Here is a 230,686-nt window from a genome sequence, read left to right as displayed (position 1 = left end):
CTATTGATGTCAGCTCTTCTTCGGGTGAGTTCACCGCTATGGACGTCATCCTTCCCTACTCCCCACTTATCTCGCCATGCATGGAGGAAAAATGAGCAGATATCTTATTTTGTGTGTTGATGACGAACGTGATGTTCTGGATAGCGTGATCAATGATCTTTCAGCGCTTGAAAGCCATTTCGTTCTAGAAGCAGCAGAATCCGTGGCAGAAGCCCGTGACATCCTGGCTGATGCAGCCGCCGATAGTTTGGAGCTTGCCCTGATCCTCTGTGACCACATCATGCCAGAGGAACTGGGGGTTGATTTCCTGGTTGAGTTAAACACAACACCTGGCACCCACAACGCACGCAAACTGCTGCTGACAGGCCAGGCCGGTATGGAAGAGACGGTTCAGGCTGTCAATCACGCCAGTCTGGACTATTTCATCGCCAAACCTTGGGAAGGGAGCACCCTACAACAGATTGTCTCTGACCAGCTTACGACCTTCGTGATTGAGAACGATTCAAACCTATTGCCCTGGGTGAGTGTATTAAATGCAGAACGCATTATGGAGGCCATCAGTAATAACCGACTGAGTTACTCTGATACTTAACCGTCGCGGACGGGTTTCAATCCACCCACTCCGCTCACATTTCATCAACTGTTTTTCTCAAAAATAACGGTCATAGCGCCATATTAAAGCGCTATGATGTTGTTTCGCAAAAGCGACTTCTATTAGAATAGTAGTCACCATTTTTTACCACGAGACCTTTCATGCGCAAAACCAATATTGCCGGCATTGTACTGGCGGCCGCGACTTCAGCAATCTTCTCTGCCGCGAGTGTTGCCAACGAAAGCACCATGAGTAACTTCAGTTACGATTATTTTGAAGCACGCGTTGGCATCAGCCCAGTGACTTACGGTGTTGGTTTCAGCACGTCTATTCACCCTAATGCGCACATCCGAGCAGAGATCGACACTGAATTCGAATCAGATTTCGATTCCACAGCAGCGGTTGGTTTTCATGCACCCGTGAATAACTGGGCAGATGTTTATGGTGAACTGGGTCTGCGTACGATGAAGCAACGTGGTCGCTTTAACCATAACACTGAATATGGTGTTGAAGTGAGTTTGGGGCTGCGTCAATGGCTGAGCCCACAGCTTGAGGTGGGAGGTGAAATCGGCCACGTCTCTATCGCTGACGATGATGAGATTTTTGGCTCTGTTAACGCCCGTTTCCACGCCACTGAGCTATTCTCTGTCGGCACCCAACTGCGTTTCAATGACGTTTACGGTGACCAATTTATGTTCACCACCCGCTTCAAGTTCTAACGACAGAATACTCAAAGGGCCTCACACATAGAGGCCTTTTTACTGACACTCAACCAGCTGAAACCCTTCTGGCGTGTCAGGTGTTTTCAATTGAAGCACATTTCGATAGCCCATCGCTTCTGCCAATTTTTCATGACGACGGTCAATAGTGTGCAACACGATATCTCCGGTTTCCGCACCACACACGGATGCAAATACTCTCCCATCCAATACTGCACACTGTGAATCAATGATTTTTACTCCCACATCTGTCAACTGAAGTTCGCTTTGTGCTAACGACATGCCTTGGAATTCACACTGAATCACACCACGGGTTTTATACACGATGACTTTTTCAGCAGGTTTAATGGCGCAGCCCGCCAGAATAGTCGCCAAAAATGTGATTAACATTAACGCTTTCAACGCTGGTCTCTTGTTCATTCTCCTCCCATCCTGAGTTCAAAACTGGTTATCAAGTTCAATATCAAGCAGGTGAATCGCTGACAGTCCAATAAGTTCAACAACCAACGTTTGACCATATTGTTCTATCAACGTTGCTATACCCAAACGACCTTTTGTTTCCCTTCATGACTACCGTTGACAGCACCAAGAAGATAGCGAATACAATTAGCAAACTGCGCTTCCCTCAAGGCCAGCATCCAACTTTGCAGTGCGCCTTCTTTGGTATTTTTTGCCATTGCCCTTTTCGTCATGCTCCTGTCCGCCAAGTCAGCGCCTTGCTCAAAATAACAGGATGACATGGTTACCGTTACCCCCACTATTTTCGAGATAAATTATAAGTTACAGGCCAATACATGCCAAAAATAACGCTTAAAAATCAATCATCATCCCCGTATTTTGCATCTGAGAAGCGAAAATATAAAATGAGTTTAATGTAAAGGCATATACCTACGCGATCTGAAAAGACAGGGACAAGTAGCTTGGGGATAATTCAGGCAAGCTGGCTTTCAAGCCACTCCTTAAATGCGAGGATTTTTGCATTACCCTGGTGCTCTTCACGGTACACAAGGTAAAAGCTATAGGGTGACTTGACTGGCTTATCGACTGGCGCAACTAACTTGCCGTTGTGGAGGTATTCCTGAATATACGCCATGCGGCCTATTGCAACACCCATACCATGTGTTGCTGCATCAAGTGCGAGGTCTGCACGATCGAAACTGTGGTTGGTGCCTTTAAGTTCCAGTCCATTTGCATTAGCCCAATACAGCCATTCATCACTTAGGCTAGCACTCGCCCAAGGTGCAGCATCGTGGAGCAGTTGGCATTGTGCCAGTTTCTCCGGGGCGTTATACAGCGCGTGGTATTCGGCATACGATGGGCTGCAAACCGGCACAATGGCGTCATCCATCAAATGGTGGCTAATAAGTCCGTTATAGCGGCCGTGTCCAAAATAGATCGCACAATCAAAGGCTTCCGCTTTGAAGTCAACAAGATCGTTGCGGGTCCGCAAATGAAGCGTAAGATCTGGAAATGATTCAGCAAACAAAGAAAGGCGCGGCACCAGCCATTTCTGTGAGAACGTCGGCGGCGCAGAGATAATGAAATCCCCAACAGGACGCGCCCGATTCAGCTCCAGTAATTTGAGGCTGATAGCTGAAAATTGCTCAGAGACGACCAACTTCAACTGTTCACCTTCGTTAGTGAGCGACAGCTGACGGGGCCTCCTGACAAATAATGTCACATCCAGCCTCTGTTCAAGTTTTTTTATCCGGTGACTAACAGCACTTTGGGTGAGGTGAAGCTCTTCTGCTGCTCGGGTGAAACTCATGGTTTCAGCTACAACCGAAAAACAGTGCAATCCTGCTAACAGTGAGGACGAAAGCTGGGGCAGTTTCATTCTTTTCGACGGTTATTTAAGTCATTTCGTGACTTTAACAATATTCCAATGACGGGTACAGCGAGGCAATAAAAAGAAAAAGCCGCAGGTGCGGCTCTTGAACGTTACAAATCAATACGCATTGATTTTAAACGGCACGAAGCAGTTGTTGTTTAGTTTCTTCGCTCAACAATGTCCAATGCATGCCTTTTTGCGCACCGGCAAACATCCAAAGTAGTTTTACATCAACATCGTAACCGTGCGCTTCCTGCACTTTACGGAAAAGCTCTTCCGGGCTCATGGAGAAGAAGGTATCAACATCTTCGACTCCAGCTTTCTTGAGCATACGTTCAATGGTCAAACGCAAATTGGGTAAATCGCGCAGACGTTTGTTGGATTTGGAATCGCGGTATTCTTTCTCGGCAACCGAGTTCTCTACGGACTTTTTTACCATTGCGTCCAACCCCTGATCTTTCGCTTCGTAAAGATCAGTGATGTCGTAGTAGTTTACGATTGCTGTTGAGCTCTTCTTAATATGAACAAACTTCTTGCACTCTTTGTCGATAAGTTGCTGCGTTAACTCGTCGTTACCACGCAAGTAAATGCGATCTTCCTTGACTAATGCGAACATTGCTCCGCTGACGAAAAAACCAGTACCACCAAACATGGAGCGTTTTTCCGTTTCGCCAAATTGCGATAAGTATTCAACAAAGCCACTTTTAACTTCCAACACGTGTGCCTCCTTTCTCCCAAAAAAACAAACCAATTCCTCGGTTTCAAATATTGTAATTTCTCAACGCGAATTAATGATGACGCATTAAGGCATAGAAAACCATGCACCAGATCACCCAACGTCAAAACGTGTCTCTTATTTGCAACACTCGTCACGATTAATGGATGTAATTTTTATGTTTAAAGCTTGTTAACTGAATGATTGCGCACGCAAATTATTGCGCTTACTTGCAGCGACGTTTCTAAATAAACGTTAGATTAATTCAAAATATAAACACCCAATGTCACTGCCCTTGCATTTTCACCATACATTAGTTCGTCAATCACTGAACTGCATTGATAGCCATACAAAGGTTGCCTTAAACTCAAATTTATCAACAAGCGGATTTCATTTGAAACGCAGTCCAATTACTATTAAACCAGTGTGTTAATGAGCCTAAAAAGATGGATCACCTATCGTTGTTCTGGGTATCCCCCAGCCGTGACAAGTACCTTAACGCTATCGAAAGCGATTTTTTTCAGCGTGTTTACCAATCTCTGAAAGACGGCACTCTGGAACTTCCGCCTATTCCTGATGTGGTAGTGAAATTACAGCGGGCATGCAATCAACCCAACACGACGGTCAGAGACATTTCAACCCTGTTATTAGATGATGCTTCTCTCGCGGCAGCCGTGATTAGATCGGCAAATTCGGCGGTTTTCAGTCCACGTAATAACCGCCCCTGCCATGACATTAATATGGCGGTATCCCGTTTGGGTATTCAGCGTGTTTTGGGCATAGCGACTGCTCATGCTATCCAGACCTTGAAAAATAACTCTCCTTTCAGTCACGAATGCAATGCTTTATTGAAGAGAAGTGCAACTGCCTCACGAGAGTTCGGTTCAACGATGGCACTGATTTGCCAGCGGGTCAGAAGTTATGACGATGAAAACCTTCACTTAGAAGTGGAAAAATCTCTGCTTATTGGATTGCTGGCTGACATTGGCATTTACAGTGCTGTAAAGGCATTTCATACCTACATAGATGAAGGAAACTACCTTGATTTTGACATCGCCAGCCACGTCTTCTTCAGCGTGAGCAAAGAGGCTAGCAGCTTTATCCTGAAAAGTTGGGGCTTTGATTTAGATTTCATTGAGGTGTCATCGAACCGCCAGATGCGCAAATCCAGTCATGGTGTTTCATATCTCAACATTGCTAAAATGGCCAACCACCTTTTGTTGTTCAGGACAGAAAATACAGAGATTGAAGAACATGATGTCGAAATCACCCTTGCTGGCGCCGAAGCCCTGTATGAACTTTCCAATCTTAATGACACGGACTTTCACCACCAACTAAACAATATTATCGATAACTGCGGTTTCTAGCCTTCACATCCCTTTATACCCACTTTCGCCTTCAAACTTGCCGAACACCAATTGACCTGATCAGATCGCGACTGATACCCTCATCGCGATTTCGTTATTATCAAAAAGGTCTTAATACAATGCTTCCCGGCATGCTTTATATCTTTCTACCTTTGGTGATTGGCTATTTCATTACCATCAAAAGCGCAGAGTTGCTCGATACGATCAACCTGTCCACTGCCCGCCTTGTCTTTGTTATTCTTGGCTTGATGGGGCTAAGTCTTGCAGGGCTGGATAACCTTTCCAGTAATCTAAACCAAATCCTGTTATTGGCGGTGACTTTCTTCTTCTGTATTAGTATTTTCACCCTTCTCTCGCTTCCGCTATTAGATAAACTGCTGAAAACCAAGACTGAACAGCATAAAAATACGGTGCCTGTCTCAGCCATGGCGAAGGAATCCGTGAAGTTGGTGTTTGTTGTCGGTGGCGGTTTGATTCTGGGGTTGCTACTTCCCATTCCCCTTGATTGGGTTGAGCCAACAAGTGAAGGCATTCTTCTTATCCTGCTGTTTTTGATCGGTATTCAGTTAAGAAACAGCGGTATGACATTAAAGCAAATCATCCTCAATAAAAAAGGGCTGAGCGTAGCGTTTATCGTGATAATGGCATCCTGGACGGGAGGCCTGTTAGCCGCTTGGCTACTCGACATACCTTATCACTATGGCTTGGCGATGGCATCCGGTTTTGGCTGGTATTCACTGGCAGGCATTTTAATGGGAGATGCGCTAGGGCCTGTGTACGGCGGTGCTTCTTTTATGCTGGAACTGTCCCGGGAATTGGTTGCGATTATACTGATACCACTGTTGATTGCCCGGTACCCATTAACTGCTATTGGTTATGGCGGTGCAACATCCATGGATTTCACCCTGCCGATCATTCAAACTACCGGTGGTGTTAAATGCGTGCCTATTGCCATTGTCAGCGGTTTTATCCTCAGCCTTCTGGTGCCGGTTTTAATGCTGTTCTTTGTTGCGCTATAGCCGAATATATTTTCCAAAAAAAGAAAGGAGAGCCGAGGCTCTCCTTTATGTATCAACAGACTTTTTATATCACCAGATAAGGGAATCCATCGATATCAGTTATTACGGATCCATTCATCCATGTCTGATTTCAGGTTGTCAGACTTAGTACCAAAGATAGCCTGAACACCGCTACCGGCAACCACTACACCTGCCGCGCCCAGTTTCTTCAGTTTATCCTGATCGACTTTATCAACGCTCGCTACCGATACGCGCAAACGGGTAATGCAAGCATCCAGACCGGTAATGTTGTCTTTACCACCAAACGCCATAACCAGTTCTTTCGCCATTTCAGACTCACTACCCGCAGCGGCTGCATTCTTATCTTCATCTTCACGACCTGGCGTTTTCAGATCCAGCTTAACGATAGCAATGCGGAACACAACATAGTAGAACACGGCATAGCCCAGACCCAGCAGCGGGAACAGCCACAGTTTCTGAGAGTTTGCAGACAACACCAGGAAGTCAATCAAACCGTGGGAGAACGATGTACCATGAACCATACCCAACATGTTTGTCAGCACATAAGCAGTACCTGCCAACACCGCGTGAATAGCATACAGCACAGGTGCAACAAACATGAATGCAAACTCGATAGGTTCAGTAATACCCGTCAAGAATGAGGTCAATGCTGCTGAAACCATGATACCGCCAACTTTCGCGCGGTTTTCCGGCTTTGCTGTGTGCCACATAGCAATGGCTGCAGCTGGCAGACCAAACATCTTGAACATGAAACCGCCCGCCAATTGGCCAAAGCCATTACCTGCTGCACGGGAGATAGCATCTGCTTCGAGGTAGCAAGTCAGAACACCGGTACGCGCTTCGCCTGCCGCATTCACACACGAGCCTGCTTCAAAGAAGAAAGGTACGTTCCAGACGTGGTGCAGACCAAATGGGATAAGTGAACGTTCAACGATACCGTAAATACCGAAAGCCATAACAGGGTTTTGGTTCGCTGCCCAATGAGAAAACGAACCGATTGCAGCACCAACCGGTGGCCAGATAACGGAGAGTACCAAGCCCAGACCAATAGCACAGAAACCTGTCATGATAGGCACAAAGCGTTTACCCGCAAAAAAGCCCAAGTACTCTGGCAACTGGATACGGAAGAAACGGTTGAATGCCCAAGCAGCCGCACCACCAACCAGAATACCACCTAATACGCCGGTATCGATTTTATCTACACCCAACACCTGTGCCATTACACCCAGCGTCGCTGACATGATGCCGTAACCAACAATTGCAGCAAGACCTGCTACGCCATCGTTATTCGTAAAACCCAATGCAACACCGACGGCAAACAGCAAAGGCATTTGGCCGAAGACAGAACCACCGGCACTTTCCATGATCCCAGAGACAATACTTGGCAGCCAACTAAAGTCTGCGGCACCAACACCCAGTAAAATACCTGCTACCGGCAGAACCGATACAGGGAGCATAAGCGCCTTACCGACTTTCTGCAGGCTAGCAAACAGGTTTTTAAACATAATGCTTCACTCCTGATTTGAATGTGAGCTGTACATCGACTCCAGAAAAATGACTAAGCCTTGACAACCCGTTATCTTTGTTAGTTGCAGATAATAGTAAGGCTGCCGAAACATTGACTCTAGGTAACACCTTGTCATCGTCTAAAAAGTAAATATAGATCACATATTTAAAGCCATTTATAGCAGTTTTAACACTCATCAATTCATTGTTTTTAAAGTAAAAAATAAAAATCAAAGAGGAATAGTCTATTTTTTGCGCTATTCTCTGATAACTTCACGCAAGGTTATTTTGTGTAACAAATTATCATCTTATTGCATGCACTCTGTAACAATAAGGGTTTATTGAAATATCAGATAGTTAGTCCATAATTCAAACACCGCCACACCCCGCCATATCCCCCATTTCATGCCCCATTTCATGCCCCATTTCGAAAAAGTGTCCCATTTTTTGCCCCATTTTTATCACCGAAAAAAACTACATTCCTTAGCAAGATCCCCATCATTTACACAGCCTCACGAATGAATTCCCTCTGGCAATCTTCACGTAAAAGCCTACGTTCACGATATTAAGTTGGTTTTAAAACGCGCACTTCATTGGTGTAATAATGTTCGCCTTTAGAAAGTGGCTCTTTATCATGTCCCTTTTGATTTATTCCCTTCTCAACACTTAATCCTAGGCACATCTCTCCACCGGGTCGTATACTGTGGAGACAAGAACTCACGACGCATGCCCCATTTGGGCGCGATCCCTTCCGCTGCCAAAAACACCGTGCCGATGCCATAACGCTGATTCAGGCTATCGAACGTTTTCATTAACGTCGGGTTACCTGGCTGGGTATCAAATAAATCCGGCTGCACATATTCTGCCCTAGCTAAATCCAATAGCCCCACACCCACCTTGTAATACCGCACGCCTGGTTCATACAACAAAGGCACCAAAGCTGACACCGCTGCCGTTATCACGGTGGTATCGTCAACCGGAAACGCAAAATGGTGCAGCTGCTTATAGCTTCTCGGCTTTTCGTCATACGGTGAATTTCCAGCAAACACCATCAACACCGAACACACGGCCCCCTGCGCCCTGAGTTTTGCCGCCGCAATCCCCGCATGTTTACACAATGCTTGGTGAAGCGCTTCTTGTTCCACAATCCGCTCCCCCATCGAGCGGGTAGAAAAGATCTGCTGTTTATTGGCCCTGGCCACACCCCAGCCTTTACAAACCTCACCGTTCAGCTCCCGCACCGTGCGTTCCATTTCCACATTAAACTCACGGCGCATCAGTGCCGGTTTCTGGCGCGACAGTTGCAGCGCCGTTTCAATGCCCTGACGCTTCAGCCGTTCTGAAATCCGACGGCCGATGCCCCATACATCACCTACCTCCATGCGCCCTAACACATCGATGCGTTCAGCATCGGAATCCAATACACAGATACCGGCGTAGCCCGGTAATTTCTTCGCTGCATGGTTTGCAGCTTTGGCTAGGGTCAGGGTTTCCCCTATGCCGACCCCGACCGCCAGCCGGCATTCTTTCCATACTGCACGGCGCAGCGCTTCTGCATGTAACCTTAAGTCAGGTATTACTGCGCAGCGGTGAAACGATAGAAACGACTCATCAATCGAATACACATGCTGCTCAGGCGCAAATCGACCAATCACCTGCATCATCTTGTCTGACAGATCGCCATAAAGCTCATAGTTGGACGAACAGACAATCACGCCTTTCATTTCACAAAGGGCTCGCACCTGAAAATACGGCTTAAATTTCTCGACTCCCGCTTCCTTTGCCTGACGATTCGCCGCCACCACACACCCATCGTTATTCGAGAGTACAATCACCGGCTTTCCCCGCCAGTCCGGCCGAAACACCTGCTCTGCACTGCAGTAAAACGCATTGGCATCGACTAGCGCGAACATAAAAGCGGGCTCTCACGGTGGCAGCGGATAGAGCGGACAACGACCCCTTCAATCGAAAACGTATCGTATTTGGTGATCTGTACGGAGGAATAGCTGTCGTTGGCCGACAGTAACAATCTGCGGGAAACATCGAGCAGCTTACAGACAAACTCTCCGTTAAAGTTGGCCACAATCACGTCCCCATCCCTGACAGTCACGTATCTGTCTACGATCAAAATATCGCCATCAAAAATACCAACACCCTGCATTGATTCACCCGACGCACGACCAATAAACGTCGCACTCGGATGTTCAACCAATAACTCATCCAGGCTCAACGGCAACTGGCGATAGTCGCTAGCCGGTGATTCAAAACCTGTAATACCGGCACTGGCAAAAATTGGAATAACGTTCATCTTAAAATACTGTTCATGCATACAGTATCAATTCTATCGCTTTCTGCCTCACTGGCAAGATCCAGCTTCCTGGCAGCGTAAAACTCGAGCATGTCCCAATACACCCCGGACTTACTTCCCATTTTCCAGATATTCAAAACAAGCGAGGCTTGCACCTTAGCAGCCCTTTGGCGCAGCTGGTGATAGCTCTTGAGATTAATAGCAATAACCGAGACCCGAACAAGCCAAGATGTGACGAAACGTAGTTAGCCTTAGTTACACGCCAACGGCAAGAAAAGCACGATGCTTGCCCTCATTTCGCGTTGGCGAGAGCAAACTGAATACCCTATTTTGTTGTATTTCCCACTGTTACCCTGCTTGATGTTGATGATATGCTATTTAAAATACGAAATTATGGTAATACTTTGGGTAGTCATTGAATAACCCCCAAAAAATTGTTTTTTTACAATACTCTTGGGGATTTGACAAAATGTTATGAATATGAAATTAAAATGAAAGAACATATTAATCATGTATTGATGTTATTAGAAGATGCTGGGCTAAAACTTTGCTACCCTCGTTTTATTGAAGTCAATTTGAACCAAGATGATACGCAAATATACAACTTAAAATTTTCTATTCGAGAAAGTGGTAATCGCGTCACTATTGAGCAGAATATAAGTCTTAAGCTATTGATTATTTTTTCAATTTTTGACTTATTCCTGGACCAACAACATCCAGAATTATCTGGTAAATCATTTTATGCGAAGTATAGAGGTTTACCAGAAAACAACGAATATGAACAAATCTTAAAGAGTTTATTTAGAATAGCAAAAGTTATGAGAAACGCCTTAGTTCATAATCAATCTGCTATAAACTATGAAGATGATTTTTTAGACATCAATTATCATTTCCATAAGACTAACTTTCGATTAAGGCTCACATATTCTGCTTTAAATTATTTCTTTACAGTTATAATTATGTACCTTAAGCAGGATTTAGGACCACGAGATTACTTTCAAGGAATTATAAATTCTTTGTACAACGACATGATTTTGGGGATTAAGGAATTTAATGATGAGTTTGACGTATCACTATTCGTTTGCAATGGTTTAAGGTTATTAAGAATTTCAAGAAATCGAGTATATTTTAAAGACTATGAAATCCAAACTAATATGCTAATTTTTCCTGAGTATAAACCTGACTACCCAGAACGGGAAGGAGTTGACTATTGTTTAGTTTTAAATGATAGTAAGTATATAATACCTAAAGAAGTTTTAAATTCAAACTTATCTATAAATATTGACGAAATCGAAAAATGGAAGGTTGATTCTGCATAAATCTTACCGACATATATACGGACTTATTAATTAATACTCTAAAGCGATTGTATGAATATTAATTTAGAATCAAAGTACGATGCGGCCATTAATCAACCAACTTTACATGACTTTTACCATATATATTTCCACTATAATCACTTAATCTGTTTTTTAAAATGAAAATAATATTAAATAGAATATTTAAATTTTTAAAAGAAAATAGAGAATTCAACATTCAATTACAGAAAAAATCTTTTCACCACATTCTTTGTAATGATGCATGTACAAGCAAAAAAGTAATTGAACTTTTATATCATATAGCAAATACACAAAGTCAGCCCAAAATAGATCCATTAGCTGATTTCTATAGATTAATTCATAATAATATTGAAAAAACGCAATCCTTTGAAAGTTTTGTGAAATTATTAACAGGGGTGAGAAGTTCAAATTTCGACGATCTCTATAAAGGATTAAGCAAGCAAAAAGGATGGGGTAAAAAAACTGCTGCATTGTTTACAAAGGTTGTTTATCAAGCCCACAATACTCTAGGGGATAGATTTCAATTCTGGTCTGACACACCAAAAAAAATTGAAGATAATGATGAGATATGGCTGCCTGTTGACGCTGTCATTATTTATATATTTAAGCAAATTGGCGTATCAAATCCAAATTTTGACAATATAAATAGACTCATTAAGCAACACTATAATAACGATGACCTCGAAGTCTGGGATGACTTATGGTTTTGGGGATTCATCACTCAGAAAGGGACCGGAATCGATCGTCAACTTGAATGGAACGAAAATAAATATTGGTCATTGCTATACTCCGACAAAGATCCAGAGAAAATAGATCGAACACGAGATAAATCATATGAATTTATCAACTTAATCAAAAAAACATTATAATATTCAATACATAAGGGTGAGACCACAAATATATTGAAATATTTATCGATGACATTCTCATGACCTCACCCAAGTTTTACTTAAAAACCATTTACCACCCAATTTGCTCATTCAAGTGACGCAAGTTCTTGTTTACGTTAACGCCTCGCTCATTTTCTGCGCTATAACGCTGGCGAGTTTTGATGGACTGTCGAAGTGATTTGTTGTCAATGGCAAGCGTCGGGTTCTTGCGGTTAAACCTCGCCATGTTCTTTTGCACTTCCAGCATCAACGCCGTGTCGCCTTGCTTTACTGCCAGCCAGTAAGCGGTCATCATGTCACGGCGGCGATCAAGAATGTGTTGCTCATAACCTTTGATGGAATTGTTCATTTCGTACTGCTTCATCAGGTCATGGTCAGACAAACCAAATGACTGCAGTAACAACTGAATGCCGGTAAACTCGTCCGCTTCTTTATAGGCATCTCCACGATAGGTAAGTGCACCCTCATTGCCGTAGCGATACGCCTTCATCGGATCACGGAAAAACTTAGGCACCATTTTCTCAATGCCGCGGTAAATGTCGCCGTTCGCAATATCTTGTGCACCACGAATACCGCCAACCACCACACCGCCAAGCACAGGGCCGGCAACTTGTTTCGCGTAGTGGGTCCAAAGGTCCTCGCCTTCCAAGTCACGGTTAGGATCTCGAACCCACAAACCATCGAGTGAAATACGCGGAGAAAGGCCAGCACCGTAAAGCACCAGGCTTGCCATATCTTCACCCATTGCATCAGCAAGGTAAGTTTTAAATTCAGTTTCTGCATCCCACGGTTCATCGTCATCGCCTTTGAAGGCATTCGCCAACGCATACAACGCAGAAAGCGGCAACGCGCTTACGCCACCAAGCAAAGCGGTCATACCAAGTGAGCCAATCAACTGTTTCCGGGCCATGGCTTTCACTTCTGGCGACTCACCTTTAAAACCAAGGTAAGCGTTACGCAACAAGAAGTAGGTCATGTTCTGGCTGTATTGCTTAAACTGTGTGATCACCTTCATCGTCGGCGCTTGCATGTAACGTGCGCGGTTCGCGTTGGTGTAATCAAAGTGCGCGTTCCACGTAATATCAGCCGCCTCGGTCACCGCGTCTTGGTGGCTCATGCCTTTCTTACGCGCCAAGCGGTACGCGGCCATCGCCGTGGTTTCACGGTTGAACACCTCAGCTTTGTGGAACAAATAGCTAATGCCATTCATCGCACGCTCATAGTTCTCGTTGTACTGCCAGTTTTCTGCCTCAGCCATACCCGCGAGATCATGTGCATTAGTCGCATCAATCAAGCCAGAATCCACCCATTGTTGATAGGCATCTTTCTCGTCGTAACTCTTAATCTTGTTCTTAATGCTTCCCTTGCTGGTCAAGAACTCTTTCATGGCACTGGTAATCATGCTTGCAGATTCAGCTGCGCCGAACTTGCTGGCGAGGATAGGGAGAGCAACCACAAAGTTTTGTGTGGTGTTAATCGCTGCGGCAGCAGGCGACACGCCAAGCATCCAAAGGAAACCGACAGAGGTGATCATCTGCGCGGCCCTTGAGTGTGTCGGGTTCATCACCCACTCATGCCGCTTCATCAGCTCTTCCGCGTATCGGCCTGCCTGGTTGTTGCCTGAGACGCTTGCCGCTTTCTTTGCCTCCGCTGCATGCTTGGTCAGTTCATCCGCGTATTCCATTCTTGCAAGCTGGTAAGCGCCTTTCATCATGTTTGAGGCCATGGCGCGAAGTGCGTCATTGTTCCAGCCCTTCACCTTTTTGCGGTGAATGAATTGCTTGCGCATCGAGCGTGACGGCAACGCCTGTAAGTACATCTGGTAGATGGAGTCTTTGATCTCGTCTTTCTTGAGGTCATTGAGCGTGGTGTCATCAATTTTTTGCATCAGGTCAGTCACAAAAGAAAGGCTGGCCCCGTTTATCATCGGGTTGCCTTCCATCTTGTAGCCAGTGGAAACGGCATAGCCCTTATCGCGCAGTTTCTTCGCCGTGGCCTTTTGCTCCCCTTCACTTTCAAACATCATGTAGCGCATTTCGCCGTTCTCGTCCGTCGATGACAGCCAGTAGTCACCAAAACGGGTTAGCGGAAAGTAAGGCGCGTTTACTTCTTGCAACTCAAAGACAGAGCGCAATTCCGCAAGGCGTTTTTTCTTCACGCGACCATCAATTTCGGCGTTCTGGATTTGCGCTTCCAGCAGGCGGCGGTAATCGTCGTGACGCTTTTTGTAGTCATCGCGCATAGTGCGATAGTGTTGCTTGGCTTGCTCCGGCAGCTTGTCGTATTCCGCCTTCAGCTCAGCATGTTTGGCGCGTCGGCGTGGTTCATTCTCCAAGTCCCGGCGAAGCTCGCGGATCTCGTCCATCTGCGCCTTGGTCTTGTGACTGCCTTCGTTCACGTTCTCAAGGTGTTCAATGCGGCGTTGAATCGCATCAGCAGCAGACACAAACGCTTTGTCCGGGTCCACGCCTTCAACCGTGGCATCATGGGCCAGGCTAAACATCTTCTCTGCCGCCTCATTGTTTTTGGCAGACCATTTACGAATGTCTTGCGCAATTTCCGCAGACTCAAACGCCATTTGGTTACGGCGCGTGATCATGCGGTGAACCGTGTCTACATAGGTTTTCACCATCGGAAGCGTGTCAACGGCCAAATCCGAAAGCTGGCGCAGCGTTACCGCGCCAAGTCCGACCTTGCCACCCAATACGCCTTTAACCGCAAGGCCGACACTGCTCAATGCAGTTTTCAGTCTTTCTTGTACCGTTTCGCCTTTGCCAATCTCGGCAATGGCCTGATCAAAGGTCAGGTTCTGGGTTTGCGAAAACTTCACATCGCCTTTAGAGAACTTAGCCTGAGACAGCTTAGAACGGGAAAGCTTAGAGCCGCCACCCGGCGGCGTGGTGTCTGGGTCCCAATGGTTCACCGATTTCATGCGATCAATCAGGGTCTGCACAATGTTGTTCATTTCGGCGCGTGTCATGTCGCCTGGGCTCATCAGCCCCACCTTGCGAAGCGCATGGGCCACCGCCTCAATCACGCGATCCCACCACTGCTGAATGCCGTTTCGTTCCAGCTCGGCGGCATGGGCCAACACCTCTTCAACCTGAACAACCGCATCCTGATCGGCGTAGTGGGTCAGCACTTGATCCCAAAGGTCTTTCAGGTGCTTGGATTTGCGGCCACTGAATACACGCTCAAGGATTTTCTGGTACTCACTGTCGCCAACCACCGACTTCAAGCCGTGGTGCACAATAATTTCATGGCGCAGTTTCTGGCGTAAGGTTTTTGTGTCCGGGATGTTGTCAGCCACCACGACCACGGTTGCACTACGGTCGTGATAGAAAGCGTGAACCGTCGCGTCCGGGAAGGATTGACCTAACATCGCCTCGGCTTCCTGCTGGGTTTTCACTACGCGCACTTTCACGCCAGCACCACCACGGTATTCTTTCAGCCATTGCTTAACGCCCAGCTCGGCTTGTTTCAGTGGCATGCCTTTGCTGCTGTTTGCGCCTTGGGTAACAGCTTCGCGGGAGAACTTCATCTTCTCCTTGTAAAAGCTGTTTGACGCATTACCCGCATCACGGTTGAACTCTTTAATTTGCGCGTTGTTATGCAGCCCTACAGGATTGATGTTTTGTAGCGCCTTCACCAGCGGCAGCAATTTAGCCTCGGCAACATCGACGGCAAACTTGCCACCGCCTTTCACCGCTTGCTGACCAATGATCTTTTCAATGGCAGGGTTACCCCAATACTTTTTGCCTTTGGCAACAGATTTAGGCATTTCAATTTTATAGCCACCATTCATGCTGCGATAAACTTTTACCGCGTTATCCGCCGTGTTAAGGCCCATCGCGGCAAATTCTTCATAGGTGGATTTCAGCCAATCAACCAACTGTTTTGGTGTGGCGTCCAGTTTCTCCTTGATGTTTTGATCCGCTTTGAAGTTGGCAGGCATCAGCATGCCTTGAATGATGCGTCCATCATGCGTAGTGAAAGGAACAATGCGTCCTTTCTTGTTGGTGCGGGTTTGCGCTTCAACCAGGTTGCCGGTCATGATGTACCGAGTTTCCCTTGCTGGCTCTTTTGCCTTGCGGTCAAACAGGGTTTTCAGGTTAAAGCTGTTTGTATAGCTGCGCGTTAACGCCCCTTCCTCTGCTTGCTTCAGATTAATAGGAACAATGTTAGCGCGGTCCGCAACCACCACTTTAATTTTGAACTTGGAGGGGGACAGAGGATTACCGTTATTGTGCGTATGCGTGACTTCAGCCACCATGCCTGAGACGTGCGTTTCTTCGTCAATCTTCACTGTCACAAACTGGCCGTGGGCGTATACGCCACCCGCTTTGAATTTCGCCTTCACTTCACTTAGACGGCTTTCATACTCTCGGATTTGCCCTTTGATTTTCGATACTTCTTCAACCAATGCATCAATTTTCTTACCTGCTTTTCGCCTTTCTTCCAGCTCGTTATTTGTGCTGTCAAGACGCGCCATGAGGTTATTAATAAAGCGCGTATCGCTTCCGATTGCATCGGCCATGCTATCAAACTGCTCTTGGCTGGAATTGCTCAAGGTTTCCTGTGCCTGATCCCACGTTGGCGCCTTACCGTTCGCTTTCGCATCTACCTTGGTTAAGTAAACCGGCTCACTGAACACGCCGCGATCACGCTTGGCAGGAGAAAGAAGCTTCTGTGCCAACGGCTTCGCATCCAAATCAAGCTCGGTCATGTTGAGCTCGTTTTGACCGGTTGCGTCAAGGTACTCAATCAGGTCTTTGTATGCACCTTCCAAATCCTCAAGCACAGACTGTTGAATATCGACGGGGAGAACCGCCAGCTTACCCAAGAAGTAAGAGGCATCATCTTCACCAGGCAACTTGGTTAATGCTTTGCTGTAGCCGCTTAGCATTTCAAAGTTTGCAGAAACGTATTCCTCAACAATGCGATCACCGTATGGGTTAAGAAGGTCAATAGAGTCCACGCTCGTGGCTGAGTCCGTGTTACCGGAAGTGTTCGCGTTCAGGCCCGTCATTTTTCGCGCCAGCACTGCGGCGGGACGCTTTTCACTGGGGAGGTCAAGCCAGGCTATGTCATAGGTCGGCTTATGGATTTGCCCGGTTCGGTTAACGCGACCAAGCATTTGCATGAAGGTATCAATGTTGAGCGAAGGCTGCGCAACAATCATGTGCCTTGGGTCCGTATTGCCATAGTCACCGCGTGAGTGCAAAGACAGGCCTGTAGACCCTGCTTGGTTCAGGATTAGCACATCAAGCTCGCCGTTGTTGAACTTGTCCACGGTACCGCGACGGTCACTCACTTCCTCAGCACTGCGCGAAACAACGCGGTTGCCGTCCGCCATATCCAGCATCAGGCCGCGCCCTGTGATCTCAGCAACGCTCAGGCCAGCGCTTTCAATTTCCATGCGAATTGCATCAATAGGCGATGCCGGAATGCCGTCTCCGCCCATTTCCCCAATCGCATTCATGGCGCGTCGGTAGTGGTACTGAACAAGTGGGTCGCTGATTTCATCAATGGGAACATAAACCTTGTCAGATTTCTTCTCGCCCGGCTCTTTAATGCCGTAGTAGAGCGCACCATCAAGAACATTTTTCAGGATCTCGCCGTAAGTCAGTCCGTCTGCGCGGTCGCCTACCGCAATGCCGTTTTTGTCCATGAAGCGTTCCAATGCCGCTTGCATGGTGTTTTCCAGCGCAATGACAGGGCGCTTGCCTTCTTTGATGCTTTTCAGTGCTATTACCGCCACTTCTTTCGCTTTCAGGCCGAGCGCCATTTGCGAAATATAGTTATGGACCACAGAGCTAAACTCGGTCACTTTCGGCTTTGCGTCTGCCTTGTTGCCGCGCACTACCACATCAAGACCGCGTTCTTCTTGGATTTCTGCCGCCATGTCTTCCTCGATATAGCGGCGGAATGCCGACGACACATCCTGAATGGCGCGTAATGCTTCTGCTGCGCGGTCATAGGTCTGCTTGGTTTCATTGCTAGGATCGGAGATCACGTTGTTGTTAATGCTGATCCCTTCAAATGAACGCTCACGGCGCACCATTTGCCCCGCTTCCGCAAGTTTCGCTGCGATATAGATTTGCATCCCCAAGCCGCCTTGCTCAATTGCTTCAATCAAGGCTTCGCGGTTATCGGTTGCAAGGCCAAGGTCGGTACGCATGTACAGCGGCATATTCTCGGGGCGCTTGGCGTAGGTAGCAGAAAGATAGGTGAGACCATACGCCCTGTCTGCAAGGTCACGGAACGCTTTACCCAGTTTTGAGTCAGAACCCGCAGCGGTATGAGATTCGTCCATCACAAACACCGCCTTGCTCGCCAGTGCTTTTAGCATTGCGCTTTTCTGTCCGTTCTTCTCGCTGGAGATCTGGGAGTAAGTCAGGAACAAGCCGGAATACCCTTCTGGCAAGTCACCATCTAAAAGGGCATCAATCGCCTGACTGCGCTCTTTAGGGGAGAGGTTGAATAGTTTCCTATTGCCCTTTTTCACAAAGCCTTTGTCTTGGTTCATGATAAGCGGGGTAAACCCTTCCACGCCAATGTCAGCAAGATCATCGTACATATCAGTGAACAAGTTCGGCTTTTGCGTCACAAAGACTGGGATCTTGCCTTGCTGCATTGCATAACGGATCACGCCCGCCGCCTGACGGCCTTTACCTACGCCTGTTTGGTCGCCAATAATCACGGCGCGACCATTCTCAATAGCATCCACCGCCAACGCTACCGCATCCGCCTGTAGGCCCATAAATGCCTTATGCAGCGAACCTACATCTTTGTAGCCTAATCGCTCCATCACAAAACCATCCACGCTGCCGTGACGTTTTTGAATGTCAGCAAGCGCAGATTGCGTGTAAGAGGCCATATTGGTCGGCGTGAGCACGCCATCATTGAAACCGTTTGAAGCGGTTTTATAGTGAGACTGGAATTCGTTAGCCCGTTCCACTTTGCTATCTATCTGGACAGGGCTAGGCTTGGTTTTGGGTGTGGCTTGCTCTGTATCTAATTCTCGAACAGATTCAGTTCCAGTGCGTCGGTCACTTCCAGGTTCATGTACTTGTCGTGAAGTTTCAGATCGGGGTGTGTCACTGTCTTTTGCTTCGACCAGTCCAACGTCTCTAACGTCAGGTTGAGTCCTGAAACCTGCGCCAGCGTCGTTGCCATCAGGCTGTCGCTGTCCCACCCCGTCTCGAGTTCGTCCGCCAGGCTGATTTTCTCCTCCCCCGGCATTTCCTCGATCAGACTTTCCAGAAAGCTCTCGAGTCTGTTCTTCGCGTAGTGAAGTGTCAGCGGCTGGCTGTCTTTGAGGCTGAACATCAGAAACGCTTTGGCTGTATCGCTGATATTCTCGCCCTGCGGTATCCACCAAACCTTTTTCATTGAAGTTGTCATAGAGTTCATCCCACGTTGATACACGTTTTACTTTACCTTTAACGGGTGCATGCTTGCCAGTCCCTGACGGCACTTTTCCATGCACAACAATCATTTGAATAGGCCATGCCGCGCCTTGCCCCTTGTATAGCTGGCCGTCAATCTCAACGTGATGGACCACATTGTGATTACGGTAAAGCCAGTTCAGGAACACTTTGTTGCTACCGGTGTAATCCCCGGCTTCCTTCGGTGCCCCAAGGATTAGCGTTGCCTTGCCTTCCGGCTTCATGGCATCCAAGGCTTGCTTGGCGATGAGGTGGTCGATTTCACCAAACTTATACGCATTGCCTTGCGCATCCGTAAATGCATGTTTAATGGGCTTGTGGTTACCATCTCGAAGCGTACCGAAAGGCGGGTTCGTGACAACAGCATCAACAGGCTCAGACACAATGCCATCAAGCGCATTTCCCGCTGCATCTTGCACTGTTGTTTCAAAGCCGGTCCATGCCAATGCCTCAGCGCGTACAGGGTCTAGCTCATTGGCAAAGGTCTTGTCAGGATTTGCCAGCATCAACAACAGGCCATTGCCTGCGGTCGGCTCATAAACCGTGGTGTGCTTATCAATGCCAGCGGCCAAGTTAGCCAAGAAAGACATAGGTGCAGGCGTGCTGTACGCCTGAAAGTCACTCGATTTAGCGGTGCGTACATCAAGGTTAGGCTGGCGCTCGTAGTCATCTTTAAGCTGACGAAATACCGCTTGCACCATCAAAGGATTGTTTTGTTCGGCAAGGAGTTTCGTTGCTTTGCTGCGACGTTTCACCACGGCAACGGTTTCATACGCCTCCTGCACCTTCTTGAGCATGATGTTATCAACATCCTTGGCGCTTGAAAGGTCAAACAGCGTTTTCGCCAGCTCTTTGAGTGAGTTGTTATTGTTCGGGTTGTAGCCTGCTTTCACGCGTTTCTTGATTGCATTGAGTAGACCAATTTGGGTTGAAACATCGTCGTTGGTTTCTGGCGTGTGCTTGTAGGCGGCAGACTCCGACTTATCCTCACCCTTATCAACCGTTTCTGTGGCTGACTTTTGCTCTGTCGTTTCCGACTGCGCGACTGGTTCACTCTTTTGGCTCGGCTCGCTTTCTGCCTTCACTGCCTTCTCAAACTCAGCAATACCGGTATAGCCTTTTGCCTTTACTGCTTCGTCCAGCTCCTTCGCGGTAAAGCCGCCCTGGTCACGATACGCAGTGCGAACCCCGGCTAACTTCTTCCCGCCGTTGGCTTCGAGCACATTGCGAATAATGCCTTTGGCTTTATCAACCACATCAACACTTTCCACATCTTGTTGCGGCTGCGCATCATCCACATCCTGCGTATCTGGTGCAGGTTGTGTAGGTGGTGTAGGTTGCGCATCTTCTTCACGCTCAACACCCTGTGCATCTTTCTCAACATCAACAACTTGTGGCTCTTGCGCTTTTGGCTGAAAACGTGGCGTGAAGTCTTTCAGCTTCTTGGTGCGGTTGACCTTGGCTTCATCCATCATCATGCGAAGGCGGGATTTCACAAAGTCTTGCGCCTTGTTCAGATCAGCCCTTGCCGCGGCTTGTTCTTCTTTCGGTAAGCCAGAAATAATCTTTTCACCACGCTCACGCAGATCGTTGATTACCTGGGCAATGGCATTGCGCTCAAAGTCAGGCGCGGTTACCGCGTCATTGCCTTGCGGGTTAAACAGGGCTTCAGCCTGTTCGCGGCGCTGGCGGTTTTCTGGTAGCGAATCTTCATAGGCTTTACGGCGCTCTGTCTCTGCCTCAAACGCGGCGATACGCTCTGGTGCATTGCGCAAAGACTCAAGCAAGGCATCAGCCAGTTGCGGGTTCGCTTTCGCCATGCGTTGCTTCAAGCGCTTACGCATGGTCTTGGTTTTCTTCACTGTGTCAGTGAAATCAGAGATAGGCTTGCGGCCATTTTCGCGCATGCGCATCGAGTTAGGGCGATCAGCAAATCCACCGCGAGATTGCTGGCTGGCTTCCACGTTTGCCGTCACGGTGTCGCGTTGCGCTTGCTGTAATGCAAGTTGCTTCTCTGCGGCTTTGCGTTCTTGCTCGCGTTGGAAGGTGCGCGTAACACCGCCCATATCCGGCTCAACAATGCCACCTGCTTGTGCGCGTTCTTTTTCTGCCTGCTGGCGCAATGCCGCTTCTTTCGAATCAATAGTTGGCGATGAAGGCTCGGCTCTCGCTGCTCGCTCTGCTTCCGCTTCACGCTTTAAGATCTCGGCGCGTGCCAGCTCCGGGTTAAACTCACGTTGTGGCTGTTCGGCTGCTTCCGATTCCCATCGTGCAAGACGCGGGTCGGGCGGTGACTGGTAAGGCTTCATGCTTGGCGGCGAGTTCTTCGCCTGCTCAACATTCTGGCGACCTTGTTCCAATGCCTGAATATAACGCTCGGTTTTTGATGCCACTTTCTGCCCTGGCATTTGTGCGCCTGCGTTACGACGCGCCACGGCCTGATCAAACAGTTGTTGTACGCCTGTCGTATCAAGTTCTAACTCGCTCGCCTTGTCTGCCAGTGCGTAGAGTTCTGCCTCTGCGGATTGGTCGCCCTGCTCCAGTCGGTCAACTAACACATCCGCCTTTTCCTGATCCATGGCGTAAGCCATTTTCAGTGTTTGGGTTGCGTAGTCTTGCGGGTCGCTGATCACCCCCCTGTTACGAAGGGTCTGACGAGACTCAGCCAGCTTTTGCTTTAACGCGTCTGGCGAATCTACTTTTTGTGCAACAACTTCCTGTCTCTCTTCGAAATAGCCAGAGGAAAGGTCAGCACCGTCCGCCACCCATTCAGGCATTTCTTGCTGTGGCGTAGACTGATCAGCATCCACACCTTGTGGATCTTGTTGAGGTTGCGCATCCTGTGTAGGTTGTAGCTGTTCAACACCCTCCACACCCTCACTACCTTGTGTGTCTTGTTGGGGGTTGCCACCACGGTACGCGCCGCCGGCCCCCATCACGCCGCCAACTGCACCACCGAGCGCACCTTCGTTTACGCCTGCCAGTGCAACACCATCCATCAGATCAACATCAGTGCCCACGTACTCATTCGACACCTTATTCGCCACATACTGTTGGGTTGCGCCCTGCGCCGCTTCCGTGGGCGCTTCTCTAACAGCACCCGCCGCAACACTTTTTACAAGTCCCTGGCCGGTACCCTTCACGAATGCATTTGCCAGTGGCAAATCACCCACCATGGTAGCGGCGACACTTGCCCCTAATGTGATCGGGTCAGTCATCGTGGCGCGTGAAGCAGCATCCGCCGTTCGGCGTTTGGCTTCTTCCAGCTTTTCGAGATCGCTTAGGTAAGCAAACTCTGGGTCTTCATCCACGGCGAGAAATTCAGTGCGGAACGCATCGCTATTAATCAAGCTTTCAAAGTTAGCATTAAGTACCGTCTCTTTAGCCTGCAAGCCCTGTGAGCCAACATCAGAGTTAATCGCCACACCTGCCGTTGGCGCTTTGGCTAACGTGTTGTAAGCGAGCTGTGCGGCTTTTGCTGCCGTGTCTGGCTTTGCACCAGAACGGATAGCCATGTTTGTGAGTGATTGGATTGCAGAGGCTGACGACATGCCGCCTGTGGCAATCGCGCTTGCCACCGTTGGGGCCATGTAACCCAAACCTTGCGCAAGCTGCATGCCCCACACTGCCGGCTCCGTTGATACCTTCCAGTCACCTTCTGGCGACTCAGAAACCGGCATGGTGTTTAACGCCTGCTTACCATCATCGGTCAGCGTGTCCGTTACCCATTCTTTAGCGTCACCAACCAGTTCACCCGCCTTGGAAATGTAATTGGCAATCAAGCCTTGTGGCGTGAAGTTGGCGGCATTGATAACAGATTCAGGTACACCAAGTTCTCTCGCCTTTTCACCAAGAAAGCCTTGACCTTGCCTTACGGATTCCGCGCCGCCTTCTACCGCACCCATTGCGCCAATGGCAACAGCCTTACCTGCATCACCTGCCGTCACGTCCAGATCACGCTCTGGCGCATAGGCGTTAAGGTCAAAGTCATCGGAGAGCGTAAAGCTCATGTCGGTACGCGCATCCACTGTCGCGTTTGGGGTGTCACCAAGCAGTTTGTCTTGCATGTCAGCTCCGTAAAACAGGCATAAAAAAACCGCCACCCTTTCGGGTAGCGGCTTTCAGGTAATAATTCGGCACTATGGGGATAATTTACCCCGTTTCTCGGCAATTTACCAATTAGCGACTCGCGTACTGCTTTGCCTTGTCTAAACGAATTTGGCCTGCAATCGTCGTAGCTTTCTCCGCTTTTTTCTTGTTCACTTGATCGATATAAGCGCGATCAATGGTTGCCACATCGAACTGCGAAAGATCCTGCCCGCGCGCTTTCAGTGCCTGCAAAAAACCTGCTTTATTCGCATCACTACCCGCCCAGTCTTTAAGGAGATCTGGCTGGGACAGCTCGGGCTGGACAGTGCCATCACCGTAAAACAGTGCCTTGGTTTTACGTAGCAGATTGTCATAGTGTTGCTCAGTTCGCGCATGATCTTCTGGCTTGCTTCCTAGCCCAAGATGTTGAATCGCTTCATTGCGCTGCTTCTCGATATCCAGCACAGCGTCACGGTACTCTTTATCTATCGCGGCCGATTCTTTGTCCTTCTTGCCAAACACTGACTTGTACGCCGGGGACAACGACGCCTGACGGCGAAGCTTAAGCTGACCGGTAATATCCTGCATCGCCTGTTCAAGCGGGATAACTTTCACCGCATCTTCCGGCGCAGTGGAGCGCCCTTCTGTGACCGGTCGCACCACCCAATCATTACCATCTTCGTATTGCACTTCACTGGCAATCACAATGCCCGGCTGGTCGCCTTCACGGTTCGGGTCAATGTCCTTGGTAAATGTCATGCTGCCCCATCGCGCATCCTTGATTACGCGTCCGGTTTTTGGGTCCTTCTGGCCAACTGAGGCAGTAAGGTTAGATTTGTAGAATGTGGTTAACGCCTCTTTCATGTCAGGGTCGTTAAAGTCCACCTCACCTTTTAACGCCAGTGGAATTTTTGCTTCCAGCACATCCGCCGCTTGGTTCACTTTCGGGTCCAGGTAACGACGCGGATCGTATGCGCTTCCCTTAATAAACTCGCTATCAAAAATCTCATCGTATTCACCGGTTTTCATGAAGCGCTGCCACCCGGCATCAAGCACTGGCGAGTTTTCAGAAATGAAGGTCGATTTCTTTTGTTGATGTAGCATGTACTGGTTGTTTGCTGCCGCTGTGTTGGCCTGCGCGATTTGCGCGTCACGCAATTTACCTTGCTGCTCACGCTCTGCTGCCTGCCATCCGCCTTTACCATCTTCACCGTATTGCGCAATGTGTGCTTTGTTCGCACGATCATCCGCCGCCTGGCGCAAAGAGAACGCTTTCTCGTATCGTTGGTCGGCCTTTTCCGCCTGCGCCAAGCGAAAGTCACGATCTGCTCGACGCATTTCAGCATCTTCTTTACGCTGGAAATGGCGGTCAGTGATGTCGTAGGCGCGAAGGGCGCTATCCATAAAGCCGCGTGTGTCTAATCCACTCACTTATCGCTCCTTAAAACAGTTCGCCCAGAACAAGGCCGCCCACGCCACCAATCGCCGCACCCACAGGCCCGCCAGCCATAAAACCAAGCGCTGCCCCGGACGTCACGCTATTGATGGTCTGCTGGCGGTCTGCCGCTTTGAGTGATTTGTTGGTTGCTTCACGGTCCTTTTCACGCATGGCGGCATCACGCAACCCGCCCATTGCCATGTTTTTGGTCGCTTGCCCCATACTGGTTAGGCTATATCCCATTGCTCATTCTCCCTTACTGTGGATTCGCGTAGCTTTTTACGCCCATGCCAGCACCGGATAGCGTCATCATTGAGCGATCACGTTCATGGTCGCGTAAGCCGTTCTTCGCTGCCACGGTCGCCAGTGAAAGCTTGGCTTGTTGATTGTCATCACCGCCACTGGCAACGCCATAACGCGCCAAGTTGTTTGCTTCAGAAAGGCTCGCCGCTTTCATAGCGCTCCCCGCATTGGCATCAACGCGGCCAAGCTGCTCTTTCAGTAATTCGCCAGATTGCGATTTTTCCAAGAGCTCTTTTTGCTTGGGGTAAAACCGTTTCTGCCAATCCTCGAACATTTCCCGCGTCAGTTTCGCGTAGGTATCTGCTGCAACGCCCATATTCACCAACCTTGCTTCAATGAAGGGTTTACGTTCGGGTTATAAAAGTTGTTTTGCTGTCGGCTAAATGATGGGTTCATATTCACCGAGTTCATACTAGACGCAGGCGCTTTGTTTATCTGGTTGTAGCTGCGAAGGCCTATGCCCGCAGCCGCACCCGCCAACTGTAAATTACCGGCTCGATGGTTGAAGTCATCATACGCATCCGTTTTTGCATCACGCAGGCTCATGTTTGCCACATCGCCGATACCAGACAACGCGCTCGCCTGTTGTCCCATGCCAATCGCCGCCACATCAGACAGACCAGCAACGTACTTGTCCTGCTCGCTGGCCTGAGCGCGGTTAATTGTGTCTGTCTGAGCAACACTTTGTTCAGTCGAAATATCAGACATTGACGCCTTGAACTTGCCGCTGGACGGATCAACACCTGCTGCTGAAAGCCCTTTTGCTGTCGCATCACGGCTTTCGCTGAAGGCTTTGTTGTAACCCAGATCCACCGCCTTCTTCGTGTCAGCCATATTCGATTCAGAATTAAAGCTATCGACACGCTGGATAAACGTGTCTTCAAACTGCTTTAACTCGGTATCGTAGATATCCCAGTATTTTCCGGCGATCTCAGCCGTCGCTTTCTCATACTCGGTTTCTTTGATTTCGTTGTCGCCGCCACCGCCGCCCATATCAATTCCTCACAACGCTTTTTGCCAATGTTGCACTTTTCCTTCTTGCCCAGTGCGCTCATATCCCTGTCCACAAAGAATGGGGGATAGCGCTGTTACCGCGGTATAAAGTTCCACGCCCCTTCCACCAATCTGCTTTGTCATTTTTTCAATTTCTGGCTGATAACGCTCAATCGCATTCTCTCCCCAATTGAATGCAAACATTACCGTTACCCAAACACAGCCACTCCGATGCGTTGGCTTTAGGATCATAAAACCGTCATCAGCAATAAACAGAAATGCCCGATCGTCATTCAATGCTTCATCTACCTGACCAACAAAATCGTGCTCATTTCGCTGCGCTGTTCGCTCAATGATTGGGAGAAGTTTATCTCGATACTCTGACCAACTTGCTCTTACGGTTTCCATCAGACAACGTCCTCAATCCGTGGCCGTTCACCAAAAGGGAAATTGGGCTTTTCTGGGTAGTTACACAATGCTTCTCGATACGCATTCAATTGCTTTGAGGTGTAGCCACCCTTATAGGTAGAAGAGCCAAATTCAGCATCGTTTCTGATCTGATCCATTTGGCGAAGCACCCTGCGCATTTCAATATCTCGCCAGTCTCTTTCTGCATGGCATTGCTGTTGATAGTTGAAATCGGCCTCGTCTTCTTCAGTCCAGTGCGGATGAATCACCTCGCCTGCCGGCACTGCATCAAACGGTAAAAATGAAACCGTACCATCCCTGTAATGCGCCACTGTTTCATTTGAGCAATCCGTGAATTTGTACATTACGGCTTCCTCTCGTAATTTCGTGCCCAGGCATTGGCTGTGAATGTACGTATATGGTTCACATACCCCTGATCTACACGCACACCAAACCGGCGAAGTCGATGGTTGTGCAAAGAAGAGATGGAACGCAAACTCACGTTGTGGCTATGCGCATTAACGGTGTAATCCACAACAAACACGCCGCAAGGCGTTGTAATGTTGAACTGCCTACTATGCCTGTCTCCACACCAATGATTCTGAACGCGTACTTTTCCAAGCGCATCCTCATACTCGACATATAGATAACAATTTTGTGAGTAGTTAATGCTCCTCACATCAACAATACGGGCAGTGATCCCACTTAAGCTCTGGTCACCGATAGTGCTCCAACGGAATCTCCGTTCGGTATTCGCATAAATTACGTTGTAGGGATAAATGTCGAGATAGTTCGTCCAGAAAATCACATGCCCACCGCCATCTTGAGGGCGGCCACTGTGACTAAAATCCTTACTTGCAGAATAAACAGCTAATACCTGCTTCCCATTTGAGTACGTGAGATTGCCTTCAACCGTAAACTTTCGCTCGGTTTCAATGATGGTGGCCCCTTGTATGACACCACCAAGAACATACCCACCTTCAATCCGTCCACCATAGATGCTGCCTCCAGATATTTCAGGCGCTCGCAAAAAACCTGTCGCATCCAAAGCGGAGGTAAAAATTGTCCCATTCGGCGAGATGTATGTCTGATAGCCATTGTGAGGGCCACCTGTACCAAAACCCGCAGAGCCACCAACGAACTCGCCCCCCTCAATCACTGGCGATGACATTGATATTCCCGCTTTTACCTCATCAGCGATAATGGTTTGGGCATTAAGGATTTGAATGGTCGCGGTTTCTATCAACGCCTTTGGGATGATCACATTGCCTTGGTCGATAGCAAACAATGGTTGGATGTTGGGGCTTTCTGTGTTCGGGTCGAACACGAAAAACTGAGACGCCGACACCGCCACCTGGCTCGTGCCATCAGAGTCAACAAGAATACCAATCCCAGCCTGGATATCCCCGGCTTGGGCTTTTTGGTTCCACATTGCCTGGTAAGCCGCCGAGCCATTTTCATTGATTTGAGCAATGGTTTGGCTGTGCCCCTGCACCGTCGCACTAACACCGTTTAGTGATGATTGTGTGGTATCAATGCGGTCTGACAGTGCTTTATCTTCCGCCGTGACAGTCTGCTGCAAAGTAGTAATGCGCCCGGTAAGAACATCATCGGCAGACTGATACGCAGCCTCTACCCCCGTGATACGTTGTGCCATTGCCATTTCAGCATCGGCAAGAGCCATATTCACCTGCGTAATTTTGCCATTTAACGAGGCGTCTGCCGTCTTATACGCGGTTTCAACCTGACTGATTAGCTGTACTAACGCCATATCAGCATCCGAGGTCACGGTTTCCAAATCACGAATCGCGGCATGCGTTGTCACATCCGCAGCTTTGTATTCACGCTCGACCCGGGCAATGGCGTCATTCAACGCACTTTCTGCTTGCTCAAGTGCCGCATTTGTCGTCGCATCACCGGTACTAATATCCGCCTGCAAATCACTGATCAGCGCACTCCCCCGCATCTGCTCAGCAATTTCTTCAATGACATCACTGACATTGGGAGTGGTTGAAACAAGTGTGCCAGCTTCACTGTTGTAGGGGCCAGGAATATTGTTCACATTCACATGGCGCGCCCAGTAGTAGAACGCCGAGCCAGGATTAACAACGTCACCGAAAACAGTGGCAGGCGTCGTCGCAATCAGTGTCGCTTCAGACAGCACATCCGTAGTGTTTCGCCAAATCTCCGTATACGCATGCCCCGAGTAAGACACGCCTTTCCACTCCAGCAAAATAGCGCCAAACCCACCAAATCCTGCAAATCCTTCTGGCGCTGTCGCTCTTTCAACAATCTCATTTTCAGACGAAACAGGGGGAGCAGGACGCGGCACATACTGTCCACGACTGTTGCGAATAACATTAACCAGCCCCAGCGATTGGAGCTCACGAATCGTAATGGCGCGATCTAATCCATTGCCCCGTTGTCCGGTGAGTTTTTCAACGTTCTCTTGAACCGCTTCGGCATTCCTTCCCGCGCGAAATGGCGATTTCATCAAGCAAGCTCCTGCATTGAACTTGCTATCATGATACGTTCGATTTCCGCTGTGCCTGCTACTTCTACCTGCCATTTGCTGGCACGAACCGGTGGAAGCCTGAAGGCGCGGTCCCCCACATCACCCTCGTTCAGGGAATAGACTTCTTCCCCATCGGCTACAAATCGAACCGACACCCGCTCAGGATTGGGCGACTGTATACGGGCGCAGCTCAGTATCGCCCCCAATGGCATGTTGAACACTTTTGAGCGCCATACATATCGCTTAACGACATCGGCTTGCTGCCATTCTGATAGTTGATTGCCTGAGGCTGTTACCAGTACATCGCGCGCCAAATCAACATAGGCCGCTTCCCACACATCAGAGAACCGGATAAACGCGTTTGATACAGGATCAAAAATAAACCCGCCAGCCTCCCCCTGAGCCACATACAGCCCTTCAACCGATACCGCCTTTAATGTGTGCGGCTTAAATGTCTGCCAGCTATCACGATCTATCAGTTGCTCAGTCGCTACTTGCGCCCCGTCGGCACTGACCACCACCAAACCATCAGGCGACGCATACATGGCCATCCCATTGAGCACCACAAGAGACGTTCCATTCACACAGGATTGCTCGACACTCAGCTTATGGCCGGTCACCGCATCCGGTGTCACCCCACTAAACACATAGGGATAACCCTTTGTGGCTACAACAAGCGACGTGCCAATCGCCGCAATGCCAACAATTTCATGTTCAGTAGTACCGCGAAAACCTTCAGGCCATGCATAGGGCAAGTACGCCGCCGAGAACATCACTTCATTGCCTGCAAAGCCCGCGCAGATACCATTCGCCATTTGGCAAATACCCTGCATGTTTTCTGGCGGCACATCGTACTCCCACGTTTCAAGAACAGGACCATTCACCTCACGTGCACTATCAACATACTCGTTTTGCGCAATGGGGATTTCAGCCACCAACATAAACTCACCAACCCCAGCAGACGTCACAGAACGATACAGGCGCGTATGGGTAATGTTATGGGTGTTTGCCCCAGGCTGAGAGAGGCTGACCGTAACCGTGGAACCCGGCCGGGCAATCAAAACGGATGTTGACGGTTCTCCCGGCGCACCTTCTTCACCAAAGCGAGTCACATAGGTCTGAATGTAAATCCTGTCTTCATCATCAACGATATCAGGCTCACCCTCAGGCGGGTTTTCACCGGTACTGCCGTCCACTTTTGTTGCTACTGGCGCTGCTGCAGGCCGTGGCACACCAAGGTCATATGCGGCGGCCGGACCAAATCCATTACCCCCAATCGCCATGTCCTGGGCTGTCACCTTTGGCTTTCCATCACCGGTGTAATAGACGCGCTGATAAGGGTCCTGCGCCATAGGACTGTCAGTGGCAACAACATTCGCACTTCTCCATATCAGCCAATTATCGCCGTATTTGTGCAACACCTCCGGTGAAAACGGCAAAACCTCACCCGCCTTACTCGCATTCATGGGAGCAACAATACCGCGTTCAAACCGGCAATCTTGCGCAAATGTCGCCGCTTCATTAGGCAAAAGATGAGCTTTGAGGCGAGGCACTTCGCCACGCATCATGGTGATATCTATCAGCATATGACCTCAGAGAGAGTGTGCTTAGGCAGGTAAAACTATGGCAGTCTTGGGGTACTGGGCTTTCACCGCGTCTTGATGATCAAGCCAGTACACGTGCCGATGTTCGTCGTTCAACACTTCTACCTGTCTATCGTTGAGCGAAAAATTTACTTCCAGCCGAACTGGTAGTGGAATGGTTAAAAGGGAAACCAGATGCTATTGGTGAAGCCATTGCAAAAATGTGCTACCAAGCAATAACACGTCAGGGTGGTAGGCTATAGGACACGTCTAAAATAAAGCCCCGCAGATAGCGGGGCTTCTTTTACGTGGTTGACGAAAGGTCACTCTGACATTTAGGACATTTCACGGCTTTCTGGTCTATTCTGCTTTTACAGAAAGGGCAGGTCTTATCAACCATTGATGATACCAACCAGGTGGAAATCAGGTAAATGGCAAGACCGACGCCAACGCCTACCCAAGAGAAGCCAAAAATAAAAAGACCTAGAGTAATTAACACCAGAACAATTAACTGGATAATATAAGCCAGCGCAACCACAAATCCCCCTAATCAATAAGATAATGCGTAAAAACAATACGTTATTGATGTAGGAAATGACAAGCCATATCATCAGATAGATCGTGAAATCTGCCTGATTTTATTCAGGGTATTGCGCCTTCACCGCGTCTTGATGATCAAGCCAGTGGTGTGTACCGTTTCTCAAGTCATCGTTCATCATCTCCAGTTGTTTATCGTTGGGCAAATAGGCCACTTCACGCAGCGGTTTACAGTTTGCCGCCTTAAAACTTTCCCAGGTTACGATGGCTGGCCTTGTCGGCTCTGCCGCTTCCCAGGCTGCCACCGCTTCGGCATGCATCTCTGGGGTGATACCCGCCTGCCAATGCTCTGCAATCTCGGTATCTGGGTTGTCCGCTTCGCCACTTTCTATCGGTTCCGCCGGGCGGGAAAGAAACCAGGCCAGCCAGGCATCATGAAATGCCCAGGCATCCGTGTTCGCAGCCATGGCTACAAACTGTGCCAATAGGTCGTCACGTTTACCGGCATGTTTTTTGGCTACACGCCAGACATCATCCCAGCTCTTACGCTCACCACGCGGGCGTTCCACCACGTAGTCCACATCGGCAAAGACGGGCTTGGGCACCGTGATAGTGATAGGGTTGCCCCGTTCATCAACGCTGGGAACGTCAACGTCCTGCATCAGGGGCGCGCCATCTTCATCAAACTGCTGCTCTGAGCGGGTTTCGAGGCAATAAAAAGGCCGGAGAGGCTCCGGCACTTGATCTAACGTTTCAAACATGGGGGTTACTCCGTGGCCATGGCGGAATCTGTGTAAGACGCAATACCGAGAGGAAAGAGCGTGTGGTGGCAGAATGTTTTCACCACTTGCCCATTGTCATCAGTCATGGTGCCTTCTCCATTGATGATAGGGATCGTGTTGTCGTCGCCCCAATCTGTGCCGTCATGTTTGAGTTCACGGCCATGGAACTGCATATACAGGAGGCCGTTTTTCTCTGTGAGGGTGTAAAGTGCTTTAAACCCTGGAGAAGCATTGTCAGGGGCGGGAATGACAAGATCACTGTGTAACGTGGGATCGCCGCCATGAAGTATCGGCTGCCCTATCAAACCAATCGCTGTACGCGTTAGCGGATAAAAGCCTGCACCGGTATATCCAACACCAGAAACGCCAACTTTACCTATTAAGCTTTGCATGAGTCGGTTTCCCCAATGCTTCGCATAGAAACCACCACTGGCAACAACGTGTCCAACTTCACCCATAATGATTGAGCTACTTTCTGCTTTGGTCTGTTGTGACAAGGATTTGTAATGTATCAATGCGACAGCGTTTTCTGGGAAACTGGAATTAAACGAATTAGATACTTCGTATATATTCTCATTCCCGGCAATCCAGGTGAGCCCATCATCTTTTGTGTAAACACATCCGCCGATTAAGTTGCCGTGAACGGGTCTATTAAGAGTGAATCGTTTACTGACTCCTTCTGGTATCGTCGAAAGCCATTTCGCATACACACCATTTGGGAACACAGTTTCTATGTGTACCGGTTTTCCGATGATGTCTGTACAGGGAAGAATATCGAACTCAGACGATAACGCCTTCTCAACGATAAGGGTCAACGATAGTCCCGTGCCGGTACTGGGCATGCCATGGTTTTCAATGGTGTCTTTATCGATGTATATATAATCACTCTCTGTTGGGCCTGTTCTTACATCTCCTTTCAAGTAGTTACCTGTTGCGTTATCAACAACATAAACAATATCCCCATGGTCTATGCCCATCTGTTTAGCTGCATCCCCATCCATAAAAACAGGTATATGCAGGAAACCAGATAAAGAATATTGGCTGCTGACTTGTGGGTGTGTTCCTGTACCAATAATAGAAGTGTTGAATTTGCTAAATGAGACCCTACCCTTACCTCTCAATTTCCCTGCCACCGCACGTTGGATAGCATCGGTACACAAGCGATTTAAGCCTTGCTTATGTGCTGACAAACGAAGATCTTCAACCTGTCCAGCATAAATAGCATCGTAGAATGGATATGGATCGTTTGGTTGCCGTCCGCTGTCTTGACCAATAGCTCCTGAATTAGTAAAAGCGCCATAGTCAGAATCCGTACTAGGATTCCCTAGTGTAGTCGGGAAGCACTCAGCTACAGAGCTGGGTCTATACGCATTATTTAAATACCAAGGATAGTTTGCCCAAACACCAACTAAATTAAATCGACGACACCCAATCACGTTATAAACAGGATGGTATGCACCTTGATTCATTCTTTGAACGAGGGCGATGATAATGGAGACAGCTCTATCACTTTCATATCTAGGGGTGTAAAGTCCAACATCTGCCTGCTCCCCCCACCTGTAATCAACATCACTAATGAGGTTATTTGTATACCACTGACGGTAATCTCCCAACTCAATTCCCGACGGGATGATTGATTCCCCCTGTGGATACACAGCGAAATTGACATTAGGTTTCATGGTCGGTGATATGCTCGTGTTTATTATTTTGCTTGTGGTTAAACCAATCCAATCATCTCCCACTCCCTCTACAACACGAATACGATAACGCGTCTGAATCAGTTTTCTGGTTTCTGCGTCATAGCGTAAATTGTTCCTAGGGTCTTGAAGAAATTTACACAGCTGAGCAAATGTCAGGTCTGAGATCCGTGCAGAATACCCCCTGGTTGCTGTATCCCATTTGCCAAAAGCACTGTAACCCTGAGCAACGTTATTATTTTGAAGATGAATGCCTTCATACATAGATAAACCATATTGGACATTTCCCAGAGGATAGATAACACCTTTTGAGTTTTTATCTCCATGTGCCACCTCATCCCACACTTCCAAGAACACGAGGTCTTTGCGGGACGTGATAACTTGGTTTGTGACAGGACGAACAGAGAAGGTGCTTACTACAGCGCGGGAACTAGAAGTATTCAAATTAAGCTGATAACGGTCATATGTGCTTGTTATTTGTCTTACTTTGTAAGTTCCAGCCTCTTTGATGTGTAAAGCGTCGCCTACTGAACAACCACCTCGAATAACCAAGACTCCTGATACACTTTCCACAACCACTTCTACTTCTACTTCTGTGCCTTGCGGTAGCGTGTTAGGTTGAAATGCATACGCTATTTCCCCGCTCTCCAAGGTAAGCTTTTCATTCGCAACAGAAGCGCCATCATACAAGGCCCACCAAGAGCCACCATTTCGAAAATCACCATTCTTAATTAATCCCTCAAACGCCCTTGCCACTGCCTCATTACGATCGGCAGCAACATCGCCATATTTCGGGTCAACATCTTTGGTAAAGTCCATGACTTCACCTGTTGCTGAGTCATAGGTTTTTGTCCCATCAGGGGCCGGAGGGAGTTTGATATTCATCTGTTCTACGGTGAATACAACACCATTTACGTTGTATTCGTTCTCACCGTGGATAAACGTGTTTGCGGTATCAGCAGGGAAATAAAGCGCACCCTTCACGCCTTGAGCAACAGTATTGAGTATTCTCGGATTGTGCAAAGAGCCTGATCCCGCATATTTGCGCTTGTTGGCCTCTCGACGGGCCTCAAACTCGGCCACACTCATGGCATACAGCATTTCATCTACCGAGCTGGCGGCAGCTTCTGCCCTGTCGGCCTCGGTTGTGGCGCGGTTGGCCTGAGAGATAGCACTCGCTAACTTATCAGCCGCTCCCAACGCGTGAGACTCGGATTTACTTGCAGATGACGCAGACCCCCCCGCAGCGATTTGTGCATCCTCTTTGTTCTTCTGAGTGGCAAGAACATGTTGAGCAACCCGCTGTTCGGCTTCACTCACTCGCAGCTCGACTCCTGATACCGCGAGTGCTGATTCTGAGGCTGCATGCGCCTGACTGGTGGTTTGTTGCAATAGACTAGAGGCTTGATGCTCATGCCCCTGAGCCTTATTTGCCGCAACTTCAGACGCCAGTTGTGCACCTTCTGATGCTTGTCGATGTTGTGATGAAAACTGAGCATGCTGAGCAGACTCATTCGCTTTCAATGTCGCGGTGCTGACAGCATCTTGAGCAACGCTCGCCTGGCGCCCTGCCTCCTCCCGCTCTGCGGTGGACAAAGCGGCCTGCGCTTGCGAAATCGCTGCCGATGCCTGTGCCTCATTGTTATGCTGTAAGGTCTGTTGCTCAAGACGTGTGATGGCCTCTTTTGATTGTGCCGTTTCTCCGTGCCACTGATGAATCTCAGTGTGCTTTACTCGCACCTCGTCCATGTGGCCGCGAACTTCAATCACTGATTCTGGAAGCAGTGGCGATGTAAGGGCCATAAGCTCTTCCAGCGTCAGCTCACCTTGCACTCCGTCGTTCACCACACACGTACCAATGCGCTCCACATCTGAACGCCGGCTTACCTGGGCAAACACTTCATATTCACCACGCTTTAGGCTGAAGTTATAGTTCCCGTCATTGTCCGTCTTTACTTGCACGGTTGAGTTAAAGAACGTTTCACCTGCGCTCCGCAATACCCGCAATTCCAAAAGCGCGCAAGGCAACGCCACGCCGCCTGCATCTGACAGCGTGCCAGTCACTGTGATCATAAATTACTTTCTCCGTTCGCTGCTGGCGATTCGTTGCTTTTCGGCTGTGTCGGTATGGGTTTTACCGGTTAGCGCGAATTGGAAGGTTTGAAGGTGGTGATTTGACTTTGCCGCTTCACTGTCATTCTGCCCGTCCTTGCCATAGGCACGGAACATCATGAAGTCGAAGACCATCGGTTCATAAATCGGCGGTAACGGAAATTCTTCACTCTCAGCGCTGATGCGTATCTGTCGCGCATAATCGAACTCAACACTCATCACTTCGCTGGGTGCCGGGAAAAGATGGAAAGAGAGATCGTCATTGTCCCGTCTTGTCCAGCTTGTTGGCTGGTCATCTGTCATCATTCGCCAGGTCGGATAGTTCTGATTCAGGCGGTAGATATCCACAAACTGCACTGCATAACCATTAACGTGATTCACGCCAAGCAGCTTGTATGCATCATGAGGAACATCTACCCGGGACTGCCCCACTGACAACGAGACGGTATGCGTGACTCGTCCTAAATCGGGACGAACATAAAGAATCGAAGAGATCGCATCATTCAGGTTGGCAATGTGTGTCTCTTTCGTCCACCGAGTAAAGCGCTGGTCAATCAATTCATCTGCAACGCGCTGAATCAGCTCGCTAACTATCGCCATCAGTAAAACTCCCGTCTGCTGGTTATTCGGCGCGGCGACATGGCCGGACTATTTTCCAGTCTCCATCGCTTGGCATCCCTTATTGCTTCAACAAAGGCTTGTTCATGAAGGGCATACAGTTTGCCATCAAGAAACTCAGGCAATGTGTAAAGCCAAGCTGCTGCACCCGCACAAATCCCGTCCAGCCAGTCATCAAACAACTTGGCAGGCAACGCTTTCGCACTGGGCACAGGCTCTACAGTGCTGGCGATCATGACATCCTTGCAGTCACGTAAGAAAAACACGTCATCAAGGCTGAGTGCGTGATAATCCAGGTCCGGTAACAATGCCACGCCATCAACGGAAACAACGGCCTGAGCGGATGCTTTCAACGTGCCGCCAGCGTTGCGGTTAACCGCACTGTCCTTCACCACGTTGAGAGTCTGCCCTTCATACACGTGACAAAACAGGCGAGAGGTGATCACCACGCCGCTCTCTCGACAAAAGCGAATCGCACTTTTCACGATGGCCTGTTTCATTTGCAGCGGAAGAGGTGCATCAACCATCTGTCGCAATGTTGGAAGGAAATCACTGACAGGCACCATGCGCATGATTATTCGCCCTCGCCAGCGACTTCATTTTTGTCCATAGCACGGAGCGCATCACGGACACGCTTACGGAAGTCATCCACTTTTTCTTGCGACTGCTGAGGATCAACGTTCAAGCCTTCAAGACTTTCAATCAGTGTGGCGAGTTTGGGACCGGTCATCTTTGATAGGTCCATAATGTCGCCGTTGATCGTAACGGTCATATCAAGCTCTGCCTGTCGCTTTGCTTCTTCTTCCGCCAATACTGCTGCGGCTTCTGCCTTGGCTTTTTCTTCAGCGTCTTGTTTTTCCAGCGCACCTTTCAGCTTGTCCGCTTCAACAAATACCTGGTTGAAACGTAAGAGCACGGCTGCAACTTCGTCTGAGACCTCAATGGCCTTATGGCGCGGGAAAATCTGTCGCGTCCCCGCAACCGTGTCACGTTTGAATTCTTTTGGGCCGATATAAACAATTTTTTGCTTACCCATGGTCGATACCTTCTACAGAGGGAATGAAAAAAGGCGCACAACGCGCCCTTTCCAAACAAACTGAATCAGTAGCCTTTCACTACGTATTCAGGGTTAATTTCCAGCGTACCGGTTGCAGCCGCCCCCTTAATCGTCGCTGTCAGCACCTGCTTGCTGTCGGTGTAGACAGTTTCCGTCGGGATCGCCAGATTGCTTGCGGAGGCCAAATCGACATTCGCTGCCAGTAGGGTTTCTCCCACTTTGATATCCGCCGTCACACCGACACCCAGTCCACTGGTATTCACGCGAAGGCCAACAATATTGATGCCGGTTTCAACCTGGATCATTTCCACTGTGTCGCCCACTGCCGCAGCAGCCAGCACGGCTTTTGTACAAGCCAGTGACAGGTTGCCGTGTGCCCCCACATACATACGGTCATGCATGGATGCCGCTTTGATGACTTTAGCCATAACTCGTTTCTCCGTTCGAAGTTCAAAAGAGAAAGCCGGGAGCGTCCCCGGCCTTCATCGTCAACCCGTGGTCACAGCCGTATCGACTGCAATCACGCCGTGGTCATTGACTCGGCCAGCTTTGTCCGCAAAGCGGATTTTCTTCAGGCCATTCATCCACCCAATTGTGATCTCGTCACGGTTACCCGAGTCCGTCTTTTCGGTGTGCATGCTGAACTGTGAACCTTTATCGGTTGAGCCCCACGCATCCGCCAACGCCTGTGCACCAATCAGCATTGCGCGATCAACCGTGGTATTAGCCGTCACGGCTGTCACGGTCGCACGCGCATTGTTCTGAGATATGTCCACTGTTGACCCCTGGTTAAAGCGGATTGGCATACCCATGTACTTCCGCACCAGGATGTTACCTTTCATCACACAGTCACCACGGAATACAGGGTGATTAAAATCGCCTTTTCGCTTCATCGCTGCGGCCATCAACTGCTGCCAGTCTTTGTAGCTCGACGTTTGCTCAAAGTCATACCACTGGCGAGGCGTCACGTTCAGGATGAAAAACGGTTCATCACCGGCCAGCTTGTCGTCTGCAAACTTAATAGGTTGCAGAGGATGCGCCATTTCATCCAGGAACAGCGACAAGTCAGTCACCACCCCCATACCAAACACATCTGCCTGATCCAGACTTTCAAACGTGGTCGCATCACCGCCGAAGAAATGGCGATCATGCGTTGGTGGCAACACATCATTGACCAGCATTGAGCCAAACTCATCGTGGCCTGCCAACGGCACAATGATGTCATCAGAAATGAAATCACCACGTGCCCCTGCCATATGCACAGTCGCCAACTGGTCTTTCAGATCGTTGTAGTAAGTGCCAAGCAGAGTACGTGCAGTACTCATCAGGTTATGTGCTGTACGTTGTTGGCTCATCTTGCCGCCCGCATCGACCTGGTGACGGCCTTGATCAATGCGAAGCTCAAATTCGGTGAAATCCAGCGATTCACCACGGCCAGCAATGCGTTGATCGCCCATCGTTGGACGCTTGGACAGCTTGTGAACAATCTGCATGTCCACGGTGTCCCCTTTGGTTTTCTTCAGATCGGTAACCTGAACAATCGGTGCACCAGGAGACGTTTGTTTATTGCCCTTCATATCGCCCTTGGCGGCTTTTGGGGCTTGCTCAGTCAACATATTGGTGAATGAGCGGTTGCGGTTTGCTGCGGTAAACAGCGCCGCTTCTTGCAAGCGACGGGCTTGCTCGCGGGTAATGGTGGTCATACTCTCAATCCTTTAAACAAAAAAACCCGCCAATATGGCGGGTTACGATGCCGTCTACACGGCGTTTAACTGAGTTGAGCGAGTAGCGCTTCAATGTCGTCTTGCGACATGTCCGCCATCATGGCTTGTGCCGTTTGCGGGTCCGCATTAAGCAACTGCTCCTGCACTGATGGCGTATGCCTGCTGGTTGAGCCTACTTCGCTCGGTGAGCTTGGGAGAGCGTTATCATGTGCATCCTGCTCTGCACTATTGGCCGCATCCTTGAGCTGCTTTTGTTGCTGTTCAAAGTGTGCCTTAGTCAGACGGGTAGCTTCGTCAAAACGCGCCTGGATAGGCTTACTCGCCCATTGCGGATCAGCTTGTAACTGGTCATCGAATTCAATGGCTTTATTCCACTGCTCGCCGCCACTTTCACGCCAGGCTTTCAAATCCGTGTTCGCCTCAATGGCATCTAACACCGGATTAGATTGCGGGGTGCTTTGAGCTTCCGCAGTTTGCACCTGCGCAGTATGGGTAGACTGGCTTTCAATCTTGGTGACTTTCGCCACCAAGCCACGAATGGCGGTTCCGATTTCCGGATAGTCATCCGCCAACGCATCCAGCTGTTCTTCTGACAGTTGAATGTTCTCTGGTAAATCTTCTGGTGCGACACCCAGCTTTTGGAGTTGCTTGTCACGAATTTGCAGCAAACGCTGACTCTGTTCCCACTCAGATTGCTTTGCCTGCAATGCATCAAACTGCGCCTGTAGCTGCCGTTTGGCGTCGCGCTCGCGCTCAAGAACGTCATATGGAATGACGTGCTCGCCGTCTTTCGCTGCGATACCTGTTGGCTTAACACCCTCTTCCCCCTGAGTCTCCACGGCGTCTTCGCTCGCAGGTGCCGAACCTGCGGTAGTCTCGGCGACAGGCGTTTCGGCTGTGTCGTCAGTTTTCGTCTCTGGTTGTGCTTCCGTTTCATCTGAGTCGCCCGGCAGTTCGTCAACCACCTCGGCACGTTCAAATTCCGCCATCATCGCTTCCAGTTCTTCAAGGGATTCATTACCAGTAAATTCGATTGTCACATTGCTTCTCCTGTGTAGACGTATCGCTGTCTGTGCGGTTAAACACTCTCTTTGAAAGCGCTTAGCGGCAGAGACAAAAAGCCCCAGCAAGTGCCGGGGCTAATTTCATCAATGTTAGTTGTTACAAGTAATTACGTTGATCCATCACTTCACGACGAACATGATAAATATCGTTTTCATCGAGGAAGCAGATGAAGTCACCTGCACTCACGCTCTCATAATGAACAAAAGTGAAACGCTGGTCTTCAATCTGGATTTCAGACGTCGTAGGGCCATCAGGAGAACCGTGCATGTCATTAATCACATCGTCCGGTTGTATTTCATAAGCCACACGGTTGATTTGTTTACCCTGATAGATTTTGAATCCCGGCATGTCAGGGTGAGCAATCGGTTTGAGATCCGCAACGGTCACAGGTTCAAGTGCTGGCGCTACAAAGCAATCACTGGTGCTGCCAGTGACTTTCAGCAAGTAACCTTCCAGTTCCCAGAGTTTGTTGGTCGCAGCCTGAACACAGCGCTCTTTGGCGTACTTCTCGCCATCTGCTTGTTTGTAGTTTTTCGGGTCAACACACGCCGACTCACCATAAGCGACTTGAAAGCCATTCGGCAGAAAGGCCCAACAACCCGTAACTGTGGTATCGCCAACGCGCGCAAATTTGAATTCCAGCGACGCCAGCAGGCTTTGAATGTGGTCGAAGTTGACTTTGGTTTGCTCTGGCATAGTTTCTCCCTGAATGTCAGCCAATAAAAAAGCCCCACCCAAAAGGGCGAGGCTTCACACGATGGGATTAATTTACCGTAGATTTCGGCAGGCTACAACTGTAGCGCATCAATCTGGCTGCTTAGCATGCTATCGTACTGGCTGCGCATCTGTTTCATCTCTTCCGTCAGCCTTTGCATCTCTGCCAAGATCTTCCCGGTTTCGGCTTGTTTCTTCGCGTTGTCGTACTGCTTCCCGCCTGTCTCGGCTTTCAACTTCTCAACGTTGGCCTCTAACTCACCCACTTTCGCATTCATTTCACGCATTGCCAGCGCCTCTTGCTCTGCGGCTTTCTGTTGTTGAGCCTGGTACGCCTGCTGCTCTTCCGGTGTCATGTCTTCCGGATCCTTCGGCACATTCAATGCCCCGCGTATACGTTCCATGAATTCTTGTTTATTCGGGATGTCAGAAAGTTCACAGACCAAATCAAACACCGCCATTTGTGCCTCTGGAGGCAGGCTACTTGTCAGCATCATCATGCGGTCGGCAAGTTGTGCCTTGTACGCACTGGTTTGCTGAATTGGCGCCAATGCAATATGCGCCCGCAAGCGCGTAATATCGTTGTTCAGCCCCTCTTCGGTTTCTTCGTTGATTACCACGGTCTTGCGTTTCATTTTGTCATCGCGGTTGATCACGATGGCCTTGTTCCGCGCATCCTGCATGTCCTCGATGATGTAACCAAGCAGCAATTCTCCCAGGAGCTGACACGACAAGCGATAGTTGTCATTGATTTCTGCCAGCGTTGTAGCGCCCTGCTCAACAAGATTAGCAATAGCAACGCCTGATTCTGCACCGCCCTCTTGCCCTAAGAATGCCGAGTAAACACCCATGGTGTCCTGGATCAGTTTCATGCTGTCTTGCATGACCTGAAACTGTTGGCTTGCGACATTGAAATCCTGCTGAACCTGTAGCGCCTCAGAAATGGTCTTTTTATTCCGGCGGTCAGGGTTGAGCTCAATATAACCATCGGCGCGCTCGACTTCTTCAAGAAGACGCTCCCGGCTCATATTGGTCGCATCTTTATCTGCAATGACGCGCTTGGCCTGCAGCAGCCAGGTCAACTTGATTCGACGGAAATTGACTTCATCTTGTGCGGGGATGGCACGGGCAATCAGGCCATAGGGCTCGCCACTCTTATCCTTACGGTAACCAAAGAACGGCACAATAGGAAACATGCCATTGGGTGCCCGACACTCACGAGAGCCTAGTTTGTGAGGACCGGCAAACCAGGTTTCTACAATCTTACTCGTTTGCCCGACGTCAAGACGTGCTTTGCCCATACCTACTGCTGTCGCGTGAAGCAAATTGTTTTTGTCGTATTCAATCACACGCCCATCTGACAGGCGGATAACCGTTTTACGCTCAGTAAGACGACGATAAACGATTTGTAGTCGAATACGCTTACGGTCCTGGCTTAAATATTCAGAATGTTTTCGGCTCCATCCCTGATATTCCTCCCATGCGCTCATTAGGTTACTGTCAGCGCCTTCAACGATGTCTGTATCAGCGAAACCGTCCCACTCACGCACAGCGTAATCCAGCACATCAGCCTTATGGGGCATCATTGCTTTGAGTGTGCCCACTTCCTCCCATCGCTGGCGCATCACCCAATTGCAATCGGACCAATCCGGCTCTGTCGAAAACCAGTCCCAATACACTTCATCGCGCGGCACATTTTTCACTTTGTATTTAGGGCCAAACGGATCAGGGTTTCGGTACGCCTCCACAAAACCAATGCCACACTTCACTTGTCCTGAGTATGCCTCAGAACGTGCACGATCCAGCCTTGCCAGACGACAAGCATCCGCAAACTCAGCATTGAGTGCTTCGGCCAGTTTTTCCATTTCCTCGTCGGGGTCATCAGCAATCACCATCAAGTCGGTGCGCGTCTTGGCCTCCATGCCCAACACACCATCAATAGCCGGCGCAATGAGGTTATGCATGGTTTCCGGTTGCCCGCGTTCCTTGAGCGCCTGTACCACTTTGGGATGCAGCTGATCGCCATCGTAATAGGCACACGCTTTATTCGCATTGCTTCGCCACGGCGGCTGAGCGTCAATGTCTGACATCACAACCAACAATTGCTGTGTATCGATTTTCTCTGTGAGTGCTACTGTCATTATCTCGCCTGCCAGTGATCCATTCGTTTATTCAGTGGGCCTTGGTCCTTAACAACACGCGCAGGCATACGAGCTCGCATTTCTTGCGCAATCATGTAACTCATACACTGGTCATCGAAACAACCGTCCTGTGCATTCATTGAACCTTTCTTGTCGTAGACGTAGGTGTGCATTTCTGACACGGTGCCAATCCAGTTAATCCCGGACTGTCCGTGACGCAGTAACGTTTTCATGCCCTCCGTAAGAAGGGGCTTGGAGTGTTTAGTCGTGAGCCAACCCAGTTTTACCGTCTCGTCCTCATCATCACGGTCGATATACTGCTCGGTGTAAATGCGAGAAGATGGGTAGAGGTCTTTGAACGCCAGAATGAAGGCATGTCCATGGTTGTTTCGTTCTGGTCCGGCATAGGCAGTGTTATACAGCTTGCCAATGTGCGCAGATAAATGCGCAAACAGCTCAACGTCCAAAAAACCATACCAATGCGCCACCTGTTCCCCGTCGCTTTTCTTCACAATATCCAAGCTGCAACGGTCGCCATGTTCGAGACCTTCTGCAATATCAACGCCCATCGCATAGTTTTCTTCTGGATCCGGCAGCTCCCAGACAAGCAGCATGTTCATCAGACTACGGATCCCTTGCTCATCGAGCTTGTCCGGTTTCACTGCCTTCGTGCGCGTGCCTGTCATCGGTTCCATGTCATAAACAATTAATGGCGCTGAACATTGCCCCTCAGCTTTCATCGTATGGTTGGCATCAAACACACGGCGGCCAGATGTGAGAAACGCTTCAATAGGTGTGGAAGGAAACTCCTGTTTCATTTCCTCACCCTGCTCAGCTTCCTTCAGCACATACCATTGGCGCTGCTCATCAGTAATGGTGCAGCTCATCGCGTTTTCGACTTCGTCAAAATATTCGCGCTGGGTTTTGCTCATCACCACGCCGCTTTTGGGCACTGGCGCGCGATACTTCGGATCTTGCCACCACGCAAAGAAGTGAAACTTCCAATCCAGTTGCGTGAGCTCTGCCTTGGCTTTCGCCAGCTCCATGCTTTTCATCGTCATCGAATGAAAGTCGCCGCCCACTCCTTCTGCTGTGCTCTCAATAAACGCCACGCACCCGGGGTGAATCGCGTTGAGTGTACCGGTTCGCACCTCTTTGGCTTTTTGAGGGTACTTCGCGCAAATCTTCCCATGCTCAGACACATGCAGGCGCTGAACCGTCCCCGAACGAAACGACGTAGCCACCTGAATACTTGAACCATGCTCAAAAAGGATCTTTCCGCCCGTCGCGCCCGAGTTACGGGATTTGATTTTGAAGCGGGTCTTCAACCAGGTAGGCAAGTTATCGAAAGGAATTTCAATCTTGGTACGGAAGATTTCACCGGCAGCATTCTGGTCCTGGGCGATAATCCCGCATTTAAGGTTCTTATTGAACAGCGCTTCATCGAGCAGATAGATATCAATCGCGGTAGAAAAACCAAGCTGACGCGCTTTTAAGATGATGTTGAGCCATCCCATCAACTCAAACAACAGGCGCTGTGCCGGGCGCAAGCGGAAAGTTACCAGCTTGCCTTGCTCATTCTCAATCTTGTAAAGGTTATCGAGTCGCCACCACTTATCAGAGAGAAGCCGCTCAATCAGGGCAATTTCCTGCTCATCGGTGATTTCATAGATATCGGTCATTGCGGTTTACTCATCAAGCCACCGGTACCCATCTCCTGCAAATCAGACAACATCTGACTGATTGGCGTATCGTCGCCCTTTCCTTCTTTCGCCAGCCGGTCAGCTTCAAGCGACAACTTCCGAGTAGCGCTGCGAATTCGGGCAGTGTCCTGAACAATCTTGTCCTTGGTCACCACATCAATGCCGAGACTGCTCAATGTTCGGGTGATGGACTCAATGCGACCAGTGAGTGTATCCAGCTGACCATTCACACGAACAAAAGACTCATACAACGAAATACGGTCCTCAACCGCCTTTGCCGTTGCCATGTCCTCATGAATTTTCCCTAGGTACTCAATGCCACTTTGCAAACGAGCGCGGCACAACACCAACTCATCATCCAACGTCGCTACGTCCGCTGCATCAAACATGTGCTGCTTCGCCTCCGGGAAAAAACGTGCATACAGCCCGCCCTTTCTCGCTACTTGGTTCCCCGGTTCAAATGCATTGGCCGGCACATTGGTATTCCCCGCATTGCCAGCCGCCGCATCATTACCTGCCACAAAATACCCACGTTCATCACGCTGAGGTTTATCGGTGTGCGGTTTTTCTCGGCCTGCGGACTCAGAAGTGGCGACAGAATTTGTTGGTGGCGAGATTTTTTCCACACGTTTCTTTTTTGCCTTTGGCTTTTGCGCAGTCTGCGCAGTTTTCAAATGCGCAGTGTCATTGTGCGCAGTTTTGCGCACTTTGATATAGCGACGCGCACTGGCGTAATTGAGACCTTTCGCTTCACACCACTCTTTTGCGCCGGTGCCATACTTCTCATGGTCGTGCTCAAACTGTGCTTGCAATGCTTTCCAATCCGTCTTAGCCATTACTTGCTTACTTGTTCTCTACTGAGCTCACCCTCAACCACCCAATCACCGATCCGAGGCTGATGTGATGCCCTTACCGTAATACGAGAGCCGTCATTGAGCTGAACACGCGCGCTGACTCCATTCCAACGGATAACACCGGAAACACGCCCGCTTTTCGCCCTTGCCTTGTCCATTAAGCGTGAAGGTTCTTTTGTGGCCACACGCGCAGCATCGCAATAGCGGCTGCCAACAATGAATTGACCAACGCGAACGTAAACGGTGGCAACATGGGTTGGAAGAACACGAATATAGCCATTGCGATATTCAGTACCGCGATGATGACAGCAGCCTTAAAGCTCCATCGCTTCCATGCCTCTTTGAAACTCATCATGTTTTTTGCTCCCCTATGAACATAATCGGGCGCTCTCCCCGTCAGAAGAACGCCCTGTTATGCGCATCAGTTTGTCAGCCCTTCGGCTTTACCTTCATCTAAGCCCCGTCCTCAACCTGTTTCCGCCATTTCAGGTACGCATCGACTTGCCCTGCGCATAGAGACAATGCCGATTTCAGTTGTGGGATATCTCGAATCACGACTTCTGGCCAAATGCCTTGCACTTGGGGCTTATCGCAGGGGCGAATTGCCAGAGGAGGCAAGATGTATTGCACCTCATACTGAACAACCACGCGCTCAGTAGGGGTCACGCAACCGTTCAGTGACAGCAGCAGGAATAGCGCAATCACTATTCGCATCAGCAATGAGGGATTCCAACTGCGTAATTTCTCCATGTAGCCTTGCTCCTTCTTCCCGTTCCCTTTTTAGTTGAGCCTGATACGCCGCCTCTGCCTGCTTTGCCGCGTTTATCAAGTCAGTGAGTGACTTTTCGTTGGCTGCCGCTACGTTCTGCGCAGCTTGCACATTGTCGATAAGCATCTGCTTCTCAGCCTGCATCGCCGTTATGTCTGCCTGGGCAATGCGCAATTTGATGGCCTGATAGCCGATAACACCAAGTACCAGAGCAACACCAATCACCTTCGGGCTACGGAGTAATGCCAGCATTCATGGCCTCCAAGACTTCTGTATCCAGTGGCAATTGACCCAGCCGCGCCAATGCATCGTTAACCGGTAATTGCCCAAGACACAGTTGCAGCGTGATTTCCCGGCGCGTCACAATGCCCCGGCAATTACTCTCTGATTTCATGCAATCCTTCCCGGCCACAAACCGCCATCGCGGAATTTGCATACACGCTTCTGGGTACTGACCGGACAGCAGCAACTGATACATGGTAGAGCGACGAAACGCCCCGGTGCCGATGTTGTACGCGAGATCCAGTGATGCCAGGTGCACTTCGGGCGGAAGTTGCTGCGGAATATCTTCAAGGGGGGTGTTGTGTTTTTGCAGGGAAGCGCCAAACATGGCATCACACTCGTCGCGGGTAAACGTATCGCCCGGCTCAATCCCGAGCGTTTCACCGTAACAGGCAGTCCACACCCCACCGCTGTCCTGATACGCCACCTGCCGGTAGCCCTCAAAGCCACCAGTGAGCGCAATCGCACCGGCCAACAGGCCAGCGTGAAGTTTATTGATCCGCATAGGTGTTAAGCTCGAATAGGGCTTTTCGGATACAGCCATCGCGCTAGGGTGAGCGCAATGCCGATGACAGAGAGTGAAGTACCGACTATGAAGGCGATGTCACTGCCATAGAACGTGAAGTTACCCGCGAGAATGTCGGCAAGGCTTGAGTTCAGCATGCTCTGCGCATTCTCCGCGCCCTTCGCAACACTGACACCGACGCCCGTGCCGCTCCCTACGGCAATACTGACCGTCGATTTATCTGTCACTATCGCAGTCCCCGCTCCTTTTGTGACTGTTGGACTAATTGGCATTGCTGCCCCCTTGAATTTCAGACATAAAAAAACCCCAACCCGGTAAAAGGTCGAGGTTTCGCACTATGTATCTAATTTACCTTGGTTCTGGGCAGGGTTCAAGGCAGGTGATGCGCGGGCAAAAGAAGGCTATTGCCTATTGACCGGAGAAAGGCTTATATGTATTAGAATTATCTTTCACCGTTATATGACACTTCAGACTTGTCAATACCAATGTCTTTACGCATTGCGTTGGTCAAATTGAGAGCCTTAGACCTAATAACTTCCCAACTAACAGACTTACCGTCAAATACAACGGCTAATAACTGATCTATGAACACATCATTTGCATCCATCACTTCTTGTGGCGCTATCATTGCTAAGTACCCATAAATCTTTAGACGCTCTGTTTCGAATTGCTCTGCTTCTTGTGCTGTTAGTTGCTGCTTATTTCTAAGAACGATCATTTCTACTTTTGCCAGCATTGTAGCCACCAAGTCAATCGTAGCTCGATAGATCAATAACTTATCATTGTGCTCTCTGAGTTGGGTTTGCTTATAAACTTCGATCTCACTATTGAGTTTGGCTAAATTTTGCTGGCTCTCTTGATGTAACCCAGTTCTCAGCTTCTCCAGCTCTCGATCATGTTCGGCTTTTTCTTTTACCATTAACCGGTTTGCCCAAATTTTTCCTAAGTAATTTGCCAACCCAAGAATAATGGCACCACTTCCGCCAAGAGCAGCAATGATAGTTGCCCCAATTTTTAGATATTCGTCCATAGTTACCCGATAATTTCTAACGAATGCTTTAGTGGTGAGAAACGCTATCACCAAGTCTTAAACATACCACCGTAAACACAAAACCAACGATGAAATAAAAAAATGCCACGCGTTGCGAATCCCTCTTGAACAGTTTGTTGAACGAAGCCGCTACGCGGCAGAATGCCGTCTTACCGCCTACGTTTCTCCCAACCCTGCCCATCGGCAGCAGACAGGAGAAACACCATGAACCCGCAACAACAACGGCACTTCGAAGCCCTTTACCAACAGCACCTCAACAACTTAACCCTTCAAGGCAAGCGACCCGCCACCATTGACGCCTATGCCCGCGCTGTCCGGCGTATTGCCGCCTTCTTCGATTCTCCCCCCGACAACCTCTCTCAGCAACAGCTCAAAACCTACTTCGTGCGCCTTATCGCATCCCACTCCTGGAGCACCGTGAAGCTCGACCGTAATGGCCTGCAGTTCTTCTACCGCTATACCCTGAATAAACAGTGGGAATGGCTCGATATCGTCAAGCCCCCTCAGGTCAAACGCCTGCCAGATATCTTAACCCCCAACGAAGTCGGGCTGCTCATCACCTTTACCCGACAACCCCGCTATCAACGCTTCTTCTACACCCTTTATTGTCTCGGATTGCGTCTGGGCGAAGGACTGCAACTCACTGTCGGGGATATCGACAGTGCCCACCATCAAGTGCATATCCGCAATGCCAAGGGCGGTAAAGACCGCTTGGTGCCGCTGCCCGACAACACCCTCACGGTGTTGCGTCAATACTGGTGCACCCATCGCCACCCAACCTTGCTTTTTCCCGGTATTGGCAATGAAGGGCCGATGGACCGCGGCGGCGTGCAAAAAGCCATGAAGCAGGTCTGTCGGGACGTCGGTATTCATAAGGCCATCAGTCCTCATTCCCTGCGCCATTGTTATGCCACCCACCTGCTCGAACAAGGCTTGGATTTACGCTCTCTGCAACGCCTGCTCGGTCATGCCAGCCTCACCACCACGGCGCGCTACACCCAACTCACTGACGTGAAGCACGCCCAACTTCATCAGGCAGTCAATCAACTCGCGTCTGGCCTCACCATCATGTGGGAGGCGCCATGAGTGCCTTTATCCAACTGCTGCAACAGCATGCAGGAACCCTAGATACTCGACACCTTACTCCGGATATCGGGCGGGCTATCTTTGCCATGACCCGTTGTCGGACCGGAGCGTTGGGAACATCACAATGGGCATGTCAGGGCTGTCACCATGACGAGCGAACACCGCTCTCGTGCGGGCATCGCCACTGCCCCCAATGCCAACACCCTCACACGGTGCAATGGCTCCAACGACAGGCGGCTAAGCTGTTGCCGACCTCGTATTTTATGGTGACCTTTACCCTGCCTGCGGCTCTGCGCCCGCTGGCCCGCACACACGCGCGGACACTGTACTCGCTCATGTTCTCGGTCGCAGCGTCTGTACTCAAGGCGTTTGCCCAGCGCAAACATGGCGGCGACAGTGGGTTTACCCTGGTGCTCCACACCCACAACCGACGGCGGGATATGCACCCGCACCTGCATGCCATTGTGCCTGCGGGGTTTTATCACCCCACGCGCCGCCAGTGGCATAAGGGCAATAAACAGTTCCTTTACCCTCACGCGGCACTGGCGTCGGTCTGGCGCGCCCGGCTGTTGGCCGCCATCAACACCCATCCCACCTTGACCTTGCCACCCTCGTTGCCAACGCAATGGGTTGTGGACTGTCGCGCCGTGGGACAGGGGCTACCCGCCCTCAAATACCTCTCCCGGTATCTGTATCGTGGGGTGTTGCCGGACAGGGACATTCTCGATATCAGCGATAATCAGGTGACCTTCCGCTACACCGACAGCCAAACTGAGCAATCGGCGACGCGCACCTTGCCGACTCAGCGCTTTTTGATGTTGATCCTTCAGCATGTATTACCCAAAGGGCTACAACGGGTACGCGACTATGGCCTGTTGCATGGCAGCGCCAAGCAAAAACGCCATGCTATCCAGCTGATGCTACTTCACATGGCGCACCGGACATTACCGATTGACGTCCCCGTCAAACAGCACACTACGCGATGCTGCCCTACGTGTGGGGAGCGTCGCTTGGTCTGCGTAGGCGTAACACGACCGAGATAGCCGAAAGGCGAACAGAATAAGGAGAATGGCGACCATTTAGACGAAGGAGAAAACGCAGAGAAAGAGACACACAATCACGTAACCCATTGAAGTTATGCAATACCTGATAACTTCCTGGCGGCGCTCGCCTGTCAATCAGTGACGGGCGTACATCCACACTGTGCTCATCCGAGCAATTTACTTAATAAAGCAGCGACGGGCTTGTTCAACACCCAAATAAAGTGTCGGCTGCGCGACACTTATTCTTATTTGATATGCCTAGCCGCAATTAGTCACAATATGGTCAATTTTCTTCACAACCTTGCTCCATTGAGGTGACGTGAATTCTTGTTCATCTAGTTCAGTTAGAAAATTTTCGAATTCCTTTTCTAACTGGTTTAGAAATTTTGTTGCATGGATTACTTTCGTATCTGCACAAACAAGCGGTAATGAGCAATCTCTACGAATACGCCAACCTCCCGTGGTTTCTGCTTGGTGCAGAATACCGCAGCGAATGTGTTTATAAAAATCAGCGCCAAGTCCAGTAAAATCAGTTAAATGTTGAGATGTGGAGAAGAACTCTTCAAAGATCACTTTCCCCGGTTTATTAGTTTTCTTCCATCCGCGTTTTAATGAAATTAACGATTCAATAACTAAACACGAAACTGCCATCATACTGAAGCCGTGCTTGGATTCATTTTTCTTGAATGGTTCAAAATATCTCTCGGAATAACGATGACGTAGAACCGTGATAATTTGAGCCTTATCTTGGCTATCTTTCAATTTTTGCCAATCCTCTGATAAAAAGGATGACGATAACTCAACTGACATAAAATCCTCATTACTACAATGGCATATAACAATTTATTAGATCCCCAAGCGGGGTAATTAAACACCCCCACTTTGGGACTTTTCACACATCTGCCGGACACTAGGTTTCAGCATAAGAGTCTGTTTTAAAAAGAATATCATCATACACCAAAGAATCAAGAACGAGAAAATACGACAAAATGGGGTATTTCTACACACCTCACGTTTGGCATTAGGAAATCTATCGAAAACTACTTAGGCAAGACTTATGTGGTTTGCTATCGCCAAAAAGGAATGGGCAAAAACATACCAGAACAAATCACCCCGACACGAGTGTGGGACAAATCCAAGTTGAATGCAGGGATAACTCAGTTATTCGGCTATTCCGAACAACTGAGTTTGGGGCCCAATGATGGGTACCATCAAGAACTAGGCTGCGCGTTCCAATTCAAGCTGACGGCTTAAAGCACTGGCCGCTGCATTGTGTTGACAGTGCAGCTCATTCATCGCTCTCTCAAACAGCGGTTTGAGCTCACTGGTCCAAAGCTTATCACTCACCCTTGCAATACCGGTTTGGCGAAGGTGTTGGCGCACATTGTCCGGCGTCACGGCAATCACTCCGGTACCACCACAAGGCGGACATTTATCTATGATTTTTGCCACACCGGTACCATGACAACGTGGACACTGACAACTTTTTGCTGCCTGCGCTTGGGCATATTGCTCAAGGCGTTTTCTCTCGTTGGTGATAAGGGCATTTTTCTTCTCAATGTCTTCGGCCAATTGGTCAGCACGGTACGCTGTCACACCGCACATCTGACGCTCAAGGGTTCTGATATGGGTTTGCCAGGTACGAATTAGGCGTTCACTTCGCTTCGCCTGCTCGCTGTGTTTCTTCCACAAGCTGGTAAGCTGGCGAGACTGGGTAGCCACAGGCTTGTCCGCAAACACATTGATTGCAAGCTCAAGGATATGCCGGCACAAGTCAGGACGCTTCGCGTTGCCAGGAATAATGCTCTCCATGCGACCAAGTAAACGCTGACAGGCAGGGCCATCCTCCAACCACTTCCACATGATGGTATCACTCCCAAAGGGGAGGTCATGCTGAAGCTTACCAAGCACAGCGACAATCACATCACCCGTCAGGGTCTGGCGGCCACGTTGCTGGCTCGGGGTTTTCTCCAAATGCATACGGATAAACAACTCTACTCCACGACTCATGCGGCACTCCCTGGCGATGTCGGCCCCTCAATACGGCCGAGTAAATAATCGGTGATCAGCGCCTTCATTTCGTCAGCGCTGTAGCAATAAGCAAACAAATAGCCTTGGTCGGTCAGGCGCAACTCCCATTTATGCTGATCGTCACTGATGTTGCTGCGGTAGCCTTCCGGCGCTTTTGCCTCAATACGCAGGCCGTGATAGCCACAGCGAGCAACATCCAACAGATAATCCGGATACCCCGGCTGTCCGCCGAGGCGGTAAAAGTCAGATTTCGCTTTACGTCCTCGCTTTCCCTCATTAGGGATATGGGTCAGGAAGTCCCCAACCCGAATACCCGCGATAGTAGTTTTTCGGGCCCATCGAACTGCGTCGGCGCATTCTTCTGTTTCCGCTTCACGGCGCACTTTCTTGATACTGCCGTTGCTGCCCTGCTTGACGCGACCGAGTTTTTTTTCAAAGTCGTACACATTGTCAAACATACTTCCCCCCTTTCACGTCTATCAGTTCTGCGCGAATGCGACGGCTCAGCGTGCGGTGCAACCCGTTCAGCATGTATTCCTCTTTCTCGCCCGGCTCGAAGTCATACCGCGCCCGGCCATCAATCACATCGTGGCAATGGTGGCAGGCATCCGCGCCCCGGTGGCAGGCATCCGCGCCCCAGAAGTCATCACTCTTGTAGGCCATGCCGTGTGTCTCACTCGGGAAATGCGCGAACACCACGGTTTCAGGGTTCATGTTGCACACGCCCACGATCTGTAGTGCGCAGGTTTGCCCTTTGGCCGCATCGGTCAGTTTTTTACTGCGCAAGGCAGGTGTCTTAATCGTCATCACGCAAACCCCAACAGTTGATTGACCGCCTGCTCGGCATCCGCTTCACAGACAAAGTGGTCGCGCAGCGTGTGGTTCCACACCACGTTAAACACGGCGCGGTACAGTTCAGAGAACTCGGTGTTGTCCATCTTGGCGAAGGAGATGGATTTCGCCTCCTTGCGCACCGTCCCGTTCGGATAATGGACCACGGCATAAAACCCCGCTTCCATCACCGCCCACTTGCGATAAGCTTCAAAACTCTTTTCCACTTCCAAGTTGGCGCGTTTATTTGCCATCGCATCCAGAAACCCACTGGCAAGATCTTGCAAGGTCTGATGTTCCCCGCCCCACTTCGAAAGCTCCGCAGCGAAACGCGATACCAGGTTGCGTTCATGCGGTGATACCGTGCCACCCACTGGCGTCCAGTAATCAAAACCGAGTTTCAGCATCACAAAGAACTTACGATGAAACTTAGGGTTGCGGGTTTCGCGGAAATCGGCCGTGAGCACAGTACCGAGACGCTTTTTATCAATCAGCGCTTTATCTTCATCCGTGTGCGGGATCAACATCCCGCCATCGACTTTTACGAGGCTCAACTGCATTATTCGTCATCCCAATGGTCGCGCTCGTCACTTTTGCTCATGTCCGAGCAAAGCCAAAGCACATAAATCAGCGCACAAAGTAACGCCCACACGCCATAGCCCATTTCTTGTGGTGTCATGCTGCGTCCTCCATCTTTTCAAGCTGCTTCAATGCCAGGTATGCAGCAGGCACCAGACGATAAACGTACACAATTTTTCCGCTTGCCGCGGTGTAGTGGCGACGTCGCTTCACCAGGCCACACTTGGCAGGTGTCACTTCACGAAGGCGGGCGGAAATGGCCGCTTGCGTGTCCGGATCACTCGGAAACAGAAAGCCGATCAGCGTTTCAATCTGACGCAGAGTTTTCCAGGCAGGGCTTGCCGTTGCTTTTACCACCCGCCCAAACTGGGTTTGGGTATTAATCGTGTAGTCGTGCTCTTTGTGCCATTTCGCCAGTGCACGCTTGATTGCCGCATGCTCCTTGATAGGCGTTTTGATTGGGTGTGGTTTATCCATCATGGTCGTTACCTCAGCCCCTGCCATGCAGGGAGTTTTTGCGGATAATGGCTGTATCACTTATTCGTTATCTCAAGTGGTACAACACGTTTGGATTTCGTGGGTTTATTCCCCACATAAGCCTTACCGTTCGGGGTGATCACGGCGATACTGGACAATTTGCCGTGGTCCCCAAATCGCCTGGCCACTTCTTTCACTACCGGCATCATTCCGGCACCTTCAAGCAACCTGACCGTCTTCTCTCTATCAAGCTGCATATTTATCAACCAACACACGGCTATCACGCTCAATCCACGCCACACACACCGCATTCGTTGGGCGCAGCATGTGAAGGCCAAAATAAAACCCGTGATTTTTAGCCACCTCACACAGCGCCTTCGCCGCTTGATGGTTGGTCACGCCCTTTTTCTTCCACTTGCGCACCGTCACTTCCACCGCGCCTGTTGCGCCAGCAATCATGCGAACGGCATTGGCGGTGCTCCCGTAATGCGCCTCCATGTGACGCAGAAAAGACGCAAAGCCATTGATGGCCAGTTGCTGGCGCATTGTTTCCACTTCAAACGTGGAGGGATGGAATCTAATCATTGGTCGTTACCTCAGTTACTGACAGCCAGACGCAGTGGTTCAAGGGATGTTTCAGGGGATTTCACCGACAGCACGCCGAGTTGCTGCGTATTGGAGCCGCCGCGATACACCTGACGACACTGAACCACATTGCCAATGGTGAGTGGTGCATCTACAGGCTGACCACTGGTCGCGTTTTGGGTTTCTGCCAGGCCAACGAGTTTCTTCGGGTAGCCTTCCGGGTGAAACAAAAACGTGCGGTAACGGTTCTCAAACTCTTTTGCACGAAAAGGCATCTCATCTTCGGTGGTATGACACAGCGAGGACCAGCCGCCCATTTGGTCGATTGCCGCATGAATGCCAGCGTCATCAAAAACAACGCTGTTCCAAGCACCCACACTGGCAATGGCCTTTTTCACTTTCGCCCAAGCGATCAGCGCACGGTCATTCGAGGTGCCCCCCATCAAACGGATCACATCCGCCGGCTTTGGCGGGTACATACCGGCATCTGGGTTTTGTGTGTGACGTTTCAGTGCTTCACTGACAACAGGGAAGTCCAGGTGCAACAATGCTTCCCACCACACTTCCAGCACGGCTGGCGTCATCGTGCGGCCATACAGTGCCATCACTGCCTCAAGCTGGCTGGCAAAGTGTTTCTGGTCGTTCTGGTTCATTGGTCGTTATCCTTACTGGTCGTTAAGTTCTTGGTCGTTAGGTTCGTGGTCGTAAGTGTTGCCCTGCTTACCGGCAAGCCACTCTGAAACCGCAGATTTGTTTTGCGCTTCAATGCGCTCTTGTGCTGACAGGCTGCCTGCAGCTCTGGCTTGCGGCTTGCTGGCTCGGGACAGCCACGTGTTGATAAACCGCTTGATGCCGATTTTGGTTTTACGCTTGGCGGGATTGGCATCAATCCATGCCACCATACGCAGCAGCTCTTGGTTAACATCCACGTTTGGGTAAGTGTTTTGATAACCATCGCGCTCAATCGTGGTCACGATGTGGTGAGTTTTATCTTTGAGCTCTAGCGAAGCGGCTACCTCCTCGGCAGGCAAACTGGGTTTGTTCTGCACAAGTTTGTTAGATCTCAGTTCTTGTTTAAGATCAGTATTTATTAGTGTCGGCTCAGCCTGATTAGGCTTAGCCTGATTAGGCTTAGCCTGATTTGGGTTATCCGGTTTAGGCTCGCCCTGTTCCGGTTTAGCCTGATTAGGCTTATCCGCATCAGGCGTTGCAAAAACGGGGGAATCGAACACCGTGTAGGTGGTTTTTCCGGTGGCATGCTTTTGGGTCTGAATAAATCCCGCAGACTTCAATTCTTTCAGGATGTTATACACGCCTTCTTTGCCCGTTTTCTTTGCTGTGCCAACGGTGACTTTCACCAGTTGCTCAACGCTCACCGTCCAGTTATCAGGCTTCGACAGCAAATACGACAACAGCCCCATCGCCTGAAAAGACAACAGCCCATCGGCGTAAACGTGGTTACCGATCACGGTGAAATTATGGGCTCGTTTTGCGCGAACGATACTCATCAGTGCAGCCCCTGACATTCCTTGGTTAATTGCGTTTCAGCCCCTGAGATCGCAGGGTCTGAGATAGATTGCATCATTAGCGAGCAACGCACTTGGTCAGGACGAAGGCCACGGCGTTCAGCCGTTTTCTCAACCGCCAAATCAACAAAGTCACTATGGTTTTTCATTTCTTTCGCCAGATCATCTGCGGAGCATTCGCCCCGCAGATATGCAATAAGTTTTGTTCTCACGGCTATTCCTCCCGCTGAGCCAACTGAAGGACGTTTCCGGTTTGCGTTTCAACACGACAAAAATCGCCGTCAATGAAATCGCGAGTTTCGTTACTGCGGGCATTGATTTCAGAGAAAAACTCAAGCGTGGGTTTTTTGTCATCGTTCCATGCTTTCATCACTTCTTCACAGAGCTGGTCGTCACTGGAAAGAAGCTCAATGATGGCGTCGATCATTAACACGTTCGAGAGGACAGCTTTAGGCTGTCCGAGTTTTTGGCTGACAAGAGAGAGCAAATCGCTCTCGTTCTCCGTGAAGCGCACTTTCACTTGCGAATCGCGGATTTCATTCATGGAAAGCCCAGGCTTGCCGATCAGTCGGTTTTGCTCCAGGCGTTCAAGCCGCTGCTTGATGAAGGTTTTGGTCATTGGTCGTTACCTCAGAGTTGGTCGTTAGGTTAACGGGTGTAATATTCAGCTTTAGGGACTTCCTATCCCTTCCAAAAAGGCTAGGGTCATAGGTGTAGTCAAAAAGGCCAGATAGGTGGCAAACAAGGTGGATGTTTTCAGGCACCCCTCTCTTTCGCCATTTGTAAAGCGCTGTTCTGCTGACGCCAAGTTGGTCTGCGGCTTCTTGCACGCCACCAAATGTGTCAACTATCAAATCAACAGTTAGCATGGCTGTGATACCTCCTTTAACAATGATTACATTAGTCACATTGTTAATCAAGTTTCAAATGTTCAGATTGTTTCGGTCATGTAGTTATCATGAACTGAATCAAACAAATTAATCCACATGAACGAGTAACGTGATGAGCGGAGATCTAGGAGATCGTGTTCTAAAGAGGCGCACTCAATTAGGGCTGACGCAAGAACAGCTTGCTGGGCAAGCGGGCATTAGCAGAATGGGCGTTGCAAAGATAGAGCTTGCTGTTACACAAAGTGCAAGGGCGGATACCCTATTTGCACTGGCTAAGGCCTTGAAATGTGACCCGAGATGGTTGTTGTTTGGTGAAGGAACACCAGAACTCAATGAAAGTCAGACAAATATCGAGCCAGGGCCGCCCGTCGAGCAATATGTACCCGAGTTAAGCTGGGTGCAGGCGGGAAACTGGAATTCGGCCGGAGATTCGGTGCATCCTCACGAGGCCACCATGCACCCGTCACCCGTAAAATGCTCGCCTGGCACTTTTGCCCTGCGCATCAAGGGCACATCTATGAAGCCGAGATTTGAAGAAGGCGATCTGATATTTGTTGACCCCACGCTGCTTGATGCTATCGACGGTAAATTTGTCGTCGCGATGATGGAAGGCAGTGATGAGGCCACCTTCAAGCAGATGCAAATCATAGAAGGCCAGAAGATGCTGAAAGCGCTTAACCCTGACTATCCGCCCGATATGCGTTACGTGAAGATCAACGGCAACTGTCGATTGGTCGGCACCGTCGTAAGTCACGTTAAGCCCGTTTAGTTAAACTAATTCAACACACTAGAACCCGCGAAAGCGGGTTTTTTTGCGTCCAAATTGTGACAAGAATCATCACGAGTGAAAAAAGTAATCAAATCATGTTGACGAAAGTTTGTGACGATAGTTATCATTCACTCACCCGGTCAAGACAGGAAACTGACAAGGAGCACAAATGAAGCGATGGCAGGAAATAGCGACATGGATAGTGGCACTGGTGCCCATGTTTGTGGCGTACGACGAGCAACGAACCTACGCGCCGCTATCCGCCTGGCTCTGGGAGTTTGTGTTACTCGGCATCTGCTCGCTGATTATGCTGTTTGTCGCGCTGTCGCTTGCGCTTGAATTCTACCAAGAACGCAAAAGATGCAGCACAAACCGCAAGGACAACTAAGCCCCACTGCTTCGCCCTGTTACTCCATTCAGGGCGCTTTTTAAAGCCACAAGGCTTTACAAAGCGAAAACGAAAACGCCCCGGCAAATGCCAGGGCGCTTAAGGGAAGCGGTCAACGACCAAGAATCTCGCTTCCAAGAGGAACGCCAATCGACTAGAAAAGCATTCCGAGGTAACGACCAATTACCCATGAGGTAACTGGCAATCGCAGGTGTAACGACCAGGAAACACCAACGAACAGAAGGAATCATACCATGAAAATAGGATTTGATAACTACCTTGAAGGCCAGCTCGCCGCCAACATGCAGCAGCTTGATGAACGCGACCACCGTCAAGCGGCGTTGGATCACTTTATTATGCTTGGCAAAGAGCGCGTTCTCAGTAATCGTGAATTTGCAGGCTTGTCTTTCAAAGACTTCGCACAATTTGTTATTGAGTTCGAAGTTCACGGCCAATACCCGCTCGATGGCCTGATAAAGTTCGCCATTTGCCATGAGCCTGACGCCACCGGCAATAACGTACAAATGCTGATGGCACATCAAGCATTTCTGAAATCAGCATTTGATGACTTCATTGAAAGCAAAATGCCACAAATCACCGCTGCGTTTGAAGCGCAGTACATCAAAGCAGCTTAACCGAGGTAACGACCAAATGACTCAACTGACCACTGGCGGCTTTTCTCTTACGCCGCAATCCCTGCAAGAAGCCATGCAAATGGCTGAAATCATGGCAGGCTCTGAAATGGTGCCAAAGGACTACCAAGGCAAGCCGGGTAATGTACTCGTCGCTGTCCAAATGGGCGCAGAGCTTGGCCTGAAACCTGTTCAGGCGCTGCAAAACATTGCCGTGGTAAACGGACGACCTTCTATCTGGGGTGACGGCCTCCGCGCTCTGATAATGTCAGCCCCTGATCTGGTAGACATCAAAGACGAGTTTTGCGCCAACACCATGACGGCCCGTTGCACCATTGTTCGTCAGATTAACGGCAACCATGTTTCGTTTACCGGCGAGTTCTCGCAAGTGGACGCTGAGAACGCCGGCCTTTGGGGGCGCAACACTTGGAAAGCTTACCCCAAGAAAATGCTGGAATGGCGCGCGTTTGGTTTCGCGGCACGTAAGGCGTATGCGGATCGCCTTCGCGGCATCAGCCTAGCGGAAGAATCACAGGATATTCCCGTCAACCGCGCGGAGCGCGATGTAACACCCATGCAGCCAAAAACCGAAGCGCAGCTGATTGAAGGCAAGCCCGACTATCCGGCTGACAAGTTCAAAGCCAACTTCACCAAGTGGGCGGAAGCCATTCAAGCAGGCAAGAGAACCGCAGAAGAAGTGATCACCACCGTTGAAAGTGTTGGCGCATTGAGTGAAGCACAGAAAGTCGCCATCCGTAACGTTGAACTGTCCAAAGGAGACGCAGCATGAACATCATTCAGGTAACCCAAGGCTCTCAAGAGTGGCACAAGTTGCGTGCCTCCCACTTCACCGCCTCTGAAGCGCCAGCCATGATGGGCGACAGCAAGTATCAAACGCGTGGCGATCTGCTGCGCCAGAAAGCAACGGGCGAAACGAAAGATGTCAGCCCCGCACAACAACGTATTTTCGACAAAGGTCATGCGGCAGAAGAAGCAGCACGACCACTGGCTGAAGACTTGATCGGCGAAGAACTCTACCCCATCACCGCCACGGCTGAAATCGAAGGCTTGCCATTGCTGGCCTCTTTCGATGGCCTGACACTGATGCACGACATTGCCTTTGAACATAAGCTGTTTAACCAGTCATTGGTGGCGCGAGTACAAGCAGGTGATCTTGAACCTCACTACTACTGGCAGTTAGAGCAACAACTGTTGGTAGCTGATGCAGAACGTGCAGTGTTTGTGTGTAGCGACGGCACCGCCGATAACTTCTACCACTGCGAATACACCTCAGTACCTGATCGCCGTGAAGCCCTGATCAACGGGTGGAAACAGTTTGCCAAAGACTTGTCCACCTACCAGGTAAGCGACGAGCCAGAAAAGGTGGAAGCTGAACCCGTACGGGATTTGCCAGCCGTCACCTACAAAATGGATGGCCTGACCCTGCACTCAAACATTGATGCATTCAAAGAAGCGGCACTGGCGTTGGTGGAGAAATCTAAGCTACCGATTGAAACGGATCAGGATTTCGCTAACGCCGAAGCTCAGGTGAAGATCTTCAAGAAGACCGAAGACAAAATTAAAACCCTGTCTGAGCAAGTGCTGGGTGAAGTGCAAGACATTGACGCTTTCGTGAAAGATTTGTCTTTCATCGGTGAGCAGATCCGCCAGGCACGGCTGGCAACCGACAAACAGGTGAAAGCTCGTAAAGAAGAAATTCGAAAGCAAATCCTGACAGAAGCAGACCGTCAAATTGGAACTTATGAGAAGGAAATTGAAGCGCAGATTAATGCGCCAGTATCGGCAAAGGTCTCAGTGGCTGATGCCATGAAAGGCAAGAAAACCGTTACCAGCCTGAAAGAAGCGGCAGACACCGCCGTTGCACAAGCGAAGATTGAAATCGACGGCCTTGCCAACATTGCCAATACCAACAAGGCGTATCTGGAAGGCGTTGCACCTTCATATGGCTTCCTATTCAACGACTGGTCTCACATTGCCTTCTTAGAAGGCTTGGCATTCCAGGGCATCGTGGACAAGCGCATTACTAACCACAAAGCCGCAGAAGAAGCGCGTCTTGAAGCTGAACGTGCCCGCATTCGCGCCGAAGAAGAAGCCAAAGCAAAGGCAAAAGCCGACGCGGAAGCAAAAGCAAAAATGGAAGCAGAAGGCAAAGCTGCGCCCCCAGTAGCGGAAGCGAAACCAGTCATGGAAGTGCCAGAAGATTTATTTGAAGGCGCAAAACCCGCAAGCCAACTGCAACCAAGCACCAAGCAACAGCTCGATGCGGGGATGGTTTCAATCGCAATGCGTGAATACCGCCACCTGCAAGCACGTGATGCGATGCTTTCTGCGCTTGAAGCTGCTGGCGTAGATAACTGGCAAGGCTATGACGAAGCCATGGCAACCCTGACCGACAACGCCGCGTAACAGCAACAAGGTTAGCCCCTGACCTACGGGGGCATTTCAAAGCCCATTCACCGCGAGTGAGTTTTGAAATCCCGCTCTTTAACAATCAGGAAAAACGTGGAATACCAAACGCAGACCGTAACGAAAAACCAAGCGGCTGAACTGGTGGCGATGTACCGCAGACGCGGGATTGAGATTGACGTTCACTACACCGGAGACTCGGCGTTGATCGTCATCCATCAGACCAGAATCCCGAAGCGATACACACGCCATGTACGCAGCCATTTAATTAGATAATGAGGTAACGACCATGTGGTTTAAAAACATCACCCCGTATCGCTTAACGCGAGACATTGACCTAAACCCGGAAACACTTGAAAAACTGCTCTCAGAGTTCGCATTTACACCATGCGCCTCTCAGGATTTCCAAAAGTTCGGCTGGAGCACTGCGCTAGGCAAGCATGGAAACATGTTCACGCATGTTGTCGATGGAAACATCTTCATGGCCGCCTGCAAAGAAGAAAAGATCATCCCCTCGCAAGTCATTGCAGAGGAAATGGCAAAGCGCGTTGAGGCACTTGAAAGCTCAGAAGGCAGACCGCTCAAGAAAAAAGAGAAAGACGCAATCAAGGACGATTTGATAATCGACCTCCTCCCCCGCGCTTTTTCGCGCAAGACGTTTACTCGCCTTGTCATTCTGCCAAAGCTGAAAATGATTTTGGTGGACGCATCAGCAAGCAAAAAAGCAGAAGATGCACTGGCGCTCCTGCGAAAATCACTCGGAAGCCTGCCAGTGGTGCCGCTATGTGTTAAATCACCGTTGGAGCTCGCCATGACCGAGTGGGTGAAATCAGGACACGCACCAAAAGGTTTCTCCATTGGCGGCAATGCTGAACTGCGCTCTTTGTTAGAGCAAGGCGGAAAGGTTCGCTGTAACAACCTGGACCTATCTAGTGATGAAGTCATGTCACACATCAACGCAGAGAAATTGGTCACTAAACTCTCCCTTGATTGGCAAGAGCGAATGACATTTATTCTCCATGAAGATCTGACCTTCAAGCAGGTTAAGTTCGATGACGAGTTGCGCGACCAGAACGCAGACATTGACCGTGAAGATGTGGCGCAGCGCCTGGACGCAGACCTTGCATTAATGGCGGGAGAGTTGTCAGCATTGTTTACGGACATCATCGAGTCGCTAGGTGGATTGGAAACAGGCGACGGCACCGCGCCCTCACGCACCAATGAAGGTAAAGACGAATATTACGACCAAGCCGTAGCATGGGTGAAAGAAGAACGCCGAGCCTCAGTATCAGGCATCCAGCGCAAGTTTAAACTGGGCTACAACCGAGCAGCGCGGATCATCGACATGATGGAAGCGGAAAACATCGTCTCCCCACTTACTCACAATGGCTTACGCGAAGTGCTAATCGCAGCCTAAGCGACACCCGACCACGGACCGCCAATGCGGTCCGTTCAGACTGCTGACAAAGCCCTGGCCATTTGGCTGGGGCTTTGATCTAATAAGGGATAAGCAAATCAATCATGGATGTGGTGACATGCTTAAAGACCCTGGCCCTCAGCAATATGAATTCGAGATGGTGACACTCGAACAGTTGGTTCCCAAAAACCATCTTGTTCGCAAAATCGATGCTGCCGTCGACTTTGAGTTTATCCGCGACGAAGTCGCCCATCTCTACTGCCACAACAATGGCCGTCCTGCGATAGACCCCGTTCGCCTGTTCAAAATCCTGCTCCTAGGCTTCCTCTTCGGTGTTAAAAGTGAACGCCAGCTCGTCAAAGATATCGAGGTCAACGTCGCTTACCGCTGGTTCCTTCGCATGTCGCTAACCGAAAAGGTGATTGATGCGTCCACCTTGAGCCAGAACCGCCGCCGTCGCTTCAACGATACCGACGTGTTCGAGCGCATCTTCATCCGCATCGTCGAGCAGGCGATGAACAAAGGCATGGTCGAGGGACGCGTCTTATTTACCGACAGCACTCACCTGAAAGCCAATGCCAACAAGCGTAAATACCGTAACGAACTGGTGAAACAAAACGTCAGTGCTTATGCCGAGCTGTTAGATGAAGCGGTTGACGCTGACCGTGCAGCAGAAGGAAAACGCCCACTCAAACCGAAAGATGGTCACATTGAGAAAAACACCAAAGTCAGCACCACCGACCCAGACAGCGGGTTCATGACACGGGACCAAAAACCACAGGGCTTCTTCTACCTTGACCATCGCACCGTCGACGGCAAACACGGCATCATCCTCGACACCCATGTCACGCCAGGCAATGTGAATGACGCCCAACCGTATATCGCCCGTCTGGATACCACGTTAGCGCGCTTTACGCTCTCGCCTGTTGCCGCCGGGCTTGATGCCGGTTACTTCACCGCGACTATCTGCCATGAACTGGAGCAGCGCCAAATGCTGCCGGTGATGGGATACCGCCGGCCGCACCGTACGAAGAATCCTATCAAGAAAAAGCACTTTCATTACGACAAAGAGACGGACCGCTATCTCTGTCCTCAGGGACAGGAGCTGGTTTACAAGACCACCAACCGTCAGGCATACCGCGAGTATCACTCTGACCCACAGATATGCAAAACCTGTCCGCTGCGCGATGATTGCACCAAGAGCAAGAATCACAAACGGGTGATAACCCGGCACCTGTTCGAGAAATCGGTAGAGAATGCCAATGCCTTGAGGCTGACAGCCTGGGGAAAGAAAGTGTACCGACGACGGGCAGAGACGGTGGAGCGAAGCTTCGCAGATGCCAAACAACATCATGGCCATCGCTATGCGAGGTTCCGTGGTCTGTTGAAAGTACAAATCCAATGCTGGTTGGCGGCAGCAGCGCAAAACATCAAGAAGATAGCCTTACTGGAGGCTTATCTTCGCAAAATCGGGCTCAATACACGGCAAATAGTCCAGATAGTGACGCAATTTAGCGTCTATGGGCTAAAAGCAGCCTGAACATAACAATATGGAAAAATAGCGCGATCGCGGCCTTCGGCCACTAACAAAAGAAAACCCCGCTTGAAAAAGCGGGGTTAGTCAGCAATCTGCACGGACCGCCAATGCGGTCCGTTTCTTTTGAGGTAACGACCATGCAACAACACCAAAACGTAGCAAGCGCAATCAGCGCCTTAGTCAACTCCGTTAACTCCCAGCTCAGCAACATTCAGGGCCTAGTAGAGCGCCAAGTGCCAGGCATTAATGCATTGCTGGAAAAAGAAGCTGACGAGCATGACAGCCTTTGTGACCACCTTGAACTACTGGACGAGAAAAACGCCTCGCTTCTGCTGCAAGTTGAATCGCTGAAATCGCAACTGGCCGACGCAGACATCCAGCGAAAAAATGAAGTGTCCGCAATCCACATTAAACTGACCCGAGCAGAGGCTGAACTCAGCGAACTGAAACAGGTCCGCGCTGAACTGAAACGCCTGAAAGAGTTGGATCCCGAAGCGCTCAAAAAGAAAAACATTGAGCTGAAAAAGCAGGTGCAGGAAAAGACCAGGCTGATTTCCAGCAAAAGCGCTGAAGTAAAAGTGCTGACCACAGGTGCGACCAACCTGAAATACAAAATTACCGAGCTTTCCAATCTCATCAAAGACATGAATATGGAACTGGAAGCACTGCGCGAAATGCGCCAGCACAATGATGGCACAGTGCAGCAAAAAGCCTACATAGGCACCGAAGGCGTAGAGTTCTACATCTACCAATACGAATGGGGATTATCAACCAAGCTACACGGCCAGCCCATTACCCTGCTAAGCGACCTCAACTGGCACATTGAAGTGCGCAGTAACATCGGCGTTAACGTGCTGGTGATGGTTACAGACTGGCTGCACCCCTTCTATCCGAAATGCGATGAAGTGGCGCAGCACTGGCCGGAAGATCTGAACGACGCGCTGGCAGAGTTGATCCGCGCACGTTGCGAGAAATCTCACCCAGCACTTGTTGAGAAAGTGGAATGGTCTATGTCGGTCCCGCTTTGCGATATCCCGGGCATAAAAGAAAAGGATCTGGCAAAACTGAGCGGCGCTGGAATCCATACGCTGTATGAACTTTGTCGCATGGTCCCAGAAGCCACCGTGAAGCATGTTAAAGGCATGGGAATCAAAACCGCAGAAGCCGTTCTCAGCGTTTGCAACAGCTTTATCGACCAATGGCAAGCCGAACAAATGAAGGAGGCAGCATGAAAACCACCACTAAAAAAGACTTGGCCGAGTTCATTGCCGAGCAAGCAGACGTAAAGATTAGCGTCGCGTTGCCCTTCGTTGACGCAGCATTCGACATTATTCACTACCAACTCACTGAAGGCATGCCCGTTCACCTTCGTGGCATTGGAAAGCTAGTGCCAAAAATCAAACCGGGTGGACGGATGGTTCGTAATCCTAAAACGGGCGAAACCATGCCAATGCGCGACACCGTAAGCGTGACGTTCGCAAGGTCAGGCGGGAAAAAATTCAACACCTCAGAGCTGGCAGATTGGATAGGTGAATGTCCCGATTTCAGCCATGCGTTAGCGGAGCGTATGACAAGAGCATTTATCAACGCCATGAAAAACGCACTGCAAAACGCAGGGGATCGCATCGAGGCTCGTGGTTTTGGCGTGTTCGCGGTGAAAGCCACACCAGAAAGAAAGGTGCGCAATCCTAAAACGGGCGAAACCGTCACCAAGGAAGCTGGCTCCAAGTTGACGTTCAAAATGTCAAAGCTAATGCGCCAAGGATTGGAGCAAACCTTACTCAAACGAGAGGAGGCGGCGTAATGGCAGACTATACCGGCTCAAATACACCTGTCGAAATCCGCGATAAATGGCGCACACCCAGCACCATTTTTCATGCGCTCGACAAAGAGTTCCACTTCGCCATTGACGTAGCAGCCAGTGACGATAACTACCTCTGCGAAAAGTACCACACCGAAGACAACTGCGGGCTCAGCAAAGCATGGGATGTGCCAGTGCTCAGTTACGCTTGGTGCAACCCGCCCTACTCCAACATAACGCCGTGGGTAGAGCAGGCAAACCGCCAGGCGAAACGCGGCATTGGCTGCGTCATGCTGATACCGCAAGACCAAAGCGTAGGATGGTTTAAAGAAGCCATTCGCAGTTGCGCAGAGGTCCGCATTATTATCGGTGGCCGCATCGCCTTTATCAGTGCTGCAACCGGCTTGCCCGTAAAAGGCAATAACAAAGGCAGCCAGTTTTTGATCTGGCGCCCATTCAATGACTACCCGGTGATCACCCGCTACGTTGACCGCGACAAGCTGATCGCCATGGGAACGCAACTGTCACAGGCCGCCTAAAGGCCTTTCTTTTGAGGTAACGACCAGTGAAACAAAGACTCATTGCAATATGTAAGGCAGTTCAGCCAATCCTGATATTTGCTGCCGTCGCCTATGTTATCGGCGCTGGGTTCAGCATCGGCTTTATTGACTGGGCTGACCTGACAGCATCAATGAAAGACAAAGCGATAGTCATTCGAGTTATCGACCTGAGTGAGGATGGTGACAAGTAATGTTTAATTTCAATAACGACAACGACCAAAAAGGAAACCACACCATGGAAAGAGGTAACGACCAAACCACTCCGTTTAATGCACATTCGCGCCAGTCAAAGCGGGACTATAAGAAAAAGCCGAGCGCAAAAGAACGCGCCCATTGCGTACGTCGCCGCGATGCAGAATGGCTAAAGATGATTAGCGACATCAACAAAGCGCATGTGCTGTAGGACTCAAATTGGCATCGACATCAGCGTCGGAACCATCAGTGAAAGGAATGATTTTCATGGCGTTAGATCGTGATTTAACCATCGAATTTATGGATAAAACTGACTATGTGAACACCCTAATAAACATCGCTGGGGAAAGAGAACACTCGTTAGCCGCCATGATGGCAGAGAGACACAAAATGCTGAACGAACTGCTCGCTTCGCTATGCAGTGAGGACGCAAGAGAAAGAGTTAAAGAGATTGGGTTCAAAGCTGCAACGAGGGAGTCGATAGAGGTCATTGCTGCTCTCAAGCGTGATGCCGAAGTATGCGGGCCCAAGTGGATTCCGGTCAGTGAATCGGAGCCTGAAAATTCGGATGCGTTCTATTGGGTGGCCTTGAGTCATGGTGAGATTGTTATGTGTTATTACAATAACTACAAGGCCTTCTCTAAAACTGCCGAAAATTGTTGGCAAGATTTGGAAGGGAACGATTTCAGCGTGAATGGCACCAGCTACATAGAAATCAAGGAGCCGAAACGATGAGCAACCGAACATCAAACAAGAAGATCAAAGCGATAATTGTAGATGTGTACGAAAATGCATTCGACCAGGCAGTAAAGTTTGTCAATAAGGAACTTTGCGCCGAATACCCATCCGTGCGAGGGGGAAGTTCTTTCTGTTCATTTGAATTGCCTGAAAAAAGGCTTCATTAACCACAGCCCCTTCCTACCCAAACCCAACAAAGCTACTTTCGAATATGGAGGTAGCCGCCATGACAACTTGCACCCGGTGCCAAAAAGCCAAAGCCGTTTCACACACCACCTTTGAAAGCTATTGCGAGCCATGCAGCTTAGACGTTGCGCTCGCCCTGCTTTCAGTTTGCCGCCTGTCTGAAAAAGCCATTACCGCCCTAGTGACCGCAGGGTGGGACATGCCAGTGAAAACAGAGCGGCATTACACCGCAACAGATATCGCCCAAGAGCTCGGCGTATCAGCGCAAAAGGTAGGCAAGACGGCCAACGCCCACGGCATCAAGTGCGAACAATACGGCGAATGGCGGCTAGACCAAGCTGCCAATTCCAAGAAGCAAATTCAAACCTTTCACTACAACGACCAGGGCAAGCATAAGCTTGCTGAATTGATCACAGGTAACGACCAATGAGCGAAAAAACTATTGTCCAAGTAACTGCCAGCAAGTGGATAAAAGAATCCCTACTTGTTGTCATGACAGGCATGACCAAACGTGAAGTCGAAAATTATCGCACCCATGTATGGATCGAGGGGATTCACTACAAACGAGTGTCTTCAAAAGGTAGTGAGCGTGCTCGTAGCTATATTTATAACCATGTCGAGATCGATCGTTTCTTTGACAACACTAAGGCAGCATAAACATGGCAGTTATCCCAGAAGGCATAGAAGTACGTGGCACGTCTATACGTGTTTGGTTTATGTATCGAGGCCAACGCTGCAAAGAAACCTTGAAAGGCTGGGCAGCAACACCAAGTAACATCAGAAAAGCTGGCCGCCTACGCGCGGTCATTGTGTCTGAAATTGCTAATGGAGAGTTCGATTATCTTGAACGTTTCCCTAACTCGAAAAAAGCTCAACTACTTTGTGGTCACGACTCAGGAAAGAAGATTACAACGATAACCGATCTGGTAGAACGTTGGCTGGAAATCAAAAAAGCAGAGCTAAGCGTTGATACTCACAAATCAACTGCCTCTCAATGTAAAACCTGTGTGGAAATTTTAGGTGGTACTCGCCTGGCACGCTCCATTACATTTGAAGATGCCCTCTTACTCCGTAATAAATTGCTTGAAGGTTCGACCAATTACTCACATCGCGGGAATAAAAAAGGCCGCGCTGCTTCAACAGTTAACAAATACCTTTCTGTCTTTTCGGAAATCTGGAAGTTCGCAATCAATTCCCGCTACGTCGCCGAGAACCCGTTTGCTACAGTCACGCATGTAAAGAAGGAAGACAAAGAACCTGATCCATTAGAAATGGATGAATTTAAACGCCTTGTCAGCCACCCTTCAATGAGTGAGCAGGAACACAACATTTGGACAGTTGCCTGTTACACCGGTTTGCGACATGGCGAACTCTGTGCGCTGGCTTGGGAAGATATTGACTTATCCCGCGGAGAGCTGCGTGTTACACGTAACTTGGCGAAAGAGGGGTTCCGAGTGCCAAAAACAAAATCAGGCGAACGCATCATCACTTTGCTTCAACCCGCTATTGACGCACTAAAAAGGCAGAGAGAAGTATCTTACCTAAGAGCACCTGACACAGTGACGGTCCAAACCCGAGAAAAGAACAAAAAACGTATTGATAGTTGTCGCTGGGTGTTTTTATCGGGCCTAAATAGAAAAAGTAAAAATGGAACAAATCACTATACTCCCAATGGCATTTCCCATTTATGGGATCGTTGCGTAAAACGCTCGGGTATCCGTCGTCGCAGACCGTATCAAACCCGTCATACGTTTGCCTGCTGGATGCTAACCGAAGATGCTAACCCAAGTTGGATAGCCACCCAAATGGGCCACAAGAACGCAAAGATGGTGCTGGAAGTCTACGGTAAATTTATGCCCTACGCTTCACGTAACCAAGTGGATAAGCTGAACAAAAAATTCAGCTCGTGTCCCAACAGTGCCCCATTTAGTGAAATTTCAAAGAAATAATTCTTTAATTTCATTGAGTTAAAGGTATAGAGTGATTTCGTGTAACAAAATTACAATTTATGCAATGCGAGTAGTTACATTAAAGAACTTCATTTTCCCCTCAAAATCACATTCAATTTATTTAACATAATTAACACAAATCCTCAGACTCAAGGCTGTCAAAAGAAATGTAATTTATTGAAAATAATAATGCTTCATTCAAAAAACGCTGAAGTAAGCTTCTGCTTAATCTGGGGCCTGTTATCCTCGGCCGGACAATCGTTAACAACAGGGTTACATCATCCTGCACCGGTAAACTGCAAGAGGTAAGTCGATAATGGAGGGTAAACGCGATAATGACCCAAGCGACACTCAAAGCAAACAGGTATGGCAAAACAAAACGAACAATTGTGAAATAGGGTATGCTGGTAATGCCGCTCGCCACGTAAAGGTTCAGGCCGTATGGGGGCGTAATAAAGCCAATGGCATCCCCGACCAGAAAAATAACGGCAAAATGAATCGGATCAACACCGACACTGTACGCAATGGGGGCAAGGATCGGAGCAAGAATGATGGTATTTGGCAAGCTTTCCAATACCGTACCTGCCGCCAAAACAAGTAGCATACACGCCACAAGCACAAAGGTTGGATCACCAATCGCCGACATCCATCCCCGCACGACATCTCCCGCACCCAGAAGGGACAACAACTGCTGCATGACAACTGACACGGCAATGAGTGGCGCCAGCATTCCTGTTATTTGTCCTGACCTCAGCAAGATTGTTGGCAAAGACCGGATTTGTATTTGACGTGTGACAAATACCCCAGCAATCAGGCAAAACCCAACGGTTACGCCCGCAGCTTCTGTGGGCGAAAATGCGCCGGAATTAATACCATAGATCACAATACCAATCGCAATCAGGCCAAGGTAGGCCTTCAAGCCAGTCTTCAGTATACGCGCAGGCTCAAATGCAATGATATTCCCCCACTTTTTTCTCTTACAGACCAGATAGCATGCCAGTTGCATTGCGATAACCATCAACATTCCCGGCAGCATTCCACCAATAAATAGATCGCTGATAGAAAGGTCGAGCAAAAAGCCGTACACAATGAAGATAATACTGGGGAGAATAATGATGCCTACTGTGCCACCGGCTGCTGCCGTTGCTGCGGCGAAACGCTCATCATAATCGTTCTTTGACATTTCTGGTTGCATGATCGAACCAATGGTGGCTGTTGTTCCTGCATTAGAACCAGAGATCGCGGCAAACATCCCGCAGGCACCAATGGTTGCCATGCCAAGACCGCCTCTCACCCACCCTAAAATGGAATAGGCGAAATCAGACATCCGTTTAGCAATACCGGCGGCATTAATCAGGTCTCCTGTCATAATAAATAACGGCAGCGCCAAAAGACCAAAGAAGTTCAGTCCTTCAAACAAGGTTACGCCGATATTGGCAAGCGTGAAATCTACAACAAGGCTACAGCCAACAATCCAAAAACCAATCACTAAAAAAATGGGGACACCAATCACAAACAACAGGGTGACGCCCGCAGATATCAGCGCAATCCATGTGCCGTCTTCCATAACACCTCCTACTCCTAATCCACCAAGGATGCCTGAAGCACAAAAGGTTCTCTGCACTTGAACGTTTGAATATCTTTTGCCAGATTTTGAATAACCCGGATCACCATTAATCCCCATGCAAGAGGGGTCGCCAAATAGAACCACCACTCCATCACGTCATCTGTCCCCCCCCACAATCGCGAAATTGTCGTAGGCGATCCAAACCTGGTTTGAGGCATGGAAAATCACAATTCCAGCAAATACAATCCAAAGAACGGCATCGAGGATCAAACAAAGAAACTGGAGTCGGTAAGACAACCGCGCGCGTATCTCTGTTAACGCCAGATGGGTGCGTTTTTTAATATTGTAAGAAGCGCCAAACCAAGTCACCCATAGAAAAAGCAGCACCGGAATTGTCGTGGGAGCAGGCTCTGCGGGTTGTGTTCTTGCCAACAGACTGTCCAAAGACACGACCAATCGCGTGCTGTTGATTGAAGCAGGAAGAAAGGATAACAACCCTTGGTTGCATATTCCGGTCGGCTACTTCAAGACAATGCACAATCCTAAAACTGACTGGTGTTATGTCACCCAGCCGGATCTCGGCATTAACTTCCGCCAGCTACAATGGCCAAGGGGCAAAGTGCTTGGTGGTTCAAGCGCACTGAATGGGCTGCTGTATGTGAGAGGTCAAGCAGAAGATTACGATCGTTGGGAGACGCTGGGAAACCACGGTTGGTCATACAAAGACGTGTTGCCTTATTTCAAAAAATCCGAGGATCAGGAGCGCGGTGCAAACGACTACCATGGTGTCCATGGCTTGCAAAAGGTCAGCGACTTGCGCTTGCGGCGACCGATTGCTGACCACTTTATCAAAGCGGCGGTGAATCTGGGGATCCCTTATAACCCGGACTGCAATGGGAAACACCAAGAAGGTGTTGGCTATTTTCAGCAAACTGCTTACAAAGGATTTCGCTGCAGCACGGCAAAGTCCTTTCTGCGTCCGGCAAAGCACCGTCCCAACCTAGATATACTGACAGATAGCCATGTTATGAAAGTGCTTTTTGACGGTAAGGTTGCTGTTGGCGTCAAGGTTTACCAGAAAGGAGAAGCGCGGGATGTCTATGCATCAAAAGAAGTGATCCTTTCTTCCGGTGCGATTGGCTCCCCCCAATTGTTACAACTCTCCGGTATAGGTCCCGCCGCATTGCTCAATAAACTGGGTATCCCTGTCATCCATGACTTACCGGGTGTTGGGGAAAATTTGCAGGATCACCTTCAGGTAAGGCTGGTGTTTAAAACCAGTGAACACACGTTAAATGATGAGCTTAACAGACTGTTCAAGCGTGCGCTCGTTGGGCTGGAATATCTTGTTTAAACGTACCGGGCCTTTGACACTGGCTGCAATCCAAGTAGCAATTTTCACCACATCCTCCCCCGGGTTAGAACGTCCAGACATTCAGTTTCACATGCAACCACTGAGTGCAGATAAACCTGGGGATGGCGTTCACCCATTTTCTGCTTTCACGTCTTCCGTGTGCCAACTCCGTCCCTATAGCCGTGGCAGTATCAAAATCACGTCCACAGATCCATTCAAACATCCCGATATCCAGCCGTGCTACCTCTCGGATACCCGTGATCAAGAGGTCATCATCAACGCTATTAAACTGGCAAGAAAGATTGCGCATACTTCCCCACTGTCTGAATATATATTGGACGAATATGTACCAGGAACGAAATACCAGACAGATGAGGAACTCTTGATGGCGGCAAGGCAGTTCAGTCAAACCATTTACCATCCCACCAGCACCTGCAAGATGGGAACAGATAAGATGGCAGTCGTAAATCCCAGGTTACAAGTCTATGGTGTGGAACATTTACGTGTGGTGGACGCCTCTATCATGCCAGAAATCGCATCCGGTAATACCAACGCCCCAACAATAATGATCGCCGAAAAAGCATCGGATATGATTTTAGAAGACCATAAAATGGTTACGCATGGGCTATCTACCTGAATCCATCACACCACATCTTGGCGTATACCCAAGCGATTTGAAGGTGCTTAGGTATATCAGTTAGCGGTAACATCATCGGCGATGCCAAATTCTGCTAGAGCCAGCCGTTGGGCAGCCCGGCGCAAAAGTGGCAGGTATTGCCAGAGTTCTTCCAGTGACTAATGTTTGCCAAGTGTTTTTCAAGTTCATTGACATCGGTAATGGTTTGCGGGGTTTCTCGCGAAAGGGGTAAGCTTTTTAACAGACGTTTACGCGTGGCAGATTTCATGTCCGCAAGAAACAGCTTGCCCGATGCCGTGCAGTGTAATGGGTAGTGCTTGCCAACAGGTAAGTGAATGCGATAAGGCCAGTTTGTTTCAACCCTCTCAAGGTACAAGATCTCCGTGCCATCCAGGATGGTAATGTTGCACGTTTCACCTATTTGATCAGACAGTTCTTTCAGAATCGAAAAGCGATGTACATTGATCGCTGAGTTTTTCAGGGTATCACGCGCAAGCGCCCTTAGCCGGTTTCCGGCAGTAAACCGTTTTCCATCTGGCTCTCTTTGAAGCAGCCCTTCCTCTTCCAGTTGCTGCGCGATTCGATGCACTGTCTGTTTCGGTAAGCCCAGCTCTTCAGCCAGGTAAACGCTGGATAATGGCTTATCTGCTTTCACTATCTTTTCCAGGATAAAAAAACCCCGGATAAGCGCTGACTGTGTTTCCTTCATTCTGCACTTCCAAGCCGGAACATTGAAATGAACGGGGAGGTTTAATTATCTTGATTTTATAAGCCAACAGACTTCCTTGCCAGCTAGCCTTCATTAATTGAGAGATAAAGTCCCAAATTTATATTTTTCAGAATCCATCGAGGTCAGGCATTTGCGAAAAAACCATGCCACAATGGGCATAGTTTCTTTAGAGCTACATCAGGCTGCCAGCTTGAACAAACGAAAGAAATTTTCGGTTGTCACCCTTGCCACTTCTTCGTAAGAAACGCCTTTCAACAAGCCAACATATTCAGCAACTTCACGAACATAAGCAGGCTGGTTTTCCTTTCCGCGATAAGGAACAGGCGCGAGGTATGGCGAGTCGGTTTCAACCAGCAGTTTCTCCAATGGCAAGCGACGAACAACATCTTTCAGTTCAGACGCTTTGTTGAACGTGACAATACCTGAGATAGAAATGTAAAAACCCAATTCAATTGCGGCTTCTGCCATTTCATAGCTTTCGGTGAAGCAGTGCAACACACCGCCTACTTTCTGGGCGTTTTCTTCACGCAGGATTTGTAAGGTGTCTTCGCGGGCCATGCGGGTATGAATTATCAGGGGCTTATCCAGCTCAACCGCCAGACGGACATGCTGGCGGAATGCCTCTTTCTGTTTTTCGGCCAGTTCTGGCTGGTAGTGGTAGTCCAGCCCGGTTTCACCAATTGCCACAACACGCTCATCAGACGCTAAGGCTTTCAAGGTGTCGTAATCAAAGCCCTCTTCTATATCCAGTGGGTGGACACCGCAAGAGGCAAAGACATTCTTGAACGGGCGAATCAACTCCATCATTTTAGGAAAACTTTTGAGAGTCACGCCGACAGACAACAGATAATCCACACCGCGCTGTTTGGCATTTTCTACCACCGCGCCCACATCTGTGTGTAAATCTTTATAGTTCAGTTTGTCGAGGTGGCAATGCGAGTCGACTAGCACGTTTTTTCTCCGGTAGGTTGTTAACGAAAGCTGACAATTATACGCCATTTAAAGCGGGATAGTTCAACCTCCCACTTTCAGGGTTCAGGTCTTGTTTCTATCAGGCCGTGATGAATTCTGTCAGCCAACGACTGATGAGCAACTCACAGTTCAAGCCTGTGTGTCTGGCAAGTTCTGCTTTCATCCGGTTCAGCCCTATCAACTGGGCCATCACTTGGGAGTGCGGCAGTGAGGAAGCCAGGGTCTGGAGTGTTTTCATTTCATCACAGTGAACAATTGCTTCATCTGAACCTTGCTGGATTTTCACCACATCAAGCAGAAGAAAGCTCAACCACTGCAATCCCTCTTGCTGGGCTTTGACCACCCGTTCAGTCACCGTGAACAAACCTTGTTTTTGGGTGACAAAACTGGCAAACCCATCCACCAACGCTTTATGTCTGGCCACACTGCCGTTTTCAACAAACGCTTTTGCGGCAAGCGGCGCACCACGGTTAATACGAAGAACCTGCAAAGGCACTGACTCTAACAGTTCACTTTCCACCCAGCGTTTTACGACAGACTCTTCAGGCAATTTCGGTTTCCACTTGTTACACCGGCTAACCACTGTCGGCAACATGGTGTCCATTGACTGTGACAGCAAGATGAAATGGCAATGGGATGGCGGTTCTTCCAACGTTTTCAGCAGCGCATTGGCCGCCGCTTCACCCATTCGATCGGCATTCTGGATCAGGATGACACGCTGCCCCCCTAACTGGGAGGTTTCCCATGCGTACTGGTTACCGGCGCGAATCGCATCAACCCCCAGCTGTTTACCCTCAGCCTCAGGTTTCAGCCAATGGAAATCCGGATGGGTGTCCGCATCAAACAGCTGACAGCTATGGCAGATGCCACATGGCTCCGTCACCCCGTTTTTACACAGAATGGTTTTTGCGAGCATAGCGGCAAGCTCAATCTTTCCACTGCCTGTAGGTGCACTCAGTAAAATGGCATGGTGTAGGCGATTCTGGCCAAGCAATTGCTGCCAGTGTTGCCAAATTTCCTGATGCCAGGGATAACGCTTAGCCTGCATGGTTCAACCAATGCTCCAACGCCTTGCGAATGTCTGCCGAGACGTTTTCAATGGATTGGGCGGCATCGATGATCACAATGTTCTCATCTTCATTTGCCAGCTCTAAATACCGTGCGCGGGTGCGATGGAAGAAATCAAGCTTCATCTGTTCGATACGATCCAGCGCTCCACGGGCGCGGGCACGTTCAAGGCCAATCGCAGGGTCCAAATCAAGATAGAGTGTGAAATCAGGACGGAAGTCCCCCAACACGGTATCGCGCAGGTTTTGCATCAATGCCTTATCAAATCCCCGGCCACCGCCCTGATAAGCCTGAGATGACATATCATGGCGATCGCCCACTACATACACGCCTTTTGCCAACGCAGGTTTAATCACATTATCTACAAGTTGGATGCGCGCGGCATAAAGCAGCAATAGCTCTGCCATATCGGTCAGGGGCTCATCAGGGTGCCCTTCTTTTACCAACGCACGCATTTGCTCTGCCAAAGGCGTTCCGCCTGGTTCACGTGTGGTTTCGATGTGCGTGATACCGTGTGCTTTCAAAACGTCAATGACATTACGGATTGCAGTGGTTTTACCCGCGCCTTCCAGACCTTCAACGACGATAAATTTTCCGTGATTCATTGGTTTCTTAATACTTTGAGATACTGTCTTACTGCGCGGTTATGTTCCGCCAGCGACTTAGAAAACGTGTGGCCACCCCGTCCATCTGCCACAAAATAAAAATAGGATGTGTCCGCAGGTTGGGCTGCAGCAAAAATGGAAGCTTTACCCGGCATAGCTATTGGCGTAGGTGGCAGACCGTAAATCACATAGGTGTTATACGGTGTAGGTGTGCGCAAGTCTTTTTTACGAATGTTACCGTCATATTTGTCACCCAAACCATAAATCACCGTTGGATCCGTCTGCAGGCGCATACCTTTATTCAATCGGTTCACAAACACCGAGGCCACTTTCCCGCGCTCATTATCGACGGCAGTTTCTTTTTCAATGATCGAAGCCAGTGTGAGTAGTTCGTAGTCATTCTTGATGGGAAGATCTGTTTTACGCCCCTCCCAGGCTTCGTCCAATACAGATTGCAGTTTACGTGCCGCCCGCTTGAGGATAGACAGATCGCTCTGCCCTGCCACATAGTAGTAGGTTTCAGGTAACAGCAAACCTTCCACCTTCTCTGTTGGCAGTCCAAGCTTTACGGCAATTTCTGCTTCTGTCAGGTCAGTGGTGTCATGAGTCAGGTAGTCGGAGTTTGCCAGTTGCTCTCGCCACTCTTTAAAGGTGCTCCCTTCGACGAAAGTGATCGAGAAATGGTGCTCCTTACCCTTTCGCACCAATGCAAACAATTCAGCCAGCGTCAGGCCTGGCTGCACTTGAAAGGTGCCTGCTTTCAGCCGGGTAAGTTCAGGGTGTGTTTTTGCCGCCCATCGTGACCAAGGTGAAGCGTCAACAATGCCATCAGAAACCAGCTGGCGGGTAAACGAATAGTAATTCGCCCCCTCAGACACCGTGACCAATAGTGTCTCTATTGGTTTGATTTCACTGTTAACATAATTTTCAATTTGGGTGTAAACCCAGTATGCACCACCAGCGGCTGCAAGTGCCAAGAATAAAATAACCAGCGCAAGTTTTTTAATCACACATTTAACCTTAAAGTGATTGTTCTACAAGCGTCGAAATCGCTGTAGTCCTTTCCTTCTAAACAGCGAACAGGAACCAAACCCATCACTGCATTTGTGATAAATATTTCGTCGGCATCGAGTAACACGTCATGCGTAACCGACACTTCTTTTATTAGATAACCGTCCAGCACAGCAAGATCCATGACCTGAGCACGCATCGTGCCTGCTACTCCCGCCAGTTCAACCGGAGGAGTATAAAGACTCTTTTTTTTTCGCCAGAAGATATTTGATGCCGAGGTTTCCACAACATGGCCATTCATATCACAGGCGACACCATCATCCACACCAAGCAATTCCACTTCCTGCTTTAGCAGCACTTGTTCAAGGCGGTTTAAATGTTTCAGTCCTGCTATCGGTGACAATCCAATACGCTGGCTCAACACTTTCATGGTGATACCGTTTTCACGCCATGAAAGATAATGGGCAGGAAAAAGATGTGTACTGACGACGACATTAGGCGTTACGCAGCCTGCCGGGCTGTACCCCCTGCCACCAGAGCCCCGGGTGACCATCACCTTTATCACTGCCCGTTCACTTTCTTTGACAGTATCAGCGGCAATCTTAACCCAGTGAGTGACATCTCCCCAGTTCACACCGGCGATTTTCAGTGTTGCCACATTATCTTTCAGACGCTTTTTATGGCGCAACCAGTCACAGACCTGCCCATTTTTAACCAACATGGTGGTGAACACACCATCGCCGTATTGAAATGCACGATCGCTTGCTTCCACCTTATTGGTAGAATAACCATTCATTAAGAGCATGCCTCTTCCCTGAACACCGATAAAAAAATGGCCCGGTCACCAAGTACCGAGCCGTTCTATTCTATCAAAAAACCTTGTTGGCAAAAAAACTAAGCGGGCAAATAAACTTAGATTTTCTTGAAGATCAGCGAACCATTTGTGCCACCGAAGCCGAAAGAGTTACACAGTGCATACTCCATCTTCACTTGGCGTGCTTCGTGAGGTACGTAATCCAGGTCACAGCCTTCACCAACATTGTCCAGGTTGATGGTTGGCGGAACCGCCTGATCAACCAGAGACATCGCGGTAATAATTGCTTCAACAGAGCCCGCAGCACCCAGAAGGTGACCTGTCATCGATTTGGTGGAAGAGACCATCGTTTTGTCTGCTGCATCACCCAACGCTAGACGAATACCTTTGGTTTCAGCAATGTCACCTGCAAGTGTTGACGTACCGTGCGCATTCACATAACCGATTTGATCTGGTGTGATACCTGCGTCGCGGATAGCTGCTTTCATTGCCAGCGCACCACCTGAGCCGTCTTCGCTTGGCGAGGTCATGTGGTACGCATCACCACTCATACCGAAGCCAACGAGCTCACAGTAGATTTTCGCGCCACGCGCTTTCGCGTGTTCGTACTCTTCCAATACCATCACACCTGCACCGTCACCCAGAACAAAACCGTCACGGTCTTTATCCCATGGGCGTGATGCTGCCTGAGGATCGTCATTGCGGGTAGACAGTGCTTTCGCTGCAGCGAAACCACCGATACCTAGCTCGGTCGATGCTTTCTCTGCACCACCGGCAACCATAGCATCAGCATCACCATAGGCAATCATGCGTGCTGCATGGCCAATGTTGTGAAGGCCAGTGGTACACGCGGTCGCAATCGCGATGTTTGGACCGCGAAGACCATAGTTGATAGAAACGTGACCGGCGATCATGTTTACGATGGTCGACGGTACAAAAAACGGGCTGATTTTGCGTGGGCCTTTTTCGACATACGCACTGTGGTTAGTTTCAATAAGACCCAAACCACCAATACCAGAGCCGATGGCTACGCCAATACGGTCTGCATTTTCTTCCGTGATCTCCAGACCAGAATCTTTAAGTGCTTGCACACTTGCTGCAATGCCATATTGGATGAACAGGTCCATTTTTTTGGCATCTTTCTTAGAGATGTAATCTTCACTGTTGAAATCATTTATCAGACCGGCAAATTTAGTCGCGAAGTCAGACGTATCAAAATGGGTGATACTCTGAATACCACTCTGGCCAGCCAGCAGTGCTTTCCAAGATGATTCAACGGTGTTACCTACAGGCGATAACATCCCCATGCCAGTGACAACAACACGACGCTTAGACACGATGATATTCTCCGGAGAAAGGTGTTATAACGAAATTTCGCGGATGGTATAAAAAACTCAGGCGGTCAAGGTGACCGCCTGGGGGGATCTTGTTCTGATTACTCAGACGCGCTAACAACGTAGTCGATAGCCGCTTGTACAGTCGTAATCTTCTCTGCTTCTTCGTCTGGAATCTCGGTATCGAATTCTTCTTCCAGAGCCATTACCAACTCAACGGTATCCAGTGAGTCTGCGCCCAGATCGTCAACAAAAGATGCTTCGTTTTTAACTTCTGCTTCGTCTACGCCCAGTTGCTCAACGATGATTTTTTTTACGCGTTCTTCGATGTTGCTCATATTAATACTATTCCTTACAAGATTCGCAGATGCGATATGTGCAGTAGTTTATTCAATAACGTGGAAGTTGCAACACCCGAAATGCTGGTCAAACCACGATTTGGCTGATAAACCATCGGATTTTGACCTGAATCATTTAGAGGTGCAACTTTATTGTTTAAATCATGTACATGCCGCCATTGACATGCAGTGTTTCACCCGTGATATACGCTGCATCATCTGATGCAAGGAATGCGACAGTAGCCGCAATTTCACGTGGTTCACCCAGACGTCCAGCAGGTACCTGAGCCAATGTCGCTGCACGCTGATCATCATTCAGCGCTTTTGTCATATCGGTTTCGATGAAACCCGGGGCAACAGTATTTACAGTAATCCCACGTGATGCAACCTCACGTGCCATAGATTTGGTAAAGCCCACAACGCCGGCTTTCGCAGCAGCATAGTTTGCCTGACCAGCGTTCCCCATGGTGCCAACCACTGAGCCAACATTAATGATGCGGCCGTTACGCTTTTTCATCATCGCACGCAATACGGCTTTAGACATGCGGAAGATAGACGTCAGGTTGGTGTCCATTATGTCTTGCCATTCGTCGTCTTTCATTCGCATCAGAAGGTTATCACGGGTGATGCCGGCGTTGTTCACCAGAATATCGACATCACCAAACTCTTCTTTAATTGCCTTAAGTACAGCGTCAATGGATTCAGCAGAGGTTACATTAAGCGCATAACCTTTACCATTTTCACCCAGATATTCGCTAATTGCTGAGGCACCGCTCTCAGAAGTGGCAGTCCCTACAACCGTTGCACCGCGCTCAACCAGCAGTTCAGCAATTGCACGGCCAATGCCGCGGCTCGCACCTGTTACCAGAGCAATCTTACCGTTCAGATTCATCAGTTTTCGTTCCTTTATTAAACAGCCAGCTTTCACCGGCTGTGAATCCCAGAATTGATTACTTCGCCGCTTCCAGAGAAGCTGGATCATTCACTGCTGCTGCGTTCAGACGTTTGTCGATACGTTTGGCGAGGCCAGTCAACACTTTGCCTGGTCCCATTTCGAGCAGCAGTTCAACGCCTTCATTGGCCATTTTCTCACAACCTTCTGTCCAGCGAACCGGACCGTACAATTGGCGAACTAACGCATCTTTGATTGCAGCCGGATCAGTTTCAATCGCAACATCAGCATTATTAATTACAGGAATAGAAGGTGCCGAAAATTCGATTTCTTCCAACGCAACAGCCAGTTTGTCAGCGGCGGGCTTCATCAATGCACAGTGAGATGGCACAGACACAGGCAGAGGCAGTGCGCGCTTAGCTCCCGCCGCTTTACACAGCGCGTTTGCACGTTCTACCGCTTCTTTATTACCTGCAATAACCACCTGGCCCGGCGAGTTAAAGTTAACAGGAGAAACCACCTGACCTTGTGCCGCTTCTTCACACGCTTTTGCGATAGCGTCATTGTCCAAGCCAATGATGGCAGACATGGCGCCAACACCGGCAGGAACCGCTTCTTGCATCAGCTCGCCGCGCAGTTCTACCAGCTTAACCGCTTGCTTAAAGTCGATAACGCCGGCACACACCAGCGCAGAGTATTCACCCAGACTGTGCCCTGCCATCACAGAAGGCTGCGCACCGCCTTCTTGCTGCCAAACGCGCCAAATGGCAACAGATGCCGTTAACAGAGCTGGCTGGGTACGGTTGGTTTGATTCAGATCTTCCGCAGGACCATTTTGGACCAGTGCCCAAAGGTCATAGCCAAGTACTTCAGAAGCTTCTGCAAAGGTTTCTTGTACTATAGGAAACTGTTCAGCCAGTTCTGCCAACATGCCCACAGATTGAGAACCCTGGCCGGGAAAAACCACAGCAAAATTAGACATAGCGTTTTCCTTTTTAAAATTTGATCAGAGCTGAGCCCCAGGCGAAACCACCACCAAAGGCTTCCAGCAAAATCGTATGGCCGCGTTGAATGCGTCCGTCACGTACCGCTTCATCAAGCGCGGTGGGCACGGAAGCAGCCGATGTATTGCCATGCTTATCAAGTGTGAGTACTACCTGATCCATCGACATGGCAAGCTTTTTCGCCGTTGCCTTGATAATGCGATAGTTTGCTTGGTGAGGGACCAACCAGTCTATTTCAGACTTATCCATCTGATTTTCATCCAGTGTTTCCGCCACAATGTTCGCCAGTTGCGTTACCGCAACTTTGAATACATCGTTGCCGGCCATGTACAGCCAAGCATCGGCATCCACAGGGCTACCCGCTTTCGCGCGTTGTGGATATTTCACCTTCAGCAACTCGCCGAATTTACCGTCAGCGCGAAGGTGGGTTGAAATAATGCCGGGTTCTTCACTGGCACCGACAACAACCGCACCCGCACCATCGCCAAACAGGATGATGGTTGAGCGATCTTCAGGATCACACAAGTGGGAGAGACGATCTGCACCAATCACCAGTACATTGCGCGCCATACCTGACTTTATATATTGATCAGCCACACTCAGTGCATAGACAAAACCTGAACACGCAGCCGCAATATCGAAAGCCGGACAACCGCTGATCTCCAGCATTGCCTGAATCTCACAGGCCGCTGAGGGGAATGCGCTCTCACCACTGGTTGTGGCGACAATAATCAAGTCGATATCTTGTTTATCAACGCCTGCCATTTCAATCGCCTGACAAGCTGCGTAATAACCCATCGTGGCGACTGTGTCTTGTGCGCTGGCAATTCGGCGTTCTTTGATACCAGTACGGGCAGTGATCCACTCATCACTGGTATCCACCATTTTTTCAAGATCCGCATTGGTGCGGATTTGCGCAGGCAGATAACTGCCTGTGCCTAAAATCTTACTGAACATGAAGACTAATAATGCCTCTCGAGTAGTACGGCTTCCAAACGGTCACATATTTTATTCGGTAGTTGCCGTTCGACTTCGTGTACCGCTTCTCCGATAGCATGTTGGAAAGCGGAAATATCAGCCCGTCCGTGGCTTTTCACTACAATGCCGCGCAATCCTAACAGACTTGCACCATTGTACTGGTCGGGGTTCAGGTCTTTGAGGCGATTAAACAGCCCACCAAATAACCATTTAGCTACCAGTTTCTTAAAAGGATTAGCCAAGACATGTATCTTCAGGCTCTCTAAAAACAGTCTGGCGACACCTTCACTGGTTTTAAGGCTCACATTACCGACAAATCCATCGCAGACAATGACATCAGCTTTACCGGTATAAAGCTGGTCACCCTCTACATAACCGATGTAATTAACCGCCGAGCACTGCTGCAGCATCTCTGAACAGCGCTTAACCAAGTCATTACCTTTGATCTCTTCTTCACCGATATTCAGCAAGCCCACTGAAGGCTTATAGCCTAACTGTTCTTCTGCCAACACAGAGCCCATGACTGCAAATTGAAACAGGGTGTCTGCATCCACAGAGACATTGGCGCCCAAATCCAGTAACCAGCTTTGTTGATCGCCTACTGTGGGCAACTCTGAGATCAATGCGGGACGATCTATGCCAGGAAGAAGCTTCAACAGCGAACGGGAAAGCGCCATCAATGCACCGGTATTTCCGGCACTGACACAGGCATCAGCCAAACCGTCTGCAACCAGTTCGAGGGCAATACGCATGGATGTCCCTTTACTCGATCTCAGTGCTTGTGAGGGTCTTGTGTCATTGGCGATCGAAGATTCCGCATGAACAATCGATATGCGAGGATTTTCTTTTTGACCCAGCGATACAAGCTGGCGGGTGATCTCGGATTGATCACCGACGAGTACCACTTTTAACGAGGGGAAATGCAACAATGCCTGCACGGAGGCAGGCACTGTTACTTGAGGACCGAAATCCCCGCCCATCGCATCAAGTGCAATGGTTAGACCTGTCAAGGCTCAACCTTACTTGTTGATTACCTTACGGCCACGGTAGAAACCGTCAGCAGTCACGTTGTGACGCAGGTGAGTTTCACCAGAAGTTGCATCTACAGACAGTGCTGCAGTGCCCAGCGCATCGTGTGAACGACGCATACCACGCTTAGAACGGGTTTTACGGTTCTGTTGTACGGCCATTGACCCTACTCCTCGTTACTTTGCTTTAAGTTTTTCAAAACGGCAAATGGATTCGGACGCTCATCAGCAAGCGGGATTTCCCCAAATACCATGCTTTCAGAATCAACTTCGCAATCTTCTTCGTCATGCATGGCAACCTGTGGCAAAGCCACAATCAACTCATCTTCGATAAGTTGAAGCAAGTCAATCTCACCATTTTCGTCGACTAATGCCGGCTCATAAGCATCCGGTAAATTGCCAACCTGATCTTCATTGAAAACCGGGCTGTAAATAAATTCGACTTCACAATGATGCGGGAAGATTTTCCAACAACGCTGACACTCTAAATTGACATCGACCTTGGCGTTACCGCGTACAATCTTCAGCCCTTGAGCATCAATGTCAAACGAAAGCTTCACTTCGGCATCACTGATTACACCTTCAGTTGCTTCAGCAATACGCTCCAGTTGCTTAACAGTGATGATGCCATCGTAATCAAGCTGCTTTTGCGCACTTCTAAACGGGTCAACCGTTAGTGGTAGCTTTACCTTTTGCATAGGGCGCGAATTCTAGCCTCCTATGTAGCCTGAGTCAAAGAAATTTATGCCTTTACTTCTATTCAAGCGCTTCAAACGCCCTGAGAAATAAAAACAAGGTTGGTTTCTGAACAACAGGTACTTAGCACAATTGATCTTTGAATGGGCGACAACTGCCAACGTACACCAGATGCCCACTCGCCTACGCAAGTTTAAAACATTACACTGACTCACGTATACGAATATTCAGGTAAAGGATCATCGTTAGATGAATAAACAAACAATTGTGCTGGCGTCTGGATCCTGGTATCGACAGCAACTTCTGCAAAAACTTGGCCTCCCCTTTTGTGTGTACTCACCGGATATTGATGAATCTGCGAAAGAAAATGAAACGCCCACAGATTTGGTGAAGCGCCTTTCTCTGGAAAAAGCCAAAGCCTGTCAGGACATTTATTCCGAGGCGTTGATCATAGGATCCGATCAGGTTTGTGTGATCGACGAAAAGATCCTGGGCAAACCTCATACAGAAGAAAAAGCAATCGCGCAGCTCAATGCAGCCAGCGGGAAACACGTTACCTTTTATACAGGCCTTACCCTACTCAATGCGAAAACAGGCACAGCCCAAACGGACGTAGAACCCTTTCACGTTCATTTCCGTAACCTAAGCGAAAGAGAAATTCGTCGCTATGTGGAAAGGGAAAAACCGCTCGATTGTGCAGGCAGCTTTAAATGCGAGAGTCTGGGCATTGCGCTGTTTGACAGGCTGGAAGGCCGGGATCCGAATACATTAGTTGGATTGCCCCTGATTCGTTTGTGCGAAATGCTTAACGCTGAAGGAGTAAACGTGCTTTGAAAAGGGGCACAGCCCCTTTTCTTAAGGGTGATAAATCATAAGAAGCGGATATTACCCGCTGGTGATCAGTTAACGCGTGGCGCTTTCCTTAACCCTTCCAGCGTTTTTTCCAGTTGCTTGTCCATCGGAGCAGAGATATTCATCAATTCCCCGGAGCCCGGGTGGGTAAACTTGATGTTGGCAGCATGAAGGAACAAACGGTTCAAACCGAACTTTTTGGTGTAGGCATCAAAGCGCGGATCGCCATAGCGATCATCCCACGCGAGAGGATGACCCACATACTGCGCATGTACGCGAATTTGATGAGTACGTCCCGTAATTGGACTGGCTTGCACCAGGGTGGCCTGCTCAAACTGCCCCAACACCTTAAAACGGGTTTCTGACGGTTTACCATTGGGGTTCACACGCACAATACTGTTGACTTCATTTTTCATCAGCGGCGCAGTGACCTTCTTCATCGAAGGCTTCCAGTTACCCATAACCAGTGCAAAATAATACTTCTGCACCGTTTTCTCACGAAACTGCGCCTGCAGGTGGCGAAGTGCTGAACGCTTCTTGGCAATCAACAAGATACCGGATGTATCGCGATCAATGCGGTGCACCAGTTCCAAAAAGCGGGCATCTGGTCTAAGGGCCCGCATTGCTTCAATCGCACCAAAGTGCAAACCGCTGCCACCATGAACCGCTGTCCCTGACGGTTTATTGAGCACCAACATGTGATCATCTTCATAAATCACACATTTTTCCAGCTCAGCTACCCGATTAAGTTTCGTGCTGGGTGCCTCAGCCTGCGCCGTCTCTGGGATCTTGATAGGCGGCATGCGGATAACATCCCCTGCCTGAAGCTTATATTCAGGTTTTATACGTTTTTTATTAACTCGCACTTCTCCTTTGCGGAGAACGCGATAAATCATACTTTTAGGTACGTTTTTGAGCCTATTTCGGAGAAAGTTATCGATCCGTTGGCCCGCAATGTCATCTGAAATGTCGATGAATTGCACTTTAGGTTTTTCAGTATTCATAGGCCGTAGATTCTACATTGCATCAAAGTAGTTTGCTGCAAAAAAGTGTCCCTGCTATAGTTGCGCCGTAAAGCAGAAAAGCGTGACGCTTTTTTGCTCATTACGACTAAAATGTCAACAAATAGAGTAAATCTTTACCGCTTTATCTCAGACCCCTAACTGCCACAAGCACTATGTCTAAGTAGTATCTGATTCGTTGGCAAGTCAGGGTGTCCTAATCATGCCGCACTCGGCGTAAGACATGAAGAATAAAGCACCCGTTAGATTGTTGGCACGACGGGATAAATAACCAGTGTCAAAGAGACTGTCGCCATTTGTGGCGAATAGCCGACTGAATAAACCGGAGTGAATACACTATTTCCGTATCAGTGGGTAGATAGGTAGTGCCCTGGAGCGTCCCTGATTTCCCAGCCGTGAGGCTGCATTAACGTCAGACTTGGGACCTGGCAGCATTGCGTTCTTTCTCTCGTTTCCAACAACTAATAACAACAAATAATCGAGAACAATTTGATATGAAAAGAATGTTGATTAACGCAACTCAAAAGGAAGAGTTGCGCGTCGCATTGGTTGACGGTCAGCGCTTATACGATCTGGATATCGAAAGCCCTGGCCATGAATCGAAAAAAGCAAATATCTATAAAGGCCGTATTACCCGCATTGAACCCAGTCTGGAAGCTGCTTTCGTAGACTATGGCTCAGAGCGTCACGGTTTCCTTCCCCTTAAAGAAATTGCCCGCGAATACTTTCCAGACAATTACAGCTACCAAGGTCGTCCAAACATCAAAGAGGTGTTGAAAGAAGGCCAAGAGGTAATTGTTCAAGTTGATAAAGAAGAACGTGGTAACAAAGGTGCTGCCTTGACCACCTTCATCTCGCTCGCCGGTAGTTATCTGGTTTTAATGCCGAACAACCCGCGCGCTGGCGGCATTTCCCGCCGTATTGAAGGTGAAGAACGCAGCCAGCTGAAAGAAGCGATGTCTGGCCTGACTCTGCCTCAGGGCATGGGCCTTATCGTGCGTACAGCGGGTGTAGGTAAATCGGCTGAAGAGCTCGAATGGGATTTAAACTACCTGCTAAATAACTGGGAACGTATCCAAGGCGCTGCCGAATCTAAAACCGCACCTTTCCTGATTTATCAGGAAAGTGATGTGATCGCACGTGCATTCCGTGATTATCTGCGCCGTGACATCGGCGAAGTGCTGATCGACAGCGAGAAAGTTTACAATCAGGCGCGTGAACGTATCCAGGCAACCCGTCCTGACTTCCTGAGCCGCGTGAAACGCTATGAAGGCGAAGTACCACTGTTCAGTCACTACCAAATCGAAAGCCAGATTGAATCGGCATTCCAACGTGAAGTACGCCTGCCTTCCGGTGGTTCGATTGTTATTGACCCAACGGAAGCGTTGACCTCTATCGACATCAACTCCGCCCGCGCAACCAAGGGGTCTGATATCGAAGAAACGGCGCTACAAACCAACCTGGAAGCCGCTGACGAAATTGCACGTCAGTTGCGTCTGCGTGACCTCGGTGGTCTGGTTGTTATCGACTTCATTGATATGACCCCGGTTCGCCATCAACGCGAAGTGGAAAACCGTCTGCGTGAAGCTGTCCGTATGGACCGTGCTCGCGTTCAGATTGGCCGTATTTCGCGCTTTGGTCTGCTGGAAATGTCGCGTCAGCGCCTGAGCCCGTCCCTGGCAGAAGCGAGTCACCACATCTGTCCACGCTGTACTGGTACTGGTGTGATTCGTGACAACGAATCCCTGTCCCTGTCTATTCTGCGACTGATTGAAGAAGAAGCGCTGAAAGAGAACACAGCCCAGGTGATGGCTGTTGTACCTGTTCCTGTTGCTTCTTATCTGCTCAACGAAAAACGCCGCTCTGTGCAGCACGTTGAGAAATACCACAATGTACGTGTGATTGTGGTGCCTAACGCCAACATGGAAACGCCACACTTTGAAGTGGTTCGTATCCGCGGTGGCGACGAAGTTTCTTCCTTGTCTTACCGCCTGCCAGAACACCTGGAAGCAATGCGTGAAAATGACGCAAAAGACGATGCGCCAACAGAACGTGTTGTGAAGAAACGTGAAGAGCCTGCACTACAAGGCTTTACTGCCCCTGCTTCTCCTGCGCCTGTTGCAAAACCTGCGGCAGTAAAAGAGGAGGCAAAACCAGGGTTGTTCTCCCGTCTGGTCTCCTTCATTTCTGGCCTGTTTTCCGGTGGTAAGCAAGATGGGAAGGAAGAACAAGAAGAATCAAAGCGTGATAACCGCAACCGTCGTGACAGCAAACGTTCACAAGACCGTACCCGCCGTGGCTCACGCAACAACAATGGTCAGCGTGAAGAAAACAGCAAAAATGCGGAACAACATGGTGAGAAGAAAGCGCGTCGCAAAGAGCGTCCAGAAAACACTGAACGCCAAGAGAAAGCAGCGAAGAAGCCAAACCGTAAGCCTGTAGAAAAAACAGAGAAAGCCGAGCAGCGCAAGCAAACAAAAACCGCTAAGCCAGTGAAAGATGAATCACAGGCAGAGAAGCAAGAAAAAGCGGAAAAGACGGAGAAAGTCAAACAACGCCGTCAACGCCGTAAGCTGAGCAAAAAAGTACGTATTGCTGATGCTGTGGAAGAAACTGAAGTCACCACAACAGCCCACCCTCTGCTGGAAGTCGGTAAAGCCGTCGCGGAAGAAGCGAAAGCAGAATCCCACACGGGTGAAATGGATGTGGCTGAATCGGTTGACAATGGAGAACAACGCGAAGAGAAACGCCGTAACCGCCGATCTCCCCGACATCTGCGCGCCAGTGGCCAGCGCCGTCGGCGCAACAACCGTGATGACAGCACAGACGCAGAACAAGGGCTTGACCAGCTGGATATGATGGAAACTGCGGTTTCTTTTGTCGAGAAACGTAACAAGGTGGTATTGAAGTCTGGCGTAGCCTCTCCGGAAATGGCAATGGGGAAAGTATGGCCTTCAAAAGCAGCACTGAAAGCGCCAATTGTTGCTGACATAGAAGCGGATACAACGAAAACCGACGCTAAATCTGAACAAGAGGCTCCTAAAAAACCTGCTCATGGCGGTGTGGCCTTCCCGGAAATGGCAATGGGGAAAGTGATTATCCGTCGCCCTACATCGTCTGTACTGGAAGAAAAAGCCAAAGCGGAAGATGATGCTCTGAGTGAAGAATTGCTCATGACTGTAAAAGTGAGCGAAGCAGAAGCAACGTCAGTGGTTGAAACACCGGTTGTTGACACTGCGCCTGTTGCGTCTGAATCACAAGCGTCTGATGTGAAGCAAGTGATGGAAGCAAGCGAAATTCTGGCGGTTGATGCTGAAAAGCCCGTTAAACCAGCCATTCGCATGGGTCGTGCGACATCACCGATGACGAAAGCACCTGCACCGGAAAACAATGAAACCGCTATCCAGGTTGCTATCGCCGCATTCCGCAATGAGCTTGAACAACCCCGTCAGGCAGGCAGTCAAACGGCCACCAGCAGCGCGGCAGCGCCAGCGACAAAACCTGACTTCCAATAATAGAAAACAACTGCGATACAGGGCCACGCACTGCGTGGCCTTTTTTATCTTAACGGTTGTCGACTGACAGGTATAACGCCTTGTTCAATAAGAAAAGCAACCGCACTCCTTTTTCACAAAAATGTTACCAACATTGAACAAAATCACACTTTTCGGTAGTATCCCAACCTTTGTCGAAAAGCCAAATACAATCACCTTGAAGAAGTACCTTTAAACAATGTTTGAATTCCCCAAATTTCCTCGTCATTCCGCAAAAAACGATATCCTCTCGGGGCTAACCGTTGCACTGGCTTTAGTACCTGAAGCTGTCGCATTCGCCTTTGTAGCAGGCGTTGACCCCATGGTCGGCCTGTATGCCGCGTTTATCATGGGTCTGCTCACATCAATACTGGGCGGTCGTCCTGGCATGATTTCCGGCGCAACCGGCGCCATGGCCGTCGTTATGGTCAGCCTGGTCGCAGAACACGGCATCCAATACCTGTTTGCAGCTGTAATGCTTGCGGGTGCACTGCAAATCCTTGCGGGTGCCTTTAAGCTGGGTAAGTTCATTCGCATGGTGCCACACCCGGTGATGATTGGTTTCGTCAATGGCTTGGCCATTGTCATCTTCCTTGCCCAGCTCGGTCAGTTCCAGGTGCCTGGCATGGACGGTCAGTTGGAATGGTTACAAGGCGAGCAGCTCTATCTCATGCTTGGGTTGGTCGCAATTACCATGGCTATCATTCACTTTCTGCCTAAAATCACGACCGCTGTTCCCTCTTCACTCGTTGCTATCGTCTCCGTAACGGCAACGGTAGTCTTGTTCGATTTGGACACGCGTACCGTCGTGGATTTCCTGCGCTCAATGAGTGGCGATGAAAACGCCACGCTGGCCGGGTCTTTACCGACATTTGCGATTCCAACGGTACCTTTTACTCTGGAAACCCTTTATATCATCCTACCGTATGCTTTGATTCTTGCTGCTGTTGGCTTGATTGAATCACTGCTGACGCTCACAGTGGTCGATGAAATGACCGGCACCCGTGGTCGTGGTAACCGTGAATGTGTTGGCCAGGGTGTGGCAAACGTTACGTGTTCCGTATTCGGCGCTATGGGTGGCTGTGCCATGATTGGTCAATCCATGATCAACGTGAATTCTGGTGGCCGTGGCCGCCTGTCAGGCATCGTTGCTGCGCTTGCACTGCTCTGCTTTATCTTGTTCACGTCTTCATTGATTGAAATGATCCCGCTTGCCGCGCTGGTCGGTGTGATGTTCATGGTAGTAATCGGCACGTTTGAATGGGCGACTTTCAAGTTGGCTCGACGTGTCCCTAAACGTGACTTTTTCGTCATCGTTCTGGTGACGGTTGTCACAGTGATGACTGACCTTGCTATTGCGGTTATTGTGGGCGTGATTGTGTCTGCCCTGATGTTTGCTTGGGAGCATGCAAAACACATTTATGCATCCAGCCATATCAATGAGCATGGTTCTAAAGTGTATGAAGTGAACGGCCCTTTGTTCTTTGGCTCAGTAGCCAACTTTCTCGAGTTGTTTGACGCACAGAACGACCCTGACGATGTCATCGTTGATTTTGGTAAATCACGCGTTGCAGACCATTCAGCCATTGAAGCGATCGAAACCCTGGCAGAACGTTACAACAAAGCAGGCAAAACGCTGCACCTTCGCCACCTGTCGCAGGATTGTTTGGCGCTGCTCACCAAAGCAGGCAGTCTGGTTGAAATCAACCATATTGAAGACCCAAGCTACAAAGTGGCAACAGACGTGCTGGCGTAAAGTCTCAATATTCAAAGAGCGAGCATAACTGCTCGCTCTTTGAATACTTCAACCTAGTTCACATCTCTTGTAGCTGTTCTGCCAAGTAGTCAATAAATACCCTCACCTTCTTCGAGACATTTTTACTGTAGGGGTACACCGCATACAACGCTGACTGCGATGGCATGAAATCTTCTAGCAAAGGGACCAATTTTCCCTGCTGGATCAATTTATCAACCATGAAGCTCGGTGCCAGAAAGATACCGCTATCTTGTGTCGCAAGCTGAATCAACAAGCTGCCACTCCCTGCAGTACAGTTACCAGTAACACGCACTTTGATTTGTTTTCCTTTTTCTTCAAACACCCAGTGCTCAGGAAACTGACCTTGCGAATATATCAGGCAGTTATGTCGACTCAGTTCGTTGGGATGGTGAGGGGTTCCCCATTTTTCAAGATAAGCTTCAGAAGCACAGACCCGAAAACCTGTGTTCATCAGTTTTCTTGCCATCAACGATGAATCATCAAGCGAGCCCATACGCAAAGCGACATCAATGCCCTCTGCCACAAGATCAATGAAACGGCCAGTAATGTGAATATCCAACTCGAGCTTTGGGTATCTTGCCTGAAACTCTGGTAAATGCTCCGCCAACAAAGACACAGCCAAGCTTTCAGGACACGATAGCTTAAGCCGCCCTTGCGGTGCTTTCTGCAGTTCTGCTACCGACGCTTCCGCTTCACGCACATCGACGAGGATCCGCCGCGCATAATCAGCATAGGTTTCACCTGCCTGAGTGAGGTGAATACGCCGAGTCGTACGCTGAAACAGTTGCACCCCAAGATGCGCTTCAAGCATGCTAATGTGCTTACTCACCACGGGCTTAGACATGCCTAGCGACTGCGCGGCTGCGGTGAAACTGCCGCTCTCCACCACTGCCATAAAGGTTTGCAAATAAAGTAGCGCCGTCATATTGGTTAATTTTTGAGAACAATAAGTTTCTTTTTGCCTTATTTATGCCACGAATGCAAACCTATAAACTGGCTAATATCAAAAGAGCAATGATCAGAGCGCTTATCAAAGAGGGCAATAGGATGATGAAAAATAATGAGCGGCAATATGGACTTGTCGCTAAAACACTACATTGGCTGTTATTTGTCCTGTTAACGATTACCGTCGTGATGGGTAACTTTATGGCGAGTCTGCCAAATGGCCCAGAGAAAATGGCCTCAGCGAACCTACACAAATCATTTGGTGTGGTGCTACTGACGCTGATTTTGATACGGCTGTTATGGCGTCTAATTAACGTACAACCTAAACTGCCCGCAGACACTACGCCCCTGCAGGCGACACTCGCCAAAGGCATGCACGTGCTGCTGTATGTGTTGATGTTGGCGCAACCACTTTCTGGCATCTTGATGACGCAGGCCGCTGGTTACCCAGTCAATGTTTTTGGGGCATTCCAACTCCCTGTGCTGGTGGAAAAAAGTCAGGCGCTCGCCGGAATAGCGAAGTTCCTCCACGGTGCTATCTGGATTGTGTTGGTCATTGCCGTTGTAGGGCATATTGCCGCCGCTTTGCATCACCACTTCGTGAAGCGCGATGATGTGTTGAAACAAATGACCCGTGGCATCAAGTAACCAAACGCTGACATTGTACTTCCTCTAACTATGAACACTTAGCAAACGGATGGCTGATAGGGTCATCCGTTCGTTTTTTCCCTTTGAGTCTGCCGATATGAAAAAGAAAATACTCGTTCTGTCTGTCATCTTATTTGCGGCTGCGGCCTTGGGCACCCAGTATGTTAGCCGCAATACCGTCGAAACTGACAACGCCTATGTGAAATCCGACATTACCGCAATCTCTGCAGAAGTGAGCGGAAAAATCGTCAAGGTATTTGCCGACGACAACCAATGGGTAAGCAAAGGCGACCCCCTGTTTGCGATCGATGCCGAAGATTATCAGGCCAATCTGCACATTGCGCAGGCTGCAGTCGATGTTGCAAAAGCGGCCATGACCAGCAACACGGCGCGATTAAGTGTTCAGTCGAGCAAAATCCAACAGGCAGAGCAAGCCATTGTCAGTGCTGAAGCCAATGCCTCTCACCAACATGCAGAGCTGGCTCGTATGAAAACCTTGTTGGCGCAGCAGTCTGTGAGTAAAACTCACTATGACCAGCAGAAAACCGCCACTATCAATGCCGATGCACAGTTAAAGCAAGCCAAGCTGATGTTGGACGCGGAGAAAAAGAACCATGATGCCTTGATTGCAGAAAGCCAGAAACTGGCCGCACAGGTTCGGTAAGCGCAGGCAAAACTCGTTCTGGCTGACATTGCGCTCAAAAGAACCACAGTGGTGGCACCGTTTGATGGCTATGTTGCCAACCGCAATGTTCAAGTCGGAAAACTGGTTCAGCCTGGTATGGGGCTGATGACCATGGTGCCTTCTGCGGTATGGGTCGAGGCTAACTTCAAAGAAACACAACTTGAAAACGTCACCCAAGGCCAGCGCGTTGATATTCGGTTAGATATGTTTCCAGACCACGTATTGACGGGCAAAGTCGCCTCAATTACCCATGCAACCGGTGCACAGTTCAGCTTGTTGCCAGCACAAAATGCCACAGGTAACTTTGTAAAAGTGGTGCAGCGTGTTCCTGTGCGCATTGAGCTGAACATTCCAGAAGCACTAAAAACACGCATTTACACCGGATTGTCTGCCGAAGTCGTCATTAACACCGATGCCTAAGTAAGTGGTCACCGCAACTATCGCGAGGGTATTTAAAGTGCGAAAACACCTTTTATTCATCATCATTGTGTTCACCAGTTTCGCGGCTTATGGCCTGCTGGGTGCTATGTTCGGTGAATTCAGCGCCCCGATGGCGGCAAGCTTCGGCTTGTCTCTAGATGAGATTGAGCGGGTAAAAGCGGCGTTTATGGCGGCACAGGTACTGGGCTTTTTGCTCACGCCACTATGGGTTCGCCGTTTTACGCTCGATCGCGTGCTGACCGCAGCGCTGTCCACCGCCATGTTGGTGTCTGCCAGCCAAACGTTGATTGCCTTGTCATGGTGGAGCCTGACGGCCAGTTGGGTCCTGTTAGGTATTGCCCTTAGTACTCTGCTTGTTGCGGTGAATCTGCTCATGCTAGACAAGGTAAAGGGAGCTAAACTGCCGCTACTTATCGGTGCCAGCCTACTTTTTACCACCCTGTTACCTATGGGGGCTTACCCTTGGCTTTTTGCGTGGGTCTATGAATGGGTGAGCTGGCATGCCATGCTGGCACTATCAGCCTGGCTACTGCTATGCGGATTAGTAGTGTTGTGTGCTTATCCGAGCACCATTCGCACCAACGTTAAGGCTTTCTACAACACAATGCCAAAATCCAGTGGAATGAGTTATGTGTTCTTGTGTTCCGCTCTGTTTGTCAGCGTGTATATCCTGCTTCGCGGCAGCTACTACAACTGGTTTGAGTCCAAGACTTTTACTCTGTGCGTCGCAGTTTCCTCAGTGCTTTGGTTGGCGGCTTTTGTCAGTTACCGCCATGACCAATCACAAGGCAAAACGGCATCCAGCACCTTACACAGTGCATTGAAAACCAATGTTTTTATGTACAACGGATTTTTGGCTGGCTTCGCGGTGATGGCCAGTAACGCCCTCATGGTGAACTTCATTGCCAAGATCATGAACTACAACACGCTCAATGCTGGTTGGGTGCAATTGCCTTCCCTTGCCACCATGCTGCTCGGCATGCTGGTAAGTGTGATGGTCTTTCTCAAAAAACGGCCGTTGAGTGACGCCTTTGTGCCGGTGGGCGTGCTGCTGATCCTGATCTCCGTTTACACCTTCAGCACATACCCAAGCAACGTTTCAGGGGCAGATCTGCGCTTCCCGTTATTGCTGAGGGGTTTTGGCATAGGTTTGTTGAATGTCTCTGTGATGCTAGCGGTGTGGCATTACTTTTCTGCCACACAAAGGTTGGAGGGGATCAGTAACTTCTTTCTGTTCCGAACTCTGGGGGGCGTGATAGGCAGTGCTGTGTTCTCCCGTATCATTCAGGTACAAACGGCGGTTGCGACATCCAGTGTAGGTATGGGCGTGAAAAGTGGCAGCGACGCACTGTCCCATTTCCAGCAAACGTTGGCGCAATCTCTACTGACACAAGGTCACCCGACCAGCACGGCGACGCTGGTAAAACAAACAGCCGCAGAAATAAGCCAGCAGTCACTCAGCATGGCGCTCAACAATGCGCATATCGCGTTCATTGTCGCTATCTTAGTGCTGACTCCGGTTTTGATCATCGGCAAGAAATTAGTCGCTAAACAGCATGCCCTGCGCGCTTAACCGTTGAAAAAATGGCTGCCTCTGAAGCAGCCATTTTTGTTATGTGCTCCTAAAAACGCGATGGTTCAAGACAATGAGACTTTGAGCACAAAGGCCTTAAACGTTACGGGTTCATAAACTCACGCAACGCTTCCATAAATACTTGATACCGGATCGAGACGTAATGCCGGGAACGGTAAACCGCATACATTTTTCCATGGTGAGCAAACTTACCGTCGAACAGCACAATCAGTTTTCCGCCATCAACGTATTCTCGTATCCGATTTTCGGGCAACATAGCAACACCAACGCCCTGCACGGCAAGGTTAATTGCCACATCAACAGAATCGGATGTCACTGCACCTCTTACGTCCACCAGACCCGTTTCGCCACTCTCTCCAGTCCAACTCCAATGTTCCTCTTGGCGCAGTGCATTGGTATTGGTGACGGTGCAGCAAAGATTGCCGAAAAAATGCTCCCTGAACTTTCCGCTAACAACACCCAAGGTTAATGCTGATGAAGACGTCTCTACGCATACTGGCAGGCGTGATGTTAATAGTAACAGTGCTATCAATAAGGGCTGGGGAGATGTGTGAAGCGCCTTCCCCGTTTAAACCTATTGGTGTCACGGAACAACTTAAATTGCCCGCTGAAAATCTCAGGCCAGTTGAGCACTTCGCGAGTTCGGTTTGTGAACGTGTGGGCAATATGGTGTCCACGTTGCCGTAAAGAGCTTCCGATGTTGGCTGAGCTGCAAGCGCAAGTAAAAGCTCTCCCGCAAGTCACGGTTCAAGCGGTGCATGTCGGCAACCAAATTGACAAAGTAAAAACAATGCTAACGAAACACAGCGCCAGCGGTTTAGGCCAAGCAGCGATTGATGACCTGTCGCTCTTACAACCACTCGGTGTCTTTGGTCTTCCAGCGACACTCGTAGAAATAAATGGCCAAATTCAATACGTCGCGCACGGTTACCTTGGCGAGGATGCTAAGCCACTGGCAAATTGGCTCACCTGTTTAAGAAAAGAATCACAATGAATAGCAAGCGCCTCTTCACCCTACTCGTCACACTTTCACTCGCACCCATTACGGTGTCGGCAACGCCTGATGCATTTTATGAGCAAGGCAAACAGCTTTATCAAAACCCCGTTCGCGGCGGCTGCATGCAATGCCACGGACAAAGTGGAAATGAACCCGTGATGCCGCTCTATCCAAAAATTGGTGGGCAGTCAGAACTGTACCTCTATAACCAGTTAATGGATTACAAGAATAAGAAGCGCCAAAACGGTCTTTATATTCCGATGGAAGTGGCAATGCAGCCTTTCTGCGCTGATGAAATAAAAGCCATGTCTTACTTCCTCGCCAAACAAACGGTTTTCTGACCGTATAAAAGCAAAGCCAGCGTTGCAAGCTGGCTTTCCTTTTGCTGTCTCAACGTATTACTGCGGCAAAATCACGCTATCAATCACGTGAATCACACCGTTTGACGCTTTGATATCAGTAGCGACGACATTGGCATTATCCACTTTCACACCATCGCTGCTGTCGATCATGATATTATTGCCCTGAACGGTGCCCGCTTCAGTCAGTCCCATCACATCGGCGGCCATCACTTTGCCGGGTACCACATGATAGGTGAGGATAGAGACTAGCTGATCTTTGTTCACAGGTTTCAATAGATTCTCGACAGTACCTGCGGGTAATTTGGCGAATGCTTCATTGGTTGGCGCAAATACGGTAAATGGCCCCTCTCCCTGGAGTGTCTCAACCAAACCCGCAGCCTTTACTGCAGCAACCAAGGTACTGAAATCTTCGTTGCCTGCGGCAACCGCCACAATGTCTTTCTTCATTCCATGATTGTGTGCCGCAGCATTAAAAGATGCGCCAATGAACAGAATGGCAAGACTCGCGAATATCATCGATTTGAAATTTGGCAAAACCTTTGCAGAAATCATTCGATCTCTCCCTATGTATGGATGTAGGTTACAGAGCTGGTTTTGCTGATCAGCCAGAATTATTACGGGCGTGATTTCCTGATGGTTTACTTTCTATACACTTTTACTTTCACAGAGCGACAAATAATGCTGAAACGACTTAACCTCGCTGGCTTCAAACTGTGCTTTGAGCACTTCTAAATGTTCAATACGATCAACACGAAAGCTCCGATAGCCGTCTCGCAATTCACACCAAGCCACCAAAGTCCAGACTTTGCCCCAAAATACCTGACCTAAAGGATGTACGGTACGTTCGGAATAAACCCCTTCACCGGTTTGGTACTTTATGCGAACTTTCTGCATTTCCGACGTAGCTTCACGTAAGCTTTCACGCCACGCGGTGCATTCCGATTCGATGTAAAAATCTGGCACCGCGAGCGGCAAAGACTCAATTTGTGTTTTGAGGTGTTCCGGCAATATGGATTGGATCTTTCTTGAAGCAGATTCAGAAGCGGCAGCCAGACGTTTGTCTGACCATGCGCGAACCATCTGCATGCCCAGTTCAATCGCGATGATTTCTTCCTCTGTGAACATGAGCGGCGGTAGGTGTGAACCCTTACCAAGCAGATAACCAATCCCTGCTTCGCCCTCTATGGGCACACCAGACATCTGCAGAGATTGGATATCACGGTAAATCGTGCGCTCGCTGACATTCAGATCTTCTGCCAGGGCATTAGCGGTCACCGCGTAACGTTTACTACGCAACAGCGTTAAAAGCTCAAACAAACGCTCCGATTTACTCATTGCTTACCCTTAAGCCGTTTTCGTCATGCAAGGGCTCATTTTGATCTGTTCATGGGACATAACAATCGAATTCTCCTCAATATGGGAAACCATCTGCTGCGCCGATTCATGTTTCATAAAATCATCGAACGCCGCTTTGGCATTGTCCATATTTTCCCAATAGGTAATGTCTGTCCATTCCTCAGTTTCCTCGTTCACACTGAGCGAACGGTATAGGAAGCCATCGCTCTTGGTGATAAATGCTAAAGTCGCTTCTGAATCTGCTAAAAAGCGTTGGACATCGGTATCGGCTTTCAATTTGAACTTGACTGTCTCAATCACGGTTTCCATGGTGTTCTCTCCTTTCGTGTGGGGTTAAAAGAAGATTACTGACACCTACTGACAGAATATGTCAGGAGTGTTTCTCTATGACGATGAGGTGGGTATACTTTGCAGCTTCAAAGCGCTAATTAGAATCAGAAAACCCATGTCGTTAAGCCCAGAATTAGAAAGTTTGCTCGATCCAGTGCGCGAATTTCTGCACTGCGAAACTCCACAAGCTTGGATTGATGAAGCCATTAAGCCAGAAAACGAAACCATCCTGCTGCGCGACCATGCCAACTGTGAACTGAAGGCCAGTCAAACTGCAATGTGGCTGATCCGAAAGTATGCGATTGATGCTGAAAGCAGTAAGTTGCTGTTGGAATGGGCTAAACCTTATGAGGATTTCGTTTATCGCGGCGTACGTGACGGCATTTTCCATGCAACCAAGAATGGCTTAAGCGCACCTTTGAAGCCCAAAGAGGGCTTTCAACACGGGCAAGACCTCATCGACAAAATGGTGCGTCTAATCAAAGAGGAATTTCACCACTTTGAGCAGGTAATCGAGATCATGGATGCGCGAGATATGCCATATCAACCGCTTAACGCCGGTCGCTATGCCAAAGGCCTGATGTCTATCGTTCGAACGCACGAACCGGCTACCTTGATCGACAAACTGATCATCGGAGCCTACATTGAAGCACGCTCTTGTGAGCGCTTTGCTAAAGTCGCTCCGTATTTGGATGAAGAGCTGCGCAAATTCTATATCTCGCTGCTGCGCTCTGAAGCGCGACATTATCAGGACTATTTGAAGCTGGCCGCGGCCATTGCCGGTGGTGATATCAGCGACCGAATTAAGGCTATTGGTGAGAAAGAAGCCGAGCTTATTCAAGCGCCTGACGACATGTTCCGTTTCCATAGCGGAACGCCTTCACTGGCAGCGTAAAGAACACAACCGAGACGCGCTGTCTCGGTTTTCTTTTCCACTTCTCTTGCACGTCACTGTGTGATTGTGTAAACAGTAAGCGATGGAACTTACAGGGAAATATCATGCTAAAAAAGTTGAAAGCGTCACTAGGCATCGGCGCAGCTACTGTCGACACCATTCTGACCAATGACTCTGTGTACCAAGGCGAAACGCTAAAGGGCACCGTACACATTAAGGGTGGCGACGTTGAGCAGCAAATTGACGCCATTACGTTAAAGCTCTGTACCGAAGTGAAAGTTGAATCTGACTCGGGTGTCAGCTATCAATCGTTCGTCCTTGGCTCTATTCAGGCTAATAAGCCAATGACCATTCAGCCGAATGAAACCAAAGAAGTGCCGTTCGAGCTGAAGTTGCACGACGAAACGCCGATCACCGCACTCAATACCCGCAATAACCAATGTCACGTTTGGGTCGAGACATCGCTCGACATCGACTTTGCTATCGATCCAAAAGATCGCGATTACCTTGAAGTACGCCCATTACCGGCTGTTCAGCGGGTACTGTCTGCGCTGGAGCGCGAAGGCTTCACCATGGTGAAAGCCGATGTTGAAAAAGGCCAACTGCGTGGCAACGGCTTTGTGTCGAAGTCTGGCTGCTATCAGGAACTGGAGTTCAAAAACAGCAGCATGTTCAACAAGAAAGAAATCGAACTTTCTTTCATTCTCGATGGCCCTGTCATCCACTGTCTGGCAGAGATTGACCGCGCATTTGGCCGTGGTGATACCTACCGCTCTTTCACCCTGTCCCGCGATGCATCAGAAGGTGAGGTGGCACAGGCTTTAGGGCCCATTTTCAGGGTGTAGTGCGCCTGTCTTACCCGCACAAGAGCCGGCAACCACCGGCTTTTTTCACATATACACATTTTTATTCAATAAGTTATCAATAAAGCATCCGAAAAACACATTCTCAAAACCTAAGCCGTTTTTATCATTTTCACCATTAACTAGACGACTGGTCTAGTTGAGGGAAATCATTATGTCAGCTTCACTGGAAAATAATCGAATTGTTCTTGCATCCCGCCCTGTTGGGGCGCCTGTTACCAATAACTTCCGCTTAGAAGTTCAACCCGTTCAAGATCTGAAAAATGGTGAAGTACTGCTCCGCACGATTTATCTTTCACTGGACCCTTACATGCGCGGCCGTATGAGCGATGCCAAATACTATGCCGATCCTGTAGACGTTAACGATATCATGGTCGGCAGCACCGTCTGCCAGGTAGAAGCCTCCACCCACCCTGACTTTGAAAAAGGTGAATGGGTTCTCGCCTACACAGGCTGGCAATCTTACGCCGTGTCCAACGGTGAAGGTTTATTGAAACTCGGTAAAAATCCGAAGAATCCTTCCTATGCGTTGGGTGTATTGGGTATGCCAGGTTTCACTGCATACATGGGACTTCTCGATATCGGCCAGCCAAAAGAAGGAGAAACGCTGGTTGTTGCCGCTGCAACCGGCCCTGTGGGTGCAATAGTCGGTCAGATTGGCAAACTGAAAGGGTGTAAAGTGGTGGGTATTGCCGGTGGTGAAGAAAAGTGCCGTCACGCAGTAGAAACCCTGGGATTTGATATCTGCATCGACCACAAGGCGGACGACTTTGCTGAGCAACTCGCCGCTGCTTGTGACAAAGGCATAGATGTGTACTACGAAAATGTCGGAGGCAAGGTATTTGACGCAGTACTCCCCCTGCTCAACACCAGCGCACGCATTCCAGTCTGCGGATTGATCTCCCAGTACAATGCGACTGAACTGCCGGCAGGCCCCGATCGCATGCCATTGCTGATGGGCACACTGCTGACTAAACGCATCCGAATGCAAGGTTTCATCATTTTTGATGACTACAGCCACCGCTACGATGAGTTTGCGGCAGATATGTCCCAATGGATTTCTGAAGGCAAAATCCAGTATAAAGAGCAGATCGTTGACGGTCTGGAAAATGCACCGGAAGCTTTTATCGGACTACTGGAGGGGAAAAACTTCGGTAAGCTCGTTATCAAAGTGGCGGACGCTATCTAATTTTCCTCTCTCTCATGGCCTTTAATGAAGTCCGTCAGGTATTTCCTGGGGGACTTTTTATTACCGCTACGGTGCAAACCAAAAAGATGAGTTTTGTCGATAACCTCCGTTAGTCTTTATAGCGACCGTATTTCTCTCCAAAAATTAACCAATTACAACATCATTTTATAACAAAAATTTCCACAATTGAATGTGAAAAAATATTCACTTGACCTTCTTATTTTTTCCGGTATAAAGCGTCCCGAAATAATGAGATTCAGATCTCACTTTCTCTGTCACCCTACATCGTTAGTGGGTGACAGAGAAAGTCATAAAATTCGACTTACTTGTTCATTGCGCACTGAATATGGCAAACATCACTGTATAGAGTGTGAAGAGACTAAGGCGTTAACTTATATGAAGCGCTTCAATGACAGTAAGTATCTACAACGGGCACTATCTGCGCCCACATTGTCAAATGGATTTGCTCTTAAAAATTGAATGAACCCCTCAACAGCATGAAATTCATGGCTGTTGGGATTTCTTTTCTTTTAAACAGAGTTGATGACTATGACAAATAAAACAGCAATGAGCTGCTTATTATTGGCAATTGCATTGGGATCGCTATCTGGCTGTGGAGGAGGTGACAGCAGCAACAATAGCAACCTTGGCGGCAACGTGACTATTCCTGAAACCCCTGTTGCTCCAGAATCACCGGTAGAAAATATTACCTTAAAGGCAATTGAGGTAACTGCAGATACTTTTACCCCTAAGGCAGCAAAAGGTGAAACCATTAAGCTGTTTGCTACAGCGATCTATAGTGATGGTTCACATAAAACCGTTACTGATGAAGTCGAGTGGATCGAAGAAACACCTGACATTATCTCTGTTTCCGAAAAAGGGGAAGTATCAACACTTGAAGTTGGAACTGGTGCTGTTATTGCTCGTCTTAATGACATGGACAGTGAGCCATTCAAGGTTGAAGTTACTCAACCTGAATTGACAGGTATAGCAATAGATCCAAGAACCAAAAGCGTGGCTGCGGGTTTTGACATCCAGCTATCGGCATGGGGATTGTATACAGATAAAAAACCGCGAGATATCACAAGCTTTGTAAACTGGCATTCTTCTGACGATCAAACATTGACGTTTAGTGAGAATGGTCTGGCAAAAGGGTTGAAAACGGGCACAACCAATATTCAAGCTTCGTTTGGTGGCTTTGATAGCCCGCAGCTCCCAGTAGAAGTGACTGAAGCTAAACTCCAAAGCATCAGCATCACACCGAACACATTTTCTTTGCCTTTGGGTACCGAGAAGAAGCTGGTTGTAACCGGACATTTCAGTGATGGCAGTGTGGCAGATATCACCCAAGATATCACATGGGAGCACGGTGAACGCTCAAATGTACGCATTCAAAATGGTGTGTTTTTCGCGACAGAATTAGGCGAAGTTTCCCTTACTGCAAAATATGAAAACAACCAGAGCGCCAGTGCAACCATCACGGTGACTGACGCCGTAGTAACTGAAATTACAGTGTCACCTTCAAGTGCATCGATAGCGAAAGGTACCACACAAGAGTTTACTGCAACAGCGCTCTACACTGATGGTGAGACAAAGAATGTTACTAATGAAGTAACATGGGAAAGTAGCGATTATCGCGTACTGACAATAAACACAAACAAGGCGTCAGGAAAAGAAATCGGCCAAGCTTCTGTCACAGCCATATTTAACGGCGAGAAAAGTACTCCTGTTCCGGTTTCTGTGACAGCAGTAAAATTAACGAAAATCACTATTTCGCCATCTGAAATCACGCTTGCTAAGAACAATGTTAAACGTTTCCATGCAGTAGGCCACTACAGTGACGGTACCAGCAGAGATATCAGTGAAGTTGTTTACTGGGACAGCAAAGATGAAAAAACCATTGCACTGATGGAAGACGGAATAACCAACAGCATAGACGTTGGTCATACAACAATCACAGCAACAAAAGACGGTGTAAAGGCCTCAGCATCAATCGAGGTTGTTGCAACAAGTGATGCTGCTACAACGATCAAAATGTGCGGAACAGGCGTTGATGACAAAGACAGAACTAACGCAACTGGTGACTGTTTGAAAGTGGCGAGTGGCGACAATGGCTTTTGGTACACGTCACCACCAAGCATCAACCTCATGAACAGCTTGGGCTACAGATGGGTACACGCATTATCACCAGAGGCGCAAATGCCTAAGACCTATAACTATGTCCGTGTGGAAACTGGGGCTTATGGTCCGGCGGGTGAATTTGCGATGTTCAACAACTACGGTTTAGAACGTCAGGGCAACACTGGACAGTGGGGATATTGGTGTAATGAGCTGAACGAGAAGAACTTCGCCAACCGCACCAATTGGCGCCGTGCCACAATGAGTGAGATGTTCGCTTTGTACCGAAAAGTCGGAGGGAGCCTGTGGAATGGTGAAAACAGAGGTACGATCACCGGAGAAGGGTTAGGCTGGCCGACATCGTTCGATTATTGGACCATGACCAGTGGTCACCAAGACTATGTTCCTTATGAAGGCTATTACAACCTGATAAACATGAAAAACGCGACAACTTGGATAGTCGGCCACCTTACCGATGTGGCATATGCATCATGTGTATCTGAGCCTGAAACAACAACTGAAACTGAAAAATAACGTTTTAACCTAACTCAAAGCGTCCTCTAATGCCCGACGGCTCGCCTTTCAAGGCGTATTGTCGGGCTCTTTTTTCCTCATCATTGTACTGATTTAGAATTATTCACCCACATCCACACCATAGCGAAAACAGCTTGTCAGGTGATCGTTAACCATACCGGTCGCCTGCATATACGCGTAGCAGATCGTGGAACCCACAAACTTAAAGCCTTTCTTTTTCAGCGCCTTGCTCATAGCATCTGACTCAGGGGTTGATGCTGGCACATCTGCCATTGTTTCCCAGTGACTGATGCGGGGTTTTCCACCGACAAACTGCCAGATATATTCATTGAAACTGCCATATTCTTTCTGAATTTCCAGCACCAGATTGGCGTTGATCACTGTGCCATTCACCTTGAGTTTATTGCGGACAATGGCAGGGTTTGCCAAAAGCGCTGCAATTTTGTTTTCATCATAGGCCGCAACAGTTTCGATGTGGAAATGGTCAAACGCCTCACGGTAACCTTCACGTTTTTTGAGAATAGTAGCCCAACTTAACCCTGCCTGAGCACCTTCCAGAATCAACATCTCAAACAACCGTTGGTCATCATGCACTGGCACGCCCCACTCTTCATCGTGGTATGCCTGATCCCGTTCACTCACATTGGCCCAGCTACAACGTTCCATGTTTGACCTCGATATTTATTGAAAGCACTGTTTATTTACACATACCTATTTACCACAAAACAAAGAAGGGGCAATCGTGAGGCAGCCCCGCCTTTATCCAGAATAACCGCTATTTCTCAGCGGAAAGCCAGACACTTGGTCAGTCTGATCCACCTGGTTAAACCAAGCTGATGCCATCCTGATAGACATGTTCTGCGTCTGTCCAAATGGTGATGGTATCGTAAACGGCGTGCTCGAACACATAGGCCTGCAACTCGTCCACTTGACTGCCACTCAACCCTAAAAACACAATCATATCTGCAGACAATTCTGCCGAGGGTGCCGCACCAGCATTGTGGCTCCAGCCTCCGGCGTCCAGATTGAAGGTGTCATCCCCTTCCCCAAGGTATGCCACAAAGCCATCCCAGTCCCCCGGATCGGTCAGAGAAGCTGACTGATAAGGATCTGATTGCGCACGGATGGCAAACGCATTTGCAGTGACTGTTTGGTCTCCTTCATCACCGATCACCGCTTCCACTTGTGCGATAGGCTTTGGTCCAGATGTGACACCATATGATTTACCGGTCAAGTCAACATTCGCATCACCGTTAACAATCAATTGGTCAAAGCCACGGTCTCCCAAATAAATATTGCCATTTTCCTTCAGGAAATTGACGTCAGAGAAATCTTCCTGATCAAAAAACAGGCTATCGTTCCCTTCACTGCCGCGATAAAGATCTAGGCCAGAGCCACCATCCAGAATGAAGTCATCATCGTAACCGGCTTGCAGATAATCATTACCCGCACCGCCATACAGCGCATCACTCCCGCTACCACCGCACAGGATGTCATCGCCATCACCACCATAAAGAATGTCATCACCTTCATTGCCCAGCAGTACATCGTTGCCTGCACCGCCATAAATCGTGTCATTGCCGGCACCACCACGCAGGGTATCATCCCCTTCATTGCCTTCAATGTAATCGTCACCCTGCTCACCGTAGATGGCGTCATCACCATAACCGCCATAGAGGGTGTCATTATCATCTTCTGCGATCACTTTCTGTTTCAATGACACGTTATCGATCAGCGCGCCATAGCTGTCGGAGCGCCCTTCCGCTTCAAACCGGACAGTGATGAAATCCACACCTTGTGGCAACACAATATCCGCCGAAAACGACTCGTAATGGTCATTCGCTTGTGTGTTCGCAAAATACTTGGAATACAGTACATTACCCTGAGTATCCAAGACGTTCACTTCGAACTGACTGGTTGACGTATCCCAGCCACGGTAACGGTTTGCGTAATCAAAAGAGAGAGCAAGCACAACATCACCGTCAGCAGCAAGCCCTTCGACATTAACATCCTGTTGAACCCAGGTGTTTCGGTGGCTATCGAGTTCCAGAACCGTATTGGTGACATCATTTTGCGGTGTACCGCCGAAAGTGCCCTGCTGCAATTCAATTTTACTGGTATTCGGCGTGTACCAGCCAGTGACCTGATGGTCACTGAATAGCCCCCATTGATTGGATGTGTTGTTTCCGTAGGTCAGTTCAAAGTCACCATTGACCATGAGTTCACGCGCGCCAGCGCCTGTACCTTTGTTACCGTAAATCGTGTCGTTGCCTTCCCCTCCTTTGATGATATCGTTACCTTCACCGCCCAAGAGGATATCGTTCCCCTGCCCCCCATCGATGTTATCTTCGCCTTCAAAGCCATTGATAGTGTCATCGAGACTGCCTGCTTTCGCATTAGTCAGTGAAACATTGTCGATCAGTGCTCCGTAACCGTCAGAAGCCCCTTTCCCTTCAAAGCGCAGGGTAAGACCGGAAGTGCCCTCAGGAACGGAAAAATTCACCTCAAAGCTTTGGTAGCTTTCGTTGGATTGAGTGTTTGCAAAGTACTTCGAATAGAGAACATTGCCGTCGTCATCCATCACCTTAACCTGGAACTGACTGGTAGCATGGTTGGCGCCTTTGTAGCGGTTGGCATAGTCAAAAGAAAGGAAAAGGGACGCATCACTCGATGTGGTCAGGCTACTGATATCAACATCCTGTTGAACCCAGGTATTTCCGGTAGAATCCAGCTCTAATACAGTGTTTGAAGAGGCATTGCTTGGTGTGCCACCGAAATCCCCCTGCTGAAGTTCAATTCTCATATTGCCTGGTGTATACCAGCCAGCAACCTGGTGATCATGAAACAAGCCCCACTGATCAGAAGCATCATTACCCCAAGCATCGAAATCACCGTTCATCAGCAAGTTTGAGTGATCTTTATCTCCATACAAAAAGTTCGCATTGCCTGTTCCCTTGATATCTGCCATGTCCTTATCCCATCAATTGTTGTTATTCACTGTGCTGATGGTGTGGCGAGGACGGCTACTCATCCCAGCGATGGGTGATCGCACGTATCGTTATGCACTCAACACGTTAAGATCACGTCATACATTCAGCACTAAGATGTGACAAGAGTTTTATTGACAAGACAATCAAGAGCAACAGTTTTGGAGAAAGATCACGCAATTATCATGGTACAGGTTTAATTCTCTAGGTGAGAATAACGACAAAAGTGGCATTAAAAATAACTAATAAAGTATGAGATGTAATAAATTAGGACATTCGATAACCATCAAAGAGACATGCCCGATCACCTTAGCTGCAAACTAATAACAGCATGGCCACCTAGACGAGCATAAAAGCCTAATATATCACGCACACCAAAAAATAAACTATAACGTGATGTAATTAAAAACAATTTTAGAGATCTCAGTATCCAAACCAAGCAAGCGTATTAAAACGATGCGCTTATCCTTGCTGCAGTCCTGATGACGAGACACTATTTCCAAAATAATCTGGTGGGCAATTCATTTATGAACTATCTGTTAAATAACTGACGACAAGCTCACTAAATGTTTTTAAGGAGAATGAGCAAATTTATCAGTGTGTGTATTCAGGGAGTGGAGGGATATACCAATGCGCTTACGCGCAATGTGGAACAACACACAAAAGCACACGTCGACGTCGGCGGTCTGTTTAAATGCCATTTAGCGGGAGGCTAAGATGTTAGGCAAACTTAAGCTTGCGCAACAACTTACATTATCTTTTTCAGCAGTACTGGTGCTACTGCTCGTTGTTTCAACAATGGCCTATCGTGGCCTGTCTGAAGGGTTTACTAATTTCACCGATTACCGCGGCCTTGCCCGTAGCTCAAACCAAGCCAGTGAAGCTCAAAAGCTGTTACTCAGTGCAAGACTTTCAGCCCTGAAATACCTGAAAACACAGGATCCAGATCAAATCGACACAGTCGAGAAAGACATCGCTGACGTTGAAAAGGTCATTGAATCCATTCTTGAAACCGAGACTAATCCCAACCGAATCAGTAATCTAAATGAAGCAAGACAGCTAATTAATCGATATGGCGAGACGTTCAAACTAGTAGTAAACGATTTCGATGACAGGAACGCCGTCGTCGACAAAGAGCTTCACCCTAACGGCCTCAAGATGCGTCAGACAATGACAAAAATCATTGAGGATTCATCAGCAGACGGAGAAGTGGATTCTCTCTTTCATGCCTCGATCGCACAGGAACACTTACTGTTGGGCAGATTATATGCTGCCCAGTATTTAATCAGTAACGACGATACCGACCTACAACGCGCCTTCGAAGAGCTTAATAAAGTCGTCCAACCCTTGGATAACTTGAAACGTCTTCTCATTTCTCCGTCAGAAAAGACGATGGTTGATGCGTTTTCTGATTCTCATCTTGCATACATTTCTGCTTTACAACGCACAGCGGAGATCATCAAAGGCCGAAACGAGAGAATTTCAGGTACATTAGATGTTATCGGACCGCGAGTTACCGACAGCCTCACCGATTTTAGAGCATCCATTCGAGCATCTCAGGATACCTTGGGCCCAGAAGCTCAATCCGACAGCGAAACCGCTGTACAAACGGTGATCACCGTATCAGCTGTCGCGATTCTTATTGGTATGTTGCTCAGTGTTCTCGTCACCCGGGCTATCCGCAAACCTATTGGCGGAGAACCCGTCCAAATTGCCGATATAGCTCGAAAAATCGCTAAAGGCGATCTTACCCAGTCCTTCGACAGTAAAGGAGCAAAAACCGGTATCTTTGCTGCGATGGGTGAGATGAACGGTAATCTCAGGGAAATCGTTGTCCAGCTCTCTGATTCGGTCAAAACACTGACCAGTGCTTCCGGGACGTTGGTTAATGTGACACAAGAGACGGCACGAAACTCTGAAGATCAAGCCGATCAGCTAGGTCAAACTGCCACGGCGATGCATGAGCTTTCTGCGACTGTCGATGATATCGCCAAAAACGCTCAACAAGCGTCAGACGTTGCCAACGAAGCAGACAGGCACTCTCAGGAAGGTCAGACGGTATTGGAAGATACTCGCATGAGCATCCAGAATCTGGTGAACAATATCGGCGATGTCAGCCAAATCATCAGTAATCTGGAAAATGAAACCAAAAACGTCGGCAGCATTCTTGATACGATTCGTGACATTGCTGAACAGACCAATTTACTTGCACTAAATGCCGCCATCGAAGCAGCACGAGCCGGTGAACAAGGCCGTGGGTTTGCCGTCGTTGCCGATGAAGTACGCAGTCTCGCCAGCCGCACACAACAAAGCACAGAGGAAATCCAAACCCTTATCACCCGGTTGCAAAGTGAATCCAAACGTTCTGTTGAGTCCATGCAGAGAAGTGCTGTTGAAGCGGAAGAGACCGCAGAAAAAGCCAACAAGACCAGCGATGCTCTCAACGCGATCACAGAATCCGTCGCTACGATTCGCGATATGAACCATCAGATCGCGGTCGCTGCTGAAGAGCAGAATACTGTGGTATCCGGTATCAGTGAATCTGTTGAACACCTGAATGAGTTGGGTAAAGGCACGGCTTCCGGCGCTGAGAAGCTCTCCAAAGAGGCCTACGACCTAACAAAAATCACGCAAGGCGTTAACGAGATTGTGGGTAAGTTTTCCATCGGTTAACCCTGAGGAAACCAGAAGAAAAACGCGCCGCTGTCCATGGCGCGTTTTTTATGCCTGCTTGTTAGGGTCACGCTGGTTCCTGAAAAAAAGCAGCTTTCGCTGCTTTTTAAATAGGTAGGAAGTATTTACTTCTTCTTGCGTTTATCCGTAATTTCCCACTGGCCGTTAACAAATAACCCCGTCCAACCGGTTGGTTTACCGTCATCTTCGGTACGCACATAATTCTCTTTGCTCTTGCGGCTAAAACGAACTACAGCTTTACGACCATCGGGATCTACGGTCGGCGCATCTGCCAAATACTGGAGTTTCTCAGGCAGGCGATCTTTAAAACGGGCCAGCTCTTCCACCAAAGGCGCACGGGTCTCGCGCGATTTCGGGAAGTTACTCGCAGCCAGAAACAGGCCTGATGCACCGTCACGAAGCACAAAGTATGCGTCTGAGTTTTCACAAGGCAGTTCAGGGAAGTGAATTGGATCTTCTTTTGGTGGTGCAACTTCGCCGTTCTTCAGGATCTTGCGGGTGTTTTTACAGGTTTCGCTGGTGCAATCCATGTACTTACCGAAACGGCCATTTTTCAGCACCATATCAGAACCACACTTATCACACTCCACTACCGGACCATCATATCCTTTGAGCTTGAACTCGCCTTTCTCAACCACGTAGCCGTCACAGCTTGGGTTGTTACCACAAACATGCAGTTTACGCTCCTGATCAATCAGATAGGCGTCCATCGCGGTTTCACATTTCGGGCAACGTTTCTTCGCGCGCAAGGCTTCGGTTTCAACGTCTTCTTCCAACACATTGACGATGCCTTCTTCATCCATCAGGTTGATGGTGGTCTTGCAGCGCTCTTTCGGCGGCAGCGCATACCCTGAACACCCCAGGAATACACCGGTCGATGCCGTACGGATCCCCATTTTACGGCCACAGGTTGGGCAGTCGATGTCAGTCAGCACAATACTGTTTGGTTTCATGCCGCCTTCGCCTTCATCCAGCTCCGCCCTTTCAAGGTCGCCGGTGAAGTCTTTAAAGAAGTTGTTCAGCACCGCTTTCCAGTCTTCAGAGCCCATCGCAATCTGGTCGAGCTGCTCTTCCATACGTGCCGTGAAGTCGTAGTCCATCAGATCAGCAAAGCTTGCATCCAGACGGTCAGTAACAATCTCCCCCATCTTCTCAGCGTAGAAACGTCGCTGTTCAACGCGCACATAACCACGATCCTGAATGGTTGAGATAATGGATGCGTACGTCGACGGGCGGCCAATACCACGCTTCTCAAGCTCTTTAACCAGCGCTGCTTCGGTATAACGGGCTGGCGGCTTGGTGAAGTGTTGTTTCGGGTCGACCTTATCCAACGTCAGCACCTCGCCCACATCTACATGCGGCAGCGTGGTGTCTTCGTTTTTACCCATTGGGCGTTGAACGCGTGTCCAGCCATCAAAGCGCAAAGTGCGGCCTTTGGCTTTCAGGGTAAACTCGCCCGCTTCCACGGTAATAGTACTGGAATCGTATTTCGCCGGTGTCATCTGACACGCAACAAACTGGCGCCAAATTAGGTCATACAGACGATGCGCATCTGGATCCATGCCTTGCAGGTCATCCGCTTTCACATCCACACTCGAAGGACGGATCGCCTCGTGCGCTTCCTGTGCATTGCTTTTTGAACCGTATACATTGGCAGATGATGGCAGGTATTTCTCGCCGTATTCACTGCTGATAAAACCGCGTGCCGCTTCCACTGCCTCTTTACTTAGGTTGGTGGAGTCGGTACGCATATAGGTGATGTAACCCGCTTCATAGAGGCGCTGTGCCAGCATCATGGTTTTCTTAACGCCAAAGCCCATACGGGTGCTCGCCGCCTGTTGCAGCGTCGAGGTAATAAAGGGGGCAGATGGCTTGCTGCTGGTTGGGCGATCCTCACGATCAACCACTTTATACGTTGCCTTTTCCAGCGCATCCGTTGCCGCCATCGCCTGTGCTTCATTGAGCGGCTTGAAGGCTTCACGGTTTTGCTGAGCCACAACCAGACGCAATACATTTTGGCTGGCAGTGGTCGTATCGGTATGGATATCCCAATACTCCTGCGGAACAAACGCTTTGATTTCATGCTCACGTTCCACCAGCAGTTTAACCGCTACCGACTGAACACGGCCTGCAGACAAACCACGCGCCACTTTTTTCCAAAGTAGCGGCGAAACCATAAAGCCGACAACGCGGTCAAGGAAGCGACGCGCCTGTTGGGCATTGACACCCGACATATTCAGCTCACCCGGAGCTTCAAAAGCTTGCTGGATGGCGTTCTTGGTAATTTCGTTAAAGACAACACGCTTAAAACGGCTTTCGTCGCCACCAATGATTTCCCGCAAGTGCCAGGCAATCGCCTCCCCCTCGCGGTCCAAATCCGTTGCGAGATAAACGTAATCCGCTTTCTCTGCCAGCGCTTTCAGTTCCTGTACGACTTTTTCTTTGCCTGGAAGGATTTGATAGTTCGCTTTCCAGTCACGGTAGGGGTCGACACCCATTTTATTGATTAGCGCGTTTTTCTCTTTTTCTTTTTTGATGCGTTCTTTTTCTTCCGCACTCAACCCTTTCGTTGAAACAGGCGCTGCTTTCTTGCCGCCTTGTGCGGCACCGGTAGGCAGATCGCGGACATGACCAACGCTCGATTTCACGATGAAGTCTTTGCCCAGATATTTATTGATCGTTTTTGCCTTTGCCGGGGACTCCACGATAACGAGAGATTTACCCATAGTGACCTAATACGCCCTCGCGTTTCTCATTCATTAAAATTACTCAAATCGTATGTATGCAATGAGTGCTTTTCACCCGGAGCGCATACTGACGCTTTTTTTAATATTGGGCGACTCGATCCGAATATCAACCAGTTTCTGTCTAAATGGCCCCGATTGGTTGCTGCTTCCGCACTTGTTTCCCAATTGTTAACATCAAGTTCTAGCCACCGACGGTGATTTGCCATCTCTACATTATAAGCGGGCTAATCATTACCATTGACCGGCGCCTCTTTGCCATCCCATATCGAATTTTTCTGGCTTAGCTCACAATAAGGGCCACAAGGCGCTAATTCTTTACGCAGTTTCAAACCTGCTGTTTTTTGGTTTTCCAGCGCTATAATGTCGCCTGATTTTATGACTCGAACCGAAAAGAAAATGGCTGAAAAAACATCTATCTGCGCTGAAGACTTGCTTAAAATCGCTAACCAAATGATCCGTGAGCACGACGCTTACATTGATGGCATGCACGCTGACTCTGTGGAAGAAAAAGCCGGCGTCATGGTGTTTAAAGGGGAGTATTTCTTAGATGGCAACGGATTACCTACCCCAAAAACCACGGCAGTGTTTAATATGTTTAAGTACCTGGCACACCACTTATCAAAGCAATATACACTTAAAAAATGATGCGTGATCAGTAAAACAATGCCACCGTTTCGGGTGGCATTTGCGTCTTTTTTAACCTTCAAACACAGCGGTGTCTTTATTTTCGTCTTTATGAACATCACCACCACCTGATCCCGGCTTCTGCCCACGCCCTTTGGGGTCCGGACCATATTGGTTTGGCCCTGGTGTTCCATCCAGAATGCCCAGTTCCACCAGTGCAAAAATTGGCCCTACCAAAGGCAGAAAAGTGACAACAATCCACCAAGGACTTTTATTCCGGTCTTTAAGGCGTTTGATATTCAATGCAATCGAAGCATATATGGCAAAGAGTGAAATCGCCAATGCCAATGCATCTAACACCACATTACCGCCTTGATAAAAGAAAGTTGGCAACACCATGATTAACACAGGAATACTGTAAAGCCAGTAATCACGGCGTCTCATTCGGCCTTCAAAAGAAAGCAGCGCCCACTTTTGGTTGTTCATCTCTACTCCTAAACGATTGGTCGCTGACCGCGGCTGATCCACTTCAACAGTACCCGATCAAGTACATCTGCTGATGCGCCTGCCAACTTTTCAGCCAGCTTCTTACGTTGAACATATTTTACGCCCAGAACATCTTTTTCTTTCACTGCTGACACCAGGTAATCATCACTGGTTCCAATGCTGTCAATCAATCCCAGCGGCAGTGCCTGATTGCCAAACCAGTGTTCACCGGTCGCCACTTTTTCCAGATCCAGTGAAGGACGGTGATCAGCAATAAACTGTTTGAACAGGGCATGGGTTTCTTCAAGTTCAGTGAGAAACTTTTCACGCGCTTTGTCCGTGTTTTCACCAAACATGGTCAGTGTCCGTTTAAACTCACCGGCAGTCAGTTGTTCAAATTCAATATCATGTTTTTTCAAAAGCTTATTGAAGTTTGGCAGTTGGGCAATCACCCCGATAGACCCGACTACAGCGAACGGTGCAGCAACGATCTTATCCGCCACACATGCCATCATGTATCCCCCGCTTGCGGCCACTTTATCAACGGCGACAGTCAGGGGAATACCCGCCTGTTTAATGCGATCAAGCTGGGAAGAGGCAAGGCCATAGGCGTGAACCATGCCACCACCGCTTTCCAAACGGACAAGCACTTCATCGCCTGCTTTGGCAACGGCCAGAATTGCCGTCACTTCTTCGCGCAACGAGGCCACTTCACGGGCATCAATACTGCCTTTAAAGTCCACCACAAACACATGCGGTTTACGGCTTTGCTCCAAGGAGGCCTTGTCAGTCATTTTCTTCGCTTCAGCTTTGGCTGCTTTCACCTTGGCTTTTTCGGCCTTTTTATCCGCCTTGTCACGTGCTTTCAATACTGCTTCATCATAAAGATGGGATTCCATTGAATGGATAAGATCTTTATGTTTTTCAGTCAGATTAGTAATTTCCAACTCACCTTTTGGGCCGTGTTTTCCACCGGCACTTTTCACTATCAGCAGCACCACAATCACGGCAACTGCAAAGGTCAGCACTTTCGCCAGGAAAAGGCCGTAATCAAGCAAGAATTCCAAACTTTATCCTCGTTTATTGTTATTTCTGCATGGGGTTTAATAATACGCAGAATGTTAGATATCGCGCCATTCTACTAGACATTGAGCCCCAAACAACCTGAAGTTTCAGTAGCCAAAATCAGATTCATGATTGAGGCATCCCATGCAGTTCTAACAACCCATATCGCTTTCTCTTCATTGCACTGTTGTTTCTTATTCCAAAGCCACTTTACAATGCGACATACCCAACGTGCTTCTGGCTCGCAGCTTGCGGGCGACAAATTAGCAAGCACTCAAGACCAAAAGAAAAGGAATATTGTAACGTGGAGTATCAAGTAGCAGCCGATGCATTGAATGGCAAAGTGATTCTGGTTACCGGCGCAGGTGACGGTATTGGCCGCCAGGCTGCCCTCAGTTACGCGCAACACGGTGCAACCGTCATTCTGCTGGGGCGCACAGTGAAGAAGCTGGAAAGCGTTTATGACGAGATTGAAGCAGCAGGATATCCGCAACCCGCGATCATTCCACTGGATATGTTAGGTGCAACACGCCAGCACTATCTCGACATGGCAGACACCATTGAACAGCAATTCGGTAAGCTCGATGGCGTATTACACAATGCCGGTATGCTGGGTGTATTGAGCCCATTCGATCAAATTGAAGAAAAAGCATATGACGACGTCATGCAGGTCAATGTGAAAGCGACCTTCCTGATGACCCAGGCACTGCTACCCCTGATTCAAAAATCAGACGATGGCCGCATTGTCTTCACCTCTTCAACCGTTGGGCACTCGGGGCGGGCTTTCTGGGGCACGTATGCTATCTCAAAATTCGCCACAGAGGGCATGATGCAAGTACTGGCTGATGAGCTGAGCAACACACGGGTGAAGGTAAATGCGATCAACCCTGGTGGCACCCGTACAAAAATGCGTGCGTCGGCGTTTCCAGCTGAAGATGCTAACAATCTGAAAACACCGCTGGATATCATGCCTCTCTATCTTTATTTGATGGCACCGGAAGGAAAAGACATTAACGGTCAGTGTATTGATGCACAGCCGAAACGGTAGAGATTCGTTGATATAGAACGATAAAAGCCAGCATTTTCTGCTGGCTTTTCCTTTAGTTAACGCATTCAAACCGTTAATTAGGGTTGCGGTTTCCACCAGATTTCTTCTGACGGTTTGAAGATTGTCCCGGACGGCTTACTCCCGGCTTACCAGAACGTCCACCACCAACGCGGGTACGGTTACCTGCAGGTTGCCCCCCACGGCGGTTGCGTGGCTTACGGGATTCACCTGACTCTACACGCTCTTCGTAACGACGAACGGCGCGACGAATCTTCTGCACGCGGGATTTACGCTTTTTCGCTTCTGGGTTGATCAGGGTTTCTGATTCTGGACGCAGTTCAACCATTTCCCGCAGGTAGTTAACGTCTTTCAGTTCCAGTTCCATCCATCCACCACGTGGCAGCTCTTTGCTCAGGTAGATATCGCCATAACGGACACGTTTCAGGCGGCTGACGGTCACCCCCTGGGTCTCCCACAGACGGCGCACTTCACGGTTACGGCCTTCGGTGATAACCACGTAGAAAGTATGGTTTGCACCTTCACCACCGGCATAAACCACATCTTCAAAGCGCGCTTCACCGTCTTCCAGCTCAACGCCACGAACCAGATTTTTCACCATCTGCTCGTTCACTTCACCAAAGACACGTACCATATATTCACGTTGAACCTGACGACTTGGATGCATCAGGCGGTTTGCCAGTTCACCATCTGTCGTGAACAACAAAAGGCCTGACGTGTTGGCATCCAGGCGGCCAACAGCAACCCAGCGCGCACCATTCAGGCGTGGTAGACGGTCAAATACAGTACGACGGCCTTCCGGATCACTGCGGGTACACAGCTCACCTTCAGGTTTGTTATATGCCAGAACACGACAAACCTGTTCAGAAGATGCAGAAACCGACACATGATGTCCGTCAACACGTATGGCGGCATTCAGGTCTTCCAAACGGTCACCCAATTTCGCTACCACACCATTCACGCTCACTCGGCCTGCCTGAATCATGTTTTCGATTTCACGGCGTGAACCTAGGCCTGCACGGGCAAGCACCTTCTGTAATTTTTCGCTCATTTATTTAATTACCTTACTGTCGCCTTCACAGGCGTCGATGTCGGAAGAAAACCTTTCGAGGCGCGACTGAACGCGGATCTAAGGCAACGGCGTATTATGCCAAAATGTACACAACGACACCAAGCGATTTCGTTCAGGCAGTAACGAGGCAATTGCCAATGTTCGTTTGCACTGAACATCCGTTATCTCATCGGGAGATGTCGCGGGGCTGCCGCTTTCTACCCCCCACCCTTTCAACTTATTCAAACGGAGAAGTGTCGCCAGTCCCGCGACGCAGGATATTAGGTTCACCGTCACTCATATCCACCACCGTCGTTGGTTGCTCCCCGAGATAGCCTCCATTAAGGATACAATCAACCGCGTGTTCCAGTTGATCGCGAATTGCTTCCGGATCGGATTCAGTGTGCTCATTACCCGGCAGGATCAGGGATGTCGACATCATGGGTTCGCCCAATGCATCCAACAAATCCAGTGCAATTTGGTTGTCTGGTACACGGATACCGATGGTTTTACGTTTTGGGTTGAGCAAGCGGCGCGGCACTTCCTTGGTCGCTTTCAGGATAAACGTGTAGCGCCCTGGGGTGTTATTACGGATCAACCGGTATGCGGTGTTATCTACCCTTGCATACAGGGACAATTCTGACAGGTCACGGCACATTAACGTAAAATTGTGTTTGTCGTCCAAACGACGGATACGGCAAATACGTTCAAGCGCTTGTTTGTTCTCCAATTGGCACCCGAGTGCATAACCTGAATCGGTGGGATAGATAATCACACCGCCGTTACGGACAATCGCCACAGCTTGATTGATCAGGCGGGCTTGCGGGTTTTCAGGATGCACATAAAAAAATTGGCTCACACTTCCTCCTCGTGGGGCATCTCTGCCCCGGAAAATTCGGGCAACGACCAGGATTCCCAGATTTCTTTACAGCCTTTCGGCAAGTATAAATTACGACCCAACTCCAGCCATGGTGAAGGGTAATGAAAATCAGAACCCTGGGAACCGGCAAGCCCATATTGAATTGCATAGTCGCCCAACAGGCGACGTTCATTCTGTGATTGTTGTGGTTGGGCAACTTCCATGGCTTCGCCTCCGGCCTCTTTAAAGGCCTGCAACAGGCGCTTCAACCATTTAGCAGTAAGTTTATACCGCGCGGGATGCGCCAGCACGGCCTGACCGCCCGCTTTGTGAATAACATCAACGGCTTCTTCGATGGAACACCAGTTCGGTGGTACATATCCCGGATTGCCACGTGTCAGGTATTTTTTGAACACTGACTGCATATTTTTTACGTGTCCCTGCTCTACCATCCAACGTGCAAAATGTGACCGGGTAAGAGGTACCTCCCCCGCCAGCGCCTGCGCCCCTTCCAGCGCCCCCGGGATGCGCTGTTTCTCCAGCCGTTCAGCAATCATTTCAGCACGGGCTTTGCGACGCCCGGCCTGTTCGGCAATCAGCGCCTGGAGTACCGGGGACTGCGGATCAATATTCAAACCAACAATATGGATATCTTTGTTTTGCCAGACCGTGGAGATTTCAATACCGTCAATCAGGTGAAGCGGCAACTTGTCACGGGCAACAACAGCTTTCGCTTCGTCAAGTCCAGCAACCGTATCATGATCAGTGATGGCCAGAACATTAACGCGAAAATCAACGGCACGTTTCACCAGTTGCTCCGGTGTGAAGCCTCCATCAGATGCGGTTGTGTGGCTGTGTAAATCAAATAGCATTCATTTTCTTCTATATTGTTGCTTGACTTTACCATTGTGAACCAGTTAACTAGTACACAATTACTCAATTTAATGGATAATGTCTTCATGGTACCGCATAACCTCACCCAACAAACAGCGCTGATTACACGTTGGTGGCACTCCCAATAATCGGGCAGTGTGATGCGTTATCGCGTAAAAAAGACGTCACCAAGCCCGCATAACGCGGGTTTTTTTGTACTCATTTTCCCGACAATGATCGAAGGTTGCCCTAGAACAGGACGTAAAAGGATTTAAATGATGATTATCGTGCTAAAGCCACAAGCCACCGAGCGGAACCTGAGTCCTTTTGTTGAAGCTGCAGGGAGAGCACTATGAAGAACCACGCGTTAAAAAGAGGCGAGCTCGACGTATTGAGCCTGGATGTGCCGTATATCGCCGCCCCCACGGAATTGTATTCGGCGGTCTGTCAGGACCGTCCGCATAGCCTGTTACTGGAATCAGCAGAAATTGATTCCAAGCAGGATCTGAAAAGCCTGATGTTGATTGACGCGGCAGTGCGTATTGTCTGTCGTGGCCGCACTGTTGAGCTGGAAGCCAAGAGCCAAAACGGCCACAACGTACTGGATGCGGTTGAAGCTGAGCTGGAGCGTCAGGCACTTGCTATTGAACGTGAACGCCTGCCTGAGCTTTTGACACTGCACTTCGCCGAAGAAAACCGTACGCTGGATGAAGATGCGCGCCTGCGCCAGCCTTCCCCCTTCGATGCCCTTCGTTTAGTGCAACAGGCTTTCAGCCTTGATGGCTTGCCCCATGACGCTTTAATGATTGGCGGTCTCTTTGCCTACGATCTGGTGGCGCAATTTGAACCATTGCCCGACGTGGCATCCGGCAACCGGTGCCCGGATTATCTGTTTTATGTCGCTGAAACCTTGCTGGTTATTGACCACCAGCGTCGTAAAGCCAAGCTTCAGGCAACCCAGTTTGGCGGCAATGAGAACACTGAAACTTATTTTGACCTGAGCCGTCGCTTGCAGGCGATCAGGGAAAACTGTCTCAATCCAACGGAGCTACCACCGGCAACGCAGCTCAGCGCAGTGGATGTTGACGTATCCGTCAGCGACGAAAATTTCTGCCAGGCCGTCAACGAATTGAAAGACTATGTGGTAAAAGGCGATGTGTTTCAGGTCGTGCCAAGTCGTCGCTTTACCCTGCCTTGCCCTTCCCCGCTCAATGCGTACATCAAACTCAAACAAGGCAACCCAAGTCCTTACATGTTTTATATGCATGACAGTGAGTTCACCCTGTTTGGTGCCTCACCAGAAAGTGCCCTGAAATACAGCAAGGACACCAATCAGGTTGAAATCTATCCGATTGCCGGTACACGTCCGCGCAGGAAAAACAGCGACGGCTCAATCAACCTTGATTTGGATGGTCGCATTGAGCTTGAGCTGCGCAACGATATCAAAGAAAACGCTGAGCACATGATGCTGGTCGATCTGGCCCGTAATGATGTGGCTCGCATCAGTGAACCGGGTACACGCTATGTGGCTGATTTATTGAAAGTTGACCGTTACAGTCATGTCATGCATCTGGTGTCGCGTGTTGTCGGCCAGCTTCGTGACGGTCTGGATGCTCTGCATGCCTATCAAGCCTGTATGAACATGGGCACCCTGACCGGCGCCCCCAAAATTCGCGCCATGCAGCTTATCCGCCAGTTTGAGAAAAGCCGGCGCGGCAGTTATGGCGGCGCAGTGGGTTACCTCACCGGCCGTGGTGATATGGATACCTGCATCGTCATCCGCTCTGCCTATGTGGAAGATGGCGTGGCGCAGGTACAAGCCGGTGCCGGCGTGGTGTTTGATTCTGTGCCTCAGGCTGAAGCCGATGAAACCCGCAGTAAAGCCGCTGCGGTTCTTACCGCCATTCGCGCAGCGCACACAGGAGCACAAGCATGAACAATCAGGCTAATACACACATTGTGCTCGTCGATAACTTTGACTCATTCACTTACAACCTGGTCGATCAGTTTCGCTCTCTCGGTTACCCGGTCACTATTTACCGAAACAGCCTGAGCGCCAAACAAATAGAGCAAGCTATTTCTGAGCTGGAAAATCCAGTGGTTGTGCTGTCACCCGGTCCGGGTGCACCGTCTGAAGCGGGTTGTATGCCAACACTGATAAAAAAACTCAAAGGCAAGGCGCCCATGATTGGTATTTGCCTTGGCCAACAGGCAATCACTGAAGCTTATGGCGGCACAGTGGCTGGTGCCGGAGAAATTGTCCATGGTAAAGCATCATTGATGACACACAACGGCCATGCCGTGTTTGGCAACATTGAAAGCCCACTGACCATCGCCCGTTATCATTCACTGGTTGCCACCAAAGTGCCGGATTCACTGGATGTGATTGCTGACGTTGATGGGCTGGTCATGGCTGTGGTCAACGATAAGGACAAAGTGGTGGGTTTTCAATTCCATCCGGAATCCATCCTCACGACAAAAGGCGCAGACCTTTTAACCACCACCATAAACTGGGCCACGCAATCACGCTGATGGAAAAAGGACAAGGAGAGCATTATGGAAGCGATTATTAACAAACTGTACGAGCAAAGATCGTTGTCGCGGGAAGAAAGCCATCAGCTATTTGACACGATCATCAAAGGCGAACTCGATCCCATCCTGCTATCAGCCACGTTGACAGCACTGAAAATTAAAGGGGAAACACCAGAGGAAATTGCAGGTGCAGCATCGGCATTGACTGAAAACGCGACCCCATTTCCAACACCGGGTTACGATTTTGCCGACATCGTCGGCACCGGAGGAGACGGTGCCAACACGATTAATATTTCGACCACCGCTGCATTCGTTGCCGCTGCCTGTGGCGTAAAAGTAGCCAAACATGGTAATCGCGGCGTGTCGAGCAAATCCGGCTCTTCGGATCTGCTGGCTGCCCTCGGTATCGATCTGGCCATGAGCCCAGACACTGCGTGCGGCGCATTAGACGAATTAGGCGTTTGCTTCCTGTTCGCCCCGCAGTATCACAGCGGGGTTCGCTACGCAATGCCTGTCCGCCAAACCATGAAAACCCGCACTATCTTTAACCTGTTAGGGCCGCTGATTAACCCAGCAAAACCAACACTGGAACTGATGGGCGTGTACGACAAAGCGTTGGTGCGTCCGATTGCCGAAACCATGCTGAATCTCAATATGAAGCGTGCCGTCGTGGTACATGGCAGCGGCTTAGATGAAGTTGCGATTCATGGTGAAACCACTGTGGCTGAAATCAAAGACGGTACGATCACTGAATACACTCTGACACCGCAAGATTTTGGTGTTCAGACTTACCCAATCGAATCCATCAAAGGCGGTACACCGGAAGAGAACCGCGCAATCACAACCCGTATCCTGCAAGGCAGAGGTAGCGATGCGCAACAATCAGCAGTTGCTGTGAATGTCGCTTTGCTGCTGCGTTTGTTTGGGCACGAAGATTTAAAAGCAAATACACAAAAAGCACTGGACGTTATGCGCAGCGGAAAACCGTTTGAGCTGGTTCAGCAACTGGCATCACGGAGCAACTGACCCCATGGAAACCGTATTGGCAAAAATTGTCGAAGACAAGAAAGAGTGGGTTGCTGCACGCAAGGTGTCACAGCCTCTCGAGAGTTTTATCAAAGACGTCGTACCCAGCGATCGCAGCTTCTACGACGCACTGTCGGGCAGCCCGGCGAAGTTTATCCTCGAGTGTAAAAAGGCATCGCCATCTAAGGGCCTGATTCGTGATGACTTCAACCTCGATTACATCGCAGGCGTTTACGGTAAATACGCGGCAGCCATTTCTGTATTGACCGACGAAAAATACTTTCAGGGCAATTTTGATTTTCTGCCGATTGTTCGTTCGCAAGTACCTTGTCCAGTGCTTTGCAAAGACTTTATGGTCGACACCTACCAAGTCTATCTCGCACGTTATTATCAGGCAGATGCCATTCTGCTGATGCTGTCAGTGTTGAACGATGCGGAGTATCAAACGCTTGCCACTGTTGCCCATGAGCTGAATCTTGGTGTGCTGACAGAAGTCAGCAATGACCAAGAGCTGGAGCGTGCAATAGCGCTGAATGCTAGAGTCGTGGGGATCAATAACCGCAATCTTCGGGATCTGAGTATCGACCTTAACCGTACGAAAGTGCTGGCACCACGCCTTCCCGACGATCGCATTGTGATTTCAGAGTCAGGAATTTATACCCACCAGCAAATCCGCGAGCTGGCACCGTTTGCCAATGGCTTCCTGATTGGCAGCTCATTAATGGCAGAAACGGATGTCGAGCAGTCTGTCCGCCGGGTACTTTATGGCGACAACAAAGTCTGCGGACTAACCCGTGCCGAAGATGCCAAAGCGGCTTACGACGCCGGAGCCAACTATGGCGGCCTGATCTTTGTTGAAAAGTCGCCTCGCTACGTCAATTCAGAGGCGGCACGTAAAGTGATGGACGGTGCGCCACTGCAATACGTGGGTGTATTCCAGAACCATGATTTGAGCCACGTTGCAGACACTGCAAACACGCTCAATCTCGCGGTGGTACAGCTTCATGGCGATGAAGACACCGACTACATCAAACAGCTTCGTGCTGTCCTGCCCAAAGACACACAAATCTGGAAAGCACAGAGTGTGAGTGACACAATGCCGCACATTGAAGCACTGGCAGACCGTAACTTACTTGACAGTCGTGTGGGTAATCAACGCGGCGGTACTGGCATCCAATTTGACTGGTCGCTGGTACCGGATGAACAAAAAGAAAGCCTGATGCTGGCTGGCGGCCTGTCACCAGACAACGCAAAAGAAGCCGCACAAATTGGCTGCGCGGGGCTCGATTTTAACTCGGGCGTTGAAAGCGAACCGGGTATCAAAAACAAAGACAAATTGGACGCAGCCTTTACGGCGCTCAGAGATTACTAAAGGACGGTTATGACTAAGTTGAACGCCTATTTTGGCGAATTTGGCGGGCAGTATGTCCCACAAATTCTGGTGCCAGCACTCGATCAGCTGGAACAAGCGTTTATCGACGCACAAAACGATCCTGCTTTTCAGCAAGAGTTTACCTCCCTGCTGAAAGAATATGCGGGTCGCCCGACTGCCCTCACCCTGTGCCGCAACCTCACCAAAGGGACAAAAACCAGGCTTTATCTGAAACGGGAAGACTTGCTTCATGGCGGGGCGCACAAAACCAATCAGGTATTGGGCCAGGCGCTGCTGGCGAAACGTATGGGTAAAAAAGAAATCATTGCCGAAACCGGTGCAGGACAGCACGGTGTCGCAACAGCGCTTGCGTGTGCACTGCTGGATCTGAAATGCCGTGTTTACATGGGCGCAAAAGACGTTGAGCGCCAAAGCCCGAACGTATTCCGCATGAAGCTAATGGGCGCAGAAGTCATCCCAGTTCATTCCGGCTCTTCCACGCTCAAAGATGCATGCAACGAAGCATTGCGTGATTGGTCAGCCAGCTATGAAGACGCGCATTACCTGCTGGGCACAGCCGCAGGCCCTCACCCATTCCCAACCATTGTGCGAGAATTCCAGAAGATGATTGGGGAAGAAACCAAACAGCAAATTCTGGACATCGAAGGTCGCCTGCCCGACAGCGTGATCGCGTGTATCGGCGGTGGCTCTAACGCCATTGGCATGTTCGCAGACTTCATTGAAGAAACCGATGTTGGCCTGATTGGTGTTGAACCAGCAGGTCTGGGATTGGATACAAACCAACACGGCGCACCGCTCAAGCATGGAAAGCTGGGTATCTTCTTTGGTATGAAAGCGCCACTGATGCAGGATCCTAATGGACAGGTTGAAGAGTCTTACTCCGTGTCTGCCGGTCTCGATTTTCCATCGGTGGGTCCTCAGCACGCTCACCTTAACGCGATTGGCCGAGCCGAGTATGTGGCAATCACTGATGATGAAGCGCTGGATGCCTTCCAGGAACTGGCACGTCATGAAGGGATTATCCCGGCGCTGGAATCTGCTCATGCCCTCGCTTATGCGCTGAAAATGGCCAAAGAGAACCCGGACAAAGAACAACTGCTGGTCGTTAACCTATCAGGTCGCGGTGACAAGGACATCTTTACTGTCCACGACATTTTGCAACAAAAAGGAGTGATGTAATGGCTGCCACCTTGTCTCACCGCTATGAAGCGATGTTTAAAAAACTGGATGCCAAAGGTGAAGGGTCCTTCGTTCCTTTCGTCACCATCGGCGATCCAACCCCAGAACAATCACTGCGCATCATTGAAACCCTGATTGAGCATGGCGCTGATGCGCTGGAGCTGGGCATTCCGTTCTCCGATCCGTTGGCTGACGGCCCCACCATTCAGGGCGCTGCCATCCGGGCGCTTGATTCAGGTACCACGCCAGGCGGCTGCTTTGCTATTCTGAAGCAGGTTCGTGAACGCCATCCAGATATTCCTGTTGGTCTTTTGATGTATGCCAATCTGGTTTTCGCCAATGGCATTGACAACTTCTACGCAAAATGTGCAGAAGCCGGTGTAGATTCGGTGCTGATTGCTGATGTGCCAGCAGGTGAATCGGCAGAATTCCGTGAGTCTGCCGCCAGGCATGGCATTCACGCCATCTTTATCGCGCCACCAAACGCCAACGAAGAAACCCTGAAAACCATTTCTGAGCTGGGCGGTGGTTATACCTATCTGGTGTCACGTGCAGGCGTCACCGGCGCGGAAACCAAAGCCGGCAAGCCGATTGGACACTTGCTGTCTCAGCTTTCTGCCTACAATGCCCCCCGCCCCCTTCTGGGTTTTGGTATCTCTGAACCTGCACAGGTGAAAGAAGCAATTACAGCCGGGGCAGCGGGAGCAATTTCCGGTTCAGCCGTTGTAAAAATCATCGAACGTAACCTGGCAGATGAAACCAATATGCTCAGGGCGCTTGGCGAGTTTGTTGCTTCGATGAAAGCAGCAACACGGAAGTAAAACTGATCCATAGTATTAAAGGTCAGCGTTGCTGGCCTTTCTGTTTTACCGCATTTTAACTATGGCGAGTTTTCGGTAAACTTTGCGGTTCATGCAAAAGCGCCCTTTAAAAAGACAAAGACCAGGACCGGCATCTGAATGAAACAACTTCTCGATTTTATCCCACTGATCATCTTTTTTGCCCTCTACAAGATGTACGACATCTACACCGCAACCGGCGCACTGATCGTAGCGACAGTCATCCAGGTCGCTGTAACTTGGGTGATATATAAAAAAGTAGAGAAAATGCAGATCATCACGGCCGGTTTAGTGGCAGTGTTTGGCGGAATGACCCTGTTCTTTCACGACGACAACTTCATCAAATGGAAAGTGACCGTTGTCTATGCCCTCTTTGCGATAGGACTGGTTGTTTCCCAGATGTTAGGTAAACCCCTAATCAAGGGAATGCTTGGCAAAGAAATCACCTTGCCAGATAAAGTATGGCGCAACATCAACACAGCCTGGGTTTGTTTCTTTACTGTACTTGCTGTATTAAATGTCTACATTGCTTACCAGATGCCACTAGATGTTTGGGTGAACTTCAAAGTATTCGGCTTGCTGGCCCTAACGTTGGTATTTACTCTGGCCAGTGGCGTGTATATCTACAAGCACATGCCAAGAAAGACTGACTCAGAAAAACAATAAACTCTCAGTACACAGAGTGATTAAGCTCACTCTTTTTAATTTCATTTCCCGGAAGTTGTATCATGTCGGAAACGAATAATTGCCCCCGCGGTCAACTGTTACTGCGAACACTTGCTATGCCCGCTGACACCAATGCTAACGGTGATATTTTCGGCGGTTGGATCATGTCTCAGCTCGACCTTGCCGGTGCTATCTTGGCCAAAGAAATTTCCCATGGACGTGTGGTGACGGTTTCTGTGCAGGAAATTGTATTCAAACACCCCGTCTCAGTGGGTGATGTGGTTTGCTGTTACGGCGAATGTACCCACATTGGCCACACATCAATGAGCGTGAGCCTGGAAGTATGGGTAAAGCCGGTTGCGATTGACGGTATAGGCACTCGTCATAAGGTGTGCGAAGCCATCTTTAATTACGTTGCTATTGATGGCAATGGCCGCCCAAGGCCAATAAATAAGCTATAAATCAGAAAACTTGCCTGCGTAATGCTGAAGCCTTGCACACAACAGGCTGAATATTCACACGGAGAAAAGCACGGATGTGGTATGTCATTTTTTCACAAGATGTAGAAAACAGTTTGCCTTTAAGGCTACAGGTTAGAGAACAACACCTGGCACGTTTGCGTGAGTTAGATGCAGAAGGCCGCTTATTGGTTGCTGGCCCAAACCCAGCTATTGATAGCGAAGACCCAGGTGAATCAGGCTTTACCGGGTCGACTGTGATTGCGAAATTTGACAATCTAGATGATGCAAAACGCTGGGCAGATGCCGACCCCTATATTGCAGCGGGCGTTTACAAAGACATTATCGTCAAACCATTCAAAAAAGTACTGCCGGCGTAACGGCTCCGGCGATGAAACGCATAGGAACTTTCAATGCAAAAAACGCTAAAAACAGGACGTGTCGCGCTGATCGGTGTGATCACCTTGCTCTTATCAGCCTGTTCAAGCACATCTGATCTGGAGATCGCAGAATCGTTCGCCTTACAGCGGGCTGATATGCTGAGCAAAATCGTGCCGGTACCAATGAACGGCTATAACTTGGTTCGTGCGAAAGCCAACAGCACACAAATTGAACTGACATTGTTGTATGCAGGCAGTGGTGATATCGCTCCAGCCGCATTAGCCGAGCGCCTTGAAAAAACGTATTGTCAGGACACGGAAATTGCCTCGCTGATGGAGAAAGGCGTGAACTACAAACTGCTTTTCCGTGATGCCCGTGGCCGCCCGGTGTTAGAACGGGTGATCACTCACAAAGAGTGCGCAAAACACAATTAATAACAGGCCCGCTTTTAAATGCGGGCTTTGTTTCGCATCTCACAAGGCATGCGTTAAGCAAGACGTTTGAAGTGCATCACTTTCAGCGCGCTATCCGCATCAATATCCTCAAATTCTGGTGGATTGTCGAGGCGTGAAACAAACGAAAAATCCGGTGCCAACACGGCCATCTGTTCCGTCAGGAATGAAGGCTTGACGTCTGGTGCATTGACACAGGCCAGAACCTCTCCTCCTTCCGCGACTAACTCCGGCAAACGACGTAATATTTTGACGTAATCTTTGGTCAGCACAAAGCTGCCTTTCTGGAAAGAAGGCGGATCAATAATCACTAAGTCATAAGGACCCAACTTCTTCACCTTCCCCCAGGATTTGAAAAGCTCATGGCCAAGAAAGCGGACTTTACTGAGATCATGTTGGTTCAGATGGTGGTTTTCACGGCCACGGGAAAGGGACGATTTCGCCATATCCAGATTGACAACTTTCTCGGCGCCCCCCTCGATAGCTGCGACAGAAAAACCACAAGTGTAAGCAAATAAATTGAGTATACGTTTTCCTTTGGCGTGCTCCTTAACCCACTGGCGTCCCAAACGCATATCCAAAAACAGACCATTGTTCTGGCGTTTGCCCAAATCCAGTTTGTATTTCAAGCCATTTTCTATCACTTCAACCTGCGCAGGCATTTCGCCTGTCAGGATCTCAGTTTCAGTCCCTTCCCGGTCACGATGCTGAATGATCACCGTTTTACCTTCGCGCAGTGCCCAGACAGGATGCTTCACGAGTTGGTTAACACCGGCTGCCAGCGCTCGATAAAAGTCTGGTTCAGCTTGTTTAAATACCGCAATGTGGAGAATACCCTCCCCCAGCCAGTCGGCCGTCAGTTGTTCCAGGCCTTCATAACAACGCCCCCGGCCATGAAAAACACGCCTGATTTCATGGTGACAACCAGCAAGCCGCTCAGTGACACGTTCAAAAAACAAAGGCAAAGCAGCCGCTTTCATCATGCGGTTTCCTTTGGGGTGTCAGCCAGTATTGCGACCTCGACATACTGACTGTTTAATTGCAGGCTATAAAATTTTGAGCAACGACGACTCCTTATACGTGCCTGTTTCTTTTTCCATTGGCGACGCAGGTTCGCCAAATTCCAGTATCGGCTAGACCCACCGGTTTTGCGTAAGGTGCGTGATTTCTTTTGTTTAAGCGCCATGCTTGACTCCATACTCTGTCCATCCCTGGAGTACTTGATTGTTACTTGTTTTTCGGCAACACAGGCCAATGTAATTTTTCCGGCGAATGCCATTCTTTCGGCAACATAGGCCATTTTTCGCCTATTGTCGGCAGCTGTTGGAAAGAAAACACGTCTCCCTGATAGGTAAACTGCAAAGCAAAGGCATGTAAGTAGCCTCTGTCCGCGTCTGCACCACGGTAAGTACTGTCCCCCAAAATAGGTGAACCGACACTTTTCAAGGCCACACGGATTTGGTGGGTTTTCCCCGTGTAAGGCTTACACAGGAAAAGTCGTTTTCCCTCCCCTCCTGCCGTTGAAAAAAACTGGGTAATAGCAGGGTTGGATTTCGTTGGCAGAAGTTTCCACATCGAGCGGCGGCTTTTCGCCATATCACCCACAATGGTGCCCTGTTTTTTACCCGGCTTTTTCGCTGATAATGCAAGATAAAATTTCTGCACCGTTTTTTCTGCGAACATCAATGACAGGTTTGATGCCGCCTGCGGGTGCTTACCAAGCAGAAGAAGACCCGACGTCATCTTGTCCAACCTGTGGATCAGGTAGAGCTTTTCGTTTCCCGTTTTTTTTGCCACCTCACTTAAAAGCGGCTGGTCATTGTCATCTTTGTGGACACTGATGCCAGGATGTTTGTCGATAACCAGAAAGTCGTCATTCTGAAAAATCAGGGTGAACATGAAAAACTTGTCTCTGAGAAAATTCAGCGCCGAGTTTAAACCCATTTTTGCCAAAATTCTCGTCAGTCTTTGCTGGAAAAGAAAATCCCCGGCGCAAGACCGGGGATTAAACAAGGACTACTTGAACATTGGCCAAAGAAATACCAGCGCCATCAGGACAGGACAGACCACGCGAACATACGTCGGCCAAATTTTCCAGAACACGCTGTCTTTCAGCTCAGGATAACCCTCACTTAGCTCTTGAAGTACCTGGTTACGCTTCCAGATCCAACCCGCGATCAGGGCCATAATCAGCCCCAGAACAGGCTGCATATACTCAGTGGTGATACTTATTACTGTGCCAAACAAGGTACTAAAGTTGAAGACAATCACCGTAGAGAACAGTGCGATTGCTCCACCAATCCACCACACTACGGTTTTACGGTCTTTGTTCAGCTCTTCAGACGCACAGGATACCGGCACTTCCAGCATAGAAATCGATGAAGTTAGCGCAGCAATAACCATCAGGGCAAAAAACGCCACACTGACAATAAGCCCTGCGCCCCCCATGGTATCAAACATGGCAGGCAACACACTGAACACAAGCGTATCACCGTCTAACAACTCGCCCGCGTCGTTATAGATTTGAACGCCATTGTGCTGAGCGACAAACATCGCCGGTAAAATAAGCAGGCCCGCAACAAACGCAACACCGCTATCCAGCAAGGCCACTTGAGCTGCAGTTTTCGGCAAATTCGCATCTTTACGCAGATAAGACCCGTAGACCATCATGGTGCACACGCCGATTGAAAGCGAAAAGAACGCCTGTCCCATTGCGCTGACCAGTAAGCCTGGCGATATATGTGAGGCATCCGGGATCAGGTACATTTTCAAACCTTCAAAGGCACCCGGCTGGAACAGTGTGTAAGCCACCATCAGTACAAAGAGAGAGAATAACACCGGCATCAGTCGGCTTGACCATTTCTCGATGCCCTCAGCTACACCGTTACGGACCACCAGAATGGTCAGCAACATAAACAACGCCATCAATACCAGATTTCGCTCCACACTGAAGCCTTCTAGCCAGGCAGCAGCGTTTTCCAGACCGACCGCGCTCAATAGAGGCCCAACCAAAAAGCCGAAAAACCACCCCGCCACAATCGCATAAAAACTTAAAATACCACTCACGCCCAACATGCCCGCAATACCAACCGCAGAGCCAAAGGCTTTTTGTTTTGGTGCCACTGAAATAAGGGATCGAATAGGGTTTGACGCGCCATAACGGCCAATGGTGAGTTCTGCCACTAGCAGCGGATAAGCCAGAACAAACACCATAAAAAGGTAAATCAACAGGAATACAGCCCCGCCATTGCTAGCCGCTTGGGTTGGAAAACCCCAAATATTGCCAAGACCGACCGCAGAACCTGCAGCCGCAAAAATAAATCCTAAACGGGATGAAAATTGGGCTCTATTACCGCTTGCCATAATCACTCTCTAGATAAGAATTTGATAACTACCCACATTGCCCCGTAGCGCCAGGGTCTGTTAACCCTGACATCAGCGGGAATTAAATGAGTACGCCTTCCCAGCATCTATTTACCCTTCCTTAGTATCTCCCGCCGGGTGTAAACTATAAATTACAGTTAACAGATTTCCTGTTTTCGAAACAGATATGGCGAGTAAACCAGTTTGAGAATAAAATTTGAAGCGATAGAGCTATATTTTTCATCAAAGCAACATATTTCCCCATTTTCCGCCTCTAATCGACTACTTTGCAAACACTTGTGACTCAATATTTTTAACATCTGTCAACGCTATCAACAAAACCTCTCTTTCCAGCCTCGGGATTGGGAATATGCAATGCTAAATACAGTGCATACTGTTTCTGAAGAGCCTATATTGGGGCGGGTTTAGAACTAAGTAGATTGAAATGGAAAAGGTTTATCAATTTCTGGTTTGGGCAAGTGTCTTTTTTTATTGGTTACTCATTGCAAGTGTTACGATCCGTGTTGTCCTTAAACGTCGGGCACTCGGTGTTTCCATTGCCTGGTTAATGATCATCTACATTATCCCGATTGTCGGGGTGTTTCTTTATTTGCTGTTTGGTGAACTCAACTTGGGGCGAAAGCGGGCCGAGCGTGCAAAAGCAATGTTTGCCCCTTATGACAAGTGGTTTGAAACAATAAACGAATGCGAAGCCCACCGTCCTCAACATCAAAGCTTTCTTTCCCGCCCCGTGCATGATTTATGCTTGCGACGGGCAGGTATTCCTGCACTTGCGGGGAATCAACTGACTCTTTTCAATCAACCCGCCGATATCCTTCGCAACATTGCCCAAGATGTGAAAGAAGCACAACACTCTATCAATATGGTGTTCTACATCTGGCATTTAGGCGGTCACGCAGATGATGTGGCAAAAGCCGTGTGTGATGCTGCACAACGCGGTGTTACCGTGCGAATCCTACTGGATTCAGCAGGCAGTAAGCAATTCTTCCGCAGCCATTGGCCAGACGCCATGAGAAAAGCAGGCGTAGAACTGATTGAAGCGCTGGCCGTGAGCCCAGCCCGTATGTTCCTCCGCCGTCTTGATATTCGCCAACACCGCAAAATGGTGATTATTGACAATAAAATTGGTTATACAGGCTCAATGAACCTGGTCGACCCACGGTTTTTCAAACAATATGCTGGTGTCGGTCAATGGGTAGACATTATGGTGAAATCAGAAGGTCCCTCAGTGCCGGTCCTTAACAGCATTTTTGCCTGGGATTGGGAAGTGGAAACTGGCCTTCGTTATTTACCAGAATTGCCGGAGTGCAGCCTGATTGAAGAGCACCAACATGCCAATCACTCTGTGCAGGTGGTGCCATCTGGACCGGGAATGCCAGATGGCATTATCCAACAAGTCCTCATGTTGGCCATTCATCAGGCGAAAAAGAGCCTGACAATCACGACCCCCTATCTGGTGCCGAGCGAAAGCCTGCTTAGTGCTTTACAAACCACCGCTCAACGCGGGGTTACCGTGAATATCATTATTCCAGCCAAAAACGATAGCTTAATGGTGGAATGGGCAAGCCGCTCTTTCTTTAACGATCTTCTTCGGGCCGGCATCAATATCTATCGTTTCAAAGGAGGTATGTTGCACACCAAGTCTGTCATGGTGGATAACAACTTTTGTTTGATTGGCACTGTCAATCTGGACATGCGAAGTCTGTGGCTAAACTTTGAATTAACGCTCTGTATTGATGATCCAGAATTCTGCAAAGACTTAGTCGCGCTACAGGCGTCGTATATGGCTGATTCTACCCTGGTTGATCAACAAAAGTGGGAAAGGCGCTCCGTGTTGAATCGCCCTGTTGAACAGTTTTTTTATATGTTCAGCCCACTGTTATAGCTTTGGGGGACACGTGCGGATACTACGCGTATTTTCCCACACATCATCTGCAACTCTTTAAAAAGCCGAAAGATTTACCGCACAAAATACGAGAAAAAAGATCCGTTTGAACATCAGTGTCTTGATCGATATTAATGCATACTTATACCGTTTTAACCGCCCCAGATACCCACTGTTGACTACACTTTAGATGCGGAATGGGAATGCTGCTAAGGGGAAGCTATGCTAGCTCGACACAGACACTATTTATTGAAAGACACAAAACAATTACATGCTCATGTTCAGGTTAATCCTACTGGACTTGTGGAAGTTGAAATCTTAGAAAAGCGCCAACGTCACGCCGCTGAGTTTGAACATTTAAAATTTGAACGCAGCGGACGCGTAACGAAGTTGGTGGGCAAACATACGTCAAACGGCAAACCGGTTCATTGGCAACTGCCACTTGCGAATGATGATGCCACAGAACTGGAAAACCTCATCGAAGAAGCCTCAGAAGAGCTTGAAATATTGATGAGAGATTTATAAGAATACAAGGCAATAACAACGAACTATTCTTTTCGCTGCTTCGGCAGCGTTTTTCTGGTGGTTACCTGCGACATCCTCATACGATGGATGAATGTACATTTAAAGCTACTCTGGTAAAATGCGCCCAAATTTAAATGTGAGCATGACGAGAGCCAACTATGCCAATGTATGTTGTGGGTCATAAGATCCCTGATTCTGATTCAATCTGCGGTGCGATTGCACTTGCGTACCTGAAAAACCAAATCGGTGAGCCTGCGGTTGCAACACGTCTGGGTGAAGTTTCTCCTGAAACGGCATTCATTCTGGAGCGTTTTGGTTTCGAAGCGCCAGAGCTAAAGCTAAGCTATGCAGGTGAAGAAGTTTACATCGTTGACCACTCTGAGCTGACTCAAGCACCTGACGATATCGCAGAAGCGACTATCGTAGGTATTGTTGACCACCACAAACTGGGTGACCTGACAACATCTACCCCGCTTGAATGCTGGATTCGCCCTGTAGGCTGTTCTAACACCGTCATCAAGATGATGTACGATTTCCATGGTGTCGAGATTCCAAAAGAAATCGCAGGCATCATGATGTGTGCGATCCTGAGTGACACCGTCATTTTCAAATCACCAACCTGCACTACTGCTGATATCCGTTGTGTAGAAGACTTAGCGAAAATCGCCGGCGTTGAAGATTTCGAAGCACTTGGCATGGAAATGTTCAATGTGAAGTCTGCAGTAGCAGGCACTCCAATCCGTGACCTTGTGATGCGTGATTTCAAAGACTTCAATATGAACGGTAATCTGGTGGGTATTGGCCAACTGGAAGTTGTTGATCTAACCGTCTTTGACAACATCAAAGCCGAATTGGAAGCAGACATTGCAACGCTGAAAGAGGAAGGCAAACGCCACACAGTGATGCTGCTTCTCACTGACATTATGAAGGAAGGTTCAGAGTTGTTGGTTGTTTCTGATGATGTCGCGGTTGTTGAGCGTGCATACGGCAAACAAACCGAAAACGGTCGTGTTTGGCTGGACGGTGTATTAAGCCGTAAGAAGCAAGTCGTTCCACCTCTTCAGGAAGCCTTTGCATAATCTTTTGATAGGGCGGGCTACCGCCCTTTTTATTGTAACGCTACCCTTCTAATAGACTGAAAATCAAAGAATATTCACATTCACTCCTCGCCTTTACCTGAAAAAAGCAACCGCGATTATTTCTCTAGTTATATCTGCTTAGTAGATATAACTAGAGACCCACATAAATTCAGATTAAAACACCAAACAAGAAATATTGATGCACATCACACCTTAGAGCATAATTTGCGCAATTAATCACCAAGAGGATCCTACTGTGTCAAAAAAGATCGCTGCTAAGGTTTCCAACTATGTACCATTATTCGTTTTAGTGGGCGTAGCTATTGCATTCACTGTGTTCAATGCAATGTACTGGGGTGGTGTATTGTAAGTAGTGAAATGCAGTGCGAGGCTACCTTGCACTTTCTCCATAAGATAGAAACGAGGAAACCCGAGCATCTCTGCTCGGGTTTGAATTTGGCGGTGAGGGAGGGATGATTCGTCACTTCGTTCCTCACCCCTTCGGGGCCGTCGGCAAGCCGACGTTGCGCGGCTTCGCCGCTGTGCAAACCCTGTCGAGGGCTCTCACCCTCCCTGACTAATTTTCCACTAGCCAGATACAACAAAACCCGAACATTTCTGCTCGAGTTTGAATTTGGCGGTGAGGGAGGGATTCGAACCCTCGATACGTTGCCGTATACACACTTTCCAGGCGTGCTCCTTCAGCCACTCGGACACCTCACCATATTGTGGTTGGACTTGTCGTCTCAACGGAGCGTACTATAGTGAGTTCGGCATACAGGGTCAATGGTTTGCTGAAGATTGAAGTGACGTTCGCGCAGGGAATAACCAAATCTCTTCGTTTAAACTTAACTGGTTGAAATGTGTTAATTCATCTTCGCTGCTATGCGAGCCCTGTCGAGGGCTCTCACCCGCCCTTGTACTTTCTCCATTGCCCTGAAACGAGAAAACCCGAACATCTCTGCTCGGGTTTTAAATATGGCGGTGAGGGAGGGATTCGAACCCTCGATACGTTGCCGTATACACACTTTCCAGGCGTGCTCCTTCAGCCACTCGGACACCTCACCATGTTGTGGTTGGGCTTATTGCCTCAACGGGGCGCTACTATAGGGAAGCCAGGAAATAAGGTCAATAAAATTCCTGAAAAAAACACGCAAGTGTTTAAGAATCAAACGACGTTGGGTGATTTGCACGAGCTGATCGCTTTTCTCTCTGCGTTTCTTACCCACACTGGTAGAATGGCCGCCTAAATAGGAAAAGAGAGTGTTTCATGTCTATCTCGCTATCACAATTTATCGCCGAAAACGGTCTGGAACAAAAATTGTTGTCTGCTGTGCAAACTGAAGGGTTTGTTACGGCGATGGCGGCTGCGCCACATCTTATTGATCCCAGCGAATGGCTGGCGTTTATGTGGGGCGGCGAAGAAGAAGCGCCGTTTGCTAGCCATGAACAACTGGAACAGTATGCCAATATCATTGTCGATATGTGGAACACGCAGCGCGGTGCCCTGCTTTCCAATGAATGGAAATGGCCTGAAGCCTGTGCATTGAGTGAAAGCGACATTGTTAATCAGGCAACCCGCGAATATTGCGAAGGCATGCTTCAGGGTTGGACCCTATGCCGTGATGACTGGGAAACCCTGATGCCGGAAGACTCTCAGGAAAACGCGCTGCTAGGTGGCGTGTTGTTATCTATCAGCCTGTTGTTTGATCCAGAATCAGCGCTAGCGGCTATGGCAGAACAAGGCGCGGGCGAACTGGCACAGTTTGAGGAAGTTTTTAATGGCATGCCTGTCATGCTTTGTGGCCTTGCCATACGTGCATACCAGATGGCAGAGCAACAATAATACCCTTGCGACTTTCTTATTTGAAAAGTGACTATTTTAAGGGCCACCTTTTATCCCAACACGCTCCCGCAGCATTCACAATATAATAAGCCGCACCTATCGTGTTTGGTGACGGCGCAAGGCTGAAAGCCCAAAGACGCCTCAGCCATGGCTGAGGCACATTGGCTCTGTCTATATAGTGAGCGATTTTCCCATGCGCTTGTTCAGCAAGATCAGAATAATTGCCGGGATATTCATCAACACGCCGTAAAGCAGTGGTGTTAACGCTAACTCCGGCTGCTGAAGCTGTACGATAGCAACGAAAATCGCTGTTCCTGCGTTCTGGATCCCCACTTCAATGGCAAACGTTTTGGAAAGCTTGCTATCCCCTGAAAACAGCTTAGCGACAGCGACACCCAGCCCCATTCCCAGCAGACACAACAGAAGCACCATCACAGAGGCAATTGAGAACAATTGTGAGAATACCGCCATATTGGCAGCCAGCGTGACGGCTACAGTAAAAAACAGGGCCCACAGCGCTGAACTCGCAGCAAATGCGGAAAACCGGGCAAAACCTTCCCCGTTCATAAAGTGCCTGAGTACCATCCCCAGTGTCACGGGCAATAAGGTGACCGCAACCAGCTGTAAAATCGCAGTCTTAACCGGGATGGCCGCTAAAACATCTGTCAGAACGACAGGGAGCAGAAGAGGCAGGCTAAAAGGAATAATCAGGCTACTCACCGCAGTCATGGTAATCGAGAGTGCAGAATCGCCACCTGCAAGGTGACTGATTGCATTGGAAGAAGCCCCGCCAGGTGCTAATGCCAGGATCCAAAGCCCTACAGCAACCGTGTCCGGCAGTGCGAACACATGAACCATTGTGAAAGCAATCAGGGGAAGACCAACAAGCTGCGCAGCCAATCCCGCTGCAATCTTGCCAGGATAATCAACTACACGCTTGAAATCTGCCACTGAAAGCGTAATACCGACGCAAAACATCATCCAGCCGAGCGCCAAAGGAAGCCCGATTGTTAACATTGCCTGTGCCATCATGCTCCTTCATTTCTTCAATAACAAAAAAGCAAACGCCATGCCTACCTTTATACTCAATATGTCAGGCGTTACCTTTTACCTGCAGTTGTAGTGACGCGGCAAAATCCAACATCCGGTTAAGTGGTACAAGGGATTTAACACGAACCGCTTCATCGACATGAATCTCGTGCGCTTCCCCACCTTCACGCAATGCCCGTTCAATCGCTTTCAAGCCATTCATTGCCATCCAGGGGCAATGTGCACAACTGCGGCAGGTTGCACCAGCACCTGCTGTCGGTGCTTCAATCAGCTCTTTTTCCGGTACCATCTGCTGCATCTTGAAGAAGATGCCTTTATCCGTTGCCACGATCAGTTGCTGGTGAGGAAGTGTTTTTGCCGCTTTGATAAGATGGCTGGTTGAACCCACTGCGTCGGCAAGTTGAACCACACTTGCCGGTGATTCAGGGTGCACCAGAATTGCTGCATCAGGATACACGGCTTTCATGTCTTTAAGCGCTTTAGCCGAAAACTCATCATGAACTACACACTCACCCTGCCACAGTAGCATGTCAGCACCGGTTTTATTTGCGATATATGAGCCAAGATGGCGGTCTGGTCCCCAGATAATTTTCTTATCCTGAGCATCCAGGTGCTCAACGATTTCAAGTGCAATCGAGGATGTCACCACCCAATCTGCTCGCGCTTTTACTGCGGCAGAGGTGTTGGCATAAACCACCACAGTATGGTCAGGATGGGCATCGCAAAATTCAGTAAATTTGTCTTCAGGACAGCCTAAATCCAGCGAGCATTCGGCCTCAAGGGTCGGCATCAGAACGGTTTTTTCAGGCGTGAGGATTTTGGCACTTTCACCCATAAAACGGACGCCTGCTACCAAAAGGGTTTTGGCAGGGTGCTTGTTACCAAACTTGGCCATTTCCAGTGAATCACCCACAAAGCCGCCGGTTTCTTCTGCCAGCGCCTGAATTTCCGGGTCGGTGTAGTAGTGAGCAATCATGACTGCATCTTTTTCCTTGAGCAGTTGCTTGATGCTCGCGATGTAGTCAGCTTTTTGTTGCTCGGACAATGCCTCCGGTTTCGGAGGGAAGGGATATACTGTCTCTGCAGTATTAATAATCTGGCTCATCAGCTTACTCAGATTGGCTTCCAATCCGGACATTATACCCAGCTTGGCCGGGAACTTTCACCATTAATAGCAAATCCGCCCTATCCAACGCCTTTTAAACGCAAGAAGGCCAGCTGCAATGCTGGCCTTCTTCTTTTTATAGAACTCGATTACTGGCTAAGCTGCTTTTGAGCCTGCTTCGCTGTTGTTGTGCCAGGGTATTCCTTCACAACCTGTTCAAAGAATGTCTTCGCAGAAGCGCCATCGCTCTGACGTTCGGCAATGATACCCAGCTTCAGGAGCGCATCCGCCCGTTTGCTGGATTTAGCAAACTGGCTGACAGCAGTGAAATTCTTCTTCGCATCATCCAGCTGGCTCTTGGAAAAATAGAGCTGACCGAGCCAGTAATGTGCGTTTGGTTTATAAATCGATTCAGGGTATTTCGTCAAGAATGCATTGAACGCATCAACTGCACCGGCATAATTCTTTTTCTTCAGAATTAGATTCACCGCCGCATCATATTCTGCATTTTCCGACTGATTCGCCGAGTAAGACGTTTCCGCCCCCTTTTCGTCCGGTTCACGCTCGACTGCAGGTACTGGTTTTGTGTTTCTTAGCGTATCTATCTCGCGGTAAAGATCACGCTGACGCTCCAGCATTTGATTTAACTCATAGCTATTTCTTTCGACAGTACCGCGTAATTCGTCAAGCTCACCGGCCATTTGGTCAAGCTGACGCTGCATGTCGATTTGCATCTGGTTTCGTGCTTCCAGCATACGCTCCAAGCGCTCGAAAGAGCTACCACTACCGCCCAACTCAGTCACCGGAGCAGGTGCGGCGGCCACCGGGGCCGCCACACTCACCAGTAACGCCAGCGAAAGAAAACGCAAAGTGTTACTGTTCATAAGATTTACCTTTTAATTAGTAAACCAGAACCGCACGACGGTTCTTCGAATACGCGTCTTCACCCTGGCCAAGAACCAATGGCTTTTCTTCACCGTAGCTTACGATAGAGATTTGAGAAGATGGCACACCCAACGCTTGCAGGTATTTAGCGACTGCATTTGCACGGCGCTCACCCAGTGCGATGTTGTACTCAGGCGTACCACGCTCATCAGCGTGGCCTTCTACTACCACTTTGATATCAGCATTAGCGCGCAGGAATTCTGCGTGTGCATCCAGCATGTCCTCAAATTGTGGCAACACTGAGTAATCGTCAAAGCTGAAGTAAACGGTTTGTGACTGGCGCAGTTCATTATTACGGATTTCCTGCTCAGTTAAACCGCCCTGACCACCGTCTACTGGTGTGACAACGGTTGTTTGCGAACCGGTATTTGTTTCAGTGCCAGTACTGTCAGTAGAACTGTCGCTTGAGCTACATGCTGCCAGAGTAAACATAGGCAGAGCTACAGCCAAACCTTTAAGTACTTTATTAACTTGCATCTTGTTTTCCTTATATCAAATAAGCGCAAATATTATTGGAACGGGGACCATGCTGGGGCTCTCACCCGACCATTAGTCGCTGGCAAACGTGCTTTGAAACGCCCATCAATAGACACCATAGAAAGCACATTACTACGTCCGTATACTGAGCTGTAAATCACCATGCTGCCATTTGGCGCAAGACTAGGAGACTCATCCAACATCGTTTTCGTTAGAATCTCTACAGCACCCGTTTGCAAATCTTGTTTTGCAATGTTGTAGCCTGAGTCCGAGCGATGAACCATTACCAAGTATCGGCCATCCGGAGTGAGCTGACCGCCGAGATTCTGGCTACCTTGCCAGGTAATCCTGTTGGTGGACCCATCAGCTAAATTTACTCGATATATCTGTGGTTTACCACCCCGGTCTGATGTGAAGATCAAAGACTGCCCTTCTGGATCCCAGAAGGGCTCGGTGTTATTCGCCCGGCCTGTGGTGATTTGCTCAAGCTTACGGGTCCTCAAATCCATCACGTAAATCTGTAGGCTGCCGGTTTTTGATAGCACCATCGCCAGTTTACTGCCATCCGGGGAGAATCGTGGCGAGCCATTATGGCGCGGGAATGAGGAAATCATTTGACGCTCGCCTGTATAAATATTGGTGAGAAATATCTGCGCCTGACCATTTTCAAAGCTCACATAAGCCAGTTGCTTTCCATCTGGCGACCATGAGGGAGACATCAACGGTTGTGTTGAACTCAGAACACGATGTTCATTATACCCGTCATAGTCTGAAATCCTGAGTTGATAAGGATGGTCAGATTCCTCATCAATCACCACGTAGGCTATACGGGTCAAGAAAGCACCTTTCTCTCCGGTTAATTTTTCATATATTCTATCAGCGATAAGATGTGCTAGCTTTCTTAACGCTTCTTGACTCACCGTGTGTCTAGAATGAATCAGCAGGTGATCTTTAGTGATAACCAGTTCGCCGGACGCTGATAAGCCTTTACTTTGCCCCCCGGTTAACTGACCACGGACAATATCAATTAACTGATATTCAATCTGGTATTTTCCTCCTGCAGCAGGCTTCACTGTTCCGGTCACTAAAGCATCTACACCTATTGCGGTCCAGTCATTAAAATCCACCTCAGTATCGTTGTAAGGTGTCTGCGGCATCTTGTCAGTGGGTATGGGACTGAACTTACCGCTCCGCTGCAAATCGGAAGCAATGACCGCTGAAACATCCGTAGGAAGCTTGCCCTCGCCTTCCCATTTGAAAGGGACAATGGCAATTGGTCGTGCGGAGTTAATCCCTTCGGTGATGACCAGCTTCAACTCTGCCTGTGCAGGTTGAATCACTGCCAACATCATCGCTACTGCCCCGAAGAGTAAATGTTTCAACATGAAGGATCCCTCTTACTCTGGTTTCACAGTCAGCTCAATATTTTGAAGCTGGGCTGCGATTTCTTTGTCATCTGGCATTGGGAAAGATGACACTTTCAATACCGCCGCTTTGGTAGCACGACAAAGTGAAGAGTTCCCTCCCACTTCATTCACATCCAACAAAAGCCCGGTGCCGGAAATACGCATTTTAACAATACATTCCTGACCACGAAGATTGTCATCAACAAGCAAGTTTTGCTTAATCATTTGCGTGTAGATAGCGCCAAAGCGGGCGGTCTCGTCATTCACGAAACGTCCCCGAGCCGTATCCCGCGTAGCGGATTCCGACTCGAGCCCGCTAAAAAGCTCGTTGAGGGCAGCCTCCTGCTCTGCCTGCTGACGCTTGGCTTCAGCCGCTTTGCGCTCGGCTTCTTTGCGGGCTGCTTCCGCTTTACGGGCTGCCTCTTCGGCTTTTTTCTTCTCGGCGAGTTTACGCTGACGCTCTTCTTCGGCCTTGCGTGCTTCTTCTTCAGCGCGCTTTTTCTCAGCCAGTTTGCGTTGGCGTTCTTCTTCCGCTTTGCGTTGTTCCTCAAGCACACGCTGCCGCTCAGCTTCTGCTGCCGCTGCTTTCTCTTTAGCTAATCGTGCCGCTTCTTCAGCTTTACGTTGCTCTTCAGCCGCTTTCTTTTTCGCTTCAGCGATACGTTTACGTTCGGTTTCGGCCTCACGTGCTTCTTTTTCAGCGGCCAGCTTTTCTGCCTTTAACTCTCGCAGACGCTTTTCTTCCTGTTCGCGCTGTTGCTCTAGCAACTGTGCCTGCTGTTCAAGGCGGCGAAGACGAGCATCCTCTTGGCGCTTGGCTTCATCACGCTGCTGGCGGATTTTACGCGCTTGTTCATTCACCACATTTGGGTCAATCACAACCGCTTCAATGCTCTGGCCACTGGGTTGGTGCGCCACTTTTGTAAAGTCCGCCCCCCAAAGCAGGCCACCAATCAACAAGGCATGCAGCAAAACCGAAGCTGCTATTGCGCCTGTATAGTTTGTTTTCTGCTTATTTTTCATTCCAATTCTCATGAATCAAGCGGTTCCGTCATTAGTCCCACTGACGAGACTCCTGCTTGGTTCAGCGCATCCAGAGTAAGAATGATTTCTGAATAGGGTACACGCCCATCACCACCGACCAGCACGGGTGATTTAGGATTAACTTCCAGCTCAGCCTTCACACGGATCAGCAGATCCTGTAGTGACAGGCCGCGCTGCATATCTCCGTTGTTCACAGAAAGCCCTAAGCCGCCGTTTTGATCCACTTCCACGATGATAAATGCGCCGCTGTCCTCTTCTTTTGCCAGCTCAGCGGCCGTTTTCGCAGTGGTGGTTTGCGGAAGATCAACATCCACCCCTTGCGTCACAAAAGGTGCCGTCACCATAAAGATGATCAACAGTACCAGCATGACGTCGATATAGGGCACCACGTTGATTTCAGCAGTCATCTTGCGCCGTTTACGCTGATAAGGCATGGCTTACTCCTTCGGCGCCGCGAATGCCTGGCGGTGAAGAATGCTTGAAAACTCCTCCATGAAATTTATGTAGTTGTTTTCAAGTTTACCGACTTTCGATGTTAATCTGTTGTACGCCATCACCGCAGGAATCGCCGCAAACAGACCCATGGCTGTCGCTATCAGTGCTTCTGCGATACCCGGTGCCACCATTGCCAGCGTAGCCTGTTTAACTGCGCCAAGTGCAATAAACGCATGCATAATGCCCCAAACCGTACCAAACAGGCCGATATATGGGCTGATAGAGCCGACAGTCGCCAAAAATGGCAGATTGGTTTCCAGTGACTCGACTTCTTTCGACAAAGAAACACGCATCGCACGGGACGTCCCTTCCATCACCGCTTCTGGCACCTTGCCATTACTACGATGAAGGCGGGCAAACTCTTTGAAGCCAGAATAAAAAATTTGTTCACTGCCAGACAATTTATCTTTGCGTGCCTGCACTTCCTGGAACAATTGCGACAAGTCCACCCCTGACCAGAAACGGTCTTCAAAGCGCTCGGCTTTGGTAAAGGCTTCTGACAGCACCTGAGAGCGCTTAATGATCATTGTCCAAGACACGATAGACATGCCCAGCAGAACCAACATCACCGCTTTTACCAGCAGACTCGCCTGCAAGAACAGATCAAGAATTGAAAGTTCAGCGCTCACTTAACATCTCCGATTGAATCGTTTTAGGAATGGATTTTGGTTTCATTTTCTCAGAGTCGACACAGGCTACCTTAACCGTGGCCCTACACAACACATCACCGCCTGAATTCACCAAATCCTGACAGAATGTGATAGTCGCCCGACGCAAGTCAGATACCCTTGTTTCAACGGTCAGTTGTTCGTCAAGGGTAGCGCCTTTCAGGAAATCTATATCCATGTGACGCACAACGAATGCCGTATGTTCTTCAAATAACGTATGTTGATGGACACCGATGCTGCGCAGAAGTTCGGTTCTCGCACGCTCGAAGTATTTGAGGTAGTTCGCATGATAAACAAGTCCACCGGTATCGGTGTCTTCGTAATAAATACGAACAGGCCAGCAGAATGGATGGAGATTCCTCATCCTGATAATTACCTGAAATCCATAGTAAGGTTTAGCGGATTACTATAACTGACTTGCTTAACAGTTTAAATGCACTAAGCAGCGCGGAAGGTCACGATTGACGCAAAATAAAGCAGCCCGGCTGTTATAACCAGGCTGTTTAGTGTTGTATCACAGGGAATATCAGGCAAATGCTTTTGCAAGCACAGTTATCATCACCAGCCAGGCGAATGGCGGGAAGAAGACCAGTTGCCACAACCAGAATCGCGGCTTAAACCCCATACCATGTATCATGCCCGTACAGGTCGCCCAAACAAGGGCCGGGCCGTTAGCAACGGAAAAGCCGCCTATCCTGTCAGCAAAGCTCTGTGGATCCCACATCACCAAGCCGCCGCATGTTAACGCCAAAGCCAGCGATAACAGCGTAAGAACACGGATATGAAGACGGTCATACAGACCGTCTAGCATAGTCCCGAACTTAGTCTTCACTGTCGTGATCCATCGCTTCGGTATGTTCTAACCAAAGCGCATTGATGATACCGAATGAGCACGCCAGCAATAATCCCAGAATCCAAGCGAAATACCACATGGTTTACCCCTTCTCTTAGTACAGTGAACTTTGGTTGTCTTCGATGAACTTGTCATCAAGACGACCGAACATTTTGTAGTAACACCAGATAGTGTAACCAAGAATGATGGGTACCATCACCAACGCGACGCCCGCCATGATGTTCAGCGTCAGTTCACTGGAGGTCGCATCCCACATAGTCAGGCTGTGTGATGGGAACAGGCTAGAAGGCATGACAAATGGGAACATTGCAAAGCCTGCCGTCAAGATCACACTGGCAATAGCGAGACTTGAGAACAAGAAGGCAAAGCCACCGCGCTCAAGACGAGATGCAACCGCAGACAGCAGAGGCATCACCACAGCCAGCACGGGGGCTACCCAAAGTATTGGGTACGTTTCATAGTTGTTAAACCACGCACCGGTCAGTGTCGCGACGTCTTTGTTCAGCGGATTGGACACAGCATCTGTCACGATTTGACTGGTAATAACGTAACCTTCTATGCTTTGTGCCCAAAAACCTGCAGTCGCGAAACAGACAGCCGTCAACACTGCGCTAATTTGCGCCATATTACGCGCACGCATGTGCAGATCACCGGTTGTCTTCATTTGCAGCCACGTCGCACCTTGGGTCACAATCATGAACAGACTGACCAAGCCACACAGAATCGCGAAAGGATTCAATAGGCCAAAGAACGAGCCATGATACGTTGGGATCAACAGGTCGCTCAGTTCAAACGGCACGCCTTGTAACAGGTTACCAAACGCCACACCGAAGATGATAGGCGGAACGAAACTACCAATAAAGATGGCCCAGTCCCAAGCACTACGCCAACGTGTGTCTTCAATTTTAGAGCGGTAATCAAAGCCCACAGGACGAAACCACAATGCCGCCAGTGTCAGGATCATCGCCAGGTAGAAACCAGAGAATGACACCGCATAAACCAGCGGCCATGCTGCGAACAGCGCACCACCTGCAGTGATCAACCAAACCTGGTTACCATCCCAGTGTGGGGCGATAGAGTTAATCATGACACGGCGCTCGTTGTCGGTTTTACCGATAACTGGTACCAGAGCACCAACCCCCATGTCAAAACCGTCAGTCACAGCAAAACCAATCAGCAGCACGCCAATCAGAAGCCACCAGATTAAACGTAGAATTTCATAATCAAACATTGCTCAAGCTCCCCTTATGCTTCAACCTGACGCGCCAAATCCGCTTCCGGAGTCTTTAGCTGTTCAAAGTGGTAACGGCCAGTTTTCAGGCTGCTTGGGCCTTTACGAGCAAACTTAACCATCAGGTAAACTTCAGCAATCAGGAACACGGTATACAGTGTAACGATAGCAACTAATGACGTAATGATTTCAGACGCTGGCAAGTTTGATGCTGCCAAATGAACCGGTAGGATCTCACCCACAGCCCATGGCTGACGACCATATTCCGCAACAAACCAACCTGCTTCAACCGCAATCCAAGGCAATGGAATTGACCATAGCGCTGCTTTCAAAACCCAAGGTTTCTCGTCGATCTTCTGACGACAAGTCTGGTAGAACGCCATACCGAACACAAACAACATTGCGAAACCACAGGCCACCATGATGCGGAAGCTCCAGAACAACGGTGCGACCTGAGGAATAGAGTCTTTCGCTGCTTGTTTGATTTGTGCCTCCGTCGCATCAACGACATTTGGTGTGTGCTCTTTCAGAAGCAGGCCATAGCCCAAGTCTTTTTTCACATCATCAAACGCAGCCAAATTTTCAGGGGTACGTTCGCCAGCACGCAGTTTTTCAAGCAGGCTGTAAGCCAGCATACCGTTACGGATACGCACTTCGTGCTCTTTAATCAGATCACGCAGCCCCGTCACTTCTTTGTCGAATGAACGCGTTGCAACGATGCCCATGACATAGGGGATCTTAATGGCGTAGTCCGTTTCCATGGTCTCTTGGTTAGGGAAGCCAAACAGGGTAAATGCAGCCGGTGCAGGTTCAGTGTGCCACTCGGCTTCAATCGCCGCCAGTTTCACCTTCTGAACATCACCTAACTCATAACCTGATTCGTCACCCAATACGATAGTCGACAGTATACCCGCCATACCGAAAGACGCCGCAATGGCAAAAGAACGGCGCGCAAAAGCAATATCACGGCCTTTTAGCAGATAATAAGCACTGATACCCAGTACAAACATTGCCCCTGTTGTGTAGCCCGCCGCCACGGTGTGAACAAATTTCACCTGGGCAACCGGGTTAAGTACAACTTCAGCAAAGCTCACCATTTCCATACGCATGCTTTCGAAGTTGAACTCAGCGCCTACAGGGTTTTGCATCCAGCCGTTCGCAACCAGAATCCACAGCCCTGAGAAGTTAGAACCAACAGCAGTCAGCCAGGTCACAGCAAGGTGTTGGCGTTTGGACAGGCGATCCCATCCGAAGAAGAACATCCCGACAAGGGTGGATTCAAGGAAGAAAGCCATCAGCGCTTCAATTGCCAGAGGGGCACCGAAAATATCGCCGACATAGTGAGAATAGTAAGCCCAGTTTGTACCAAACTGGAACTCCATGGTCAGGCCGGTAGCAACACCGAGTGCGAAGTTGATACCGAACAGCTTACCCCAGAACTTGGTCATGTCCTTATAGATTTGCTTGTCGGTCATCACATACAACGACTCCATAATTGCAAGCAGGAATGCCAAGCCCAGAGTCAATGGGACAAACAGGAAGTGATACATCGCGGTCATAGCGAATTGGAACCGCGACAGATCCACAATATCAGTTAACATAGTAACTCCTTTATCGTCAGGCTGACTGACGCACGATATCTACACATCGTTAAGTAAATACCTAATCATTAACAAACCGTATTCCATTTCGATCAATCAGGCTTCCTTGCGGGAACCGTATAAACGGCCACCTTTTCGTGTTGCACAAATGTACCACAACAGTTAGAATTTTGTTAAGCAACCTCTAATGTAGTGGCAACTAATACTAAACATTATGCCCCCTTACTTCAAAGTATTTGACATACTCTCACGGTGAGTGATGTCAAATCAACCAATCTGAAGCAAAGAAATAGCCTAAAACCAAGCGTCAGATCAATACAAAATCTAGTCTTGTCGTTTAGAGATCTGCCCATACATGAATGGCACACAACGCTTCTGTTTGCACGGTTTGGCTATGGAGAAATAGCACAAAGGCCAACGAAAGTCAGCCTTTGAAAAAAGTAAGAACAGGAGAAAAGTTACTCTGGCCTGTCAAAGCCGAAATGCAGGTACGCACGCTGGCTGGCAATACGCCCCCGTGGCGTGCGCTGCAAATAGCCCTGTTGAATCAGGTAAGGCTCAAGCACGTCTTCTATCGTGTCTTTTGCTTCACCAATAGCCGCAGAAAGGTTATCCAAGCCCACCGGCCCACCATCGAATTTCTCAATAATGGCAGTCAGCAATTTTCGGTCCATATAATCAAAGCCTTGATTATCGACATCCAGCATGTCCAAGGCTTTTGATGCAATATCTGCATCGATTTTGCCGTCCGCTTTCACTTCGGCATAATCTCTAACCCGACGCAGCAAACGGTTCGCGATACGGGGTGTACCCCGAGCCCGACGTGCGATTTCATAAGCCCCTTCTTCATCTATTTCCAGGTTTAAATAGTTCGCACTACGTTGCACAATGCCTTTCAGGTCAGCAATGTTGTAATACTCTAAACGTTGGGTGATACCGAAACGGTCACGAAGCGGTGATGTCAGGGAGCCAGCACGGGTGGTTGCCCCCACCAGCGTAAAGGGTGGCAGATCGATTTTGATCGAGCGGGCTGCCGGGCCTTCACCAATCATGATATCCAGCTGATAATCTTCCATCGCCGGATACAACACCTCTTCCACAACCGGGCTCAGACGGTGAATTTCATCGATAAAGAGCACATCATTGGGTTCAAGATTAGTCAGAAGTGCCGCCAGATCCCCGGCTTTTTCAAGCACAGGGCCAGAGGTGGTGCGGATATTTACATCCATCTCATTGGCAACAATGTTGGCCAGCGTGGTTTTTCCCAATCCCGGAGGCCCAAAAATTAGCAGGTGATCAAGGGCTTCTTTACGTTTGCGTGCTGCATGGATAAAAATTTCCATCTGGTCGCGCACATGATCTTGCCCCTGATAATCGGCCAACATCTTGGGGCGAATAGCGCGATCAATAATGTCGTCTTCCCGGCTCGGCGGCACCGTGCCCATCAGTCGATCTGCTTCAATCATCCCGGTTCACTCCACTAGACCATTGAACGCAGGGCGTCACGGATAATGGCTTCACTCTTCATGCCATCAACCGCCACCTGCTTGACGACCTTTTCAGCCTGGGCAGCTTTGTAGCCCAGAGCAATAAGAGCGCTGATTGCTTCATCTTTCGGATCCGTGGATGCAGCAACCACGGTTTCCGTGCCATTTGCACGGCGGGCAGCAGCATCTGCATGGGGCGTAAAGAGGTCAAAGGCATGCCAGTTTTTCAGGCGATCGCGCATTTCAATCACCAGACGCTCGGCCGTTTTTTTGCCGACACCGGGAATTTTCACCAGTGTAGACACATCTTCACGCTCAACACTGTCAACAAACTGGGTTGCTGTCATGCCTGACAGAATGGCCAGTCCCAATTTAGGGCCGACGCCGTTGGCCTTGATCACTTCGCGGAATAGCGCACGTTCTACCGTGGTATTAAAACCATAGAGAAGCTGGGCATCTTCACGCACCACAAAGTGGGTGTAGATGATCGCCTCCTCTCCCACTTCCGGCAATTCGTAAAAGCAGCTCATTGGCATACTCACTTCATAGCCTACACCGTTAACTTCAAGCAGGATCTCAGGGGGTTGCTTTTCCAGCAAAATACCGCGTAATCGACCAATCACAATGAAACTCAATTTGTTGCTAATCATTGATGGGTAGGATAATGAACAACTGGATAGATATCCAGTTTTAAACACATTGAAATCACAAAAACGCCAATTCGTTTTCGCCAAACAGCCGGGCATAAAGAGACGTGTCTTGTTATGCATCACTCTCGATAAGCTCGATTTAAAAGCCCAACGCTACAAAATACAGTGATTGGCGAAGTCAGGTGCCTGTACGGTAAAGTCACTTGTCCGGTGTTTGGAATTCACTTACCACTCACCTGCGCTTTTTCTTCTACCGAGACCAACTGAAGTGCCGCAAACTCACGGTAAAGTGACGACGATGCCATCAGCTCATCGTGGGTACCTGTCGCCACAATTTTCCCTTTGTCCAACACCAAAATCCGGTCGGCATTGACCACAGTTGCCAGTCGGTGGGCAATCACTATCGACGTTTTGTGTGACATCAGAGCATCCAGCGCCGATTTTACTTTGTGCTCACTGACTGCATCCAATGCGCTGGTTGCTTCATCAAGCAGCAGGATTAGTCTGTCAGCCAAAATTGCCCGCGCAATGGATATCCGCTGCTTCTGGCCACCGGACAAACGCACGCCCCGCTCGCCGAGTTCAGTGAAGTACCCGTCCGGAAATTCCATAATAAATTCATGGGCCCTCGCGGCTTTACAGGCGGCTATTACAGCGTCTTCACTGGCATCCGGTGCGCCATAACGGACATTTTCAAGCACAGTAGTTGCAAAGATCACCGATTCTTGCGGCACCAAGGCAAACTGCTTGCGTAAAGCGTCAAGAGGGAGGCGGGAGACTGGCACACCGTCAATCATGACCTGCCCGGCCTGAACATCAAAAAAGCGTTGCAGCAACGCAAAAACGGTACTCTTCCCTGCCCCACTCGGCCCCACCAGCGCAATGCGCTCGCCGGCGTTCACGGTAAAGGAAAGCGCCTTGAACACCGGCAAGTTCTCATCACCGGGATAACAGAAAGAAACGTTGTCGAAGCTGACACTCCCCAGTACGCGCTGCGGCAGGCTTTCGGGCTGGGCAGGCTCTTTGATATCTGGCTCCATGGCAGACAATTCAATCAGTCGCTCTGTTGCCCCGGCAGCTCTCTGGATATCACCAATAACCTCACCGATGGTCGCCACGCCCCCGGCAACCAGCAGGGCGTAAAACATAAACGCGGAAAGATCCCCTGCCGTCAGGGAACCCTCTAACACATTGAGTGCCCCAACCCAAGTCACCAATACAATCGCCACAATCGACAGAAAGACAACCGAACCCATCAGGGTAGCGCGATACCAAATTCTCTGTCTGGCTGCGCCCATCACCGATTCGACGCGGTGATTGAAATGGCGTGCGTCGGTATCTTCATGGTTGTAAGACTGGACAGTGCGGATCTCATGCAGTGTTTCATCAACATGGGCGCCAAGATCAGCCACTTTATCCTGACTCACACGCGCCAGCTTGCGTACTTTTCTACCCAGCACAAAGATAGGAACCAGCACCACAGGGACGGCAAGCAACACAAAGCCCGTCAATTTGAGGCTGGTAATGGCCATCATCACCAAACCGCCCATCACAGACACAGCAGATCGCAATGCCATGGAAAGGCTGGAGCCGACAACGGTTTGAAGCAATGTCGTGTCTGCCGTAAACCGGCTTATCACCTCACCGGTACGCGCTTTGGCATAAAACGAAGGAGAGAGTCTGAGCAGGTGGTGATACACCACCATGCGGATATCCGCACTGACGCGCTCGCCAAGCCAGCTCATCAGGTAGAAGCGAAAGAATGTTGCAAACCCACTGACCAGAGTAATGCCGAGTATGAGCAGGACAAGGCGGTTTAACTCAGCAGCATCACCGGAAAGAAACCCCTCATCCACAACCAGCTTCACCGCCTGTCCCAGCGCCAGCCAGCTCAACGATCCTAAAAACAGGAAGAAAACCGCGCCTGCGACTCGGCTGCGATAGGGGGTCAGAAATGCCATTATCCATGCTACGACAGAGAGGGTACTGCCCTGTATGCGCCGGGGGTTGTTCAACGGTTTATCTCCTTCCCTGATGAGCGTTTATTGTGCGACGACCTGCCACTGTGACAGGTCGCGATAACAGAAAAGCGGCATAACGCCGCTTTTCTGTGGAGCTATCGGTATCTGCCCCGCCGAGCACTTTTCGCCTGCCCTGCCATTGCCACCAGCGTGTGGTTGGTGTGGGCATGACAAATCGCGACAGCGAGGGCATCTGCGGCGTCAGCCTGCGGTGTGGAGGGCAGTTTGAGCATATGAACCACCATGTGCTGCACCTGCTTCTTGTCGGCACTGCCTTTGCCCACTACCGATTGTTTAATCAAACGTGCGGCGTATTCGCTGACCGGCAACCCCGCATTGACTGCCGCCACAATCGCGCTGCCGCGTGCCTGACCAAGCTTCAATGCTGAATCCGCATTTCGTGCCATAAACACCTGTTCAATGGCGAAGGTATCAGGCTGGAACTGGGTGATCACTTCGCTGACACCGGCATAAATCTGACCCAGTCGTCCCGCCAAATCTTCTGAATCCGTGCGGATACAGCCACTGCCCAGATACTCCAGATGCCGCCCTTGATGGCGGATCACGCCGTAACCGGTGATCCGGGAACCCGGGTCAATCCCGAGAATAATAGCCACGAAGGATTATTCCAGTGTTGCTGCGACGTCGTCAGAAATATCGCCGTTGTGGTAAACCTCCTGAACATCATCGAGATCATCCAGTGCGTCAATCAGGCGAAGCAGCTTCGGTGCAGTATCCGCATCCAGCTCAGATTTGGTGGAAGGCACCAGCGTCACTTCAGCGTTTTGTGCTTCAAAGCCTGCTGCATCCAGCGCATCTTTTACCGCACCAAAATCTTCCGGTGTGGTGTAGACATCGATAGAACCGTCGTCATGGGTTTCTACATCATCCGCACCGCCTTCCAGCGCCGCTTCCATCACCGCGTCTTCATTCAGACCCGGCGCATAGGAGATCACCCCTTTTTTCTCAAACAGGTAGCTTACGCTGCCATCGGTGCCAAGGTTGCCCCCTGCTTTCGAGAAAGCGTGACGAACACCGGACACAGTGCGGTTGCGGTTGTCAGTCATACACTCCACCATAACGGCGGTGCCGCCCGGGCCGTAACCTTCATAGATCACGGTTTCCATGTTCTCGTCACCTTCGCCGCCTGCACCGCGGGAAATCGCACGGTTCACCGTATCCCTGGTCATGTTGTTCGACAGCGCTTTATCAACCGCTGCACGCAGACGTGGGTTGTTTTCGACTTCTGCACCGCCTTCTTTGGCCGCAACCACGATTTCACGGATCAGCTTAGTGAAAATCTTACCGCGTTTCGCATCTTGCGCTGCCTTGCGGTGTTTAATGTTTGCCCATTTACTATGACCTGCCATTTGAATTTCCTCCCCCAGTGGCCTTCCCTGATGACCAGAGATACCACTGATTAATTACTTCAAGTCTTGGATTTATAGCAAAACAGCATGGTCCTTTCCGGGATAGAACCCATGTCTGTCAGGTTTAGAAACGAATAAGGCCAGATAATCTGGCCTTATTTTTGTGAAATCAGCGCGAATCAGGCGTCGGCTTCTTCATTTTTCTTTGCCGCCGCTGTAATCGACAGCGCCAGCTCTTCCAATGCAGCCGGGTTTGCTTCGCTTGGCGCATCAGTCAGCAGACACGCCGCTGCGGTGGTTTTCGGGAACGCAATAACATCACGGATGTTTTCAGTGCCACACAGCAGCATCACCAGACGGTCAAGACCGAATGCCAGACCCGCGTGTGGTGGCGTACCATATTTCAGCGCTTCAAGCAGGAAGCCGAACTTCACTTGTTGCTCTTCAGCGTCAATACCCAGCAGATCGAATACCGCCGTTTGCATTTCTGGGTTGTGGATACGCACAGAACCCCCACCGACTTCATAGCCGTTCAGCACCATGTCGTACGCATTCGAATTTACGTTCTCTGGGTTTGCTTTCAGCTCTTCAGGCGACACATTCAGCGGTGACGTGAATGGGTGGTGCATTGCGTGCAGGTTACCCTCGTCATCTTCTTCAAACATCGGGAAGTCAACCACCCACAGTGGCGCCCATTTGCTGGTGTCGGTCAGGCCCAAATCCGTACCCAGTTTCAGACGCAGTGCGCCCAGCGCTTCAGTCACGATGTTCTTCTTGTCCGCACCGAACAGGATAATATCGCCAGACTCTGCACCGGTGCGCTCAAGAATCGCATTTACCACGTCTTCTGTCAGGAACTTGGCAACCGGAGACTGGATGCCTTCCATGCCCGCTGCGCGGTCGTTCACTTTCACCCACGCCAGACCTTTCGCACCGTAGATGCCAACAAACTTAGTGTACTCATCAATTTGTTTACGAGACAGCTCTGCACCACCCGGTACACGAATAACAGCTACGCGGCCTTTCGGATCGTTCGCCGGGCCAGAGAATACTTTGAATTCCACGTCTTTCAGCAGGTCTGCTACGTCAACCATTTCCAGTGGGTTACGCAGGTCAGGCTTGTCTGAACCGAAACGACGCATCGCCTCTTCGAACGTCATGGTTGGGAACGCACCCAGATCCACGTTCAGCAGCTCCTGCCACATTTCACGTACCATGCGCTCTGTCACTTCACGCACTTGCTCTGCGCTCATGAACGAGGTTTCGATATCGATTTGGGTAAATTCTGGCTGACGGTCTGCACGCAGGTCTTCGTCGCGGAAACACTTCACGATTTGGTAGTAGCGGTCAAAGCCAGACATCATCAGCAGCTGTTTGAACAGCTGTGGTGACTGTGGCAGTGCATAGAAGCTGCCTTTGTGTACACGGCTCGGTACCAGATAGTCACGCGCACCTTCCGGGGTTGCTTTGGTCAGTACCGGGGTTTCGATATCCAGAAAGCCGTTGTCGTCCAGGAAGCGGCGGACAAAGCTGGATGCTTTCGCGCGCATCTTGATGCGATCGCTCATTTCAGGGCGGCGCAGATCCAGGTAACGGTGCTTCAGGCGTTGCTCTTCAGAGTTGTTCTGATTGAAGTCCAGCGGAAGCGGTGCCGCACGGTTGATGATTTCAACGCCACGTGCCAGCACTTCAACTTCACCGGTCGCCATGCCTTTGTTGATCTGACTGTCAGGGCGCAGACGCACTTCACCGGTGATTTTGATACAGAATTCGTTACGCAGCTGGTTCGCCACCTCGAAGATATCTTTCATATCCGGGTCGACCACTACCTGAACGATACCTTCACGATCTCGCATATCGATGAAGATAAGACCGCCTAAGTCACGGCGACGGTTAACCCAGCCGCATAGTTCTACAGTTTGCCCTGCCAGGGCTTTGTTCAGGTGACCACAATATTGGGTGCGCATATGAATTTCCCGATCTGTTACTTACTGTCCTTTACGCCTTAGGGCGCAAAGTGTCGAATGAGGGTATGCAGACATCTCTGCTGACTTCCGCTGATTGAATGCAAACAGCCAAAGTCTGAATATTTCAAAAAGACGGAGCATTATAAAGGAAAAATTGAGCCTGCGGTAAATCGTAGCCAGACGAATCAAAAAATCCGTCGCGATTGCGCAAAAAAGCAACACAGATTGACCTTTCACGCCCACTGAACGCAAAATAGCCCCCCGCCAACAAGAAAGGATTCACCGGTGCAAACGCCACTGTCACAACTCACTTCACCACCGCTCCGCCTGGGTATGACCCAGTGGTCGCACAATAGCTGGCAGCGGGTGTTTTATCCACCGGGTACTAAGAGCGGCGAACGCCTCGCACGCTATGCTGAGGTATTTAATACCGTAGAGGGCAATACCACATTTTACGCCAGCCCTTCCCATGCTACCGTGGCGAACTGGAAAGCCGCCACCAGCGATGCCTTCCGCTTTACCTTTAAGTTTCCCCAGCCTGTCACCCATCAAATGATGCTGCGCCACTCGGATGACATGGTGTCGGCGTTCATTCGGCTCATGCAGCCCCTTCATGAACGTATCGGTCTTTGGAAAATCCAGCTTCCTGCTGCCTTCAGTCCCCAGAATCTCCCGGATCTAAAACGCTTCCTCACCGGTATGCCAAAGGGCTTCAAGGTCGGGGTGGAAGTACGCCATCCGGCATTTTTTACCAAAGGCGAGGAAGAACGTGCATTGAACACAATGCTGATGGAATTTGGCGCTAACCGCATTATCATGGACAGTCGGCCGGTGTTTGCCGTGCCGCCGGATACCGACGCCCTGCTTGATGCACAACAGAAAAAACCCAACGTCCCCGTTCATGCCATTTCGACCGCAGAGACCCCCATGGTGCGCTTTATCGGTGACCCAACTCTAGAGCGAAACGATAAGTTCTTTGCCAACTGGCTGAAAAAAATCCCTGAGTGGATTGGCGAGGGAAAAACACCATATCTGTTTATCCACACCGCCAATAACAATGAAGCGCCACAATTGGCCGTGCGTTATTACGAAAAGTTGTGTGAGCAAATTGCCCTGCCACCCTTGGCACCACTGATGCCAACGCAACCGGACAGCAGCCAGATACGTTTGCTGTAATCACTGCCCCGGTTCCATTACCCGCAGGCAACAATGCTCCAGCAGTGTGGTCATGCCCCCGCAAAAAAGCGGCAAAGAGAGACAATCCACCGAAAATTCTCTACAATACGCGCCCTTTTGATGCGGGATGGAAACCGGCATCCACACATGTAGTTGTGCCGCTTCTCAGGAACGCAGAGTTTGACGGTATTCGGTTCTTTTTAGGCAGGTTCAGATGGCAAATCGCGACAACATTTTTGCTGCGCCAATTGAAAAACTGGGTGACTTTACCTTTGACGAAAATGTCGCTGAAGTTTTTCCGGATATGATTCAACGCTCAGTGCCGGGCTACAGCAATATCATCTCTGCCATTGGTATGCTGGCTGAACGTTTTGCGACGGATGATAGCCACATCTACGATCTGGGCTGCTCTTTGGGCGCTGCGACACTTTCCATGCGCCGTCATATCAAAGCAAAAAATTGCACTATTATCGGTGTTGATAACTCGCCAGCCATGGTTGAGCGCTGCAAACTGCATGTCAATGCTTACCGCTCAGAGACCGATGTCCAAATCATCGAAGACGACATTCGCAATATCGACATCCATAATGCTTCGGTTGTGGTGCTCAACTTTACCCTGCAGTTCCTCAACCCGGACGACCGCCAGGCGCTGCTGGAGAAAATCTTCAAGGGCCTGAAGCCAGGTGGCATCCTGATCCTGTCCGAGAAATATCATTTTGCCGATCACAACGCCAATGAGCTGCTTATCGACCTGCACCATGATTTCAAGCGTGCCAATGGCTACAGTGAACTGGAAATCAGCCAAAAACGCAGTGCGCTTGAAAATGTGATGAAACCCGACAGCATCGATACCCACAGACAACGCCTGACAAACATTGGATTCAGCAGCGTGGCAGTGTGGTTCCAGTGCTTTAACTTTGGTTCGATGTTCGCCATAAAGTGATGGTTCGCCATTCAATGAGTTAAGGGCGCTGGCATCTTCCAGCGCACAGCGAAAAACAATAAGACGATACCCATGTTCGATTTTTCTGATTTCTATCAACTGATTGCGAAAAACCGCCTGCAAAGCTGGCTGAATGTGTTGCCAGCCCAACTGACGGAATGGCAAAACCAGCCGCATGGCGACTTGCCAAAATGGATGCGCGTGCTGAAGAAGATTCCTATGGACATCCCTTCCATAGTCGACATAAAAGACAGCGTGACCATAGGTACAGAAAACGAACTGCCTTCGGGGCAGCGCGCAAAAATTGAAAACCTGTTGCGTGCGTTCCATCCGTGGCGCAAAGGCCCCTACCATGTTCACGATATCCATATTGATACTGAATGGCGTTCAGACTGGAAGTGGGATCGTGTGCTGCCGCACATCTCGCCGCTGAAAGGCCGCTATGTGTTGGATGTGGGTTGCGGCAACGGCTACCACATGTGGCGCATGCTGGGTGAAGGTGCAGAGTTGACGGTAGGTATCGATCCTTCCGAGCTGTTTCTGGTTCAGTTTGAGGCTATCCGCCGTTTGATGGGCAATGACCAGCGCGCGCACCTGCTCCCCCTTGGCATTGAAAAACTCCCCGCGCTGAAAGCCTTTGATACTGTATTCAGCATGGGTGTGCTCTATCACCGACGCTCACCGCTTGATCACCTGATACAACTGAAAAACCAGTTGGTGAAAAACGGGGAGCTGGTGTTAGAGACTCTGGTGATCGATGGGGATGAAAACGCCGTGTTGGTGCCATTTGACCGCTACGCGCAAATGCACAACGTTTATTTCTTCCCATCGGCAAAAGCGCTGAAAGTATGGTTGGAGAAAGTCGGTTTTGTTGACGTGCGTATCGTCGATGAGTGTGTGACGACTACCGACGAGCAACGCACGACCGATTGGATGACCCACAATTCACTGCCGGATTATCTGGATCCCAGCGATCCAACCAAAACCATTGAAGGGTATCCTGCGCCTAAACGGGCTATTTTGGTTGCCAGAAATCCTGACTAAGCACAGCTCTCCGGATGGGCAGTCTTTCATGGCTGCCCTTCTATTCCTCGCGGCCAGCCCAAGACAAGCCAGACTCTTTCTATTGTATTGGATGAATATGCGGTTTCCGGTGCAAGATACAAACAGACCAGACCCTATTATCTCGTGTGAGCCATTATCCCTATTTCTTAAACAGTATTTCAATTCCGAAAAGTTGAACTATATTTGCATACCTCCACTTAAGTTTTCCGGCTTCTTTCTTTTACTCAAAATTTACAACTTTTATTTAATAGTCTGTTTACGCGGGAATTACTGTCAAAGATAATTTCCGGATCTGGTGTAATCCTGACTTCCTCATGACAAATCCTCCTTCTCGGCTCCTTCATTTCGAGCTAAACTACGACCCTAAATTCAATACCTTAAACGCCCAGTACGGAGCTACACATGCTAACACGCAGCGGATTGCTGATTCTTTTTTCTGCCGCTTTATCTGGCTGCAGCGTTACATCTCAGGAACAACATCAGCAGACACTGAACGCAATCAGCAACATAGAGACCAATATCCAGGCAAACTATGCATTGCTTAATGAAAGCGTGAAGTCGCAGCAGGCGCAAATCGCAACTCTGGAGCAACAGGTTGCCGATATGTCAGACACGCTGAAAATCATGCGGCAGAATCAGGCACGTGAAATGGCAAACCGGTCAGAGCCAAAGGTTGTGTACGTCGAGAAAGAAATTCCAGTGCCACAGCAAGCCAATAAAACCATTCTCGGTGAGCAGGAATGGGTTTGGATTGATTCAGCTGGCTCAAACTACCAGGCACGTGTTGATACCGGCGCAACAACCTCTTCCTTGAATGCCACAGATATTCAGGAATTTGAACGTGATGGAAAAACCTGGGTGCGATTCAACCTGGCGCACACGCAAGACAGTAACAACGACGCCGAACCGGTTGCCAGCATCGAAGCTCCTGTCACTCGCTGGGTCAAGATCCGTCAGTCATCCACCGATGGGCTCGAGCGCCGTCCTGTCGTCGAACTGCGAGTCAGACTGGGCGCTCTCCACGAAAAAGCCCAATTTACCCTGGCAGATCGCTCACACATGGAGTTTCCTGTGCTGTTAGGCCGAGAGTTTTTTAAGGACATAGCCATCATTGATGTCTCGCAGTCCTACATTCACCCCAAATTTGTCGCCGAAAATAAATAGTGTGCTGACCTGAATACTCAGTACCGTTAACGAGGAAAGAATGACTTCACGCGTTCCTTTTTATGTGTTCATCAGCCTGCTGATCATTGTTGGGATTGGCATGAGTATTTACCGCCATACTGTCTATGGGGTGCCATGGACAGCCGGGCAAAAACATCAGGTGTGGGAAGTAGAAGCCCGGGTAGAATTTGATGCTAAAGACGGGCCGGTTAAAGTCTCTCTGGCAACGCCAGATACCCAGGAAGGGTTCACCCTGATCAACGAAAACACCAGTTCTCCAGGCTATGGTTTTGCGCTGGTCAGTACCGAAGAAGGTCGCCGCGCTGAGTGGACCAAACGGGAAGCTGTCGGGCAACAGATCCTTTATTTCAAAAACCAGATGCTGGTGGATGAAAACGCAGACTATCCTATCGAACCACCCGTAGGCGAAGCAAAAGCAAGCCTGCTTGATGGCCCTATCAAAATAGCGGCAGAAGCCCTGCTTACTCAAGCCCGCCAGCGTTCTGCGGACAATGTCACCCTTGCCCGCGAGTTGATTAAGCAGTTCAACGATAAAGAGAGCCAAAATGCCGCCTTGCTGACCAAAGAAATGAGTAAAGCGGATGCCATCGTTTCAATCCTGTCACTGGAAGGCATTCATGCCCGTGTTGTTGGTGCGTTACAACTGGAAGATGGCCGACGCCGCCAGAATATTATTCCCATGGTCGAAGTCTGGGACAACAATGAATGGCAGTTGTTTAACCTTGATACCGGTACACAGGATACCTTTCAAAATCTGTTGATTTGGAATGAGAAAGGCATGCCGCTTCTGGAAGTGACAGGTGGCAGTAACAGTCAGGTCAGTTTCTCTATCATCGCCCAGGACATCAGCCCCAAACAGGCAACCGATGAAAAAATCCAAGCCGAAAGCCTGCTGAACTTCTCCATCCACAGCTTGCCGATTGAAGAACAGGCGATGTTTAAGACCATCATGCTGATCCCTATCGGTGCTTTAATTGTTGTGTTGCTACGGGTATTGGTCGGTCTGAAAACCTCGGGAACCTTTATGCCTGTGTTGATTGCGGTCGCCTTTGTTCAGACACAATTGGTGCCGGGGATTATCGGATTCCTGCTGATTGTTGGCACAGGTCTTGTTATACGCAGTTACCTTTCAAGACTTAACCTGTTGCTGGTTGCCCGGATCTCAGCAGTCATCATTACCGTTATCATGATCATCTCGGTGTTCACGGTGGTGGCATTCAAGATTGGTCTGGTAGAAGGCCTGACTATTACCTTCTTCCCGATGATTATCCTTTCGTGGACCATCGAACGTATGTCGATCCTTTGGGAGGAGGAAGGCGCGAAAGAAGTGCTGGTTCAAGGCGGAGGATCACTACTGACCGCCGTGCTGGTGTACCTGGCGATGACCAATGATTTCGTCCGCCACATCACCTTCAACTTTATCGGCATCCAGTTAGTCATTCTGGCTCTTATCCTGATGCTGGGTAACTACACCGGTTACCGTTTAAGTGAGTTGAAACGCTTTAAGCCACTGGTGAAGGATTAACGGCATGCTGGGGTTTCTTAAGAAATATACCTCGCCATTCAAGCTCCACAATGCGGGGATCATGGGCATGAACCGCCGCAATATCAGCTATATAGGCCGGTATAATAAACGGAGCTTGTTCCCGCTGGTGGATAATAAGCTCAAAACCAAACGGATTGCCCAGAAAGCAGGCGCAACCGTGCCCGAACTTATTGGCGTGATCAGTGAACAACACGATGTCCCTACCATTCATAACATGGTAAAAGACTGGCCGGGTTTTGTGATCAAACCTGCGCAAGGCTCTGGGGGAAAAGGGATTTTGGTTGTGACGTCAAACAAGGACGGCGTTTACAAAAAACCGTCAGGCTCTGAGGTCAGCAAAGAGGAAGTCGAGCGTCACATCACCAATACACTGGCGGGATTATTTTCCCTAGGAGGCAAGAACGATGTCGCTGTGGTGGAAAACCTTATCCAGTTTGACGATGTCTTTGACGGATTCAGCTACGAAGGTGTCCCCGATATCCGCGTGATCGTGTTCAAGGGTTATCCGGTAATGGCGATGATGCGCCTCTCAACCTCAGCATCAGACGGCAAAGCCAACCTTCATCAGGGGGCAGTAGGCGTCGGTATTGATATTGCCACAGGCAAAGCTCTGCGCGCCGTGCAGTTCAACCGTCCTATCGAGCGACACCCCGATACCGGCCGCATTTTGAGTGAGCTACAGGTACCACAATGGGAACAGCTACTCACTCTAGCGGCCAGTGCCTGGGAAATGACAGGACTGGGTTATTTGGGTACAGATATGGTGCTCGACAAAGAAAAGGGCCCAATGGTATTGGAACTGAATGCCCGCCCAGGATTGGCAATCCAAATTGCCAATGGCTGCGGTTTGCTGCCAAGGCTTCGCCACATTGAAGCCATGGGAGAAGCAACGCATATGACCACGCCGGAAGAACGTGTCACCTATGCAGCCAAGAACTTCTGCGGTACGCAGACTCCAAAACACTGATTATCGGGCTCTGGCCCGATTTTTTTGTCATTGTATTTGCCAAATCCTGTGAACGTTGTTGCTTTAATACGATATTTCACGCCTTCACCACCACATAAAAAACCATAAAATGCTGATAGCTTGAGATATGTGACTGCCTTCTCAATGAGGTCAATATGCAACATTTCTCCAGTAAAGGAATGATTTGTCCAATATCCCAAGCAGTTCTGCCGACGCATAATCAGACCATCACGAGACATAACCCAATAACTCGAGTACAAGGTCTAACTTATGAAAACAAACTTCGCTGAACTCAAACGGCACCTCCTAACCGGTACCAGTCATATGCTGCCATTCGTTGTAGCAGGTGGTGTACTGCTTGCTCTGTCAGTCATGCTAAACGGCAAAGGCGCAGTACCAGAAGGCGTATTTCTGGAAGGTCTGTGGGACATGGGTATTGCAGGTTTCACCCTGTTTGTACCGGTTTTGGGAGGCTACATTGCTTATTCTATCGCTGATCGCCCTGCCCTGGCACCGGGTATGATTGGGGCATATTTGGCAAACCAAGTGCAAGCAGGTTTCCTCGGCGCCATCGTCGTGGGTTTCATCGCAGGTTACGTGGTTCTGCAACTGAAGCGCATCCCTCTTTCTAACAAACTTAAAGCGCTGTCCACTTATTTCATCATTCCTATCGGCGGTACTTTTATCGTTTCTGCACTGGTGGTGTGGGTTATCGGTCAACCCATCGCTGCATTCATGGCATTCATGAACGAAGGCTTACAATCCATGGCAGGTACGTCTAAAGCGGTGCTAGGTGCAGTATTGGGCGGTATGACCGCATTCGATATGGGTGGCCCCATCAACAAAGTGGCGACCCTGTTTGCACAAACTCAGGTTGGCACGCAACCCTGGCTGATGGGCGGTGTTGGTGTAGCCATCTGTGTTCCGCCACTGGGCATGGCACTGGCTACCTTCCTGTCTCCGAAAAAGTACACCCCTGAAGAGCGTGAAGCAGGTAAGGCAGCAACGATCATGGGCTGTATCGGTATCACTGAAGGTGCGATCCCCTTTGCTGCAAACGATCCTGCACGTGTTATCCCAGCCATCGTTGCAGGCGGTATCGTAGGGAATGTCGTGGCATTTCTTGGCGGCGTAATCAACCATGCGCCATGGGGGGGGCTAATTGTCCTGCCAGTGGTTGAAGGTCGCATTATGTACGTCGCCGCCGTCATCGCCGGTGCTGTAACCACAGCCCTGATCGTGAACGCACTGAAAAAAACCATCACAGTCCGCGAAGAAGATAAACAAGCAAAAACCGAAGAACTGGAATTGTCCTTCGATTAACACAACTCAAATAAAAACACGGGTAAATAAGCATGAAATTGATTGGTGTAACGTCTTGTCCATCTGGTGTAGCACACACTTACATGGCCGCTGAAGCACTGGAGACCGCAGCAAAAGCACGAGGCTGGGAAGCGAAAATTGAGACCCAAGGTGCCATTGGTATCGAAAATGAACTCACTCCAGCCGATGTAGAATCAGCAGATGTTGTGGTCCTGACCAAGGACATCGCAATTAAGAATGAAGAGCGTTTTGCAGGTAAGAAAATTGTGCGTGTCACCGTCACCCAAGCGGCGAAACAGGCACCTGAAATCGTCGCGAAACTAGAAAGCATGCTAGCTCAAGCATAACTCTTAATACCGCGATATGGATTCCGTTTCCATATCGCGTTTTTTCTGTTTCCTTCAGTATATAAACCCTCTTATCATCCTTTTTCTCACTTTATACCGATGTTTTCTATTGAAAGGCTCTCTTCATGCACCACAACATTGCCGAATACTTGATTAACTTCAACGGCAAACTGTCTAAAGTCTGTTTAAGCGAAAACACCCCTCCCCAAGGGGCGTATCAAGTAAACTTCAACCGCCTTGAACTGATACTGGATGGTGAATACGACCTGATTGTGGATGCCCGTACCAGTGAGAAAAAGCTCCGGCTCCAACAGGGTGAAATGGTTTATATTCCTTCCAACGCCTGGAGCAAACCGACTTGGGAAAGCACCTGCAAAATATTGTCTATTCTATTCAGTAAGCACCAGATTGGGTTTAGTTTTGTGCATCATGAAGTGGGAAATGGCTTCGTAGATGTACAAAAATATGCCATGCCACTGCCGACCTCAATGGCCGTAGAACATGTGCTGGATGCCCTCAATAGCATGTCAGACGAAAGCCGCTCTATGGTGATGGCAGGGCATCTTGCCAATGCTCTGGTCACATACTGCAATGAGTTGCTGCAAGGCCCCCAGCAGGAAAAAGTCAGCCGCAGTGAAAAACTCTATCGCAGCATGTGTATTTATGTGCAGGAAAACTTTCATAAAAACATCACCCGCACGTCCGTCGCCAGCCGTTTTGGTGTTTCCTCCGCCCACGTTTCCCGCTTGTTCCATCAGGAAGGGTCTGTGAGATACGCCGATTACGTCACTTATGTACGCCTCGACCGCGCCAAATTTATGCTCAAGAAATACAACTTCAAAGTCGACGAAATCGCTCACCGCTGCGGCTTTAAAGACACCAACTATTTCTGCAGGGTGTTTAAGCAAAAGACAGGAAAAACGCCGAGTGAGTATCGATTATTATCGACATAACTCCATGCTGGTAATAAAGGACACGGTACCGTCATTCTACCGTTAAAATAAACGCCACATCTTACGCCATAAGAAACAAGAAAAGGGTCATCTCGCATGACCCTTTTTGCTGTTTCAATTTCAATGCCGCACAAATCAGTTCACGGCTTTCATCGCTTCTGATTTGTCGCCTGTCATTACAAAGTGAAGTTCGCCACCGTCTTTCAACTCACTGTGGGCAAACGAGAAGTTGGCATCCAGAGGCTTGCCGTTAATGGAAACGGATTTCACGTAGATGTTTTCTTCACTGTTGTTTTCCGCACTGATGGTGAACTTTCCACCGTCAACCGGGATAACCGCTTTATCGAACACCGGTCTGCCGATGGTATAGGTCGCTTCACCCGGCGTGACCTGATAAAAGCCCAGTGCAGACATCACATACCAGGCGGACATCTGTCCCACATCTTCGTTACCAATCAAGCCATCCAATGTCGGGTGGTAAAACGCGTTCATTGCCTGATCTACCACTTCTTGTGTTTTCCATGGTTCTGCTGTCCAGTTGTAAAGGTAAGGCACGTGATGATCCGGCTCGTTCCCCATCACAAACTGGCCGATATACCCATTCAACTTGAAGATGCAGGATTGAGCACTTGAAAGTTATCATTTATACGAGACGCTAAAGAGCCTGCGATTTGTGGAAGGATCACAGTGAAAAATCGGCCAATAGCCGCTTCAAAATCCCGTTTACTTTTGAAGTAGACATTGTTCCTTACCTGCTCGTTCATCACTTTCCAAAGCCGTTCTATCGGATTGAGGTTGGGACTGTAGGGCGGTAAATAGTGAAGCTCGATATTCAGCACAAAGGCGGTGTCTTTTACTAAGTCGCTTCGGTGATACCCTGCACCATCCAAAATGAGGTGGAGCTTATGCGTCAGTGGGTAGCTTTCTCTCAGCTTGCACAAAAACCTAACGATGTTTTCGCTGTTGATGCTCTCGTAATTATCGATAACAGTGCGGCAAATCTCAGAGAGATTTAATGCACCCACTATGTTGAGGCGACTGCGGCTTCCCGTGGTTTCAATCGCTTTGTCCTGCCCAGTACGTATCCAGCCATGAGAGAGTTTGGTGGCCTGAGTGGGATGAACCGCATCCATGAACAGGATAGTTTCCTCTTTGCCGCAGCTCGACTTAAGTGCCTTTTAGGCTTCGACAAATTCTTGCTGTTTAGCCTCATCAAACCTGTGAGGGACACCTTTAGGCTTTTTATAGCTAAAACCGTGGTGATGCAGCCACTTGTTCATGCCAGCGACGGTATAGCAGACGCCGAATTGCGCCAGAACATAGGCAGCAATCTGGTGAGTATGGTGATAGGTCACCTCTGTTAAGTGCTCGATGAGCGCCATCGTCTGTGAAGCCGATAAGCGACTGCTGGACCCACCATTTTCAGGTTTGAGTTTCTCGGACTGCGCGTAATCGTGAAGGTGACGGAGAACGGTGGTTTCGTGAATACGCAAGGCTTGAGAAATCATGGCAGTACTCCAACCTTCAGAAGCAAGCAGTACCGCTTTAATACGGTCACGCACTCGACCATCACGCGTTTTATCGTGCTGGTTTTCGAGTTCATGTTTTTGCTTGTAGGTCAGAGTCACTTTCATGGGGCGTAGCATGATCCTCATACCGATGAAAATCAAGCATCTTCAATGATCACGGGTATAGAGACTTAGCTTTTAATTTTTCCTTCTAAAGATGCAACCATCCTGCACCTGCTGATTACAGATGAGCACAAGACGGTTGCAGTTATTTAAATGGCGTTTTTTAAGAGCTTTCTACAAGTTTGCCGCCATTGCTTCTGATTTATCTGCTGTCATAACAAACCGTAATTCACCACCGGCTTTAAACTCTGAATGTTTAAATGTGTTGTATTTATCCAATGGTTTACCATTGATGGTCACCTCTTTCACATAGAGGTTATCCGGGCCATTGTTTTCGGCGATGATGTTGAAATACCCCTCGCCCATTGGCAAAGTGACATGATCGAAAATTGGACGACCAATGGTGTACGTCGGATCCGTAGGTGAAATCTGGTAGAAGCCCAACGCCGACATCAAATACCACGCTGACATCTGACCAACATCTTCATTGCCAATAATGCCGTCCGGTGTCGGCTTATAGAATTGATCGTAAACCTGATCCAGGTATTCCTGGGTTTTGTAGGATTCCTCGGTGCGGTTATACAAATAAATCACGTGGTGCGACGGTTCGTTACCGTGGATATACTGGCCAATATAACCTGTCATATCCTGATGCTGATCGCCCTGATTGGAATCTGCGGTAAACAGGTTATTCAGCTTCTCATTCAAGCCAGCCGTGCCCCCCATAATGTCGGTCAATTTGTCCAGGTCTTGCATGAATGCCCATTGCCATTGCCAGGCATTGCCTTCTGTAAAGGCATAGGGGTTCGCAACGTATGGGTCAAAAACACCGGTCGGGTAAAGATCCTGTGCCCAAGATGTACCAGAGCCTGCCAGTGGCGCACAGTTATCGTCGCCCACCTGAACCGTTGGAACAAAGAAGCCGGATTCTTCATCCCAATGCGTCAGCGAGTTATATGAACGTGCTTTGAACTCGTCGTAAGTGTGCATATCGCCAGCCGCTTTTGCCATTTCTGCGATCGTCCAATCGTAGAAAGAGAATTCGAGCGAGTAAGAAACAGAGTTCCAGTTCGGCACACGAACACACTTTTCATTGATGTGGTAGTTCAGCTGACCCGCCATCAGCGAGCTGAGAATGCCATCGTGAATTTGAGGGAAATCATGTGGGCGGTATCGCGCAGATTTCACTGATGCCTGAAGCGCTTCTTTCGCATCAATCAGCCCTTTCGCGACGGCATCACCAAGAATGGCCGTTGATGGATACCCAATCATAGTGCCCGTCTCTGAGCCGTGGCCTTCCCACTTCGGCAGCATGCCGAATTCATCGTTAGATTTACGGATCAGATCCTTGGCATAACGTGTTGCCTGCTCAGGATCGATAATGGTCCAAAACGGGTGTACTGCACGAAACGTGTCCCAGGTTGAATAGATGGAATAATTAGGAATATCACCTTCTTCCAGCGTGCGTACGGTGCCCAGCATATCAACATAACGGCCATCCACATCATAGAATTCGATAGGCGCGATCATCATGTGGTACATACCGGTGTAGAAATTGGTCTTCTCAGCCTCCGTGCCACCAGTGACTTTCACTTTGGCCAGTTTTTCCGCCCACGCATACTCGGCGTCTAATTTCACCTTCGCGAAATCAAATGTCGCCGCTTCTTTCTCAAGGTTCTTCTGCGCACCATGCCAGTTTACCGGTGAGATACCCACGCGAATTTCAATCGGCTCCTCGCCTTTACCAAAATTCAGGTACGCGGTCAGGTCATCCCCCTGATAAACTGCGTTATTACGCATTTCACGTGATGGCGCATTTTCTGCCTCACCTAACAACGCCTTTACAACAGGCTGGTTAAACTTGGCATAGAAAAAGATGTCATGACCTTGATGATCCTGTCCTTGGAACCAGCCCGTTGACGACTTCCGACCACGAATGGTGTACGCGTCAATCAGCTCAATTTTGTTCTTGAGTGACGCACCGTTGTTGTTCAGCAAGGTATGGCCAAGATCAAATTTCACATTACGGTCTGCACCTGCCGCAAAGGTGTATCTGTGCAAACCCACGCGTTTGGTCGTGGTCAGCTCAACGTCGATATTGCCTTTGTTTAATTTGGTCTTGTAATACCCCGCTGTCGCCACTTCGTTGGCTTTATCAAACGCATTGATCAGCGAATCATTCATGTCTGAATAAGGTAAAACCAGAATATCACCAAGATCCGTCGCTCCAGTTCCTGAAAGGTGCGTGTGCGAAAACCCGTAGATTGGCACGTCTGTATCGACAATCTCACCTGTTTCATAATTCGATGAATCCCAATAACCGGATGCGGAGTGCCACGCATTTAATCCTGATTCATGATCACGGTTGGAACCAATAAACGTATCCGGTGAGAGCTGAACCATACCTGCCGGCACCACTGCACCGGGGAAGGTATGCCCAGAAGCCGCGGTACCTATCATTGGGTCAACATATTTCAGCACAGACATGTCGACCACAGAAGGTGTTGATGTTCCTGCACCAATATTGTTGTCGTCTAAAGGGCAGCCAGCCAGAGACAGCGTAATGGCAATCGCCAATGCACAAGGAGCAAATTTCATTTTCATGGTGTTACCTTTCAGCAAAGATGCCACCAGCAGAAGTGGCATCTTTGGGATTTCACATGGGTGTTACAGCGCAAGCTCTGAGGTCAGAAAGGCGATCATGTCCTCTTCTGTCTTCATGGTTTTTAGGGTGTTTCTGAAGTTTTCGTGAATCAATTTTCGCGCCAGACCCGAGAAGATACGCATGTGTTGGTCGCCCTGGTTTTTGTTCAGCGTCAGCATGATCACGAACTCGACGTCGCTATCTTCATCGTCACTCCAACGCACCGGTTTGTTCAGGCGTGCAATAGAAATGGAAGAGTGGACAATGTTGTCTGACTTGGTGTGTGGGATCGCAAAACCGTTACCAAGCCCTGTGGTAAATACCGCTTCACGTGCCCAGATGTCGCCTTCAAGTTCACCTACCAGATTGGTGCGGCCTTGAATACCCAGGTTGCCAACCAGCGTTTGAATGGTTTCTTCTTTGGAGTTGAAATCGCAATCCAGCAGCACACATTCCGTTGCCAGCAGCGGCTTATCTTCCTGTGAGCGACTGAATGCTTCCAGCAGCGCTTCAACATCTACGATGGTTGGGCAGTTGCATGCCTGAACGAAAAGCTCACGGCACTGTTTGCTGTCCATCTGGCTCAGTTGCGCTTTGGTTGGAGCAATACTTGGCGCCGCCATGCTCAGCTCATCCAGCCCCGCCCCCACCAGCAGTGGCAGTACTTTCTTGTTCGCGCCCAGCTCACCACACAAGCCAACCCATTTACCGTGCTCATGTGCGCCGCTCACAACCGCATCCAGCAGGCGCAGGAATGACGGTGCCAAGCTGTTGTACAGTTTCGCGACGTTGTCATTATCGCGGTCGACTGCCAACAGGTACTGGGTCATGTCATTTGAGCCAATACTGAAGAAATCCACTTCTTTGCAGAACTGATCCATGAGGAAAGCCACAGAGGGAATTTCTACCATGATGCCAAGCTCAAACTCGCCATACGCGACGCCGTCCCCCTCCAGCTGCGCTTGGACGATGCTGATTTGCTCTTTCACCCAGCGGATCTCTTCGATGCTTTGGATCATCGGGATCATCACTTTGGTTTTCCCAAACGGTGAAGCACGCAAAATGGCGCGGATTTGGGTGTGGAACAGGCTGATAAATTGAGGGTAAATGCGCACTGCACGGTAACCCAGGAACGGGTTGTGTTCGTGTGGCAAGTTCAGGTATTCAATCGGCTTGTCGCCACCGATATCCATGGTACGGATGATAACCGGCTTACCTTCTGCCGCCTCAAGTACCGCTTTGTAAGCGTTGAATTGCTCTTCTTCACCCGGTGCGGTCGCACGGTCCATAAACAGCATTTCAGTACGGAACAAGCCTACGCCTTCGGCACCTTTTTCAAACGCAGGTGTTGCTTCAACGGTACACGCAATGTTCGCCGCGATTTCTATTTCTTTGCCGTCGCGGGTCTTACCGGGCTGGTTTACAAACTCGCTCTCTTTTTTCGCTCTTTGATCTGCAAGCCAAATGGCGCGCTCAAAATAGGTGACAACGTGCTGCGATGGCTCGGGGGAAACCACTCCCAGCCCGCCGTCAATATAAATAAGCTCACCTTCCTGTGCCGCGCACTCTTCCACCGCCACGCCAGAAACTGCGGGAATGTTAAACGCACGCGCCAGAATTACCGTGTGGGAAGTTGACCCTGCCTGCGTCAGGATCAACCCTTTCAGGTGATGGCGGTCCAGTCCCAGAAACTGACTTGGCGTCAGATCGTTAGCAATCACAATAGAAGGTTCTGTCAGGGTGAACTCGGTGGAAACGTTCAGTTCGGGGTGAGCGGCAGTAAGCAGTTGCAGGGCAATGTCTTTGATATCAAGCACACGCTCTTTCAGGTAATCAGACGACGATTGCAACAGGGTCGCACTGATGGTGTCTACGGCGTTGATGATGGCCTGTGCCAATGTGTTTCCATGTGCCACACCGTTAGCAACCGCTGCATTTAGCGCGTCATCTTTCAACATGCCAAGGTGAGCATTGATGATCTCTTTTTCCTGACCGCTCGCCTGTTCAGCTTTGTCCAGCAGCGCCATGGTCACGTGCTGTTTGACGTCATCAAACGACAGGGTAGAAACCGCATTAGCAAACAGGGAAAGCGCAACGTCGCGATAGCACACCAGTTTCCCTTTGCCAATACCGGCAGACAAACGCTTAGCTTTGATCAAGGTGGGATTATGACGCATCAACGATTGTGGCAGCGTCACATCACCTTCATCTATCGCCACCAGCTCTTCATCACAATGCGGGAATACGTCGTTCAGGTATGTTGTCAGCATATCGAAGGCGGCTTCTGCATCCTCACCTTCGATAATGAGTAAACAGGGGTCGTTAAGCAGGGTATCCGTTCCGACCAACGACAAAACGCTTTTTGCAGAGCCTGCGTTGTTATTTCGCAGATTGCGCAAGGTGATTTCACTCTTGAACTGGGCACAGACTGCTTCCAGATGATTGGCGGGACGCGCATGAATGCCGTTTGGCAGCTCACAGGTAAATGCGACTTCTTTTTTCATATTCTTCATTTAAGCTTTTTCAAAAGGGCAATAGGGTGATTGATGGCTTCCTGCACCGAAACCATGGTGAGTGGTTTACCTGCGTAACGTTCGCTTTCAGAGGGGCTGATGTCAGTTGCCAACAATATGTGATCCGCGGAATCAAACTCGCGTTTGGATATTTTGTTTTCGATACCCATCGCCCCCTGTGTTTCGACTTTTATTTGAATATTCAGGGAGCGGGCCGCTTCAACCAAACGATCGGCTGCCATGTAGCAATGAGCGATTCCTGTGTGGCAAGCGGTAATAGCAACAACTTTCATAGCATGTTTTTCTGTTTGATTCAGATGCCGAAATGATATGACTTTCTCAACCAGCCAAATATATTAAATAGCTAACATTTACTGGATAAAAGTCGCATGGAAAACATTGTGTGAAATGCATCACTTCCACCCCAAATTGCACGTTTGAAGGGGGATCACGATTCTCTATCTGGAAAATAGCAACGTGCAAGAAGGTGCTCTCATGGCATGACTGGCATAGATATTTGCAGGACTTGAAAACGTCACCCAACGTTTGAGTGAGCGACTAACAGGACAATTTAAAAATAGTGGGCAATCTCAAGATACCTTTTACGTATATGCTCAATCAGCATTTTGACTTTGGTGGGAGGCTGACGGGTGAAAGGATAAACCGCATAAATGCCAAGCTTCTTGCCGACTTGCTCGGGGAAAATATCAATCAGTTTTCCCTCTAGCAGGTCGTGATATACCAGACAACGTGGCACATAAGCGATGCCACAGCCTCCGAGCGCAGCTTTGCGTAAGGCCGTTGCGTTATCGGTCGAGAAGCTGCCTGAAACCCGGACAATATAATTTCCTTTTGACGCTTTAAACTCCCACTCCGACGCGCCGGTGGTCTGGTAGGCATACTGCAGGCAATTGTGATCAACCAAGGCTTCCGGTGTTGCCGGCTTACCATGACGGACGATGTATTCTGGCGATGCACACACTACCCACTGCGAGTCTAAAAAATGGCGGGCGATGAGGCTGGAATCTTCCAGATAACCGGTGCGGATAACCAGATCGTAGCCACCTTCAATCAGGTCAACAAACTTGTTATCCAGCGACATATCTACGGTGAGGCCAGGGTTCTGGCTGCAAAATTCAGCCACTGCGTCGGCCAGCAACAGATCGCCGGAAATAGTGGGAACTGACATTTTGATATGGCCGGTGATGTTTTCACCGAAACCAATCACTGAGTTTACTGCCTCCTGAGTGGCTTGCTTCACATTTTTAGCACCGTGCAACAATGCTTTCCCTGCTTCGGTCAGGGTTAATTTTCGGGTGGTACGGTAAAGAAGTTGCACGCCCAACTCTTCTTCAAGGCGAGCCACCCGCTTACTAACTACTGAATTTGTAAGATTATTTTGCTCAGCCGCTTTGCTGAAACTTCCCAGCTCAACCACCTGGGAAAACAAAATAAGATCATCGGCACGCATATTATTCGACTAAATAGGGAAACAATGTATTTCATTATTTCCCTATATCCACTAAAAATAAAGCAGTACATTCACACCAAAGCAACAAACATATCACAACTATAAAAACCTAAACTGAGCTCTTGCCCTTATTCTCTGCGCCCTACCACGCAAATAAGGTCTTCGTTACGACGGTGAGCTCGCAACAAGGAAGTCAGCAATGAATGATACCTTACTGGCCTTGGTCGCTTTCTCACCTATCGTGGTGGCCGCCATTCTACTCGTGGGCCTGAACTGGCCTGCAAAAAAAGCCATGCCCGTCGCCTTTGGCCTGACTGTTGTCATTGCCATTGGCTTTTGGGATATGTCCGCAAACCGGGTCCTCGCCTCTGTCTTCCAGGGGTTGGGGATTACCGTTTCCGTACTCTGGATTGTGTTCGGTGCTATTTTCCTGCTGAATACGCTCAAACATACCGGCGCCATTACCACCATTCGTAACGGCTTTACCAACATTTCAGGGGATCGCCGCGTACAGGCCATTATCATCGCCTGGTGTTTTGGTTCCTTCATTGAAGGTGCGTCGGGCTTTGGTACGCCGGCAGCCATCGCAGCACCGCTTCTGGTCGCGATCGGTTTTCCGGCACTCGCTGCGGTATTGATGGGGATGATAATCCAGTCAACCCCTGTCTCGTTTGGTGCAGTCGGTACGCCAATCATTGTCGGTGTGAACAAGGGTCTGGATACCCACAACATCGGGCAAGCACTGGTTGAAAATGGCTCCACCTGGGAAATCTACCTGCAGCAAATCACTTCCAGCGTGGCAATTATCCATGCCATTGTCGGTATTTTGATGCCGGTACTGATGGCAATGATGCTGACCCGCTTTTTTGGCAAAAACAAAAGCTGGACTGAAGGCCTCGACATCTTGCCTTTCGCCATTTTTGCCGGCCTGGCGTTTACAGTCCCTTACGCACTGACGGGTGTGTTCCTTGGCCCAGAATTCCCTTCATTGATTGGCGGTCTGTTTGGTCTTGCCATTGTGGTTACTGCCGCTAAAAAAGGATTTCTGGTACCGAAAAGCCAATGGGATTTCAGCCCTGAAAATGAGTGGCCTGCCGAGTGGCTGGGCTCTCTGAAAATGGATCTGAATGAGCACCCGGGCAAGCCAATGAGCTTGGTGCTGGCTTGGGCACCGTATGTACTGTTGGCCGTTGTTCTGGTTGCCAGCCGCGTCAGTGCAGAATTCAAATCCTTGCTGCTCAGCGTAAACGTCACTTTCAGTAATATTCTGGGTGAAACCGGGATCAGTGCCGCTATCCAGCCTTTGTACCTGCCGGGCGGTATTCTGGTGTTTGTTGCCCTGATTGCTGTGATTGTGCAGGCTGGGAGTGTTAAACCCCTTGGAAAAGCGTTGGGAGAATCGACCAAAACCCTGATTGGTGCAGGCTTTGTGCTGGTGTTCACTATTCCGATGGTGCGTATATTCATCAACTCCGGCGTCAACGGTGCGGATCTGGCCAGTATGCCAGTCACCACGGCGAACTTTGCCTCAGGTCTGGTTGGTGATGCCTTCCCTATGCTGAGTGCCGCCATTGGCGCATTGGGTGCGTTTATTGCCGGTTCAAACACTGTGTCCAACATGATGTTCAGCCAGTTCCAGTTTGAGGTGGCTCAAACTCTGGGTATCTCCAGCGTTATCATCATCGCCTTGCAGGCTGTCGGCGCTGCTGCCGGTAATATGATAGCGATTCACAATGTGGTTGCAGCGTCTGCCACTGTTGGCTTGCTGGGCCGTGAGGGTGCAACACTGCGTAAAACCGTCCTGCCGACAATCTACTACCTGCTGGCGGCAGGCGCGATTGGCATGGTGGCGATTTACGGCCTGAAGCTGACCGATGCACTGATGATGTAAACAAGAAAGAGCGGCGAAATGCCGCTCTTTTTCGTTCTGGCTGGAGCCACCCCCTGGTTAGAACAAGCGGCGCTTCAATCCCGTTTTCTCAAGGATGCGGGTTGTGATTTCCTCAACCGACAGCGAGCTGGTGTTGATGTAGGGAATAGCTTCGCGGCGGAACAGGGATTCGATGGTTGCTATTTCCTGCTCACATTGCTCGCTGCTGGCGTATTCACTGCCGGACAAGCGGTTCTGGCGGATTTGGGTAAGGCGCTCCGGTTCAATCGTTAACCCAAACAGCTTATGGCGATGGAACTCAAACTCAGGAAGCAGACGCAGCATTTTCAGGTCTTCGGCAATAAATGGGTAGTTCACAACACGAAGGCCAAACTGCATCGCCATATAAAGGCTGGTTGGGGTTTTTCCACTGCGGGAAACACCAAGCAGGATGATATCCGCGTGTTCAAGACCTTTGAGAGAAATGCCGTCATCATGGGCCAGCGTGTATTCAATCGCTGAAATACGGTCAAAGTAATTGTCAGAGTCTTTGCTGACACTGCGCGAGCGCTGAAGTTTTGGCTTGGGTTCAATCTGGGTATCTTCCGCCACGCGCTGCACGATGCTTTCCAGCACATCGTAAAAAAAAGCCGGTGCTTGCATCAGCTGCTCACGCATGGCCGGGATAACCATAGAGAAAAAAACCAGCGGTTTTACCCCGTTTCTGTCATGGGATTGTTGGATCTGTTTGACCAAATCAACAAGTTTGTCTTCAGACTCGACAAAAGGGAATGTTTTCTCATTGGGAACAAAGGAAAACTGACCCAGAACCACATGTCCCATTGTCTCGCATGTGATGGCTGTCCCGTCCGAGACATAAAAGACGTCTCTGGTTTGAATTTCTATCGACATAAACGGTTAATCTGCTCGCAAAAGTTTTATAGGATAACAACATAACAATAACAACAATCGTTGAGCTATTACTGTCCGCACAGCTTTTGAAACACATTGTGTTTTTTAGGCCGGACTGAAGGTTTACCCACCAAAACCCCATAAAAAAACTGCATAGTTTCTGGAGAAAGACATGCAAAAGAACACCCTCTGGTTCGATACCCTGTCAATGGAAGATGTTGATAAGGTCGGCGGCAAAAATGCTTCACTGGGCGAAATGGTTTCTAACCTCGCTAACGCTGGCGTTTCTGTCCCGAATGGGTTTGCGACCACGTCGTATGCGTTTAACCAGTTTCTCGATTACGAAGGACTGGATGACCGCATTCACCAAGTGCTCGACGAACTGGATATTGAAGACGTTGAAGCCCTGCGTAAAGCCGGCTCCACAATCCGCCAATGGGTGCTGGACGCCCCCTTCCCTGCGGATTTAGAGCAGGATATCCGAAATAACTACGACACACTGGTTGATGGCAACCCTGAACTTTCCGTCGCTGTTCGTTCTTCTGCGACGGCTGAGGATTTGCCGGATGCCTCCTTTGCCGGCCAACAGGAAACCTTCCTCAATGTGAAAGGCATTGATGCGGTGCTGGAAGCCACCAAGCACGTTTTTGCCTCACTGTTTAATGATCGCGCGATTTCTTACCGCGTGCATCAAGGCTTTGATCACCGCGGTATTTCCCTGTCTGCGGGCATTCAGCGCATGGTACGTTCAGACAAAGCCTCATCGGGCGTCATGTTCACGCTGGACACAGAATCAGGCTTCGATCAGGTGGTCTTTATTACGTCTTCCTGGGGGTTGGGAGAAATGGTGGTTCAGGGGGCGGTCAACCCAGATGAATTCTATGTTCACAAACCTCTGCTCGAAGCGGGTCACCCTGCAGTGGTGAAACGCACTTTTGGCTCCAAGCTGATCAAAATGGTTTATGCCGACAGCCAGGTTATCGGCAAGCAGGTAGAAATCGTTGATACCTCTGTCGAAGAACAAAACCAGTTCTCGCTGAACGATGACGAAATCGCAGAACTTGCGAAACAGGCGATGATCATCGAAAAGCACTACAAACTCCCGATGGACATCGAGTGGGCAAAAGATGGCACCGATGGCAAGCTCTACATTGTTCAGGCACGCCCGGAAACCGTGTGCTCGCAAAAGCAGGGTAATGTGATTGAACGTTACGAGCTCAGCAGTAAAGCAGGTGTGCTGGTTGAAGGCCGTGCTATCGGCCAGCGTATCGGTAACGGCAAGGTACGCATCGTAAAATCACTGGATGAAATGTCACTGGTGCAGGAAGGTGATGTTCTGGTCACTGACATGACTGACCCAGACTGGGAGCCAGTGATGAAAAAAGCCGCCGCGATTGTTACCAACCGGGGCGGCCGTACCTGTCATGCTGCGATTATTGCCCGTGAACTTGGCATTCCTGCCATCGTCGGGTGTGGCGATGCCACCAGCAAACTCAGCGACGGCGCGGATGTGACGGTTTCCTGCGCAGAAGGCGAGACCGGCTATGTGTATGAAGGCAAACTGGATTTCGCTGTGAACCAGACCGCGGTCGATGCACTGCCGTTGCTGCCGACCAAAGTGATGATGAATGTCGGGAACCCGGATCGTGCCTTCGATTTCGCCCAGATCCCCAATGAAGGGGTCGGTCTTGCACGCCTGGAATTCATCATCAACAAAATGATTGGTATTCACCCCAAAGCCCTGCTGAATTTCGATGCGCAGAGCGATGCGCTGAAGGAAACCATCAAAACGCGTATTCGCGGCTACAAAGATCCGGTGGATTTCTACGTCAGTAAGCTCACCGAAGGGATCGCCACTATTGCGGCGGCGTTCTGGCCCAAGCGGGTGATTGTGCGCATGTCAGATTTTAAATCTAACGAGTACAGCAACCTGATTGGTGGCAGCGAGTTCGAACCGCACGAAGAAAACCCGATGCTGGGCTTTCGCGGGGCATCACGCTATATCTCACCGGTATTTGAAGATTGCTTTGAACTCGAAACTCAGGCAATTAAGCGGGTACGCAACGAAATGGGCCTGAAAAACGTCGAAATCATGATCCCGTTTGTGCGCACCACCGGTGAAGCCGCAGAAGTGAACGACCTGTTGGCGAAGCATAATCTGCGCCGCGGCGAGCAGGGCCTGAAGGTGATCATGATGTGTGAACTGCCGTCAAATGCGGTGCTTGCCGATGATTTCCTCAAGTACTTTGATGGCTTCTCCATCGGTTCAAACGACATGACCCAGCTTACCCTTGGTCTTGACCGCGATTCCGGTGATGTCGCCCATCTGTTTGATGAGCGTAACCCGGCAGTGAAAGCCATGTTGAAGATGGCCATTGATGCCGCCACCCGAGCCGGTAAATATGTAGGTATTTGTGGTCAGGGACCATCAGACCATGACGACTTGGCACAATGGTTGATGAATCAGGGTATCAGTTCCGTATCATTGAACCCGGACACGGTTGTTGATACCTGGATGAAGCTGGGTAACATTTCCAAATCTTAATCTAATACATCATGATTAAATAATAAAAGCCCGTTGAGTTTTATCACTCCACGGGCTTTTATTTTTCTGGCCGGTGCGCCTGCTGAAAAAGTATCGCATTAACAATTAACACGAACTAAAAGCGGGGCTTAGACCATGAACGCCATAGTCACTTCAGCGGTGTTTTTAATGGATTCGGCATATTCTTCATATTCGGCCACCAGCTGATTGATGACGATATCCACTAACAGTAATGCACTGACTTTTGAAGCAAATGCCCCCCCGGTTAAAGGGCCTTCAGGCCTTGCAGCAACCAACACCTCATCAGACGTTAACGACAGGGGACTGTGACGAATATTGGTTAAACAGATCACCGGGGATTGTTGGCTTTTTGCCTTCGTCGCACAATAAACAACATCTTTAGTTGAACCCGAACTGGAAATTGCAAACCACAGGCTTCCAGGCTTGGATTTTACCGCGCGCATAGCCGCAATGTGCGTGTCTTCGAACATGGTTGAATTTTTGCCGATCCGCGTTAAACGAAACGACAAATAACGCCCTACAATGCTCGATGCCCCGACTCCCACACAAAAAATGTTGTCAGCTTGGTGAATCATGCGGCAAATACGATCTACCTGTTGACGGTCAATCAACGCACAGGTGTCTTGCAAACTGGTGATTGCATTTTGGGTAGCACTGTCGATACGATCTATATTCTCTTTCGGGGTTTCGTTGGTTTTCACCGCTTGCGGTTGGCTAATTTCAATCGCCAATGCCATACGAAAATCAGAATAGCCTTTAAATCCCAGATTGCGACACAGGCGAATAACCGTGGCTTCACTTGTCATCGTCTCTCTTGCCAACTCCGTGATGGTGAGATACTGAGCACCGTCCGCGTTAGTTACGATGTAAGTCGCCACATTTTTTAACTTAGGGCTATAACCTTCCATACCGTAACGAAGGCGAGAGAGTAGATTGACTGGCGGTTGTTCGTTCATAATGCTCTTGATTCCGTAAATAACGAAGCGAGTATAACCTGTCTTCTGGCAAAAAGAACAAGAACCCAGCATGTGCTGGGTTCAGATGTGAATTAACCGCTATAGCTGGTATTTCTCAACAATCTGGTTCTTGTAGGTTTCTGCCTGGGTACCGTAAATCAACTGGATACCATTTCCAGAACGAATAACCCCTTTGGCACCCAATGATTTCCAGACTTCATCACTCGCTGTCAGTTCACTGTTTACAACTGTGACACGTAAGCGGGTAATGCACGCATCTATCGACGCAATGTTCTCTTTTCCACCCAGGTTTTTCACGATTTCATCAGCCAGTGCGTGTTCTTTGCCGTTATAGTCTTTACGCGTGTAAAGCTTATTTTCAGCGTCGTTGCGACCCGGTGTGGAGTAATTAAATTTGCGGATCATAAAACTGAACACAAAGTAGTAAATTACCGCATAGATCGGACCAAGAATAAGGATCCATTGATAGGACGTTTTCGCCGTTCCTTGCAATAAGCCAAAAAACGTAAAATCAATAATCCCACGAGAGAAAGTAATGCCTACCGCCACATCAAGCATGTGCATCAGCATGTAAGCGATCCCTTCCAACACGGCATGTACGGCATACAAGACAGGCGCAACAAACAGGAAAGTAAACTCTAAGGGCTCAGTGATCCCAGTTAAAAACGAGGTTAATGCTGCCGAAAACAGAATACCTTTCACTTTGGCCTTATTCTTGTCGTCTGCGCAGCGGTACATGGCAAATGCGGCCGCAGGCAAACCAAACATCATCGGTAAGAAACCACCGGTCATGGTGCGGGTTGCTTCTGAGCTGAAATGAACCGTGGATGGGTCGGCTAACTGGGCAAAGAAAATCTTCTGGCCGCCCGACACCATTTCTCCCGCCACTTCCTGTATACCACCAAGTTCGGTATACCAGAAAAGTGGATAGATAGCATGGTGCAAACCAAATACATTCAATAAACGCATTAATGAGCCATAAAAGAACGTGCCGATGTACCCCATTGCTGAGAATGCTTCCCCTGCAGAAACGATAGATTTAAAAATAGGGGGCCAAATGAAAGGAAACACAAATGCCAATGGAATGAAAAACAGCATGGTCATGACCGGCACTAGACGGTTACCACTGAAAAACGCTAAATAATCTGGCAAGGTCACATTGGAAAAGCGGTTAGTAATAAACGCGGACATCAGGCCACAGGCAATACCACCAAACACCCCAGTTTGCAGCGTAAAGATGCCAAGCTCTTTGGTATACAGAGATGCAAGCCCAACCGCTTCATCGGCGTTAACGCCTGACGCAATTAATCCCTCTACACTCGTAGTTTCTGGTGATAACCCCTGAAAACCCAGCACCACGCCAATCACCGTATGGAACAATAAGAAACCAAGAACGGCAGACAGGGCCGCCGTCTCTTTGTTGTTATTTGCCATACCGATGGCAACCCCAACAGCAAATAACAGTGGCAAGTTTACAAATACAAATAGGCCTGCTTTAAAGCAAAGCACCAAAAACTGGTTGGCCAATGTTCCTGGTGCAAGAAACGTCAGGTTATAGGTTTCAATCAGGGGTCCACTTGTAAATGCCCCGCCAACCCCTAACAGGATACCCGCCATGGGTAAAACGGCGATAGGCAACATAAAGGCCCGACCCACTTTTTGCAGTACAGAAAAGATACCGTTCATGTATCCTCCAAACTCTTTGAATTATATATATTTTTTATCTTGAACTGCCAGGCAGCTCACCTTAATTGATTCAATTATCACTACATGAAAATTTTCTTCAAACCTAATGAATAAAATCTGTGATCAATGTGAAAAATATTTATTTTTTGATGGATGGAAAAAATCTTAATTGATATAACTGGATTCTCAATAGTGTTCGGCCTGATTAGAGTTATGTCATGAGTCAAGTAACGAAAAGCTGGGATGTCTCGGAAATTGTCCGAAAGCTGACCAATACCATTGTTGTCTCTATTCAACCCGTCGAAGGAAGTCCCCTCGATACTACTGATATTGTTGTCGCCATGGCCAAAGCGGCTGAAATGGCGGGTGCATCAGCACTACGAATTGAAAGTGTCGAGCGTGTAGCAGCTGTTGCCAACGCCGTCTCTATACCAATTATTGGTATCGTAAAGCGTGATTTAACAGATAGCCCTGTTCGCATCACCCCTTTTGTGAGTGATGTAAAAGCACTTGAAGCTGCTGGTGCAGCCATCATCGCGTTTGATGCTACCGATAGAGCGAGGCCTGAAAGTCGGGAAGCGATTGCCGAGGCAATTATTCATTCCCGGTGTATTGGTATGGCTGATTGTGCAGAATTTGCAGACGGCGTTTGGGCTAACTCAAAAGGTATTGAGTTCATTGCTTCAACCCTTTCTGGTTATACTGGCGCTATGACACCAATAGAGCCGGATTTAGCCCTAGTGAAAGCATTTGCGAAAGCAGGATTTCTTACGATTGCGGAAGGAAGGTTTAACTCTCCGGAACTGTGTAAGCAAGCAATCGAAGCGGGTGCGCTTTCAGTCACTGTCGGCTCGGCATTAACGCGTCTTGAAGTCGCAACCTCTTGGTATATTGATGCTGTTGCAAATGGGGAAAAGCACAAACCGGAATAAGCCAGAAAATCCGCTTATTAAATATTTGTACCCAAGTAATTTGAAGGTACTTGGGTACATATTTTAATAAGAGAGCTCTACAATTAGTCACACTGATAGTAATAAGCATGAGAAGGATATGTGTCAGGATCAAATGAATTATACATATACCCGTGATCATTGAAGATGAACTTCTTCGCTCTCTGTTAACTCGTAGCCAAGTAACGTTTTGAAATGCCCCAAGCCTCCTAGCGTTTCTTGCTGAAACGACCAGTGGACGTCATGCGCCACCAGTTCCCACTCAGAAAGCGAAGGATTATCGATGATCAACGAGCGCGCCTTATAGACTTTTCTGATATCAGCCATCGCATAACCCGCAAATACAAAGCGACTGTAGTCGTGATCATCACTGTGATCGGCGGCATCGAACGCATCCAACAGATCGATCAGTGCTTTATCGGTGAATTTTCTCATGCTTCACCTCCAGTTTGGATTTGGAATGTGTTCACGACGCCTTGTAAGTTGGCTAGCGACGACTTCTTTCCATAGCGGCCAAAAGTCATCTTCTCATGGGTGTGACCGACGACCTCGGCGACCAGATGCTCGGCAACATCCGCTTTTTTCAGCACATCGATAAACGTGTGCCGCAAGCTATAGGCAGTTGGCCGATCCCCAGCGGTAAAACCTGCTCCGGTCAGGAGCTTCGCGAAATGATTGCTGTAGCTTCGCGACCAATCCTGATTACGACCGGTTGGTTTATAGTCGAAAAGTTGGCAATGTCCTTGTTGGCGCCGAAGTTCCACATAACGGAGGAAACCGCGTTCGATCAGGTGGTTGTGTAACGGCACCACTCTCACGCTCTGGGCATTTTTGACACGCTGTTTTTCGCCATTATCCGTGATGCTGATTGAGTAAATGCCATCTTTGATCGCGATGTCTTGTACCCTTAACTGACAGGCTTCGCCTGGGCGCATACCTTGGTAAAGCGTCAGATAAGTGACCCACTTGACCTTGAGAGGGGCTTGGGCAAACACCGGATGGGACAATAGGAGGTGAAGCTCCCTCTCTTCCCAACGCTTGCGCTCTTGATAAGCCGATTTGACCTTTTTGAACTTGGGCTTGACGTTCTCGAGCGGGTTTCCATCGATGTACTTCATCACCACCGCCCACCTTAGAAACTGACCAATGGACGCGTAGTAGTCTTTACAGGTTTTGGGCGTGCCTTTGGCGCGGTTAAGCCAGCGGCAATAACTCATCATCACTGACAGCGTAATCTCACTAAAATGTGCAATCTCCATCTGCACGAAGAACGCGCAGCACCGCGTGTTCAGTTGCACACAGGTTAGCTCGGTTACGCCCTGTTCACGCTTTGATTCAATAAACTCTTCCAATGCAACCCGCCAATCTAAACTTGCGCCAACTGGATCAAGTGAGGCAACTGACTTTTTGGAATAGACGCGTGGAAATGTCGTTTCGTACTTTCCGGCGGTGTGCTCGCTGTCACTGGAAGCAACACGACGCACGAGCCCGCGAAGGCATTCATCCACATGCGTACGCAATTGATGATAGAAGGCATCAAACTCAAGTGACTGATGGGAATAGAGATGTTGTTTGACTATTGCTGCTACGGATAAGTTTCTGGCAATAGCAACAGGACGTTCTTTTGTCTGGAGACTAAACCTGACATCGAAAGGGTATCCCTTTTTCTGTAGGTTGGTTGGCATGCAAATACGGCAGTAATAAACGCCGAAAGATCCCTTGTACAGATACATTTGACTCACCTCTTTGGTTGAGGTGATTCTTTGGTAGGGAGAAACGAAAAAAGCCCTTTGAAATCAAAGGGATCTTTCGTTCTAAATATGGCGGAGAGATAGGGATTTGAACCCTAGATACGCTATTAACGTATGCCGGTTTTCAAGACCGGTGCTTTCAACCACTCAGCCATCTCTCCGTAAGTGCGGCGAATAATACTGGGGTCTTTTCTGCCTGTAAACCCCTTTTCTGCAATTCGCTGTTTAAGTGCCTCTTTTTTAAACGCATAGAAAATTTTTATCGCTAAACAGCCTGAAGATGCCGCTTACTGCACACCCGAAACAACCCCCACCTACTTCAGGTGAAAGATCTGCTCAGTTTCCAACGATGTCATTACACGGATTTGACGCCATACATAATAGAAAATGCCAAGCATCATCAGGGTGCTCGGAACCGCTATCATCGGGTAACTGTACAAGGTGAGCTTACCCAACTCTTCATTGAATGCCGTAGTACCAGCGGGACTGGTAACAAGCCAGGTGGCAAGAAAATAGTTCATCGCAGACGAGAAAGCGAACGTACTGGCAAAAAGGTAATTGGAAATGATCAGGCAACGATCAAACGCTTGGCTGTTACCACCTTGCTCTAGACGTTCCTTTATCAGTGCTAAGTTAAGCAGGGTGTCGTTGAAAAGCATCTTTTTGACAAACGGATACGGGGTGAAGGTTGAAACCAGCACAGCTACCCCAATCACACCGGGGATCAAGGCTTCTTTCAGTGCCAGCCATTTGGTATCCAGCTCCAAAAGACCAATGCCGCCGGTTAGCAGCACGCTGACAAAACCCAACACAGAAAAGAGGTTTAGTTTCTTGTTACGAACCAGTTCAAGGCCACCATAAGCAACTGGAAATGCCAGTGCGACAACCAGCGCCATTACTGTCCCCAGATGTTCATCTCCACTGAGCTTCATTAAAATCAACGAAGGCAGCAACACATTAAAGACCACCTCGAACAAGGGGTTTGATTTTTTGTTTGCGGTATTACTCATAAGCTTCCAGTTAATGACGTCATGATTATTTCTGGTTTTACCAGATTGTTCCCTGCCTGCACCCATATGTAAAGCCCGGCCGTGCCAAGCAATGCAAGTGCATGTGTCGTTGTGTTCTGGAAATTAAGGCGTCTTGGAAAGACAAAAGTTCCGGATGGAATGAAAATTGGCAGCGGGACTCAAATAAGAAAAAAGCCTGACGCTTTCGCATCAGGCTTCATTCAGTGGCGGAGCGGACGGGACTCGAACCCGCGACCCCCGGCGTGACAGGCCGGTATTCTAACCAACTGAACTACCGCTCCAATTTCTTATCAACCGGTCAATGCCCGCTGATGAAAAGTGGCGGAGAGATAGGGATTTGAACCCTAGATACGCTATTAACGTATGCCGGTTTTCAAGACCGGTGCTTTCAACCACTCAGCCATCTCTCCGTAAGTGCGGCGAATATTACAAAGCCCTCGCGAGCTTGTAAAGCCTGAATTTACGGAAATACCTTCACTTGAGCAGGATTTAAACAACTTACGCACATCAGCATCAAATACAGAGTAAACGAATAAGGAAAGCCAAAGCCTACTTTAAAAAAGTTGGACATCACCGATTAACCAAATCGGCCGCCAATATAATCACGGGTCAGCTTGTGCTCCGGTTGCTCGAACACACGGGCGGTTTCGTTAACTTCCACCAGATCGCCGAGGTGAAAATACGCCGTGCGATCAGAAACACGTTTTGCCTGAGACATTGAGTGAGTCACCATCACGATACTAAAGTTTTCTTTCAGTTCGTCAATCAGCGCTTCAATGATGCCCGTCGCGATAGGGTCAAGCGCCGAACAAGGTTCATCCATCAGGATCACTTCCGGCGCAATCGCAATGGTACGGGCGATACATAAACGCTGCTGCTGACCGCCAGAAAGGCCCGTTGCGGGTTGATCGAGACGATCTGCCACCTCATCCCACAAACCGGCACGACGCAGAGACTGTTCAGTCACGCCATCCAGTTCATCTTTACTGTCTACCAAGCCGTGAATACGGGGGCCGTAAGCGACGTTATCATAAATTGATTTCGGGAACGGGTTGGGACGCTGAAACACCATACCGACCTGGGAACGAAGCTCGACGATTTCTTGATTTTTGGCATAGATATTGTGACCGTCCAGCAGGATCTCACCTTTCACCTCACAGCCAGGCACGGTGTCATTCATCCGATTCAGGCTACGCAGGAACGTGGATTTACCACAACCTGACGGACCTATCATCGCTAAAACCTGTTTCTCTCCAATATCAAGATTGATGTTTCGAATAGCTAATTTGGCGCCACCTTCGTAACTCACGCTGACATCACGCGCTGTCATTCGTGGATCGTCAACAAATGGCAGACCACAGGTCTCTTTTGGTGCGGCTGTTTTTTCCGCAGCCACTTGGTGACGGATGGGGGTCATATCACCTGTGTGGGTTGTTACGGTTGTCATATCCATACTCCTACCATCTGCGCTCAAGGCGCTTACGCATGATAACGGCACACGCATTCATGAGTGCCAGGAACGCCAGCAATACCATGATTGCGCCTGAGGTGTTCTCGGCAAAACCTTTTTCCGGGTTTTCCGCCCAGAGATAAATTTGCACTGGCAGTGCAGTCGCCGCATCCAGAGGCCCAGATGGCACATCGACAATGAATGCGACCATACCAATCATCAGAAGCGGAGCAGTCTCACCCAGCGCCTGCGCCATACCAATAATGGTGCCGGTCAGCATGCCTGGCATCGCCAATGGCAATACATGGTGAAGCACCATCTGCATTTTTGATGCACCCACCCCCAGAGCAGCATCTCGCACTGAAGGTGGTACGGCTTTAATCGCAGCACGGCTAGAAATGATGATTGTTGGCAATGTCATCAATGTCAGCACCAAACCGCCAACAATAGGTGCTGAGCGGGGCAAATCGGCCACATTCAGGAACACAGCAAGCCCTAGAAGGCCAAACACGATTGAAGGAACGGCAGCAAGGTTGTTGATATTGATTTCAATCAGTTCGGTTGCACGATTACGCGGTGCAAACTCTTCCAGATAAATCGCAGCGGCAACCCCAATGGGAAAGCTGAGTACCAAGGTCACCAGCAAGGTGTAGAAGGAGCCAACGGTTGCCCCCCAGATCCCGGCAAGTTCTGGATCCCGGCTGTCACCGTGGGTAAAAAACTTGGTGTTGAAAACAGTACGTACACGGCCCTCTTTTTTCAGCTCGTCATACCATTCAATCTGAAGGTTTTTGAACTGCCGGTCATCTTCCGGTGTGTCCGTCTTGATGTTGCCTTTGTTGTATTGGTTTAGGTTGTCACCGGCCTGCGCCCAATACGTGATAGTTTGACCGATTAAAGAGGGGTCACTTACGACCTTGTTACGCAAATCATATTCTGCACCGTTCGAGATAAAGCGATAAAGCGCACGGCGCTGATTGCGTCCATCAACAGCAATTTCGTCACGCAGTGCCTGCCGAAGCACTTTGCGGTAGCTTGCACCCATCAGCACTTTCGGATCGGTTTCATCACCATCAATCCCGAGCATTTCTGGAGAAAGATCGACCTGAAGCTTAATTTCCGTGGTGAGAAACGCGGTATAACCTTCAGAAAAAATGGTTGTCATCATCACTATCAGAAACACGAATGCCATCGAAATTGACGCAATGCCGTAGAAGCGAAAACGTGTTTCTCTGGCCCGACGACGGGCTACACCCGCTTTGACCCGCTCGCGTTTTGTCTCTACCAGTTTTAATAATTGATCAGTCATACTGCTCCCGATATTTCTTCACGATTCGAAGGGCGACAAAGTTAAGGGCTAATGTCACCACAAACAGGGTCAAGCCAAGGGCAAAAGCCGCGAGTGTTTTCGGGCTGTCAAATTCCTGATCGCCGACCAGTAAAGTAACGATTTGCACGGTGACCGTTGTGACCGAATCCAATGGATTGGCTGTCAGGTTTGCAGACAACCCCGCAGCCATCACCACGATCATGGTTTCACCAATCGCGCGGGAAACAGCGAGCAGCAAGCCCCCCACAATACCGGGTAATGCGGCGGGCAATATGACCTTACGAATAGTTTCAGAATGTGTTGCCCCCAGCCCCAGAGAACCATCACGCAAGGATTGGGGCACAGCAGTGATCACGTCATCTGACAAGGAGGAAACAAAAGGGATGATCATCACGCCCATCACCGCCCCAGCCGCCAAGGCGCTTTCTGACGAGGTATGACTCAATCCAATCTCCTGAGCAAGATCGCGAATAAATGGCGCTGCGGTCAGGGCTGCAAAGAAGCCATAAACCACAGTGGGAATACCGGCCAGGATCTCCAGCACCGGTTTCACTGTATTGCGAACTCGGGGAGACGCATATTCCGCCAGATAGATCGCGCTCATCAAACCGATGGGAGCAGCAATACACATGGCAATAAAGGAAATCATCAGCGTGCCGGTAAACAGGGGAATCGCACCAAATGCACCACTAGCCCCCTGCTGATCTGCACGCAATGCAATCTGCGGCGACCATTCTGTACCAAACAGGAAGTCAGATATTGGAATGATCTGAAAGAAACGTACGGCTTCAAACAACACAGACAGGACGATACCTGCCGTGGTCAGGATTGCCAGCATTGAGCAAAACATCAGAAATATTTGCAGGCATTTTTCCACATAATGGCGCGCTTTCAGCGTTGGACACACCATTCGCCACCCTGTCGCTAACCCCACCAGTGACACGGTGAAAACCACCACCCATCTGAGTGTTAACCCGATATTTTGCAGGTGTTGGTAGTACTCGGACGCCGCCTGTAATACAGGATCTTCGGTTTTCAATACGCCATTAGCAATATGGACAATTTGGCTATACAGCAGTGTCGTGTTCTCGTGCATCTGAAGCATTGAAGATGGGATCTGAGCCATCACCAGAGAATAAACCGTGCTAGATTCAAAGGCTTGCCATAAGAGTAGAAGAATCACTGCTGGCACTGCTGCCAGGATCGCGGCAAAAGCACCGTAGTAAGCGGGTCGGGAGTGAAGTTTATCCAACCCACCTTCAATGTCTGCCACTTCTCGGGAACGTTTTTTAGCGAGCACAAAAGCGCTAATCGCTAACAACGCAACAATTACCATCAATGTCGACGTCTGCATCCCTATTCCTTAATTCCTTTTTACTCAAACCGTGTTTCAATCCGATTTGGGCAAGGTGGTGTACCCTCGTCAGTACGCCACCTCAGAGTGCACGATTTTATAGATTCGGTTTCAGGTCAACTGCGTCATTGCGAACCAGTTTCCAATCGCGTGCAGACAGTGGGATCAGGCCACGATCCGTCAGGTAACCTTCTTCACCGATGGCATCTTCAGACGTGAAAGCGCTGACATATGCCTGAAGACCTGGGATCACGTTTGCATGTGCTTTTTTCACGTAGAAATACAGTGAACGGGATATCGGATATGAGCCGTCACCGATGGCATCAAATGTAGGCACCACTCCGCCAATTTTCGCCCCCTGAACCTTGTCAGCATTTTGCTCAAGGAAGCTGTAACCGAAGATACCGAATGCATTTGGGTTCGCATCCAGTTTCTGCACGATTAGATTGTCATTCTCACCGGCTTCAATGAATGCACCATCTTCACGAATCCCATGGCAAACCGCTTTGTACTTCTTCGAATCTTGCTTTTTCATGGCTTTCAGCTCGGGATATTGCTTACAGCCGCCTTCCATTGCCAATTCAACAAATGCATCGCGGGTCCCGGACGTTGGAGGCGGGCCAAGCACTTCAATTTTGATTGCCGGAAGGGATGGATTAACGTCTTTCCAGGTGTTGTTCGGATTTTCTATGAGGTTACCGTTCGCATCAGGAACGACTTTTGCCAATGCAGTAAAAAGGTCTTTCAGGGTAAGGTCTAACTGCTGGGATTTTTTGGAATTTGCGAAAGCGATGCCGTCGTAACCGATTTTAATTTCAGTGATGTCTTTCACACCATTTTTCGCACACAACGCCACTTCAGAGCTTTTGATTTTGCGTGATGCGTTAGTAATGTCAGGTGTGTTCTCGCCAACGCCTGCACAAAAAAGTTTCAGACCGCCGCCCGAGCCGGTGGATTCGATTTTGGGTACTGAGAATTCTGACGTGCGACCGAAACGTTCCGCGACAACGGTAGCAAACGGATACACGGTTGAAGAACCCACAATGCTAATGTAATCACGGTTAGCTGCTGCTGCGTGGTTAGCTGTAAATGCAGACAGACACACTGTCGATACCGCAATCAAGGCCTTAAGTTTCACATCAACCTCCAAGTCGATAGTTTTTTTAAGTGGGTCAGTATTTCCACTGACTGTTTTTCGATGTTGATTCAAAAACTGAGGACAAAGCTAGGGGTTGGGTGTGACACTAAGTTTAATGAAATGTGAACTTTTAATTGCATTCCATCATGCCTTTTAAATAAAACATTCGCATCCTGTCAGAAAATTCGAATTATCCGGCTGTTGAATCTACGCTTTAATTTAAAAACAAAAATAAAAACATGGCTTTCAAGGAGATATCACATGCCTACTGTCACATTCGGTCAATCTGGGAACAGCGTAACGCTTTCCAGCGGAAGTTCATTGGTTGATCTGGAAGACTCCGGAAGAAGCGAAGTGCCTTTTGGCTGTCGCTCTGCAGCCTGTGGCACCTGTGCCATCGACGTTGAGGTGGGGATGAGCAATCTTAGTCCCAAAACAGAAGAAGAACAGGACCTCTTGGATGATCTTGATATGAATGGTGACAAACGCCGACTAGCATGCCAATGCACGATTCACGGTGACGTAACAATTACCCCATTGAATTAAAACCTTATACCCAAGCGACCTGAAGATGCAGGTTGCAGGGGGAACTCTCTTTAAAAATATGCATGAGTGTTTGATCTATACCGCATGTACTGACACGGAATGCGGTAAAATCACGCTTTTCTTCGGGCACACTGCTCAAAACAGTACATTCACTTCAATAAAGGTTTCATCGTGATATCCAAACTACCCAAATGGGTTGAGTATGGGGCATTTATCCTGGCCCTTAACGCAGGTTTTGTTAACGGCATCGGGTTGCTCGGATTTGAGCAACAGGCGATTTCGCATCTTTCAGGAACAATGACTCTCATTGGCACCGACATCATTAATAACCACCCCGTTAAGCTCATTCATCTGCTGGGTATTTTGGCGGGCTTTTTTGGTGGTGCCTTGCTTTCCGGTTTTATACTGAAAGACGGTACCTTATCGCTGGGGCGCAGGTATGATTTTCTGTTATTAGTTGAAGCTACCCTGCTATTCGGGGCTATTTATCCGATGAGCCAAACAGCATTCTATGGCCTCTATTTCGCCGCTGCAGCCTGCGGTATCCAAAATGGGCTGGTGACCAGTTACAGTGGCGCAATTGTACGAACCACCCATATCACCGGGATCATTACCGATCTTGGATTGATGTTCGGCGCACGGTTGCGCGGTCATCCCCTCAACCCGCGTAAGCTGGTACTGTTTTGGGTCATCGCTATCGGCTTTGTACTTGGCGGTGTGGTCAGTGCTGTCGCGTTTCCTATTATGGGCGCCTATGCCTTTGCAGGCCCAGCAACTCTCTGTGCTTTTCTGGCCATCATTTACCGCACACATATGCAGCAAGCCCATATACGGTTACGCGATATTTAAAAAATCTTGAAGGGAGACAACCACCTGATCGTAGGTTTATGCCATAGTGAGTGCTTTTGACCCAATCATGTACAAGGACGCAGTATGAAAGACGAAACGCTCTCTATCCACGCTGGCTATGAAACCGATCCTACAACCAAATCGGTTGCCACCCCTATTTACCAAACGGTGGCTTATGAATTTGACAGTGCCCAGCATGGTGCCGACCTGTTTAATTTGGAAGTCCCGGGCAATATTTACACCCGCATCATGAACCCAACCAATGATGTCCTGGAACAACGCATGGCAGCTCTTGAAGGCGGCCTCGCTGCATTAGTGGTGAGCGCAGGTAGCGCTGCCATCAACTACGCGATCCTGACACTGGCTGAAGCGGGTGACAACATCGTTTCCACGCCACAGCTCTATGGCGGCACTTACACCCTGTTCGCCCATATGCTGCCAAAGCAAGGCATCAACGTGAAATTTGCGAAAGATGACAATCCTGAATCCTTAGCTGAGCTCATTGATGACAACACCAAAGCGGTCTACTGCGAAAGTATCGGCAATCCCGCAGGGAACATTGTCGACCTTGGACGTGTTGCAGAGCTGGCCCACGCCAAAGGCGTGCCGGTTATCGTTGATAACACTGTGGCAACGCCAGTGCTTTGCAAACCCATTGAACACGGTGCAGATATTGTGGTTCACTCACTGACAAAATACATCGGTGGTCATGGCACCACGCTCGGAGGTGTCATTGTCGATTCCGGCAAATTCCCTTGGGTACAGCACAAAGCACGCTTCCCCGTCTTCAACAAACCAGAGCCTTCTTACCATGGTGTGGTATACACAGAAGCATTCGGGGAGGCAGCTTTTATCGGACGTGCACGCACGGTGCCGCTGCGCAATACTGGCGCTGCCCTCTCACCAATAAACGCATTCCTTTTGATGCAAGGTCTGGAAACCCTTCCACTCCGCATGGAGCGTCACGTCGAAAACGCGATGAAGGTAGCGACATACCTGAAAAGGCATGAAAAAGTAAGCTGGGTGAGCTATGCCGGTCTACCTGAATCTGAGCACTATAAACTGGCGCAAAAATACATGGGCGGCAAGCCTTCTGCTATCCTCTCGTTTGGGCTGAAAGAGGGCTATAACGCAGGCGTACGTTTCTATGATGCGCTGACTCTGTTCAAACGTTTGGTCAACATTGGTGATGCGAAGTCACTAGCCTGTCACCCAGCATCAACCACACACCGCCAATTGAGTGTGGAAGAGCAAGCACAAGCGGGGGTATCTCCCGAAATGATCCGTCTTTCTGTGGGCATTGAACATATAGACGACATCATTGCCGACCTGGAGCAGGCATTGAATGCCTGAATGTAAAACAAATGAATCGCAACCCGCCGCTGACTGGCGGTTTTTTTCGGCTTTGTCAACACCTTAAGCCAAGAAAACAATTCTCTCTTTTTATTAAAGTATTCCATCCCGTTTCCGATACAAAGGAGGTCAAAAGAGACTGTCAGGTTCATATGCAGGTTCACACGCTCGACAAAGCCCAACTCATTTCAGATATACAGCTAGGTGGAAACCTAAACCATGCTGTGTGCCAGGGGCGTCGATCGGATTTTGCGTTGATGTTGGCCCTGCTTTCTGGAGATGTCACGGAAACGACGCCACACAATCCAACGCATCCAGAAAAATTGACAGAAGCACACCTTCGTAAAGCGTTCAACTTACCTGAGCCTATGCGACTGATTGCTAAAGAAAAAGACTACGAGCTTTGCGGTTTTCAAGCACATGCTTTTCACAAAGGGGGGCTGGCAAGTGCTCGGCTAAATCATTGTATCACCCCTTCCGCATTGCACTTTCCCGCCTCAGGAACACACAATTTGGGCGAAGATACATATCATAATTTGTCTGGACATCAGCGTAGACAATTAGATAGCGAAAATGATAAAACTACCGCATTAGATCCGGTAAATCTCTATAATCAATTGATTACAGCAAAACGCTACAATGAACTGCTTGCATATGCTTAACCTATTGTTTTTAAAGAAATCTTTAACTCTACTACCATAGACATCATATTGGTTCAACTTCTTCCACCCCAAAAAATCAAACTGTGATCACTTACTAAAAAAATCATTTTGCACACAGCTTGTACAACCTTTTTTGAACAAATTCACACCACTTTTGTCTTTCATGGTCCAAGATTGTTATCCACCTCTTAAAAAGCTGGGCATAAGTTGTTAGTTATCGTCGTATAGCAATGAAATGAGCCGAATCAGAATAGAAAGGTCAGACAATGGATATTGCCAAATCCGTCATTGTGATTACAGCAGCAGGGACTCCAACAGGTCGCGCCTTGGCTGAACATTTTTGTAGGCTAAATGCCCGTGTAGCTCTCGTAGATATTGATAGCCACAAGCTTCAGACGACATATGAATCTTGCCTGAATGCGGGAGGGACGTGCTTCTCATTCTTCCTTGCTAACCGCAGTGTGGAAAACATTTCCTACCTGTTTGAGGAAGTGAATCGGGAAATGGGGGCTGTGGATGTACTTATCAACTACTGGCAAGCCGGTGGACTTCCTAGCCTTCTGGCTAGCCAGGAGGCCGCGAATGGTGTAGTGAAAGATACGATCGCTGATGTTGCCTCAAACCTTTATCTCTTTGGGCGAGGTGCCGCATTCAATATGCTGGACAAAGGCCGGAAAGGCGTGATTGTGAACATTCCCGGTGTTTTGAGTAATAAAGGTAACTTGCCCACCATCGACAGTTCCAATGCCGTCATTAAAGGACTCACCCAAAGCTGGGCCCAGGAGTTACAGCACGCAAATATTCGTGTAGCTGGCATATTACCGAGACTTCGTCACAGTGCTGATGGGAACGTACATTATCTTCCCGTGGTGAACTATGACATGATTGATGGTGCTGCCTACATTGTAGAGAATGACAGTTTCACTGGCCGTATTTTGGAAGCTGCAAGTTAAACGGCCGGTGAACTTTGCTGTAGCCGCTTCTATGCCCTTCGAATGAGGAGTGACAAAACACCAGACCGGTGACCTTTCACCGTCAGGGAGCTATCACTTCAAAGGGGTAACCACTGCCAATAGAAAAGCCCGCTGACGCGGGCTTCTTCTTTCATATTGAATCAAACGCTATGCTTTAGTGGCTTCTTTTTTCATATTTGCTTTCGCTGCGGGTTTAGCCGCTGCCGCTTCCTGATCGGCTTTCTTCTTAATAACAGTAGTGCCTTCGAACGTTTCACCTTCGACGAAAGCTTTACCGTAGTAAGAAGCAAGAAGCACTTCTTTCAACTCAGAGATCAGCGGATAACGTGGGTTCGCACCGGTACACTGATCATCGAACGCTTCAACAGCCAGCTCATCCACTTTCGCCAGGAAGTCAGCCTCCTTCACACCCGCTTCCTGGATAGACATTGGGATATCCAGATTCGCTTTCAGTTCGTCCAACCATGCCAGCAGACGCTCGATTTTCTGAGCAGTACGGTCACCTTCATGGCTCAGACCAAGATGGTCAGCCACTTCTGCATAACGTCGGCGTGCTTGTGGACGGTCATACTGAGAGAATGCCGTTTGCTTGGTTGGGTTGTCATTTGCGTTGTAACGAACAACGTTAGCAATCAGCAGTGCGTTCGCCAGACCGTGTGGCAGGTGGAACTCAGCGCCGATTTTGTGCGCCATTGAGTGACAAACACCCAGGAAGGCGTTAGCAAACGCAATACCCGCGATAGTGGCTGCGTTGTGCACTTTCTCGCGAGCGATTGGGTCTTTCGCACCATTCGCGTAGCTTGATGGCAGGTATTCTTTCAGCATTTTCAGCGCTTGCAGAGCCTGGCCATCAGAGTATTCGTTCGCCAGAACAGAAACGTATGCTTCCAATGCGTGAGTCACTGCGTCATAACCACCAAATGCAGTCAGCGACTTAGGCATGTTCATAACCAGGTTCGCATCGACGATGGCCATATGCGGTGTCAGTTCGTAGTCAGCCAGTGGGTATTTGGCGCCAGTCTTGTCGTCGGTTACAACGGCGAATGGCGTCACTTCTGAACCAGTACCTGAAGTGGTAGTAATACAAACCAGTTCCGCTTTCTTACCCATTTTAGGGAACTTGTAAATACGTTTACGGATATCCATAAAGCGCATTGCCAGTTCTTCGAAGTACGTTTCTGGGTGCTCATACATTACCCACATAATTTTTGCGGCGTCCATGGGTGAACCTCCGCCCAGGGCAATGATGACGTCTGGCTGGAAGCTCTTCATTGCTTCTGCGCCTTTCTCAACAACAGTCAGCGTTGGATCAGCTTCAACTTCGAAGAAAGTCTGAACTTCCATGCCTTGCGCTTTCAGCAGGGCAACCACTTCGTCAGAGTAACCGTTATTGAACAGGAAGCGGTCAGTGACCACAAATGCGCGCTTCTTGCCTTCCAGATCCCCCAGTGCGATTGGCAGGCTGCCACGACGGAAGTAGATAGATTTCGGTAGTTTATGCCACAGCATGTTTTCAGCTCGCTTCGCTACAGTTTTCTTGTTGATAAGGTGCTTAGGACCCACGTTCTCAGAGATAGAGTTACCCCCCCAAGAACCACACCCCAGCGTCAGTGATGGTGCAACGTTGAAGTTGTACAGGTCACCGATACCACCATGCGTGGTTGGGATGTTTACAAGAATACGAGCGGTTTTCAGCTTGTCACCAAAGTACTTGATACGTTCCTGGTTGATGTCCTGGTTGGTGTACAGGCCAGAGGTGTGACCGATACCACCGATTTCAACCATCGTTACCGCTTGGGCAACGGCATCTTCGAAGTCAGTTGCACGGAACAGACCCAGAGTTGGAGACAGTTTCTCGTGTGCGAATGCGTCGTCAACAGACACTTTGCCCAGACCTTCACCGATCAACACCTTAGTATCAGCTGGGACACTTACACCTGCCATTTCTGCAATCTTCACGGCTGGCTGACCTACAATGTTCGCGTTCAGTGCGCCATCAATCAGCAGGACTTTACGTACTTTTTCCGCCTCTTCTTTACTCAGAACGAAACCTTTGTGAGATGCAAAACGCGCTTTCACTTCATCGTATACCGCGTCAACAACAATCGCCGCCTGCTCAGAGGCACATACTACGCCGTTGTCGAAGGTTTTTGACATCAGGATAGACGCTACCGCACGTTTGATATCAGCCGTTTCATCAATAACAACAGGAACGTTACCCGCACCAACACCAATTGCTGGTTTACCTGAAGAGTAAGCAGCTTTCACCATACCTGGGCCACCTGTTGCCAGGATCAGGTTAATGTCATCATGCTTCATCAATGCGTTAGAGAGTTCTACAGAAGGCTCGTCAATCCAACCAATGATATCTTTAGGTGCACCTGCTGCAACCGCAGCTTCCAGAACCAGCTTCGCTGCAGCGTTGGTGGAGTTTTTCGCACGTGGGTGTGGAGAAAAAATAATGCCGTTGCGTGTTTTGAGAGAGATAAGAGATTTGAAAATAGCGGTTGAAGTTGGGTTGGTCGTTGGAACGATACCGCAAATGATACCTACAGGCTCTGCGATAGTGAACGTACCAAACTCTTCGTTTTCTTCCAGAATACCGCAGGTCTTTTCGTCTTTGTATTTGTTATAGATGAATTCGGAAGCAAAATGGTTTTTGATGACCTTGTCTTCGACAATACCCATGCCAGATTCTTCAACGGCTTGTTGAGCCAGGGGAATACGGGCGTTGTTAGCAGCCAGTGACGCAGCACGGAAGATTTTGTCAACTTGCTCCTGAGAGAAAGTGGCGAACTCTTTCTGCGCTCTTTTAACACGCTCAACCATTGCGTTAAGTTCGGCTACGTTAGTTACAGGCATAGTTGTCTCCTACATACCTAAAGTTGAAAATTATTTAGTAACCACATGCTTATCAGGTAAAAAGCCTAAGCATCACGCTTCCCTTAGTGATCTTTTGCAGGCATTTAGTAAATAACTTTCAAAACTGATTATAGATTTTCAGCAAACGATAAAATTGATCGGGATCATGCGTAGTAAACTTTCACAATCATTTCCATCTCACGCTCAATCCCTATTCGTATTAACCGTAGATTAAACGTTTTGAAAGCCTGAATGGCAAAGCAATCACATAAATGTAACACATATGCATTATGTATCACATCCCTGTATAACGGCTTTTGATCCCATTATCTATGACAGAATTACATCTGAGACCTATGTCACATCATGAATTTTGTACAGACGGCCGAAAATCTATATCTATGTACTGAAAGTGAATGACATCTAGAATGCTTATTGCTGAAAGTGCCTTATCTACTGCCCTTCCACCAATCTGGAAAATATTTACATGGATAGCTGTCCCGCCGATTGGCATTTGACATTTCAGCGTTATACTAACGTCCACAATAAATACGTTTGCGAACCATATCTAACCTTTTCGTTTCTCAGATTTTGAGTGTTTGGGAATGACTAGCATCGAGCTTGTAATATTTTTTCAGTTTTTCATCGGCTTATTTGCAGCGGTGAATCCACTGGGTATCATGCCCATTTTTGTTTCCCTGACCGCACACCAGGATCCTGTTGAACGGAACAAAACTGCATACACGGCAAGTCTAGCCGTGGCTGCTATCCTGGTTGTTTCATTATTAGCCGGGCAGCTACTGTTGGATTTTTTCAGCATTTCCCTCGATTCTTTCCGCGTGGCCGGAGGCTTGTTGCTGGTCAGTATCGCTTTCACCATGATGAGCGGTAAGTTAGGGGAAGATAAGCAGAACAAACAAGAGCAATCCGAGTCGGTAAGCCGTGAACAGATTGGGGTAGTCCCCTTAGCCATGCCCCTGTTGGCAGGTCCAGGCGCCATTAGCTCGACCATTGTTTATGCCAGTCGCTATCCAAGTTCGGTAGATACCGTGGGCTTGATTGCGTCGATCTGCATTTTTGCCACGGGCATTTGGGGGCTGCTTCGTCTGGCTCCAACCATCGTGAAATTTCTGGGACAAACGGGGATCAACGTGATCACCCGTATTATGGGTCTGATTCTGGCAGCCTTGGGCATCGAATTTATTACCAATGGTTTGCGGGCACTGTTTCCTGGTTTGAGCTAAACGTGACAGTTCGTTGAAGTGTTCCCCCGAATCGGAAAAGAAAAGTGTTGAGGAAAGCGACGCTAATTAACGGTCATTTAACGCTGCGCGGATAAAGCCTTGGTGTTGCACCAGTTTATGTTTTGCTTCTTCAGCATCAAAGCCACCGAGAAGCATTAAGATTGCGGTTTTACAGTGACGGTTGCAGACAGACAAGGCTTTCTCCGCTTCTTCTACAGAAACGCCTGTCGCCTCAACAACGATATTGGTCTGACGTTGGATAAGCTTGGCGTTGGTCGCTTCGACATCCACCATTAAATTGCCGAAAACTTTGCCGCTTTTGATCATTGCGCCAGTGGTGAGCATATTAAGCACCAGTTTCTGAGCAGTACCGGCTTTCATACGCGATGAACCGGTCACCACTTCTGGACCAACAACCGGGGTAATAATGATGTCAGCGTGCGCTTCCATCGGACAACCCGGATTACAGGCCAGGGAAACGACCGTCGCCCCAACAGATTGCGCGTACTCCATCCCGGCGATGACGTAAGGCGTGCGACCACTGGCAGCAATGCCCACGACAACGTCACGTGATGACAGATCCAAATCCACCAGATCGGCTTTACCCAACTCTCGGTTATCTTCGGCATTTTCCACCGCTTTGAGGATGGCCTGATGACCACCGGCAATCAGGCCGATTACCATGTTGGGATCGCTGCCGTAGGTTGGCGGACACTCACTGGCATCCAGAATACCCAAGCGACCTGATGTACCAGCCCCCATATAAATCAGGCGCCCACCCTGTGCAAAGGCAGCGGCAATGGCATCCACTGCTAAAGCGATTTGCGGCAACGTTTGTGCTACGGCAAGCGCGACCAGTTGGTCTTGCTGGTTAATCACTTCCAGCATTTCCAATGTTGGCAGGGTGTCTATTTGTGTACTGGCTGGATTACGGCTTTCCGTGATCAGGCGGGTTAAATCAATTTTCATTTTCTGTTTCTTCGTCAGGAGAATTGCAGGCAATCGTAAGGAATAAAATATTCCCATTTGGTGATAATAATCACAGCTAAAGTTATTCTTAAAGGTATATTGCTTTTCCCAGCTATCTTATTGACGAAAAAAGCGATGCCTGAGCATCGCTTTTTCACATTCAGAGTCAGAGCCAGCTTGGCTTACTTACGGCGCCAAGTTGTACCTTGGGCACCGTCTTCCAGCACAATTCCCATGGCCGTCAGTGCATCACGTGCGGCATCAGCTGCTGCCCAGTCTTTGCTGGCACGGGCATCATTGCGCGCTTTGATCAGCGCTTCAATTTCAGCCACTTCGTCGTCGCCACCTTCTACGTTACCTTTCAGGAAGGCTTCCGGGTCTTGTTCCAACAAGCCAAGTACTTCTGCCAGTTCACGCATACGGGCTGCCAGTTTAGATGCTGCTGCAACATCCTCCGCTTTCAGGCGGTTGATGTCGCGCGCCATGTCGAACAGCACAGAATAGGCTTCCGGTGTGTTGAAGTCATCATCCATTGCAGCCTTAAAGCGCTCAACGAATGCTTCACCACCTTCTGCTTCAACAGACCTGTCCAGACCGCGCAGTGACGTGTACAGACGCTCCATTGACGCACGCGCTTGTTTCAGGTTCTCTTCGCTGTAGTTCAGCTGGCTACGGTAGTGACCAGACATCAGGAAGTAACGAACGGTTTCCGCATCGTAGTGGGCTAACACGTCACGGATGGTGAAGAAGTTACCCAGTGACTTGGACATCTTCTCACGGTCAACCATCACCATACCGCTGTGCATCCAGGTATTGACGTACTGGGTATCGTGCGCGCAGCAAGACTGGGCGATTTCGTTCTCGTGGTGTGGGAACGTCAGGTCCGAGCCGCCGCCGTGAATATCAAAGTGGTTGCCCAAAATTGCAGAGTTCATGGCCGAGCATTCAATGTGCCAGCCAGGACGACCGGGCCCCCAGGGCGATTCCCACGTTGGTTCGCCAGGCTTGGACATTTTCCACAGCACAAAGTCCAGTGGGCTTTTCTTCGCCTCTTCCACATCCACACGCGCACCGGCTTGCAATTGCTCCAAATCCTGACGTGACAGTTTGCCGTATTCGTCAAACTTCGCCACTTCAAACAGCACATCACCGTTAGAGGCTACATACGCGAAACCACGTTCAATCAAGCGTTCCACCAGCGCAATAATTTCAGCAATATACTGGGTAGCACGTGGTTCGATGTCCGGGCGTTTCATGTTCAGCGCATCAAAGTCAGCATACATTTCGCCAATCAGGCGCTCTGTCAGGGCTTCACAGCTTTCGCCGTTTTCTGCAGCACGTTTAATGATTTTGTCATCAATGTCGGTGATGTTGCGGACAAAAGTCAGGTCGTAACCCAAATAGCGTAGGTAACGGGAGACTACGTCGAAAGAAACGAAGGTGCGACCGTGGCCGATATGACACAAATCGTAAATGGTAACCCCACACACATACATGCCAACCTTGCCAGGATGAATAGGTTTAAATTCTTCTTTTTGCTTGGTGAGGGAGTTGTAAATCTTCAACATGGTAGTCGGGTTACCCATTACAAATATTAAATGATTATCAGGAGTCGCATATTACACCTTTTCCGCCCGGTTTAGGCAAGAATGAACCCCCTCGTGTATGCAATTAGCGCAGGCAGACACTCTGCTGCGTCGTAACACGGTTTTTTCTGGTGCGATCTGTTGAATGTCGCGACCACTAGGATAGAATCAACCCTTTATAGCTAAACGCGAATTTATAGGAACACATCATGGTTACGCTTCATACCAATTTTGGTGACATAAAAATCCAACTGAACAGCGAAAAAGCGCCGGTCACTGTGGAAAACTTCCTGCAATACTGCCGCGACGGTTTCTACAACGGCACCCTGTTCCACCGCGTGATTGACGGTTTCATGATTCAAGGTGGCGGTATGGCTTCAGGCATGGAAGAAAAAGAAACCCGCGCACCAATCAAAAACGAAGCTAATAATGGTTTGAGCAATAAAGTCGGCACCATTGCAATGGCACGCACCATGGAGCCGCATTCAGCAAGCTCCCAGTTCTTCATCAACGTCAACGACAACACCTTCCTGGACTTCAAATCTGAAACACCAGACGGTTGGGGTTACTGTGTGTTCGGTGAGGTCGTAGAAGGTATGGACGTGGTGAATAAGATCAAGAGCGTCGCTACCGGAAACTGGGGCTACGTTCATCAGGATGTGCCTGTAGAAGAAGTGCTGATCGAAAGCGTAACAGTCGAAGAATAAGGCACTGAGGGGCAACAGGTGACACTGTTGCTCCATGTTTCTATGACCATATTCTTTATCTCAGATCTTCATCTCAGCCCTTCCCACCCTGAAATCACGCATTGCTTTCACCGGTTTTTGAAAGAGGAAGCGTCGAAAGCGCAGGCGCTTTATGTTCTGGGTGACCTGTTTGAATCCTGGGTGGGTGATGATGATGAAACGCCTTTGCACACAGAGGTCGCGGCTGCATTCCGAACGCTGAGCGATTCAGGCGTTCCCATTTACTTTATCCACGGAAACCGTGATTTTCTTATTGGTCAGCGCTATGCGAAAGCAGCAGGATTTACAATACTGCCCGAGCAATGTGTCATTGACCTGTTTGGTAAACCGACCCTTATCATGCATGGCGACACCCTTTGCATTCAGGATCAAGCCTACCAACGCTATCGCAAAAAAGTGCACAACCGCTTTATTCAATGGTTGTTTTTCAGGCTGCCACTTCCTTACCGTCAACGTATCGGCGAAAAGTTACGGGCTGGCAGTACCAAGAGCAATCAGCAGAAAGCGCTATCGATCATGGATGTCGATCAAGATGAAGTGAAACGCGTCATGGCAAGCGTTGGGGTGACACAATTGATTCATGGTCACACTCACCGACCAGCTATTCACGACATATCACTTGGGTCTGATCCCGCACAACGAATAGTGTTGGGGGACTGGTACACGCAAGGTTCGGTCTTGGTCTGTACCGAAAAAGGCTGCATGCTACAAGCCCGTGGATTTTAATGAAAAAAATATATTATTCATCCAGCCGTCAAGATGAGAAAAGTATGAAAAAATGTATTGGCTGTTAAAGCGGAATATCAGTCTTTATTAGCACTCTCATATATGAGACAGTATATACACTTAGTTTCGCATTTCTCATTAAGATCCTATTGGCATTCTATGTGTTCAAACATTGCACGGCAGGCGATCTATAATTCACAGCAACAGATAATTGCCTACGAATTATTGTTCCGCGAAGGCTGCTGTGACTCTTTCCCCGACATCGAATCGGAAGTCGCAACAGTATCCGTCCTTGACGGCCTTTTTCACGAAGGCACTGTCGGGATCCAATATATTTCAGATGGCCTTCCCTGCTTTGTTAATTTCTGTCACCAAAGCCTGATCCAGGGTATTGCATTCAACTACCCTCCACAGGATCTGGTCATAGAAGTTCTCGAAAACTGTGACGCGAACGCTACTCTATATTCAGCCCTTGAAGATCTGAAATCCCATGGTTATCAAATCGCTTTCGATGATTTCGTTCCTTCTCCTGACTGGCTACCGTTTTTAAGGCTGGCGGATATCGTGAAAATTGACTTCCGGGCACAGTCACTGTTGGCGGTTTCCCAGTTTGTGAACAAGTACCGTAAGCGCTTTGACTTCAAACTGCTGGCAGAGAAAATTGAAACTGAAGAAGAGTATCGTGTCGCAATTGCGTTGGGTTTTGATTACTTTCAAGGTTTCCAGCTCAGTAAACCAGAACGGATCTTTTTCTCACACGTGGCCTGAATCCTCACGGGAAACAATCTGTAAAAGGCAGCAGAACCTCAATTTTTCAATCCATCCGGGGCATGCAATTCCGATTGACTAACCGCTTCCCCACTCTGAGAATAACCCCTTTTTAATTAACCGCGGTTTTCACCTATGGCTACATCACTTTGCCCCTGTGGCAGCCAAAACCTGTACAGCGAATGTTGTGAACGTGTTCATCAAAACCACGCAGCGGCCGATCACCCTGAAAAACTGATGCGTTCCCGCTATTCAGCCCATGCGAAGGGACTGGTCGATTTCATTGTCGATACCTATCACCCTTCCTGCGGGGCAGAGCAACACCGTGACGCTATCACCCAATCTATCAATAGTGAATGGCTGATGCTTCAGGTACTGTCAAGCTCTGTGGATGAGAGCGGCAAACAAGGCTTTGTCGAGTTCAAAGCCCATTACAAAGAAGCAGGCAACCAATACTGTCTGCATGAAAAGTCGCGTTTTGTCACAGAAGAAAAAGACGGACACGCCCTTTGGTATTACATCGACGGTGAGTACCCGAAGGCTGGAAAAGTGGGTCGAAACGATCCGTGCCCATGTGGCAGCGGCAAAAAACACAAAAAATGCTGCGGTTAAAAAACCATCAAGCTTTCTGATAGGTAGCCGATATGTTGGGGGAACAATCATGAGGTTATTGTGATGAACTGGTTCCCCAACATCTCTGAATACTCACCACAAAAAGTGGGTAATGTCGTGAAACAGGACAAAACGAAACAGCAGCAACAAAAGCATGCTGAGAAAGACGAGCACCCCGAAGAGGAAAAAGACCAAGCCACCGGAGAAAGTAAAAAGAACAACGATGGCCTGTTGGATATTTATGTCTGATTTGCGGCATTTCGCGCTAATTTCACCCGGACTTGGCACAATCAGTACTTTTTTACCTATTTGATAGAAACCTAATCACCACCCAAACGACACGCCTCCTCTATCCCGACGCGTATTTGCCTGCCCTTTTTTCTTCCACTGCGACTAATTCGCTGATCAGGGAAATTACCAGTTGCAATATTTAAAGAGTTTGTTAGTGTTGAAGCCACGCAAACGTTAAACCGTTTAAGCAAGTAGAGAAAAGAAATATGCAAAAATCGCTTATGACCATTCACCACCATCATCCTGACTAGTCTTTCGGGAGATGTGGTTTCGACTGGAAGACAAGGAGTAAGGTTCTTCCACCGGTCATCAAAGCGAACACAAGATTCAGACCCCCGGAAGCGAACCTTCCGGGGGTTTTTCACTTTTAGGATTTTAAAAATTGCTTTGGTGTTTTCAGGAACAGATAAACACCACTGCGAAAAGAGACAGGGAATAGATCATGCAAACAGAACGTCTAAGAATTGCCATCCAGAAAAAAGGCCGTCTTGCGAAAGAGTGTCAGGAACTGCTCAAGCGCTGTGGGGTAAAAATTAACTTCTCCGGTGACCGTCTGGTCGTGCACGCAGAAAATATGCCCATCGATTTGTTGCTGGTACGCGACGATGACATCCCGGGCCTCATCATGGACGGAGTGGTAGATCTGGGTGTGATTGGCGAAAACGAGTTGGAAGAAGTCCGTTTGGAGCGGGTGGCATTGGGTGAGCCAAGTGAATACGTCAAGCTTCGCCGCCTGGACTTCGGGGGTTGTCGCCTCTCTGTGGCGATTGATAAAGACAAAACCTACAACGGCCCACAGGATCTGGCTGGCAAGCGTATTGCAACCACTTACCCGAATATCCTTAAAGACTACCTCGACAAGCAAGGCGTGAAGTTCAGCACCTGTATGCTCAATGGCTCTGTCGAAGTGGCACCACGTGCAGGCCTTGCAGATGCCATCTGTGATTTGGTCTCTACCGGTGCAACGCTGGAAGCCAACGGCCTGAAAGAAGCCGAAGTCATTTTCCGCTCCAAAGCCGTGCTTATCCAACGCAAAGGCGAGTTTGTCCAAGACAAAGCAGCGCTTATCGACCGCTTGCTGACTCGTATCAACGGTGTCATTCAAGCCAAAGAATCCAAGTACATCATGCTTCACGCGCCAAGCGAAACACTGGAGCAAGTGGTTGAACTACTGCCAGGCGCAGAAGACCCAACCATCCTGCCACTGGCACACGACAAACAACGTGTCGCTGTTCACCTGGTGAGTACCGAGAATCTGTTCTGGGAAACCATGGAAAAACTGAAGGCCTTGGGTGCGAGCTCCATTCTGGTGCTGCCAATCGAGAAGATGATGGAGTAAGCCATGAAAACAGTGGTTTGGAAATCCCTCAGTGATGTACAACGCGAAAAAGCGTTGGAGCGCCCTGCTATCTCTGAAAGTGCATCAATCACTGAAGCCGTTGAAGGCGTTATCAAACAAGTTCGCACTGGTGGTGACGCTGCGCTAAAAGCGCTGACAGAGAAATTCGATAAAGTGGCCCCTGAGGATATTCAGGTTTCACAAAGCGACATCGATGCGGCGGAAGCGCGATTGGGTGATGAAATCAAAGCAGCACTCAAACAGGCTTACGACAACATCGCCTGCTTCCACAAAGCGCAAAAAGCCGAGCCGCTAACGGTTGAAACCATGCCGGGCGTGGTATGTGAGCTGGTGACCCGTCCGATTAACCGCGTTGGTCTTTACATTCCAGGTGGCAGTGCGCCATTGCCATCCACTGTGTTGATGCTGGGTGTGCCTTCTCAAATCGCCGGTTGCCGTAAAGTGGTGCTTTGTTCGCCACCACCCATCGCCGATGAAATTCTTTACGTTGCAAAGCTTTGCGGCATTGATGAAGTCTACAACCTCGGCGGCGCACAGGCTGTTGCCGCCATGGCCTACGGCACTGAAACGGTAAGCAAGGTTGATAAGATTTTTGGTCCGGGTAACGCCTTCGTGACCGAAGCTAAACGTCAGGTCAGCAATGACCACAACGGCGCGGCGATTGATATGCCGGCTGGCCCGTCTGAAGTGCTGGTGATTGCGGATGAAGACGCTGATGCGGATTTCGTTGCTGCAGATTTGCTGAGTCAGGCAGAACATGGCCCAGATTCTCAGGTTGTGCTTGTCACACCATCTCCTGTATTGGCAGAGAAAGTGGCCGATGCCGTTCAGAAACAGTTAAAAGTACTAAGCCGTGCTGACATCGCAAGCCAGGCTCTGGGTTCTAGCATCATCATCATTGCAGACAGCCTGACCCAGTGTGTGTCGATTTCAAACAACTACGGCCCTGAACACTTGATTGTCCAAACCAAGAACCCACGTGAATTGCTGCCGCTTTTGGATAACGCAGGCTCGATTTTCCTCGGCGCATGGTCACCGGAATCGGTTGGCGATTACGCATCGGGTACCAACCACGTGCTGCCAACTTACGGCTATACGCGCACCTACTCAAGCCTCGGCCTTGCCGATTTCAGCAAGCGCATGACAGTGCAAGAGTTGTCATCTGATGGCTTACAAGCCTTGGCGCCGACCGTTGTGGCAATGGCGAACGCGGAGGGGTTGGATGCGCACAGAAACGCCGTGACCCTCCGTGTTGAAAAACTCAATAACAAAAAATAATAAAGGGGAAGCAATGGACATTGAAAAATTAGCCCGTAAGGACGTTCAGGCACTGACCCCTTACATGTCTGCCCGTCGACTGGGCGGCAGCGGTGATGTTTGGCTGAATGCCAACGAATCACCCTTTAACAATGAATACACCATCAATGGTGCGGGTCTGAACCGCTACAGCACCTGTCAGCCAGAAGCGCTGATCCGCGCTTACGCCGACTATGCAGGCGTTCGCCCTGAGCAGGTACTCACCTCCCGCGGCGCAGACGAAAGCATTGAGCTTCTCGTACGTACTTTCTGCGAAGCCGGTGAAGACAGCATTCTGTATTGCCCGCCAACATACGGTATGTACGCCATCAGCGCAGAAACCGCTGGCGTCGCGCGCAAGACAGTCCCGCTGACCGATGACTGGCAATTAAACCTGCCGGAAATCGAAAAGAACCTTGATAGCGTTAAACTGGTATTTGTCTGTAGCCCCAACAACCCGACCGGTAACCTGATTAACCGCGACGATATCGAAGCGCTACTGGAAATGACGGCTGGTCGCGCGCTGGTGGTCATGGACGAAGCCTACATCGACTTCTGTCCAGAAGCGTCAACGGTGGACCTGCTGGTGCGTTACCCGAATCTTGCGATTCTTCGTACCCTGTCAAAAGCCTTTGCGTTGGCGGGGTTGCGCTGTGGTTTCACCCTCGCGAGTCAGCAAATCATCCAACTGATGACCAAAGTGATTGCCCCCTATCCAGTGCCTGTGCCTGTGACAGAAATTGCCCTGCAGGCGCTGAGTGAAGCAGGCCTTGCCCGCATGAAATATCAGGTGCTGGATTTGAATGCCAACCGCGCCTATCTGCAGGCAGGGCTTTCTATGTTGCCGGGCGTGCAAGTGTTCGACGGTTACGGCAACTACCTGCTGGTGAAATTCCCAGACGCTGACCTTCTGTTTTCAGCTCTTTGGGACAACGGCATTATCTTGCGCCGTTCGCCAATTGAAGGCTGCATCCGAATCAGCGTGGGCAACCGCGAAGAGTGTGAAAAGACCCTGACCTTTATCCGCCAGCAACTGGCATAAAGAGTGCAACAAAAGGAATTTGTAGTGAAAGAAAAAATCCTCTTTATCGACCGCGATGGCACGCTGATTGTTGAGCCTCCAGTCGATTTTCAGGTTGACCGTCTGGACAAGCTCAAGCTTGAGCCTTTCGTGATCCCTGCCCTGCTGGCACTGCAAGACGCTGGCTACAAGCTGGTGATGGTGACCAACCAGGATGGTCTGGGCACTGATAGCTACCCACAGGAAGATTTCGACGCTCCGCACAACATGATGATGGAGATTTTCGAATCTCAGGGCGTGAAGTTTGCTGATGTATTGATTTGCCCGCACTTCGACCACGAAGGTTGTAGCTGCCGTAAGCCAAAGCTTGGTTTGGTTAAAGATTACCTCCAGCAAGGCCGTGTAGATTTCAAAACCTCTTCCGTGATTGGCGACCGTCAGACTGACCTGCAGCTTGCTGAAAACATGGCAATCCGCGGTATTCAGTACAACCCAGAAACCATGGGCTGGCAGCAAATTCTGAAGGATTTGACCACCAATCCACGAATAGCAACTGTCGTCCGTACCACCAAGGAAACGGATATCCGTATCACGGTGAACCTTGACGAAACTGGCGGCAACAAGATCAATACGGGCCTTGGTTTCTTTGACCACATGCTGGATCAAATCGCGACCCATGGCGGCTTCCGCATGGAAGTGGCAGTTGATGGCGACCTGCACATCGACGATCACCACACCGTCGAAGACACGGCGCTGGCGTTGGGTCAGGCGCTAAAAGAAGCGCTGGGTGACAAACGTGGTATTGGCCGTTTCGGTTTCAGTCTGCCAATGGATGAGTGTCTGGCGCAATGCGCGCTGGATTTGTCTGGCCGCCCATACCTCAAGTTCGAAGCGACCTTCTCGCAGGACAAAGTCGGCGATCTTTCTACTGAAATGGTCGAGCACTTCTTCCGCTCACTGACTGACACCATGGCCTGTACCCTGCACCTGTCATCAGATGGCGATAATACACACCACATCGTGGAGAGCCTGTTTAAAGCCTATGGCCGCACTTTGCGTCAGGCGATTCGCGTAGAAGGTAACGAGCTGCCAAGCAGCAAAGGGGTGCTGTAATGAGCGAAGCAAAGATTGTCATCATCGACACGGGTTGTGCAAACGTCAGCTCTGTGCGTTTTGCGATTGAGCGCCTTGGTTACGATGTCACGATCAGCCGCAACCCCGATGTCGTGCTGGCAGCAGACAAACTGTTTCTGCCAGGCGTCGGCACTGCTTCTGAGGCAATGAAAAACCTACAAGAGCGCGACCTGATTTCGCTGGTACGCGAAGTGAAGCAGCCGCTTCTCGGCATATGCCTTGGCATGCAGCTTCTGGGTAAATCCTCACAGGAAGGCAAGGAGCAAGTCACCTGCCTCGGCCATGTTGATGCCGACACCACCTTAATGGAAACCGGCGAACTGCCGCTTCCCCACATGGGTTGGAATACCGTGACACCTGTGAACAATCACCCGCTGTTTAAAGACATTCCAGAAAACAGCTATTTCTACTTTGTTCACAGCTACGCCATGCCAGTCGGTGATTACACCATTGGCCAGTGCGACTACGGCAAGCCGTTTACCGCAGCAGTACAAAGTGGCAACTATTATGGTGTGCAATTCCACCCTGAGCGTTCCAGCAAAGCTGGCGCACAACTGATTAAGAACTTTTTGGAGATGTAATTAAGGATGATCATTCCCGCATTGGATTTAATCGACGGGCAGGTCGTCCGTCTCTATCAGGGTGACTACGGACAAGTTACCGAATACAAAGTTGACCCAAGCGAGCAGTTCGCGATTTACCACAATGCCGGAGCTAACTGGCTGCACTTGGTCGATCTGACTGGCGCAAAAGACACCTCTGCCCGTCAGCTACCCTTGATTGAAAAACTGATTGCCAGCACCCCAGCCAACATCCAGATTGGCGGCGGCGTGCGCAAAGAAAGCGACGTGGTTGAGCTGCTGCGTGCTGGCGCAAAACGCGTGGTGATCGGTTCAACTGCCGTCAGACAGCCAGAGATGGTCAAAGGCTGGATGGAGAAATACGGTGCAGAGCAAATCGTACTGGCGCTCGACATCAACATTGATGACAAGGGCAACCGCATGGTCGCGGTATCCGGCTGGCAGGAGGATTCTGGTGTGACCATCGAAGCGCTGCTGGACGACTTCCTGACAGTGGGTCTCAATCACGTGCTGTGTACTGATATCTCCCGAGACGGCACGCTGGCGGGTTCCAACGTCGATCTTTACAAAGAGTTGTGTGCCGCCTACCCACAGGTTCAGTTCCAGTCTTCCGGCGGTATCGGCTCACTGGCTGACATCGCAGCACTGAAAGGCACAGATGTCGCAGGCGTTATCGTCGGCCGTGCATTGCTCGACGGCAAATTCACTGCAGAGGAGGCATTCGCATGCTGGCAAGAAGGATAATCCCATGTCTTGATGTTCGCGATGGTCAGGTGGTGAAAGGCGTTCAGTTCCGTAACCACGAAATCATCGGCGATATCGTCCCGCTGGCCGCGCGTTACGCCGCAGAAGGCGCAGACGAACTGGTGTTTTACGATATCACTGCATCCAGTGATGGCCGTGTGGTGGATAAAAGCTGGGTCGCGCGCGTGGCAGAAGTCATCGACATTCCTTTCTGTGTGGCTGGCGGCATTAAAACCGCAGAAGATGCCAAACGTATTCTGGAATTTGGCGCAGACAAAATTTCCATTAACTCTCCGGCACTGGCAAACCCTGAACTTATCACTGAGCTTGCTGAGAAATTCGGCGTGCAGTGTATCGTGGTCGGTATTGACTCTTACTACGACAAAGACACTGGCAAGTATCAGGTCTACCAGTTCACCGGTGATGAAGCCCGTACCAAAGCGACCCAGTGGGAAACCCGCGACTGGGTACAGGAAGTGCAGAAGCGTGGCGCCGGTGAAATCGTGTTGAACATGATGAACCAGGATGGCGTACGTAACGGCTACGACCTTGAGCAACTCAACATGGTGCGCGAAGTGTGCCACGTTCCCCTGATTGCCTCAGGCGGCGCCGGTGAAATGGTGCACTTTGCCGATGCTTACAAGAAAGCGAATGTCGACGGTGCACTGGCAGCGTCTGTATTCCATAGGCAGATCATCAACATTGGTGAGCTGAAACAATACCTGAAACAACAAGGCGTGGAGATCCGCTTATGAACCAGACACCATCAAACGCGGCACTCGCTGATACTATCGACTGGGAAAAAGTAGACGGTCTGGTACCTGCCATTGTCCAGAACGCGAAAAGCGGACAGGTTCTGATGATGGGATACATGAATCAAGATGCATTATCAAAAACGCTGGATACCGAGCAAGTCACCTTTTTCTCCCGCACCAAGGAACGTCTTTGGACCAAAGGCGAAACCTCCGGTAACGTGCTGCGCCTCAAACACATTGCCGTGGACTGCGACAGAGATACCCTGCTGGTTCAAGCCGATCCTATCGGCCCAACCTGCCATCTTGGCACTGAAACCTGCTGGGGAGAAGACGACACCAACAAACCTGCTCTGGTGTTTCTTCATCAACTGGAGCAGGTGCTGGCTTCCCGTCGAGGATCCGATCCTTCAACGTCTTATACGGCGTCCCTGTATGCCAAGGGCACCAAGCGCATTTCGCAGAAAGTGGGCGAAGAAGGCGTCGAAGTCGCGCTTGCAGCGACGTCGGGCGATAAGGAAGAGCTGATCAATGAGTCTGCAGACCTGATGTACCATCTTTTGGTACTGCTGCAAGACCAGGGCTTCTCGCTGGAAGACGTAGCCAATAAGCTGAAGGAACGCCACAAGCCACACACATAATAGTGGTCAAGAAAAGACGATGTCGAAAGAGATTGTCTTTTTTTTCATCATCCAATCACGATGTGGGCATTTTTCTCCCACCGCCATTGGCGCTATCAGTTAGAATTTCAATCAGATACTGAGACGAATGCTTAAGGATTGAAATGTTTAACGGCAAGTCGATTTTGATCACCGGTGGAACCGGATCATTTGGAAAGAAATACACCCAGACCATCCTTGCGCGTTACAAGCCTAAACGACTCATCATTCTCTCCCGAGACGAACTCAAACAGTTCGAAATGCAGCAAGAGTTCAATGCACCTTGCATGCGCTATTTTATCGGTGATGTGCGCGATGCTGGCCGAATGATGGAAGCCATGAATGGCGTCGATTATGTCATTCATGCCGCAGCCTTAAAACAAGTGCCTTCTGCCGAATATAACCCGATGGAATGCATCAAAACCAATGTGCATGGTGCAGAAAACATCATCCGCGCAGCCATTGCCAACGAGGTCGAAAAAGTCATCGCACTCTCCACCGACAAGGCCGCGAGTCCAAACAACCTGTACGGTGCGACCAAGCTTTGTTCTGACAAACTGTTTGTCGCGGCCAATAACATGACGGGCGGTGGCCTGACACGCTTCGCGGTGGTGCGCTATGGCAATGTCGTGGGTTCACGCGGGTCTGTGGTACCGCTTTTCAAAAAGCTGGTTGCGGAAGGCGCTGATGCACTGCCCATTACCCATCCTGACATGACCCGTTTTTGGATCACGCTCCAGCAAGGCGTCGACTTTGTCCTGAAGAATTTCGAACGCATGCAAGGTGGTGAAATTTTTATACCGAAAATCCCTTCTGTACGTTTAATGGATCTGGCAACTGCTTACGGAAACGGTCTACCAGTGAAAGAAATTGGCATTCGTCCGGGCGAAAAGATGCATGAAATCATGTGCCCGAGTGATGACTCACACCTGACATTGGAATTCGAGGATCACTATGTGATTCGGCCAACCATTAAATTCTATGCGGCGGATTACGATTATTCGGCCAATCCACTGGGCGAAAAAGGCGAACCTGTCGCGGCTGATTTTGAATACCATTCCGGAAGCAATCCAGATTTTCTAGACGTCGAACAGATCCTGGAATTCGAGCAACAAGCATGATCCCTTATGGCAAACAGAACATCAGCCAAGACGATATCGACGCGGTTGTTGACGCCTTAACGTCCGACTTCATCACTCAAGGGCCGCGAGTTACCCAATTTGAACATGCAGTTGCAGAAAAAGTGGGGGCAAAACATGCCATTGCAGTAAACAGCGCCACATCGGCACTGCATATTGCCTGCCTTGCTTTGGGACTCAGTAAAGGTCAACGCCTTTGGACATCACCCAACACATTTGTCGCCTCGGCGAATTGTGGTTTGTATTGCGGCGCAAAGATCGACTTTGTTGATATTGACCCCATCACCTACAACCTCTGTCCAAAGCGTTTAGCTGCAAAACTGGAGCTGGCAAAACGAACAGACACCCTTCCGAACGTGGTGGTGGTGGTACATATGTGTGGACAAAGCTGCGACATGAAGGCCATCCACCTGCTTTCTCAGCAGTATGGTTTCCGCATTATTGAAGACGCCTCTCATGCTATTGGCGGCAAATACAACGGTGAATACATCGGTAATTGCCAATACAGTGATGTCACTGTCTTCAGTTTCCATCCGGTGAAAATCATCACCACCGCAGAAGGTGGGATGGCACTGACCAACAATCCCAAACTTGCCAAAGCGATGGAAGACCTCCGCAGCCATGGTATTGCGCGGGATAGGGAATCACTGGTCGATCAAGTCCAAGGCGCTTGGTACTACGAGCAACAATCGCTTGGATTTAATTACCGCATGACTGACCTACAAGCCGCATTGGGAATATCCCAACTGGCGAGACTGGATGCGTTTGTTGAACGCCGTCAGACACTTGCAGAACGATACAGCCAAAAGCTTTCGGCATTGCCACTGACCACACCGACATTGCTTCCCGAAAGTAAATCAGCATGGCATCTGTATGTCATTCAGTTAGCGGAACCGGATTGCCGCCAGCACGTATTTGATACACTTCGCGCTAAAAACATCGGCGTGCACGTGCATTACATCCCGGTTCACACCCAGCCGTATTACCACGCATTAGGGTTTAGATGGGGGCAATTTCCTGTTGCAGAACACTATTATCACGCTGCGCTCAGCCTGCCGCTCTACGTTGATATGACGGAAGAGGAGCAGGACACAGTGATTCAGGCACTGGCTGAAGCGTTGTACTGAGGACAAAATGAAAGTCTGTATTATTCCTGCCCGCAGTGGCAGTAAGCGCATTCCGGGGAAAAATCTCAAGGCCTTTATTGGCAGGCCAATCATTGACTACGCCATTGATGTGGCAAAAATATCAGGCCTGTTTGACCGCATCATGGTATCGACAGACAGCGAAGAGATTGCAAGCATCGCCAAAGAGCATGGTGCTGAGGTACCGTTCCTCCGTCCGGCAGACATTGCCGATGACCATGCCACAACATTAGATGTCATCAAACACGCTATTGAATGGCTGCAAGAGAACGATGCCCGTTCACTGGATGCAGTCTGTTGCCTTTACGCCACGGCGCCGTTTATCCGGGTTCAGGACCTTGAAAAAGGCCTGACGCTACTGGACAAAGAGCAAACCCAGTACACTTTCGCTGCCACGTGTTTCTCCTTCCCTATTCAACGCAGTATTCGAATAAATGATGAAGGCAATGTGGACATGTTCTGGCCAGAACATTTCTCTACCCGCTCACAGGATTTAGAAACCGCTTACCATGATGCAGGTATGTTTTACTGGGGTAAGCCAGAGGCATTTCTTTCCGGTTTACCGATTTTCGCTCCGCACTCCAAAGCTGTGCAGATCCCCCATTTCCGTGTCCAGGATATCGATGAACCGGATGATTGGATTCGCGCCGAAATGCTCTATCAAATCCTTAAGCAACGGGACGAGTTATGAAGATAGCGATTCGCGTTGACGCCTCCCGCCAGATTGGCACCGGGCACATCATGCGGTGTTTGGTACTGGCTAAAAAGCTGATTGAACGCGGCCATCAAGCCATCATGGTCAGTCGCCCCCTGACCGGTAACCTTATTGATTACTGTAAAAACCAAGGCATTGACGTTATTTCTTTAGGTGACATAGAAGAAACCTTTCTCCCTGACGCCGGAGACTACCGACATTGGCTAGGAGTGACTCAGGAAGCCGATGTGAAGGAAACAGTGGCAGCACTGCAACACGTTAATCCTGATTGGGTAATCATTGATCACTACGCCTTAGACTGCACGTGGCAAACACAAATGCGTTCTTCAGGGATAAAAGTACTTGTTATCGACGATCTTGCCAATCGCCATCATGATTGCCATGTGTTACTCGATCACAATCCCTGGCCGGACTTTGAAAACCGCTATCATCAACTTGTGCCAAAAGACTGTACTCTACTTTTAGGGCCAAAATTCGGATTACTCCGCCCGCGCTTTTCAGAACTCCGCCAACATCCACCTGCACTGAAGAATGTGACACTGGCTTTTTTCAGCGGCACAGATCCCAGCGGCGAGTGCATGAAACTGCTCAATGCCTGCAAACATTTTGACTCTTTGCCTTTCAAGCTCCACATTGTTTACGGCCTCTCTAATCCCCAAAAGGCTGAACTACGCGCGTTTCCACTGCCTGAATTCGTCACGCTGTCCGAAAGCCTTGCTGATTATGAAACGGAGCTTGCCGCTTGTCGCTATGCGTTCGGTGGCGCAGGTGTCAGTGCTATTGAGCGTGCAAGCCTGGGTATTCCTGGCACCTTGGTATCCATGGCCGAGAACCAACGTTTGATGGCAGAGCATCTTGGTGCCAGTGGCCTTTATCGTTACTTGGGCGTAAGTAATAACACCACAGAATATGACTATGCCAACGAATTGAAATGGCTGTCAGATAACTGGAACACCCTGCCCTATCGTCTTGAAAAATCCGATATCGACGGCAACGGCGCTGCGCGGGTAGTTGAGGTGATGGAACAACATGCGTATAGGCCGGGAAATATTACATTTCGAGCAATGACCACAGATGACCTAGCAATGGTACGAAGCTGGCGAAATGCACCACATGTCAGGAACAAGATGTTCACCCAACATGAAATCAGCGCAGAGGAACATGAACGTTGGTTTGCCAAAGCCTCGAGCGATACCACAAATCAGTTTTTTATTGCGCTGTCTGAGGGTACGCCGGTTGGCATGGTCTCTTTTACCAAGATTAAAAGACAAACCAACACTGCAGAGTGGGGTTTCTATAAATCACCCGAAGCACCCGCAGGCTCTGGCTTTGCCATGTTATCCGAAGCTTTGAGTTTGGGATTCAATAACCTTGGACTGGACGGTATTCGCAGCCGGGTACTTTGCATCAACTCAAACGTGATTCACCTTCATGACAAACTTGGCTTTTCGAAGGACAAGGACATCCAGACCCTTATCACTGTAGACGGAAACAAAGACTATTTTTCTTTCTTCCTTTCGTGCGAAGCGTGGAAAGGTGACACAACATTATGACGCAATGTATTACCATCAATGGCCGTAAGATTGGCCCAGAGCATAAACCTTATATTATTGCTGAAATGTCGGCCAACCATAACGGTTCGATTGAGCGCGCTTTTCAAACCATCGAAATGGCAAAACGCGCAGGCGCGGATGCGATTAAGATGCAAAGCTACACCGCTGACACTATTACCCTGAACTGCGATTCGGAGGCATTTCAAATCAAAGGCGGGCTTTGGGATGGCCGAACACTTTACGATTTATATCAAGAAGCCCACACACCGTTTGAATGGCACAAGCCGCTGTTTGAGAAAGCCCACGACATCGGCATAACACTGTTCAGCACTCCGTTTGATTTCACTGCCGTGGATTTGCTGGAAGATCTCAATGCACCAGCCTACAAAATCGCCTCATTTGAAGCCGTCGACCTCCCCTTGATTCGTTATGTTGCACAAACCGGCAAGCCGATGATTATTTCAACGGGTATGGCAAACAATGAAGAGATTGCAGAAGCCGTTGCCACTGCACGTGATAATGGCTGCCAACAGCTGATTTTATTGCATTGTATCAGTGCATACCCTGCGCCAGCGTCACAGAGCCACCTTCGCACCATTCCTGATTTGGCAAAGCGCTTTGGCGTGATAGGCGGGTTGTCTGACCACACTTTAGGTACCACAGTGTCTGTGGCGGCAGTTGCACTTGACGCGTCGGTGATTGAAAAACACGTCACATTGAGCCGCAACGAACCGGGTCCTGACGCTACTTTTTCATTAGAACCGAATGAATTGGCAACGCTTTGCAAAGAGACAGAAACCGCATGGCAGGCATTAGGTCAAGCGGGTTACCAGCTAAAGGAGGCAGAGAAAAGCAATGTGCAGTTTCGCCGTTCGCTTTATGTGGTCCAAAACATAAAGAAAGGCGAAACCCTGACTGCACAAAACGTGCAGAGTATTCGTCCAGGCTTGGGCCTTGCACCAAAGCATTTTGATGCTGTTATGGGAAAAATAGCCCGGCATGACATCCCTCGCGGTACAGCCTTAAGTTGGGATTTGATTCACTGACGACTGAAACGAAAAAACAAAGCCCACTCACGTGGGCCTTGTGTCATTTAATGGTTACACTCTTAGGTCCTTTGCTGCTCTTTCGCTTCTGTTGATGGGGCAACACTTTCACCTTGTATTTCATCCAACCAAAGCTTGTGGTGTTGTTTCGCCCAACTTTCATCCACATAACCCGTCGTCATACCTTCCAACGCACCTTCAGTGCCGGCAGTACCGATGTATATATGACCGAATGCAGCTGCTAACAAACCCAATGACGCGATGCCATGCAACAGGTTTGCTATCTGCATATTGTCACGGGTTTGACCGAAGATAGGGAAATCCATCACAAGGCCGGTAATGCACACCACGACACCGACAGTTGCCAGCAACCAGAACCAGGCTTTCTCACCCCCATTACAAAACCCTGCATCGGGGTGTTTGCCATTAGGCAAGATGCCACCGCCCTGCTTGAACCACTCAATATCGACTTTGTTGATGAAGTTGTTTTTCATCCACTTTACCAGCATACAAAGCAGACCAATCACAAACAGCGGACCAAGGTAATTGTGCGCCAATTTCGCTGCGTAGATGATACTTCCCCACACCACTTCTGGTGCCACGGGTTTGATGAAATGCTTACCGTAAAGCAGCAATACACCCGTGATCCCCAGGATCAAAAAGTTAATCGCAGTAAACCAGTGCAGGGCGCGTTCAAATGGCGTCCAGCGCATCACCTTCTTACCCGTGCGTTCATGTGCCAGCGCAACACGTCCTGCCCAAAGGTAAAACAACAGCAGGCCACCTGCAGAACCACCAAGGAAAAGCAGGCCTATCGGACTGATCCACTCGTTGCGGATCCGTCGCCAGCGCTCACCATCCACATTGATAAGTTGGCCTGCCTCTGCCCCCTTCGCAGTGGTATAGCCGGACTCCCCAGCACGCACTTCTTTCCAGAATTCTGCCCCCGCCAACTGCACCATTTCTTTCTGGGGATCGGCCTTGGCACCTTCTTCGGCAGTACCCAACGGTGACCAAATACTTATTATCACCATGAACATCGCGAGCAATGCTCTAAACATATCTCTCCTCCCGACACTGCGGAGTAACTGCTCCGCAGTATCTCATGCTAATCAGCTTTTGGTTGCATCATAAGCGAGGTCATCGCCATTGGTCCAACCCGCGCCTTTCGCACCGCGCTCTACCACGCGTTGGCGGAAAATAGCAGACACTTTCTCGGCATCACCAGCAAGTAGCGCCTTGGTTGAACAAAGCTCTGCACACATTGGCAGCTTGCCTTCGGCAATACGGTTTGCACCATATTTCTCACGTTCTGCCGCCGAACCATCCGGCTCTGGGCCGCCAGCACAGAACGTACATTTATCCATTTTACCACGCTCGCCGAACGCTGAGGTTTTCGGGAACTGTGGCGCCCCGAATGGACAGGCAAACAGACAGTAACCACAACCGATGCAAGTATCTTTGTTGTGCAAAACAATACCGTCTTCAGTTCTGTAGAAGCAGTCTGCCGGACAAACCGCCATACAAGGCGCATCTGTGCAGTGCATACAAGCCACTGAGATAGAGTTCTCGCCTGGCTCACCGTCATTCAGGGTAACGACACGGCGACGCTGGATTCCCCAGGTTACCGCATCATCGTTTGCGTTTTTACACGCCGTGACACAGCCGTTACATTCAATGCAGCGTTTGGTATCACACAGAAATTTCATATTCGCCATAACATCTGCTCCTTTTACGCTGCGCTGATCTTACAAAGCGTCACTTTGGTTTCCTGCATCAGGGTAACCGGATCGTAACCATAGGTAGTTGCGGTATTCGCCGCTTCACCCACCACGTAAGGGTCGGAACCTTCAGGATATTTAGAACGCAGATCTTTACCTTCAAACTTACCGCCAAAGTGGAATGGCATAAATGCCATACCTTCTTTCACACGTCGTGTGACCATGGCTTTCACTTTAACCCGGCCTTTTTCTGCACCTTCTACCCATACTTCTTGGCCGTCTTTGATCCCAAGGTTGTTCGCATCCACAGGGTTCACTTCAACAAACATTTCCTGTTGAAGCTCCGCCAACCAAGGATTGGAACGCGTTTCTTCACCGCCCCCTTCATATTCCACCAATCGACCAGACGTCAGAATAATAGGGTACTCGCCGGAAACATCTCGATCCTGAATAGATTTATACAGGGTTGGCAGGCGATAGAGATCGGCCTGGTCATCCCAGGTTGGATAGTCTGCAACCAAATCGCGGCGCGGCGTGTAAAGCGGCTCACGGTGCAGCGGCACTCGGTCAGGGAAGGTCCAGACAATCGCACGGGCTTTGGCGTTGCCACATGGCATACAGCCGTGGGCAATCGCCACACGCTGAATACCACCGGACAGGTCAGTTTTCCAGTTTTTGCCTTCAGCAGCCAATTTCTCTTCAACGGTCAAATCATCCCACCAGCCAAGTTGCTTGAGCAGTTTGTCACTGAATTCTGGATAGCCATCCTCCAGCTCGCAGCCTTTTGAGTAGCTATCAACGGCCAGCAAGCTCTCTCCTTCGAATTCCACACCAAAGCGGGCGCGGAAGTTACCGCCACCTTTGGCCACTTCTTTTGATGTGTCATAAAGAATGTGGGTTCCAGGGTGCTTCATTTCTGGCGTTCCCCAGCAAGGCCAAGGCAGACCGTAAGTTTCCCCGCTGACTGGCCCACCTTCTGCTTCAAGCGTAGTTTTATGGAATGTATGCCAGTTCTGTTGGTGTGCTTTGAGACGTTCAGGGCTTTGACCCGTATAACCAATTGTCCACATGCCGCGGTTAAATTCACGGGTAATGTCTTCAATGTTTGGCTCGTCATTTTGCACTGAAATGTGTTTGAACAGCTGATCTGCAAAACCCAACTTTTTAGACAGCAAATACATAATGGTGTGATCTGGCTTGGAATCGAACAGCGGTTCAATCACCTGATCACGCCATTGCAGGGAACGGTTAGAGGCGGTAACCGAACCACGAGTCTCAAACTGGGTGGTCGCAGGCAACAGGTAAACACCGTCTTTACGGTCATTCATTACAGAAGCAACCGTTGGATACGGATCAACGATGACCATCATGTCCAGCTTCGCCATCGCCTTTTTCATTTCTGGTCCCCGGGTCTGGGAGTTCACCGCATGTCCCCAATAGAACATGGCGCGAATATTTTCCTTCTGTGCCATTTTCTCTGGGTCTTCCAACACACCATCCACCCAACGGGATACCGGAATACCATTGCTGTTCATTGGTTTAGAACCATTGTAGGTGGTCTGATCAAAACGGCCTTTGATCCAGTCAAAATCCACATCCCATACTGTCGCCCAATGTTTCCATGCTCCATCCGTTAGGCCATAGTAACCCGGCAGTGTATGCGACTGAACGCCAAGATCTGTTGCACCTTGTACGTTATCGTGACCACGGAAGATGTTAGCCCCGCCACCAGATTTACCAATATTCCCAAGTGCCAATTCCAGTATGCAGTAAGCGCGCGTGTTGTTATTACCTGTCGTGTGCTGGGTTCCCCCCATACACCACACAACTGAACCCGGGCGATTCTCAGACAGGATTTTCGCCGCTTTATACATATCTTCGCGGTTGACACCTGTAACGCGCTCCACCTCTTGCGGCGTCCATTTCGCCACTTCTGTACGAATTTCATCCATACCAAACACACGCTGGCGAATGAATTCTTTGTCTTCCCAGTTGTTTTCAAAAATATGCCACAGCAAGCCCCATATGAACGCAACATCTGTACCAGGGCGCAACGATATATAGTGATCACTTTTCGCTGCGGTGCGAGTGCGACGAGGGTCAACAACCACAATCTTACAGCCATTCTTTTCCTTCGCGATCAGAATGTGCTGCATCGCCACCGGATGTGCTTCAGCAGGGTTAGAGCCAATAAAGAGGATCGACTTGCAATTATGCATGTCGTTAAAAGAATTGGTCATCGCGCCGTAGCCCCAGGTGTTAGCAACACCGGCAACGGTAGTGGAGTGACAGATACGCGCCTGATGATCAACGTTATTTGTGCCCCAAAGTGACGCCATTTTACGGAACAAGTACGCCTGCTCATTGCTGTGCTTTGCCGACCCCAGGAAGTAAACCGAATCCGGCCCTGACTGCTCGCGGATTTCCAGGCACTTGTCACCAATTTCATTGATGGCGGTCTCCCAGCTAATTTTCTGCCACTTACCGTCCACCAGCTTCATTGGATATTTCAGGCGACGCTCACCATGGCCGTGCTCTCGCAATGCCGCACCTTTAGCACAGTGACCACCGGCATTAAACGGATGGTCGAACGCAGGCTCCTGGCCTACCCATACACCGTCTTGCACTTCAGCATACACACCACAGCCTACCGAACAGTGAGAACAAATCGTCCGTTTTTGCTCGACCGGCTTACTTGGATCAACATCTTTAGCTTCAGCTTTTCTCATCATGCCCGGCGTGAACATGCCTGCCGCGGCAACCCCTCCTGCTGTCGCCAGCATGGAGTTACGCATAAAGGTACGACGAGAAACACCTAATCGTTTTTCTTCCCTATTGACGGCGTCAGAGCGTTTAGTCAATTTCATAGTCTCACTCCATCTACAGGTTACAGGGAATCGTAATAATCACGAATGTGTTGGGTTTCACGGTACCCCGATTGACGCTTCGGTTCTGGGGTTTTCGCCGTCACTTCCGCCTGAGCAGTAACACTGACTGCGGTGGCAGCTGCACCGACGGCTGCGGCAACCCCCAGCCCCTTAAGGAACTGGCGACGCGCTTCATTTGGCGTACCTGTTTCTTTTTGGTTTTCTGACATCACAATGCTCCTCATGCTTTCTATCAACGCTGATTTTCTACGTGTTATGAAGTAGAACTACCAAGGGCGCTGGATAAAACTGATTTTTTCTATCGTTAGAAATTGTTTTGCAAGTTCAGCCACAGCGGTATAAAACACCGCAGCTTCTGCTTGTTTGATATCGTCACACAGCCCCTCAAACCAAGGCGCGATATGACGGTTGAAAAAGGTTTTCTGTGCCTGGACATCTCCCTCTTCCACTAGCATAGCCATCACTTCCAGCAATGCTGCAATATGATCTTCCGGCTCTTTTGTCTGATCCTGACGCTCAAAGCCCAGACAACGCAGATCCTGACGCAGTGATACCAACGGTAATTCCATCAACGAACCGGTGAGATACCAAGATCCAAATGGCATCACCTCTCCCCGCCCGACACCAATGAACAACAACTGATACTCATCAGCGGCCTGGGTGGGTGTCGTCTTACTGGCTGATAGCTTAAGCACGGACCAAGCCGCCACCATGCCAGGTGAATGCTCATCGCCTTCCAATTCCAGTGCCGATAGCCAGTTCAGTGTGTCCTGATCCGGTGCTTGTCTAAAAAGATGTGCCAATAGGTTGTAGATGTTCTGACGGATTTGGTTTTCTTCGTTGGTCACATCTTCAATGTTAATTTGTACTGCCATTGCTATCTCCTTAAACCTTCATCTGCTTATCCGGGTTTTCAATCATGTCAGCGACAATGTCGCGGACCCGGCAGTCTTCGCACATGGACAGGCGTTTGATAGCGTTTTCCCGAAAATGACTGTGATTTTGTAATTTCCCGATCAACATATTGACCATCGAAACAGGCGCAAACGGCTTGCCACAAGTGATACATGCAGCCGCTTCTTCTTCATACAGGATTTCACGTTGCTGGCGCTGTTCGCTGTTCCAATTGAAACGTGGCTCAAGCGTGATCACCGATTCCGGACAGCTCGCTTCACAAAGGCCACACTGCACACAATCCTGTTCCCGGAATGTGATACCTGGACGAGAACCAATGGATGACAAGGCGCCTGTCGGGCACACAGCGACACACCCCATGCAAAGGGTACAATCATGGGTTTCCACATTGATACGGCCATATGGTGCACCTTGTGGCACGGGAGTAACCGTCAGGTGTTGACCGGCATGTGCCGCCAACAAATCCAATGCCGTAATCAGTCTCTCGCGTTTGGTGCCAGTCAACTTTGTTGGGTGTGTCAACAGCACGTTGCTAAATGGCGTCAACGTAAACAGCGCGTCCAATGCTTTCAGCGTGATGCGGTCCTGCTCGATATTAAGACTGCTCAGGAAAGAGGCTGCGACATCAAGTTCTTGCTCCAATACATGGCGGGTTTTCGCAGGCAGATTAGGCGCCATAGCCAAGATCACTTGGGAGGCCCCATAAACCAGTGCACTCAACCAGGTATCCAGCCCCACAGAGGCTAATTCTTCTAATCTTACCGGAATCGTGCTGTTTGGCAGCGACGACATCACTTCTACCAGAGACGCTTCATCCGCTTCCGCATAAAACAGAATCGTTGGCACTTCACCGCCCTGTTGGCGATAGTGTTGAATAAGGTCAAACACAAAATGTTGTGTGTTTTCAGGATCCGGCAGTGCGTATCTAATCGCTTCTGTTGGGCATGCTGTTGCACAGGATCCAATGCCCTGACACAGGAAAGGATTGATGGTGATCGTTTGATTAATGGAACTTAATGCCTCCGCCGGACAAGCATCTATACAGCGGGTGCACCCTTCCAATCCCCGTGAAGCATGTGCGCAGCGCTCAGTATCCAAGCGGAAGAATTTAGGTTTGTCGAAAATACCAACCGTTTCTCGTAACGCGTCAACAGCCTCTTCTTTTGATGTCAATCCACGACCAACGGCATAATAGCCAAAAGGAGGCAATTCGGCTGCATGGAGACCTTTTTCCGTTAGGTCAACGATCAAGTCAAAGTGATCCCGCCCCATTGCAATCTGTGCGAGGTTTTGCTTAATACCGTTGTAGTTTACAGCGACGTGGAAAGCACCTAAAAACCCATCAATGGTGACATCACTGCTGTAAAAAAGTGAAAGCTCCTCTGTCAATCCAGACACGGTGCCACCCGCTTCATTACAAAGCAGCACCACCCGTTCTTTGAACGCACCTGATACCAAGGCACCGAATTCCACCAATGCCGCTGCGCTGCCAACTACCAACGCAAACCCACGGCTTTCAAAACTTATCGTAGGCAGGATGAGGTTGCCCAATGTGACTGTATTTTTTAGCGCATACAGTCTGGCTAACCCATTGGTATCTTTCTGACATTCAAGATACTGATTGAGTGTTGTGATATTTTTTTCCGTCGACATATTCTCAGTTGCTGTTGTCTGTGTAGCCATAAAACACCTGTTTCCTAATCGGCAAACGGCGTTAATCCGTTTCAATGCCTTGTTTATGCATGCCGTTTAGCTTGCTGGACAATGGCTTAGCTACACCTTTGACTAAGACACTTTGTTACAGCAAGTTATGAACCAGCTTTATAGGAAGAAAAATAACAAAAACGGAGTCAGGATCCGTTCGAAGACTTACCCTCATCCTCAAGTGGGACATTTTGCTCCACCCTATAGGACAAATTGTCTCCTAATTCACCATGGGGACTTTTTGTCTCACTGTCAGAAGAGGCATCAGCGGGCGTTTGGGTATGCTGCGCCGTCTCCTCTATCTGTTCAGATTGTTCAATAGATTCCTCAATCTGTTCTCTGGTCCACTTTCTCAAAGATTCCACCACTTCTACCGTGAGCTTAGTGGGTTTGGAATAGTCGAGATCGTACTCATTCATACCATCAAGTACGTTGTAAGTGTCGCTGTGAAAAAGCTTTCTGAGTGCCGCCTTCTTGATCTGTGAAGAAACACCTTTCGCCAGAAATACGGCCGCTGAATCTCCCTCTTTCAAACGATCAACATCTTCCATAGAGAGTGAAGGTACATCCGTTTCGTCAGATTCAGGCGACATTTCCGCACAGGCGATATCTTCATTGTCGCCAGCGAATGTCTCATCAATCGGCTTTTCTTCTTCCGAAGATGCTTGTCCTTGCTTACGTCTTGACCAGCGATGAAGGAAAGAATCAGTTACCATTTGACCTCCCCGCGCCTTTGCGCTTCTTCTTACGGACTTCCAATAACTCACCATGACGGCCAATAAACGCTTCCATCCAGGCTTGCACCATCAGTGGCATGGGTACGGACTGCACCAGATAATCCCCATCCATAAAACTGGCCGCATTGCTTTGTGAAGCCGTAACCTGTAAGGGATTGAGAGACTCATCATCTTCCACCTCAAAGATGAAAAAGAGGTGAGGCTCCCGGGAACTGAGGTTGAAACGGTAGTCCGTGCGTTCATCTTTAAACAGTTCTAAAGGCAATGAAATTTGTGAATCTGAGCATTCATCCTCTGTCTTGGGCAAGTTCAGGTTCACAATCGACCAGCGCTTAGTCTTCCAACGCCCAATATCGACATCCGTTGATTCCAGATCAAACTGTACCAACCAGCAATTAGGATCTTTTATTATTTTTGTCACACATCACTCCTTCAAATTCCAGGATTCGATATCACTCGCGAGGGGAGTGGGGAAACCGAGTACTCTCCTAATAAAACAAAACTAATAAAGCAAAACACATACCATCGACGGTTCACTTATTCGCGATTGGAACAGGAATTGCTAACTTTGCTATAAATGTCTTGTGATAACACCAAAGGAAACCGGGTAAATGAACCAACCCAAGATTATTAAAACCCAGACAGACATCCCCCAAACAATTAACGTTACTGTATTTGATGAATACGGCGAGCCCATGACCAAGCAGATCGCCTGCGAACGGGCGCTGACGGTCTACCTCAACTGGAAAGAGATTGTTACCCTGATGACACTCGGCGCCCGGCCGGACATGCTGGTGCTTGGTTATTTGAAAAACCAGGGGCTCATCAACGATGTCAACGCATTGGATTCCGTGATCATCGATTGGCAAACCCAGTCTGCGGCGGTCATCACAGCAGAACAAAATGACAATATCGACGAGACGCTCTCAAAGAAAACGGTCACGTCGGGATGTGGGCAGGGCACAATGTTCGGCAACATCATGAAAAAACTTGAAAATTTAATACTTCCTGCGCATCGCATCAAACAATCCTCTTTGTATGGGTTACTGGAAGCCCTCACCCATCACAATGACACCTATAAAGCAGCCGGTGCCGTACATGGCTGCGCAGTCTGCAAAGGCACAGAAATTCTCTCTTTTGTTGAAGATATTGGCCGCCACAACGCCGTCGATACCCTGACGGGTGAAATGTGGTTGAAAGGTGAAACCGGAGAAGACAAAGTGTTCTACACCACCGGACGCTTAACGTCTGAAATGGTGATTAAAGTGGCACAGATGGGCATTCCAGTACTGTTGTCCCGCTCTGGTGTGACCCAAATGGGTTACGATCTTGCCAAACAGCTTGGCATTACCATGATCGCCCGTGCCAAAGGCCACCGTTTCCAAGTATTCAACGGTGCTGACAATATCGATTTCGATGTCAAAGGTGGCTTGGATGGGTGATTTCCCGGTATTTATGAATGCCCGGCAAGTCGCTGAATACCTCGATTTGAACGAGAAAAAAGTCTATAGCCTTGCCAATGATGGCGTGCTTCCTGCGACCAAAGTCACCGGTAAATGGCTGTTTCCGAAAAGCTTGCTTGACCGCTGGCTGCTTGAATCCAGCCATAATGGCGTATTCAATGACAGGCTGTTAATTGCCGGATCTGACGATCCCCTGCTTCAGCATATTGTCAGCAGGATGGCGAATTCCCTTGGCAGTACAGCGCTGGTAGGTTATACCGCAACTGGCACCAAACAGGGATTGTCAATGCTGGAAAAAGGCCACGTAGATATCTGTGCCATTCATTGGGGAAATGCAGAAGAGGCCCGATTGCGACATCCAGCACTGATTCAACAATATGCGGGACATAAAAACTGGGTGCTGCTGCATGCCTATGAACGCCAACAGGGGCTGATTATCCGTCCAGAACTGGCAGAGCAGATTAATGACCCTCATCATTTTACTGACAAGCGATGGCGATGGGCCAGTCGTCAAATTGGTGCTGGGAGCGCCCGAGCGATGGACGAATGGTTGTTCAGAAACGGCATGACAACAGAGATGCTGAACACGGTGGTGACATGTCTCAATGAGCGTGAACTGGGTTCAGCGATCGCCCGTGGCTCAGCAGATATTGGCTTTGGCAGCCAAAGCGCCGCAGGGGAATTTGGCCTCGCCTTCCATCCTATTGCTAACGAAGCATTTGAACTGGTGATCCCCAAAAACATCTATTTCCGTTCTCTGGTCCAGCAACTGATACAGCACTTTGACGATGATGACATCGTCAAACTGAGTAGGCAGCTTGGCGGCTATAACCTTCAACAGGCAGGAAAACAAATGTGGGCGGCGGGATAACACCCGTCCCGCCCTCTTTCTAATCCATAACACGCAACGACGTGATTTCGTCATCGACGTGAATTTTCTCTCGCAGATAAAGGGTGAATGTACTTCCCTTACCCAGCTCAGACTCCACCTTAATTTCGCCCCCAAGACCGCTGACAATACCCTGTGTTACCGCCAGCCCAAGGCCAGTACCAGAACGTCGGGTGGTGAAGAAGGGGTCAAAAATTTTTGTCAGGTTTTCATTGGCAATCCCACAGCCAAAATCCTGTACGGAGATTGTCGCCCCCATCGGATGGCCATTCTCATCCAACCAATCCTCTGAGCGCACAACTAAGCGTCCCTTTTCGTTCATGGCGTGGATACCGTTCATTTGCAAGTTAACCAATACCTGCAATAACTGATGGCGATTGATCTCCACACAACATTTCGCATTGAGTTCAGTGACCACTTCTATGTCTGATTTCTTGGTGCCCGAGCGTACCAGGGTAACGCTCTCTTCAATAATAGGGTTCACATGTTGCCAGGTAATTTCATCCTGCACACCGCCCTGTCTGCTGTATTGCAGCAGGCTCCGTGTGATATTGCGGATGCGGTCTATCTGCTCAAGCACCGTGGCAATTTCCTCTGACACTAATTTAGCGTTATCGCCAAGTTCATATTCCATCAATTCAATGTTGCCAAGAATAACGGCGGTCGGGTTGTTAATTTCATGGGCAATACCTGCGGTCAATTCTCCCAATGCGGCCAGCTTTTCATTTAGCAACAACTTATTACGCGTCTGTTCAAGCAAGAAAATATTCTGTCTAAGCTCTTTCGTGGTTTCGTGCAGACTGGCGGTGCGCTCCTTGACTTTGTCTTCCAGCTCCAGCGCATTCTGGCGAATGGCTTCATTTTGCTGTTTCAACTGGTCAAGCATGGTGTCAAACTGCCTGGCAAGAATAGCCAGTTCATGCTGGGGATCGAGCTGAAGCTTGCCAATCCGCATGTCCTGATCAAAGCTGACCAAACGCACAACACGGTGAATACGCTCTATTGGCCTGAAGAGATCTCTCGACCCACGGTAGACCAGCAAGCCAGTGACGAACAATGTGGCAAGGATCCCCATGCCAAGCTCCAGCAGATTAGTGAAATAACGTGAAATCAGCGGCCACTCCAGAAATCCTGTATATAACATACCAATGACATTGTTGTTAAAGTCCCGGATTGGCTTATAGGCAGAAATGTACCAGGCATCATAGACATAAGCCCTGTTCACCCATTCGTCCCCGTTTTCCAGTACCATTTTACGCACTTCATCCGACGCCCGGGTACCAATGGCACGGCCAAACCGGTTTTCACTGTCTAAAGGCACATTGGTACTGACACGGATATCGTCAATAAACAGGGTTACCGTACCAACGCTCGACGGTGGCAAAGTGCCTTCTGGAAAAACCAAATCACGGATCCTGTCTACCAACTCAGTACTGTTGTTAAGTAAGATACCCCCATCGATAATCCACGCCAGTTCGCCATTTTCATCAAACAATGGCAATAAGCTCCGGCTAATCAACCCACGTGATTCTATGACTTGCTCATTGAGAAGTGGAATTTCTGCACGCGCTGAAAACTCAGGGAGGATGGCATCAAGCTCAATGGCTGACATTACCTGGAAAAACGTGCGTTCACGACCTTCCAGAAGAGGCCGACGAAGGGTCTGCGGCAGACGTTTAATCTCTTGGGCTGGATAGACGGCAAGAAAGTCAACACCGTACTTTTTGGCACGAGAACGGGCCCAAGACAAGATACCGCTGGGGTCACGTTCAATCTGGATCTGGAAGTCGTAGGAATCAGCAATCGCTTTAAGCTGCAACCGCTGTTCCCGTTGTAACACTTCCATACTGTTACTGGCAACGGCCAAATCAGCCATCACCCCAGCAAGGGCACTTTTCCATGAATAGGCAAGCGTCCAGTACATGGTCAAGGCAATCAATGCCAGTAACGTAATGAAAATAGGAACAGACGTCAGCATCAGCAAACGATAACGCACCATGGTACGGAACCGAAGCCGCCACTTATTGAGCCATCTCATCGGATTTGCCTGATCCATGATTACTCACCATGCCATTCTTTAAATTTACGCTCCAGGGTTTTTCTGGCAACCCCAAGCTGCCTTGCCGCCGCTGACTTATTACCCTCGCAGGCCTCGACCACTTTTTCAATGTGCGCGCGCTCTACGTCTTTCAATTGCCATTCAAGCGGATACCCCTTTTCATGCACAGTAACCATATTGGTCTCACCATCTGGGGCT

The 230,686-nt window shown here is 49.3% G+C and carries 218 protein-coding genes, 5 tRNA genes, 1 other RNA gene, 5 pseudogenes and 2 other annotated features (2 of these 231 cut by a window edge); of the genes and pseudogenes, 94 read left to right on the top strand and 135 right to left on the bottom strand.

Translation table 11 applies throughout. The features are described 5' to 3' along the window. From AC6IB1_RS08125 to AC6IB1_RS08115, 3 genes are all read left to right on the top strand, one after another. On the top strand, positions 1-95 hold the final stretch of the coding sequence (locus tag AC6IB1_RS08125) for an ATP-binding protein (RefSeq protein WP_497568583.1). The gene continues 1,861 nt to the left of window position 1, outside the view; 95 of the gene's 1,956 nt are visible here — the last part of the coding sequence; its start codon lies off the left edge, out of view; the stop codon is at positions 93-95. Beyond that, entirely contained in the window at positions 92-592 is a 501-nt protein-coding gene (locus AC6IB1_RS08120) for a response regulator (RefSeq protein WP_497568582.1), read from the top strand. The genes AC6IB1_RS08125 and AC6IB1_RS08120 overlap by 4 nt, the downstream gene beginning before the upstream one ends. Positions 593-753: 161 nt before the next feature. Further along, a complete protein-coding gene (locus AC6IB1_RS08115; RefSeq protein WP_497568581.1) occupies positions 754-1,311 on the top strand; it encodes a hypothetical protein in 558 nt (185 codons plus the stop codon). Positions 1,312-1,350: 39 nt separating this feature from the next. Here the strand turns inward: AC6IB1_RS08115 and AC6IB1_RS08110 are convergent, their stop codons facing one another. The 4 genes from AC6IB1_RS08110 to AC6IB1_RS08095 all read right to left on the bottom strand — a co-directional run bounded on the left by AC6IB1_RS08110 (position 1,351) and on the right by AC6IB1_RS08095 (position 3,860). Continuing rightward, entirely contained in the window at positions 1,351-1,731 is a 381-nt protein-coding gene (locus tag AC6IB1_RS08110) for a hypothetical protein (RefSeq protein WP_497568580.1), read from the bottom strand. A gap of 116 nt (positions 1,732-1,847) precedes the next feature. Beyond that, entirely contained in the window at positions 1,848-2,003 is a 156-nt protein-coding gene (locus AC6IB1_RS08105; protein ID WP_497568579.1) for a hypothetical protein, read from the bottom strand. A 239-nt stretch (positions 2,004-2,242) separates the two neighbouring features. Next, positions 2,243-3,148 carry a DNA-binding transcriptional regulator DsdC gene (gene dsdC, locus AC6IB1_RS08100; RefSeq protein ID WP_497568578.1) on the bottom strand — a complete coding sequence of 302 codons (906 nt, stop codon included), beginning with the start codon at positions 3,146-3,148 and terminating at the stop codon, positions 2,243-2,245. Between the two features lie 127 nt (positions 3,149-3,275). After that, complete coding sequence (locus AC6IB1_RS08095; RefSeq protein WP_497568577.1) at positions 3,276-3,860, bottom strand: TfoX/Sxy family DNA transformation protein; 585 nt, start codon at positions 3,858-3,860, stop codon at positions 3,276-3,278. Between the two features lie 443 nt (positions 3,861-4,303). Between AC6IB1_RS08095 and AC6IB1_RS08090 the strand changes: the two genes are divergently transcribed. Beyond that, on the top strand, positions 4,304-5,224 hold the full coding sequence (locus AC6IB1_RS08090) for an HDOD domain-containing protein (protein ID WP_497568576.1): 921 nt from the start codon (positions 4,304-4,306) through the stop codon (positions 5,222-5,224). 119 nt (positions 5,225-5,343) lie between these two features. Then, the gene (locus AC6IB1_RS08085) at positions 5,344-6,243 is read left to right on the top strand and encodes a LysO family transporter (protein ID WP_497568575.1); all 900 of its coding nucleotides are present in this window, start codon (positions 5,344-5,346) and stop codon (positions 6,241-6,243) included. Positions 6,244-6,338: 95 nt separating this feature from the next. Here the strand turns inward: AC6IB1_RS08085 and ptsG are convergent, their stop codons facing one another. From ptsG to AC6IB1_RS08070, 3 genes are all read right to left on the bottom strand, one after another. Next, positions 6,339-7,769 (bottom strand): PTS glucose transporter subunit IIBC, encoded by a 1,431-nt coding sequence (gene ptsG / locus AC6IB1_RS08080; RefSeq protein WP_497568574.1) that lies wholly within the window; start codon positions 7,767-7,769, stop codon positions 6,339-6,341. 660 nt (positions 7,770-8,429) lie between these two features. Further along, positions 8,430-9,683 (bottom strand): Y-family DNA polymerase, encoded by a 1,254-nt coding sequence (locus AC6IB1_RS08075; RefSeq protein WP_497568573.1) that lies wholly within the window; start codon positions 9,681-9,683, stop codon positions 8,430-8,432. Beyond that, positions 9,671-10,078: a translesion error-prone DNA polymerase V autoproteolytic subunit gene (locus AC6IB1_RS08070; protein WP_497568572.1), complete on the bottom strand. Its 408-nt coding sequence runs from the start codon at positions 10,076-10,078 to the stop codon at positions 9,671-9,673. The genes AC6IB1_RS08075 and AC6IB1_RS08070 overlap by 13 nt, the downstream gene beginning before the upstream one ends. 491 nt (positions 10,079-10,569) lie before the next feature. Between AC6IB1_RS08070 and AC6IB1_RS08065 the strand changes: the two genes are divergently transcribed. Beyond that, on the top strand, positions 10,570-11,397 hold the full coding sequence (locus AC6IB1_RS08065) for a hypothetical protein (protein WP_497568571.1): 828 nt from the start codon (positions 10,570-10,572) through the stop codon (positions 11,395-11,397). A 158-nt stretch (positions 11,398-11,555) separates the two neighbouring features. Beyond that, positions 11,556-12,287: a hypothetical protein gene (locus AC6IB1_RS08060; protein WP_497568570.1), complete on the top strand. Its 732-nt coding sequence runs from the start codon at positions 11,556-11,558 to the stop codon at positions 12,285-12,287. A gap of 91 nt (positions 12,288-12,378) precedes the next feature. Here AC6IB1_RS08060 and AC6IB1_RS08055 read toward each other — a convergent pair whose 3' ends face one another. The 27 genes from AC6IB1_RS08055 to AC6IB1_RS07925 form a co-directional block, all read right to left on the bottom strand. Then, on the bottom strand, positions 12,379-23,826 hold the full coding sequence (locus tag AC6IB1_RS08055; protein WP_497568569.1) for a PLxRFG domain-containing protein: 11,448 nt from the start codon (positions 23,824-23,826) through the stop codon (positions 12,379-12,381). A gap of 112 nt (positions 23,827-23,938) precedes the next feature. Beyond that, on the bottom strand, positions 23,939-25,279 hold the full coding sequence (locus AC6IB1_RS08050) for a hypothetical protein (protein WP_497568568.1): 1,341 nt from the start codon (positions 25,277-25,279) through the stop codon (positions 23,939-23,941). A gap of 10 nt (positions 25,280-25,289) precedes the next feature. Next, the gene (locus tag AC6IB1_RS08045; RefSeq protein ID WP_497568567.1) at positions 25,290-25,529 is read right to left on the bottom strand and encodes a bacteriocin; all 240 of its coding nucleotides are present in this window, start codon (positions 25,527-25,529) and stop codon (positions 25,290-25,292) included. A gap of 13 nt (positions 25,530-25,542) precedes the next feature. Further along, the gene (locus AC6IB1_RS08040) at positions 25,543-25,905 is read right to left on the bottom strand and encodes a hypothetical protein (RefSeq protein ID WP_497568566.1); all 363 of its coding nucleotides are present in this window, start codon (positions 25,903-25,905) and stop codon (positions 25,543-25,545) included. 2 nt (positions 25,906-25,907) lie between these two features. Beyond that, positions 25,908-26,582, bottom strand: coding sequence for a hypothetical protein (locus AC6IB1_RS08035; RefSeq protein ID WP_497568565.1), 675 nt, complete (start codon positions 26,580-26,582; stop codon positions 25,908-25,910). 9 nt (positions 26,583-26,591) lie between these two features. Then, positions 26,592-26,990 carry a hypothetical protein gene (locus AC6IB1_RS08030; protein ID WP_497568564.1) on the bottom strand — a complete coding sequence of 133 codons (399 nt, stop codon included), beginning with the start codon at positions 26,988-26,990 and terminating at the stop codon, positions 26,592-26,594. Beyond that, a complete protein-coding gene (locus AC6IB1_RS08025) occupies positions 26,990-27,355 on the bottom strand; it encodes a hypothetical protein (protein ID WP_497568563.1) in 366 nt (121 codons plus the stop codon). Before AC6IB1_RS08025 ends, AC6IB1_RS08030 begins: the two co-directional genes overlap by 1 nt. Beyond that, a complete protein-coding gene (locus tag AC6IB1_RS08020) occupies positions 27,355-29,484 on the bottom strand; it encodes a phage tail tip fiber protein (RefSeq protein WP_497568562.1) in 2,130 nt (709 codons plus the stop codon). The genes AC6IB1_RS08025 and AC6IB1_RS08020 overlap by 1 nt, the downstream gene beginning before the upstream one ends. Further along, positions 29,484-31,091, bottom strand: coding sequence for a hypothetical protein (locus AC6IB1_RS08015; RefSeq protein WP_497568561.1), 1,608 nt, complete (start codon positions 31,089-31,091; stop codon positions 29,484-29,486). The genes AC6IB1_RS08020 and AC6IB1_RS08015 overlap by 1 nt, the downstream gene beginning before the upstream one ends. Positions 31,092-31,726: 635 nt before the next feature. Further along, on the bottom strand, positions 31,727-32,386 hold the full coding sequence (locus tag AC6IB1_RS08010) for a hypothetical protein (protein ID WP_497568560.1): 660 nt from the start codon (positions 32,384-32,386) through the stop codon (positions 31,727-31,729). A gap of 5 nt (positions 32,387-32,391) precedes the next feature. Next, positions 32,392-36,177, bottom strand: a complete 3,786-nt coding sequence (locus AC6IB1_RS08005; protein WP_497568559.1) for a prophage tail fiber N-terminal domain-containing protein — start codon at positions 36,175-36,177, stop codon at positions 32,392-32,394. A 3-nt stretch (positions 36,178-36,180) separates the two neighbouring features. After that, positions 36,181-36,816 carry a phage adaptor protein gene (locus tag AC6IB1_RS08000; protein ID WP_497568558.1) on the bottom strand — a complete coding sequence of 212 codons (636 nt, stop codon included), beginning with the start codon at positions 36,814-36,816 and terminating at the stop codon, positions 36,181-36,183. Next, a complete protein-coding gene (locus AC6IB1_RS07995; RefSeq protein ID WP_497568557.1) occupies positions 36,816-37,406 on the bottom strand; it encodes a hypothetical protein in 591 nt (196 codons plus the stop codon). The genes AC6IB1_RS08000 and AC6IB1_RS07995 overlap by 1 nt, the downstream gene beginning before the upstream one ends. Positions 37,407-37,408: 2 nt before the next feature. Continuing rightward, positions 37,409-37,870: a hypothetical protein gene (locus AC6IB1_RS07990; RefSeq protein WP_497568556.1), complete on the bottom strand. Its 462-nt coding sequence runs from the start codon at positions 37,868-37,870 to the stop codon at positions 37,409-37,411. A gap of 65 nt (positions 37,871-37,935) precedes the next feature. Continuing rightward, a complete protein-coding gene (locus AC6IB1_RS07985; protein WP_497568555.1) occupies positions 37,936-38,319 on the bottom strand; it encodes a hypothetical protein in 384 nt (127 codons plus the stop codon). 60 nt (positions 38,320-38,379) lie between these two features. Continuing rightward, on the bottom strand, positions 38,380-39,594 hold the full coding sequence (locus AC6IB1_RS07980; RefSeq protein ID WP_497568554.1) for a N4-gp56 family major capsid protein: 1,215 nt from the start codon (positions 39,592-39,594) through the stop codon (positions 38,380-38,382). 65 nt (positions 39,595-39,659) lie between these two features. After that, positions 39,660-40,655, bottom strand: a complete 996-nt coding sequence (locus AC6IB1_RS07975) for a hypothetical protein (protein ID WP_497568553.1) — start codon at positions 40,653-40,655, stop codon at positions 39,660-39,662. A 121-nt stretch (positions 40,656-40,776) separates the two neighbouring features. After that, entirely contained in the window at positions 40,777-41,376 is a 600-nt protein-coding gene (locus AC6IB1_RS07970) for a Gp49 family protein (protein ID WP_497568552.1), read from the bottom strand. 92 nt (positions 41,377-41,468) lie between these two features. Continuing rightward, complete coding sequence (locus tag AC6IB1_RS07965) at positions 41,469-43,535, bottom strand: portal protein (RefSeq protein WP_497568551.1); 2,067 nt, start codon at positions 43,533-43,535, stop codon at positions 41,469-41,471. Further along, a complete protein-coding gene (locus tag AC6IB1_RS07960; RefSeq protein WP_497568550.1) occupies positions 43,535-45,217 on the bottom strand; it encodes a terminase large subunit in 1,683 nt (560 codons plus the stop codon). Before AC6IB1_RS07960 ends, AC6IB1_RS07965 begins: the two co-directional genes overlap by 1 nt. Next, positions 45,214-46,074 carry a hypothetical protein gene (locus AC6IB1_RS07955; RefSeq protein ID WP_497568549.1) on the bottom strand — a complete coding sequence of 287 codons (861 nt, stop codon included), beginning with the start codon at positions 46,072-46,074 and terminating at the stop codon, positions 45,214-45,216. Before AC6IB1_RS07955 ends, AC6IB1_RS07960 begins: the two co-directional genes overlap by 4 nt. Positions 46,075-46,249: 175 nt before the next feature. Beyond that, positions 46,250-46,447, bottom strand: a complete 198-nt coding sequence (locus AC6IB1_RS07950) for a DUF7940 domain-containing protein (protein WP_497568548.1) — start codon at positions 46,445-46,447, stop codon at positions 46,250-46,252. Positions 46,448-46,545: 98 nt separating this feature from the next. After that, a complete protein-coding gene (gene lysC, locus AC6IB1_RS07945; protein ID WP_497568547.1) occupies positions 46,546-46,806 on the bottom strand; it encodes an Rz1-like lysis system protein LysC in 261 nt (86 codons plus the stop codon). Then, entirely contained in the window at positions 46,745-47,113 is a 369-nt protein-coding gene (locus AC6IB1_RS07940; RefSeq protein ID WP_497568546.1) for a hypothetical protein, read from the bottom strand. The genes lysC and AC6IB1_RS07940 overlap by 62 nt, the downstream gene beginning before the upstream one ends. Further along, on the bottom strand, positions 47,094-47,648 hold the full coding sequence (locus tag AC6IB1_RS07935) for a lysozyme (RefSeq protein ID WP_497568545.1): 555 nt from the start codon (positions 47,646-47,648) through the stop codon (positions 47,094-47,096). Before AC6IB1_RS07935 ends, AC6IB1_RS07940 begins: the two co-directional genes overlap by 20 nt. A 5-nt stretch (positions 47,649-47,653) precedes the next feature. Next, positions 47,654-47,941 carry a hypothetical protein gene (locus AC6IB1_RS07930; RefSeq protein WP_497568544.1) on the bottom strand — a complete coding sequence of 96 codons (288 nt, stop codon included), beginning with the start codon at positions 47,939-47,941 and terminating at the stop codon, positions 47,654-47,656. Between the two features lie 170 nt (positions 47,942-48,111). After that, on the bottom strand, positions 48,112-48,699 hold the full coding sequence (locus AC6IB1_RS07925) for a hypothetical protein (protein WP_497568543.1): 588 nt from the start codon (positions 48,697-48,699) through the stop codon (positions 48,112-48,114). A 225-nt stretch (positions 48,700-48,924) separates the two neighbouring features. Here AC6IB1_RS07925 and AC6IB1_RS07920 point away from each other — a divergent pair, with 225 nt between their 5' ends. Then, a complete protein-coding gene (locus AC6IB1_RS07920; protein WP_497568542.1) occupies positions 48,925-49,806 on the top strand; it encodes a tyrosine-type recombinase/integrase in 882 nt (293 codons plus the stop codon). After that, positions 49,803-50,849 carry an IS91 family transposase gene (locus AC6IB1_RS07915; protein WP_497566129.1) on the top strand — a complete coding sequence of 349 codons (1,047 nt, stop codon included), beginning with the start codon at positions 49,803-49,805 and terminating at the stop codon, positions 50,847-50,849. Before AC6IB1_RS07920 ends, AC6IB1_RS07915 begins: the two co-directional genes overlap by 4 nt. 258 nt (positions 50,850-51,107) lie before the next feature. On the opposite strand, the gene AC6IB1_RS07910 is transcribed toward AC6IB1_RS07915, so the two are convergent. The 12 genes from AC6IB1_RS07910 to AC6IB1_RS07855 all read right to left on the bottom strand — a co-directional run bounded on the left by AC6IB1_RS07910 (position 51,108) and on the right by AC6IB1_RS07855 (position 57,497). Next, positions 51,108-51,659, bottom strand: a complete 552-nt coding sequence (locus AC6IB1_RS07910) for a hypothetical protein (RefSeq protein WP_497568541.1) — start codon at positions 51,657-51,659, stop codon at positions 51,108-51,110. 408 nt (positions 51,660-52,067) lie between these two features. Continuing rightward, a complete protein-coding gene (locus tag AC6IB1_RS07905) occupies positions 52,068-52,859 on the bottom strand; it encodes a TIGR02642 family protein (RefSeq protein ID WP_497568540.1) in 792 nt (263 codons plus the stop codon). Then, entirely contained in the window at positions 52,856-53,338 is a 483-nt protein-coding gene (locus AC6IB1_RS07900; RefSeq protein WP_497568539.1) for a PDDEXK family nuclease, read from the bottom strand. Before AC6IB1_RS07900 ends, AC6IB1_RS07905 begins: the two co-directional genes overlap by 4 nt. Further along, complete coding sequence (locus AC6IB1_RS07895) at positions 53,331-53,687, bottom strand: nuclease domain-containing protein (RefSeq protein WP_497568538.1); 357 nt, start codon at positions 53,685-53,687, stop codon at positions 53,331-53,333. Before AC6IB1_RS07895 ends, AC6IB1_RS07900 begins: the two co-directional genes overlap by 8 nt. Further along, entirely contained in the window at positions 53,687-54,271 is a 585-nt protein-coding gene (locus tag AC6IB1_RS07890) for a DUF1367 family protein (RefSeq protein WP_497568537.1), read from the bottom strand. Before AC6IB1_RS07890 ends, AC6IB1_RS07895 begins: the two co-directional genes overlap by 1 nt. Before the next feature lie 115 nt (positions 54,272-54,386). Then, positions 54,387-54,770 (bottom strand): hypothetical protein, encoded by a 384-nt coding sequence (locus AC6IB1_RS07885; protein ID WP_497568536.1) that lies wholly within the window; start codon positions 54,768-54,770, stop codon positions 54,387-54,389. Positions 54,771-54,823: 53 nt separating this feature from the next. Then, on the bottom strand, positions 54,824-55,024 hold the full coding sequence (locus AC6IB1_RS07880) for a hypothetical protein (protein ID WP_497568535.1): 201 nt from the start codon (positions 55,022-55,024) through the stop codon (positions 54,824-54,826). Further along, positions 55,014-55,352 carry a hypothetical protein gene (locus AC6IB1_RS07875; RefSeq protein WP_497568534.1) on the bottom strand — a complete coding sequence of 113 codons (339 nt, stop codon included), beginning with the start codon at positions 55,350-55,352 and terminating at the stop codon, positions 55,014-55,016. Before AC6IB1_RS07875 ends, AC6IB1_RS07880 begins: the two co-directional genes overlap by 11 nt. A gap of 11 nt (positions 55,353-55,363) precedes the next feature. Further along, positions 55,364-56,005 (bottom strand): DUF6475 domain-containing protein, encoded by a 642-nt coding sequence (locus AC6IB1_RS07870; protein WP_497568533.1) that lies wholly within the window; start codon positions 56,003-56,005, stop codon positions 55,364-55,366. Between the two features lie 12 nt (positions 56,006-56,017). Further along, on the bottom strand, positions 56,018-56,860 hold the full coding sequence (locus AC6IB1_RS07865; protein ID WP_497568532.1) for a hypothetical protein: 843 nt from the start codon (positions 56,858-56,860) through the stop codon (positions 56,018-56,020). After that, complete coding sequence (locus AC6IB1_RS07860) at positions 56,860-57,090, bottom strand: hypothetical protein (RefSeq protein ID WP_497568531.1); 231 nt, start codon at positions 57,088-57,090, stop codon at positions 56,860-56,862. Before AC6IB1_RS07860 ends, AC6IB1_RS07865 begins: the two co-directional genes overlap by 1 nt. Before the next feature lie 2 nt (positions 57,091-57,092). After that, positions 57,093-57,497: a hypothetical protein gene (locus tag AC6IB1_RS07855; protein WP_497568530.1), complete on the bottom strand. Its 405-nt coding sequence runs from the start codon at positions 57,495-57,497 to the stop codon at positions 57,093-57,095. A gap of 383 nt (positions 57,498-57,880) precedes the next feature. On the opposite strand from AC6IB1_RS07855, the gene AC6IB1_RS07850 reads away from it, so the two are divergent. The 5 genes from AC6IB1_RS07850 (at position 57,881) to AC6IB1_RS07830 (ending at position 61,984) form a co-directional block, all read left to right on the top strand. Then, positions 57,881-58,537 carry a LexA family protein gene (locus AC6IB1_RS07850; RefSeq protein WP_497568529.1) on the top strand — a complete coding sequence of 219 codons (657 nt, stop codon included), beginning with the start codon at positions 57,881-57,883 and terminating at the stop codon, positions 58,535-58,537. 169 nt (positions 58,538-58,706) lie between these two features. Continuing rightward, a complete protein-coding gene (locus AC6IB1_RS07845) occupies positions 58,707-58,925 on the top strand; it encodes a hypothetical protein (RefSeq protein ID WP_497568528.1) in 219 nt (72 codons plus the stop codon). 254 nt (positions 58,926-59,179) lie between these two features. Continuing rightward, positions 59,180-59,560: a hypothetical protein gene (locus AC6IB1_RS07840; protein WP_497568527.1), complete on the top strand. Its 381-nt coding sequence runs from the start codon at positions 59,180-59,182 to the stop codon at positions 59,558-59,560. A gap of 16 nt (positions 59,561-59,576) precedes the next feature. Beyond that, positions 59,577-60,347 (top strand): hypothetical protein, encoded by a 771-nt coding sequence (locus tag AC6IB1_RS07835; RefSeq protein WP_497568526.1) that lies wholly within the window; start codon positions 59,577-59,579, stop codon positions 60,345-60,347. Beyond that, entirely contained in the window at positions 60,344-61,984 is a 1,641-nt protein-coding gene (locus tag AC6IB1_RS07830) for a YqaJ viral recombinase family protein (protein ID WP_497568525.1), read from the top strand. Before AC6IB1_RS07835 ends, AC6IB1_RS07830 begins: the two co-directional genes overlap by 4 nt. A 78-nt stretch (positions 61,985-62,062) precedes the next feature. Here the strand turns inward: AC6IB1_RS07830 and AC6IB1_RS07825 are convergent, their stop codons facing one another. After that, positions 62,063-62,203 (bottom strand): hypothetical protein, encoded by a 141-nt coding sequence (locus AC6IB1_RS07825; protein ID WP_497568524.1) that lies wholly within the window; start codon positions 62,201-62,203, stop codon positions 62,063-62,065. Between the two features lie 70 nt (positions 62,204-62,273). Between AC6IB1_RS07825 and rdgC the strand changes: the two are divergent. From rdgC to AC6IB1_RS07765, 12 genes and pseudogenes are all read left to right on the top strand, one after another. Beyond that, a pseudogene (gene rdgC, locus AC6IB1_RS07820) lies at positions 62,274-63,170 on the top strand (recombination-associated protein RdgC); the annotation flags it as partial. Continuing rightward, on the top strand, positions 63,168-63,401 hold the full coding sequence (locus AC6IB1_RS07815) for a DNA translocase FtsK (RefSeq protein WP_497569112.1): 234 nt from the start codon (positions 63,168-63,170) through the stop codon (positions 63,399-63,401). The pseudogene rdgC and the gene AC6IB1_RS07815, both read left to right, overlap by 3 nt. 118 nt (positions 63,402-63,519) lie before the next feature. Continuing rightward, the gene (locus AC6IB1_RS07810; RefSeq protein WP_497566492.1) at positions 63,520-64,941 is read left to right on the top strand and encodes an IS1182 family transposase; all 1,422 of its coding nucleotides are present in this window, start codon (positions 63,520-63,522) and stop codon (positions 64,939-64,941) included. Between the two features lie 134 nt (positions 64,942-65,075). Further along, the gene (locus tag AC6IB1_RS07805; RefSeq protein WP_497568523.1) at positions 65,076-66,170 is read left to right on the top strand and encodes a helix-hairpin-helix domain-containing protein; all 1,095 of its coding nucleotides are present in this window, start codon (positions 65,076-65,078) and stop codon (positions 66,168-66,170) included. Further along, positions 66,167-66,742 carry an HU family DNA-binding protein gene (locus AC6IB1_RS07800; RefSeq protein ID WP_497568522.1) on the top strand — a complete coding sequence of 192 codons (576 nt, stop codon included), beginning with the start codon at positions 66,167-66,169 and terminating at the stop codon, positions 66,740-66,742. The genes AC6IB1_RS07805 and AC6IB1_RS07800 overlap by 4 nt, the downstream gene beginning before the upstream one ends. Then, positions 66,742-67,278 (top strand): phage N-6-adenine-methyltransferase, encoded by a 537-nt coding sequence (locus AC6IB1_RS07795; RefSeq protein ID WP_497568521.1) that lies wholly within the window; start codon positions 66,742-66,744, stop codon positions 67,276-67,278. The genes AC6IB1_RS07800 and AC6IB1_RS07795 overlap by 1 nt, the downstream gene beginning before the upstream one ends. 26 nt (positions 67,279-67,304) lie before the next feature. Beyond that, on the top strand, positions 67,305-67,490 hold the full coding sequence (locus AC6IB1_RS07790; RefSeq protein ID WP_497568520.1) for a hypothetical protein: 186 nt from the start codon (positions 67,305-67,307) through the stop codon (positions 67,488-67,490). Continuing rightward, complete coding sequence (locus AC6IB1_RS07785) at positions 67,490-67,702, top strand: hypothetical protein (protein WP_497568519.1); 213 nt, start codon at positions 67,490-67,492, stop codon at positions 67,700-67,702. The genes AC6IB1_RS07790 and AC6IB1_RS07785 overlap by 1 nt, the downstream gene beginning before the upstream one ends. Before the next feature lie 56 nt (positions 67,703-67,758). Further along, the gene (locus AC6IB1_RS07780) at positions 67,759-68,226 is read left to right on the top strand and encodes a hypothetical protein (protein ID WP_497568518.1); all 468 of its coding nucleotides are present in this window, start codon (positions 67,759-67,761) and stop codon (positions 68,224-68,226) included. A gap of 229 nt (positions 68,227-68,455) precedes the next feature. Further along, positions 68,456-68,845 carry a hypothetical protein gene (locus AC6IB1_RS07775; RefSeq protein WP_497568517.1) on the top strand — a complete coding sequence of 130 codons (390 nt, stop codon included), beginning with the start codon at positions 68,456-68,458 and terminating at the stop codon, positions 68,843-68,845. Continuing rightward, positions 68,842-69,072: an excisionase family protein gene (gene xisR, locus AC6IB1_RS07770; protein WP_497568516.1), complete on the top strand. Its 231-nt coding sequence runs from the start codon at positions 68,842-68,844 to the stop codon at positions 69,070-69,072. Before AC6IB1_RS07775 ends, xisR begins: the two co-directional genes overlap by 4 nt. A 2-nt stretch (positions 69,073-69,074) precedes the next feature. Next, positions 69,075-70,364 carry a site-specific integrase gene (locus tag AC6IB1_RS07765; RefSeq protein ID WP_497568515.1) on the top strand — a complete coding sequence of 430 codons (1,290 nt, stop codon included), beginning with the start codon at positions 69,075-69,077 and terminating at the stop codon, positions 70,362-70,364. A 130-nt stretch (positions 70,365-70,494) separates the two neighbouring features. Here the strand turns inward: AC6IB1_RS07765 and AC6IB1_RS07760 are convergent, their stop codons facing one another. Together AC6IB1_RS07760 and AC6IB1_RS07755 are read right to left on the bottom strand one after the other, a co-directional pair. Then, positions 70,495-71,931, bottom strand: a complete 1,437-nt coding sequence (locus AC6IB1_RS07760) for a TRAP transporter large permease (protein ID WP_503693143.1) — start codon at positions 71,929-71,931, stop codon at positions 70,495-70,497. Positions 71,932-72,087: 156 nt separating this feature from the next. Then, positions 72,088-72,300 (bottom strand): hypothetical protein, encoded by a 213-nt coding sequence (locus AC6IB1_RS07755; protein WP_497569111.1) that lies wholly within the window; start codon positions 72,298-72,300, stop codon positions 72,088-72,090. 22 nt (positions 72,301-72,322) lie between these two features. Here AC6IB1_RS07755 and AC6IB1_RS07750 point away from each other — a divergent pair. Further along, positions 72,323-73,922: pseudogene (locus AC6IB1_RS07750) on the top strand (GMC family oxidoreductase). 94 nt (positions 73,923-74,016) lie between these two features. Here AC6IB1_RS07750 and AC6IB1_RS07745 read toward each other — a convergent pair. The 14 genes from AC6IB1_RS07745 to yceD all read right to left on the bottom strand — a co-directional run bounded on the left by AC6IB1_RS07745 (position 74,017) and on the right by yceD (position 85,394). After that, positions 74,017-74,631: an IclR family transcriptional regulator gene (locus AC6IB1_RS07745; RefSeq protein ID WP_497568514.1), complete on the bottom strand. Its 615-nt coding sequence runs from the start codon at positions 74,629-74,631 to the stop codon at positions 74,017-74,019. A 198-nt stretch (positions 74,632-74,829) separates the two neighbouring features. After that, a complete protein-coding gene (locus tag AC6IB1_RS07740; RefSeq protein ID WP_497568513.1) occupies positions 74,830-75,603 on the bottom strand; it encodes a TatD family hydrolase in 774 nt (257 codons plus the stop codon). Positions 75,604-75,703: 100 nt separating this feature from the next. Continuing rightward, on the bottom strand, positions 75,704-76,672 hold the full coding sequence (gene holB, locus AC6IB1_RS07735; protein ID WP_497568512.1) for a DNA polymerase III subunit delta': 969 nt from the start codon (positions 76,670-76,672) through the stop codon (positions 75,704-75,706). Then, on the bottom strand, positions 76,662-77,297 hold the full coding sequence (tmk, locus tag AC6IB1_RS07730) for a dTMP kinase (protein WP_497568511.1): 636 nt from the start codon (positions 77,295-77,297) through the stop codon (positions 76,662-76,664). The genes holB and tmk overlap by 11 nt, the downstream gene beginning before the upstream one ends. Next, a complete protein-coding gene (mltG, locus tag AC6IB1_RS07725) occupies positions 77,294-78,307 on the bottom strand; it encodes an endolytic transglycosylase MltG (RefSeq protein WP_497568510.1) in 1,014 nt (337 codons plus the stop codon). The genes tmk and mltG overlap by 4 nt, the downstream gene beginning before the upstream one ends. Next, a complete protein-coding gene (pabC, locus tag AC6IB1_RS07720) occupies positions 78,304-79,113 on the bottom strand; it encodes an aminodeoxychorismate lyase (protein ID WP_497568509.1) in 810 nt (269 codons plus the stop codon). The genes mltG and pabC overlap by 4 nt, the downstream gene beginning before the upstream one ends. 107 nt (positions 79,114-79,220) lie before the next feature. Next, positions 79,221-80,459 (bottom strand): beta-ketoacyl-ACP synthase II, encoded by a 1,239-nt coding sequence (fabF, locus tag AC6IB1_RS07715; protein ID WP_497568508.1) that lies wholly within the window; start codon positions 80,457-80,459, stop codon positions 79,221-79,223. Positions 80,460-80,557: 98 nt separating this feature from the next. Continuing rightward, positions 80,558-80,794: an acyl carrier protein gene (acpP, locus tag AC6IB1_RS07710; RefSeq protein WP_002541727.1), complete on the bottom strand. Its 237-nt coding sequence runs from the start codon at positions 80,792-80,794 to the stop codon at positions 80,558-80,560. A gap of 157 nt (positions 80,795-80,951) precedes the next feature. After that, the gene (gene fabG / locus AC6IB1_RS07705) at positions 80,952-81,686 is read right to left on the bottom strand and encodes a 3-oxoacyl-ACP reductase FabG (RefSeq protein WP_497568507.1); all 735 of its coding nucleotides are present in this window, start codon (positions 81,684-81,686) and stop codon (positions 80,952-80,954) included. Between the two features lie 58 nt (positions 81,687-81,744). After that, entirely contained in the window at positions 81,745-82,668 is a 924-nt protein-coding gene (gene fabD / locus AC6IB1_RS07700) for an ACP S-malonyltransferase (RefSeq protein WP_497568506.1), read from the bottom strand. A 13-nt stretch (positions 82,669-82,681) separates the two neighbouring features. Beyond that, a complete protein-coding gene (locus AC6IB1_RS07695) occupies positions 82,682-83,647 on the bottom strand; it encodes a beta-ketoacyl-ACP synthase III (RefSeq protein WP_497568505.1) in 966 nt (321 codons plus the stop codon). 5 nt (positions 83,648-83,652) lie between these two features. Continuing rightward, positions 83,653-84,678 (bottom strand): phosphate acyltransferase PlsX, encoded by a 1,026-nt coding sequence (plsX, locus tag AC6IB1_RS07690; RefSeq protein WP_497568504.1) that lies wholly within the window; start codon positions 84,676-84,678, stop codon positions 83,653-83,655. A 9-nt stretch (positions 84,679-84,687) separates the two neighbouring features. After that, the gene (gene rpmF / locus AC6IB1_RS07685; protein ID WP_005505973.1) at positions 84,688-84,858 is read right to left on the bottom strand and encodes a 50S ribosomal protein L32; all 171 of its coding nucleotides are present in this window, start codon (positions 84,856-84,858) and stop codon (positions 84,688-84,690) included. A gap of 5 nt (positions 84,859-84,863) precedes the next feature. Then, on the bottom strand, positions 84,864-85,394 hold the full coding sequence (gene yceD, locus AC6IB1_RS07680) for a 23S rRNA accumulation protein YceD (RefSeq protein WP_497568503.1): 531 nt from the start codon (positions 85,392-85,394) through the stop codon (positions 84,864-84,866). Positions 85,395-85,641: 247 nt separating this feature from the next. Between yceD and AC6IB1_RS07675 the strand changes: the two genes are divergently transcribed. After that, on the top strand, positions 85,642-86,226 hold the full coding sequence (locus tag AC6IB1_RS07675) for a Maf family protein (RefSeq protein WP_497568502.1): 585 nt from the start codon (positions 85,642-85,644) through the stop codon (positions 86,224-86,226). Positions 86,227-86,291: 65 nt separating this feature from the next. Here the strand turns inward: AC6IB1_RS07675 and rluC are convergent, their stop codons facing one another. Beyond that, positions 86,292-87,248, bottom strand: a complete 957-nt coding sequence (gene rluC, locus AC6IB1_RS07670; RefSeq protein WP_497568501.1) for a 23S rRNA pseudouridine(955/2504/2580) synthase RluC — start codon at positions 87,246-87,248, stop codon at positions 86,292-86,294. 521 nt (positions 87,249-87,769) lie between these two features. Between rluC and rne the strand changes: the two genes are divergently transcribed. Further along, complete coding sequence (rne, locus tag AC6IB1_RS07665; protein WP_497568500.1) at positions 87,770-90,781, top strand: ribonuclease E; 3,012 nt, start codon at positions 87,770-87,772, stop codon at positions 90,779-90,781. 217 nt (positions 90,782-90,998) lie between these two features. Beyond that, positions 90,999-92,555 (top strand): SulP family inorganic anion transporter, encoded by a 1,557-nt coding sequence (locus tag AC6IB1_RS07660; RefSeq protein WP_497568499.1) that lies wholly within the window; start codon positions 90,999-91,001, stop codon positions 92,553-92,555. A gap of 58 nt (positions 92,556-92,613) precedes the next feature. On the opposite strand, the gene AC6IB1_RS07655 is transcribed toward AC6IB1_RS07660, so the two are convergent. Then, entirely contained in the window at positions 92,614-93,501 is an 888-nt protein-coding gene (locus AC6IB1_RS07655) for a LysR family transcriptional regulator (protein WP_497568498.1), read from the bottom strand. A 122-nt stretch (positions 93,502-93,623) separates the two neighbouring features. Here AC6IB1_RS07655 and AC6IB1_RS07650 point away from each other — a divergent pair, with 122 nt between their 5' ends. The 3 genes and pseudogenes from AC6IB1_RS07650 to AC6IB1_RS07640 all read left to right on the top strand — a co-directional run bounded on the left by AC6IB1_RS07650 (position 93,624) and on the right by AC6IB1_RS07640 (position 96,868). Continuing rightward, complete coding sequence (locus AC6IB1_RS07650; protein WP_497568497.1) at positions 93,624-94,169, top strand: cytochrome b; 546 nt, start codon at positions 93,624-93,626, stop codon at positions 94,167-94,169. Positions 94,170-94,266: 97 nt separating this feature from the next. Further along, positions 94,267-95,274: pseudogene (locus tag AC6IB1_RS07645) on the top strand (HlyD family secretion protein). Positions 95,275-95,311: 37 nt separating this feature from the next. Next, positions 95,312-96,868, top strand: coding sequence for an MFS transporter (locus AC6IB1_RS07640; RefSeq protein WP_497568496.1), 1,557 nt, complete (start codon positions 95,312-95,314; stop codon positions 96,866-96,868). Positions 96,869-96,971: 103 nt separating this feature from the next. Here the strand turns inward: AC6IB1_RS07640 and AC6IB1_RS07635 are convergent, their stop codons facing one another. After that, positions 96,972-97,352, bottom strand: a complete 381-nt coding sequence (locus AC6IB1_RS07635) for a LysR substrate-binding domain-containing protein (RefSeq protein ID WP_497568495.1) — start codon at positions 97,350-97,352, stop codon at positions 96,972-96,974. A 234-nt stretch (positions 97,353-97,586) separates the two neighbouring features. Here AC6IB1_RS07635 and AC6IB1_RS07630 point away from each other — a divergent pair, with 234 nt between their 5' ends. After that, positions 97,587-97,883, top strand: a complete 297-nt coding sequence (locus AC6IB1_RS07630) for a hypothetical protein (protein WP_497568494.1) — start codon at positions 97,587-97,589, stop codon at positions 97,881-97,883. After that, positions 97,880-98,227 carry a c-type cytochrome gene (locus tag AC6IB1_RS07625; RefSeq protein ID WP_497568493.1) on the top strand — a complete coding sequence of 116 codons (348 nt, stop codon included), beginning with the start codon at positions 97,880-97,882 and terminating at the stop codon, positions 98,225-98,227. The genes AC6IB1_RS07630 and AC6IB1_RS07625 overlap by 4 nt, the downstream gene beginning before the upstream one ends. Positions 98,228-98,284: 57 nt before the next feature. Here the strand turns inward: AC6IB1_RS07625 and AC6IB1_RS07620 are convergent, their stop codons facing one another. From AC6IB1_RS07620 to AC6IB1_RS07610, 3 genes are all read right to left on the bottom strand, one after another. Further along, positions 98,285-98,800 carry a fasciclin domain-containing protein gene (locus AC6IB1_RS07620; RefSeq protein WP_497568492.1) on the bottom strand — a complete coding sequence of 172 codons (516 nt, stop codon included), beginning with the start codon at positions 98,798-98,800 and terminating at the stop codon, positions 98,285-98,287. A 93-nt stretch (positions 98,801-98,893) separates the two neighbouring features. Then, positions 98,894-99,583, bottom strand: a complete 690-nt coding sequence (locus AC6IB1_RS07615; RefSeq protein WP_497568491.1) for a helix-turn-helix transcriptional regulator — start codon at positions 99,581-99,583, stop codon at positions 98,894-98,896. 9 nt (positions 99,584-99,592) lie between these two features. After that, positions 99,593-99,913: a hypothetical protein gene (locus tag AC6IB1_RS07610; RefSeq protein ID WP_497568490.1), complete on the bottom strand. Its 321-nt coding sequence runs from the start codon at positions 99,911-99,913 to the stop codon at positions 99,593-99,595. Positions 99,914-100,049: 136 nt separating this feature from the next. Here AC6IB1_RS07610 and miaE point away from each other — a divergent pair, with 136 nt between their 5' ends. The 4 genes from miaE (at position 100,050) to AC6IB1_RS07590 (ending at position 105,533) form a co-directional block, all read left to right on the top strand. Then, the gene (gene miaE, locus AC6IB1_RS07605; protein ID WP_497568489.1) at positions 100,050-100,829 is read left to right on the top strand and encodes a tRNA isopentenyl-2-thiomethyl-A-37 hydroxylase MiaE; all 780 of its coding nucleotides are present in this window, start codon (positions 100,050-100,052) and stop codon (positions 100,827-100,829) included. 104 nt (positions 100,830-100,933) lie between these two features. After that, entirely contained in the window at positions 100,934-101,674 is a 741-nt protein-coding gene (locus AC6IB1_RS07600) for a sporulation protein (RefSeq protein WP_497568488.1), read from the top strand. Between the two features lie 172 nt (positions 101,675-101,846). Then, entirely contained in the window at positions 101,847-102,881 is a 1,035-nt protein-coding gene (gene curA / locus AC6IB1_RS07595; protein ID WP_497568487.1) for an NADPH-dependent curcumin/dihydrocurcumin reductase, read from the top strand. 549 nt (positions 102,882-103,430) lie between these two features. Continuing rightward, positions 103,431-105,533: an Ig-like domain-containing protein gene (locus tag AC6IB1_RS07590; RefSeq protein WP_497568486.1), complete on the top strand. Its 2,103-nt coding sequence runs from the start codon at positions 103,431-103,433 to the stop codon at positions 105,531-105,533. Between the two features lie 99 nt (positions 105,534-105,632). Here the strand turns inward: AC6IB1_RS07590 and AC6IB1_RS07585 are convergent, their stop codons facing one another. After that, entirely contained in the window at positions 105,633-106,199 is a 567-nt protein-coding gene (locus AC6IB1_RS07585; protein WP_497568485.1) for a DNA-3-methyladenine glycosylase I, read from the bottom strand. Between the two features lie 157 nt (positions 106,200-106,356). After that, complete coding sequence (locus AC6IB1_RS07580) at positions 106,357-108,501, bottom strand: calcium-binding protein (protein ID WP_497568484.1); 2,145 nt, start codon at positions 108,499-108,501, stop codon at positions 106,357-106,359. 736 nt (positions 108,502-109,237) lie between these two features. Here AC6IB1_RS07580 and AC6IB1_RS07575 point away from each other — a divergent pair. Continuing rightward, entirely contained in the window at positions 109,238-111,193 is a 1,956-nt protein-coding gene (locus tag AC6IB1_RS07575) for a methyl-accepting chemotaxis protein (protein ID WP_497568483.1), read from the top strand. 125 nt (positions 111,194-111,318) lie between these two features. On the opposite strand, the gene topA is transcribed toward AC6IB1_RS07575, so the two are convergent. Continuing rightward, positions 111,319-113,940 carry a type I DNA topoisomerase gene (gene topA / locus AC6IB1_RS07570; RefSeq protein WP_497568482.1) on the bottom strand — a complete coding sequence of 874 codons (2,622 nt, stop codon included), beginning with the start codon at positions 113,938-113,940 and terminating at the stop codon, positions 111,319-111,321. A 417-nt stretch (positions 113,941-114,357) separates the two neighbouring features. On the opposite strand from topA, the gene AC6IB1_RS07565 reads away from it, so the two are divergent. Continuing rightward, complete coding sequence (locus AC6IB1_RS07565) at positions 114,358-114,606, top strand: DUF2498 family protein (RefSeq protein ID WP_497568481.1); 249 nt, start codon at positions 114,358-114,360, stop codon at positions 114,604-114,606. 51 nt (positions 114,607-114,657) lie between these two features. On the opposite strand, the gene AC6IB1_RS07560 is transcribed toward AC6IB1_RS07565, so the two are convergent. Together AC6IB1_RS07560 and sohB are read right to left on the bottom strand one after the other, a co-directional pair. Then, positions 114,658-115,071 (bottom strand): DUF805 domain-containing protein, encoded by a 414-nt coding sequence (locus AC6IB1_RS07560; RefSeq protein WP_115659627.1) that lies wholly within the window; start codon positions 115,069-115,071, stop codon positions 114,658-114,660. 8 nt (positions 115,072-115,079) lie between these two features. Next, a complete protein-coding gene (sohB, locus tag AC6IB1_RS07555; protein WP_497568480.1) occupies positions 115,080-116,138 on the bottom strand; it encodes a protease SohB in 1,059 nt (352 codons plus the stop codon). 302 nt (positions 116,139-116,440) lie between these two features. Between sohB and AC6IB1_RS07550 the strand changes: the two genes are divergently transcribed. Continuing rightward, positions 116,441-117,184 (top strand): YciK family oxidoreductase, encoded by a 744-nt coding sequence (locus AC6IB1_RS07550; RefSeq protein WP_497568479.1) that lies wholly within the window; start codon positions 116,441-116,443, stop codon positions 117,182-117,184. A gap of 73 nt (positions 117,185-117,257) precedes the next feature. On the opposite strand, the gene rluB is transcribed toward AC6IB1_RS07550, so the two are convergent. The 3 genes from rluB to rnm all read right to left on the bottom strand — a co-directional run bounded on the left by rluB (position 117,258) and on the right by rnm (position 119,984). Continuing rightward, positions 117,258-118,253, bottom strand: a complete 996-nt coding sequence (rluB, locus tag AC6IB1_RS07545; protein ID WP_497568478.1) for a 23S rRNA pseudouridine(2605) synthase RluB — start codon at positions 118,251-118,253, stop codon at positions 117,258-117,260. 238 nt (positions 118,254-118,491) lie between these two features. Then, positions 118,492-119,112 (bottom strand): L-threonylcarbamoyladenylate synthase, encoded by a 621-nt coding sequence (locus AC6IB1_RS07540; RefSeq protein ID WP_114995032.1) that lies wholly within the window; start codon positions 119,110-119,112, stop codon positions 118,492-118,494. After that, a complete protein-coding gene (gene rnm, locus AC6IB1_RS07535; RefSeq protein ID WP_497568477.1) occupies positions 119,109-119,984 on the bottom strand; it encodes an RNase RNM in 876 nt (291 codons plus the stop codon). The genes AC6IB1_RS07540 and rnm overlap by 4 nt, the downstream gene beginning before the upstream one ends. Before the next feature lie 126 nt (positions 119,985-120,110). Beyond that, positions 120,111-120,202, top strand: a sequence feature (Trp leader region). 135 nt (positions 120,203-120,337) lie between these two features. On the opposite strand from rnm, the gene AC6IB1_RS07530 reads away from it, so the two are divergent. The 10 genes from AC6IB1_RS07530 (at position 120,338) to gspS2 (ending at position 128,893) form a co-directional block, all read left to right on the top strand. Continuing rightward, positions 120,338-121,921: an anthranilate synthase component 1 gene (locus AC6IB1_RS07530; protein WP_497568476.1), complete on the top strand. Its 1,584-nt coding sequence runs from the start codon at positions 120,338-120,340 to the stop codon at positions 121,919-121,921. After that, the gene (locus tag AC6IB1_RS07525) at positions 121,918-122,517 is read left to right on the top strand and encodes an aminodeoxychorismate/anthranilate synthase component II (protein ID WP_497568475.1); all 600 of its coding nucleotides are present in this window, start codon (positions 121,918-121,920) and stop codon (positions 122,515-122,517) included. Before AC6IB1_RS07530 ends, AC6IB1_RS07525 begins: the two co-directional genes overlap by 4 nt. Positions 122,518-122,541: 24 nt before the next feature. Continuing rightward, on the top strand, positions 122,542-123,543 hold the full coding sequence (trpD, locus tag AC6IB1_RS07520) for an anthranilate phosphoribosyltransferase (protein ID WP_497568474.1): 1,002 nt from the start codon (positions 122,542-122,544) through the stop codon (positions 123,541-123,543). Between the two features lie 4 nt (positions 123,544-123,547). Next, on the top strand, positions 123,548-124,915 hold the full coding sequence (trpCF, locus tag AC6IB1_RS07515; RefSeq protein ID WP_497569110.1) for a bifunctional indole-3-glycerol-phosphate synthase TrpC/phosphoribosylanthranilate isomerase TrpF: 1,368 nt from the start codon (positions 123,548-123,550) through the stop codon (positions 124,913-124,915). A 9-nt stretch (positions 124,916-124,924) separates the two neighbouring features. After that, on the top strand, positions 124,925-126,115 hold the full coding sequence (gene trpB / locus AC6IB1_RS07510; protein ID WP_497568473.1) for a tryptophan synthase subunit beta: 1,191 nt from the start codon (positions 124,925-124,927) through the stop codon (positions 126,113-126,115). Continuing rightward, complete coding sequence (gene trpA / locus AC6IB1_RS07505) at positions 126,115-126,936, top strand: tryptophan synthase subunit alpha (RefSeq protein WP_497568472.1); 822 nt, start codon at positions 126,115-126,117, stop codon at positions 126,934-126,936. The genes trpB and trpA overlap by 1 nt, the downstream gene beginning before the upstream one ends. 138 nt (positions 126,937-127,074) lie before the next feature. Continuing rightward, entirely contained in the window at positions 127,075-127,620 is a 546-nt protein-coding gene (locus AC6IB1_RS07500) for a septation protein A (protein ID WP_497568471.1), read from the top strand. Between the two features lie 62 nt (positions 127,621-127,682). Then, a complete protein-coding gene (gene yciA, locus AC6IB1_RS07495; RefSeq protein WP_497568470.1) occupies positions 127,683-128,081 on the top strand; it encodes an acyl-CoA thioester hydrolase YciA in 399 nt (132 codons plus the stop codon). A 74-nt stretch (positions 128,082-128,155) separates the two neighbouring features. Next, entirely contained in the window at positions 128,156-128,458 is a 303-nt protein-coding gene (locus AC6IB1_RS07490; protein ID WP_497568469.1) for a YciI family protein, read from the top strand. A gap of 33 nt (positions 128,459-128,491) precedes the next feature. Continuing rightward, complete coding sequence (gspS2, locus tag AC6IB1_RS07485) at positions 128,492-128,893, top strand: type II secretion system pilot lipoprotein GspS-beta (protein WP_497568468.1); 402 nt, start codon at positions 128,492-128,494, stop codon at positions 128,891-128,893. Positions 128,894-128,946: 53 nt separating this feature from the next. On the opposite strand, the gene AC6IB1_RS07480 is transcribed toward gspS2, so the two are convergent. From AC6IB1_RS07480 to AC6IB1_RS07465, 4 genes are all read right to left on the bottom strand, one after another. Then, on the bottom strand, positions 128,947-129,894 hold the full coding sequence (locus tag AC6IB1_RS07480; protein ID WP_497568467.1) for a class I SAM-dependent methyltransferase: 948 nt from the start codon (positions 129,892-129,894) through the stop codon (positions 128,947-128,949). Beyond that, positions 129,891-130,097: a hypothetical protein gene (locus AC6IB1_RS07475; protein WP_497568466.1), complete on the bottom strand. Its 207-nt coding sequence runs from the start codon at positions 130,095-130,097 to the stop codon at positions 129,891-129,893. The genes AC6IB1_RS07480 and AC6IB1_RS07475 overlap by 4 nt, the downstream gene beginning before the upstream one ends. A gap of 41 nt (positions 130,098-130,138) precedes the next feature. Next, complete coding sequence (locus tag AC6IB1_RS07470; RefSeq protein ID WP_497568465.1) at positions 130,139-130,810, bottom strand: TIGR01621 family pseudouridine synthase; 672 nt, start codon at positions 130,808-130,810, stop codon at positions 130,139-130,141. A 117-nt stretch (positions 130,811-130,927) separates the two neighbouring features. Continuing rightward, positions 130,928-132,274: a sodium-dependent transporter gene (locus tag AC6IB1_RS07465; RefSeq protein ID WP_497568464.1), complete on the bottom strand. Its 1,347-nt coding sequence runs from the start codon at positions 132,272-132,274 to the stop codon at positions 130,928-130,930. A gap of 445 nt (positions 132,275-132,719) precedes the next feature. Here AC6IB1_RS07465 and cls point away from each other — a divergent pair, with 445 nt between their 5' ends. From cls to AC6IB1_RS07450, 3 genes are all read left to right on the top strand, one after another. Continuing rightward, positions 132,720-134,180 (top strand): cardiolipin synthase, encoded by a 1,461-nt coding sequence (gene cls / locus AC6IB1_RS07460; RefSeq protein WP_497568463.1) that lies wholly within the window; start codon positions 132,720-132,722, stop codon positions 134,178-134,180. A gap of 222 nt (positions 134,181-134,402) precedes the next feature. Further along, positions 134,403-134,705: a hypothetical protein gene (locus AC6IB1_RS07455; protein ID WP_497568462.1), complete on the top strand. Its 303-nt coding sequence runs from the start codon at positions 134,403-134,405 to the stop codon at positions 134,703-134,705. A 158-nt stretch (positions 134,706-134,863) separates the two neighbouring features. Then, entirely contained in the window at positions 134,864-135,784 is a 921-nt protein-coding gene (locus AC6IB1_RS07450; RefSeq protein WP_497568461.1) for a manganese-dependent inorganic pyrophosphatase, read from the top strand. Between the two features lie 457 nt (positions 135,785-136,241). On the opposite strand, the gene AC6IB1_RS07445 is transcribed toward AC6IB1_RS07450, so the two are convergent. The 3 genes from AC6IB1_RS07445 to AC6IB1_RS07435 form a co-directional block, all read right to left on the bottom strand. Then, a non-coding RNA gene (locus AC6IB1_RS07445) (RtT sRNA) lies at positions 136,242-136,372 on the bottom strand. A gap of 47 nt (positions 136,373-136,419) precedes the next feature. Continuing rightward, a tRNA-Ser gene (locus tag AC6IB1_RS07440) sits at positions 136,420-136,507 on the bottom strand. Positions 136,508-136,763: 256 nt separating this feature from the next. Then, positions 136,764-136,851 (bottom strand) — tRNA-Ser (locus tag AC6IB1_RS07435). Positions 136,852-137,054: 203 nt separating this feature from the next. On the opposite strand from AC6IB1_RS07435, the gene AC6IB1_RS07430 reads away from it, so the two are divergent. After that, on the top strand, positions 137,055-137,630 hold the full coding sequence (locus AC6IB1_RS07430) for a UPF0149 family protein (RefSeq protein ID WP_497568460.1): 576 nt from the start codon (positions 137,055-137,057) through the stop codon (positions 137,628-137,630). 171 nt (positions 137,631-137,801) lie between these two features. On the opposite strand, the gene AC6IB1_RS07425 is transcribed toward AC6IB1_RS07430, so the two are convergent. From AC6IB1_RS07425 to aspS, 19 genes are all read right to left on the bottom strand, one after another. Next, positions 137,802-138,659: a bile acid:sodium symporter family protein gene (locus AC6IB1_RS07425; RefSeq protein ID WP_497569109.1), complete on the bottom strand. Its 858-nt coding sequence runs from the start codon at positions 138,657-138,659 to the stop codon at positions 137,802-137,804. Positions 138,660-138,723: 64 nt separating this feature from the next. After that, positions 138,724-139,785 carry a quinolinate synthase NadA gene (gene nadA / locus AC6IB1_RS07420; RefSeq protein WP_497568459.1) on the bottom strand — a complete coding sequence of 354 codons (1,062 nt, stop codon included), beginning with the start codon at positions 139,783-139,785 and terminating at the stop codon, positions 138,724-138,726. A 149-nt stretch (positions 139,786-139,934) separates the two neighbouring features. After that, positions 139,935-140,669, bottom strand: coding sequence for a tol-pal system protein YbgF (ybgF, locus tag AC6IB1_RS07415; RefSeq protein WP_497568458.1), 735 nt, complete (start codon positions 140,667-140,669; stop codon positions 139,935-139,937). A 16-nt stretch (positions 140,670-140,685) separates the two neighbouring features. Then, entirely contained in the window at positions 140,686-141,207 is a 522-nt protein-coding gene (pal, locus tag AC6IB1_RS07410; protein WP_497568457.1) for a peptidoglycan-associated lipoprotein Pal, read from the bottom strand. Between the two features lie 32 nt (positions 141,208-141,239). Next, positions 141,240-142,592, bottom strand: coding sequence for a Tol-Pal system beta propeller repeat protein TolB (gene tolB, locus AC6IB1_RS07405; protein WP_497568456.1), 1,353 nt, complete (start codon positions 142,590-142,592; stop codon positions 141,240-141,242). Between the two features lie 12 nt (positions 142,593-142,604). Next, complete coding sequence (gene tolA / locus AC6IB1_RS07400) at positions 142,605-143,636, bottom strand: cell envelope integrity protein TolA (protein ID WP_497568455.1); 1,032 nt, start codon at positions 143,634-143,636, stop codon at positions 142,605-142,607. An 8-nt stretch (positions 143,637-143,644) separates the two neighbouring features. Beyond that, positions 143,645-144,091 (bottom strand): protein TolR, encoded by a 447-nt coding sequence (gene tolR / locus AC6IB1_RS07395; protein ID WP_005506084.1) that lies wholly within the window; start codon positions 144,089-144,091, stop codon positions 143,645-143,647. A 3-nt stretch (positions 144,092-144,094) separates the two neighbouring features. Beyond that, complete coding sequence (gene tolQ / locus AC6IB1_RS07390) at positions 144,095-144,781, bottom strand: protein TolQ (protein ID WP_497568454.1); 687 nt, start codon at positions 144,779-144,781, stop codon at positions 144,095-144,097. After that, on the bottom strand, positions 144,771-145,184 hold the full coding sequence (gene ybgC, locus AC6IB1_RS07385; RefSeq protein ID WP_497568453.1) for a tol-pal system-associated acyl-CoA thioesterase: 414 nt from the start codon (positions 145,182-145,184) through the stop codon (positions 144,771-144,773). Before ybgC ends, tolQ begins: the two co-directional genes overlap by 11 nt. 162 nt (positions 145,185-145,346) lie before the next feature. Next, positions 145,347-145,631, bottom strand: coding sequence for a cyd operon protein YbgE (ybgE, locus tag AC6IB1_RS07380; protein ID WP_497569108.1), 285 nt, complete (start codon positions 145,629-145,631; stop codon positions 145,347-145,349). A gap of 10 nt (positions 145,632-145,641) precedes the next feature. Next, positions 145,642-145,752 (bottom strand): cytochrome bd-I oxidase subunit CydX, encoded by a 111-nt coding sequence (cydX, locus tag AC6IB1_RS07375; protein WP_040529108.1) that lies wholly within the window; start codon positions 145,750-145,752, stop codon positions 145,642-145,644. Between the two features lie 15 nt (positions 145,753-145,767). After that, a complete protein-coding gene (cydB, locus tag AC6IB1_RS07370) occupies positions 145,768-146,904 on the bottom strand; it encodes a cytochrome d ubiquinol oxidase subunit II (protein WP_497568452.1) in 1,137 nt (378 codons plus the stop codon). Between the two features lie 14 nt (positions 146,905-146,918). Next, positions 146,919-148,505, bottom strand: a complete 1,587-nt coding sequence (gene cydA, locus AC6IB1_RS07365) for a cytochrome ubiquinol oxidase subunit I (RefSeq protein WP_497568451.1) — start codon at positions 148,503-148,505, stop codon at positions 146,919-146,921. 458 nt (positions 148,506-148,963) lie between these two features. Further along, positions 148,964-149,971, bottom strand: a complete 1,008-nt coding sequence (gene ruvB, locus AC6IB1_RS07360) for a Holliday junction branch migration DNA helicase RuvB (protein ID WP_154124354.1) — start codon at positions 149,969-149,971, stop codon at positions 148,964-148,966. Positions 149,972-149,985: 14 nt separating this feature from the next. Next, entirely contained in the window at positions 149,986-150,615 is a 630-nt protein-coding gene (gene ruvA, locus AC6IB1_RS07355; RefSeq protein ID WP_497568450.1) for a Holliday junction branch migration protein RuvA, read from the bottom strand. Positions 150,616-150,863: 248 nt separating this feature from the next. Next, the gene (locus tag AC6IB1_RS07350) at positions 150,864-152,657 is read right to left on the bottom strand and encodes an ABC transporter transmembrane domain-containing protein (RefSeq protein WP_497568449.1); all 1,794 of its coding nucleotides are present in this window, start codon (positions 152,655-152,657) and stop codon (positions 150,864-150,866) included. 101 nt (positions 152,658-152,758) lie between these two features. After that, complete coding sequence (gene ruvC / locus AC6IB1_RS07345) at positions 152,759-153,280, bottom strand: crossover junction endodeoxyribonuclease RuvC (protein ID WP_497568448.1); 522 nt, start codon at positions 153,278-153,280, stop codon at positions 152,759-152,761. A gap of 6 nt (positions 153,281-153,286) precedes the next feature. Next, positions 153,287-154,033, bottom strand: coding sequence for a YebC/PmpR family DNA-binding transcriptional regulator (locus AC6IB1_RS07340; protein ID WP_497568447.1), 747 nt, complete (start codon positions 154,031-154,033; stop codon positions 153,287-153,289). Positions 154,034-154,212: 179 nt separating this feature from the next. Then, positions 154,213-156,000 carry an aspartate--tRNA ligase gene (gene aspS, locus AC6IB1_RS07335; protein WP_497568446.1) on the bottom strand — a complete coding sequence of 596 codons (1,788 nt, stop codon included), beginning with the start codon at positions 155,998-156,000 and terminating at the stop codon, positions 154,213-154,215. A 333-nt stretch (positions 156,001-156,333) separates the two neighbouring features. Between aspS and AC6IB1_RS07330 the strand changes: the two genes are divergently transcribed. The 9 genes from AC6IB1_RS07330 to AC6IB1_RS07290 all read left to right on the top strand — a co-directional run bounded on the left by AC6IB1_RS07330 (position 156,334) and on the right by AC6IB1_RS07290 (position 165,505). Next, positions 156,334-157,176 carry a DUF72 domain-containing protein gene (locus AC6IB1_RS07330; protein ID WP_497569107.1) on the top strand — a complete coding sequence of 281 codons (843 nt, stop codon included), beginning with the start codon at positions 156,334-156,336 and terminating at the stop codon, positions 157,174-157,176. Between the two features lie 214 nt (positions 157,177-157,390). Further along, positions 157,391-158,119 (top strand): carboxy-S-adenosyl-L-methionine synthase CmoA, encoded by a 729-nt coding sequence (cmoA, locus tag AC6IB1_RS07325; RefSeq protein ID WP_497568445.1) that lies wholly within the window; start codon positions 157,391-157,393, stop codon positions 158,117-158,119. Between the two features lie 72 nt (positions 158,120-158,191). Continuing rightward, entirely contained in the window at positions 158,192-159,163 is a 972-nt protein-coding gene (cmoB, locus tag AC6IB1_RS07320) for a tRNA 5-methoxyuridine(34)/uridine 5-oxyacetic acid(34) synthase CmoB (RefSeq protein WP_497568444.1), read from the top strand. Between the two features lie 423 nt (positions 159,164-159,586). Beyond that, a complete protein-coding gene (locus AC6IB1_RS07315; protein WP_497568443.1) occupies positions 159,587-160,348 on the top strand; it encodes an ATP-dependent zinc protease family protein in 762 nt (253 codons plus the stop codon). Between the two features lie 40 nt (positions 160,349-160,388). Continuing rightward, on the top strand, positions 160,389-161,894 hold the full coding sequence (locus tag AC6IB1_RS07310; protein WP_497568442.1) for an inactive transglutaminase family protein: 1,506 nt from the start codon (positions 160,389-160,391) through the stop codon (positions 161,892-161,894). A 4-nt stretch (positions 161,895-161,898) separates the two neighbouring features. Further along, entirely contained in the window at positions 161,899-162,882 is a 984-nt protein-coding gene (locus AC6IB1_RS07305) for an alpha-L-glutamate ligase-like protein (RefSeq protein ID WP_497568441.1), read from the top strand. Positions 162,883-163,152: 270 nt separating this feature from the next. Beyond that, positions 163,153-164,205 carry a PTS fructose transporter subunit EIIC gene (locus AC6IB1_RS07300; RefSeq protein ID WP_497568440.1) on the top strand — a complete coding sequence of 351 codons (1,053 nt, stop codon included), beginning with the start codon at positions 163,153-163,155 and terminating at the stop codon, positions 164,203-164,205. Between the two features lie 32 nt (positions 164,206-164,237). Next, a complete protein-coding gene (locus AC6IB1_RS07295; RefSeq protein ID WP_005506127.1) occupies positions 164,238-164,552 on the top strand; it encodes a PTS fructose-like transporter subunit IIB in 315 nt (104 codons plus the stop codon). Between the two features lie 125 nt (positions 164,553-164,677). Beyond that, the gene (locus tag AC6IB1_RS07290) at positions 164,678-165,505 is read left to right on the top strand and encodes an AraC family transcriptional regulator (RefSeq protein WP_497568439.1); all 828 of its coding nucleotides are present in this window, start codon (positions 164,678-164,680) and stop codon (positions 165,503-165,505) included. 135 nt (positions 165,506-165,640) lie between these two features. Here the strand turns inward: AC6IB1_RS07290 and AC6IB1_RS07285 are convergent. The 6 genes and pseudogenes from AC6IB1_RS07285 to AC6IB1_RS07260 all read right to left on the bottom strand — a co-directional run. Then, a pseudogene (locus AC6IB1_RS07285) lies at positions 165,641-166,111 on the bottom strand (glycoside hydrolase domain-containing protein); the annotation flags it as partial. Further along, positions 166,108-167,139: pseudogene (locus tag AC6IB1_RS07280) on the bottom strand (IS630 family transposase). The pseudogenes AC6IB1_RS07280 and AC6IB1_RS07285, both read right to left, overlap by 4 nt. 171 nt (positions 167,140-167,310) lie before the next feature. Beyond that, positions 167,311-169,734 (bottom strand): GH92 family glycosyl hydrolase, encoded by a 2,424-nt coding sequence (locus tag AC6IB1_RS07275; RefSeq protein WP_497569106.1) that lies wholly within the window; start codon positions 169,732-169,734, stop codon positions 167,311-167,313. A gap of 69 nt (positions 169,735-169,803) precedes the next feature. Then, positions 169,804-172,284 (bottom strand): phosphoenolpyruvate--protein phosphotransferase, encoded by a 2,481-nt coding sequence (gene ptsP, locus AC6IB1_RS07270; RefSeq protein ID WP_497569105.1) that lies wholly within the window; start codon positions 172,282-172,284, stop codon positions 169,804-169,806. Positions 172,285-172,289: 5 nt separating this feature from the next. Continuing rightward, positions 172,290-172,586, bottom strand: coding sequence for a PTS fructose transporter subunit IIB (locus tag AC6IB1_RS07265; RefSeq protein ID WP_497568438.1), 297 nt, complete (start codon positions 172,584-172,586; stop codon positions 172,290-172,292). A gap of 278 nt (positions 172,587-172,864) precedes the next feature. Further along, positions 172,865-173,764 (bottom strand): LysR family transcriptional regulator, encoded by a 900-nt coding sequence (locus AC6IB1_RS07260; RefSeq protein WP_497568437.1) that lies wholly within the window; start codon positions 173,762-173,764, stop codon positions 172,865-172,867. A gap of 199 nt (positions 173,765-173,963) precedes the next feature. On the opposite strand from AC6IB1_RS07260, the gene AC6IB1_RS07255 reads away from it, so the two are divergent. Further along, the gene (locus tag AC6IB1_RS07255) at positions 173,964-175,655 is read left to right on the top strand and encodes an L-lactate permease (RefSeq protein ID WP_497568436.1); all 1,692 of its coding nucleotides are present in this window, start codon (positions 173,964-173,966) and stop codon (positions 175,653-175,655) included. A gap of 57 nt (positions 175,656-175,712) precedes the next feature. Here AC6IB1_RS07255 and ppsR read toward each other — a convergent pair whose 3' ends face one another. Then, a complete protein-coding gene (gene ppsR / locus AC6IB1_RS07250; protein WP_497568435.1) occupies positions 175,713-176,546 on the bottom strand; it encodes a posphoenolpyruvate synthetase regulatory kinase/phosphorylase PpsR in 834 nt (277 codons plus the stop codon). A 172-nt stretch (positions 176,547-176,718) separates the two neighbouring features. Between ppsR and ppsA the strand changes: the two genes are divergently transcribed. Beyond that, positions 176,719-179,091 (top strand): phosphoenolpyruvate synthase, encoded by a 2,373-nt coding sequence (gene ppsA / locus AC6IB1_RS07245; RefSeq protein ID WP_497568434.1) that lies wholly within the window; start codon positions 176,719-176,721, stop codon positions 179,089-179,091. Between the two features lie 128 nt (positions 179,092-179,219). Here the strand turns inward: ppsA and AC6IB1_RS07240 are convergent, their stop codons facing one another. Beyond that, complete coding sequence (locus AC6IB1_RS07240) at positions 179,220-180,068, bottom strand: MurR/RpiR family transcriptional regulator (RefSeq protein WP_497569104.1); 849 nt, start codon at positions 180,066-180,068, stop codon at positions 179,220-179,222. 99 nt (positions 180,069-180,167) lie between these two features. Further along, the gene (locus tag AC6IB1_RS07235) at positions 180,168-181,775 is read right to left on the bottom strand and encodes a PTS transporter subunit EIIC (RefSeq protein ID WP_497568433.1); all 1,608 of its coding nucleotides are present in this window, start codon (positions 181,773-181,775) and stop codon (positions 180,168-180,170) included. Between the two features lie 218 nt (positions 181,776-181,993). Between AC6IB1_RS07235 and AC6IB1_RS07230 the strand changes: the two genes are divergently transcribed. Further along, a complete protein-coding gene (locus AC6IB1_RS07230; RefSeq protein ID WP_497568432.1) occupies positions 181,994-182,707 on the top strand; it encodes an N-acetylmannosamine-6-phosphate 2-epimerase in 714 nt (237 codons plus the stop codon). A gap of 156 nt (positions 182,708-182,863) precedes the next feature. Here AC6IB1_RS07230 and AC6IB1_RS07225 read toward each other — a convergent pair whose 3' ends face one another. From AC6IB1_RS07225 to AC6IB1_RS07180, 10 genes are all read right to left on the bottom strand, one after another. Then, positions 182,864-183,160 (bottom strand): hypothetical protein, encoded by a 297-nt coding sequence (locus AC6IB1_RS07225; RefSeq protein WP_497568431.1) that lies wholly within the window; start codon positions 183,158-183,160, stop codon positions 182,864-182,866. Continuing rightward, positions 183,157-184,458, bottom strand: a complete 1,302-nt coding sequence (locus AC6IB1_RS07220; protein WP_497568430.1) for a site-specific integrase — start codon at positions 184,456-184,458, stop codon at positions 183,157-183,159. The genes AC6IB1_RS07225 and AC6IB1_RS07220 overlap by 4 nt, the downstream gene beginning before the upstream one ends. An 88-nt stretch (positions 184,459-184,546) precedes the next feature. Then, positions 184,547-184,637 (bottom strand) — tRNA-Ser (locus AC6IB1_RS07215). A 153-nt stretch (positions 184,638-184,790) separates the two neighbouring features. Next, positions 184,791-185,486: a VC0807 family protein gene (locus AC6IB1_RS07210; RefSeq protein ID WP_497568429.1), complete on the bottom strand. Its 696-nt coding sequence runs from the start codon at positions 185,484-185,486 to the stop codon at positions 184,791-184,793. A 225-nt stretch (positions 185,487-185,711) separates the two neighbouring features. Then, positions 185,712-185,788 (bottom strand) — tRNA-Asp (locus AC6IB1_RS07205). Between the two features lie 38 nt (positions 185,789-185,826). Beyond that, a tRNA-Ser gene (locus tag AC6IB1_RS07200) sits at positions 185,827-185,917 on the bottom strand. 167 nt (positions 185,918-186,084) lie between these two features. Then, positions 186,085-186,837 carry a phosphate ABC transporter ATP-binding protein PstB gene (gene pstB / locus AC6IB1_RS07195; protein WP_503693177.1) on the bottom strand — a complete coding sequence of 251 codons (753 nt, stop codon included), beginning with the start codon at positions 186,835-186,837 and terminating at the stop codon, positions 186,085-186,087. A gap of 127 nt (positions 186,838-186,964) precedes the next feature. Next, complete coding sequence (gene pstA, locus AC6IB1_RS07190; protein ID WP_497568427.1) at positions 186,965-188,266, bottom strand: phosphate ABC transporter permease PstA; 1,302 nt, start codon at positions 188,264-188,266, stop codon at positions 186,965-186,967. Next, entirely contained in the window at positions 188,259-189,641 is a 1,383-nt protein-coding gene (pstC, locus tag AC6IB1_RS07185) for a phosphate ABC transporter permease subunit PstC (RefSeq protein WP_497568426.1), read from the bottom strand. The genes pstA and pstC overlap by 8 nt, the downstream gene beginning before the upstream one ends. Positions 189,642-189,738: 97 nt before the next feature. Next, a complete protein-coding gene (locus AC6IB1_RS07180) occupies positions 189,739-190,779 on the bottom strand; it encodes a PstS family phosphate ABC transporter substrate-binding protein (RefSeq protein WP_005506163.1) in 1,041 nt (346 codons plus the stop codon). A gap of 261 nt (positions 190,780-191,040) precedes the next feature. Between AC6IB1_RS07180 and AC6IB1_RS07175 the strand changes: the two genes are divergently transcribed. The 5 genes from AC6IB1_RS07175 (at position 191,041) to AC6IB1_RS07155 (ending at position 195,142) form a co-directional block, all read left to right on the top strand. Further along, positions 191,041-191,325 (top strand): 2Fe-2S iron-sulfur cluster-binding protein, encoded by a 285-nt coding sequence (locus AC6IB1_RS07175; protein WP_497568425.1) that lies wholly within the window; start codon positions 191,041-191,043, stop codon positions 191,323-191,325. Between the two features lie 171 nt (positions 191,326-191,496). After that, a complete protein-coding gene (locus tag AC6IB1_RS07170) occupies positions 191,497-192,174 on the top strand; it encodes a YoaK family protein (protein ID WP_497568424.1) in 678 nt (225 codons plus the stop codon). Positions 192,175-192,258: 84 nt separating this feature from the next. Further along, complete coding sequence (locus tag AC6IB1_RS07165) at positions 192,259-193,527, top strand: O-acetylhomoserine aminocarboxypropyltransferase/cysteine synthase family protein (protein WP_497568423.1); 1,269 nt, start codon at positions 192,259-192,261, stop codon at positions 193,525-193,527. A gap of 152 nt (positions 193,528-193,679) precedes the next feature. Further along, a complete protein-coding gene (locus AC6IB1_RS07160) occupies positions 193,680-194,189 on the top strand; it encodes a VC2046/SO_2500 family protein (RefSeq protein WP_497569103.1) in 510 nt (169 codons plus the stop codon). Between the two features lie 266 nt (positions 194,190-194,455). After that, positions 194,456-195,142: an SDR family NAD(P)-dependent oxidoreductase gene (locus AC6IB1_RS07155; protein ID WP_497568422.1), complete on the top strand. Its 687-nt coding sequence runs from the start codon at positions 194,456-194,458 to the stop codon at positions 195,140-195,142. Positions 195,143-195,310: 168 nt separating this feature from the next. Here AC6IB1_RS07155 and adhE read toward each other — a convergent pair whose 3' ends face one another. Beyond that, positions 195,311-198,025, bottom strand: coding sequence for a bifunctional acetaldehyde-CoA/alcohol dehydrogenase (adhE, locus tag AC6IB1_RS07150; protein ID WP_497568421.1), 2,715 nt, complete (start codon positions 198,023-198,025; stop codon positions 195,311-195,313). Positions 198,026-198,630: 605 nt separating this feature from the next. Here adhE and AC6IB1_RS07145 point away from each other — a divergent pair. Beyond that, positions 198,631-199,269 carry a YchE family NAAT transporter gene (locus tag AC6IB1_RS07145; protein WP_040529123.1) on the top strand — a complete coding sequence of 213 codons (639 nt, stop codon included), beginning with the start codon at positions 198,631-198,633 and terminating at the stop codon, positions 199,267-199,269. A gap of 66 nt (positions 199,270-199,335) precedes the next feature. Here AC6IB1_RS07145 and murQ read toward each other — a convergent pair whose 3' ends face one another. Beyond that, positions 199,336-200,238, bottom strand: a complete 903-nt coding sequence (murQ, locus tag AC6IB1_RS07140) for an N-acetylmuramic acid 6-phosphate etherase (protein ID WP_497568420.1) — start codon at positions 200,236-200,238, stop codon at positions 199,336-199,338. 182 nt (positions 200,239-200,420) lie between these two features. Beyond that, positions 200,421-201,806 (bottom strand): cysteine--tRNA ligase, encoded by a 1,386-nt coding sequence (gene cysS / locus AC6IB1_RS07135; RefSeq protein WP_497568419.1) that lies wholly within the window; start codon positions 201,804-201,806, stop codon positions 200,421-200,423. Between the two features lie 227 nt (positions 201,807-202,033). Between cysS and AC6IB1_RS07130 the strand changes: the two genes are divergently transcribed. The 18 genes from AC6IB1_RS07130 to pseI all read left to right on the top strand — a co-directional run bounded on the left by AC6IB1_RS07130 (position 202,034) and on the right by pseI (position 218,112). After that, positions 202,034-202,531: a peptidylprolyl isomerase gene (locus AC6IB1_RS07130; protein ID WP_005506172.1), complete on the top strand. Its 498-nt coding sequence runs from the start codon at positions 202,034-202,036 to the stop codon at positions 202,529-202,531. A 42-nt stretch (positions 202,532-202,573) separates the two neighbouring features. Further along, complete coding sequence (lpxH, locus tag AC6IB1_RS07125) at positions 202,574-203,296, top strand: UDP-2,3-diacylglucosamine diphosphatase (RefSeq protein ID WP_497569102.1); 723 nt, start codon at positions 202,574-202,576, stop codon at positions 203,294-203,296. Positions 203,297-203,455: 159 nt separating this feature from the next. Further along, positions 203,456-204,064: an EAL and HDOD domain-containing protein gene (locus AC6IB1_RS07120; protein ID WP_497568418.1), complete on the top strand. Its 609-nt coding sequence runs from the start codon at positions 203,456-203,458 to the stop codon at positions 204,062-204,064. A gap of 135 nt (positions 204,065-204,199) precedes the next feature. Then, positions 204,200-204,676: a YchJ family metal-binding protein gene (locus AC6IB1_RS07115; protein WP_497568417.1), complete on the top strand. Its 477-nt coding sequence runs from the start codon at positions 204,200-204,202 to the stop codon at positions 204,674-204,676. Between the two features lie 63 nt (positions 204,677-204,739). Continuing rightward, complete coding sequence (locus tag AC6IB1_RS07110) at positions 204,740-204,925, top strand: hypothetical protein (protein ID WP_497568416.1); 186 nt, start codon at positions 204,740-204,742, stop codon at positions 204,923-204,925. A gap of 268 nt (positions 204,926-205,193) precedes the next feature. After that, positions 205,194-205,333 (top strand) — a sequence feature (His leader region). A gap of 76 nt (positions 205,334-205,409) precedes the next feature. Beyond that, the gene (hisG, locus tag AC6IB1_RS07105; protein ID WP_497568415.1) at positions 205,410-206,306 is read left to right on the top strand and encodes an ATP phosphoribosyltransferase; all 897 of its coding nucleotides are present in this window, start codon (positions 205,410-205,412) and stop codon (positions 206,304-206,306) included. Positions 206,307-206,309: 3 nt separating this feature from the next. Continuing rightward, positions 206,310-207,605, top strand: coding sequence for a histidinol dehydrogenase (hisD, locus tag AC6IB1_RS07100; RefSeq protein WP_497568414.1), 1,296 nt, complete (start codon positions 206,310-206,312; stop codon positions 207,603-207,605). Between the two features lie 19 nt (positions 207,606-207,624). Beyond that, positions 207,625-208,665 carry a histidinol-phosphate transaminase gene (hisC, locus tag AC6IB1_RS07095; RefSeq protein ID WP_497569101.1) on the top strand — a complete coding sequence of 347 codons (1,041 nt, stop codon included), beginning with the start codon at positions 207,625-207,627 and terminating at the stop codon, positions 208,663-208,665. Positions 208,666-208,689: 24 nt separating this feature from the next. After that, entirely contained in the window at positions 208,690-209,757 is a 1,068-nt protein-coding gene (hisB, locus tag AC6IB1_RS07090) for a bifunctional histidinol-phosphatase/imidazoleglycerol-phosphate dehydratase HisB (protein WP_497568413.1), read from the top strand. Then, a complete protein-coding gene (hisH, locus tag AC6IB1_RS07085) occupies positions 209,757-210,359 on the top strand; it encodes an imidazole glycerol phosphate synthase subunit HisH (RefSeq protein WP_497568412.1) in 603 nt (200 codons plus the stop codon). The genes hisB and hisH overlap by 1 nt, the downstream gene beginning before the upstream one ends. A gap of 6 nt (positions 210,360-210,365) precedes the next feature. Continuing rightward, the gene (gene hisA / locus AC6IB1_RS07080) at positions 210,366-211,103 is read left to right on the top strand and encodes a 1-(5-phosphoribosyl)-5-[(5-phosphoribosylamino)methylideneamino]imidazole-4-carboxamide isomerase (RefSeq protein ID WP_497568411.1); all 738 of its coding nucleotides are present in this window, start codon (positions 210,366-210,368) and stop codon (positions 211,101-211,103) included. Further along, positions 211,085-211,858: an imidazole glycerol phosphate synthase subunit HisF gene (gene hisF, locus AC6IB1_RS07075; RefSeq protein ID WP_497568410.1), complete on the top strand. Its 774-nt coding sequence runs from the start codon at positions 211,085-211,087 to the stop codon at positions 211,856-211,858. The genes hisA and hisF overlap by 19 nt, the downstream gene beginning before the upstream one ends. Continuing rightward, positions 211,855-212,496 (top strand): bifunctional phosphoribosyl-AMP cyclohydrolase/phosphoribosyl-ATP diphosphatase HisIE, encoded by a 642-nt coding sequence (gene hisIE, locus AC6IB1_RS07070; RefSeq protein ID WP_497568409.1) that lies wholly within the window; start codon positions 211,855-211,857, stop codon positions 212,494-212,496. The genes hisF and hisIE overlap by 4 nt, the downstream gene beginning before the upstream one ends. 143 nt (positions 212,497-212,639) lie before the next feature. Next, entirely contained in the window at positions 212,640-213,635 is a 996-nt protein-coding gene (pseB, locus tag AC6IB1_RS07065; RefSeq protein WP_497568408.1) for a UDP-N-acetylglucosamine 4,6-dehydratase (inverting), read from the top strand. Further along, complete coding sequence (gene pseC / locus AC6IB1_RS07060) at positions 213,632-214,780, top strand: UDP-4-amino-4,6-dideoxy-N-acetyl-beta-L-altrosamine transaminase (RefSeq protein WP_497568407.1); 1,149 nt, start codon at positions 213,632-213,634, stop codon at positions 214,778-214,780. Before pseB ends, pseC begins: the two co-directional genes overlap by 4 nt. A 7-nt stretch (positions 214,781-214,787) precedes the next feature. Further along, positions 214,788-215,489, top strand: a complete 702-nt coding sequence (gene pseF / locus AC6IB1_RS07055) for a pseudaminic acid cytidylyltransferase (protein WP_497568406.1) — start codon at positions 214,788-214,790, stop codon at positions 215,487-215,489. Continuing rightward, positions 215,486-217,066, top strand: coding sequence for a UDP-2,4-diacetamido-2,4,6-trideoxy-beta-L-altropyranose hydrolase (gene pseG, locus AC6IB1_RS07050; protein ID WP_497568405.1), 1,581 nt, complete (start codon positions 215,486-215,488; stop codon positions 217,064-217,066). Before pseF ends, pseG begins: the two co-directional genes overlap by 4 nt. Beyond that, the gene (pseI, locus tag AC6IB1_RS07045) at positions 217,063-218,112 is read left to right on the top strand and encodes a pseudaminic acid synthase (RefSeq protein WP_497568404.1); all 1,050 of its coding nucleotides are present in this window, start codon (positions 217,063-217,065) and stop codon (positions 218,110-218,112) included. The genes pseG and pseI overlap by 4 nt, the downstream gene beginning before the upstream one ends. A 62-nt stretch (positions 218,113-218,174) precedes the next feature. On the opposite strand, the gene AC6IB1_RS07040 is transcribed toward pseI, so the two are convergent. From AC6IB1_RS07040 to AC6IB1_RS07005, 8 genes are all read right to left on the bottom strand, one after another. Beyond that, complete coding sequence (locus AC6IB1_RS07040; protein ID WP_497568403.1) at positions 218,175-219,173, bottom strand: formate dehydrogenase subunit gamma; 999 nt, start codon at positions 219,171-219,173, stop codon at positions 218,175-218,177. Positions 219,174-219,224: 51 nt separating this feature from the next. Further along, positions 219,225-219,830, bottom strand: a complete 606-nt coding sequence (fdh3B, locus tag AC6IB1_RS07035) for a formate dehydrogenase FDH3 subunit beta (protein WP_005506206.1) — start codon at positions 219,828-219,830, stop codon at positions 219,225-219,227. A gap of 14 nt (positions 219,831-219,844) precedes the next feature. Further along, on the bottom strand, positions 219,845-222,700 hold the full coding sequence (locus tag AC6IB1_RS07030; protein WP_497568402.1) for a formate dehydrogenase subunit alpha: 2,856 nt from the start codon (positions 222,698-222,700) through the stop codon (positions 219,845-219,847). Positions 222,701-222,720: 20 nt separating this feature from the next. Further along, positions 222,721-222,930: a twin-arginine translocation signal domain-containing protein gene (locus tag AC6IB1_RS07025; protein WP_497568401.1), complete on the bottom strand. Its 210-nt coding sequence runs from the start codon at positions 222,928-222,930 to the stop codon at positions 222,721-222,723. A 57-nt stretch (positions 222,931-222,987) separates the two neighbouring features. Further along, a complete protein-coding gene (locus AC6IB1_RS07020; protein WP_497568400.1) occupies positions 222,988-223,596 on the bottom strand; it encodes a TorD/DmsD family molecular chaperone in 609 nt (202 codons plus the stop codon). Positions 223,597-223,606: 10 nt separating this feature from the next. Then, positions 223,607-225,319 (bottom strand): 4Fe-4S dicluster domain-containing protein, encoded by a 1,713-nt coding sequence (locus AC6IB1_RS07015; protein ID WP_497568399.1) that lies wholly within the window; start codon positions 225,317-225,319, stop codon positions 223,607-223,609. Positions 225,320-225,486: 167 nt separating this feature from the next. Beyond that, a complete protein-coding gene (locus AC6IB1_RS07010; protein WP_497568398.1) occupies positions 225,487-226,056 on the bottom strand; it encodes a DUF3306 domain-containing protein in 570 nt (189 codons plus the stop codon). Then, positions 226,046-226,498, bottom strand: a complete 453-nt coding sequence (locus AC6IB1_RS07005; RefSeq protein WP_497568397.1) for a DUF3305 domain-containing protein — start codon at positions 226,496-226,498, stop codon at positions 226,046-226,048. Before AC6IB1_RS07005 ends, AC6IB1_RS07010 begins: the two co-directional genes overlap by 11 nt. 190 nt (positions 226,499-226,688) lie before the next feature. On the opposite strand from AC6IB1_RS07005, the gene AC6IB1_RS07000 reads away from it, so the two are divergent. Both AC6IB1_RS07000 and AC6IB1_RS06995 read left to right on the top strand, forming a co-directional pair. Next, positions 226,689-227,519 carry a formate dehydrogenase accessory sulfurtransferase FdhD gene (locus tag AC6IB1_RS07000; RefSeq protein ID WP_497568396.1) on the top strand — a complete coding sequence of 277 codons (831 nt, stop codon included), beginning with the start codon at positions 226,689-226,691 and terminating at the stop codon, positions 227,517-227,519. Continuing rightward, positions 227,512-228,411 carry a substrate-binding domain-containing protein gene (locus AC6IB1_RS06995; RefSeq protein ID WP_497568395.1) on the top strand — a complete coding sequence of 300 codons (900 nt, stop codon included), beginning with the start codon at positions 227,512-227,514 and terminating at the stop codon, positions 228,409-228,411. Before AC6IB1_RS07000 ends, AC6IB1_RS06995 begins: the two co-directional genes overlap by 8 nt. Before the next feature lie 19 nt (positions 228,412-228,430). On the opposite strand, the gene AC6IB1_RS06990 is transcribed toward AC6IB1_RS06995, so the two are convergent. Both AC6IB1_RS06990 and AC6IB1_RS06985 read right to left on the bottom strand, forming a co-directional pair. Next, a complete protein-coding gene (locus tag AC6IB1_RS06990) occupies positions 228,431-230,467 on the bottom strand; it encodes a cache domain-containing protein (RefSeq protein WP_497569100.1) in 2,037 nt (678 codons plus the stop codon). Between the two features lie 20 nt (positions 230,468-230,487). Then, positions 230,488-230,686: the 3' portion of a sigma-54-dependent transcriptional regulator gene (locus AC6IB1_RS06985; protein ID WP_497569099.1), read on the bottom strand. The gene runs 1,181 nt beyond the window's last position; only the last 199 of its 1,380 coding nucleotides appear in the window; the start codon falls outside the window, past its right edge; the stop codon is at positions 230,488-230,490.

This window comes from Grimontia sp. THUN1695 (assembly GCF_059704325.2).
The sequence above is the reverse complement of the archived record's forward strand: the minus strand, read 5'-3'. Positions and strand labels throughout refer to the sequence as shown.

What these genes read in the sequence shown, in the direction of transcription:
- AC6IB1_RS07315 (WP_497568443.1), top strand. Translation starts at nt 159,587, where the DNA reads ATGCTAACACGCAGCGGATTGCTGATTCTTTTTTCTGCCGCTTTATCT.
- adhE (WP_497568421.1), bottom strand. Translation starts at nt 198,025, where the DNA reads ATGCCTGTAACTAACGTAGCCGAACTTAACGCAATGGTTGAGCGTGTT.
- AC6IB1_RS07870 (WP_497568533.1), bottom strand. Translation starts at nt 56,005, where the DNA reads ATGAACCAGAACGACCAGAAACACTTTGCCAGCCAGCTTGAGGCAGTG.
- AC6IB1_RS07290 (WP_497568439.1), top strand. Translation starts at nt 164,678, where the DNA reads ATGCACCACAACATTGCCGAATACTTGATTAACTTCAACGGCAAACTG.
- topA (WP_497568482.1), bottom strand. Translation starts at nt 113,940, where the DNA reads ATGGGTAAATCTCTCGTTATCGTGGAGTCCCCGGCAAAGGCAAAAACG.
- AC6IB1_RS07475 (WP_497568466.1), bottom strand. Translation starts at nt 130,097, where the DNA reads ATGGCGCTTAAACAAAAGAAATCACGCACCTTACGCAAAACCGGTGGG.
- cls (WP_497568463.1), top strand. Translation starts at nt 132,720, where the DNA reads ATGGAAAAGGTTTATCAATTTCTGGTTTGGGCAAGTGTCTTTTTTTAT.
- cydB (WP_497568452.1), bottom strand. Translation starts at nt 146,904, where the DNA reads ATGTTTGATTATGAAATTCTACGTTTAATCTGGTGGCTTCTGATTGGC.
- AC6IB1_RS08055 (WP_497568569.1), bottom strand. Translation starts at nt 23,826, where the DNA reads ATGCAAGACAAACTGCTTGGTGACACCCCAAACGCGACAGTGGATGCG.
- trpB (WP_497568473.1), top strand. Translation starts at nt 124,925, where the DNA reads ATGACTAAGTTGAACGCCTATTTTGGCGAATTTGGCGGGCAGTATGTC.
- gspS2 (WP_497568468.1), top strand. Translation starts at nt 128,492, where the DNA reads ATGCAAAAAACGCTAAAAACAGGACGTGTCGCGCTGATCGGTGTGATC.
- trpA (WP_497568472.1), top strand. Translation starts at nt 126,115, where the DNA reads ATGGCTGCCACCTTGTCTCACCGCTATGAAGCGATGTTTAAAAAACTG.
- AC6IB1_RS07890 (WP_497568537.1), bottom strand. Translation starts at nt 54,271, where the DNA reads ATGCAGTTGAGCCTCGTAAAAGTCGATGGCGGGATGTTGATCCCGCAC.
- AC6IB1_RS07160 (WP_497569103.1), top strand. Translation starts at nt 193,680, where the DNA reads ATGCAGGTTCACACGCTCGACAAAGCCCAACTCATTTCAGATATACAG.
- trpCF (WP_497569110.1), top strand. Translation starts at nt 123,548, where the DNA reads ATGGAAACCGTATTGGCAAAAATTGTCGAAGACAAGAAAGAGTGGGTT.
- pseF (WP_497568406.1), top strand. Translation starts at nt 214,788, where the DNA reads ATGAAAGTCTGTATTATTCCTGCCCGCAGTGGCAGTAAGCGCATTCCG.
- AC6IB1_RS07255 (WP_497568436.1), top strand. Translation starts at nt 173,964, where the DNA reads ATGAATGATACCTTACTGGCCTTGGTCGCTTTCTCACCTATCGTGGTG.
- AC6IB1_RS07620 (WP_497568492.1), bottom strand. Translation starts at nt 98,800, where the DNA reads ATGATTTCTGCAAAGGTTTTGCCAAATTTCAAATCGATGATATTCGCG.
- cmoB (WP_497568444.1), top strand. Translation starts at nt 158,192, where the DNA reads ATGTTCGATTTTTCTGATTTCTATCAACTGATTGCGAAAAACCGCCTG.
- cydX (WP_040529108.1), bottom strand. Translation starts at nt 145,752, where the DNA reads ATGTGGTATTTCGCTTGGATTCTGGGATTATTGCTGGCGTGCTCATTC.
- AC6IB1_RS07765 (WP_497568515.1), top strand. Translation starts at nt 69,075, where the DNA reads ATGGCAGTTATCCCAGAAGGCATAGAAGTACGTGGCACGTCTATACGT.
- AC6IB1_RS07630 (WP_497568494.1), top strand. Translation starts at nt 97,587, where the DNA reads ATGTTGGCTGAGCTGCAAGCGCAAGTAAAAGCTCTCCCGCAAGTCACG.
- AC6IB1_RS07425 (WP_497569109.1), bottom strand. Translation starts at nt 138,659, where the DNA reads ATGGCACAGGCAATGTTAACAATCGGGCTTCCTTTGGCGCTCGGCTGG.
- AC6IB1_RS07655 (WP_497568498.1), bottom strand. Translation starts at nt 93,501, where the DNA reads ATGACGGCGCTACTTTATTTGCAAACCTTTATGGCAGTGGTGGAGAGC.
- AC6IB1_RS07240 (WP_497569104.1), bottom strand. Translation starts at nt 180,068, where the DNA reads ATGAACGAACAACCGCCAGTCAATCTACTCTCTCGCCTTCGTTACGGT.
- AC6IB1_RS08075 (WP_497568573.1), bottom strand. Translation starts at nt 9,683, where the DNA reads ATGTTCGCGCTAGTCGATGCCAATGCGTTTTACTGCAGTGCAGAGCAG.
- hisD (WP_497568414.1), top strand. Translation starts at nt 206,310, where the DNA reads ATGAAAACAGTGGTTTGGAAATCCCTCAGTGATGTACAACGCGAAAAA.
- pstA (WP_497568427.1), bottom strand. Translation starts at nt 188,266, where the DNA reads ATGACTGATCAATTATTAAAACTGGTAGAGACAAAACGCGAGCGGGTC.
- AC6IB1_RS07885 (WP_497568536.1), bottom strand. Translation starts at nt 54,770, where the DNA reads ATGATGGATAAACCACACCCAATCAAAACGCCTATCAAGGAGCATGCG.
- AC6IB1_RS07310 (WP_497568442.1), top strand. Translation starts at nt 160,389, where the DNA reads ATGACTTCACGCGTTCCTTTTTATGTGTTCATCAGCCTGCTGATCATT.
- AC6IB1_RS07300 (WP_497568440.1), top strand. Translation starts at nt 163,153, where the DNA reads ATGAAAACAAACTTCGCTGAACTCAAACGGCACCTCCTAACCGGTACC.
- nadA (WP_497568459.1), bottom strand. Translation starts at nt 139,785, where the DNA reads ATGAGCCAGATTATTAATACTGCAGAGACAGTATATCCCTTCCCTCCG.
- AC6IB1_RS07805 (WP_497568523.1), top strand. Translation starts at nt 65,076, where the DNA reads ATGCAACAACACCAAAACGTAGCAAGCGCAATCAGCGCCTTAGTCAAC.
- AC6IB1_RS07830 (WP_497568525.1), top strand. Translation starts at nt 60,344, where the DNA reads ATGAACATCATTCAGGTAACCCAAGGCTCTCAAGAGTGGCACAAGTTG.
- AC6IB1_RS08065 (WP_497568571.1), top strand. Translation starts at nt 10,570, where the DNA reads ATGAAAGAACATATTAATCATGTATTGATGTTATTAGAAGATGCTGGG.
- AC6IB1_RS06990 (WP_497569100.1), bottom strand. Translation starts at nt 230,467, where the DNA reads ATGAGATGGCTCAATAAGTGGCGGCTTCGGTTCCGTACCATGGTGCGT.
- AC6IB1_RS07340 (WP_497568447.1), bottom strand. Translation starts at nt 154,033, where the DNA reads ATGGCAGGTCATAGTAAATGGGCAAACATTAAACACCGCAAGGCAGCG.
- AC6IB1_RS07660 (WP_497568499.1), top strand. Translation starts at nt 90,999, where the DNA reads ATGTTTGAATTCCCCAAATTTCCTCGTCATTCCGCAAAAAACGATATC.
- AC6IB1_RS07130 (WP_005506172.1), top strand. Translation starts at nt 202,034, where the DNA reads ATGGTTACGCTTCATACCAATTTTGGTGACATAAAAATCCAACTGAAC.
- AC6IB1_RS07575 (WP_497568483.1), top strand. Translation starts at nt 109,238, where the DNA reads ATGTTAGGCAAACTTAAGCTTGCGCAACAACTTACATTATCTTTTTCA.
- hisH (WP_497568412.1), top strand. Translation starts at nt 209,757, where the DNA reads ATGAGCGAAGCAAAGATTGTCATCATCGACACGGGTTGTGCAAACGTC.
- AC6IB1_RS08085 (WP_497568575.1), top strand. Translation starts at nt 5,344, where the DNA reads ATGCTTCCCGGCATGCTTTATATCTTTCTACCTTTGGTGATTGGCTAT.
- hisA (WP_497568411.1), top strand. Translation starts at nt 210,366, where the DNA reads ATGATCATTCCCGCATTGGATTTAATCGACGGGCAGGTCGTCCGTCTC.
- AC6IB1_RS07295 (WP_005506127.1), top strand. Translation starts at nt 164,238, where the DNA reads ATGAAATTGATTGGTGTAACGTCTTGTCCATCTGGTGTAGCACACACT.
- AC6IB1_RS07235 (WP_497568433.1), bottom strand. Translation starts at nt 181,775, where the DNA reads ATGAACGGTATCTTTTCTGTACTGCAAAAAGTGGGTCGGGCCTTTATG.
- pseG (WP_497568405.1), top strand. Translation starts at nt 215,486, where the DNA reads ATGAAGATAGCGATTCGCGTTGACGCCTCCCGCCAGATTGGCACCGGG.
- pal (WP_497568457.1), bottom strand. Translation starts at nt 141,207, where the DNA reads ATGCAAGTTAATAAAGTACTTAAAGGTTTGGCTGTAGCTCTGCCTATG.
- AC6IB1_RS07275 (WP_497569106.1), bottom strand. Translation starts at nt 169,734, where the DNA reads ATGAAATTTGCTCCTTGTGCATTGGCGATTGCCATTACGCTGTCTCTG.
- yceD (WP_497568503.1), bottom strand. Translation starts at nt 85,394, where the DNA reads ATGCAAAAGGTAAAGCTACCACTAACGGTTGACCCGTTTAGAAGTGCG.
- AC6IB1_RS07225 (WP_497568431.1), bottom strand. Translation starts at nt 183,160, where the DNA reads ATGAGAAAATTCACCGATAAAGCACTGATCGATCTGTTGGATGCGTTC.
- rne (WP_497568500.1), top strand. Translation starts at nt 87,770, where the DNA reads ATGTTGATTAACGCAACTCAAAAGGAAGAGTTGCGCGTCGCATTGGTT.
- AC6IB1_RS08015 (WP_497568561.1), bottom strand. Translation starts at nt 31,091, where the DNA reads ATGCTGATAGATATCACCATGATGCGTGGCGAAGTGCCTCGCCTCAAA.
- AC6IB1_RS08030 (WP_497568564.1), bottom strand. Translation starts at nt 26,990, where the DNA reads ATGGAAACCGTAAGAGCAAGTTGGTCAGAGTATCGAGATAAACTTCTC.
- tolB (WP_497568456.1), bottom strand. Translation starts at nt 142,592, where the DNA reads ATGTTGAAACATTTACTCTTCGGGGCAGTAGCGATGATGTTGGCAGTG.
- AC6IB1_RS07490 (WP_497568469.1), top strand. Translation starts at nt 128,156, where the DNA reads ATGTGGTATGTCATTTTTTCACAAGATGTAGAAAACAGTTTGCCTTTA.
- AC6IB1_RS07585 (WP_497568485.1), bottom strand. Translation starts at nt 106,199, where the DNA reads ATGGAACGTTGTAGCTGGGCCAATGTGAGTGAACGGGATCAGGCATAC.
- fabD (WP_497568506.1), bottom strand. Translation starts at nt 82,668, where the DNA reads ATGTCTAATTTTGCTGTGGTTTTTCCCGGCCAGGGTTCTCAATCTGTG.
- AC6IB1_RS07530 (WP_497568476.1), top strand. Translation starts at nt 120,338, where the DNA reads ATGAAGAACCACGCGTTAAAAAGAGGCGAGCTCGACGTATTGAGCCTG.
- lpxH (WP_497569102.1), top strand. Translation starts at nt 202,574, where the DNA reads ATGACCATATTCTTTATCTCAGATCTTCATCTCAGCCCTTCCCACCCT.
- hisF (WP_497568410.1), top strand. Translation starts at nt 211,085, where the DNA reads ATGCTGGCAAGAAGGATAATCCCATGTCTTGATGTTCGCGATGGTCAG.
- AC6IB1_RS07915 (WP_497566129.1), top strand. Translation starts at nt 49,803, where the DNA reads ATGAGTGCCTTTATCCAACTGCTGCAACAGCATGCAGGAACCCTAGAT.
- AC6IB1_RS07970 (WP_497568552.1), bottom strand. Translation starts at nt 41,376, where the DNA reads ATGCCAGAGCAAACCAAAGTCAACTTCGACCACATTCAAAGCCTGCTG.
- AC6IB1_RS07950 (WP_497568548.1), bottom strand. Translation starts at nt 46,447, where the DNA reads ATGATGAGTTTCAAAGAGGCATGGAAGCGATGGAGCTTTAAGGCTGCT.
- AC6IB1_RS07155 (WP_497568422.1), top strand. Translation starts at nt 194,456, where the DNA reads ATGGATATTGCCAAATCCGTCATTGTGATTACAGCAGCAGGGACTCCA.
- AC6IB1_RS06995 (WP_497568395.1), top strand. Translation starts at nt 227,512, where the DNA reads ATGGGTGATTTCCCGGTATTTATGAATGCCCGGCAAGTCGCTGAATAC.
- fabG (WP_497568507.1), bottom strand. Translation starts at nt 81,686, where the DNA reads ATGAATCTGAACGGTAAGATTGCTCTGGTAACAGGTGCGAGCCGCGGC.
- AC6IB1_RS07175 (WP_497568425.1), top strand. Translation starts at nt 191,041, where the DNA reads ATGCCTACTGTCACATTCGGTCAATCTGGGAACAGCGTAACGCTTTCC.
- pstB (WP_503693177.1), bottom strand. Translation starts at nt 186,837, where the DNA reads ATGACAGCGCGTGATGTCAGCGTGAGTTACGAAGGTGGCGCCAAATTA.
- AC6IB1_RS08060 (WP_497568570.1), top strand. Translation starts at nt 11,556, where the DNA reads ATGAAAATAATATTAAATAGAATATTTAAATTTTTAAAAGAAAATAGA.
- pseC (WP_497568407.1), top strand. Translation starts at nt 213,632, where the DNA reads ATGATCCCTTATGGCAAACAGAACATCAGCCAAGACGATATCGACGCG.
- AC6IB1_RS07560 (WP_115659627.1), bottom strand. Translation starts at nt 115,071, where the DNA reads ATGAACAACCAAAAGTGGGCGCTGCTTTCTTTTGAAGGCCGAATGAGA.
- AC6IB1_RS07010 (WP_497568398.1), bottom strand. Translation starts at nt 226,056, where the DNA reads ATGGTAACTGATTCTTTCCTTCATCGCTGGTCAAGACGTAAGCAAGGA.
- AC6IB1_RS07600 (WP_497568488.1), top strand. Translation starts at nt 100,934, where the DNA reads ATGCTAAAAAAGTTGAAAGCGTCACTAGGCATCGGCGCAGCTACTGTC.
- pabC (WP_497568509.1), bottom strand. Translation starts at nt 79,113, where the DNA reads ATGCTCTTAATGAATGGTTATTCTACCAATAAGGTGGAAGCAAGCGAT.
- hisIE (WP_497568409.1), top strand. Translation starts at nt 211,855, where the DNA reads ATGAACCAGACACCATCAAACGCGGCACTCGCTGATACTATCGACTGG.
- xisR (WP_497568516.1), top strand. Translation starts at nt 68,842, where the DNA reads ATGAGCGAAAAAACTATTGTCCAAGTAACTGCCAGCAAGTGGATAAAA.
- rluB (WP_497568478.1), bottom strand. Translation starts at nt 118,253, where the DNA reads ATGAGCGAAAAATTACAGAAGGTGCTTGCCCGTGCAGGCCTAGGTTCA.
- cydA (WP_497568451.1), bottom strand. Translation starts at nt 148,505, where the DNA reads ATGTTAACTGATATTGTGGATCTGTCGCGGTTCCAATTCGCTATGACC.
- AC6IB1_RS07875 (WP_497568534.1), bottom strand. Translation starts at nt 55,352, where the DNA reads ATGATTAGATTCCATCCCTCCACGTTTGAAGTGGAAACAATGCGCCAG.
- ptsG (WP_497568574.1), bottom strand. Translation starts at nt 7,769, where the DNA reads ATGTTTAAAAACCTGTTTGCTAGCCTGCAGAAAGTCGGTAAGGCGCTT.
- rluC (WP_497568501.1), bottom strand. Translation starts at nt 87,248, where the DNA reads ATGAATACTGAAAAACCTAAAGTGCAATTCATCGACATTTCAGATGAC.
- ppsR (WP_497568435.1), bottom strand. Translation starts at nt 176,546, where the DNA reads ATGTCGATAGAAATTCAAACCAGAGACGTCTTTTATGTCTCGGACGGG.
- acpP (WP_002541727.1), bottom strand. Translation starts at nt 80,794, where the DNA reads ATGAGCAACATCGAAGAACGCGTAAAAAAAATCATCGTTGAGCAACTG.
- miaE (WP_497568489.1), top strand. Translation starts at nt 100,050, where the DNA reads ATGTCGTTAAGCCCAGAATTAGAAAGTTTGCTCGATCCAGTGCGCGAA.
- AC6IB1_RS08115 (WP_497568581.1), top strand. Translation starts at nt 754, where the DNA reads ATGCGCAAAACCAATATTGCCGGCATTGTACTGGCGGCCGCGACTTCA.
- pseI (WP_497568404.1), top strand. Translation starts at nt 217,063, where the DNA reads ATGACGCAATGTATTACCATCAATGGCCGTAAGATTGGCCCAGAGCAT.
- AC6IB1_RS08000 (WP_497568558.1), bottom strand. Translation starts at nt 36,816, where the DNA reads ATGGCGATAGTTAGCGAGCTGATTCAGCGCGTTGCAGATGAATTGATT.
- AC6IB1_RS07465 (WP_497568464.1), bottom strand. Translation starts at nt 132,274, where the DNA reads ATGGCAAGCGGTAATAGAGCCCAATTTTCATCCCGTTTAGGATTTATT.
- AC6IB1_RS07230 (WP_497568432.1), top strand. Translation starts at nt 181,994, where the DNA reads ATGAGTCAAGTAACGAAAAGCTGGGATGTCTCGGAAATTGTCCGAAAG.
- AC6IB1_RS07940 (WP_497568546.1), bottom strand. Translation starts at nt 47,113, where the DNA reads ATGCTGGCATTACTCCGTAGCCCGAAGGTGATTGGTGTTGCTCTGGTA.
- AC6IB1_RS07615 (WP_497568491.1), bottom strand. Translation starts at nt 99,583, where the DNA reads ATGAGTAAATCGGAGCGTTTGTTTGAGCTTTTAACGCTGTTGCGTAGT.
- tmk (WP_497568511.1), bottom strand. Translation starts at nt 77,297, where the DNA reads ATGAATCACGGAAAATTTATCGTCGTTGAAGGTCTGGAAGGCGCGGGT.
- cysS (WP_497568419.1), bottom strand. Translation starts at nt 201,806, where the DNA reads ATGTTGAAGATTTACAACTCCCTCACCAAGCAAAAAGAAGAATTTAAA.
- AC6IB1_RS07845 (WP_497568528.1), top strand. Translation starts at nt 58,707, where the DNA reads ATGAAGCGATGGCAGGAAATAGCGACATGGATAGTGGCACTGGTGCCC.
- AC6IB1_RS08035 (WP_497568565.1), bottom strand. Translation starts at nt 26,582, where the DNA reads ATGGGCGGCGGTGGCGGCGACAACGAAATCAAAGAAACCGAGTATGAG.
- AC6IB1_RS07430 (WP_497568460.1), top strand. Translation starts at nt 137,055, where the DNA reads ATGTCTATCTCGCTATCACAATTTATCGCCGAAAACGGTCTGGAACAA.
- AC6IB1_RS07795 (WP_497568521.1), top strand. Translation starts at nt 66,742, where the DNA reads ATGGCAGACTATACCGGCTCAAATACACCTGTCGAAATCCGCGATAAA.
- AC6IB1_RS07865 (WP_497568532.1), bottom strand. Translation starts at nt 56,860, where the DNA reads ATGAGTATCGTTCGCGCAAAACGAGCCCATAATTTCACCGTGATCGGT.
- AC6IB1_RS07925 (WP_497568543.1), bottom strand. Translation starts at nt 48,699, where the DNA reads ATGGACGAATATCTAAAAATTGGGGCAACTATCATTGCTGCTCTTGGC.
- murQ (WP_497568420.1), bottom strand. Translation starts at nt 200,238, where the DNA reads ATGAAAATTGATTTAACCCGCCTGATCACGGAAAGCCGTAATCCAGCC.
- ybgF (WP_497568458.1), bottom strand. Translation starts at nt 140,669, where the DNA reads ATGAACAGTAACACTTTGCGTTTTCTTTCGCTGGCGTTACTGGTGAGT.
- AC6IB1_RS07025 (WP_497568401.1), bottom strand. Translation starts at nt 222,930, where the DNA reads ATGTCAGAAAACCAAAAAGAAACAGGTACGCCAAATGAAGCGCGTCGC.
- AC6IB1_RS07000 (WP_497568396.1), top strand. Translation starts at nt 226,689, where the DNA reads ATGAACCAACCCAAGATTATTAAAACCCAGACAGACATCCCCCAAACA.
- AC6IB1_RS07455 (WP_497568462.1), top strand. Translation starts at nt 134,403, where the DNA reads ATGCTAGCTCGACACAGACACTATTTATTGAAAGACACAAAACAATTA.
- hisG (WP_497568415.1), top strand. Translation starts at nt 205,410, where the DNA reads ATGCAAACAGAACGTCTAAGAATTGCCATCCAGAAAAAAGGCCGTCTT.
- AC6IB1_RS07650 (WP_497568497.1), top strand. Translation starts at nt 93,624, where the DNA reads ATGATGAAAAATAATGAGCGGCAATATGGACTTGTCGCTAAAACACTA.
- ppsA (WP_497568434.1), top strand. Translation starts at nt 176,719, where the DNA reads ATGCAAAAGAACACCCTCTGGTTCGATACCCTGTCAATGGAAGATGTT.
- ybgC (WP_497568453.1), bottom strand. Translation starts at nt 145,184, where the DNA reads ATGAGGAATCTCCATCCATTCTGCTGGCCTGTTCGTATTTATTACGAA.
- AC6IB1_RS08090 (WP_497568576.1), top strand. Translation starts at nt 4,304, where the DNA reads ATGGATCACCTATCGTTGTTCTGGGTATCCCCCAGCCGTGACAAGTAC.
- AC6IB1_RS07110 (WP_497568416.1), top strand. Translation starts at nt 204,740, where the DNA reads ATGAACTGGTTCCCCAACATCTCTGAATACTCACCACAAAAAGTGGGT.
- pseB (WP_497568408.1), top strand. Translation starts at nt 212,640, where the DNA reads ATGTTTAACGGCAAGTCGATTTTGATCACCGGTGGAACCGGATCATTT.
- AC6IB1_RS07305 (WP_497568441.1), top strand. Translation starts at nt 161,899, where the DNA reads ATGCTGGGGTTTCTTAAGAAATATACCTCGCCATTCAAGCTCCACAAT.
- AC6IB1_RS07265 (WP_497568438.1), bottom strand. Translation starts at nt 172,586, where the DNA reads ATGAAAGTTGTTGCTATTACCGCTTGCCACACAGGAATCGCTCATTGC.
- ptsP (WP_497569105.1), bottom strand. Translation starts at nt 172,284, where the DNA reads ATGAAAAAAGAAGTCGCATTTACCTGTGAGCTGCCAAACGGCATTCAT.
- AC6IB1_RS07935 (WP_497568545.1), bottom strand. Translation starts at nt 47,648, where the DNA reads ATGCGGATCAATAAACTTCACGCTGGCCTGTTGGCCGGTGCGATTGCG.
- AC6IB1_RS07745 (WP_497568514.1), bottom strand. Translation starts at nt 74,631, where the DNA reads ATGAAGGAAACACAGTCAGCGCTTATCCGGGGTTTTTTTATCCTGGAA.
- rpmF (WP_005505973.1), bottom strand. Translation starts at nt 84,858, where the DNA reads ATGGCCGTACAACAGAACCGTAAAACCCGTTCTAAGCGTGGTATGCGT.
- AC6IB1_RS07990 (WP_497568556.1), bottom strand. Translation starts at nt 37,870, where the DNA reads ATGGGTAAGCAAAAAATTGTTTATATCGGCCCAAAAGAATTCAAACGT.
- AC6IB1_RS07900 (WP_497568539.1), bottom strand. Translation starts at nt 53,338, where the DNA reads ATGTTTGACAATGTGTACGACTTTGAAAAAAAACTCGGTCGCGTCAAG.
- AC6IB1_RS07210 (WP_497568429.1), bottom strand. Translation starts at nt 185,486, where the DNA reads ATGAGTAATACCGCAAACAAAAAATCAAACCCCTTGTTCGAGGTGGTC.
- pstC (WP_497568426.1), bottom strand. Translation starts at nt 189,641, where the DNA reads ATGCAGACGTCGACATTGATGGTAATTGTTGCGTTGTTAGCGATTAGC.
- AC6IB1_RS08070 (WP_497568572.1), bottom strand. Translation starts at nt 10,078, where the DNA reads ATGAACGTTATTCCAATTTTTGCCAGTGCCGGTATTACAGGTTTTGAA.
- AC6IB1_RS07165 (WP_497568423.1), top strand. Translation starts at nt 192,259, where the DNA reads ATGAAAGACGAAACGCTCTCTATCCACGCTGGCTATGAAACCGATCCT.
- AC6IB1_RS07565 (WP_497568481.1), top strand. Translation starts at nt 114,358, where the DNA reads ATGGCTGAAAAAACATCTATCTGCGCTGAAGACTTGCTTAAAATCGCT.
- AC6IB1_RS07525 (WP_497568475.1), top strand. Translation starts at nt 121,918, where the DNA reads ATGAACAATCAGGCTAATACACACATTGTGCTCGTCGATAACTTTGAC.
- lysC (WP_497568547.1), bottom strand. Translation starts at nt 46,806, where the DNA reads ATGCGAATAGTGATTGCGCTATTCCTGCTGCTGTCACTGAACGGTTGC.
- AC6IB1_RS07850 (WP_497568529.1), top strand. Translation starts at nt 57,881, where the DNA reads ATGAGCGGAGATCTAGGAGATCGTGTTCTAAAGAGGCGCACTCAATTA.
- AC6IB1_RS07855 (WP_497568530.1), bottom strand. Translation starts at nt 57,497, where the DNA reads ATGACCAAAACCTTCATCAAGCAGCGGCTTGAACGCCTGGAGCAAAAC.
- ybgE (WP_497569108.1), bottom strand. Translation starts at nt 145,631, where the DNA reads ATGCTAGACGGTCTGTATGACCGTCTTCATATCCGTGTTCTTACGCTG.
- tolA (WP_497568455.1), bottom strand. Translation starts at nt 143,636, where the DNA reads ATGAAAAATAAGCAGAAAACAAACTATACAGGCGCAATAGCAGCTTCG.
- holB (WP_497568512.1), bottom strand. Translation starts at nt 76,672, where the DNA reads ATGCAGGCTAAGCGTTATCCCTGGCATCAGGAAATTTGGCAACACTGG.
- AC6IB1_RS08010 (WP_497568560.1), bottom strand. Translation starts at nt 32,386, where the DNA reads ATGTTTGAAACGTTAGATCAAGTGCCGGAGCCTCTCCGGCCTTTTTAT.
- AC6IB1_RS07220 (WP_497568430.1), bottom strand. Translation starts at nt 184,458, where the DNA reads ATGTATCTGTACAAGGGATCTTTCGGCGTTTATTACTGCCGTATTTGC.
- AC6IB1_RS07995 (WP_497568557.1), bottom strand. Translation starts at nt 37,406, where the DNA reads ATGCGCATGGTGCCTGTCAGTGATTTCCTTCCAACATTGCGACAGATG.
- AC6IB1_RS07840 (WP_497568527.1), top strand. Translation starts at nt 59,180, where the DNA reads ATGAAAATAGGATTTGATAACTACCTTGAAGGCCAGCTCGCCGCCAAC.
- dsdC (WP_497568578.1), bottom strand. Translation starts at nt 3,148, where the DNA reads ATGAAACTGCCCCAGCTTTCGTCCTCACTGTTAGCAGGATTGCACTGT.
- AC6IB1_RS07760 (WP_503693143.1), bottom strand. Translation starts at nt 71,931, where the DNA reads ATGGAAGACGGCACATGGATTGCGCTGATATCTGCGGGCGTCACCCTG.
- AC6IB1_RS07330 (WP_497569107.1), top strand. Translation starts at nt 156,334, where the DNA reads ATGACCCAGTGGTCGCACAATAGCTGGCAGCGGGTGTTTTATCCACCG.
- aspS (WP_497568446.1), bottom strand. Translation starts at nt 156,000, where the DNA reads ATGCGCACCCAATATTGTGGTCACCTGAACAAAGCCCTGGCAGGGCAA.
- AC6IB1_RS07020 (WP_497568400.1), bottom strand. Translation starts at nt 223,596, where the DNA reads ATGGCAGTACAAATTAACATTGAAGATGTGACCAACGAAGAAAACCAA.
- AC6IB1_RS07145 (WP_040529123.1), top strand. Translation starts at nt 198,631, where the DNA reads ATGACTAGCATCGAGCTTGTAATATTTTTTCAGTTTTTCATCGGCTTA.
- AC6IB1_RS08120 (WP_497568582.1), top strand. Translation starts at nt 92, where the DNA reads ATGAGCAGATATCTTATTTTGTGTGTTGATGACGAACGTGATGTTCTG.
- AC6IB1_RS07825 (WP_497568524.1), bottom strand. Translation starts at nt 62,203, where the DNA reads ATGGATGACGATCAACGCCGAGTCTCCGGTGTAGTGAACGTCAATCTC.
- AC6IB1_RS07895 (WP_497568538.1), bottom strand. Translation starts at nt 53,687, where the DNA reads ATGACGATTAAGACACCTGCCTTGCGCAGTAAAAAACTGACCGATGCG.
- AC6IB1_RS07260 (WP_497568437.1), bottom strand. Translation starts at nt 173,764, where the DNA reads ATGCGTGCCGATGATCTTATTTTGTTTTCCCAGGTGGTTGAGCTGGGA.
- AC6IB1_RS07810 (WP_497566492.1), top strand. Translation starts at nt 63,520, where the DNA reads ATGCTTAAAGACCCTGGCCCTCAGCAATATGAATTCGAGATGGTGACA.
- AC6IB1_RS07120 (WP_497568418.1), top strand. Translation starts at nt 203,456, where the DNA reads ATGTGTTCAAACATTGCACGGCAGGCGATCTATAATTCACAGCAACAG.
- AC6IB1_RS07500 (WP_497568471.1), top strand. Translation starts at nt 127,075, where the DNA reads ATGAAACAACTTCTCGATTTTATCCCACTGATCATCTTTTTTGCCCTC.
- AC6IB1_RS07910 (WP_497568541.1), bottom strand. Translation starts at nt 51,659, where the DNA reads ATGTCAGTTGAGTTATCGTCATCCTTTTTATCAGAGGATTGGCAAAAA.
- AC6IB1_RS07930 (WP_497568544.1), bottom strand. Translation starts at nt 47,941, where the DNA reads ATGCCAATTAGTCCAACAGTCACAAAAGGAGCGGGGACTGCGATAGTG.
- rnm (WP_497568477.1), bottom strand. Translation starts at nt 119,984, where the DNA reads ATGCTATTTGATTTACACAGCCACACAACCGCATCTGATGGAGGCTTC.
- fdh3B (WP_005506206.1), bottom strand. Translation starts at nt 219,830, where the DNA reads ATGGCGAATATGAAATTTCTGTGTGATACCAAACGCTGCATTGAATGT.
- AC6IB1_RS07590 (WP_497568486.1), top strand. Translation starts at nt 103,431, where the DNA reads ATGACAAATAAAACAGCAATGAGCTGCTTATTATTGGCAATTGCATTG.
- AC6IB1_RS07625 (WP_497568493.1), top strand. Translation starts at nt 97,880, where the DNA reads ATGAATAGCAAGCGCCTCTTCACCCTACTCGTCACACTTTCACTCGCA.
- ruvB (WP_154124354.1), bottom strand. Translation starts at nt 149,971, where the DNA reads ATGATTGAAGCAGATCGACTGATGGGCACGGTGCCGCCGAGCCGGGAA.
- AC6IB1_RS07480 (WP_497568467.1), bottom strand. Translation starts at nt 129,894, where the DNA reads ATGATGAAAGCGGCTGCTTTGCCTTTGTTTTTTGAACGTGTCACTGAG.
- AC6IB1_RS08005 (WP_497568559.1), bottom strand. Translation starts at nt 36,177, where the DNA reads ATGATCACAGTGACTGGCACGCTGTCAGATGCAGGCGGCGTGGCGTTG.
- curA (WP_497568487.1), top strand. Translation starts at nt 101,847, where the DNA reads ATGTCAGCTTCACTGGAAAATAATCGAATTGTTCTTGCATCCCGCCCT.
- AC6IB1_RS07835 (WP_497568526.1), top strand. Translation starts at nt 59,577, where the DNA reads ATGACTCAACTGACCACTGGCGGCTTTTCTCTTACGCCGCAATCCCTG.
- AC6IB1_RS07695 (WP_497568505.1), bottom strand. Translation starts at nt 83,647, where the DNA reads ATGTTCAGTAAGATTTTAGGCACAGGCAGTTATCTGCCTGCGCAAATC.
- AC6IB1_RS07675 (WP_497568502.1), top strand. Translation starts at nt 85,642, where the DNA reads ATGAATAAACAAACAATTGTGCTGGCGTCTGGATCCTGGTATCGACAG.
- AC6IB1_RS07040 (WP_497568403.1), bottom strand. Translation starts at nt 219,173, where the DNA reads ATGTTTAGAGCATTGCTCGCGATGTTCATGGTGATAATAAGTATTTGG.
- AC6IB1_RS08110 (WP_497568580.1), bottom strand. Translation starts at nt 1,731, where the DNA reads ATGAACAAGAGACCAGCGTTGAAAGCGTTAATGTTAATCACATTTTTG.
- AC6IB1_RS07115 (WP_497568417.1), top strand. Translation starts at nt 204,200, where the DNA reads ATGGCTACATCACTTTGCCCCTGTGGCAGCCAAAACCTGTACAGCGAA.
- tolR (WP_005506084.1), bottom strand. Translation starts at nt 144,091, where the DNA reads ATGCCTTATCAGCGTAAACGGCGCAAGATGACTGCTGAAATCAACGTG.
- AC6IB1_RS07920 (WP_497568542.1), top strand. Translation starts at nt 48,925, where the DNA reads ATGAACCCGCAACAACAACGGCACTTCGAAGCCCTTTACCAACAGCAC.
- AC6IB1_RS08045 (WP_497568567.1), bottom strand. Translation starts at nt 25,529, where the DNA reads ATGGGATATAGCCTAACCAGTATGGGGCAAGCGACCAAAAACATGGCA.
- cmoA (WP_497568445.1), top strand. Translation starts at nt 157,391, where the DNA reads ATGGCAAATCGCGACAACATTTTTGCTGCGCCAATTGAAAAACTGGGT.
- AC6IB1_RS07880 (WP_497568535.1), bottom strand. Translation starts at nt 55,024, where the DNA reads ATGCAGCTTGATAGAGAGAAGACGGTCAGGTTGCTTGAAGGTGCCGGA.
- AC6IB1_RS07800 (WP_497568522.1), top strand. Translation starts at nt 66,167, where the DNA reads ATGAAAACCACCACTAAAAAAGACTTGGCCGAGTTCATTGCCGAGCAA.
- AC6IB1_RS07775 (WP_497568517.1), top strand. Translation starts at nt 68,456, where the DNA reads ATGACAACTTGCACCCGGTGCCAAAAAGCCAAAGCCGTTTCACACACC.
- AC6IB1_RS07965 (WP_497568551.1), bottom strand. Translation starts at nt 43,535, where the DNA reads ATGACAGTAGCACTCACAGAGAAAATCGATACACAGCAATTGTTGGTT.
- AC6IB1_RS07955 (WP_497568549.1), bottom strand. Translation starts at nt 46,074, where the DNA reads ATGGCTAAGACGGATTGGAAAGCATTGCAAGCACAGTTTGAGCACGAC.
- AC6IB1_RS07780 (WP_497568518.1), top strand. Translation starts at nt 67,759, where the DNA reads ATGGCGTTAGATCGTGATTTAACCATCGAATTTATGGATAAAACTGAC.
- AC6IB1_RS08040 (WP_497568566.1), bottom strand. Translation starts at nt 25,905, where the DNA reads ATGGGCGTTGCAGCAGATACCTACGCGAAACTGACGCGGGAAATGTTC.
- AC6IB1_RS07015 (WP_497568399.1), bottom strand. Translation starts at nt 225,319, where the DNA reads ATGGCTACACAGACAACAGCAACTGAGAATATGTCGACGGAAAAAAAT.
- AC6IB1_RS08105 (WP_497568579.1), bottom strand. Translation starts at nt 2,003, where the DNA reads ATGACGAAAAGGGCAATGGCAAAAAATACCAAAGAAGGCGCACTGCAA.
- AC6IB1_RS07960 (WP_497568550.1), bottom strand. Translation starts at nt 45,217, where the DNA reads ATGACCGATATCTATGAAATCACCGATGAGCAGGAAATTGCCCTGATT.
- AC6IB1_RS08025 (WP_497568563.1), bottom strand. Translation starts at nt 27,355, where the DNA reads ATGTACAAATTCACGGATTGCTCAAATGAAACAGTGGCGCATTACAGG.
- AC6IB1_RS07470 (WP_497568465.1), bottom strand. Translation starts at nt 130,810, where the DNA reads ATGTTCACCCTGATTTTTCAGAATGACGACTTTCTGGTTATCGACAAA.
- AC6IB1_RS07030 (WP_497568402.1), bottom strand. Translation starts at nt 222,700, where the DNA reads ATGAAATTGACTAAACGCTCTGACGCCGTCAATAGGGAAGAAAAACGA.
- AC6IB1_RS07980 (WP_497568554.1), bottom strand. Translation starts at nt 39,594, where the DNA reads ATGACCACCATTACCCGCGAGCAAGCCCGTCGCTTGCAAGAAGCGGCG.
- AC6IB1_RS07985 (WP_497568555.1), bottom strand. Translation starts at nt 38,319, where the DNA reads ATGGCTAAAGTCATCAAAGCGGCATCCATGCATGACCGTATGTATGTG.
- AC6IB1_RS07610 (WP_497568490.1), bottom strand. Translation starts at nt 99,913, where the DNA reads ATGGAAACCGTGATTGAGACAGTCAAGTTCAAATTGAAAGCCGATACC.
- yciA (WP_497568470.1), top strand. Translation starts at nt 127,683, where the DNA reads ATGTCGGAAACGAATAATTGCCCCCGCGGTCAACTGTTACTGCGAACA.
- AC6IB1_RS07785 (WP_497568519.1), top strand. Translation starts at nt 67,490, where the DNA reads ATGTTTAATTTCAATAACGACAACGACCAAAAAGGAAACCACACCATG.
- AC6IB1_RS07905 (WP_497568540.1), bottom strand. Translation starts at nt 52,859, where the DNA reads ATGAGTCGTGGAGTAGAGTTGTTTATCCGTATGCATTTGGAGAAAACC.
- trpD (WP_497568474.1), top strand. Translation starts at nt 122,542, where the DNA reads ATGGAAGCGATTATTAACAAACTGTACGAGCAAAGATCGTTGTCGCGG.
- AC6IB1_RS08020 (WP_497568562.1), bottom strand. Translation starts at nt 29,484, where the DNA reads ATGAAATCGCCATTTCGCGCGGGAAGGAATGCCGAAGCGGTTCAAGAG.
- AC6IB1_RS07580 (WP_497568484.1), bottom strand. Translation starts at nt 108,501, where the DNA reads ATGGCAGATATCAAGGGAACAGGCAATGCGAACTTTTTGTATGGAGAT.
- AC6IB1_RS07450 (WP_497568461.1), top strand. Translation starts at nt 134,864, where the DNA reads ATGCCAATGTATGTTGTGGGTCATAAGATCCCTGATTCTGATTCAATC.